Source organism: Paenibacillus sp. S25 (assembly GCF_019454085.1).
In the GTDB taxonomy this organism is placed as follows: domain Bacteria; phylum Bacillota; class Bacilli; order Paenibacillales; family Paenibacillaceae; genus Paenibacillus; species Paenibacillus polymyxa_B.
The window spans coordinates 3,259,460-3,490,145 of the sequence record NZ_CP073683.1 but is presented as its reverse complement, the minus strand read 5'-3'; the positions used below and the strand labels follow the sequence as shown (position 1 = coordinate 3,490,145).

Below are 230,686 nucleotides of genomic sequence, written 5' to 3'. Positions count from 1 at the left end.
TTTATATAATTGCACGAAGCATTTGCAAGAGAAAAGTGACTGTAACTCCAAAAGTTAGTAAAAGACCAAGGCTTCTACTTATCGTAGGAGTCGTGGTCTTTTTTGTTTTTTAATTATACCTTTGCAAAAAAGAGGTTTAGAGTATGAACAATCCGTCAAAGCTGTGGGTACAACAGGTAAGAATCAATTCCGGATGACAGTCCAGTGACGAGGCGATGGAACAATGAATCTGGCGGATATGCTGACATTTGCGGATATTGTGCATTTGAACAGAATCGCGGTGTATTACGATTGTGACTGTAAACCTAATTCCAAGCATGAGTTGATCCAGGGGATTTTGACGAAGCTCGGCAGCAGTAGTTTTTTTGAGACGCAGGTCAAGGAGCTGAGGTTGTCAGAGGTAAGGTTTTTGAACGCGATGCTGTTCGATGACCGACCATATTTCAGCATGGAGGAATTGATTGCAATAGCCAAACAGTCTGTTGAGGAGGACGAGAATCCTGGTGAGCGGCCAAGGGATATTGTGACCCGTCTGCGTTCTAGTGGCTGGTTGTTCAACGGTTCGACGCACAATACGAGGTATTTGTTCCAAATTCCGTTGGATATGAAGGAGCGCTTTCGACGTGTTATGGTACATGACTTCCAAAGCGGAATGACAAGGGTAAGCGAACCGTCGTCGTACCGGGATGAAGGGCATCTGCTGGCAGAGGATTTACGGCTTTTCCTTCAATACATGGGGCAGCATGAGGTTCCGCTAAATCCCGAGGGAGCTTGGTATCGTCGCAATCAGCAGCAGCTGATGGAGCATTTGCACATTGCGGAGCCGCTTTTGGGTAAGGGAGGATGGCGTTTCGGGTATGGCTCCTCTTTTAAGTTTTATCCAGACCGAATGGCACTACTGTATGATTATGCCCGTCACTCCAAGTACATTGAGGAGAAAGGGGACCAAGTTGTGCTGATGGCAAAGGGAGAAGCGCATCAGGAGCATACAATTGAGCAAGAAATGATACAGCTATTCAGGTTTTGGTTAAGATTGTATAAAGGAGCCGTTCCTAATTTGCTCTCTCTAGTCTACTGGATTGGAGAATGTGCCAGGCCTTGGACGTCCTCAGAGTCGCTTTTTGTACATATCGGCCCACTGATTCGACCGTTTTACTATGATACGCCCCGTTCGGTCTTTGATCAGAGGATTATACGAATGATGCTTCACTTGGGTATGCTTCGTCAGGGTGAACATTCGACGGGACCATCTGTACAGATGACGGCCTGGGGGCTGAAGTTGGCGGGAGAGTGCCGCATTGGGCGGAACGACTCGGGTATACGGCTCCATTGACAAGCAGCACACATGTTGATAGAATTTCACCCAAAATGAGAGGGTGAAATTGATGCTGATTCACTATAACGGAAACATGCCACAGCTCCATTCATCTGTCTATGTGGCAGAAGGAGCAAAAATTGTCGGAAAAGTAACGATCGGTCAAGATTCCTCTGTATGGTTTAATGCCGTACTACGCGGAGATATGGCGCCTATCATCATCGGTGAACGCTGCAATATTCAGGACGGAGTCGTGGGACATGTGAACACGGATCAGCCCCTGTTGCTGGCGGATGACATTTCGGTAGGTCATGCTGCAATAATCCACGGTTGTACGGTAGGCAAAGGCACTTTAATCGGTATGGGGGCCATTGTACTCAACGGAGCGGAGCTTGGTGAATATGCTTTAATAGGAGCAGGGTCGGTCGTTACGGAAAATACCAAAATACCACCCTATACTCTTTCTCTCGGTACACCTGCCAAAGTGGTGCGCGAATTGACAGATGCAGATTTGCAGCGGATGTCACGAACGGCACTCAGCTATGTGGCGAAAGGAAAAGAATATAGGATCTCTTAAACTCATGTTGGAGGTGCATCCTATGGATAAAATGAAGGTTACTTATGAAGTAATGTTGGGCCTGTCTGCTGAGATGGTTTTGGACGAGGCATTACGTAAACACCGGAGTGAAAAACTCTACAAGGATATTGATGAGGCGCTAGCCTCCGGAGATGAAGTAGCTTTTCGTCATCTTACGGATGAGCTGAAAGCAATGAGTTAAAACAATTTTAGGAACCCTAAGTTGGATTTCAGACAAATCGTTAGTTCGAGATTATAATCATCAAACCTGACTGTAGCGGCGGTCAGGTTTTTTTGATACGCTTGGATATGATATAGTCTTTGTAGGATGGTGCCTGTACAAGGCAACTGTCGTATGAACGGAGGATGAAGGACGTGTCGTTATCTTATTTGTGGAGCCGGTCGTTCTTGACGAGCCGGCCTTTTTTGTGGCTGCTGTTCTGGTGTAATTTGCTGGGAACAGTGTATGGGTACATATGGTATGGGGGGCAGTTGGAATATACACTAAATTATCATCCGTTGTGGCAGATTGTATTTGTGCCTGATAGTCCGACGGCGAGTCTGTTTTTTACGATCTCTATAGCATTTTTGCTCTATCCTCCGCGTCTTAAGAGCTTGAAGGTCATTCGGCAGATCATGGAGGCGTTGGCTGTTGTCACGAGTGTAAAATATGGCATCTGGGCTTCAGCTATTATTTTTTGGGGAGTCGCGCAGGGGGGACATATGATATGGCAGGATTGGATGCTGGTGGCATCTCACACGGCAATGGCGGTCGAAGCGTTACTGTTCGTGCGTTTTTTCACCTGCAAATGGACTGCTTTATGCCTAGCTGCACTCTGGACATTGTTAAATGATACGATGGATTATACATTTGGCATTTATCCGTATCTTCCGAAGACGCTAACGGATGATGTACCGCAAGTGCGTGCTTTTACCTATATGCTGACCCTTGTCAGTATCATAGCGGCATGGCTTGCCATGTTTGCGCGCAATCGAATGGGAGTAGAAGTGGAGAAATAGAGATGAACATTGTTTTAAACCAAAAAGAATATATATTTAAAAAAGTAATCCGTGATAATCATAAAATTAGAAAGAGCTTTAATCAATTAGCTAAACAAAGTTTTGGTTTTGATTTTGAAGCATGGTATCAATTGGGCTTTTGGAATGATAAATATATCCCTTACGTACTTTTAGATGGGGAGGTTGTTGTGGCTATGTATCTATAAGTCTGATGGATTTTTGTTTGTCGGGTGAAATGAGAAAGTATATCCAAATCGGAACTGTAATGACGGATACCAACTATAGAAATCAAGGGTTGAGCCGGTTTTTAATAGAACGTGTATTAGAAGATTGGCAGGGCAAATATGATGCTATATATTTGTTCGCTAATGATAGTGTGAAGAATTTTTACCCTAAATTCGGGTTTGTTTTGGCACAAGAATATCAATCAAACCGGAAAGTAATCGCAAACAATGTAGACATCAAAGTTGAGAAGTTGAACATGGAAGAGCAGTCGGATTTAAATTTACTGAAAAATAAAAGTGCTAGATTAAATCCGTATTCACTTTTTGCTGCGAAAAGTAGTGAATGGCTGGTCTTATTCTATGCCATCTCGTTTTTTAAAGATAAAATTTGGTATATACCTCAATACGATACGATTGTGGTTGCAGATTTTGAAGGGGATACGATGAATTGTTACGATATTTATGGAACGGGCGAAATTCCTATGGATATCGTACTGTCAGCGGTAACGAAACAAGAAACGAAGAAGGTTGTTTTTGGCTTTACACCAAGAGAACAGGAAGGCTGCAATATTTCTCTGTTGAAACAGGAAGATACGACGCTATTTTATAAAACTAAAGATCAAAACACATGTAAAGAAAACCAACGAATGTTTCCTATTTTGTCCCGGGCATAACCCGGCTTCAAACGATTCGGTCTAAAGCAAGTTCTAGTCCCGGTAACCTTGCCATACAGTAAGGTGAGGAGGGATGTCCCATGTTTAGGGGTCAGGCGTTTCAAATGATGATCCGTATTATTTCGAGTGTTGTTTTATCTATGGTCCTGCTGCTGTCTGTCTGCGTCCCTCCAGGTGTGGCAGAAGCGCGTGATCAGTCAAAACCCATAGGAAACACAAAAGAGATTGAGGAACTGGATCATGCAGCTGCGATACTGTACCGGGATGTGATGGACGGGAACATTGAAAAAGCACGCGCGGATGTAGCCGAGGTGAGTCGATGGTTTGGCACCGGACAGGTGCAGGCAGCGTTATCTGTAGAGGCCATTCATGCTTTGTCTGGCAGCATCCTTGAGGTGCAGCAAGCTACACAGTCCGTCCAAGCATCACCGGATGAGTGGGTGAAGGCTGCGGCCAATTTACGACTTGCGACAGATGCGCTTGCACATCCGCGTCAGCCCTTATGGCAGCAGTATTATAAGATTTTAAAAGAAGATGTTAGTGGCTTGAACAGCCAGTTTGCTAAAGGCAACATGAAGGGTTTCAAAGCTGGAGCCGCAGTGCTGGAGGACCACTATGAGACGATCCGTACAGCAGCATTGATTCATGGCAGAACAAGTGAGGTTGTCCGTGCTGATTCATGGATTTCCTATGTCAAAGGTTTGGGGGATCAGCAAAATGCAGATGCCTCAGCAATTAGAGGGGCGTTGGATCAGGGAAATCCGACGTTTAATGCCTTGTTTGGACGTGAAAAAGACGCCACTGCCCTGGCGCCATTTATCCCGCGTGAAAGTGAGCGCCGGGCAGAATTGGCAATCGGCATGATTGTTCTGCTGGCGCTGGTCTATGCAGGTTATCGTAAATATCGAGCTGGTTTCTCTGGATGACGATGCAAAATTCGAACATTCGCGTCGTTGGCTGAGCCATCCATATAGGTTAGCCCAGCGCCCGGATTTCCGGGCTATTCCTCTTTGAACCCCTCTCCATGTACATCATGCACATCCTGTATGATAATAAACGCCCGTGGATCAACCGATTTAACAATTTGGTGCAAACGTCGTATTTCCTGACGAGGCACGACACAATAGGCAACATGCTTAGCCTGCTTGGAAAATGCACCTACAGCCGGAATAATAGTAACTCCGCGATCCATGTCCCTAATAATAATATCCGCAATGTCCATCGTGTCGTCGCTGATAATCATAAAGGCTCTGGCGGAATAGGCCCCTTCTTGTATAAAATCAATAATCTTGGACGCGATGAACACGGCGACTAATGTATATAGAATTTTTTCTTTTGGTATGTAAAGTAGTGAAGCACCGATAATGACAATATCAATGACCAGCAGAATCCTTCCCATACTCCAGCCAAACTTCCGGTTTAGAATACGAGCGATAATATCCGAGCCGCCCGTAGTGCCGCCAAAGCGGAACACAATACCTAATCCGGCCCCAAGCGTAACTCCCGCATATAATGAAGAAAGTATAAAATCGTGTTCAGTCTGAAACGTTCCCATCCATCCGAAATGAATCATTTTTTCAAACAACCACAGAAAAAAAGTGAGCGACCCGATACCTACCCCTGTATATAGAATTTGCTTGCCCCCAAGCATTTTCCATCCAATTAAAAATAAAGGAATGTTCAGAAGTAATGTGGAGAGAGAGGGTGAAATTGAAAAAGCATAATTGAGCAACAGGGTGATCCCTGTAATACCTCCTTCCATCAGTTTACTGGGTATAATAAAATAAAGCAGACCGAATGCATAAATGGCGGTCCCTAGCACAATGGATAAAATCATTTTAAGCTGTTCCATGGACTTGGATATCTTCATATAATCCCTCGCAGTAGCAGTTTAAGGAAGAACGACTTCATGCTGATTTTGCTAAATCGCAGCTCCTTATATGTAGTATACCTTTTTACGGTAGCTTTAAAAGACTGATGACTGTAAGTTGGGATCATAAGTACACAATTAAAAAAAATTTGTTTTAAAATGTGCTTTACGATAACATATGAATAAACCTGCACATGGGGGGATTGCGTGTTTCATGGAAAAATCATTAGATGAAATTCAACGTGAGGTAGACCAGTATATATCTCAATTTAAGGAAGGGTATTTTAGCCCTTTGGCGATGTTAGCCCGGATGTCTGAGGAAGTCGGAGAACTGGCGAGGGAAGTCAATCACTCCTTTGGCGAGAAACCGAAAAAAACGGATGAGGCGGACAATTCCATTGAGCTGGAGCTGGGGGACATTTTGTTCATCACAGTTTGCTTTGCGAACTCACTAGGTATAAATTTGACCGAGGCTCATGATAAGGTCATGCAAAAATTTAACACGCGTGACGCGAATCGCTGGACCAAAAAGGACACCGATTAGGCGTTTTGTACATATGCTGTACCAAACCGGTTACCCGGAGGTGCAGTGTCATGAAGGCGGAGGAATACGTTCAGAAAGCTTATCAGTGCATTTTGCAGAACGATTTTGAGCAGGCCGTGGAATGGTTTGAAAAAGCAATTTCAGCCCAGCCTGATCATGCGGAGCATTATTTCCGGTGCTCGGTTACCTATGCTCGCAGTGGTCGTTTGGAGCAGGCTCTCGCATATGCAGAGCATGCGGTTCGTCTCGCTCCACAGCAGGATGAATATGTTCTCCATCTGCATGCGCAGGAAGCCAGGCAGCATACGGAGAAGGCCAGAAAAATGCTGGATGTTGACAGAGCTACGCCACAGGTGCGTCAGGATGCGATTTTACTACTGGAACGAGCAATAGCCCTCGATCCGTTATGTGGGGATGCTTTTTTGCTGCTCGCATTGATTTATGACGAATTGAATGAGTATAAGCTGGCTGTGCAGGCTGCTCGTGAGGCGGCTGCACTGTTTCCTCACAATGTGCAGCTTGCCAACCTCATGAAGAAGTTATGCCAGCAGATGAATGAACAGATCTAACACAAATGGATGCATAAGGAGTTGTAGGGATATGTCAGAACCAATAAAAGTGGCTGTTGTAGGAGCAGCAGGGCGTATGGGCCGTGAAGTTATCAAATTGGTTCTTCAGGATGAGGAACTACAGCTTGTGGCCGCAGTGAACAGAACACATGCCGGCAGTGATGCCGGCCTTCTCGTCGGACTACCGGAAGCGGGTATCGCTATTGTGGAGGATGTGGAGCAGGCATTACTGGATAGTCGAGTGGATGTCATGGTCGATTTTACGGGACCGCGTTTTGCGTACGCACATACAGCGCTTGCTATCAAGCATGGAGTTCGTCCGGTTATCGGAACGACAGGGTTTACCCCCGAACAGATTGATGAACTGGACAAGCAGTGTCGTGAGCAGCAGATTGGCGGTCTGATCGCGCCAAACTTTTCGATTGGAGTCATTTTGATGATGCGATTTGCGGCTCAGGCAGCGAAATACTTCCCGCATCTGGAAATCATTGAATATCATGGTGACCAAAAATTGGACGCGCCATCGGGTACAGCCATTAAGACCGCAGAGCTGATCGCCGAGCAGCGTCAGGAGTTACGACAGGGCAACCCGGAAGAGGAAGAAACGTTAGAAGGATCACGTGGCGGTTACTATCAAGGTTTTCGTATCCATAGTGTCCGTCTTCCTGGTGTGTTCGCGCAGCAGGAAGTAATCTTCGGAGGGTTTGGACAATCTCTGAAAATTCGCCAGGACTCTTATGAACGGGCTGGCTATATGCCGGGTGTTAAAATCGGTATTCAGAAGGTCATGGAGCAGCCAGGGCTTGTATATGGATTTGAGCATTACATCGATTAAGAATACGCGAATGATTTGACGAATGAAATTATAGAATGAGGCAGGAGGAACTTTGAATGTTAAAGATTGCATTTATAGCGCATGACCGAAAAAAGGATGAAATGGTGAATTTCATAACGGCTTATGAGCATGTTTTTATAGATCACCAGTTATTTTCAACAGGTACAACAGGTCTGCGCATTATGGAGCAAACCAAGCTTCAAATTCACCGTTTCATGTCCGGGCCGCTTGGAGGAGATCAGCAAATCGGGGCTATGGTTGCGCAAAATGACATGGACTTGATTATATTCTTGCGTGATCCGCTCATGGCACAACCGCATGAGCCGGACATTAGCGCCTTGTTACGTTTGTGTGACGTGCAGGGGATCCCTTTGGCAACTAACGTTGCAACTGCTGAAATACTGGTCAAAGCGCTAGACCGTGGCGATTTTGCTTGGCGTGAGCTGGTACATAAATATAAACCGGGCATTGACCAGCAGGGTGATGTAAAATGACGCTGGACATCCTGATTTTCGGAGCCCATGCCGACGATGCAGAAATAGGAATGGGAGGCACGATTGCCAAGCATACAGCCGCTGGTTTAAAGGTGGGCGTGTGCGATTTGACGCGGGCTGAAATGTCATCCAATGGTGATGTGGATACTCGTATGTCAGAAGCTGAACATGCTTCGAAAGTGCTCGGGCTTGCTGTGCGTACGAATTTGGGTCTGCCTGATCGTGGATTAAATGTGACTCCTGAACATGTAGCTGCAGTTACAGCAGAAATTCGACGCCATGCACCGAAAGTTGTATTCGCTCCTTATTGGGAGGATCGGCATCCAGACCATGTCATGTGCAGCAAGTTGGTGGAGGAAGCGGTATTTAACGCCAAGTTGCGACGTTTTATGCCAGAAAATCCTGGGGTACAGGTAGAGCAATTATATTTTTATTTTATTAATGATATTGGCAGAACGGATTTGATTGTGGATATCACCGAGCATTATGAAGTCAAGGAACAGTCGTTGCTGAGTTATGCTTCGCAATTTCAGGCAGCGCCTGGAAAGGATACAGTATCCACACCATTAAATCAGGGATATGTGGAACGCGTAAAAGCTCGTGACTCGTTGTTGGGTCAGCGCAAACTGATTTCGTATGCAGAAGGCTTTGCGTCCAAAACGCCATATCTGGTTAAGCTATTCACATAAGAATTCTATACTTGAGCATTTTGCAGAATGTTAAAATAAATCGGCAGAAAAAAGTTATCACTGATGGGCGGAAGGAGGAAGCTTAGCTTGAATGACAAACTGAAAATTGGAATTACCTGTTATCCGTCGCTGGGTGGTTCAGGCGTAGTGGCTACTGAACTGGGCAAGTTGCTGGCAGAAAAAGGGCATGAGGTTCATTTTATTGCCAATAGCATTCCGTTTAGATTAGGCGGGGCGTTTCAGAAAAATATTTTTTATCATGAGGTTGAAGTTAACGATTACTACGTGTTTAGATATCCGCCATATGATTTGTCACTGGCGACCAAAATGGCCCAAGTCGCACAAATGAAGAATTTGGACGTACTCCATGTTCATTATGCGGTACCACATGCAGTATGCGCTTACTTGGCGAAGGAAATGGTGGGTGATCATCTGAAGGTGGTAACCACCTTGCACGGTACGGACATTACAGTGTTGGCACAGGATGAGTCGTTGAAGGACCTGATTCGACTGGCTATTAACAAAAGTGACGCTGTGACAGCAGTTTCCAAGGATTTGATTCGGGAGACGATAGATGCGTTGGAAATTACACGGCCTATTGATTTAACCTACAATTTTGTAGATAAACGGGTATATTATCCACGAGATGCCGCTGCGCTTAGAAGTGATTTTGCCCAACCGCATGAAAAAATAATGATGCATATTTCCAATTTCCGTCCTGTCAAAAGGGTGGGAGATGTGTTGGATATATTTGAAAGAGTGCAACGTAAAGTACCTGCGAAGCTTCTGTTGGTGGGGGAAGGACCGGATCTTCCAAAAATCCGTTGCAAAATCGAGACTTTAGGTCTGCAAGATAAGGTCTTCTTTTTAGGTAAGCAGGATCAGATCGCAGAAGTGATTTCTATGGCGGATGTACTGCTGCTTCCCTCGGAAAAAGAAAGTTTTGGTCTGGTTGCGCTGGAAGCAATGGCCTGTGGAGTACCGACAATCGGTTCTCAGGCAGGGGGAGTCCCTGAACTCGTTGTGCATGGAAGTACGGGGTATCTTGCTGAAATCGGTAATACGGAGGCAATGGCTGATTATGCAGTAGAGCTATTGTCCGATGAAGCCATGGCGGAACGTTTCCGTGAAGCGTGTCTGACCCGCGCCCGTACCGTTTTTTGTGATAAGCTGATTACCCGTCAATATGAAGAAATATATTACCGTGTGTTGGGACGCGAGGTGCCGGATCTTAAACCGATCAGCGTTTAAGGGGGCGGACTCGCGTCCGTTTTTTATATTGAATACTTGCAAAGGGGGAAACCCTATGAATACAAACACTTGGCAATATGCTGACCAAGAGATGGCACTTCATGGCAGAGAGGTCATACATAAACTAACAGCAGCAGGCCACGAAGCTTACTGGGTCGGTGGCTGTGTGCGGGATGAACTATTAGGAAGAGCCATTCATGATATGGATTTGACTACTTCGGCTGAGCCTGAACAGGTCATAGCGCTGTTCCCTCACGTCATTCCGACAGGAATTCAGCATGGGACGGTTACGGTTATGCAGGGTGGCCATGCGTTCGAGGTGACCACTTTTCGTACGGAAAGCGGTTATGCAGATCACCGCCGTCCAACGGAGGTTGCCTTCGTGAAGGATATCCGTGAGGATCTGATGCGACGGGATTTTACTATGAATGCGATTGCGATGGCAGAACACGGAGAGCGGGTGGACCCGTTTGGGGGAGAAGCCGATTTACGAGCCGCTCTCGTTCGTTGTGTAGGTCGAGCCGAGGAACGTTTTGAGGAGGACGGGTTGCGGATGCTGCGTTGCATCCGTTTTGCCTCTGTATTTCGGTTCCGCGTTGCATTCAACACCTGGAAAGGTATGATTCGGCGCAGAGAGAAACTTCGTTACATAGCCATGGAACGTGTGCGGGTCGAACTGGAAAAGATGCTGGCGGGCCCTGACCCTTTACGTGGGTTGGAGATGCTGGGGCGTAGCGGATTGCTCGGCTGTACGAAGGTTCCGGTTCCCTGGGAGCAATGTGAAGCACGAGCGCTCAAGGGGATCGTTCAATTGCAAGAAGAACTGCGGTGGGGCCTGCTCTTAATGTCTTGTAGACTTACCTCAGAGGCAGCGGACGAGCTACTAAGAGCTTGGACCTTTTCCAACGCGGTACGACTTCGGTTGGTTCATTTGCTGGAATGGGAGACCGAATTAATCTACAGTACTGGTGTCATAGCTGGCGGCTCCGTTCCAGAGGAGTCTGACATTATCAACGTTGAGGCACTGCGTCGTAGCTGGATTCGACTGCTAATTAGACTAGGAAAGGATACAGCTTCAGACTGGCTTGATCTTTACAATACACTGCCTGCTTCATTCCGCGGATTACCGCCATGGGTAGAAAAGCATGTGGCGAAAACAGCCGAACTGGCAAGCTTGTGGACAAAGCAGGCTGTAGTCGTTCGTATCAAAGATTTAAATATTACAGGAAATGAACTGGTTCAGGCGATGAATCGACCAGGCGGACCTTGGCTGGGTCAGATGATGGAACAGCTTTTACAAGCTGTTGCCTGTGGAGATATTCCGAATGAAACAGAAACATTGCTTCAGGAAGCGAAACGGGTGATGAGTAGTGAATAATCATGAAAGATTGTTAGGCATACTGGAGGAGGTTACATCTGATTACGTATCAGGTGAGGAAATCAGCCGACGGCTCTCGGTTAGCCGAACAGCAGTATGGAAGCAGATCAACAAACTGCGTGAGTTGGGCTACAACATCGATGCCTCCTCGCGTCGGGGCTATCGGTTGATATCCCGACCGGATCGGCTAGAAGTCTCCAAATTGGCCGATATATTAAATACCCAATCGTTTGGCCAGCGTATCGTTGTACTGGATTCCACGGTATCCACTCAGCAGGATGCCATGCGTTTGGCGGAAGAGGGCGCGCCAGAGGGGGCAGTAGTGCTTGCAGAGGAACAAACGGCAGGTAGGGGACGTCTGGGGCGGAAGTGGTATTCACCTCGTGGCAAAGGAGTCTGGATGAGCATTGTGTTGCGCCCTACCCAGCCCTTGGCTTTTACCCCCCAGCTAACGCTACTTACAGGTGTAGCAGTGTGTAGAGCCATTCGTCGGCTGACGGGTGTGGAGGCTGGTATCAAATGGCCAAACGATTTGCTGATTCATGGTCGCAAAGTATCCGGTATTCTGTTGGAATCTGCAACAGAGGATCAACGGGTTCGCTATTGTATTGCAGGGATCGGTATTGACGTAAATTTGAATAAAGAAGATTACCCGGAAGAGTTATCACAGGTGGGAACGTCATTGAAAATAGAAGCAGGGCGTGAAATTGACCGTACTGTGCTGATTGCCTCAGTGCTGGAAGAGATGGAACAGCTAAGTAAGTTGTATGCCGAGCAGGGGTTCCAGCCTATAGCCATGCTGTGGGAGGCTTTGTCCGTGACTATGAACCGTAGTGTACGGGCACATACCGGACAAGGGATAACTGTAGAAGGTACAGCTGTTGGCTTGGACCCTTCCGGGGCACTCGTGATAGAAACGGATCAGGGAGAGCGAATTCAGGTCATTTCAGGGGATATACAATTATAGAAGCGACCTTAGCTAAGAAAACGACCGAAATCGTTCTATTCCCTGTGCAAAACTTCACGTGAAAAAGCTGATGTTTTTTGTTATACTGTGCAGGAGGCGGCATCGGACGGTCCGAGCTGCACTCCAGGGGCACATGCTCTACTTTAGCAAGTTTGTAAGACCATCATAACTTCATTTGAAGGTTACGTTGGATTCTGCTCTGAGCCGAACAGGACCGAGACAGAAGGGACGATCTCAAAATGAGTGTCTTTTTTGGCTGTTCGGACCTTTTGATGACGCAGATGTACAGGCGTTCATAAAAGGTTATTTTTTGTGCCAAAAAAAGATGGAAGGGAGCCATTCGCAATGGCAGGTAAACAAGCACTGAATATTGTAAAAATGAAAAAAATGAAGCAAGAGGGCATTCCGCTCAGTATGCTGACCGCCTATGATTATCCATCGGCTAAAATAGCCGAGGAGGCGGGGATTGACATGATTCTCGTAGGTGACTCGCTGGGTAACGTAGTTCTTGGTTACGATTCAACCATCCCTGTAACCTTGGATGATATCGTGTACCATTCCCGGGCAGTCGCAAGAGGCGCGGAACATACATTTATCGTAGCGGACATGCCTTTTATGACATATCACAGCAGCGTATCAGAAAGTCTTCAGGGCATCCGCCGTCTGATGCAGGAAGGACATGTGCATGCTGTTAAATTGGAGGGCGGAGCTGAAATTGCCGATGTCGTAAAAGCAACTGTTCAGGCAGGTGTGCCTGTACTGGGACATATCGGGCTTACTCCGCAATCGGTTAATCAAATTGGCGGCTATCGCATTCAAGGCAAGGACGAAGTGGACGCACGCCGGTTGATGGCGGACGCCAAGGCACTGGAGCAGGCGGGTGCTTTTGGCGTTGTACTGGAATTGGTAACTGAGGAAGTCGCAACAGCGATTTCTAAAGAGCTTTCCATTCCAACCATTGGAATTGGTGCTGGACGTGGATGTGACGGTCAGGTACTTGTTTATCACGATCTGATTCAGTACGCATCGCCTTATTTCAGCAAACGCTTTGTTAAAACCTATGCCGATGTAGGCGGCTTGATCCGCAGCAGCATTGAGCAGTATGTGAGTGATGTAAAAGGGCGGGCATTTCCGGCCGCAGAGCATGTGTTCAGCGCGGATGACCGCGTTGTAGAATCCCTATACGGTAAGGCAAAAGGACAGACACAGGAACAAGCTAAGGAAAAGGTGGAATCTCGGTCATGATCATCGTAAGAGAAGTGGCTCAGCTGCGCAAGATTATTGCTGAACGTCGGCAGCTTGGGACAAACGGAGCAAAAATAGTAAACGATTCTGCTTCTTTACAGCAACATAAAGTCGGCTTTGTACCAACAATGGGATACCTGCATGAAGGACATGCGAGCTTGATGCACAAGGCGCGTGAAATGGCAGATACGGTGGTGCTTAGCATTTTCGTAAATCCGATTCAATTTGGACCGAATGAAGATCTGGAAAGCTACCCCCGCGATGAAGCTCGTGATTTAGAGGTAGCACGGCGCGAGGGCGTGGATATTGTATTTTTGCCAACTGTAGCAGAAATGTATCCACAACCAACCCAAACCAAAATTCGTGTATCCGCTTTGACAGATCGTCTGTGCGGTGCCTCCCGTCCCGGCCATTTTGATGGTGTGACTACGGTGGTAGCCAAGCTTTTTAACATGATAGGTCCTGATTTGGCCTTTTTTGGAATGAAGGACGCACAGCAGGTTGCAGTGCTCCAGCAGATGGTGACTGATCTCAATATGAACGTGACTATCGTACCTTGTCCCATCGTCAGAGAGGTGGATGGTTTGGCCCTCAGCTCCCGTAATGTGTATTTAAGTGCAGAACAGCGCGAGCAGGCGTTGGTGCTGTCCCAGTCACTGCGTAAGGTGCAAGAAGTGAGCGAAGATATTGTAACAAACACAATTACGATTCGTCAGCTACATCAAATGGTGGAGTCCACCATTACTTCCTCTCCTTTAGCAGACATTGATTACATTGAAATATTAACTTTTCCCGGTCTGGAGCCCCTTCTGCCCGAGCAGCGTCTATGTGATGTTCAGGAAGACGTCATCGTAGCGCTGGCTGTGAAATTTGGCAATACCCGACTGATTGACAATATAAGAATACAGAAGGCGGAGGTGCTTTCCCATGTTTAGAACCATGATGAAATCCAAAATTCACCGCGCTACCGTTACGGAAGCTAACCTGAACTATGTGGGGAGTATCACTATAGATGAAGATCTCATGGATACATCGGATCTGTTGGAGAATGAAAAGGTTCAAATTGTAAACAATAACAATGGAGCTCGACTGGAAACCTATGTTATCCCCGGACCGCGTGGGAGCGGAGTGATCTGTCTCAACGGTGCGGCAGCTCGTTTGGTGCAGCCTGGTGATACAGTCATTATTATTTCCTATGCTTCCATGTCGAATGAAGAGGCCAAAACATACAAACCTACAGTGGTATTTGTTGATGAACATAATAAACCAGCCCAAACGATGAACAAAGAAGTACACGCAACGATCATGTAATGAATGGGAGTGCGGATGAAACCCGTCTTTTAAGCGAAAAATGTGAGTGTATTAATCCATCTTTCATAAGGGCGGGATGCACATGTTCCAGCATGTATTCGCAGAAATGAACAGCATGTTAGATGATATCGTGAAGCATTACCCATCAGCCCAGGGCTCCCGCAGGCAGGAGCTGCTACAGCACTGGAGTCTGCTGCGGAGAATGAGTGACGGAATTATGGATGAGTGGCTGGCCTTTGAGGAAAAAATGGTTTGCTTGCGTGCGGCCGGGTTTTCCGCAGAGACCGATATGTCTGACACTGAGCTGCCTGAAAAAGAGCTACCAGCTTTTAATCGGGGGCAAGGGTATTATCGATTACTTATGTACCCTGAGGCGATCCAACAATTTGAGCAGGTACTACAGCATTTTCCGAACAGCTGGCAGAGTCGTATGTACATGGGAATGTCCTATTTTCAACTAGATGATCCAGCAGAGGCTGTATACCATTTTCAGAAGGTGCTGGACCTGACTGAGCAGGCAGGACTAAAGGCGGTCATCTATAATGCGCTAGGCTGTCTATTGGCAAAGCAGGCTGACGTAGAGGAGGCGCAAAAATGTTTTGCTCTCGCACATCAGTTCGATCCTGCGTTACCCGAGCCGCTGCACAATATGGAAGCCTGTTTGTCAGGTACCGAAATGCTTCGATACGACAGCTCCATGATGACCTGGATGTAGTTGTCAGACACCGAGTAAGACGATGCATGCCCACCTCCTCAGGCGGCGTGTGCATCGTCTTTTTTGGCTGTCTTAATTTCCAAACAGGCGATCTTCTGCTATGCTAATATACAGAGTTATTATTTTTGTAAGTGTCATAAGAAAGGATTAAGCCCGAATGAAATTTGCGGTATTGGATTTTGAAACGACAGGCACCCAGTCCGCGGATGACATCATTCAAGTCGGACTTGCAATTATAGATCATGATAACAGCATTTCCCGTGTTTACGGCTCTTATGTGAACCCTGGCAGATCTATTCCACCTTTTATCACTGGATTGACCGGAATTACAGACGATGACGTCAAGGATGCTCCTGCACTTGAAGAAATGATGATGGAGCTCGTGCCTATGCTGGACGATGTTGTGCTGGTCGGTCATAATGTGGCGTTTGATTTTAATTTTTTGCAAAACGCTCTGGATCGGTGCGGATATTTACCGTTTAGCGGAAGAATCTTGGATACAATGGATTTTCTGAAAATTATGTTTCCATCGCTTTCTTCGTATCAGTTGGGTTTTGTGTCTTCTGAGTTCGGGCTGGCGCATGATCGCCCTCACCAAGCAGACAGCGACGCGTTGGCTACGGCTGAGGTGTTTTTAAAGTGTCTGGGTGAGCTTCAAGCATTACCTCTGATAACGATACAGCGGCTTAGCGATTTGTTCGCAGAGGAAGACAGTGACCTCGGATGGTTTCTTGATGGGGTGCGTGAAGAGAAAGAGCTTGATCCTATTCAGGATTTGGAGGGACATCAGTTTTTTCGTCAGCTTGCGCTAAAAGTGGAAGATTGGACGGAGCTAGCTGCACCGCGTAGAGAAGACGACCCGAATCCACTTTCAGGTGTTTCCTTTGAGGAGTACATGGATGATGTGCGGGACAATTTGCGTTCATCCTTGAGCCAATATGAGGAGCGCGAGGCGCAGATACAGATGATTGAGGGTGTAAATCAGGCACTGAGTGAAGACAAGCATCTGCTGATCGAAGCAGGTACAGGAACAGGAAAGTCCCTCGGTTATTTGCTCCCATCGCTGTATCACAGTGTAAAAAAAGGACAGCGCGTTATGGTAAGTACACATACGATCAACCTGCAGGAGCAATTACGCGAGCGCGACATTCCGATGCTGACCAAGGTGATTCCGTTTCCGTTCCGGGCTGCTATTTTCAAGGGTCGGGGACATTATTTGTGTCTGCGTAAGTTTGAACATAAAATAAACAGAAGAGACTTCGCGACACCGAAGGAAGATTTAATTACAGCGGCTCAAATGATCGTCTGGTTGACGCTAACAGAAACCGGTGATGATGAAGAATTGAATCTGAGCAACCGTGGAGGGGATTTCTGGGAAACGGTGGCGAGTGATTCAGAGTCCTGTCTTGGTCGTTCTTGTCCATGGTTCCGCAAATGCTATTATCATCGTGCACGCCATGAAGCAGGGATAGCGGATGTTGTTATTACGAATCACTCTAAGTTGTTCACAGACGTCAAAGCCAGTCACCAGTTGTTGCCGAGCTATGAACACCTGGTGATTGATGAAGCCCATCACCTGGAGGAAGTAGCTGGTAAGCACCTAGGTATGCATATGAAATATTTCACACTCGTGCATACACTGACGCGACTGTTCAAAGACAGCAAGAATGGACAACTGCCTTCACTTCGTCAACAGTTGGCAAAATCGGGGCACGAGAAGTCGGCGGATTGGGCCTCAACCATCGACCAGATATATCCGCTCGTGTTAGAGGTTAAAGAAACTTGGGACCTGCTAAGCGACAAGCTGTTTGGCATGTTGCCTGAGCGAAGCGATGCGACACCGGGTGAAACAGGACAGTTTTCTTCCCGTCTCAAACCTTCAGCCAAGCCTGCAAAGTGGGATCAGGCGGGGGCTTTGGAAAATCAGCTATATGTAACGATGAGTGAAATTTTGCGCAAGGGCGACAAGCTGATGCTGGACGTCAAGGAAGAACATGACGATTATGCGGCGGATAGCCTTATTACAGATATCACGGGTCTGCTCAAGGATTTGGCGGGGATTCGAGAAAATTTGCGATTTTTTATGCGACTCGATGATGAAACAACCGTATACTGGCTCGAAGCGAGTGGACAATTCCGTAGTAAATCATTGCAATTTTATGCGGTGCCCGTCGATGTGAGCCGCCAGTTGAAAGAAATGTTTTTTGACAAAAAAAGAAGCATTATTCTGACGTCTGCTACCTTATCGGTAGATAAGTCGTTTCAGTACATGATCGATCAGCTCGGCTTGCAGGAGGCCGCAGATCAAGAGCGGCTGATGACTTCGCAGCTCCCGTCACCCTTTAATTACAGGGATCAGGTGTTGCTGGTCATTCCACGGGATTTTCCAAGTGTGAAGGGCAGTGTAGGAGATGCACATTTTGTAGATATGCTCGTTAGCTCTCTAGGAGCGACTGCTCAGGCGACGCGGGGGAGAATGCTCGTTCTGTTTACTTCCTATCGGATGCTCCGGCAAGTGTATGAGCCGCTCAAAGAGGCCTTAGCAGCCAGCGAAATTACTGTGCTGGGACAAGGTGTGGACAGTGGGAGTCGCAGCAAGCTAACCCGCCGTTTTCAGGAAGCTAAAGCTTCTGTATTGCTGGGAACCAGCAGCTTCTGGGAAGGCGTCGATATTCCAGGAAAGGCTCTGACTTGTCTGGCCATTGTTCGCTTGCCGTTTCAACCGCCGAATCACCCGTTGCTGGAGGCAAAAAGCGAGCTGCTTCAGCAGCAGAAGAAGAATCCATTTATGAAGCTGTCTGTACCACAAGCGGTCATTCGCTTCAAACAGGGATTTGGTCGGTTGGTACGTACAGCGAGCGACCACGGGGTCGTTATCGTTTACGATACGCGTGTGATCGAATCCTATTACGGAAAGCACTTTTTGTACTCGTTACCGGGACCAAAAATGGAGCATATGCCATCGGAGCAAATGGTGCCCCGCATCGCCGAATGGCTCCAATCCGCCCCGGAGACAGAGGCATAACGGACGGACACTAAGTATGTTCGTTACAATTAGGGGGAGCAAGTATGAAATCAGATAAAATTTCAGAGGCTGTCGTACGGAGGTTACCCGTATATTTACGTTATCTGAATGCACTTCACAAACGGGAGGTGGCTACGGTCTCTTCTCAAGAGTTGGGACAGAGGCTAGATTTGAACCCGGCCCAAATCCGTAAAGATCTCGCCTATTTTGGAGATTTTGGTCGGAAGGGTATCGGTTATGATGTTTCTTATCTAATCGAGAAAATACGCCATATCCTGAAAATCGACCAGCAAATTAATGTCGTATTGGTCGGTGCCGGTAATCTGGGGCAAGCCCTTTCGAATTATAACGCTTATTTAAAAGACAATATGAAGATTGTCGCAGTATTTGATGCGTTTCCGGATAAGGTAGGGACCAAGATCAATACATTGGTCGTTCAACCGATGGATGAACTGGAAGCGACTGTGAGAGAAAAAAACATTCGAATCGGGATTATTACCGTACCTGATTTTGAAGCACAGCACGTGGCTGACAGGCTTATTGAGAGCGGAATTGGAGCGATCCTGAACTTTGCACCGACTACTCTCAAGGCACCGGCCAACATTCGGATTCATGCCACAGACTTTACAACTGATTTGCTTAGCCTCGCTTATTATTTGGAGGACGGAAAGGAAGAAACACAATATGACAGTGAATAAATGGATGATTAAAAATGGCTCTTTTGCCGTAAATGGACCAGAAGCTGGGGTAGTCCATGGTTTTATGATTGTGGAGGATAGCCGTATTACTTATATTGGCGAAACTTTGCCTGCGGGTGAGGAAGAAGCGGAAGCGATTGATGGTAAAGGGCTATTGTTTTTACCTGGTCTGATTAATACCCATGGTCATGCGGCGATGTCTCTGCTGCGTGGGCATGGAGATGACTTGGCACTTCAAGTATGGCTTCAGGAAAAAATGTGGCCTATGGAAGCCAAGTTTACATCTACGGACGTGTACTGGGGTACGTCCTTGTCTGTGCTGGAAATGCTGAAAGGTGGAACAACGACCTTCCTGGACATGTACGATCATATGGATGAGGTGGCTCGTGTAGCTGAAGAGTCAGGTATTCGTGCAAGTCTGATGCGTGGAGCAATTGGACTATGCTCGGAAGAAGAACAGCGAATCAAGCTGGCTGAGGCCGTGACTTTTGCGCGTAACTGGCATGGTAAAGCAGACGGGCGTATTACAACGATGATGTCTCCGCACGCGCCATACACATGTCCACCTGCGTTTATTGAAAAATTCGTACAAGCTGCGCATGATCTGGACTTGCCACTGCATACACACATGTCTGAGACGATCGCCGAAGTGGAGCAAAACGTACGCGACTACGGTTTGCGTCCAGTTGCACACTTGGATAAGCTTGGCTTTTTCTCCCGTCCTTCGCTTGTTGCCCATGGCGTTCATTTGAACGACGAAGAAATAGCTTTACTGGCTGAACGTGGTGTAGCGGTTTCGCATAATCCTGGTAGCAATTTGAAGCTGGCAAGTGGTGTGGCAAGAGTGCCTGAATTGCTGCGTGCAGGGGTTACTGTTTCTCTCGGAACGGATGGTCCTGCCAGCAATAATAACCTGGATATGTTCGAGGAAATGCGTCTGGCGGCACTTATTCACAAGGGTGTATCCGGTGACCCTACAGCAGTTCCTGCAAGTGAAGCGCTGCGTCTGGCAACAGAATACGGTGCAAAGTCGATTGGTTTAAAAGAAGTAGGAGCGTTGGCAGCAGGCAACAAGGCTGACTTTATCGCGTTGGATCTGAATCAGGCACATTTCTTGCCGCGTACAGATCTTATTTCCCATGCGGTATACTCTGCAAGCGCCAAGGACGTGGCTCATGTGTGGGTAGACGGTCGCCAGGTTGTGAAAAACGGCGAATGCCTGACTATGGACGAGGAACGTATCAAACATGAGGCACAAGCCGCCTTTGAAGGGCTGCTGTCGCGCTAATTTAGGTGTCACATCCCCTTAGAGAGGAAGCACAGGTTTGAAAAATAAGAAAAAATGGATAGCGGTCGCCATTTTGGCCGTGATACTGATCCTGGTCAGCATTTTCTGGTATTATTCCTATGTTACTCAAGACCAGGTGGCTGAGAAAAATGCCGCTATCATTAAGGCCAAGCAATCAGGTGGTCTGGTTAGCACGACTCAAACATGGAAGTCTGTGTGGGATCAGGTATATTGGGTAGTTCAAGGGAAAAATGCACAGAATGAAAATATAATGGTGTGGGTTCCTTTTCAAAAAGTGGAGGGACAACCTAACGTACCTGCCGCAGATAATAGCGGTGTTCATACCGAGCTGCTGAAGAACGGAGTCGATGAGCAAAAAATGATGGCGCTAATTCAGCAGCAGCTTCCAGGTGTAAAAATTGTAAGCCTCCGGCCGAGTGTGTTCAATGGCGAATATGTGTGGCAGCTGTTTTACGATGATGGAAGCCATCATTACTATACCTTTTACCGTTTTTCAGATGGGGGAGCGACGGGTGTAAAGTATACTTTGCCCAATAACTGAGCTGGTGTAAGGATTGGCAGATGTGGAATGAATGACTAGTAAATAATTGAAAGTTCAAGAAAAAGACGTAAATGCGAAAAAAATCGTATTTACGTCTTTTAGTTTTGCTATGCCGCAACTCCTCCACACATTGCCTTCGATATTAGATATACGTTATGATATACTATATTTTATAAGTGATAGACAAAAATGATAGAAAAAAGAATTGCTGATACTATAAGATCATGCAATTTGGTTGTTTGTTGACATTCGTCCCGTTTCTTCTGGGTGTTACATTTTGAGAGGAGGATGTTGTTTGAAATTGCGTGCAGTTCCTATCGTTGTGGCGGCAGTATTGGCAGCTTTGCTGCTATTTGGGGGATGGTTCATTTACCGTCAGGTTACAATGCAAAGTCCTCTGGAAAAACTGGTATCTCAATATCCAGGCGTGACAAGCGCTCAAATAGATATTAAACAGGATCAGGTTGTATTGAAACTAGATCTCAAACCGCAGGCAGATGTGGCCAAATTGGTCGATGTGGTTAAGCAAAAAGGACAATCCATCATTGGTAGCCGCACTATTAAGTTGGATATCACAGATCGTTCCAATTCAGCACTGAATCAATGGTGGTCTGAGGCTATGTTCCCTGTGGCTGAAGCGATGGAAAATAAAAAGTATACTCAAATTTCATCTACAGTTGAGCAGATGAAAAAGAAAAAGACGGGTATCAAAGCTGATACCGACATGGATTCGAACAATGTCTATATCCGACTCAGCGAAGGTAAAGCGACCAAGTTTATCGTTTTGCCACGTCAATCTCAGCAAATGGGGGTATGGCCTAATGCCTAGATGGATCAAGGAAATATTAATCGGCATTGTGCCGGTAACCATTATATTTCTCGTTTTTATTGGGGTAAATATTATCCCTCTTCTGGTTGCTGGCGTGATGCTTAGCGGCTTGTTAATGCTTATGCATGCGCGTGGCGGTTTGGCCGTAGGTGCTGGGCAAGAGCGTAAACGTAAAAAAAATGGTCCGGACAAGCTGACTTTTGAGGAAATCGGTGGGCAAGAAAGCGCCAAGCAGGAACTGCGCGAGGCCCTGGATTTTTTGAATCGACATGATGAAATTTCCAAATTTGGTATCCGTCCATTAAAAGGCGTTTTGCTCACAGGTCCTCCGGGAACCGGAAAAACGCTGATGGCGAAGGCAGCGGCACACTACACTAATTCTGTATTTGTTGCAGCCTCAGGTAGTGAATTTGTTGAAATGTACGTTGGTGTTGGAGCGGGTCGCGTCCGTGAGTTGTTTCGGGAGGCGCGTACTCGTGCAGCCAAGGAAAAGAAGGAAAATGCAATTATTTTTATTGACGAAATCGATGTAATTGGTGGTAAACGTGAGGGTGGACAGCAACGAGAATATGATCAGACTTTGAATCAGTTACTGACAGAAATGGATGGTATTTATTCGGCAGATACACCGCGGATTTTGATCATTGCGGCAACAAACCGTAAAGAAATGCTGGATAGCGCCTTAACGCGTCCAGGGCGTTTTGACCGTCATATTCAAGTGGATCTGCCTGACAAGAAGGGCCGTCTTCATATTCTAAAAATTCATGCCAAAAACAAACCGATTCAGGAAGATGCGAATCTGGACAAAATTGCTGAGGAATCTTACGGGTTTTCTGGTGCACAGCTGGAGAGCGTGATGAATGAAGCGGCAATCTATGCGATGAGACAGGATCAGAAAATGATTGCGCAGAAGCATCTGTCGATGGCAATTGACAAAGTGATGATGGGTGAAAAGACAGACCGAGAATCGACCTTGGAAGAGAAAAAACGTGTAGCGATTCATGAACTAGGACATGCTATTATGGCCGAAATTGTTCGTCCCGGTAGCGTAAGCCAGGTAGCACTTAGCCCTCGTGGGAAAGCGCTTGGCTATGTGCGCCACAATCCACAGCAAGAGCATTATTTATACACCAAGCAGTTCCTGGAGGAGCAAATTATGATCTCGCTCGCAGGGGCTACGGCGGAAGAAATGTACTATGGCGGTCGCAGTACCGGCTCAAGTAATGATTTTGAGCAGGCGCTGAACATTGTCCACACGATGATGACTTCTGGTTTGACTTCACTTGGCATTATTAACATGGAAATGGTAACCAAAGAAGAACTCATGCGGGAAAATGGTGAGATTATGGCTGACCTGCATACCCGAACTTTGGAGCTGCTGGAAAAGCATCGTCCTGTGTTCGACAACTCACTTGACATCCTGATGAAGGAAGAAACTCTGTCTGGAGACCAATTTAGATGTCAATTTAGTGAAAATGCTTTATTACCAGCATAATTTTTTATGCTGGTTATTTTTTTTTACTTTTAGTCCGTGCTAAGATATTATTATCTATTGGGACATAAACATGTATTTTTCGACAAAGAAGGATACAATATATGAGAGTGACCAGGAAAGGGTGGAGTAAAGAATCATGCAATTTAAAAAAATCGGCGTCATCGGCGGCGGCACCATGGGACAGGGGATTTCTGAAATGCTCGCGTCCAAAGGAATCGATGTGCTGCTGGTAGAGCAGACACCAGAGAAACTAGACTACGCCTACAATATGATTGAAACGAGTCTGGACAAACAACTGGAAAAGTGGGCAATTACTCAAGCTGAGAAAAAATTGATCTTATCCCGTATTCAAAAAGTAATCCATTTGGCGGAGCTCGGCAGCTGTGATATGGTCATTGAGACTATTACAGAGAATCTGGACGAGAAGAAAGCAGTGTTCCAAGAGCTAGACCATGTGTGTCCAAGCAATATTATTCTTGCAAGTAATACATCCACGCTGAGCCTGACCGAGCTTGCTAGCTCGACCAAGTATCCTGAGCGTGTTATTGGTATGCACTTTATTTATCCAGTATCCCGTATTGATCTCGTCGAAATTATTCGTGGTTTGAAAACTTCGGACGATACATTTGAACACACTAAATTGTTCGTGGAAGAAATAGTGGAGAAAAAAGGAGTCATGATTTATGAATCTCCTGGATTCGTAACAAGCCGGATTATCTGTCTGCTGATTAACGAAGCGGCCCATGTACTTCAAGAAGGCGTGGCTTCTGCTGAAGATATCGATGACGCTATGCGAATCGGCTATAATTTCCAAAGCGGTCCTTTGGAAATGGCTGACCGCTTTGGTCTGGATTCCGTTTTGGCTGCTCTGGAGCGTATGTTCCGTGAATTCGGCGAATTGAAATATCGTCCGTCCATCGTACTGAAAAAAATGGTGCGTGCAGGTAATCTGGGCGTGAAATCGGGCGAAGGCTTCTTTAAGTACGACAAGGATGGTGACCGGATATGAAAATTCTCGTAATCAATGCAGGGAGTTCTTCCCTGAAATACCAATTGTATGATATGACGGACGAGTCCGTTCTGGCAAAAGGTTTGGTGGAGCGCATCGGTATGGATTCCTCCATCCTGACGCATAAGCCAACCAATAAAGAAGAATACACTGAAGTTAGCGAAATTTTGGAGCATACTACAGCCATCCGTAAAGTGCTGAATTCACTCACAGATGCTGAACATGGTGTAATCTCCAGTACTAGCGAAATTCAGGCTGTGGGCCACCGTGTGGTTCATGGAGGCGAAATCTTCAAACAGTCAGCAGTTGTAACGCCTGAAGCGAAGAGTGAAATCCGTCGCTTGTTTGACCTGGCGCCACTGCATAACCCTGCTTCCATGATGGGGATTAAAGCGGCTGAATTGAATATGCCAGATGTACCGCAGGTTGTGGTATTTGATACTTCGTTCCATCAAACCATGCCTGAAAAAGCTTATATGTACGCCATTCCAAGAGTGTTGTACAATAAGTATAAGGTTCGTCGTTACGGTGCCCACGGCACTTCCCATGATTTTGTAAGTAAGGAAGCCGCCAAATTCCTTGGTCGTCCTTTGGAAGACCTGAAGATTATCACTTGTCATATCGGTAATGGTGGTAGTGTAACAGCAGTTCAAGGCGGTTTGTCTGTTGATACTTCCATGGGTATGACTCCACTGGAAGGTCTTATGATGGGTACTCGTAGTGGTGATTTGGACCCAGCAATCGTACCTTATGTCATGAACAAAGAAGAATTGACTGTCAATGAAGTCAATTCCATGTTGAACAAGCATAGTGGACTTTTAGCTATCTCCGGTATCAGCAGTGACATGCGTGAAATCACAGAAGGTATGGAAAAAGGCGAAGCTAATTCTACATTGGCATTCGAAATGTATGAATACCGTCTGCGCAAATACATTGGATCGTATGCTGCCGCAATGAACGGGGTAGACGTAATTGCATTTACAGCAGGTGTAGGCGAGAACTCCATCGTTCTGCGTAAGAGAGTGTTGGAGCAATTGACATTCCTCGGTATCGAGCTGGATGAATCGTTGAATGCTATTCGTTCTGGCGAGCCTCGCCGGATTACAACTGCAAATTCAAAGGTAGAAGTACTGATCATTCCAACGAACGAAGAACTGGTTATTGCCCGCGACACGTTCCGTCTGGTTCAATAGATCGGTTCGAAAGTGTAAACTTTATGCATGCGGACTATTGTTTGAGTTCCGCATGCACCAAACAGCGAGAGCAAACAGCCTGACCCAGGGGGAAGGGCTGTTTGATTTTCGGTTAAGAGGAGAGAGACGGTCATGACGAATAAAAGTACGATTGCCCAAGTGGGCCGCCATGTAGGGGAAACGGTTACAATCGGCGCTTGGGTAAACAATAAACGATCTAGTGGTAAAATTCAGTTCCTGCAACTGCGCGATGGTAGCGGGTATATTCAAGGGGTTATCGTGAAAAGCGAAGTGTCCGAGGATATTTGGAATGACGCCAAATCCTTGACTCAAGAGAGCTCCCTTTACGTTACTGGAGTGGTGCGTGAAGAACCGCGTAGCCAATCGGGGTTTGAATTAACGGTTACAGGCATTGAAATTATTCATTTAACCGAAAACTACCCGATTACACCCAAAGAGCATGGTGTAGATTTCCTGATGGATCATCGTCACTTGTGGCTGCGTTCCGCCAAGCAACGTGCTGTTCTGATCGTACGGGCGGAAATTATCCGTGCTGTACAGGAATTCTTTAACGGTAACGGCTTTACGAAGGTGGACCCACCTATTTTGACTCCTTCCTCTGCAGAAGGCACAACAGAATTGTTCCACATTAAATATTTTGATGAAGATGCGTATTTGACACAAAGCGGACAGTTATATATGGAAGCCGCGGCAATGGCGCTGGGCAAAGTGTATTCCTTTGGTCCAACTTTCCGTGCGGAAAAGTCCAAAACACGTCGTCACCTGATTGAGTTCTGGATGATCGAGCCTGAGATGGCTTTTGTGGATCATGAAGAATCCTTGCGCGTTCAGGAGCAGTTTGTAAGCCATATCGTGCAATCTGTTCTGAAAAACTGTGCGAAGGAGCTTGAAACAATCGGTCGCGATGTTTCGAAGCTGGAGCAAATTCAAGGCGAATTCCCACGTATTACGTATGATGAGGCGATTGCCTTCCTTCAAGGTGAAGGTTTCGATATCCCATGGGGCGAAGACTTTGGTGCTCCTCATGAAACGGCGATTGCCGGAAGATATAACAAGCCTGTGTTCATTACACATTGGCCAACTCACATTAAGGCATTCTATATGAAACCTGACCCGACCCGTCCAGAGGTTGTTCTGTGTGCCGATATGATCGCTCCTGAAGGCTATGGCGAAATTATCGGGGGTTCCCAACGGATTGATGATCCAGCATTGATGGAAGAACGTTTTAACGAGCATAACTTGGCTCGTGAAGCCTACCAATGGTATATGGATCTGCGTACCTATGGTACCGTTCCGCATTCCGGCTTTGGACTGGGCCTGGAGCGCACAGTAGCATGGATTTGTGGACTCGATCATGTACGTGAAACAATTCCGTTCCCACGTATGCTGTATCGTTTGTATCCGTAACCGATGACCGGATCATTCGACAAGACATCAGCGGCAGAATGGGCGGAGGGAGTAGCCTTTGCTATGGAAGCCGGAATGGTCCAGATTCCCTATGCCCTGCTCAAGCATTATCGGACACTTCGGCTGACAGATGGTGAAATGCTGCTACTGATGCAGTTGCTTGCCTTTAAACAAGCGGAACGTAATGAATTTCCGACATGGGAACAATTGCAGACCCGTATCGGATGTACTGCGAACGAAATCGCACTCTATTTCAGTAAGCTCATGAAAGAAGGATTTTTGAGAATCGATTCCGTAGAAGACCGCAGTTCATCCGTACAATTCGAACGTTACAATTTGGCGGGGCTGTATCGTAAGTTGGCAGAATGTATGATCGCCGAGCGTAACGAGCAGCAAGATGAAGATGATATTTTGTTTGCCGGAAAGCCGGATTTACTGAATGGAATATCAGAATCCCCGCTTACAGAAGAACGAAATTTGTTTACGATTTTTGAGAAAGAATTCGGGCGACCATTATCACCGATGGAATACGAGACGATCACCAGCTGGGTGGATCAGGATCGGTATCCCGAGGAGCTGATTTTGCTGGCTTTGAAGGAAGCAGTATTTGCAGGGAAGGTACATTTCCGGTATATAGACCGCATTTTGCTGGAGTGGAGCCGAAACCGTGTTCGTAATGCACAGGATGCCAAAGAATACGCCCAGCGATTCCGTGGTGGCGGACGCAATTGATATATCGGTCTAAGCCTTTTAGGCTAGGCAGTAGACTTATGTATCGAGGCTGTCACTGCAAATTGGCTAATGTGCAATGAGGACAATCTGGAATATCGCCTGTGCGCGTGAATTAAGCCGAAATGAAAGCGTGTAATAGGCTTTAATGATAGAGGACACACCATTCCGTCAGGAGGGTGTGTCCTTTTTAAATATTTTTTTCGAAATATGCAGGGGAAGGAAATTTCCTGGCGTCTATAGTATTGGGAAGGGGGAGAGCGTCATTGATATAGAGAGAATCATTGAACGAATACGGTCCGGTGACCGGCAGGCGTTCCGTGAGATCGTAGAGCTGTACAGCAAGCATGTATTTCATGTCGCCTATTCGGTACTGCATGACAGTAAGGAAGCAGAAGATGCCGCGCAGGAGGCATTCGTTCAGGTGTACAAGTCTCTCCCCCAGTACCGGAACGAAGGATTTAAAACGTGGCTGAGCCGAATTGCGCTCCACAAAGCGCTGGATATTAAGCGCAAACAGGACAGACGACCCGCAGAGCTTATAGACGTCGCACAATCCCTTGTACAGCTCCCTTCCCGGGATGAGGATGTGCTGGCTCGTCTCATTCGCGAGGAGCAAATTGAAGAACTATCGCAAAAAATCGCCCAGTTGCCCCAGCAACATCGGGATATTATTCAAGCCTATTATATGCAGGGCAAAACCTACGACCAAATTGCAGAAGAGACGCAGGTAGCTTTAAAAACAGTAGAGTCGAGACTCTATCGGGCGCGGCTATGGATTCGAAACCACTGGAAGGAGGAGGAATGGCAATGACTGACCAACAGGATAAACCGTGGATTGAAGGGAAATCGAATGACTGGCATGCTTACATTGCAGGAACTTGCACGATAGAGGAATCTGCCCGGCTGGAAAAGCTCCTGCTGGAAGATGAACAGGCGCTGATGTTATATCTTGTTGCACTGGAGCAAATGGAGTCAACTATGAAAGATTATTCTGCCTGGATGGATACGGAGCGCTTCACAGATCAGGTAATGGCCGTTCTTCCCGAGATAGAAGCTGAACCGAATCAAGTTGTGTTCAAAAAACGCCGCTGGTTTGAAAAACCTGTGTTTCACTACGTTGTCGCCGCAAGCCTAACGTTGATCTTGTTGTCCAGTGGAGCCTTTGACAAAATGATGCCGCAAACAGATGGAAAGCCGATTCCTCCAAAAGAACGCGTTTCTTACAGTGAAGAGGTCATGCGAGCTACAACAACTTGGCTCGATAAATTAAAGCCCTAAATCATCGGATAAAGGGTGAGACGAAAAAACTCAAAACAACAACCTTCAAATGGGGACTTTATCAAAATCCCATAATATAGAAAGGAAGTGTAGCAATGCCTTATGCGGAAAGAAGCAAGCTCTTGGCATTTCTATTGAACATCATTCCCGGTGTGGGTCACTACTACTGGACCAGAAAAGCCAATGCGTTTGTATACACCATTTTGTTTTTCGGATGTCTGGCGGGAGGATTATTTTTTTCAGTAGTATCAAGAGACGAATTACCTTTATTGGCCAGTATGTTTGTTGCCGCTCTTTTTTGGGGGCTGAGTATGCTGCATATCATTATTAGCTTGTTGCGTTATGATCCTCGTGCAGCTGCTGTTCCATATCCCCCACATGCAGGACCCAATCCATATGGTTATTACTCGCAAAGTGGGCCTTATGGACATGCAGGTTCAACGGGAGAGGTACCGGAGGGGGCAACAGACGCGGATACGGATGCACCGGGAGCAGGAATGGGATATGGCCCGGGCTATAACCATTATCAACAAGGACACTATGGTATGGCAGGAGCACCTGCTTTTCAAAAAGGATCGGAGAATGAACGCTTTTTTACGATTTTGCTGTCGTTCATTCCTGGATTGGGACACCTTCATTTGGGGCTGATGCAGCGTGGTTTGTCTTTTCTGCTATCTTTCTTTGGCTTTGGAGCGATCCTCGTTTTTATTACCAGCATTACAAACGAATCCGGATTTTTGGCGTTTGCCGGCGTGCTGCCAATCATTTGGCTGTATTGCATGTTTGATGCGGTGCAGCATGTACATCGCAAACAAGCGGGAGAAATGCTTCAGGACCGGACTTTGTTTGAGGAACTGGAGCATGGAAGAGTCGAGGGACGGCGGAGTAAAATGCTGGCTACCATTTTATCGGTATTTCCCGGTGCTGGACATATGTATATCGGTTTGCAAAAGCGTGGACTTCAGCTCATGCTCCTGTTTTTAGGAGGCATCTATGTACTGGACGTGCTACATCTTTCACTCTTTTTGTTCCTGATTCCGGTGGTTTGGTTTTACAGCTTTTTTGATGCGTTGCAGCAAGTAAGCCGCTATGGACGGGAGCCGCTGATCGACAAGCCTGTGATCGGTATGTTTGCACAATATCACCGCTGGGTAGGCTTGGGGCTGCTATTGCTGGGCGCCTATTACATCTTAATCAACGTACTAGTTCCTACTCTGGATCGTCTGTTTCCGAATGGAGAGATTTATAATCTGGTTGACATGTATCTACGGACGATTATCGTATCCTTATTGTTGATTGGCGGTGGTATTTGGATGATGATCGGGAATTCCAAATCTAAACGAGTAAAGGAGAAGTAATAGAATGGATACTGAGTTTTCAAAGAGTGAGGCTCCCTTTAAGGGAGCCCATCATCCTCATAGCGATGGAGGAGGCTCCACAGGTATATTTGGTACATCATCTAACAAAAATAGTTCCTCTAAAGCGTCAAACGCTCCGGCAGGGGTGTGGAAAGTCGGAAGGCTGTCAATGGGACTTTTCCTCGTCCTGCTGGGGGGCATAACGTTTGCCTCCAAGTTTTGGGGAGCGGGCATACTGGACCAGGCTTTGACCTGGTGGCCTGTCGTTTTTGTTTTGCTGGGATTGGAAATTTTAATGTATACAGCTTGGAAAGGGACGCGTGAGCGCATTCGTTATGATTTATTCAGTATGTTTATTACGGCGGTATTGGTTTTTTGCTGTATCGGATTTGCTTTGGTCAGTTCATTGGGGATCACTCCGCAAGTCAGAGAAATAATGAGTTCGGTTCAGGAAACAAGGGTTCTCCCAGACTGGCATGAAAAACTGCCTGCCGGAGTGACCAAGGTGATTGTACAGGGAGAAGATCCTTATGCGGTCAAAATTGATGCAACCACCTCACCGGAGGTGCATGTGTTCGGGAGTTATGTATACACAGGCAAAGAGGACGAAATAAAGGGGCAAGATTTATATCAGACCAAGCAAATCGGCGATACCTTGTATGTATTACTGGGTCAAATTCCGACACGTTTTATGCAGACTCAGCAGCAGCTTGATGTTACGATTGCTGTACCTGAGGGAATTACGGTTACTGTGCGCGATAGCCGAGGAAATATAATTGAAAAATAGGGAGATCTTCCGGCTCCAACTTTACATTTCGTATCATTCACGCGATACTGAAAGGGAAGCCTGAGATGTCATCCATGTCGCTAGCTAATGGTGTATTTGCTTATCAGGCGAAACTTGATGATGTGCAGTCGAATAGCGATTGTGATCGGAAATGAGGGAGAAAAATGATTTCGTTGAATCCTGACACGCTTACAGGGCGTGAAAATTATAAGCTGTTGACCGGAAGTATCATCCCAAGGCCGGTAGCCTTTGTAACGACTTTGAGCAGTGAAGGGGTGCTGAATGGTGCGCCATTCAGTTATTTTTCCATCGTAGCTTCTGAACCGCCACTGCTGTCTGTATCCGTACAACGTGTTGATGGAGTACCCAAAGATACAGCACGTAATGCGATGGAGCATAAGGCTTTTGTCGTACATATCACAGACGAGGACAATGTGGGAGCGGTGAATGTGACGGCTTCCCGTCTGTTGCCGCAGGAGAGTGAGGTTACACTGGCAGGCCTTACCCCGGTCAAAAGTACAAAAATCGAAGTTCCCGGTGTGGCAGAAGCGAAAATACGTATGGAATGTATTCTGGAACAGGTAATACCGTTGGGAGGCAAGGAGGACACACCTGCCTGTGATCTGTTAATCGGACGCGTAGTGCAGTATCATTTGTCCGAGGAAGCGTATCAAAATACGTATGTGATTGCTAAGGAGTTGCGTCCAGTAAGTCGCTTGGCTGGGAACAACTATGCGAAGCTAGGAGAGCAATTCACGCTGGAGCGTCCCCAATAGGGGGCGTTTTTTTTACAGCATATCCAAAATTATATCAGAAGGATTCTTATTCATCATATTTCCTTTTATGTCGCTAGTAGAATAGAAATACCCTTATTATAAAAAAAGAGAACGTTCCTGTGCTATCGCTTAGGCTCCGTTCTCGATATTCAATGACCACTTTTACAAATAAGGATACGCATCTTTGATATTTATGAGTTTATTTACTTCAAAGTTTTCAGCAGCAGGGAGCGATAGGTCGTTTCAAACAAAAATTCAAACGCCTCCAAATGCTTTTTGGCCTCAAATATATCACTGCCCCACGCATAAATGCCGTGGTTACGCAATAAAATTCCAGGCACCTGATCATTCAGCACACCGGGCACCAGCTTGGCAATCGAAGCAATATCTGCGTAATTAGGCAGCACAGGAATATCAATCGCAGCATTTTCTTCCCAAATGTTAAAAGCCTTGATCAGCTCAATACCTTGGATAGGTACAGCACCTTGCTCACCGTAATATTCGGAAATCAGATTGTTAAACACGGTATGCACATGAAAAACGGCTCCGCAGCCTGTCAGGCGGTAAATTTCGCAATGTATAAGCGTCTCTGCGCTTGGCTTGAGGTTTGTCGCTTCTGCCGCTTTTCCGTACTGGTCTACGAACAGAAAATCTTCCGGAGTACGCTTGGTTTTATCCTTGCCGCTGGCGGTGACTGCAAAATAAAATTGTTCGGGATGAAAGTCACCGATTCGGATCGACAAATTGCCGCTCGTGCCTGGGAACCAGTTGCGAGATGCGAATAGTTCTTTGACATCAGCGAGTTCTTCAAGTGCGTGGCGTTTTTCTTCCAATGAAATGTCTGCCAAGTTAAAACTCATTTACAGCACCCCTTGCTCCTGTTTTTGCTTTAAATCCTCGACAATGTCATCAAATGTTTCAAAGGGTACATGTGGTACGCCAAGCTCTTGACACTTTAAAGTCAGATGCGAACGGGAGTACACAAGATCGGCAATTTTAGCTCCTTCAAAATCGGTCAGGCTGTCGCCGATCAAAATCCGTTCGTATTGTTCGGAAGGGTATTGACGAATCACAGTCGTTTTACACATGCCACAATCATTTGTACACGGTTCCTCACAAGGATGCGGCCACGTAATCTGGATGCGATCCCCGGAAAAATCCGCTCCGTTGCAATAGATGTGGTCGTGTGGAATATCGAAGGGTTTTAACAATGGATCAATAAAAAAATCAATGCCGCCACTGGTGACGAAAAATTGGATCTTCTGCTCTCGTACATAGTCCAAAAAGCGTGCAAAGCCCTCGCGTATACCAGCTTGTCCAAGTACATATGAGATAATTTCGTCCTTTTGCTCCGAAGACATGAGGGCAAACATCGCACCTACGCCTTCACGAATAGATGTATGCCCATTTACGATCTGATGCATGATGGGCTCACAGCCTGCAGGCTGAAAATGCTTCATAATGGCGACAATATTGTCGCTGTTCGTAATTGTCCCGTCAAAATCGCAAAAAATGACGGGCTTCTTTGCTATGCTCATCGTTCGCCTCCCCATGTGTCGAGCGCAGATTGCAGCTCGGGGTGAGTGCGGGCGTATTCTGCCAGCGGGACATTTTGCTGTACCGCTTCAATCGCCTGCACAAAGGCGCGCCCACCAGCTTCTGTACCCAGCGGATGACCGTGAATTCCGCCCCCGGCGTTGACAACCACGTCAGTACCAAAGTCACGTACAATTAACGGCACGAGGCCCGGGTGAATCCCTGCGGAAGGGACCGGCATACTGGCCTTCAGCGGTAGATCAGGGGTGATCAGCTCATCGCGGATCGCCATGTTTTCCTCACGCGGCATTGTCACTGAGCCGTAGGGAGAAGGGAAGAGGACGAGGTCAGCGCCAGCCAGCCGCATAAGCTGACCGAGTAGGACGGACGCCGAAATACCATAATACGGCGATGGATAAGCAGCTCCCGCCAACGAAGGATGGGCTGCAATCGGCACCGAGACGGTAGGATCGCTGCTAAGTTCATGCAGCACATCGTAACCGTAGGCCAACACGTTAAACAGTAACGCGTTGGCACCCGCATCAATGGCCTTGAGAGCTTGCGCCTTAAGCTGCGAGGTTGGCCCCGTTAAATTAGCGGCATACAGCAGCTTTTTACCGGTTTCACGCTCAGCCGCTTCGGCGGCTTTGATGCAGGCTTCAACACGTTTTTCAATCGGCGTCAGCACATTTTCAAACAAGATCTCGTCGTCCTTGATCAAATCAACGCCACCGAGAGCCTGCCGTGTAAACTGTTCACGAAGTTCGTCCAAATTGAGTCCAATCACAGATTTGAAAATGCTCATGAGTAGAGGGCGATCATGCACGCCAAGCTGCTCGCGCAAGCCGCTGATACCGAATTTCGGTCCCGGGAAAGCAGAGCGGAATGCTTCCGAGAAACCGAGCTTCGTTAGCTTAATTCGACCGTCCATCGAAATTTTGCCGAAGACCGTGACCAGCAGTGCGGGAATATCCCGGCTGAAGTTGACATCCGGGTAAGCGATGGTCAGGTCGGCGTACCGTTCACCAGGACCTCCATCGTGAATATCCACAGAATGAACAGAGCCAAGATGCTTTTGCATCGCGTCCCGTTTGGCTTGCGGGAGCTCAGTCCAGCTGCCCACCGTCATGCCGATGGCAATAGATTGGGCCTTTTGGTTAAAATCGGCTTTGTCATCGTATACCCGGTAGGTCGCCAAGCAATAGCTCATTCAATTCCCTCCTTGAGTACAGCTCCCATCTCGCGGGATCGTTCAGCGCACCGCTGCACCGCCGCAATCACCGTTTCGTAGAAGTCACCTTTGTCCAGCATTTCCAATGCAGCTACCGTAGAGCCATTAGGAGACATGATTTTGTGGCGAAGGGCAGAAGGCTCCTCTCCGGTTTGCTGCACCATGCGTGCCGCTCCAAGCGCGGTTTGCACCGTTAGTTCGTGCGCTTGCTCAGGGGTCAAGCCACCACGGATTCCCCCGGCAATCATGGCTTCCATCAGGTAGTAGACATAGGCAGGGCCGCTTCCAGATATCCCGGTCAAAACATCCATTTTCTCTTCTTCTATAACCGTTACCGTACCTACAGATTCGAACATCGTAAGCACGTTTTTACGCTGGTTTTCGCTGATCTCCTTGGAAAAGCTAATGCCTGTGGCTCCCAGCCCAATTGAGCTGGATGTATTGGGCATCGTCCGTGCGATCGGCTGCTTGCGACCCAGCAACGTTTGCATCGTACGAATGGACAATCCGGCGATTACCGAAATGATCAGCTGCTCATCAGACAGCAGTGGGCCGAGCTGTCCAAGTGCTTGTGCAGCATCCTTGGGCTTCATGGCAAGCACAAGGACCGGAGAACGACGCAGAAGCTCGGTTTTGGCGGCATCCTCGGTTTGGAACAAGACTCCATATTGCTTTTGAAGTTCTTCAAGGCGAGCCTGATTACTGCGGTTGATGACGGTAATACCACTACGTTTGACGACAGAACGAGCCGTCATTCCGCGAATAATAGCCTCTGCCATTGATCCTGCCCCGAAAAATGTAATTTGCTCATTAATTAAAACCTTTGATTGTGATTCACACATAGATTCATAACCTCCAAGGATACAGATTGATTTATGTTATTATTCCCTGATTTGTCCAGTACCGTACACGCGATATTTGGTTGAAGTCAAGGCAGGCAATCCCATTGGGCCGCGGGCATGTAATTTTTGTGTGCTGATTCCGATCTCGGCACCAAACCCAAACTCGAAACCATCCGTGAAGCGAGTGGATGCATTGTGATACACGGCTGCCGCGTCCACTTCTTGCAGAAAACGCTCGACATGGGCTTTGTCCTCGGTGACAATGCACTCTGAATGCATCGTGCCGTAACGGGCAATATGCTCCAGTACTTCGTCCAAATTGTTTACGACCTTGACGTTCATAATGTAATCATTATACTCGGTGCCATAATCCTCTTCAGTGGCAGAAACAGCCCAAGGAGCCAATTCTCGTGTGCGTGCGCAGCCGCGCAGCTCAACCCCCGCATCCCGAAAGCGTTCTGCCAATCCTGTTAAGTGTACTTGTGCAAAATCCGAGTGTACGAGCAATGTTTCCATCGAGTTGCACACGGACGGTCTTTGCACCTTGGCATTGAGTGTAATCGCTTCGGCCATTGCTGCATCCGCTGTAGCGTCCAAAAAGGTATGGCATACACCAGCCCCGGTTTCGATGACAGGTACGGTAGCGTTCTGAACAACGTTTTGAATGAGTGAACGCCCGCCGCGTGGAATAATTACATCCAGCAAGCCGTTCAAGGTGAGCATTTCGTTGACCGAGGCACGGTCTGAATCTTCAATAAGTTGAAGTGCCTCGCGTGGCACGGCTGTTGCGTCTAGCGCCTGCTGGAGTACTTCGATAATCTTGCGGTTGGAGAAGAGGGCTGCCGAACCACCGCGCAGCACAACCGGATTGCCTGTTTTCAAGCACAGGCCCGCCGCATCTACGGTTACATTTGGACGCGCTTCATATATGATGCCGATGACACCCAGCGGTACACGTATCTTCTCAATTCGTAGACCGTTTGGGCGTTCAATTTGCTCAAGCGTGTCGCCGACCGGGTCAGGCAGTGCCACAATTTGGCGTAGTCCTTCGGCAATAGCCCCGATTCGATCCTCGGTCAGCTTGAGGCGGTCGAGCAGCGACTCGGATGTTCCCTGTTCCCGTCCACGTTTCAGGTCATTATGGTTTGCTGCAATCAGCTCTTCAGTATGATTTACTAGAGCTTCAGCCATAGCAAGCAATGCTTCGTTTTTCTGTGCTGTAGTTAGGCGGTTCATGACCCCGGCACTTTTTTTGGCAAGATTGGCTTTGGTTCGTACTTCGCTAAACTTATTCTCCTCGGTTGCAGCTGTGTTAGTCGTTAAATCACTCATATTACGGCCTCCCTACATACATAATGTAATCCATTCATCCCTGTGGATCACCTCAAGCCGGTGAATGGGACCAATTTTGCCCACAACCTCGCCGCTGGGTAATCCTTGTACAATTCGGAGCTGTTCATCGTCATAATTGACGATGCCGCGTCCTAACACTTTATTTTCCGGTCCGAGCACCTCAACGACATCTCCGGCATGAAAGCTGCCTTCGACACGTCGTACGCCAACCGGAAGTAGACTGTGTCCTCCGTGAACCAACGCTTCCTCGGCCCCTTCGTCTACATGCACCGCGCCCAGAGGGGTGGACATAAATCCAAGCCATTGTTTTTTCATCGGAAGTGAAGAGAGGTGAGTGTCAAAATAAGTTCCCGGTCCGTGTCCTTCGACGGCTGCTTCTAGATCGCCATTCGCGCTTACACGTCCCACATATACAGGCACACCGCCGCGTGTAGCGACTTTGGCAGCTTCGATCTTGGATCGCATGCCGCCAGTACCTACAGATGATCCAGAACCTCCAGCTAATGCATAAATCTCCTCTGTAATTTCTTCGATACGTTCAAAACGTACGGCATTCGGATGCTTGCGCGGATCTGCCGTGTATACGCCATCGGTGTCCGTAATGATAATTAGATGCTGCGCTTTGACCAGATTGGCAACCAGCGCGGACAGCATATCGTTATCGCCGAATTTCAATTCGTCAATCGATACAGTATCATTTTCGTTAAAGATCGGGATAACCTGCTGGCGCAGCAATTCTTCTACGGTCATTCCGGCATTATTCATCCGTTTGCGGCTCAAAAAGTCACTACGGGTCAGTAGAACCTGCGCGATCACTAGGCCAAAATCTTTAAAAGCCTGCTCATAGGCCTGCATGAGAAGAGCTTGACCCACAGCCGCTGCCGCCTGCTTTTCATGCAGTAGCTTAGGGCGAAACGGGTACCCAATCTCTCTGAATCCGGCGGCTACTGCGCCTGATGTAACCAGCAGCACTTCATGACCTTTTGCACGAAGCAAGCTGATTTCCCGGGCAAAATAAGCGATGGCTTCCCGATTCAAGCCACCTTCCACTCCAGTTAGAGAGCTGCTTCCGATTTTAATGACGATTCGTGTTGACAAGACGTCCACTTCCTTAATTTTACTCTTTTTAATGCAAAAAAACTTCCATCCTTTGTATGCAAAGGACGAAAGTTTGTGCTTCCGCGGTACCACCTTCATTGATGATTCATGATCATCCCACTTGAAACCTGTTAACGGCAGGGACCGCCTGATTGCGCAGGGCGCTCGGGGATAGGAGTTGGGAGAGAGTCCAGGTAAATTCTTGCAGCCTATCGGAATTTACTCTCTGAACAGGACCGAGTCTCTCTTAATAGTCCCTTCAACGCGCTAAATGATATTGGATACAGAATACCACGAAAAGACCAGGTTTGGCAAAGAAGTTGTAGCTGGAAAATACGGCTTAACCAAACAGGTTTAGCTTGCCAATTCGATCAGCCGCCTCGGTCAGTCGAGCTTCTGAGCTCAGCAGTCCCGCTCGCACATATCCTTCGCCGCCACTCCCGAAGCCGATCCCTGGAGCGACAGCCACCTTGGCTTCCCGCAACAACAGATCAGCAAAAGAAGTGGAAGTATAGCCCTGCGGCACAGGCAACCAACTGAAAAAGGAGCCGCTTGGGCGCGTCGCCTTCCAGCCTATTTGCCCAAGTGCATCATAAAAAGCGTTACGGCGTGATTCATAGCGGGCTACCAGCTCGCCTACGCAGTTCTGCGAGGCCGTCAAGGCTGTCGCCGCCGCTGCCTGAATGCCGCCAAACAAGCTTACATAAATATGATCCTGCAGCAGATTAATCATCGAGATGATTTCGGCATTACCGAGCGCGAAACCAACACGCCAGCCTGCCATATTGTACGTTTTGGACAAGGTATAGAACTCAATCCCCACGTCTTTAGCACCCTCAGCCTGTAGGAAGCTTACCGGACGTTCGCCATCAAATCCAATAGCGCCATAGGCGAAATCACTGGCAACTACAATACCGTTACGTTGCGCGAATTCAACCGTATCCTCGTAAAAGGAAAGTGGAGCCGTTGCCGAGGTTGGATTATTCGGATAGTTAAGGAACATTAACTTGGCGCGGCGGCGGTCTTCCTCGGAAATGGCTTCATAATCGGGCAGAAAACGGTTCTCTTCTTTTAATGGGAGAAAAGACATTTCCGCTTTAGCCAAGGCTACACCAGACCAGTAGTCCGGGTAGCCGGGATCAGGGACGAGACACATATCGCCGGGATTGAGTAAGACTTGCGGCAGCTGAACCAAACCCGTTTTTCCGCCAAACAGGATGGCGACCTCGGTTTCAGGGTTGAGCGTCACACCGTAATCCTCCTGATAGCGCTGGGCAACGGCTTCCTTGAGAAAGCTGTAACCGCGAAATGGCGAATATTTATGATACAGCGGATTATCCGCTGATTCCTGCAAAGCTTTTACAATATGAGAAGGAGTGGGAGTGTCGGGGTTCCCCTGTCCGAGATTAATGACATCATGCCCCGCCGCGATTTCACGGTTTACATTTTGTACAAGTGTGGCAAAAAATTGAGTGGGTAACTGTTTCATGACGTCAGCGGAGGGAATAGAAAAATGAGTCATCAATTCACACGACCTTTTGGAATAGTTTAAGAAATAATCTATCACGATTTTACCGAGTTGTATAGGGGGAATTAAGCTTGCGTGGTTGCGTAATCCAGACTGATCGGGCTATGATGGGAGAAAATACCGGACAATGGGCCACGGGAAGCTCTGGCTCACAAGGAGGATGAAGGATTTTGACGTATCAGGAAGCTCAGCCGTTCAGTGTTGCACTCATACAAGCTCACATAGAGATAGGAAATCCCTCGGAAAACCGCAGTCATATCCGAGCTTTAATGGAACAAGCGATGAAAGTCGAACTGAAGCCGGATCTGATTGTCCTGCCGGAAATGTGGAACACAGGCTATGCCTTAGATCGCATTCATGAGCTGGCGGACAAGGAAGGGACGGAGACTCGGGCATGGATAGCAGCATTCGCTGCCACCCATGAAGTGAACGTAGTAGCTGGGTCGATCGCAGAGAAAAAAAGCGACGGTCATGTGTATAATACGATGCTCGTTTTTGACCGAACAGGCAGAGAGGTTGCTTCGTATTCCAAGATTCATCTATTCCGACTTATGGATGAAGAAAAATATTTGCAGCCTGGCGAAGAAAAGATTTTATTCGCACTGGATGGCGGGATTCGGGCAGGTGCGTCGATCTGCTATGATATTCGTTTTCCTGAACTAGCCCGTAGTTTGGCCCTGTCGGGCGCAAATTTGCTGATCGTACCCGCAGAATGGCCTCATCCCCGACTTCATCACTGGCGCACCTTGCTAACCGCACGTGCAATAGAAAATCAAATGTATGTCATTGCTTGTAACCGGGTAGGTCGCAGCGGAGATACTGATTTCTTCGGGCATTCGCTTATTATTGATCCATGGGGAGAAATCATTGCGGAGGGCGGAGAGCAGGAGGAGATCATCACAGGAACGATTGAGTCTGCCTTAGTGCAGGACGTACGTGGTCGTATTCCGGTGTTTGAAGATCGGCGTCCCTCACTGTATGACCGATAATCAGTGTAGAAAGGAAGACTCCATGCTTAAGGAACGCATTGAATTTTTGTGTAAAAAGAAAAATCTGTCCCGTAAAGAGCTGGTAGACGGGCTAGTGACACCCGCACATTTTGCAAATATACTGGCTGACCGTTACCCGTTGGCAGAGGATTTGGCCGAGCAAATTGCTGGGCGTTTAGGTGTAAACCCATCCTACCTTTTGCGTGTAGCGGCAGAGGATGAGGAGACGCTGGCTACAGCGGATAAGATTTTCACAGAGTTGTCCAAGCTGGCAAATCCTGCCACGGAAAGCTATGTGGATCTACTGGAGGATCGCAACGATTCGCTTGTGGTGGAAATGACGACTTATTTGATGAAGGCCGTTTATTACCAGCAATTAAATGACCCGACGGCCTATGAATATTTACATCAAACCTATTTGAATTTTTATTTGGAGAAGTTTGGTCGTTCGGATGAGGTAGAGCTGCCCGCACCGCTAAAAAAAGCAATTTTATTTTATAAAATCCAGTATTTCCGCTCGAAAAATCATTATTATGATGTGCTGAATAACGTTACGCAGCTAAGCCGTCTGGTGGAAGAGGGGACGGAAAACTGGCTGAATGCGCAAAACATTATGATGGAGGCCTGTATTCAGGTTAAGCAATTTGATCAGGCGAAGCAGGTATTCGAGCAGACGATGCGCAGGGTATATGATGATCGGCTTTTTCACCGATTGACGGGCCTGTATGTGGCTTACAGCGGATATTGTTTTGCTATGGGTTCTGTACAGGAAGCACTGTTAACGTTGTCTATGGCTGAGGCCAATTTGGTGTATTTGGAAAATGCGGCAGATATGCTCACGACCATCTTGAACAACCGGATTATAATGCTGACATCGATTGGCGAGCTGGATAAGGCTTTGGAGGAAGTAGCGCGTTTTGAAGCGCTGGTGAGCCGGGAGCGGGAGGAAATGCAGCAGATGATGCTGCCCGTTACGCTAATTTATCGCTGTGAGATTGCCTTTTCGCGAAAAAATTGGGGGCTTCTCTCACAGCATTTGGATCAACTGCGTAAAACAAATCTGACAACAGATCAGCAAATGGGGCTTGATTTTTATGAGAGCCAACTGGCGCTTGCCCAAGGGAATCAGGACACCTTTTGGATGCATGCCTTGCAATGCTTGCCTTATTTTGAAGCTATCCAGCACCCAGCGCGGCTTGAACAGTTATATGAAACGCTGGCAGTTGTGTCCGAGGACAGTCGTCGTTATAAAGAATCATCGGCGTATTATCGCAAATTGGTCTATCTTTTGCGTAAAAAATAGCCTGAATTCACTGGTTTTTCACAAAACTATCGGATGATCGTGCGAATGAATACTTCGAAGTGCGCGAAATTTTGTGCAAACCGTGCCAAAGTTCAAAAATAAACCGACAAAATACAGGTTAAAGCTCCTGTTTTTCCGGTTTTTTTGTATGCGCCAAAACGTATTGTGATGTCAGATACCGTCTTCTATACTGAATTCATAAGGTACGACAATACAAAATACGAGGTGCAACCACATGATGAACTTTTTCGGTAAGAAGAAAAAACAGCAGGATGCGATAGAACATGCAGATCAACTGATGAATAAAGGTTTGTCCGGATTATTTATGAAAGGTTTAGTACCCAAAGAGCATCGGGAACAGATTAACCAAAGCCTAAACTCGGCAAGACAAGCTCAAACGGCGGCTAACTGTGGTTTGGCGATGGCAGCGACTGCGGTTGTTATTTCGGTAACAGATACCGGGAAGCTCGTGAATTTTGATCCGATCGTGGTGCTAGTGCTAGATGTGACGGAAGTAAACGGTAATAGATATCCAAAAACGTTGGAAACGCTCGTATCCAAGCTGCAAATTCCGCGGCCTGGAGATACGGTGGGTCTGGGGAGCAATCCGGTAAATTCATCGGAGCTGATTTATATGGGTCTGGTGACAGCATAAATGAGTAGGTCGTTTCACCTTTCTGGCTGACATATAATTTGAACAGATGATTGAAAAAGGGGTTTTGGAGGATGAAAGGATTTTTAAGTATGATCGGGGTACTTTTGGTGTTTGGTGTAGGCTTCTCACCATTTTTGGCAAACTATTTATGGGATGATCCATTTGTGATTATGGATGCCCCGTGGTATAGGCCGTTAATTTATATAGGCTTTGCGCTTATTTTTCTACCTGGCATTTTAGGTGTGTTTTTTGGAGGCGGTAAGGTCAAGAAGGGTGTTCCTGGGGTAGGGATTATTACAAGTGTTCAGCAAACAGGGACTTATGTAAACAATCAGCCGCAGGTAAAGCTCGGATTGACTGTAACCAAACATGGAGAAGACAAATATGATACTGCTTTGACGACGATTATTCCTTTGACTTCCATGGCTCAATTTCAGCCAGGCTCGATCATTCCGTTGGTCGTATCGGAGATAGATAAATTGAAAGTAGGACTTGACCTGAAAGGGCAGGTGTCGCAGACGGATTTGCAAGCGTTAATGAATGAGCAAATGGTCAAGCAGGGAGTATCGCCTGAGCTGATGGAAATTGCCAAAACCGGTGAGCAGGCATATGCGAAGGTGCTGGATGTCACACCCATGGGGGAAGCAGGACCTAATAAAATTAAGCTTCAATTTACGCTGAGTGTTACGAAAAACAACGGCGATACATTTAATGTAACCACGCAAAAGGATGTTTTTTCTTCCCAACTATCCAAGCTGCAGCAGGGAAGTATTATAGAGGTCATTTATTCACCTCAAGATCCTTCGAAATTGGTCTTTAAAACACAAGTGAGTGAAGCCGAGGTACAGCAAGCATTTGGTTCTTCTCGATAATAAAAAAATTTTTCGATACCTGTTTCAGTTACAGCCCATAGGTGTATTATAATAGTATCCCGACACCAGGAGGTTGATAACGATGGATAACCAAAGTAGATCCGAACTGGCGAATAGGGATGGCCTGTCACGGCCGAGAGGCTTAAATAGACAGGTTGTCGGAAACAATTATGAAATGGGCTATGATCAGGATAAAAGTCCACCAAATTTAGGGAGACCCTGATCACAAAAAGGCGAGGACAGGCACTTTGGGATCACACAGCACATTGGAACTGAGGTAGGACATTCTTGGGAGACCAAGGCTAGAGACCTTAAGGAAAGAAGTGATGCGGGATGGATAAAGTGGAGTTTCCGAGCAAGCGTAAAGTAATCAGGCGAGGCTGACATGAAATTCAAATGAACATGAAATTCAAATGAACATGAAATGTGGTTCGTTAAGGACAGATGGAAGCAACATCGCAACAGTGTAATCGAACCCGTAAAGTAAATGAAGTATTGAAAGTATAGGGGCGAAGCCCCGGGACCGTCTTCTTCTCTGGCTTTGGCTGGGGAGGAAGACGGTCCTTTTCACATTCGAAGCTACTTTTGAGAAAGTTGCTCGACCGTTTCTCGGAAGGTATCAATAAAGGCTTCGGCAGCTTTAGACAAATAACGTCCGTTTCGGTAGGCAATGGCCAGGGTACGGCTAGGGGTAGGTTCGGCGAGTGGCAATAATGCTGGAACAAACTCGCTGCTGGCGGCCCGGGCGATAAAACGGGGGACGAGTGTCACCCCCATACCTGTCGCTACGAGCGATTGGAGCGTCTCCATATTAGTGCTCTCAAACACCACATTGGGTTCAAAGCCAGCTTGATGACACAAGTCCATCGTCAGCTTGCGAAAGCCTTGCCCTTTTTTCAGAACGACAAAAGGCTCATCTTTCAGTTCTTTCATATGCACAGGCTGCGGATGGTCTCCGCTTTTACGCAGGGCTAGGGGGTGACCCGGAGGAACGGCAAGATCAATCCACTCTTCACCGATCGGCACATAGGAAAGTGTAGGTTCTACTAATGGAAGAGATAGCAGGCTGAGATCTGTATCCCCACTGGCAGTTTTTTTCTCCAAATTCATGGATGAATCCTCGACCAACACGATTTCAATGTCCGGATGAGCTTTCTTGAATACAGGCAGCACATGCGGCAGCAAATGGGAACCTGTGATGGGCATACTGCCAACCACAACCTTCCCTTTTCGCAGTTGAGAAATGTCGTCCATTTCCTGCCGGAGCTGCTCGACTGCATCGACTATTTTTTTTGCCTTTTCCACAAAATTTGCTCCTGCATGTGTTAATTCCACCGTGCTGGTGTTACGTTGAAATAAAAGTACCCCAAGTTCTTTTTCCAGTTTGGACAATTGTTGGCTCAAAGAGGGCTGAGCAATATGCAGTTTTTCTGCTGCGCGTGAGAAGTTTTTTTCCGCTGCAATTTGCAGGGTGTAATGAAGTTGTCTGAATTCCATCGAGTTTTAAACCCCTTTTATACGCTTTTATTATGGTTGTCGGCTTATAAGCTTTACCTATTACTTCATAGACTGATTATACAATAATATAATGAAATTCCCAATCCCATATGAACTCCATGTGTTCACAAGCTGGAAAATCCCTATGTTTACTTTTATCTTTGATTTTATAAATTATGGTATTTAATTCTGTTTGACATGGCAAATGGGTTCATCCATAATATTATTCATATTAAAACAATATGTTTTATTGGGGAAAAGGGGAAAATGGGATGTCCAAACTTATTGTATCTTTTAGGAAACCGTTTTTGGTTGGATCTTTAGCATTTCTTTTATTGGTTCTCGTGGCAGGATGCTCCGGCTCCAAAAATGATGCAGATAAAAATACAAACGCAACTAACCCAAGCACAACCGCTGATCAACCTGCGGAAGGGGGAACCTTTACATATGGCCGCCCGGCTTCCGTAACCTCGTTTGATTTGCATAATCAGATTACATCAAATAATGCTTTTGCTATCGACAAAGTATTTGAGCCACTAGTCGCCTTTAACAGTGATGGAAAAATTGTGGATTGGCTTGCAGCGTCGCACAATATTAGCGCGAATGGATTAACCTATACTTTTGTTTTACGCGATGGCTTGAAATTTTCAGACGGTAAAGGAGTTACTGCCGAGGACGCGGTTTTTTCAATTCAGCGTCATTTGAATGTAGGAGGTCCTCTTGCAATAGCGGCACAGGTGGCTTCGCTTTCGGCTCAAGATGAAAAAACACTTGTAATTAAGCTTAAGGCGCCGTATACGCCGTTTATTTCTGAACTCTCAAACTTTTCCAACGGCATCCTTCCAAAGGATTTCGGCGGTGTCTCGGAAAAAGAATTCTTTAAGAATCCGGTCGGTACCGGTCCCTTCGTCGTTAAGAAATGGGATTCTGCCGGTGATCTTACTTTCAGCAAAAATAAATACTATTGGCAGAAAGGCAAGCCATATATCGATGAACTTGTCTACAAGCTCATTGAAGATGACAGCCAAGCGATTAACCAGCTGAAGGCTGGCGCGATAGATGCTATTGAGTCTGTAGCTCTTGAAAATGTAAATGAATTAAAACAAGGAACTGATACCAAGGTGGCGACCAATGGAAGCTGGGTGACAGAGCAATTGTTCTTCAATACCCTGGACGAGCATTTTTCGGATGTGCACGTTCGCCGTGCGCTGGCGTTGGCACTTGACCGTAATGGATTGACCAATGCGGTTACCTTTGGTTTCGCAAAGCCAGCCAATTCGCTTTTGCCGCCAGCCATTCCCTACAATACGAACGATACGATTAAAGCGCTCAGCTTTGATACGAACGCTGCCAAAGCAGAGCTTGCAAAATCAAAGTTCCCTAATGGGTTTTCTACAAAATTGCTCATTGCCTCTGGTAACAACTCAAGAACTCAGGAGGCACAGATTATTCAGGCGGCTGCCAAAACGATCGGCATAGACATTCAAATCGAGTCTGTTGAGTTGGCCTCATTCCGCGAGCGTTTCTTTGCCTATGATTTTTCGGCAATGATCAACAGCGGACAGGCGGATTCTCCAGAAGCCAACTCGATCCTCGCTTTCCAGACAGACCCGGAAGGCTTTAGCAAGTCGTACTGGACTCATTACACGAACAATGAAGTTACCAAGCTCCTGCACGAGGGGCAAAAAACACCTGATGGGGAAGAACGTGCGGGAATTTACGCCAAGCTTCAACAAATCCTTGCAGATGAGGTACCTTACATCCCGCTTTATTATCCGGATATTCTGAAAGGTGTTCGTTCTTCCATTGATGGCCTGGTCGTGCTTCCCAATAACAGCGTTCGTTTTGAAGATGTACGTGTGAAAGGTAATTAGATCCTTGACGGCCCACAATTTTTTTAAAAAGTCTGCCGGATTGTCTGCAAATCTAACTTCCCCACACAAATGGCTTGTGCGCGCTATGATAAGAGCGGCATCAGTAGTCATCTGTGTGGTGGTGACAGTCTTCTTCATCATAAGGCTGGTGCCGGGAGACCCCGCCAAAATGATTCTGGGGGAATACGCCACAGCTGAGGCTATTGAGAGTATGCGTCATAGGTTGGGGCTGGATCGTTCTCTTTGGGAGCAGTTTATAGGCTTTGTGCACAATTTCTTTACACACGGTGATACCGGCGTTTCGATTGTTTTTGAGACTTCTTCAAGAGAGTTGATTGCTGAGCGGGCCCCTGTGACGCTGCTGCTCATTGCAATGACCTGTCTTTTTTCCATCATTGTTTCGCTGGTGCTGGCCACCCTTGCGGCAACACATAAAGACGGACTGCTTGACCACATTATACGCATCTTGCCTGCTGTAACGCTCGGTATGCCGATTTTTTGGGTTGGACTGCTACTGATTCTGGTATTTAGCGTTCGGCTTCGCTGGTTTCCCGTTGGGGGAGTCGGCGAGGGCTGGCTTGGAATCTTGTACAGTCTCGCCCTTCCAGCGATCACTGTCGGATTGTCGCAAATTCCCTCGCTCGTTCGTTCTTTAAGAGCGCAGATGCTGGAAGTGCTGGAATCTGATTTTGTTGTAACCTTGAAGGCGGCGGGAATCCCAGACCGGGTTATATTGGTAAAGCATGTCCTGCGCAATTCCGCTCTTCCCGCTCTTATGCTGCTTGGCGTAAACATTGCCTACCTGATGGGCGGCACGTTGGTAATTGAACAGGTTTTTGGTCTCAAGGGTATCGGAAGCCTGTTATTTTCAGCCATTTCAAACCGAGATTTTCCTGTTATACAGGGGATTGCTCTTTATTGTGCGATATCTGTGGTCATCATCGGCTTCGTGATTGAGGTTGCTTCTGGGTATCTTGATCCCAGGACGAAAGGAGAACAATGAAACGCACGCAATTAGATCTTCAGATTCAGAAGGCGGGGCATAGCAACCGCTCTTGGGGAAAAATACTAAATACTCCATCTCTTTTATGGGGCAGTATTATGTTTGCGTTACTCATAGGTATTGCAGTGTTCGCACCGGTTATTAGCCCCTACCAGCCTTCTGACCAAAATATTTCGGCAACTTTACAACCTCCGTCCTTCGAACACTGGCTGGGAACCGATCAACTGGGGCGTGATTTGTTTACACGGCTGATCTATGCCGCACGGACTGATTTGAAGATTATGGTGCTGGCGGAGATCATCCCTTTTTGTATGGGGGTGTTTCTGGGAATGCTTGCCGGGTATTATGGTAAATGGGTAGACACGGTTATCACGCTTTTGACCGATACGTTTATTGCGTTCCCTTTTTATTTGATTGTAATTATAGTGGCGTTTGCAAGCGGTACGGGTGAACAGGGAATATACATTACATTTATCCTGGTTGGCTGGATTGTATACGCGCGCGTGGTCAAGGGTCTTAGCGCATCATTTCGCAAGCAGGAATGGATAGCCGCTGCAAAAACTCTGGGAATCCCGGATATTAAAATCATACTGCGCCATCTTCTTCCGAATGTGTTACCGCAAGCGGTGGTAGTGCTTATGACGGACATGGCTGTTCTGCTTGTGGCCATTGTTACGCTAGGTTATCTAGGTATCGGCATTGCGCCGCCAACTCCGGATTGGGGAACTATGATTTCTGATGGACAGCCCTTTATATCTACTAAGTGGTGGCTTTCAGCAATCCCGGGTTTTGCGGTAGTATATACAGGGATAGCCTTATCCCTTGTGGGCGATGGGCTAGCAGATATATGGAGAAGAAAATGAATGCTATGAATCCAATTTTAGAAGTGGAAAATTTGTCGCTCGCGACGCAATCGAATCATAAATTGGTCACCGATGTGAGTCTCAAAGTTGAAGCGGGCGAAAGTATAGGACTTGTGGGGGAATCCGGATCTGGAAAATCGCTCACGCTTCGCTCCATCATAGGGTTGCTTCCCTCCGGTATTGAACAAGTTGGCGGGAATATTAGGAGCAATGGCAGATGCGCAATGATTTTTCAAGACCCGATAAGGGCACTTGACCCTCTTTGCCCGGTGGCCCGGCAGCTTGCCGAGGTTGTGTACTACAGGCAGAAGGTGAGCCGGAAGGTCGCGCGTACAATAGCTTTGGAACTGCTTGAAATGCTCGGTCTTCCCGATTCCTTAAAGCATACTGACCGTTACCCCCGCCAGCTTTCAGGCGGCCAGTGTCAACGTATTGTTATTGCGATGGCTTTGGCGTGCAAGCCGGGCATCCTTCTTTGTGATGAGCCAACAACTGCGCTTGACGTAACGGTTCAACGGCAAATACTTGACGTTATTTCACGTCTTCAAAAGGAGCTGGGTTTTGCCATGGTGTTTGTTACGCACAATCTTGCCGTAGCTGCTTCGATGTGCTCAAAGCTTTGCGTTATGAAAGAGGGAAGAATCATAGAGCGGGGAGACACTTTGCCCCTTTTACAGAACCCGCAAAATCCGTATACACAGTTGCTGATAAGCTCAGTGCTTCCTCTCCCGGATCTTGAAAGGAGCACGGATTTATGAAAACAGCCTTGCGGATAGAAAATATAACGGTTGCTTATGGTAAGTTCACCGCGCTTGATCAAGTAAGCCTGGAGCTACAGGAGCGTACCACGCTTGGTCTTGTGGGAGAATCGGGTTCAGGAAAGTCTACCCTCGCGCGGGTAATAGCCGGGCTGATCGCCCCGGATGAGGGCCGGATCATGCTGGGTTCTCAGGTACTGGGCAAGCGACGGAGCCGGGAGCAGCATAAAAGAATACAAATGGTTTTTCAAAACCCGGATTCCTCGCTAAATCCAAAGCATACGATCAGGCAAATTCTTGCCGAAGCCTTACTTTTTCACAAGATTGCTGACCGAGCTCAAGTGGACAAGAGATGTAGGGAACTGCTTACACGTGTTCACATCGATGAAAGTGCCCTTGGCAGATTTCCTCACGAATTTTCCGGTGGTCAGCGTCAGCGGATAGCAATTGCCCGCGCATTAAGCGTTGAGCCAAGCATACTTATCGCAGATGAACCAACGAGCGCACTGGATGTTTCGGTACAACGGAGTATGCTTGAACTGTTGAGCACACTCAAATCGGAGCTTAATCTTACGATGCTTTTTATCTCTCATGACTTGGGAGTTATAAATGCTATAAGCGATATTGTTGCTGTAATGCGGCAGGGGAAGCTGGTTGAGATCAACTCCAAGGAGAAATTCTTTTCTCGTCCTGAAACGCCTTATAGCCGTGAGCTTTTGTCCGCTGTTCCCAAAATGCCAATATCCCATTCTGCAGGAGGTATTTATGAGTCAAAATAATAAAGGATTTGTACCTCTTACAATATCGGAGTTTGATACGCTAACTAACTTGCTCTCCAAACTCCTGTCCACCCAAGAATCCCCGGTAATCATACCGGGCGAGGCGATCCTGGGAATTGAAGCCATAGCAGCAGGCATATCTGCGCCCGACCGTAAAATTCTAAACATTGTGACAGGTCCATATGGAACGATTTTTGGTAACTGGCTTGCGCGTGGCGGAGCAGAAGTCATCGAACTCAAAACATCTTTTGATGAAGTGGTAACTGTAGATGAAGTCGCCGCAGCGATTGAGCGATATAACCCATGTGCGCTTTCTTTTGTGCAGGCGGAAGTGGTCACAGGAGGCTCTAATCCAACAAGGGAAATAATGGAGCTTGCGCGTCAATCAAACATTTTAACCGTGATAGATTCAGTTTCTGCAATCGGGGGCGAACCGGTGCTTATGGACGAGTGGGGAATTGATTTTGTAGCTGTAGGGGCGCAAAAAGCACTATCCGGGCCTAACGGGATCAGCGCTGTGGGGATTTCTCCCCGTGGCTGGGAGTTTCTGGTCTCCAACGACAATGCGCCGCGCAATTCCATACTGTCTTTGCTTGACTTAAAGCGTTCCCCTAATCATGTGACGCCCGTGCGAGTTCCTGCCAACATCCCTGTTTTGGAAGCCCGTGCGCTTATAGAGGCATTAAAGCTTATTGAAGAAGAAGGTCTGGAAGCGGTCAACCGCCGCCATCGTTTAACTACATCTGCTGCAATTTCTGGCATTAAAGCCTTGGGCCTTGAACCGTGGCAGCGGAATAAAGATAGCTACTCAACGTTGACTACAACGGTTCGGATTCCTCAAGGCGGTAATTTCAATATCGAACAGCCCATAGGCATTGTCGCACCCGGAGATGGAGAATTACATAATAAACTCTTACGCATTAACCATTTTGGGGCAAAGGCAAATCAACAAAGTGTTGAAGAAGCTATCCAAACGCTTGCTGAGCTTGTACATCAAGACCCTTATCATGCGCTTGCCGCCCAAAGGTTAATTTGGGGGAATGAAGATGGAAAATAAAATTCAAAAAGAGTTAACCTACAAAAATATATTTGTGGCGGGGATTGATGGGAAACGATTCGATATAACAATCACCAATGGTCGTTTTTCGTCCATTGCAGAGTCCTTATCCTCGCATACTCAACAAAATGGTCCAGATGGCGATTTATGGATTAGCCCCGGCGTAATTGATCTTCATACGCATTTGGCATGGACGGATTTTAATCATACTGACCAAGAGAAGCGCGATGAACTGGAGATCGAAGTGATGCAGGCGCAAGCCTTTGAGGCTACTTTCCAGGCTGGAGTGACTTCAGTGCGTGATGCAGGTGGGCTTTTGCCAAGTACGGTGAAGCATATAGGTCAGCATTATAGCCAGCCTTTAAGAGTTTATACCAGTGGTGATATGCTTGGAGCCGGAGACGCACGAGGTCTTAAGCATTTGGAACGGCGGGTAACAGAAATTATTGATTCGGGGGCAAGTTGGATTAAAATTCTTGCAACGGGGGGACTAGGCTCGTCGCCAGATACAGTGCTGAACCCGATTTTTTCTGAGGAAGAATTCTCTTTTATTGTGCGTAGCGCCCATGCACGCAACATAAAAGTCATGGTTCACACCTGGGGCGGACCTACTGTGGATTGGTCTATTGACGCTGGAGTGGAATCTATAGAGCATGGAATGTATTTGACCGAGGATCAAGCCAACCGGCTTGCGCAATCCAGAACAGCCTTTGTGCCTACTGCTTCCATCTATCGTATTGCTGCAGACCCTGCTGGAGTTCTTTCACTCGACAGGGAAATTTGTGATCGCGCCGCCCGCGCCGCCGAAGCCCACCCCAAAGCCGTTAGCTATGCCAAAAGAGCAGGCGTACGAATTGCGTTCGGTACAGATTTTGCCACACCTTCGTTACATGGACGTAACCTTGAGGAATTAGACACACTCATAGACTGTGGATTAACTCGAAAAGAGGCCTGGCAGGCTGCCACGGAGTTCGCCGCTGAAATTTTGGGATATGGGGACAGATTGGGACGTATAAAAGAAAACTACACAGCAGATACAATCCTTTTTAATGCTGATCCGTATAAGTCACAAAACGCCAAAGCACTCCGTGAAAGTATCGTATCGGTAATTCAGGGACGATTTGAGTGAGACCAATACTCCAGAGAGCATCTTTAATATAGTTAGACAATCCCCTTAACATTCTCCTGACAAAGTATGATTAGACTTAGTTCTGATTGTACAATAAAGTGTCTGGGAGGAAATTGAATGCTAAAATGTTGGGGGATACATACGAAAAAATCGGTGGCTGCACTCGTAGCGACTATGATGCTAGCAGTAAGCGGTGGGACGGCGATGGCAGTCGAAAAGGACACGTCGATTAAAAACGTAATTATTTTGATTCCAGACGGTATGGCTAATGACGCCACTGCACTGGCTAGATGGTACAAAGGATCTTCCTTAACTTTAGACAGCATGGCAAGCGGCATGGTGCGTACGCATTCTGCGGATGCTCCGATTGCCGATTCTGCTCCAGCGGGTACTGCTTTTGCCACAGGACATAAATCTCATACTGGGTATGTAGGTGTCCTTCCTGATGAAGCGACAATGCCTGGACAACAACCCATTGCAGCGGGTGACGCCAAAAAGCCTGTAGCTTCGATTCTTGAGGCTTCCAAGCTGGCAGGGAAATCGACTGGAATTATTGCGACTTCGGAGATTATGCATGCGACACCAGCTGATTTTACCGCACATTATCCTGATCGTAAAAATTATGATGCACTCAGCATGCAGCAAGCCTACAACGGGGTTGATGTAGTGTTAGGTGGAGGCGGCAAGTTTTTGGAGGCAGCAGGGCGTAAAGATGGCCAAGATTTGGTAGCCCAAATTAAAGACCAGGGTTATGACTTTGTCACGACACCTGAAGGGTTGAAAAATTCGACCTCCAGCAAGCTCTGGGGCAGCTTTTCTCCCGAAGCCCTTGCGTATAACCTGGATCGCGATGCATCCAAGGAACCTAGTCTGGCAGAAATGACATCGAAAGCCATTGATGTGTTGTCCAAAAACGATAAAGGCTTCTTCTTAATGGTAGAAGGCAGTAAGGTGGATTGGGCCGCCCATGCAAATGATCCAACCGGAATTATTAGTGACGTGCTTTCGTTTGACGATGCAGTGAAAGTTGCTGTGGATTACGCCAAACAAAACCAAAATACAGTCGTCGTAGCAGTGACAGACCACGGAAACGGTGGATTGACGATTGGTAGCAGCGATACAACTAGCAATTATGACAAAACACCTTTAGCTTCTTTTATAGATCCACTGAAAAAAGCGAAGCTGACAGGTGAAGGCTTGGAAGCCAAGCTGAATGCAGATCGCAGCAATATAAAAGAAGTGCTTTCCACGTATTTTGGCATCACCGATTTGACAGACGAAGAAGTGAAAACCATTAAAGATGCCAAAGAAGGCAGCATGAACTATGCTGTCGGACCAATCATTAGCAAACGTGCGAATATTGGCTGGACTACAGGCGGACATACAGGAGGCGATGTCGTGTTGTACACGTATGCGCCGAACGGAGACCGTCCAACCGGTGTAATCGACAATACTGATGTCAATAAATATATGACACGTGTACTTGGACTGGATTTGGATACGGTCAGCAAGCAGCTTTTTGTTCCTGCAAAAGCCGCTTTTGAAGCTAAAGGAGCCAAGTTTACTGCGGACACGAAAGTTATTACGGTGACCAAAGGCAGTAACAAGCTGGAGCTTCCGGTATACAAAAATGTCGCTACGCTGAATGGTAAAAATACCACGCTCAACGGTGTAGTTGTATTTAACGGTGTTGATTATTTTGTACCCCAGCAGGCGATTGATTTGATTCAGTAATAAGAGAACCATCAACAAAAGCTGTTTCTTCCCTTATTAGGAGGAGACAGCTTTTTTGTGTGTTGATATAAATGTGTATTTTTTGGGGCAGAAGTTGGGGGAGGTTTTTATAAAATGGGATTTTTTGTGAAACTAATCACGTTACATCTTCTCCGATATTGCTAGAATAATACATGTACGGTACAAGCCGCTGATGATGTGAAGTCCGGATGGACGAGGGAAGAAGGGATGAGTCACGGACGATTTATTACTGCGTCTGGCTGACGGCAAGGAATGGACGCATACGGAAATGATGGAGCTGCTGACACGTCTGGATGATGAGCCAACGCTTCGGGCTCAACTGCGCCACCTGGCAGCTCGCACCAAATTGGAGCGCTATGGCAAAGGTGTTTTTTTACGGGGATTAATTGAATTCTCCAGTATATGTCGTCAGGACTGCATGTACTGTGGGCTGCGCGCTTCGAATAAACAGGCAGATCGTTACCGTTTGCAGCCAGAAGAAATTCTGGCCTGTTGTGCGGAGGGGTATGAACTCGGTTATCGGACCTTTGTGCTGCAAAGTGGGGAAGATTACTGGTTTACAGCAGCACGGCTGACGAAATTGATTCGCGAAATTAAAAGCCGTTTTGCGGATGTGGCGGTTACACTGTCCATCGGTGAACGGGATGATGAAACTTATGAGCAATTATACGAAGCGGGCGCGGACCGTTTTTTGCTGAGGCATGAGACAGCTTCCCCCCGTTTGTACGCCAAGCTGCATCCGACGATGACGATGGAAAGCAGGCGCAGCCGTCTGCTGGCTTTGCAACGAATCGGCTTTCAGATCGGGGCCGGATGTATGGTGGGGTTACCAGGACAAACGAATAGTGAATTAGCAGACGATTTGGTCTATTTACACAGCCTATCACCAGATATGATCGGGATTGGCCCTTTTTTACCGCATAGCAACACGCCGCTTCGGGATGCCAGTCAGGGGAGCATGGAAAAGGCACTCGATATTATTTCGTTATCCCGATTGGTCGTTCCAGATGCACTTATTCCGGCGTCCACGGCAATGGGAACGATTCATCCCCAAGGCAGGGAGAAGGCGCTTCAGGCAGGGGCAAATGTGGTGATGCCCAATTTGTCGCCACTGGCGGTGAGACCTAAGTATGCGATTTATGAGAACAAAATATGTTTGGGCGATGAGTCTGCCCAATGTCGACATTGCCTGGAGCTGCGGATTCGGGGAGCGGGATTTGAAGTCGATATGGGGCGCGGCGATAGTTTGAGGGTGCAACGACAACTTATGAGACAGGAAATTTTGTGAGGCTACAACGGAAACATTGCAGTAACCATAAATAAGGAGATGGGTATACGTGAGTGGAGTACGGGAGAAAGTGTCGGCGGATTTTATTAATGAAGCAGAGATTATGGCAGCAGTGGAGCAGGGGAAACAAGAGGCAACAGATCGACACCGTATTTTAGAAATTTTAGAAAAGGGGAGAGCCTGCCGGGGACTGAGTGCGAGTGAAGCGGCGGCTCTTTTGCATGTGGATGATCCTGAATTATTGGAAGAGATGTTCAAATCTTCGAGGGCAGTCAAAGAACAAATTTATGGCAACCGGATTGTGCTGTTCGCCCCTTTATATGTAAGCAACCACTGCGTGAATAACTGCGAATATTGTGGTTATAAACATACCAATGACAGCTTTACTCGTAGCCGTCTGACACCGGAGGAATTGGTGGAGGAGGTTAGAGTGCTTCAAGAACTGGGACACAAGCGGCTCGTACTGGAAGCTGGGGAAGACCCAGTCCATTGTCCCATTGACTATATCGTCGATTGTCTGCGCCAGATCTATGAGGTCAAGGTAGATAACGGCAGCATTCGGCGGATCAATGTGAATATTGCATCCACAACCGAGGAGGACTATCGGAAGCTGGCAGAGGTGGGCATTGGTACGTATATTTTATTTCAGGAAACGTATCATCGGGAAAGCTATCGTAAATTCCACCTGCAGGGTCCAAAGCGGGACTTTGATTGGCACACCACCGCAATGGACAGAGCCATGCGTGCGGGTATAGATGATGTGGGGATTGGTGTATTGTACGGTCTGTATGATTTCCGCTATGAAACCGTAGCGATGCTGAAACATGCCGAGCACTTGGAAGAAGCTTTTGGGTGTGGTCCTCATACGGTTTCAGTTCCACGATTGCGTCCGGCTGAAAATGTAGACCTGGAGCGATATCCGTACCTGGTCAACGATGAGGATTTTATGAAAATTGTATCCGTTCTTCGACTGGCTGTCCCTTATGCTGGTATGATCCTGTCCACACGCGAGGAGCCGGAATACAGGGATCGTGTCATTGGTCTAGGCGTGTCGCAGATTAGTGCAGGTTCAGCTACAGGCGTAGGGGCATATGCAAAACAGGAAACTGATGATAAGCCTCAATTTGAGGTAGGGGATCATCGCTCACCATCGGAAATTATTAAAAGTCTGTGCCGTGGTGGATATATGCCGAGCTACTGCACAGCTTGCTACCGTGAGGGGCGAACTGGAGATCGTTTCATGGAGCTTGCCAAATCAGGACAAATTCATAATGTGTGCCAGCCGAATTCGCTGCTGACCTTCCAAGAATATCTGCTGGATTATGGGGATGAGGAGGCGCGTGAACTGGGAGCTGCCGCTCTGCGAGAGAATTTGGAGCGTATACCACGTGAATCGACGCGCCGTTTGACGCTTGACAGACTGGAGCGACTGGAAGCAGGCGAGCGTGATTTGTATTTTTAGCAATTTATATTATTCGTAGTATCATTTCACGCTATGAAAATTCTCATGATTTATAATAGAACTTGAAAATAAAAAGCAGTCGCGTTGGAATCAGCGCGACTGCTTTTGTGTATCTGGAAAAAAATATTAATGACGAGATAAGGTCTTTTAGGAATAACTGCCGGCTTCTACAGCTTGCTCCCATGCCAGCATAGCAGATGGGAAGCATTCAATAGCACGGGGAAAGACCCCCTGTACATAAGCGATGAAAATACCATAGTTCACAATCGGCACTCCGGCAGCTTTCGTTTCCGACATTCGATGAAGCATCGTACGCCGATTGAGCATGCATGCACCGCAATGAATAACCAGTGCATATTCGCTCAGATCATCAGGGAAGCTGGAGCCGGATGCATGCTCGATGATTAGACGTTTGCCTATCGTTTGGCGGAGCCAGCGGGGGATTTTCACTCGACCAATATCGTCAGATTGGCATTGGTGAGTGCAGGCTTCGGCAATGAGTACACGGTCTCCATCCTTGAGGCGATCAATGGCTCTTGCACCTCGTACCAGTTCGTCCAGATCGCCTTTATGACGGGCAAACAGGATGGAAAAAGAGGTAAGAGGCACATCCTTGGGCGTGTCGGCAGCTACTTTCATAAAAACCTGTGAATCGGTAATGACCAAGCGAGGCTTACGTCCCAATCTCTCCAGCGTCAATCGTAGTTCATGTTCTTTGGTTACTACGGCGATGGCATCGCTCTCTAGTGTATCGCGGATTGTTTGCTGCTGTGGCAGGATCAATCGGCCTTTTGGTGCAGCTTTGTCGATTGGGACGACCAGCACAACAACATCGCCGGGTGACAACAGGTCACCGACGATACGGAAACGATCCTCGTTTTGGGGGAGAGTATTCGTGATAGCCTTTTTCAGTTCCGTGTCTCCCCGGAGCAAAGATGCACTGAAAGGAATTAGGGTGAGATCCAATTCAGTTGCCAGCTTTGTAGCCGTTTTATCTGATTCAGTAAGGGTATCTACCTTATTCAATACCCCAATAACAGGAATCTTTTTGGTGCGGAGCTTTTCGAGTAGCTCATGCTCGAATGGTCCGACTCCAACGGTGGCGTCGATAACGAGCAAGGCCAAGTCTGTACTATTAAGTATTTCTAGCGTTTTGTTGCGGCGCAGCTCCCCGACCTCACCCTCATCGTCCAGTCCGGCGGTATCCACCAGAACAATGGGACCCGCTGGGAGCAGCTCCATCGGTTTGAAAACTGGGTCCGTGGTCGTTCCTCCTACAGGAGATACCACAGCGACGGGCTGACCAGTCAGGGTGTTCAGAATGCTGGATTTGCCTGCATTACGGCGACCGAGCAGGACAATATGTGGTCGGTTGCTACGAGGGGTATCATTCATTCCCATGGTGAGTTCCTTCTTCCTGCCCCGGAATTCCGGGTTTGGTTACTGTATAGGGATGGCATAATTGGTCAATCCTCGAACGGGTCAGTAGGCCGCGATCTTCTGCAATATCCTCTGGTGTGCGACCTTGCACAATGGCTGCAGATGCAATGGAGGCAGCTTCATCATAGCCAAGCTCCGCGACCAGCGCAGAAGCCATCACGGCTGAGTTACGCAGATTTGTAGTACAGCGTTCCTCACGCACGATCAGGCCGCGCACACATCGTTCCTCGAATAGTCGAACCGCGCTGTTTAGAATATGTAGCGACTCCAGCAGCGATTCGGCAATGAGCGGCAGGAATGCGTTTAGTTCCAACTGACCGGAGGCAGCGGCCATAGTGATAGCCGCATCTTCGGCTATCACACGCATGGCTGTTAGTCCTGCCATTTCAGCTATTACCGGATTGACCTTGCCAGGCATAATAGAGGATCCGGCCTGAACTGGAGGCAGCGTGTATTCGCCAATACCACCGAAAGGACCAGAGGCCAGTAGGCGAAAATCGCCAGATATTTTGTACAGATTCACGGCGGCTGATTTGAGTAGACCGGATACCTCCACAAAGACATCCATATTTTGAATCGGGTCCATCGGGTGGTCGCTGCGACTCAGTCCAAAGCCAGTCTCATCCGCCAGCTTTTCGACCATCCGATAGCTGTAAGCACGGGGTGCGTTCATTCCTGTGCCAATCGCCGTGCCTCCAATAGGGATTTCCCGCAACCGCTCTTCGGCTTTATAGAGACGCCAGCGATCGCGCGCTATAGCCTTTGCGTAGGCACCAAAGCCCTGCCCGGCCATCATGGGCAGGGCATCCATTAGCTGAGTGCGACCTAGCTTGAGCAGGTCGGCATATTCTATTTCTTTATGCTGTAAAACATCCTGTAATGAAGACATCGTGTCACATAAAGGCCGAAGCAGCCGTATCGCTGCAATTCGTAGCGCTGTCGGATAGACATCATTCGTAGACTGGCAGCAGTTCACATCATCCAGAGGATGTATAATCTCATACTGCCCTGGTCTGCCTCCTAGCTGTACGATGGCCAAATTAGCAATGACCTCATTTACATTCATATGGGTACTGGTGCCTGCGCCGCCTTGCATGGCATCCACGGTAAACATATGTTGGTGCCTCCCGGCGAGTATTTCGTCGCAGGCATTTACAATGGCAGAGGCCCGTTGGGCAGGAAGCCGTTTCTGCTCACCATTCACTTGAGCGGCTACTTTTTTTACCAACACAAGAGCGTGGATCAAGTTTTGGTTCACGGGCCTGCCACTGACCACAAAATTGTTCATCGCGCGTGCGGTGTGAATACCGTAAAAGGCATCTGCGGGAATTTCCATCTCTCCTAGCGCATCCCGCTCGGTTCGCGTATTGGTAGGCAGAGGGAAATCTTCGGTCATAGACCCGTTGCCGGAATGCGTGTCATATGCAGTAGCTGACGTGCACTTGCAGCGCGTTTTTCTTCAACCCGGGCATGAACCAGATCTGGCTCGACCAGCTTGAGGGCTTGTGTTGGACATTTACCAATACAGGCCGGACCGCCGTCCACGCCTTCGCATAAATCACATTTGCTGGCAATCATGCGCTCTTTGGGTTGCAAGCGTCCTGACATATTGGTATACAATCCATCCTGCACGACAGGCTGCCCGTTTCGATACTCGGGTACCATGTTAATCGCGCCGTAAGGGCAGGCGATCATGCAGGTTTTACAGCCAATGCAGCTTTCGCTATTAATGAGAATGCAGCCATCTGCATTCGTAATAGAGCCGTTCGGGCAAGCGTTGGCGCATGGAGCATCCTCACAGTGACGACACTGAACGGGTGCAGTGACCCCAAATGATTTGATAACCTTCAGACGAGGGTGAAAATGAAACTCATCATCCGGCGAGATAAAAGGGTTCTCCGCTGAATGTGCGATGACACATGCGATTTCACAGGTACGACAGCCGATACATTGATCGGGATCAGCTAAAACAAAACGGTTCATACAATTCGACTCCTCTCTAACTTACGACAAAAATAATGTATACAGCATAAAAATAACTTAATGTATTAATGAATGGAGTAATCCGCATCCCCTTTGGTGGAAATAGTGTTGCTGCGGCTTTGCTTGCCGGGCCCCCGTTGTTGGAAGGTGGTGTGCAGCAGATGATGCGACACATGACCCAGCGGCTCACCTAGAAATTCATCATAAAGTTTGATGATGTGAGGGTTCTCATGCGATTTTCGTACCTGGTGTGCAGCATCATGTCCATAGATGGAGGATTTACGTGCCCGATAAGCTTCAATTCGTTGCTTTTCTAACATGAGCTTGGGTTGTCCCCCTCCGCTGATACATCCAGCAGGGCAGCCCATCACCTCAATAAAATGATAATCACATTCGCCCGCCTGGACACGATCCAGTAGCTGATAGGCATGTTGTAGCCCGGCGACGACCGCTACCTTGAGCTGCAGCTTGCCTACCTGAACCTCAGCTACTCGAATGCCTTCCTCACCACGTACAAAATCGAGCTGGAGTTTCGGCAGTTTTTCATTTGTCAGCAGCTCGTAACCTGTACGGATGGCAGCTTCCATGACTCCTCCGGTGACTCCAAAAATGGAGCCTGCACCTGAATATTTCCCTAACGGTGAATCGAATTCTTCATCAGGCAGGTTCGCAAAATCAATTCCGCGCTGCTTGATCCAATATGCAAGTTCACGTGTGGTCAGTACCTCATCCACATCACGGTAACCGTCAGATTCCATTTCGGGACGATCGCATTCAAATTGTTTACAGGTACAGGGCATGATGGCAACGCTGTATATATTCGCAGGTTCCACCTCGTCCAGTTGTGCGCCATAAGATTTGATTAGCGCTCCTAACATTTGCATCGGAGATTTGCAGCTGGATAGATGGTCTAGCAGATTGGGATATTCTATTTCTGCAAATCGGACCCATGCTGGACAGCAGGATGTGAACATGGGTAAGGGACCGCCTTCGGTCACGCGACGAATCAATTCAGTGCCTTCCTCCATGATGGTCACGTCAGCTCCAAAGTTGGTGTCGTATACTCGATCGAAGCCAAGGCGGCGCAAAGCAGCAGCCATTTTCCCAGGCGTCAAGGTGCCGAACGGCATTCCGAATTCCTCCGCGAGTGAAACACGAATGGCAGGAGCACACTGGACGATCCGAAACTGTCCAGGTTTGGTCATCATATCGGCTACCTTATTCAAGTTGTAGCTATAATAGGCAGCGAATAGCGGCTCTCTGATGTCGGCAGGCATATCGCGTTCTTGGATACGTTCCAGCCGTCTAGCGGCGCCTTCCTGTGGAGATGAACCTGCCCAGTCAGATGCGTATACGCTGCATATTTGTACACATTGACCGCAAATAACACATCGGTCTGCATTAACGGTTTGCGGTTCTCCGGGCAATCCCTCTATGGCATCAACTGGACAAACCCCAGCACAACGTCTGCATCCTGTGCAGAGCGTAGGGTCAATATGAATGACAGGGTCTGTGCAATCAGTCGTCTTCATACAAGGAGGCGAAGAGATCTTGTCTATTGTGGTTGACATGGTTTTCTACCTTTCTGCGGCTGATTTTGACCTTATAGGCGTGGGAAAAAGACTTCCCGCCGAGGCTCTGGAGGTGAGTCGGATATACCTTTGGCCAGCCGTAGGACATGATTCGGGCAGGCCTCTACACATGCAGGCTGTCCGTTCTCTGTTTCCGCGCACAGATCGCATTTGCTTGCTGCGGTGCGGGGAAGGGCGACTCGATTTGCACGGTGAGTCAGGCCGGACTGCGTTACAACGTGTCCTGCCCGGTAGACCGGAGACACCTCAATTGCCCCGAAGGGGCAGGCCAAAACACAGGAGGTACAGCCGATACATCGTTCCTCATCAATCATAACGACGCCGTCCTCCTGACGAATGGCTTGCACCGGACAGGCATGTGCGCAGGGGGCATTTTCGCAATGCCGGCATTGCACCGGCACATACATATTCCCTGTACGTACAACATACACCTTGGGTACAACAGGTACGCTGACGGTTCCGACCGAAGCTCCTATGCCGTTAGCCTGACTGTGAACGGCGAAGCACGCCAGTTCACAGGCTTTGCAGCCGATGCACTGTCCGGCGTCCGCGACTACAAAAGAAGAAGCAACAGCGCTTGTTCTACTGGCTGCTCCCATTCTACTCGTCGAAGCTAACCGGGTATCTGTCGGACGGTGCATCATATTCCCTGTGCCGCTCATCTCGTCACCTTATCAGCCAAAACAGCTTCCTGGACGTTCATCTGTCTGCGAATCCGTTGGTACGATTCATGTACATCACGTTCGGCCTGCGCTTGGTCGGCAATCCGCTCCAGACGGATGGCACAGTATTTTAATTCCGGGGTTTTGGATACCGGATCGAGAAAATCAGCAGTCAGCTCGTTGCATGCTCCAACCCACCAGTGATAGGTCATGTAGGTCGCACCTTGTTGCACACGGTCACTGATTTGTGCCCGTGCCATGATGCGTCCCCGACGGGAGGATATGGCAACAATTTCGCCATCCAGAATATTCAGATCTGCTCCGTCTTCTGGGCTAATCTGAATAAAGCCAGGCTCATCAGACAACTGACGCAGCGCGCGGCAATTACCAGTCATGGTTCGCACGGAATAGTGACCTACCTCACGGACTGTAGACAAGACAAGCGGGTATTTTGCATCCGGTTGTTCTTGTGGTGGACGCCATTCACAGGCGAATAATCTGCCTTTGCCACTAGGTGTCGAAAATTGATTTCCTTTATACAAATACGGTGTACCTGGATGATCCTCAGTAGGGCAGGGCCATTGCACGCCGCCTTGCTGCTCCATTTTTTGGTAGCTGGCACCGGAGAATAATGGGCTGAGGCTACGCATTTCATCCCAAATTTCTTCTGTGTTTGCATAGGACATAGGGTAGCCCATGGCGGTAGCAACCTCGCTAATAATGGCCCAGTCTGGCTTAACATCACCCTGTGGCTCAACGGCCTTACGGATGCGCTGAAAGCCCCGATCTGCCGAAGAATATACACCGTCATGCTCGCCCCAGGCAGTAGAAGGGAGGATGACATCGGCGTGCAGCGCTGTTTTGTTCATGAAAATATCCTGAACCACGACAAATTCCAATTGGTCTAGGGCTTCACGCAACTCGGCGGCGTTCGGATCACTTTGTACAGGGTCCTCGCCGAAAATGTAATAAGCTTTCAGCTTGTTCTCCTTCAGAATGAGGTGTGGTACCTCCGTAAGTGGATATCCTTTTTTACGCGGCAGCTCAACACCCCATGCTTTTTCAAACTTTTTGCGGACTGTGTTGTCTGTTACATCCTGATAACCAGGATACACATTCGGCAATGCGCCCATGTCGCAGGAACCCTGTACATTGTTTTGTCCCCGTACAGGTCCGATTCCCACATTCGGCTTGCCCAGATTTCCAGTCAACAGTGCAAGGGAGGCAAGCCCCTTTACCACATCAACGGCCTGTGAAAATTGACATACGCCCATTCCGTACAAAATTGTAGCGGTAGGGGCCTTTGCATATTCCCTCATAGCCGCCCGGATATCGGCAGCCTTGACCCCCGTAATGCCTTCCGCATATTCGGGAGTATATTTTTTAATGCTGTCTACGTATTCGGCAAAGCCTTCTGTGTTTGCTTCAACATATCGTTTGTCGTACAGTTCTTCATGCACAAGTACATGACCAAAAGCGTTCACCAAAGCCATGTTCGAACCGCCCTTTAAGGGTAGCCACATATTCGAAATACGAGCTGTTTCGGTCATGCGCGGATCGCATACAATAATTTTGGCGCCTCTTTGCTTGGCAGCTACAATGCGTCTTGCGACGATCGGATGTGTTTCGGGTGCATTATATCCAAACACGAAAATGAGATCAGAGTGTTCAATTTCAGGAATAGAGTTGGACATAGCTCCATCTCCGAGCGAGTAAGTCAAACCTGCCACAGAAGGGCCGTGGCATACACGAGCGCAATGGTCAATATTGTTCGTGCCAATGACCGCTCGCATGAACTTTTGCATGACATAATTGGCTTCATTACCCGGACCGCGTGCGGAGCCCGTTCCCATAATGGAGTCGGGTCCGTATTTTTCCTTAATTGCTGATAGCCGTTCGGCAGTATATTGAATGGCTTCCTTCCACTCCACTTCCTCCATAACTCCATTTTTGCGAATCATAGGCTTGCGCAAGCGTGCAGTCAGAATTTGCGGGTCATTCAAAAAATCCCATCCATAGTGTCCTTTCAGACACAGCGTTCCTTCATTCGTACGACCACCAGCCGGCTCTGCGCCAATTACCTGTCCTTTTTCCACCAGCAAATGAAGCTGACAACCGCTCCCGCAGTAGGGACATACGGTCAATACCTTGTCTGCCATAAGTGCAGCACCTCTTTTATATGAAATAGATGAAACTCGTAACATAAAAAAAGCCAATACAAAAATGCCGCTTTACGCTGCATCCTGTACTGGCTTATCCGCGAGCGAGGAGACAAGCTCCTTCCCGCTAATCCAACCGGTGTATGTGTTGTAGTTCTAGAGTAATGATAATGTGTCCGTCTCCATGGACGGAGGGGCAGACCTCCCAAGTATAAGTGAAGGGACTGCCGAGTGTTTTTTCGGCTTCGTTCATAAACTCCTTTTCTAGATAGGGACGAAGGACGTCCCAATATTCCCTGACCTTGTCCTCAGCCCCTTCATGAACGAGAATTTCGGACAAATTAGACAATGTACCTCGAATTTCTACCGTAATCCGGAGCGGCGAATCCAGTGAAACCTTGACGTTGTCCGGTCCTTTTCCCCGGTAGTGCTTGACAATACACACGGCCAACTTCCTGATGCGCTCACGGTATTCCAATTCAGTATTCAACATCTGGACACTCCGCTTCGAATCAAAGTTAAGGCGTACTTGCCGCGCATGCCAGACAGCCTGTGTAGCTGGTTTAGAACAAGACGTAACCGTCCCGACCAAGGTGGTCTGCCCAGCACGGCGTATCACCCTTCTATGGTAGAACAGGTTGACCCGGAAAGATGTGAAATTCATTACACTGAACCAAAATTTTACATGGATTAGACCGCTCTTCAAGCAACTATACCTCTATGGTTTGTATGATGCTTCTCGTTCCATCGCGTTGTTTGTCCTGATCCAATACAAAAGCAGTTGAATGACAAACTATGGGCTGAGATTAGTAAATGTCATTCTCAAAGCCCTTTATACTAAAACAGCACAGTACGAATCTCAGAGATTTTAGTAAATTATTCATTTATATGATTTGCAATATCAATTCTTTATTATTATATTGGGCGGAAATGCTAGTCGAACACCAGAAGGCATAGATATGTTATTTAAAATGGTGGTAAGGTGCGGACTCAAGATGTAGTATCTTTGCGAAATTCAATTGTAGAAGGGCAACTTCAAGGCCGCCAAATGAAGGCTTTGAAAGAATTACTGCCACGTGTGGCTGAACATGAAGCCGCAAGTCAAGCCACGTTAAAATAAAGAGAAGAGGTCCGTGCTAGAATGCATGGACCTCTTCAAACCATTATCAATTGATTTTTTATAAAGCTTTACTGTTTAACCAGAACGGATAAATCCCCTTCAAAAACTTTCTCCTCTTTGTTATTGAAAGTCGACAGCAATACAGTAACGAGTCCTGTTTCATTCCGCTTCTCCTTTATTCCAATCACTTCAACAATGGTATACAATTCGTCGCCTGGATACACTGGTTTGATAAATTTAATATTATTCATAGCCGTTCCAGCAATAACCTCATCACCGTAACTGCCTGTTTCAACCCAAAGCTTAAAAGAAACAGCTAATGTTTGAATTCCTGAAGCGATAATTCCATTAAATCTGCCTTGCAATGCTTTCTCTTCATCTAAGTGCATATATTGAGGGTCAAATTCCCTTGCAAATTTGGTAATGTCCTCTTTAGTTAACATTAAAGACTTGGTTTTAAATACTTGTCCGATATAAAATTCATGAAACCGCATTATTACACCTCTTGATTAATTATTTTTTTATTTATATTAGAGTAGCATAATATCACCAATCAAGTTAAACTGCCCGTTAGCTTAATGGCGTATTGTCAGTCTACAACTTAATATTTCCCTTTAAAATCCGTAGCGTATAGCAACAAAACTAATTTAAAGTATAAGCATGAAAAGCCTCTGTTAATTCAGCGGATTTTTATAGTCCATCTCAGCAAGTAACCCTCCGTACTTTTGTACAGTCAGATCAATGTAAGTGTTGCAAATCAATAAAAATTATTGACAACTGTTAAATTATGGACAACAATAGTATGCAATAATATATAAATATTGGTACTTCTGTATGGAGGGTGGTTTATCCATGGGAATTACACCCACGATTAGAGCGGAATTGGAACAATATCTAAAACAAGAAGGCTTGAGCATGATGGAGTTTGGACATATAGCAGGCATGAATAGGGGGATAGTAAGTAGCATAGTGTCAGGCAATAAATCTATGTCTGTTAACCAGATAGATCGCATTACCGAAGCTATGGGTTTACCAGAAGGCTACTTTTACGACCTATTTATAGAAAACTACATCATCGACACCCCCCCCGAATATGAGACGAATAGAGCCATTTTTGTATCGTTGTGCGGAATTGGACAAGCTGGATGCGATCCGTCGAGTGGTGGGAACCATTATGGACAACCTACTCTATTCGCCTAAACTATTTGATATGGCAGAAGTGCTAATAGCACAGGGACGACATGATGCTGCGTTGCTGTTCTATAAGGGTGTAGCTGAAACGGAGAAGTACCAACATTCTGAACGATTGGCGACCTGTCAGTATCGAATGTTCACGATTCAGGTTGGTGACGATCAAAGTCGTAATCTTAAGGCAGCTACGTTGTTCGAGCCTTACATTGAACGTCTGGATGAAATGGACCAACTTGACGCATTGAAGGATTTGGCGAACGTGTACAGGTCTTTGCGTAAGTGGGATAAGGTTGAGGAAATGGCAGGGCAGATGAGAGGGAAAGCGGAAGTACAATATTCCATAAAACATCAACAGAAGAATCGAAAGAACAGCGAGCATGAAAAGGAAACCAGAGGGCCGTTATTTGGATACATTGCTTACGCCGATTTGTTGTGTGCTAGTGTTTGTGAAGCCCAAGGCGATTATCAACAAGCTCTACAGTATACATACGCCTATGCAGATTTGGATTGGGTCAAAGAGACTGACGAAGATACTCAACACTGGGTAAACTTGTTCAGTCAGTGGGCAGAAGGTAACACGTACGTTAATAAGCTCCTGTCTGGAGATGTTAGCGTGCTGCCAGACTATGTTGAATATGTAGCAGCAACATCAACAGCTAACGAAAATGAGAAACTCTCAAAGCTGTTAAACGTTATGATAGCGGCTAACCGATATGAAATAGATGTGGATGATGTCCTTTCACGTTTTGAAACGAATATTAATTCATTTGCTCAACTCCCAACATCATCTGATATATATACCCAACAAGTAATACCAGACTATTTCGCATGGTTTGGTTATGAAATGGCTCATTATTATTTACATCGGGTGAAATACAGTGATGGCTTTAAATACTTGATGTATGCAATGGTAAAGTCACATATAATAAGTAATGAAACTTACTTTATAAATTGTATTGGTCTGTTTATGCGTTTCCAAGTCCATGCGACTCCTGAAATCAAAACAGAGTTCTCCAATCTAATTGAAAAGGTGTGGTTAAGTAATGTTGAAAAAAATGGCATTGTTAATCGTTGCGAGTAGCTTTTTGTTTTTTATAACCGTACCCGCTCACAATCATGATCAGCTTATTCAGACCCTTGTACAAATTGGGGGATTTTAAAGCAAAAGAAAGCTCTGCCGACCATAAGGTTAGCAGAGCTTTTTTCAGTGCAGGAATTACCGCAGAATTCACCAAATAACTATCTTGAGGAGATCAGCATAAACTATACATATAAAGTGTTCGGATCTTATTTCTTTCGTAAGCAGTTTGAATTTAGAGTAGATATGAAAGGAACTACCAGATTGTAGTCGGAAGTCTCTTTCAGGTAGACCAAATCAAAAAATAGGAGGGGAAATTATGAAGAAAAGAATATTTCTTTTCTCGATTTTATCTTTAGCTATAGCCAACTACGGTAGGGGTTGCTTCAGCTTCACCAAGTATAATTAGCAAAAACACCATAATTAATCAGAGATCGGGGGGAAGCGCAACTGTAAAAGAATCCTTTAGTGTCCCTAAAGGATGGGGTCATGTTAAACTTCGTATGAAGAATCACTCTGAACATCCTGTAAAGGTAAGTTTAACTCACAGCGGTTCAAACAAACTATATATTGAAGGTTTAGTAATCGCTCCTCACGACACAGTGACTTGGAAATCTACTGACCAAGGTTTCAGCGACGGTTTGCGTTCTGGAGACTACATACTTCAGTGGAGAGGCAGCGATTATAAAGTTAATGGGGAAACATGGGGAGTAGCTGATTCATAGCCTGGAAACCTCTAAATTACCCTGGCTTTACAACTTGTCCTTCTAGCCATTTGGTGAGGAAGGTTAATTATGGGGTTGTTCAAGCCAACAAGTGAATTAATCCCCTTAATTGGTCGGGAGAGCTTTTATTCATTGATCAGTTTGAATTTAGAGTAAATGTGAAAAAGGACTCCGCTGGTATGTAGCCAGTATGGAGTCCTTTGTTGATTTATTATTTAGTTGAATACTCACTTACTTCAAACGTGAGTATTTTATTGAATATTACATAGTCTTTACGATTACTAAATGGACCTTTGTTGTTATTGTGCTTATCAATGGCAAAGAATGAAGCGCCTCTACCAGCATCCTTTGCGTCATACCAAGCAATGAAGGCATTCAATTCTTTTTTACTCAGATCGAATTCTTTATCAAACCCATTGTCCATCGTTACAGTTAGAATAGCACGGTCTCCAGTTGGTTGTGAGGAACCATCTGTATCCGATGGATCAGGCTTTGTAGACGGATCAGGTGTTGTAGATGGATCGGGCTTTGTAGATGGGTCAGGTGTTGTGGACGGATCAGGTGTTGTAGATCCACCCGTAGCTTGATAAGGTAAAAATCCTTCAGGAACTGGATACTTAAACTCACTTGCTCCGAAATTAGCAGTATACGTAGCAGGTGGTGTTTTAGGGTTTCTTATATAAGGATATACAGTCTTTCCTAGTGAAGAAGGAGTATATTTCGAGACCCCTTGTGTAATACCGTTTTTATAAAAGGTTAGTGTGTCATTTTCTAAATCTAAAGCAATCGAGATAACATCATTTACTTTATAATCGTCCCCATAATCATAAACCCCAGCATTAGTAGAAGAATTTGGAGGACCATAGTTCGACCCTGAGTATCCTTCATACCTAATTGGTTGTTTGGTATCTGGACTGAATAAGCCCACTTCACCAAAACCACTTTCGAGCTTTATTTCCCAGTACCATTTTCCTGAGTTTTTACCTACATTAGCAATATCGGTTTGATTCCATTGAGGAATTGTTTTTGTTAGAGACCCATCTGACCAGGTCACATTGGCAGTTTCTGCTTTTGTAACTGTAGGAAATAATGAGAACACGGAAACTCCAATAAATAATGCTAACAAGATACTCCCAAACTTTTTGAACATTTTATTATGCATGACTTCCTCCTAAAATTATGTAATAACAAAATGAATTATAAATTTTGTTTTCAGGAATGTCTAAACATTTATGTCTATATATTCAAAATAAAGTTTAATAGTGGATTTAAATTTTTAGTGTAGTAATTACTCTCTCTTGTACTCCATAAATGCTAGGTCTTTTTTTGTTTTGCGACAACATGCGCGATACTTCAACACGTCTCACAATATAGTATTGAGAAGATTTGAAATACTATGGAAATCAGTCAACAAGCAGCAGCTAATATTCGATACATAAGCCCTAGTAATAACCGGGGAGCAGGATCATGGGTAAGTCATCAATTAGATAAGTATGTTGATGGAACACAGGTAAGATTCATATTGAAATAAAGACAAGGACTCGACCAGTATAGAAGCTGGTATGAACCCTTTTTTTATACCCAATAAAAGATAAATATGAAAATATATAGATTATATTTATAGGTCATCAAGTTTATGTTTAGACTCTTTAGATGGAATTAAGTAATCTTATGCCTACAAAAGCACATAGGGAAGAAATTGTTTTGAAAAGAAGCTTTATATTTTTTATTATTTGCATAGTTTTTTTCTCAACAGAAACACAAATATTTGCTGAACAAAATGTTTGGACAAGCGAGACCGATTTAACCAAAAAAATCGACAGGGTAAACCTTTTAGCTATTGATGGAAAGATATACTCAATAGGGGGACATGACCAGAACAAATTCTATGACACGATTGATGTTTATGATCCCGAAGCTAAAACGTGGACACAAAAGGGAAAACTTCCAGCAGTGAGAGGAACGGTTAACGCTGCTGTATATGATGGTAAAATATATATTGTAGGTGGCGAGCCTATAAATAACAAATTAGATATCTATGACCCGGTGAAAAATGAGTGAACACAAGGAAAATCATTTCCTAATGATATAGCTGGTTACGCTGCTCAATTTGTAAATGGAAAGCTTCTTGTAATTGGTGGATTCACCAATTATAACGATTCATCAGACAAAGTTTACGAGTATGACCCAAGTACCAACATATGGACAGAGAAGGCTCATTTATCCACTCCTCGTAGATATACAACTTCTGTATTAGTAAATGGAAAGGTGTATGTCATAGGTGGTATTAACGAATCAAAAGGGATGCTTTCTTCTATTGAAGAGTATGATCCTCAGAATAATACCTGGACAACAAAGTCATCGATGTCCACTCCACGTATGGGGTTGGCATCGGTTGTACTAAATAATGAAATATATGCTATTGGAGGTAATACAGCCACTGATACAGTAAGCGGACCAGGAACAGTTGAAGTTGAAAAATACAATCCTAAGACAGACACCTGGTCTAAAGTAACCAGCATGCCGACTGCAAGGGGATTCTTGTCGGCAGTTAGTTTGAATAATTCAATATATGTTGCAGGTGGATCTAATAAATCCGTATACTTTTCAGTCTTTGAGAAATATACGCCTGGCGATAATGGAACCTCTCCGAGTCAACCGGGAGATCCAGGCACCTCTCAACCCGATAACCCGGTGGGAGATCGTGCAATCATGGTAGTTACCATGACAACCGGCTTAGAGAAGGAATCTGACCTGAGCATGAAAGAGGTTAACGACTTTATCTCATGGTATGAGGGCAAGCAGGCTGGTTCTGGATCGGCTTCATACGCCATTAACAAGCACGATAACAATAAAGGACCATTCAGCAGCCGCAAGGACTACATGCTGTTTGATCGTATCCTTACGTTCGAAGTAAGTGAATACACTAAATAAATCAAAAAGCTCAACTGACCTTAATGGGTCGGCGGAGCTTTTTTTGTTAAGAAGCCCTTCCTTTAACCAAGACCTCGCATAGCCTATGGAGTATAGTACCCTAAAATAAAGGAGGCGTTACGTGTGGGGGAAATGAAAAGAGACTACGAGGGAATCACCGGAAGAGTTTGGACATCGATAGCTGCTGTATTGGCATTGTTCATTTTGCTGGTAATCATCTTGAAATTAATTCATTTATAAAGATTCTTAAGCTCCACCGGCATTTTTTCGAATTGCTGTTTAGCCCTGTGCTTTTTATCCTTTTGGTCATAATGACTAAAGCGTGCTGAATTTAATTTTTTAAGCATAGCCACATTAGTTCCTGAGGAATCTATAAGGTTCGCCGTTCGGCCCTAGGCTAATCCATGAGGGTCGCCTCTTTTTGGAATGGTTGCGTGGTGCTTTCCATTAGCTGAAAAGGCGACTCTTTTTATCCTATTTTTGGTTACTCAACAAGCCTGACTTTGCTTCAAGATCTTCTATAATTTCCATTGCAACAAAATATCCAAAAGACAATGTTAAAATATCCTCGTATCGTTTTCCGGATCCTCTTGCTCTACTTAATATGATGTTTTGACTTTCTTGTATTTTTTTTCTAAGGAATGATAGAGAAACCACGGGTGGATTGGAAGCGATCAAATCCATCATTAGAGTTGACAACTTTTTCTGAAACTCTTCAATCGGAAAGTCATTATTTTCTTTCGAATAAAGCTGCATCGTATCAGGTGGATCTTTAAATGAAGTTTGATAGTGAGTATTGAAAACACCTTCTTTAGCTATTTTGTCCGCAATTAATTTACCAAAAACGATCCCCGATGCGAATGCTTGCCCAGGGATTCTTCCTATACCAAGATCACCATTAAATTGAGCTTCTCCAGTAGCAAAAACACGATTCAAGTTTATAGCCTCAGCATTAGCATTGATTTCGATTCCTCCTGAAGAATAGTGCATCGTTGGTGTAATTTTAATTCTTTTATTTTTAACTACCTTAGGACTAAATCCATATTTTTTGAATTTTTCATTTAAAACATTTTCATCAGCATGGCTCATATCCAAGTACATGTCTTTTTTTTGTTTGATACATTCAAGTTGGAATTTTAAAATCTCATCAATCATTTCGTGGTAATCATCTCGAGCAATTGCATCACAAATATACTTATCTTTTAATAATTGAACTCCATCCTCATCTATTATTTTCCCTTGACTCAAAGATACAACCCCGCCCAATAAAATTTGCCTTCCGTTATATATAGACCAAGGATGACACATTACTGTAGACATTCCCTTTAATCTTGCACCTATTTTTTTAGCTAAGATAAGCGTTTCACCAGTTGAACCCGGCGAATTATCATTGAAACAGAATTGTCCTGCATATCCTCCCGTAGCTAATACCAAATAATTAGTAAATATTCTGATAAATTGATCTGATTGTGTGTCGTAAAATATTGCGATAATTCCTTGATCGTACTTTTCCAAATGAATCAAAATTTTATTACACATCGGTTGTTCAATATGTTGTAACAAACAATTGATTAATTTCTTTCCCCCATGTGATTTAATCAAACATTCAGGCATGATACCAAAGGATGTTTTCTCATAAGGAATCCCTAATTCTTCGAAGAAATTTATAATTATGTTGGAATTCCTATATAGCGCTTCAATTACTGATCGATCTGCTCCACATTTATCAATAGTAAGATTAATAATATTATTAATTTCATTCTCTGATGGAACCCGAGTATTTGCGGCTGAAAGAAAGGAGTTGCTTTGTTTGGGTGCATTCTTTTTTGTTACAATCGTGTACTTAATATTGTTTTTTGACAAATAATAAGCAGCAGTAAGCCCTGAGATCCCCGTACCGACAATCAAAATTGGAGTGTAGTGTTCAACGGATATTCCATTTTGTTTCATCGTTCCAACTCCCTTTTAGGATGTGAATGTTATCTTAGGCTGAATCTCGTAGTCGGTTTTCTATTTTGTTGCAACAAAACGCATCATGATAATGTTCATAAAATTCTTGCTCCGTTGTTAATTCCCTGTAATTTATATCAAATTATATAACTATATTTCGTTTCATACTTTATATAGTTATTAAGAGCTAACAAAATCAAATACGAACAGTTTTGCAAAAGTAGAGGAAAAAAAGAACCATTATAGCAATCGCTAAGATGATTCTTATTACGATTTCCAATATCCTTGTTACCAACGAAGAATGGAATCCAAAAAATATTTTCCTAATTGTACAAGTTTATTCCTTATATTGTCAACATTATCTGAGGATATATAATTGACTCAGCTTTCGCAGCATGAATATTCAAACAAATCCTTATGTAATAACTGGCAGTATCTTAGAAAAGGCGACAGAGTTCATTGTATTCATCCGTTTGTATAACCCTATTTTTAATCTTCGAATTTTAGTCGAGTGTTTTTACTAATTAAGAGCTGATAGAGAAATCAGTGCAAAGAACCGCCTATATCCACCTTATCCATCCTTATAGCCTTAACCTATCACTTCTATAGATATCATATCTTAGACCAATCAAACATCCCGTGGTATATTGTTGACATTCAAGAGAGAGCCGTTAGCTTCTCTCCACTAGGTTCGAAAAACACAGGGGTGAATAATGATGAGTAAAAAGACCATGTTCGAGAAAATTTGGGATAACCATGTCATCTATCAGGAAGCTGGAAAGCCGAGTATTTTGTACATTGATCTTCACCTCGTACATGAGGTAACATCGCCGCAGGCGTTTGAGGGATTACGTCTTAGCGGACGCCAAGTGCGTCGTCCAGAGCTTACGTTTGCAACGATGGATCATAACGTGCCGACTAAGGACCGTTACAATATTACGGACCCGATTTCCAAGCAGCAGATCGATACATTAACTCAAAATTGCCGTGATTTCGGTGTCAAACTGTATGATCTGGATACGGTGGATCAAGGTGTCGTTCACGTTATGGGGCCTGAACTTGGTCTGACTCATCCGGGCAAAACGATTGTTTGTGGTGATAGCCATACCTCCACACACGGGGCATTCGGAGCGCTCGCTTTTGGTATCGGAACCAGTGAGGTAGAGCACGTAATGGCAACACAATGTCTCCAGCAAGCCAAAGCCAAAACGATGGAAGTTCGCTTTGTAGGCCGCCGCAAACCTGGTGTGACAGCAAAGGACATGATTTTGGGTGTCATCGCCAAATACGGTACAGATTTCGCTACAGGTTATGTTATTGAGTACACAGGTGAATCTATCCGCGAATTGAGCATGGAAGAGCGCATGACTGTGTGTAACATGTCCATTGAAGGCGGAGCCAGAGCAGGAATGATTGCACCGGACGAAACCACCTTCAATTACTTGCGTGGACGTCAACATGTAGCACAAGGAGCTGCTTTCGAGCAAGCGGTTGCTGAGTGGAAAGAGCTTGTCACAGATGAAGGCGCTGAGTTTGATGTCGTGCTGGAGTTTGACGTAGATGCTTTAATTCCGCAAGTAACCTGGGGCACCAGCCCGGGGATGGGTACAGATATTTCCTCAACCGTACCGATTCCGGCAGAACTGCCAACCGAAAATGAACGTAAAGCAGCTGAAAAAGCGCTTGAATATATGGATTTGAAGCCAGGTACTCCGATCACGGATATTGCAATTGATTATGTGTTTATCGGCTCCTGCACCAATGGGCGGATTGAAGATTTGCGCGCAGCCGCTGAGGTTGCCAAAGGTTACAAGGTTTCTGACAAAGTAACGGCCATCGTCGTACCAGGTTCGGGGCGTGTGAAAATTCAGGCTGAAGAAGAAGGGCTGGACGTCATTTTTAAAGAAGCAGGATTTGAGTGGCGTGAAGCGGGATGCAGTATGTGTCTTGCGATGAATCCAGACGTACTGCAACCGGGACAGCGTTGTGCTTCGACTTCTAATCGTAACTTTGAAGGTCGTCAGGGACGCGGAGGACGGACTCATCTGGTATCTCCAGCAATGGCAGCCGCTGCGGCGATTCATGGACATTTTGTTGATGTACGGGATTGGAAATTCAAGCAGGAAGAAGTAGTCCGCTAGGATACAGAGGAGGAATTACGATGGAAGCTTTCACAACATTAAAAGGAATTGTAGCACCTGTGGATCGGGTGAATGTGGATACAGATGCTATTATTCCTAAGCAGTTTTTGAAACGAATTGAACGTACGGGCTTTGGACAGTTTCTGTTCTACGAGTGGCGGTTTGATGAAGCGGGCAATATCAATCCTGAATTTGAACCGAACAAGCCTCGTTATGCAGGGGCGTCTGTGCTGATCTCTCGCGCTAACTTTGGCTGTGGCTCCTCACGTGAGCATGCGCCGTGGGCGATTATGGACTATGGGTTTCGTTGCGTAATTGCTCCGTCTTATGCGGATATCTTCTATAATAACTGTTTTAAAAACGGTATATTGCCGATCAAGCTGTCTGAAGAGCAAGTAGAGGAATTGTTTCAGCGCACGGCGCAGCATGATAACTACCAATTAAACATCGACCTGAATGATAAAACGATCACTGACGATTATGGTCTGAAAATTGAATTCGATTTGGATGAACATCGCCGCCAGTTCCTGCTGCAAGGCTTGGACGATATTGGCCTGACACTCCAGCATGAATCTGAAATTCTGGCTTTTGAACAAAAACGTGCTGCGAAACAAGGCGCATAGGGTTAATTCCCAGTTCAGTTTCAATACGTAGTCATATAGCTAGCTCATTTGTTAGACAGAAAGCCCGTACTGGCATTACTTTTGCCTGCGGGCTTTTATCATGCTCAAAAAATAAATTGGAAAATAAGGGGTTGACGGTTCGACTCAGCATGGTATTGTAAATGTAAAATGGTTGAAGGACTGTGTCTGTGGGAAATACCAAAAAATACATATATAAGTTAGGGGAATGAGAATGAAGAAATATGGTTGGGTGATACTAGCGGCTATCTTGATTTGGTTGTGGCCGTCCTCCCCTCATGCGAATGCGGCTGGAGCAGATTTATTTTTAGATGGCAAAAGGGTGGAAGCGCCTGCAGATGCCAAGCCTGAAATGGTCAATGGAAAAATCATGGTACCGCTAAGGGTGGTTGGGGAGCAGCTTGGATATCAATTCAAGTGGGAACCACAATCCTATAAAATCTCAATTCAAAAAAATAGTACCGATATGTCCATGTATGTAGGCCGTACATCCGCTGATGTGAATGGAAAAACAGTTAGTCTGGATGCACCTCCTGTGCTTCGGGGCAGCTCGACCATGGTCCCATTGCGTTTTGTTGGGGAGCAAATGGGGCTAAAAGTAGATTGGAATAATAAAAGTAAATCCGTAAATCTCAGTCAAAAGGCTGTAACTCAACAAGCGAGTAAACAGTCTCAATCCCAACCATCGTCGCAAACGTCAACACAGAGTACAACAAGCACCAATAAAACGTCTTCAGCAACAGCGACGACAATAAATCCAGTTGAAGCAGACAAGCATACTGAAGCCGCATCCTCACCAGCCAAGCAGCAAAATACAGAACAGACCACAGCAAATGCGTTGCTTGTACAAAATATTAAATTTGAGGGTGAAACGTTAAAGATTTCTCTGAACAAAGATGTTACCCCTAAAGTATCCAAAATGACGGGGAATGATCGTATTGTTGTAGATTTACCCGGGGCTTCACTGGCGACTGATTTTCTTCAGCCGTTCCCGATTCGCACCGATGGCACGCGGGCGTTGACGAATAGTGACAGTGAGGATGTGCAGGAAATTAGATTTGCTCCCACAGATGGACAAAATGGGGGCGTACGCATTGTCATTGCTTTAAATCAAGCACGTGATTACGACCTTTCAACCAATGGCCTTGGCGATATCACCCTTCAATTGCGTGAGCGTAGTGTGAATCCGGTAGTGGTAACACCAACGAATGTCGAAGGACGGCGAATCGTCGTCATTGATCCCGGACATGGTGGTAAGGACCCTGGGGCAGGTAGTGTGACTGGGCGACATGAGAAGGAATTTACATTGGCGGTAGCGTTAAAGGTTGAGCAGCTTCTACAAAATGATCCTGACATTCAAGTCGTATTGACTCGCAACGGAGATACGTATCCCACGTTGGATGAACGACCACAACTGGCTAATAGTCAACAGGCAAGCGTGTTTGTATCCATTCACGGTAATAGTATGCTAGCTTCAGATAAAGGGAAAACCAATGGCTCTGAAACCTATTATGCACGCCAGGACAGTTTGGCACTGGCAAAGGCGATGCACAAATATCTTGTAGCGGCTACCGGATTTAAGGATAATGGCATCAGGGTGGCAAACCATGTGGTGACGAGAAAATCACAAATGCCCGCTGTATTGCTGGAATGTGGCTACCTTAGTAATCTATCAAATGAAGCAGCCATGTTCACAGAAGAAACACAGGAGAAGATCGCCGAAGGTATTGTCGATGGGTTGAAGGAGTATCTTGGAACAGGCACAGGAGCAACTGAATCACTTAACTAAGGATGTTTACAATAAAAGCTACTTTCCACCTTTTAATGAAAATTCATGGGGGTGAAAGTAGCTTTTTTAGTTTTTTTGGCTGTGACTTTTGACGGAAAGCGAATGATCTATATTTTTAGTCAAAATTCGACAAAAATAGTTCTTTGGCACGTATATTTCTGTTATGATGGAATATATTCGCAACTTTTGGTGTGAGATAACGTCTATAAGGTTGTCTGATATTACATAAGCGCGTATATCAGGTCGCCGCACCGGAGCATGTGGCAAAAAAATTATGAATGGAAGGGTGACGAATGAAGAAATTTGGTTTTTTGTTGTTATTATTTGTCTTCATGTGGGCGGTTCCGGGTTATGGACATGCGGCTTCGAGTGGAACACAAATCTATCTCGACGATCAACAGTTAAGTGTCCCTAGTGGTGCTAAGGCACAAGTAATTGGCGGAAGTACAATGGTCCCGCTACGCGTAATTTCTGAAAATTTGGGATATGACGTGACATGGAAGCAGCAGGCGCGAACCATAACGATTGAGAAAGACAGTACCTCGATCCGAATGATAATCGGAAGTAAGACGGCGACTGTCAATGGAAGCGACATTAGTCTGGATGCTTCGCCTCTGCTGCGTTCCAATTATGCCCTTGTACCGCTTCGTTTTATCGGCGAGCAAATGGGACTGGACGTAAAATGGGACAGCAGCTCCAAGTCCGTAAAATTATATACCCGCAGTAGCGGGTCTGGAAACGGGGAATTCACACCTCCCAAGTCCGGAAATAACAGTACAGGTACTGGTAGTGTTACTGCACCAACGAATAACGCGAACTCAGGTGTTACACAGGTGCAGGGAGTTAGTTTCAGCCAAAACCGTTTAACCATCACAACAGCCAGTGCCGTCAAGCCGAAAGCGTTTACGATGGCAGGCCCTGATCGGGTAGTGGTGGATTTGCCAGCGACTGCGTTTGCTGACAATTTCGGAGAGCAGCAAAAGCTGGATAGCAACTTAAATGGTTCGCTGGACATTGAGAATGAAGCGGATGTGTCCGGTATCCGTTATGCTTTATTTCAAAAGGAACCTTCAACGGTGCGCGTTGTTATTGATTTGAAACATGCCATGAATTATACCGCATATAATGATGGTTCGAATCGTGTTATCGTCGATCTGGCTTCCAAAGATTCAGTGAATACCACGCCAGACGCAACATTACCAGATGGCTCACAGCCGGATGACACGCAGACATCACCAACTAACAGCAATGGTAAAAAGGTCGTTGTTATTGATGCTGGTCATGGAGCAAAAGATTCTGGAGCAGTTGGTGTTTCAAGAAAAAATTATGAAAAGACCTTCAACTTAGCTATGGCTCTGAAAGTAGAAAGCATATTAAAACAGAACCCCAAGCTTGAGGTTGTGCTGACACGCAGTGATGATACATTCTTGGAGCTTAAACAGCGTGTAAAAGTAGCTGAAAACCTTAATGCTAACGTGTTCGTGTCCATTCATGCTAACAGCAGCGGTAGCTCAGCTTCCAACGGTACAGAGACGTATTACCAACGTAGTGCAAGCAAAGCGTTCGCTAACGTTATGCATAAGTACTTTGCTCCTGCGACGGGTCTGACAGACCGAGGCATTCGTTATGGCAATTTCCATGTAATTCGGGAAACGACTATGCCAGCCGTATTGCTTGAAGTAGGATATCTGAGTAATGCAAAAGAGGAAGCCACACTGTTTGATGAAGATTTTCAAAACCGGGTAGCTCAAGGGATTGCAGATGGAATCACAGAGTATCTCGACTTAAAATAAATCTTCAACAAATCGCTTGTCAACGTCAAGCAAGGAGGGGGACATATGAACAAGAAAATCGTAATTGCAGGTCTGCTGGCACTGTTTGCCATTGCAGGTGCAGGGTGTGCCTCTAAGCAAACAACGGCTCCTGCGACTCCATCTCAGGAAACACAAACTTCGAATGCACAAAATAGTACACCTGAACAGACGACCCCTGAACCATCGGCTCAATCTGCTGAAAATAATGGGGCGAGTCAAACACCTGCATCTCCGTCAACAGAGCCTACAAAAACCAAGACGGACACGGAAAATTCAGGAGATCGACAAACACAGCAGATTACGGTGTACTATACGGATACACAAGAGAACGGCTTGAAAGAACAGAAAAAGGAAATTACCTATCCAAGCGAGCTGGAAAAATTGCAAAAAGCGTTTGAAGCTCTGCAAAAGAGTGGGGATTCTGCTCTTATCCCGTTGTGGTCCGAGAAAATTTCCGTGCATAAGATCAAATTGGATAACGGTGCATTGACTTTTGATATTTCCCTGCCGGACGAGGCTCGATTGGGAGCTGGCGGCGAGGAATTGGCTATCGATGCCTTGAAGAAAACAATGTTCCAATTCAAGGAAGTTAAAACGCTGGATTTGCTCGTAGATGGTCAATCTTTAGAGTCCTTAATGGGACATGTAGATTTGGATCATCCCATGAGCCGCTAACCGATCAGACGGTATGAAAATTTCTTGGGGATTTACACACTTTTCACGTGCAATCTGTGACAGATAATGATAATATAGGAGTGTATTTCTCGCCTATGCAGGCGGTCATGCACAAATAGTATTCGTTTCTTTCCGGATGATTATTTAGAGTGACCGTCTTGATGCGGGCTATCCCGTATCAAGACGTTTTTTTTGGTAGGAGGTAGGATTTCCGTGAATGCAGCAACCGCACGTCATATATTGGACACCATCGGTACGATGTTTCCGGATGCCCATTGTGAGTTGAACCATGACAATGCTTTTGAATTAACGATCGCCGTGTTATTGTCTGCTCAATGCTCCGATCAGATGGTCAATAAAGTAACGGCAGACCTGTTTCAAAAATATAAGTCACCTGAGGATTATTTGGCTGTTCCTCTTGAGGAACTGGAGCAGGATATTCGCAGAATTGGCTTGTACCGAAACAAGGCCAAGCATATTCATAACCTCTGTCGTATTTTAATAGACCAGTACGGGGGAGAGATACCTTCGGAGCACGATCAACTGGTTAAGCTACCCGGTGTTGGCCGTAAGACGGCTAACGTGGTAGTATCTACTGCTTTCAATGTACCAGCTATTGCGGTAGATACGCATGTAGAGCGTATTTCCAAACGGCTCGGTTTTGCAGGGTGGGATGATTCAGTGCTTGAGGTGGAAAAAAAGCTGATGAAGAGGGTACCTAGGGATGAATGGTCTTTGACCCACCACAGGCTTATTTTTTTCGGACGCTACCATTGTAAAGCTCAAAATCCTCAATGTCAGGTATGTCCGTTACTTGATGTGTGCAGGGAAGGCAAGAAACGTATGAAAACGTCTCTTATCAGAAAAGATAAGGAACGTAGAGCTTAAAGACCCACAGAGTAACAGAGGGTTTAACCATTTATGTGTAGAAAAGGATGAAGAGTATGAAGTGCATTTCGGTATATACAGACAATTTTGAAGCGTTCTCTGATATTTTTGAGCAAATTGTAACAACAGAATTTGCTGAAAACGAAGAGCGCGAGCTTGAGGGAATCACAGTTAGTCATTCCGGTGATGTACCTGAACATTATCTGGAGCGTATGTCACAAAAGCCAGAAGTGGTCGTAATGAAGGACAAATCCCGTGGGATTACGATTTTACAGCATGGTCAAGTATTTGAAATTTTGCTGCCAGTGCTTGAGACTGCAGCCAATTAAGTTCAATTCGCGGACGACATGCGTTGCATGTTCCGGTGTAGGCGGCTCGGCTGGTTTAACCAGCCCGAAGGCGCATATATACACGAACCTTGCAGACCATCCTGATATGGATAGAGCCTCGTTCCAATGAAGTGTGCATACATTTTGACCCTGAATTATGGTGTCGCGTTCCCCATGTTCTAAAAGGTGAATGTATGTGATGAGCAGGCTCACCCGTTGTATACATATCTTGCTTCGTCGGTGCTCTTTGAGGGCTCTGATGAATTGCATTCGGTTGCCTAAATATTTATTTTTAATGATCCGTTTTGAACAGAATAAAATGAACTTATTATTATCATGTACGAAAACAGCGTTCCCTAAAGCCAGGTACTGGCGGGGAGCGCTGTTTAGTTTTTTTGATGTGATGATTCTCACAACGGCTTAGGAATGCTACAATATAGCTATTTGGTGCAGACAAGTGATAAGGAGTGGAACCGTAGCTTATGATGCAAACGATTACAGGAGATGCGGGAAAGTGGTTGGATACGATAGAACAGATACAGAATACATTGCGTAAAGCCGGGGATGAAGCGGGAGCGAAGGCGATAGGTGATCTGCTGGAAAAAGCATATGCACAGGAGCTGACCATTGCCTTTTGTGGACATTTTTCAGCGGGTAAATCGAGCTTGATTAACAGCCTGTGTGGTAAAACTGTACTGCCGTCTGGACCGGTGCCTACGAGCGCTAATGTAGTGTCCATCCGTTATGGACGTCCGAGAGCGCTCATTCATCCAGCCAAATCAGCGGAAAACCCAGAGCCGGAAAGCATGGAAGCCTCCCTGTCCGAGCTTGCTGAGTATTGTAAAAATGGTGGAGCCTATGAATCGGTTCAAGTGTGGGAGGATGTTCCGATATTATCTAGCGGAGGAGTGCTGCTGGATACACCAGGCGTAGATTCCACAGACCACGGACATGCGCTGGCGACACATTCTGCTTTACATTGGGCAGATATTGTTTTTTATGTGATGGATTACAATCATGTCCAATCTGAAAATAATTTGTCCTTTGCCAAAAGTTTGTCGGATTGGGGCAAGCCGTTATATTTGATCATCAATCAAATCGATAAACACCGGGAGCGAGAGCTTTCATTTACACGTTATCGTAATGAGGTAGAGACCAGCTTCCATGCCTGGCAGGTTCATTATACGGATATCCTTTTTACTTCCTTGAAGGAACAGAATCACCCATGGAACCAGTGGAAACAGTTGACGCACCTGATTCCGAAATTGCTGGAGCGAAAAACAGAGCTTTTGGCATACAGTTTAGTGTCCTCTATGCATCATTTGGTAGAGCAACATGTGGAGACTGTGCAGGCAGCTGAAGAAGAGGAACTGAACACACTGTTAAAAGATGCAGGTGGAGAAGAAGCCATTTTGCGCCTGGATTTAGAGCAGAAAACCTTGCAGCAAGAAGATGAACACTGGAAGATACTTCCGGAGCAGGAGCGTAAACGACTGCGTCAAGAGCTGGATCATTTACTGGAACACGCACATTTGACGCCAGCGGAGCTACGTGAAGCCGCAGGCGAATACTTAGAGAGCCGCAAGCCGGGCTTCAAAACAGGGCTATGGTTTTCAGGAGGAAAGACTGAACGAGAAAAGGAAAGCCGTTTGGAACGGCTGACAGGAATGCTGACTGATCAGGTGGAGGGACAATTGCTTCCTCATATACGTGAGCTACTGAGGTCTTGGGGTGACAGTCAGGGTTTGTGGTCCGCTGCGATGGAGCAGGAGCTGGATGATATCCGCCCTGTGACGGACCGGCAACTGGTGGAGCAGACGGTGAAGGAAAATGCGTTGTCTCCCGAGTATACGTTGAACTATTGCAAGGATCTACGCGCTGCTGTGACCGCCGATAGTCGCCGTAAGGCGCTAACGCTGGTAGACCAGCTGCTGGCCCAGCTTGCAGTGCGAGCCGAAGCTAGCCGCGCGGCTCTCGCGGATGCACGCACTGCGCTGCTGGCGCAGGCGGACGCGGCGAGCCGCTACAGCACCCGCGTGCAGGCCTCGGCTTCGCACGCCAGCCTGCTGCGCAGCTTGCTGCCGCAGGCTTCCGCGCCAGGCGGCTTGCCCCGTGCGGACGCGCCTGCACCGGCGTCCGATACCGCCGCTACTGCCCCGCCAGCTGCGGCACCAACGGGCGTTGCGCGTCCTGGCATCGCTGGCCCGCGCAACGCATCGGCGCAGCCGCTAGCAGGAACGGCGGCAGCACAGCCTGCCGCCGGAGGCCGCCGCACGCGGCTGGATGCAGCAGCGGCCCGATTGCAGGCCGCCGCTGCCCTGGTAAGCCCGTACCCTGCCATGCAAGCGGCGGTACGGGATTTACATGCCCGCGCCGCTGCGCTGGAGGGCGGGCAGTTTACATTGGCGCTGTTCGGAGCGTTCAGCGCTGGGAAATCCAGCTTCGCCAACGCTTTGCTGGGTGAAGCTGTGTTGCCCGTATCGCCGCATCCGACGACAGCGGCGATTAACCGCATAATGGCGCCTGCAAGTGCTGAGCGCCATGCCACGGCTGACGTCCATATGAAATCAGTGGACGCGCTGCGGGAAGATCTTAAATACTCATTTCGGTTATTAGGATTGGGGGAACCAGCGGCAGCGGGCTGGCAAGAAGCCGTTCATGCTTTATCTCCGGAAGGCATCCATCCTGCGGGTAGGCCTCATTATAGTTTTTTGAAGGCTGCCGCAGCCGGATGGGAAGAAGCTGGAAGCTTGCTGGGAGAACAGCTTCAGGTGGATTTAGAGCAGTATCGGGATTTTGTTGCGTCTGAGCACAAATCATGCTTTGTGGAGCATATCGACCTTTATTATGATTGCGCTCTGACCCGTCAGGGCATCGTGCTAGTGGATACGCCAGGAGCGGATTCTGTGAATGCACGACACACAGGCGTGACTTTCAACTATATGAAGCATGCGGACGCTCTTGTATTTGTCACCTATTATAACCATGCGTTTACGCAAGGTGATCGCCAGTTCCTGAACCAACTAGGTCGAGTTAAAGAGACCTTGGCGCTAGATCAGACGTTTTTTATAGTTAATGCATCAGATCTGGCTTCTTCTGAAGAAGAACTGCATTCTGTTACCCGGCATGTACAGGAACAACTACAGGCGAATGGAATCCGAAAACCACGTATTTATCCGCTTTCCAGTATGCTGGCGTTGGAAGCTGCCGAACAGGGAGAGGCGTCGCTGCGTTCAGCTTCACGTTTTGATGCATTTGAAGATGATTTTTCAGCATTTGCAGCCGAAGAGCTGGCAGGTTTGTCCATTGCTTCTGCTATGCAGGAACTGGGCCGGCTGCGGAACCGCATAGAGCAACATGCAACCGATGCCCGGTATAGTGTGGAAGAACGTGAGATCCGATTAGAGCGATTAACTCGCATCCGTGGGGAATTGGAGCATACGCTCCTAGGCCTGACTGACAGCAACGGTGCATCTGTGTTATCGGGCGAAACCGATGAATTGCTGTATCATGTACGTCAAAGGCTATCCTATCGGACTGGAGAATTTATGGCAGAGGCTTTTCATCCATCTGTTCTGCGTGAAGGAGTAGGTGATCTTCGTTCGGCTTTTGCATCTTGTGGTCGTGAGCTGATGCGTTTAATCGAACTGGAGCTGTCTCAGGAATTACTGGCAACTACACTCCGGTTGGAAAAAACGGGCCGAATTTTGGTGCACAAGGTTATACAACAGTGCGTAGAACACATGAATCACCAGTTGCAAGGACTAGATTGCACGATTCCTGAATCCAGAAACTGGGCTGTTCCCGAGCTGAATGAAATTTCTCTGCAGGAGTCTATTCATTGGAAGGATTATTGGAATAGCTTTAAAAATCCAAAGCTATTTTTTGAAGGAACTGGGCGTGCGAATCTACAAACCAAACTGGAGCCGATATTACGCGAGCGAATCGGGGAAGCTGTGGATCAGCAACGAGAACGAATGTCTTCTTTTTACGTTAGGCTGATGCAGGAGGAACAAATGTGGCAGAAAGCTCAGCTTCGAGAGCAAATGCTGGAGACGACTCGTGGCATGGAGCATGCCCTTATGGGCGGTGAGCAGCCACAGGTTTGGGAAGAGCTTGCTGGCAAGATTGCGGCTTTGGAGTAAAGATAAATAAGTACACCATTTATTAAAGTTCAGGACACCGGGTTGTGGGACAACCCGGTGTTTTATGCATGCTCCAAAAAGAAAGCAATACTGAGTAAATAGCCATATTCAATAATAAGAAAGCGATTTAATTTGTCTAATCACCCACCAATTGATAACCTGCCTGAATACGGCTTGTTATCCTCTTTGCCGCCTTGGAACGCGAATGGTAAACTTCACTAAGCCATATAACAACGTCGTGCAACTAATGGAGGGACATTGACATGGAAGTGCTCAGGCAACTGCAAGTTTTTTTTCGCGAGAGGAGACACTATCTGTTTCTTTCTATTTTATGCCTTGCGATAGCGACGGCCCTGGGACTGGTGTATCCGAACCTGCTCCAAAGGCTAATTGATAACGCTATCATCCCCGGTGACTTCGGGAAAGTCCCGGCGCTGGCTCTGACTGTGCTGGGAGTAGTCATCATCAAAGGGTTCATGCAATTTTTACATGGTTTTTTTGGTGGAAGGCTAGGTAACTACTTGGCGTACCGACTCCGCAATGCTTGTTACGAAAAGCTGCAATTTCTGTCTTTCAGATATTATGACACTGCCAAAACGGGGGATCTCATGTCCCGACTGACTGGTGATTTGGAGGCAATTCGTAACTTTATTGGGTTTGGTTTTGCCCAACTCCTCAATGTGCTACTGATGGTCGTATTCGGCTCTATGATGATGCTGTATATTAACTGGCAGCTCACCCTCATTACGATGATCAGCATGCCATTGCTGCTCTTCGTCACATTCAAGTTTGAATCCCGGATTCATCCCACCTTTCAGGAAATGCGGATTGCCCTTAGCGCCTTGACGACAGCGGTCCAAGAAAATATAACAGGTGTGCGAACCGTCAAATCTTTTGCCCGCGAATCATATGAAGTTGAGAAATTTTCAGTACGTAATGAGCAATACAAAAGTAATCAAATTCAGGCTGCTTCCTTATGGAGTCGGTTTTTCCCTGCTATGGAACTGATTGCTTCTGTCAGTGTGGTCCTTCTGTTGGGCATGGGCGGGTATCTGGTCATTCAGAAGTCAATGACCTTGGGGCAGCTCGTCGCTTTCTTTAGCTTAATTTGGTATATTATCGGCCCCATCTGGAGCATTGGCTTTCATATCAATAACTATACGCAGTCCAAAGCTTCTGGTGAAAGGGTTTTGGAACTGCTAAATCAGTCCATAGATGTAACCGATGAAGCTGGAGCACTTACACTCGATGTCGATCAGGTGGCAGGACATGTTACGTTTGAGCATGTTACCTTTGCTTACGGAAATAAGCTCCCTGCTGTTGTTGACATCAATTTAGACGCACCACCGGGATCAGTCATTGGAATTTTAGGAGGAACGGGGTCAGGGAAGTCTACCATTATTCAATTACTCATGCGCGCTTATAATGTGAATTCAGGAAGTATCAAGTTGGATGGCAAGGATATACGTCACTTGAAGATTCGCGATTTGCGTGCTCAAATTTCTTCCGTGTTTCAGGAGACGTTTTTGTTTTCGTCCTCTATACGCAACAATATTTCATATGGTTTAAGTCATGTCAGTATGGATGACATCATACGCGTTTCCAAACTGGCTCAGGCGCATGAATTCATAACTGAACTACCGCTGGGATATGACACTGTCGTCGGAGAACGTGGATTGGGACTGTCTGGAGGACAGAAACAACGAATCGCCATCGCGCGCGCACTACTCAAAAATCCGAAAATACTGGTACTGGATGATGCTACCAGTGCGGTTGATATGGAGACAGAGCATGAAATACAGACCGGTTTTCAAGAGGTTATGCGTGGTCGAACAACATTTATAATCGCTCATCGAATCTCTTCACTTCGTCATGCCAATGAAATTGTGGTGCTTGAGGAAGGAAGAATCGTCCAGCGTGGAACACATGAACAGCTCATTGCTACTCCAGGTCCATATCAGGATGTGTATCATATTCAATACGCCGATTACATAGCTCAGGCTCCAGACGGTGTATCCGAAGGGCAGGTGAGACCATGAATATACCCGCAGAAAAAGTTAAACCGTTAAAAAAGCCAACGAATGAACGCTTTGTCTATCAAGATGATGATGTCATTGACAAACCGTTTAACTGGTCAGAATTCAAACGTTTGCTGGCATACATGAAGCCTTATGCCCGTCAGATTCTGCCGATCCTTCTGGTTATGATGATTCTCGGCACCATTACCAAGCTGACCGTTCCTTATTTGATCAGTTTAGCCATTGATAGAGCAATTGCTCCCGCATGGCCTGCACTGCCCAGCGTAAAGTTGCTGCTGCTCATCACGGGTGCCGTGCTCTTGTTATATTTGATTCAATGGGCAGCCAGCACGTACCGTATTAAATTCACCAATATTATCGGTCAACGGGTTATTTACGATTTGCGTGAAGATTTGTTCAAGCATATTCAAAAGCTATCTTTTAACTTTTTTGATAAGAGACCGGCAGGTTCTGTATTAGTGCGCGTGACGAATGACATTAACTCGTTACAGGATCTATTTACGAACGGTGCAGTGAATGTCCTGATTGACTGCGTACAGCTTATCGGAATTATTGTCATTTTGCTGCTTATTAACTGGAAGCTCGGTTTAGCGGTAATTGTGACCGTTCCAATCATGTTTTTGATCTCGACCAAGCTGCGCGTTCGCATCCGTCGCGCTTGGCAAGAAGTGCGTATGAAGAACTCGCGTATCAACTCTCATTTGAATGAGTCTATTCAGGGAATTCGTGTTACACAAGCGTATACGCAGGAGCAGGAAAACATGGCTTATTTCGACGACATGAATAGCTCTAGCAAAAAATCGTGGGATAAGGCTTCTGCCATGAATCAGGTTTTTGGCCCACTTATTGATATTACCGGAGGATTTGGTACGCTTGTGCTGTTTTGGTTTGGAGCGCATTTAATTCAGACAGATCAGCTTACGGTGGGATTACTGGTCGCGTTTGCTAACTATGTAGGGAACTTTTGGGAGCCGATTAATCGGCTGGGCCAAATGTATAATCAGCTACTGGTTGCGATGGCTTCGTCAGAACGAATTTTTGAGTTTATGGATGAACAGCCGAACATTGCGAACAAACCGGGAGCAAAAGATTTACCGCCCATACGGGGCGATATCCAATTTGAAAAGGTCATTTTTGAATATGAAAAGGGACGTCAGGCGCTTAAAGGTATCAATCTTTCTGTTGAAGCGGGTCAATCTATAGCGCTTGTGGGTCATACCGGATCAGGAAAAAGTACAATCATTAATCTGCTTAGCCGTTTTTATGACATAACGTCAGGACGGCTTACGATTGACGGTCAAGATGTGCGTGATGTCACGGTAGAGAGCTTGCGTAGGCAGATTAGCATCGTACTTCAGGATACATTTATTTTTTCGGGGACGATTCGCGATAATATTCGATTTGGCCGTTTGGATGCAACGGATGAGGAAATTGAAGCGGCTGCGAAGGCGGTCAATGCTCATGAATTCATTGTTCACTTGCCAGCTGGCTATGAAACAGAGGTAGAGGAGCGGGGGGGAATGTTGTCCATGGGCCAGCGACAGCTCTTATCCTTTGCCCGTGCCTTGCTGGCAAATCCAAGAATTCTTATCCTAGATGAGGCCACAGCCAGTATTGATACGGAAACGGAGTTGAAAATTCAGGAGGCTCTTCAGGTTTTACTGGAAGGTAGAACTTCGTTTATGGTCGCTCACCGTTTGTCCACCATCCGGAATGCTGATCATATTGTTGTACTGGATCATGGGGAAATCCAAGAAAGTGGTAATCATGAACAATTGATGAAAAAACATGGAATATATCGGGGGCTGGTGGAAGCACAGTTCAGATTTTTGTAAAAAAAAGATCAAAAAATCGCGTTTTTTGTAAATTTAAATGCCGAGCACTATTGCATTCTTGGAGCTAAACCCTGAAAATAAAGATGAAAAGAGATCAGAGCAATATCGTCAGAGGGGGAAGAGTTCAAGATGTGGGGTGCTCCTTTTTCTGCCAAGGCTAAGAAAATGCTGCTGCTGGGTAGCGGTGAATTGGGAAAAGAAGTCATTATTGAAGCTCAGCGGCTTGGCGTGGAATGTATTGCTGTAGATCGCTATGAACTGGCTCCAGCAATGCAGGTGGCCCATCGCTCTCACTGTCTGGATATGCAGGATGCTGAGGCGTTGAAGGCACTAATTCGTAAGGAAAAGCCCGACATAATTGTACCTGAAATCGAAGCTATTGCTACGGGTGCTTTGGAAGAATTAGAGCAAGAAGGATTTCACGTAGTACCAACGGCCCGTGCCGCCCGTCTTACGATGGACCGGGAAGGAATCCGCAGGTTAGCTGCCGAGAAATTACAGCTTCCGACTGCTGCCTATCGGTTTGCAGATAACTTTGAGCAATTGCGGTCGGCGGTTCATGAGCTGGGCACGCCATGTGTGGTCAAGCCTTTGATGAGTTCGTCGGGTAAAGGGCAGTCTGTATGCCGGGCACTCGAAGATGCAGAATCCTGCTGGAATACGGCGCTGGAAGGCGCGCGTGCCAAAACAACACGTGTCATTGTTGAAGCTTTTGTCCCGTTTGAGAGCGAAATTACCTTATTGACCGTCAGATCGGTTTCGGGTACGACTTTTTGCCCACCGATTGGCCACATTCAGAAAGATGGAGATTATGTCGAATCCTGGCAGCCTCATGGCATGACGGACAAGCAGCTTTCGGAGGCGGAGAACATTGCCCGTACGATTACGGATGAACTGGGTGGTTACGGATTGTTTGGCGTAGAGCTGTTTTTAACAGCTGATGGCGTCATATTCAGTGAAGTATCCCCTCGTCCGCATGATACAGGAATGGTGACCATGATCACGCAGGATTTGTCGGAATTTGCGCTTCATGTGCGGGCCATTCTCGGATTCCCGGTGCCATCCGTCACGCTGCTTACACCAGGAGCTTCAGCTACTTTGAAGGCAGAAGTGGCTACGCGGGATTTTGTAATAAGCGGTCTGCATGATGCATTATTGCTACCCCGGACACAGGTGCGAGTGTTCGGGAAGCCTGAAACCAAGCCGGGACGCCGGATGGCTGTAGCGCTTAGCGCTGCAGAAGATGTGGAAACAGCACGGAAGACGGCCAAAGAAGCTGCTAATATGCTGAAAGTGGAGGTAAATCATGTCTAACAATGTGATGATTCCAGTACTGACAATTCGTTCCGTAGAGCTTGGCGATTGCGAAGCCGTAACTGGACTACTAAGAGAAGTCGGATACCCGATGACTTGTGGTGTAATGAAAGAAGTTATGGGAACAACGCGGGAGGACAGTCAAGCGAATATGATGGTTGCAGAAATGGATGGTCGTGTTGTCGGAGTAATCGGCATGCATACGGCTCAAAGCTTGGCTTATCCTGATCCTGCCGTACAAATCACCATGCTGGTCGTGAGCGGGGAGTATCGCGGCGAGGGCATTGGCAAGCGCCTGGTGGCTTGTGGTGAGGAGTGGGGACGTGCGCAAGGATGCTATCATTTATTCATTACCGGAGCGAATAACCGCATCAAACAAGTAGAGGCCCGAGCTTTCTACAACCGAATCGGCTTTGAAAAGCAAGGCTACCGTTTCAGCAAAAAGCTTAGATAATCAGCCTATAACAAGACAATCTAATACTTAAAGCCTCACTACTTTTAACTTAGTTCCGCATGGGTCAATTCCGAGCGGGGCTTTTTTTTTCCAACTTTTATACCATTGATCCTGCTATAAAACATGATATACTGCTAGAGTAAAGATTACAAAGTTGTAACCAGACGCGTTCACACCAAGGCATTTATACAACAAGGAGATGACGAAATGAAGAATATGTTGAAAAAAACACTGGTGATGGGAAGTCTAAGCGCCATTTTATCCGCAGGATTCATCGTTCCGGCATCAGCTTCACCAGCTGACGATTTGACTGCCCAACTGCAACAATGGTTTCAAAATAACGGATATACCGTCAATATGTCCAACGGGACGACTACGATAACAAAGACCGTAATTAAGGATGTTTCTGAAAAGGACAAGGCTAAAAACAAAACAGCAAATCCTTCATCCGGCAAACAAACAACAACCAAACAGGGTAGCCAAAAGGCTTCGCAGTCTAATAACAAGCAACAGACCCAAAAACAAAACACAAACTCAGGCGCGGGTCAGTCTGCAGGATCGGATGCACAACTTAGCAAGTCCCAATTTGCAGCCGAGGTTGTAAAGCTTGTAAATAACGAGCGCAGCCAAAAAGGTCTGAAGCCCCTCGCATCGAATGCGAAGCTTACAGAAGTTGCCTTAGTCAAGGCGAAGGATATGAGTACGAACAATTACTTTTCCCATACATCTCCGACCTATGGTTCACCATTTGATATGATGAAAAAATTCGGTGTAACTTATACGTATGCGGGTGAGAATATTGCTATGGGACAACAAACGCCACAAGAAGTGATGAAAGCTTGGATGAACAGCCAAGGACATCGTGAGAATATTTTGAAGGCAGAATTTACACAAATCGGTGTGGCTTACTACAATGGATATTGGGTACAAGAGTTCACACGTAACTAAGATGTATTAAATACGTTCCCAACATTATGTCGCTGCTAAGAAAAGATAGTGATGTGACGTTAATCTGGAGACCCGCTGACACGTTCAGCGGGTCTTTTGGTGTCTCTTATTCCTCCAGTGGGTAACCATTGCTTTATACCAGAAAAGACATAAGGGACGTATTTATAGTATGATAGCAGCAAGTTGAATGGATAGCAGACTACTTATGGAAAGCCAGGTGAACGAATGGGCTACGAAATCGTGCATGAAGGTGCCTTTGCTATGCTCAAGGTGCAGTTGAACCCCGGAGAAATGATTAAAGCGGAAATGGGAGCGATGGTTTCCATGTCTTCCAGTGTAGATATAAAGGGGACGGTAGACGGTGGACTGTTACGTGGTTTAGGCAGAATGCTGAGCGGAGAAAAATTCTTTTTTCAAGAACTGAAGGCAGCCCGGGGACCGGCTGAAGTGTTGTTAGCCCCTGCCAGTATAGGTGATGTACAAGCGGTGGAACTGGATGGCACGTATAGGCTGTTGGTCCAAAAGGACGGTTTTTTGGCTTGTACGGAAGGCATTGAGGTCAGCACCAAAATGCAAAACCTGATGAAAGGTTTATTCTCCGGTGAAGGTTTTTTTATCGTAGAAATCAGTGGTCGAGGTACGGTATTCCTGTCCTCTTATGGAGCCATTCATCCCATTTATATCGCGCCAGGAGAGGAGCGTATTATTGATAATGCTCATCTGGTGGCATGGCCGGATTATATGGATTATAAAATTGAAAAAGCATCAAAAGGCTGGCTGTCCAGCGTAACGAGTGGAGAAGCGCTTGTATGCCGCTTTCGCGGTGAAGGGACGGTACTGATTCAAAGTCGAAATCCGGGCAGTTTTGGACAATGGATCAAAAGTTTCATCCCAGATAGCAAATAGTTTGGTTCGTCTGATTAGAGTTGAGAGGATAAACTATTCGCACAAGAAAGTAAAATATAAGGGTGGCCATTTGCCATCCTTTTTTTGCATGTTCATGGGAAATTATATGTGACTCTAAGCATTTATTGCGCTTTTATTCAGAACGGTTTATTTGCAAAATGATATGAGAAGCTTTATGTTTATTTCACTAAGCTATCAGGAGGGAACACGAGTGAATTCATCAAAATGGATTTGGCGGTCTGTCGGTTCCGTTTCCATTGCCGCCACATTGCTATTATTGTACGGATTTATTACAGCAGTACAAAGTATCACGGCTCCAGAGCCAATGGTTAGCACTCAACCTGTACATTCCGGTTCATCGCAGGCACAAACTGCGCCATCAGCTACTACTCAGACGGGAGAGTTTCGGGTAGCTGCCATTGGAGATTCGCTAGCCAAAGGCACAGGGGATGACTCCGGAAGTGGCTTTGTGCGTCGGTCGGTGAGCTTGTTAAATAATCAGGAAGGCCATAAGGCACAGCTCATAAATAATATGGGGATTAATGGACTGACGACTCAAGGACTATTGACCAAGCTGGATGAGCCTGGTGTTTCTTATGTGTTGAAAAAGGCTAACGTCATTATTGTCTCGATTGGCGGAAATGATTTATTTCAGGGGGCTCAGGCTGCCCAAACGGGCAAAGAGCCACCTACACTCAGTGGTTTGCGTAAAGCTGTGCCTGATGCCGCCAAACGTCTGCAAAAAGTGCTGACAAAGGTAGGGAAAATCAATCCGAATGCTAAAATTATCTATGTCGGATTATATAATCCATTCAGTGATCTGCAGGAAATGAAAATTCCCGGTAATCTTGTGGTCACAGAATGGAATCTGGCTGCCATGGCAATTACCAACCAAAACAGCAATATGACTCTGGTTCCAACTTTCGATTTATTCCAGCAAAATTTGCCCGTCTATTTATCATCTGATCATTTTCATCCAAACGGACAGGGCTATCAGGCAATCGCTGAACGTATCGCGCAAGGGTTTGCAGTTGCAACCACGAAGGATGCCGATAATGTGGATAATGAACAACAGTCTACAAGTAGCCAACCCGCTGAAGTGAAAAAGGGAGGGAACAAGTAATGAGCATCCAATCTGCTGACAAGACCGGGGCTGGAATAACCCAAAATCCGACATCAAGGGATGCAGCAGTGTCCAGTTTCCATTCCGCCAATCTGGTTGGCAGCGCAGGCAGAGACAGAAGCAATAACGAAACAGTTCTCTCTGTTCAGCACGTTAAGAAACGTATCAAACGCAAAATGATCATTCATGATGTAACATTCGACGTTCGTGCAGGTGAAATTTTCGGATTTCTCGGTCCTAATGGGGCTGGAAAAACGACGACTATTCGTATGCTAGTGGATTTAATTAAGCCTACAGAAGGGACGATTACCGTCTGTGGACATAATGTAAATCGTGACCCTGAGCAAGCTTTACGGCATATTGGTTCTATTGTGGAAAATCCAGAGGTGTACAGCTATCTGACAGGGTGGGAGAATTTAGAGCATTTTGCCCGTATGCAGTCTGGTGTAGACGAGCAGCGTATCCGCGAAGTCGTTGAGCTGGTTCGGCTCGATCGCCGTATCCATGATAAAGTAAGTACGTATTCTCTCGGAATGCGCCAGCGTCTTGGTATTGCCCAAGCCTTGCTTGGTAGACCGAAATTACTCATTTTGGATGAACCGACGAACGGGTTAGACCCCAAGGGGATCAAGGAAATGAGAGCTTTTATCCGTTTGCTAGCGGCAGAAGGCATGGCTGTATTTGTTTCCAGCCATTTGCTCAGCGAAATCCAGCTGCTATGTGATCGGGTGGCAATTATAAGTCGGGGAAAGGTGCTAGCTGTAGGTGGTGTGCGAGAACTGGTTGAAACGCACTCACACATGGCCGTATGGCAACTGGAGCCTCGTGATCAGGGTCTTGCCTTATTGCAAAATTCTCCGCATGTGCAAATAATTACGAACGCCGATGAATTAATTGATGACAGCATTGTGGCAGGCAGCGGAGCCAATGCAATTTTTACAGAAATGGATGAAGAGCATATTGCGGAGCTGGTGACACAAATGACGGCTTCCGGTATTTCCGTTAAAGGTGTAACCAAAATCAACCCTACACTGGAGCAGCTATTCCTGAAAATGACGGAAGGTGAGATACTTGAATAACATTTTACCGCTCGTACAAAATGAAACACTCAAAATTATCAAGAAGAAACGATTTTATGTCATTTTGCTTGTTTTACTTGTGCTTGTGCCGATTTTTACGTACGCTCAGATGAAAGTGGCAGAAAACAATCGCGAAAAATTCGGCAATGATTGGCGGCTCGAACTGCGTCAGGCGATTACCGATAATCAAAACTCGCTGGGAAGTGACCGGGTTCCCGAAGAATGGAAGACCTACCGTCGGGTCTTTGTGCAGCAGATGCAATATTATTTGGAAAATGATGTGAATCCTAATGAGCCGAGTGGTGTCACCTTTACCAGAGAGTTTATGGATAATTCCATAAATCTGTTCGTTCCGCTGTTGATTATGGCCATTGCTTCCGATCTGGTTTCAGGAGAACGGACAACAGGCACGATAAAAATGTTGCTGACCCGCCCCGTCAGGCGGTGGAAAATACTGCTGAGCAAGCTGCTGACATTGTATATGTTCGTCTCGCTCATTATTTTGGCTGTATTTGTGATTAGTTATCTCATATCAGGCTTGTTTTTTGGTTTTCGCGGTTTTAATGTTCCGGTATTTACCGGATTTCAAATTGTTGGATCGACGGTGGATTTGTCTGCTGTACACGCGATTCCACAATGGCATTATCTGATGCTGCAAGCCGGATTGATCTGGTTTGTCAGTCTTGTGGTAGCTTCGTTAGCCTTTATGGTATCTGTCCTGGTAAGAAGTACGGCGGCAAGTATCGTGGTCATGATGGCTACACTTATTTCGGGCACTATTTTGACAAACATGGCTTCATCTTGGCAGAGTGCTAAATATTTATTTATGGTTAACCTCGAATTAACCGATTATTTATCTGGAAGCCCCGCCCCGATTGAGGGAATGACCTTACCCTTTTCTTTAGCTGTACTGGGCATTTGGGGGGCTGCGGCATTGATTGTTTCATTCGCCGTCTTTACGAAACGGGATATATTGAATTAAAATGGACAAGGTAAAAGAAAACATCTGTTTGCATTTTTGGTGAAAATCATCAAGAATAAGGCAAAACACGGTTACGATTAGACAAAGGGGGAGCATGAATGGTCGACAAAATCGACTTGTCTGCGGGAGTGTCCGGCACACAAAGCGGAGCTTCGGAATATGGCGCGGACGACATTCAAGTGCTCGAAGGGCTTGTGGCAGTTCGCAAACGGCCGGGCATGTACATCGGGAGCACCAGTTCTTCGGGGCTGCATCATTTGGTATGGGAAATTGTAGACAACGCGGTGGATGAACATCTCGCCAAGTTTTGCTCTCGCATTGATATTACAATGCATAAGGACGGTTCCGTTACAGTATCAGACAACGGGCGCGGTATTCCTACGGGAATGCACAAAACGGGAATTCCTACGCCTCAGGTTGTATTCACCATTTTGCACGCCGGAGGTAAGTTTGGCGGTTCGGGATATAAAAAGTCCGGGGGTCTGCACGGTGTAGGTGCGTCTGTAACGAACGCTCTTTCGGAATGGCTTGAAGTAGAAATTTACCGGGACGGCAAGATTCACCGTCAGCGGTTTGAATATTGGCAGGACAAGAAAGGCGTGGAGCATGTCGGGGAACCGACCACAGGCCTTGAAGTGCTGGGCAATACTAACAAGACGGGCTCGAAAATTACATTTAAACCGGATATTCGTGTTTTTCAGGCAGGCATTCATTTTAACTACGATACGTTGGCTGAGCGCCTTCAGGAAATTGCTTTTCTAAATTCGGGCCTTCGTATTCAACTTAAAGACGAACGCAGCGGAAAGTCCGATGAGTATTTTTATGAGGGCGGCGCAAGTCAGTTTGTTGCTTTTCTGAATGAGGGCAAGGATGTGCTGCATGATGTTATTCACTTTAATGCCGAGAAAGAAGACATTGAAGTAGAGATTGCCATCCAGTACAATGCGGGTTATACAGAGACGATTGCTTCGTTCGTTAACTCCATTCCGACACGTGGCGGAGGTACGCATGAAACGGGATTCAAAACCGCTTACACTCGTGTCATGAACGACTATGCCCGGAAAACAGTGATGTTGAAAGAAAAGGATAAAAACTTGGAGGGCAACGATCTACGTGAGGGCATGATGGCTGTAATCAGTGTCAAGATGGCTGAAGTTGAATTTGTCGGCCAGACAAAGGATCAGCTGGGTAGTGCTTCGGCACGGAGTACAGTAGATGCCATCGTATCTGAGCAGATGCAGCGTTTTTTGGAAGAAAATCCGCAGATAGCACAAACTTTAATCAAGAAGGCAGTTCAAGCATCCAGAGCGCGTGAAGCTGCACGTAAAGCTCGGGATGAAATGCGTTCCGGCAAAAAGCGCAGTGAAAGTTCCAATTTGAATGGTAAATTGTCGCCTGCGCAGTCCAAGGATTTTACACGTAATGAGTTGTTTATTGTGGAAGGCGATTCGGCTGGAGGATCAGCTAAGCAGGGACGGGATTCCAAAATTCAGGCCATATTGCCGCTAAAGGGCAAGCCGATGAATCCGGAAAAATCCAAACTGGCGGATATTATGAAGAATGATGAGTACCGTGCTATTACAGCAGCTATTGGTGCGGGAGTAGGAACAGAGTTTTCGTTGGAAGACAGCAATTATTCCAAAATCATCATTATGACCGATGCAGATACAGATGGTGCGCACATTCAAGTGCTGTTGTTGACGTTCTTTTATCGATACATGAAAGAGCTTATTGATGCAGGACGCATATTTATTGCTCAACCGCCATTGTATAAAATAACTCGAAAGTCGGGTAAGCTCGAAACGGTGCGTTATGCTTGGACTGACGAGCAGCTTGATAATTATTTAAAAGAATTTGGACGAAATTTTGAGCTTCAGCGCTATAAAGGACTTGGGGAAATGAACCCTGATCAGTTATGGGAAACAACGATGAATCCCGATTCACGCACCTTGCTACGCGTTCAGATAGAGGATGCAGCCAAGGCTGAACGCAGGGTGTCCACTTTGATGGGTGATAAGGTGGATCCGCGCAAGCGCTGGATCGTGGAAAACGTAGATTTTACGGAATACGTAGAGTAGTGCTATCAAAAGAGGTGTATACATGAGCTTATCGGAGCAGTTTTTGCCAGCTTTTCTGGAGGAAGTGGTCGGTGACCGCTTTGGCCGATATTCCAAATATATTATTCAGGATCGGGCGATACCCGATGTACGGGACGGATTAAAACCCGTACAACGTCGTATTCTTTATGCAATGTACGATTCGGGCAATACGCCGGATAAAGCATATCGTAAATCGGCCAAAACCGTTGGGGACGTTATGGGTAATTACCACCCCCACGGTGACTCGTCGATTTACGACGGCATGGTACGGATGGCGCAGCCTTGGAAAATGAGTCACGTGCTGGTGGACGGTCACGGTAACTGGGGCTCCCAGGATGATGATCCGGCGGCAGCTATGCGTTATACGGAGGCTCGCTTGTCTCCGATCGCAATGGAAATGCTGCGCGATATTGAAAAGCGTACGGTTTTGTTCAAGGACAATTTTGATAACTCGGCCAAAGAGCCCGTTGTGTTGCCGTCTCGTTATCCAAATTTGTTGGTGAACGGTTCCAGTGGGATCTCGGCGGGATTTGCGACAGAGATTCCTACACATAGTTTACGCGAAGTTATTGATGCCAGCATTGCGGTGATGGAAAAGCCCGAGATTGAACTGGAAGAGATTATGACCTTTATCAAAGGTCCTGATTTCCCGACGGGCGGACTCATTATGGGTGGCGAAGGCATCAAGGACGCTTACCGCACGGGAAAAGGACGCATTTATATTCGTTCCAAAACGGAAATTCAGTCCTTGCGCGGAGGTAAGCAGCAGCTAGTCATTACCGAAATCCCATACCAGATCGTCAAATCAAGGCTCGTAACCGCCATGGAAAATATCCGTCTGGAGAAAAAGGTGGAAGGGATTGCCGAGGTTCGTGACGAAAGCGGACGAAATGGTTTGCGCATTGTTGTGGAGCTGAAGAAGGAAGCCGATGCGGAAGGGATTTTAGCTTATTTGCTGAAAAAAACCGACCTACAGGTGGCATATAACTTCAACATGGTAGCTATTGTGAACAAAGCGCCACATCAGCTTGGGCTAAAGTCCATTTTGGAAGCGTATATCGCCCATCAACGCGAAGTTGTCACTCACCGTATCCAGTATGAACTGGAAAAGGCAGAGGATCGTGCCCATGTGCTGGAAGGTTTGGTCAAGGCGCTGAACATTCTGGATGAGGTCATCGCAGCCATTAAAGCTTCCAAAAATCGCCAGGACGCGCAAAATAATTTGCAATGGATGTTTGGTTTTAGCGAACGGCAGGCAGATTCTATTTTGACTTTGCAGTTGTACCGTCTCACCAATCTGGAAATCACCACGCTTGAAAAAGAACTGGGTGACATCCAGAAAAAAATCGCGCAATATCGTTCTATTCTGGAAAGCGATCGCAAGCTGATCAGCCTGATTCGCAAGGAACTTTTGGAAATTCGTGAAAAGTACGGCATTGACCGTCGTTCAGATATCCAGGGCGAGGTAGAAGAGATTAAGGTGAACCTAGAAGTTATGGTGGGAGCAGAGGATGTGCTGCTGACACTCTCAAAAGATGGCTATGTGAAACGTACAAGTATGTTGTCATTCACTCGTTCAGGCGGGGAACGTTCAAGTTCCGGTGTTAAGGAAGGGGATTACGTTACCCAATTGCTTGATGTGAATACGCTGGACATATTGCTCGTCTTCACCCAGCGCGGACAATACTTTTTATTACCTGTACATCAGGTGCCAGAGTATAAGTGGAAAGAGCCAGGCACACCAATTGTCAACGTTATTCCGTTATCGAAGGAAGATCGTATCGTAAGTGTTATTCCGCTCAAAAACATCGAGGAAATCGGCAAAAGTCTGGTATTTGTAACAAAGAAGGGCCAAGTAAAGCGTACAGAATTAAAAGAATATGCTACAAAACGTTCCAGTGCCGTAGCCGCCTGCAAAGTAGCAGGAGACGATGAGGTGTTATCGGTAACGTTAAGCGAGGGTACCCGGGATATTATGCTGATTACCCGCGCGGGTATGAGTATACGCTTCAAGGAGCAAGAGGTTAATGCGATGGGCCGCGTCTCGGCTGGTGTCAAAGGTATACAGCTGGCGGAAGGCGATGAAATTATCGCGGCGTTATGGGTAGAAGAGGATGAAGGAGAAGTGTTGGTGTTGACCGAGTCTGGCTATGGTAAGCGTACGCTTCTGTTGGACTATCCTATACAAGGAAGAGGCGGCAAAGGTATCACCACCTTTGAGTTCAAGGAAGGCAAACGAGTACGTTCGAATGGAACTCGAATCGTGGCTGCCTTCTATTGCCGTGAAGCCGTTCAATTATTTGCAATCACAGCAGAAGGACAAACGATGTCCTTCCTTTCGGAAAAGGCTCCATTAACCGACCGAAAAGATACAGGCAAGCTGCTGGCTCCAGCGGAGAAGAAGGACGAAATTGTGAATGTGTTGCTGCGTAGTGAGCCGCAAGCTTCTCAGTCCATAGAATAATAGGAAAGTCAAGCGCTTTTTAGCTCGAAAAAGAGAGGTCCTCTCGTGCCATTCCGGCACGAATGAGGACCTTTTTGCCGTCATGCTGTCGAACCCTGACCAGCCTTCAAAACTCAGGTGAGACTTCCTTCCCCTTTTCATTTTGTGCTCCAAAAACGGCAGGAAACCGAGGCTTAATGGCGAAAATTTAATGTGATGAAATACAATCCGGACGGTGGCCCATACGTTAACTTTGATGCTTTTACTGACCCTGTTATTTAAAGGAGTGAGGCAAAATGCAAACGACCGAATTTGCGAAAATCTGGTCCAGAATGGCTAAGGATTATAAGGTTCATATGGAGCAGCAGCTGGCTCCATCACTAACGGAAGCTCAACTTACGGTGCTGGAGGTTTTGAACGAATACGGCCGTATGAAACCGTCTCAACTAATCCCATATCTCGCCACCACACCAGCCGCGGTTACGATGCTGCTGGATCGGATGGAGCGGAATCGACTGGTCACCCGTTTCAGAGACGTAAAGGACCGTAGAATTGTATGGATTGTTATCTCGGATCAAGGGAGAGAAGAAGTAGAGCGTGGATTGCAAATCCGGGATGATTTTCTGGGTTCTGCACTAAACCGAATTTCTCAGCACAATCAAAATTTGCTGGTTTATTTGTTGGGGAAAATTACAACGAAGGCGAAAACTTCAGTAATGACAAGTGAGGGTGAGGGAGTAAAGGAACAAATAGAGCGAGCAGAATAATTAGAATGGTGGCTACATGAAAAGTGCTGTATGCAGCAGATTATCATTTTAAGGTAAGTAGGAGTGCGCGGATGTAAATACCTATCGTGGTATTCATACCGCGCTTTTTTGTGTTGAAGTATAGGTGATATTTGGGTGAATGTTGACATTTACATAAGAGATGATAAAATAATAGTTATAAATAAATAACATTTCGTATGCAAATAGTCTCTAGTTTGTGTATATGTATATGGATTGTCAATTGGATATTAGAAAGAAGGATGGTTCCAGTGAGTGACAGAGAGGAAGACAGACTTGAGGTGTACCGGATTATTCAATCGGTAAGGGAGGTTAACAAAACGATATTTTATGCCTTCTGGAATGAGGAGCAGCATTTGGATCTGACGGCCATTCAGCATATGGCTTTAGCAATTCTGAATAAACGCCCCAACATCGGGTTATCCGAGCTGGCAGACATAGCACATGTGGGAAGCAGCTCTATGAGTGGGGTGGTTGACCGCTTGACCAAGGCGGGATATATTGCTCGCGGACGGCATGAGCATGACCGTAGATCCTTAGTGCTGACGCTTACGCCGGAAGGAAAAGATATCATGCAAAAAGTAGACGCCATGTGGATGGAGCGCGTCTTGCCTATTCTGGACATCCCGAAGGAGCAGCTAGAGATGGTCCTGGATATCCATAAACAAATGATCATGAAATTAACACCGAAGGGAATGAATCAACTTGAGCAGTCCTCAAATGACACTACCAGGTAATGTACGCAGAGCACCCATTGTGGCCGCTCTGTTGATTGGTGCGATTGTAGCGATATTAAATCAGACGTTGATCAGTGTGGCTTTACCGAAAATGATGAGTGATCTGAATATAGATGCCAATATAGCTCAGTGGCTCAGTACGGGCTTTATGCTCGTGAATGGGGTATTGATCCCGGTGACCGCGTTCTTGATTGCCCGTTTTTCAACTCGTAAATTGTTTATTAGCGCGATGACTATTTTTTCAATAGGCACGCTGTTATGTGCTATAGCGCCAAGCTTCAGCATATTGCTGATCGGTCGGCTTATTCAGGCCGCGGGAGCAGGTATCATGATGCCCTTAATGATGGTCGTTATCTTGAACATCTACCCAATAGAGCGTCGTGGCCGGGCGATGGGAACCTTGGGGATTGCGATGGGTTTTGCTCCAGCCATTGGGCCAACCTTATCCGGTTATATAGTACAGCATTATGACTGGCGGGTTTTGTTCTGGATCATCCTGCCGATTTCAGTGATTTCGATTGTGATCGGATTTATTTTTCTGAAAAATGTAACGGAGCAGTCCAAGCCAAAGCTGGACATTCCCGGCATCATTTTGTCTACGCTCGGTTTCGGTGGACTATTATACGGCTTTAGTGATGCAGGAACATCGGGTTGGGGAAGTATTCCTGTCCTGTCTACGCTTATCGTTGGGACAATTGCGCTTATTTTGTTTATTGTCCGCCAACTGAAGGCAGATGAGCCTATGCTGGAGTTCCGTATCTTTAAATACGATGTGTACAGCTTGACGACAATCATTAACGTGATTGTGACGATGGCTTTGTACGCCGGTATGATATTGCTTCCGATTTATTTGCAAAATATTCGGGGTTTTACACCGCTCCAGTCCGGTATGCTAATGTTACCGGGAGCGATTCTGATGGGGCTCATGTCTCCTGTAACGGGGGCTATTTTTGACCGAATCGGAGCACGCTGGTTGTCTGTAATTGGCTTGCTGATCATGGCTATAACGACTTGGGAATTTACACGGTTGACCGAAACAACCACCTATATGACACTGTTAATTAATTATACGGTGCGGATGTTCGGGATGTCGTTGCTGATGATGCCGATCCAAACAGCCGGGTTGAATCAGCTTCCGCAACGATTGAATGCACATGGTACGGCGATGAGTAACACGCTGCGTATGATTTCCGGCTCGATTGGGACGGCAATTCTGGTGACAGTGATGTCAACACAAAGCAGCAACCGATTGACATCGATTGTTACATCTGAGGGACTAACCGTGACGGATAAAGCGGGGATGCTGGCTGCAGGCAATCAAGCTACAATTTATGGGATTAACTCGGCTTTTATCATTGCAACAGTGTTGAGTGTGGCCGCTCTGATCTTAGCGTTTTTCATCAAAAATACGAATGCACAAAACGCCCATCCCCGTCAACAGCTGGTAAACAGCAAGAAGGGGCAGTCCGTGGCTTCCTCGTCGTAAAAGGATGAGATGACGCATTAATTTAATTTCTGCAAAAAAGAACCTGCAATGCATGTTTGTTCACATGCGTTGCAGGTTCTTTGTGCAGATGGGGTTGAAGATGTCGATATCCAGATAGAGCAGGGCTTTCTGGTTCAAATTTCAGACGTAATCATGTTCTCATAAAGCGACCTGGGCCATTCATTCCATGGAAATTGCACAGGAGGTAACGAGTGAAAGCTCATATCTTCTTTGCTAACCGGATGCGGCGCTCCAGCCAGTAAAGACCAGAGCGCCAGCTGTTGACCGGGCCGGCTCAGATTACCGCCATATTTTTGGTCACCGTAGAGGGGACAGCCGATCGCCTGCATTTGCACACGAATTTGGTGTGAGCGTCCGGTGTGCAACTTAATCTGCACGAGACTGAGTCCATCTGCTTGTCCGATCACGCGGTACTCCAAAATGGCTTCCTTCGCACCAGCCGTGCCAGGCCGAACCGCTTGCACCGTGTTGGTACGGCTATCCTTTAGCAGATAATGGGTTAGACGGCCCTGTGGGGCCGTAGGATCGCCATTCAGAACTGCTGTATACAGTTTGTGAAAATGACGACTTCGAACCGACTCTGACAGGCGAGAAGCAGCTTTGGACGTCTTAGCAAAAATCATGGCTCCACCTACAGGCCGATCCAGTCTGTGAACTAAACCCAAAAAAACGTTACCAGGCTTATTGTGTCTAATTTTTAAATCTTCCTTGAGTAAAGACAACAGATCAGGATCACCACTGGCATCCTCTTGCGTTGGAACATTGACAGGCTTTACAACCGCCAAAACATGATTGTCCTCATACAGGACAGGAATGTTCGGCTGTGCATGCTCATGCCGGGTAAGTTCATTTTGAGTCATAAGAGGAATTTAAGCCTCCCAGCGTCCGAGAATACCACAAGGCAAATTCAATCCCGAGCGTGTGATCGGCAATCCGATTTCACCAGCGCTAATTTGGCCGCCGTACTTTTGTTGCATGGTCATGCTCAGCATGTTGCGCAATACAGTAGGCGAAATACCTGTAGTATAAGAGTTAATCAGCATGAACAGCGGTTGATCTGAAATGATGCTCATGCAGGATTCAAGAAACGGGTATAAGCTTTCTTCAAGCTTCCAAGTTTCTCCGTTTGGTCCGCGTCCGTAAGAAGGAGGGTCCATAATAATGGCATCATAACGGTTGCCCCGACGTTGTTCCCGTTGCACGAACTTGAATACGTCGTCCGTAATGAAGCGTACCGGACGGTCAGCCAGACCGGACAATTGAACGTTTTCCTTTGCCCACTGCACCATGCCTTTGGCGGCATCCACGTGAACTACACTGGCTCCGGCATACGCAGCAGCAGTCGTGGCTCCTCCCGTGTATGCAAACAGGTTCAGTACGGAAATCGGTCTGCCTGCGCCTTTGATTTTATCCATCATCCAGCTCCAGTTCGCTGCTTGCTCTGGGAAAAGACCAGTATGCTTAAAGCTGGTCGGCTTAATGTGGAATTTAAGCGGTCCATAACTAATTGTCCAGCGCTCGGGGATAGGTTTTTTCATATCCCAGTTGCCGCCTCCGGAAGAACTACGGTGGTAATGTCCATGAACATTACGCCATTCGGCTGTTTCCTGGGCCAAAGGCCATATGATTTGCGGATCGGGACGACGCAGGACAATATCGCCCCAACGTTCCAGTTTTTCACCACCGCCTGTATCCATTACTTCATAGTCTTTCCATTCTTGTGCTACATACATGTACAATCCATCCTTCAGCAGTCAATTCAGGATTCAGGCAGCAAGCTGCACAGAAATCCCCATATGGAGTCTATTGTACAACAAACCTCAGCAACAATCGAATGATTACATAAATAAGTAAGTAGTCAAATGGTCCAAAATATTTTTTCTAGGATGTACTTGTAATTATAGCGCTTCCATATTAAAATGAAATCAATCCCACTTGTACGTACAACCATCCGTTTTTTATCATAATAATGAAAAACGGATTGGATTGTACGTACATAATTTTTTTATCAACACAGCTGAAATTCTACTTAATTAAACACAAGCTGCCTAAACTGCTTGTAGCCAGCGTTTTGTGGTAGACGGAGCTTTCGTTCAAAGCTTCTGTCGAAGTGTGGATTCATGTTGGCGGAGCGTATTATATATGGTAATGTCCTATGTTGTAACTAATAATTTGTTTATCCATAGAGTTTATCTGCCAACAGCCGCATGTAATGTGGCTGTTTTGCGTATATTTCCCCAAGATTAAACCTAGTTTTTAAAATTAATATTTGACAATGAGAATCATTATCAAATATTATTTGAGTAACAGGGAGTGAAAGCATCCCATATTTCAAATAAAGGTGAGGGATGAACTTGGGTAAAATCATGATTGCTTATGCCAGTTTGACCGGTAATACAGAGGAAATCGCGGAATTGATCGCCGAGGGCGTCCGTCAGGCAGGGCATGAGGCGGAGTTGAAGGCTTCGTATGATTGCAGCGCGCAAGAACTGCTCGCATATGACGGGTTCCTACTGGGTGTATATACATGGGGAGATGGTGAGCTTCCTGATGAATTTTTGGATTTTTACGAGGAACTAGACGAGCTTGATTTGTCTGGTAAAAAGACCGCAGTATTTGGCAGTGGAGATACATCTTATACGCAATTCTGTGGCGCAGTGGACTTGGTAGAGGAAAAAGTCAAAGAACGCGGCGCATTGGTCATTCAGGAGAGTCTGAAGATTGAATTTAATCCATTGGATGATGATAAGGAGAATTGCCGAGCTTACGGAAGACAATTTGCACAGGCTGGTATTGGGGTGTCCTGAGAAGAGAGTGAGGGATAGGTATGCGCAATAGCGATGGCTTAAGCGCCTTTCCTCTTCTGCACGACTATCAGCTTGAGGAGATGTGGAGAACTCCACAGCCAATTCGTCAATCACAGAGGAAAAGAGGGCGTGAGGGTTGGAATTGGCGGCAACGGGTTCAATATGCAATAGGGCATGCGCTGAACGAATACTTTGGAATGGAAGTAGAGGTGCGGCGGGAAGTCCCTGTCCAGTATGTGCTGGAGAAATGGTGGCCCAAGCAGTCAGAATGCTTTGAATCTTTGTTCCATTATTGGGATGTCAAAAATAAAGTGTCAGGTGAGTTGTCAAAAATTTGTGGCTCAAATAATGATTTGCTGGTACCTGTAATGCTGTATGAACAATTTTGTACATCTGTGCCTGAGTTAGAGGTCAATATTTCGCTTATTGTTCAGGCTGCTTGGCAACTATCAGCAGAAGCAGATTCCCTGCTCATTCAAAAGTACATCGTTGACTATAACCCTAACGTTATTAGTACGTTCCAACATATGACAAATGTATTTTGTTATTATGCATTTGGAGCTCTTCCTCAGCTTATTGAGGTATATTGTCTGCTGGAAGGCAAGAAGGTCCGTTTCATTCCTGGACCTGCTTCTTTACAGCAATCTCTGGATTACGTGCGGCTATTACGGGATTCCAAAGAGGATGTACATGGAATGACAGAACGCTGCCGTTGCGGGGGTTGCATGGAAAAGCAAGCTTCTCAAGGGAATAGAATGAATAGGAACACGAAGGAAGGGTAGGAGGCGAAAAACTGCAAACAACGGTCAGCTGTACCTACGCCTTTCTCTTAACGTACTGTGTAACCCTTTAATTGTAAACTATCCCTTTTCGTGAAAGAGCCTTGGAAACAAGGTTCTTTTTTATGAAAAAAAATATGAAAAAACTGAAAATTTATGTTGCCTGAATAGATAAATATATCTATAATATTTCAATGTACAATAGTTATATGAAAATATTTAAATATAAAAGATGACTTGTGCACCATGGATCAGATTGTCCTATGTACATAAAGTTAGTCCTGTCTTTTGCATGGAATGTCGCCATGTGTTTATTTACGTTCTCTGTTTGGTTTAATGGCCTAATATTTCAATTTTAAAATATTAGCGTTGAATAATAAAATTTTTTGGACAACAGGGGTGGAAGAAGTGAGTAAGAAAACTGTATTGCCAATCCTCATTGTACTGCTCATTCTGAGCGGTGGAGCTATTGGCTACTATTATTGGTATCAAGCAACACACTTTGTTAAAAGTGACGATGCGCGCATTCAAGCCGATCAATATAAGGTAATGCCGCAAATCTCCGGAGAAATTAGCCACATTGATGTGGAAGAAGGAGATGTTGTTCAGCGTAATGAACCGATTGCCGAGCAGGATGTATCGGGGCTGGATGCGAGTATGATCAGCAAGTCCGTACTGCGCGCGCCGATCAACGGAACCGTCATTAAGATTTATTCGAAAGAGCATGAAATAGGATCGCCGGGTAGTGCTGTTGCAACTATGGTGGATATGAACAGCTTGTACGTATCCACGAATATTGAAGAAAACGATATTAACCGTATTAAACCAGGACAGCTTGTTGATATTACGCTTGATGCAGCAGGTGACCAGATAATTCAGGGTAAAGTTCGTAAAGTGGGCGAAGCCTCCAACGCCGTGTTCTCACTCGTTCCTGCAGTGAACACAAGTGGTAACTTTAACAAGGTGACTCAGCGTGTGCCTGTAGAGATTGCCGTGAACAAGCCGAAGGATCTGAAGCTTATTCCTGGAACGAACGTGGAAGTAAAAATTCATACACCTTAAAAAGGAGGGGTCCATGTGGCTGCCAATGATATTGCTGCTGCTCCTTCGACAGATTCTTCCAAAGAACGCTGGCTTGCCTTTTTCGCTATCGTTTTAGGCGCCTTTGTCGCCATTCTGAACAACAGTCTGATCAATGTCGCCATTCCTAGATTGACGACGGATTTAGGATCTACGACGACACGTATTCAGTGGGTTATTACAGGTTACACGCTTGCATCTGGTGTAATCGTACCGATTACCGGATATATGGAGCAGCGCCTCGGATACAAAAAGTTTTTGATTCTTGCGCTCAGCGTATTTTCGTTGGGAACGGGAATATGTATTTTTGCATGGAGTGATTCTTCCCTGATCGCAGCACGGGTGCTGGCTGGTCTGGGCGGTGGTGTTATTATGCCGCTGAGTATGACAATTATTTACAAAATTATGCCGCGTGAACAAATCGGTATGTCCCTTGGTATATGGGGGATCGCCGCAATGGCAGCGCCGGCTGTTGGGCCTACGCTCAGCGGATATTTGATTGAGTGGTTTAACTGGCGGTTCTTGTTTATTGTCAGTGTGCCAGTTGCTTTATTTGCAATTTTAATGGTTATCCTTCTAATCAAAGAACCGCCTAAAGTAGAGCCGAAGCCGTTTGATCTACCGGGCTTTTTGCTGGCCGCAACTTGTGCCGGAACACTTTTGTACGCACTGACAAACGGACAGCGTGATGGCTGGACTTCTTTTGGAATTGTATCCTTGCTGTTTGTTGCTTTCTGGGCACTTGTTTTTCTAATCTATGTAGAAAGCGGCAAGGATAATGCGGTAATTGAAATCTCATTATTCAAGAATTCAAAATATACGATTAGTGTTATTGCTTCCAGTCTGGTCATGATGGGGATGTACGGAGGAACGTTCCTAACACCGTTGTTTTTGCAAAATATCCAGCGTGTGTCACCGATTGATACTGGTATTATCCTCATTCCACAGGCCATTGCCATGGCGGCTATGATGCCTATTGCCGGGAAGCTATTCGATAAGTTCGGCATTGTGCCACTGGGACTTGTCGGTCTGACGTTGACCAGCTTTATGACCTATCATCTTCATCAGCTTACGCCGGATACGCCGCATATTTGGCTGGAAACCGTAATGGCATTTCGGGGACTGGGAATTGGTATTTGTATGATGCCACTGTCTACGGTCGGGATGAACGCTGTTCATCCGAGCAAGGTAGCCAATGCGTCTACAGCGTCCAATCTGGTACGTACTGTGGCTGCATCTATGGCGATTGCGGTGTTAACCGCCATTATGCAAAGCCGTTCGGCAGCTCATGCCCAGCAAATTTCGGAGTCCATTACACCAGACTCGGCTCATGCGCTTCAAGCGACGCTCGGCAGCTCATGGGTGTCATCCGTAAGTAGTTTAATCACACTAGATGCCACATCAAGAGGGATTGGGGATACGTTCCTCATTTCATCCATACCGCTGTTTTGCACGATTCCACTAATCTTTTTGTTTATTCAGAGGAAGAAAGCAAAGACACAGCCGGAAGCATAACCAAAGAACTATAAAATACGACTGGATGGCTTACATTATTTCCACGGACAGAAAGAAAGGGAATTATCATGAAAATATTGAGAGTAGAAAGTACATTAGCGGCTTTAGTGCTCGGCGGCGCAGTGCTGGCAGGCTGCTCCAGTAATAGCGGGGCGGCTCAGGATATGGTCGTTCCGGTTAAAATCAGCCAAGCACAGCAGGGAATTATCGGACAGGGAAATATTTATACAGGAACCGTAACACCATCGGAGACGGTGAACATCGTGCCTAAAGTGGGCGGCAAAGTGGTTGAACTGCCTGTGGATATTGGCTCCGAGGTTAAAAAGGGTCAAGTACTGTTCAAGCTTGATGATAAGGACATGCGGAATAATGTTGCGAAAGCCCGCGCCGCAGCAGCTGCGGCAGCAGCCGGAGTAAGCACCGCTCAAGCATCCCACGAATCTACGATGGTTCAAGCAAACTCGGGCTTAGTGCAGTCCAAGAGCGGCGTAATTCAATCCCAAAGCGCAATCAATCAGGCACAGGGGGCTATTAATCAAGCCACTACAGCCGTAGAACAAGCAACACATGGTGTCTCCTCAGCAGCCAATACGGTGAAACAAACGCAGCAAGCTTTGGCAGATGCACAGAAAAATGTAACACGTACACAAAGTCTATTTGATGCAGGTGCGAGTACCCAAGCACAATTAGAACAAGCCAAAACAGCAGTTGTGAATGCGGAAGCGGCTTACAACAATGCACAAAATGCTCAGGCTAATGCGCAAGATCAGTTGGTAGCTGCGCAGAAGGCCTTAACTACAGCTCGCAATAGCTATGATTCAGCAAAAAATAGCTACAGTAATGCCAATAGCGGTTACAGTAATGCGCAAAATCAGCTCAAAGTATCTCAAAATACTGCGGTTGTCGAGTCCAGCCAACAATCTCTTAAGCAGGCTCAGCTGAATGTGAACATTGCACAGGATGCATTGGATGACACCGTTGTTACATCACCGATCAATGGTATTGTGGGTACGAAAAATGCAGAAGTGGGCGAAATGGTATCCGCTCAGTCTCCTGCACTGGTCATCGCTAATCTGAGTACAGTCAATACTTTGATCTATGTTCCAGCGGAACAGATCAACAATGTAAAAGCAGGCGACAAGGTACAGGTTCGTGTTGCAGCTTCCAACATTGTAACAACAGGTACAGTTAAAAATGTAAGCCCGTTGGATGCAAGTGGAAAAGGCTATCCTGTAAAAATCTCAGTAGCGAATCCAGACACGAAACTGAAATCCGGCATGTTGGCTGATATCAGCTTTGTTGCTGCCAATGCGCAAGAAGGCATTGTGGTCCCTACTGCGGCAGTTCAAAAAGATCAAGGTAAAGAATATGTATATGTTGTAAACGGAGACCATGCGAAACGTAAGGAAGTGAAGACTGTTCAGACGGCAGGTTCACAAACACTCGTTACCAGTGGCTTGAGCAATGAGGAGAATGTGATCGTGAATAATCTGGCATTGCTGTCCGATAACTCACCGATTACAATTAGCCAATAATTTGGCTCTAAACTCACGTACTATATAATAGTAGAAGTTTATTGTGAATATGCAAGACAGTCTGCTTAGCGGGCTGTCTTGTTTTTATTTCATTGAGCATATTTTACATAGGATTGATGTCGATGAGGGACTATTTTTGACGAACATTGGTAGAATAGGATAGACTAAATTGGAAATAGATAGTTTACGAGATCTCAGACAAGCGATCGGAGGAATTGTAAGATGGAAGTGAAATTGGTAGTGGATTATGAAGCTTATGAGAATGGCCAAACGATGGCTAAATCTATTGAGGAACTGGCAGCCAAGCCGGAGAGCGCGCAAATTACAGATCTCATCATTGGAGATTGGGGCGGCGCCTATGAAAGTTCACCAGAGGATTTTATCCCAGTGTTAGTGAAGCTCAAAGACCAATTCCCTAAGATACGCAAACTGTTTATTGGTGATATGGAATATGATGAGTGTGAGGTTTCATGGATTAACCAGACGAATCTATCCCCGTTGTTAGAAGCGTTTCCAGCATTGGAGTCCTTTCATATCAAAGGAAGCCAGGACCTGAGCTTGGAGCCGCTTCGTCATAACCGTCTTCAGGAATTGGTTATTATCTGTGGTGGCCTGCCTGTGAGCGTTCTTGAGCAAATACGTAATGCCGAACTACCGGAACTGCGCAAGCTGGAACTGTATTTGGGTGTCGAGGACTATGGTTTTGACGGTAACTTGAAAGATGTTTTGCCGTTTTTAGACAGCAATCCTTTTCCCAAACTTACATACTTGGGACTCAAAGATAGTGAAATACAGGATGAAATTGCAATTGCAGCAGCTAATGCCCCTGTGATTGGACAACTGGAAGTGCTGGATCTCTCACAAGGTACGTTGTCTGATAAAGGTGCAGAAGCGTTGCTGGCTAGTGAAAGTATAAAAGGGCTGAAGCATCTGGATTTGAGCTATCATTATATGTCTACTGAAATGATGCAACGTTGGAAAAGCTCGGGTCTATCTGTGAACGTGGAAGATCAACAAGAAGCGGATGAGGAAGATGATTGGCGCTATCCATCACTGACTGAGTAATTTGTACAACTGGATTTCTAAAACGAACTGTTTTCAAAATTAAAATGATCTAAAGTGAGGCGGCTCTATGGTTAGGATGTCAGACTGTAATGTCAGCGAGCCGTTTATCTTGTTCGGTAATCCGGGGAATCGTCGAACTACCGGGCTGCAGGAGGCGCGAAGCAGATTAATGCTTCCGCCCGCTCTAGAAGTTTCCTATAAGAATGTGCTGGAAGCTATTCGGCAGAAGCAAGGTCTGGGCGAGCTGATGTTGCGAATAGCTGCACGAGCTACGCAAGATAGCGTGAATGGCAGTTCTTTTGTGCAAGAGAGCATTGATCAGTTACTGGCGGGGCAGATGGACAGTGGTCCGCTGCTTCGTCTGGATGCACCGGGCGAAAGCTTTGAGGTAGAGCGTGAGTTGATTGCACTAGGTGCCTCGGATGGTGAGGGAGACGATTCTCTGTTGCCATGGCCCGAATGGACACAAGGCACAGGTATATCGGCGGCAGAAGCGCGACGTCTGCAGGAGCAGCACGGTCGTATTTGGCACCCGGCACAATGGTTCCGGGGCTATTGCCGTCTGCTGGCCTGGCTGCGGGAGGAAGTGGCTCTGCTCTGGCCCTCGTCACACTGGATGAACGATCCGGCGGAAGTAGCCGTGATGTTCGATAAACGGCGTTGTAGCGCCGATTTAGGCAAGGCAGGTATAAGGGTCCCGCCCGTGCTTGCATCTTCAGGAGGTGCATTTCGTGATGTTGTCGATCTGCACACGGCAATGAAGGAGAGCGGGTTTCACCGCGTATTTGTAAAAATATTTTGCGGATCCGGTGCTTCTGGTGTCATGGCCTATCAGGTACATCCCCACACACACGCGGAACTGGCGGTGACCACGATTGGAACGGAAATCATACGCGGACAGCGCGTGTATTATAATGCCGGACGATTGCGTCGTTATACGAATAAGCAGGACATTCATGCTATCCTTAACTGGCTATGCCTGGAAGGGGTACATGTGGAGCGCTGGATTCCCAAAGCGACCCTGAATGGGCGTGTTTATGATGTGCGCCAACTCGTGTGCGGATCAGAAGCTTGCCATGCGGTTTTACGTTTGAGCCATAGCCCCATTACCAATTTGCATTTGCGTAATGAGCGGCTTTCGCTGAAGGAAGCCGGATTACCACAGAATACGGTGGAAACGGTCCAGCTTACTGCGAAAGCCGCTATGAGTGTTTTTCCAGCCTCTATGGTTGCTGGACTGGATGTGCTGGTTCCGGCTCATGGGGGGCGTCCCTATGTGTTGGATGTTAATCCGTTCGGTGATTTGCTTTACCGGGTTGAACATCAGGGTTGGAATCCGTATGAATGGGAAATGCAGCACCTCGCTAATAGGAGCGTGGTTAGGGAAAGGAAAGACAGATATGACTGATATGAACCAAATTGTCGGCTCTCATGATATTGTCATGATTACGCTGGATACCTTGCGTTATGATGTAGCAAAGCTGGAGGAAGAGAACTGTCCGAATTTGTGTGGCTCCGGGTCGTGGGAAAAGCGCCATACACCTGGTAGCTTTACCTATGCTGCACATCATGCTTTTTTTGGCGGATTTTTGCCAACTCCAGCGAATACGGATAAGACTTCACATATCCGTCTGTTTCACACAAAGGATACGGGACTGCGTACGCATCCACATACCTGGCTGTTCGATGCCCCGGATATTGTGTCCGGGCTAGAGGGTGAAGGTTATCGGACCATCTGTATCGGCGGCGTTATTTTTTTTACGAAGAAAAATAAGCTTGCCAAGGTGCTGCCTGGATATTTTCAAGAAAGCTACTGGCGTATGAACTTTGGCGTTACCAACCCCCGTTCGACGGAGAATCAGGTGAATCATGCTCTGAAACTGTTGGGGAATACAGACCCGTCGCAGCGCTTGTTTTTGTTTCTGAATGTATCTGCGATTCATGGGCCTAATCATTATTTTGTGAAGGGCTCTGCTAAAGATTCAGTGGAGTCTCAACGCGCAGCCTTGCGGTATGTGGATGGTGAACTTGGACGTTTGTTTGATGCCTTACGAAATCGGAGCAAAACGTTTTGTATGGTTTTTTCCGATCATGGTACAGCTTATGGGGAAGACGGCTATGAAGGACATCGTCTGGCGCATGAGGTAGTCTGGAATGTGCCTTACCGCGAATTTATATTATAGAGCAAATAGAAATATAGATTGCACTGGTAGAATATCAAGAAATCAATCCAGCGCGAGGAAGGAGCAGAAATGAAAGCCATGAATCTGAATCACTCGCATCCAACGGGTGCGGCAGCCCCGGAGATAGATACAAACGTAACACCGTCTAGGTTTCAGTGGCCCGAAACTCCTGTTGAATGGGCACGCACGATCCGTGAAGCTCCCTATCGCTCCTATCTGTACTCTTACCCACATAAAACGGCCTATCGTCCGTTTGATACACCGCTCTCGTTGCAGGAGTTGTGGGAGAAGGAGGAGTTAGAAAGCTATTTTTTGTATATGCATATTCCATTTTGCGCGGCTCGCTGTGGATTTTGTAACCTCTTCACTTTGCCGGACAAGCGTCTGGATGTACATAAGGAGTATGTGGATGCGCTAGAAAGACAAGCCAAGCAATGGGCACCAATTATGGGCCGTCGGCCTTTTTCGCGTTTTGCGATCGGCGGCGGTACACCGACCTTACTGGAGTCTCCTTTGGTGGAGCGTTTGTTTGACATTGCGGAAAATATGATGGGACTGGACCCTAAACGAGCTTCTATTTCGGTGGAAACCTCTCCCGATACTGTGACTGAGGATAGGTTGGAGGTGCTCAAGCGCCGCGGGACAGATCGTGTAAGTATGGGAATTCAGAGCTTTGTGGAATCAGAAAGTGCCGCCATATACCGACCTCAGAAGCCAAAACTTGTTAGAGAAGCACTTGAGCGGTTGGTGGAATACAACTTTCCTTTGCTGAACGTGGATCTGATCTATGGCCTGCCTGGGCAAACGGTGGAAACCTGGCTGTATTCTTTAGAGGAAGCACTGTCTTACTCGCCAGGAGAGATTTTTCTTTACCCGTTATATATTCGAGAAAATACGATTTTAAAGCCAGGCTATACCGGGCTGGATCATGATATTCGCCTTACTTTGTATGAAGTGGCGCGTGAACGGCTCAAACAGGCAGGATATGTACAATATTCCATGCGCCGTTTTGCTAAAAATGATGGTATATCCAGCAAAGAGCTTTTGCCCTACAGTTGTCAGGAGGAAGGTATGGCCGGTCTGGGGTGTGGTGCACGCTCCTATACACGCAATGTCCACTATGCCAGCCGTTATGGAGTTAGTGCAGCAGCTACGCGTAGTATTATCGCAGATTATGTTGCTGCGGAACGTCATGATCTGGCTGACTACGGTTTTATTTTAAATGTGGATGAGAGTAAGCGACGCTTTATCTTAAAGGCGCTTCTTCATCGGGAAGGTTTGGAGCTATCGGCCTATGCAGAGCGCTTCGGTGTATCCCTGTCGGACGATTTTACAGGAATGTCGTTGCTGCTGGAATCCGGTATGGCTGTCGTCGAGGAGGGTACGCTGCGACTTACAGAGGAAGGAATGGCCTATTCCGATGCGATTGGGGACTGGATGATCTCCACGTCTGTACGTGAGCGCATGGAAGGATATGTAGGCGCATGAGAGCGACCTTATATTATCGTGGTTCGTTGACCTCTTGCAACTATGCTTGTCCTTACTGCCCATTCAGTAAAAACGTTGATAGTCGGGAAACGTTGAACAAGGATCGTGCCCAATTGGAACGTTTTGCTGATTGGGTACGGGAACAGGGCGCTTTGGGGCATCGTCTCTCTATTTTTTTTAATCCGTATGGAGAAGCCTTGATTCATTCCTGGTATCGCAAGACCATGATTGACTTTTCCCACATGGCGCATGTGGAAAAAGTGGCGGTACAGACGAATCTATCGACTAAGCTGGATTGGACGCAAGAACTGAACCCGGAGACTGCTGCGCTGTGGGCTACATATCACCCTGGAGAGACGAAAGAGCAAGTCTTTATATCGCAGGCTATAAAGCTATATGAACTTGGTATTTCCTATAGTGTCGGTACTGTCGGGTTAAGACAGGCATTTCCGGCTATTCGTTCCTTGCGATCGCAACTTCCAAGGGATGTTTATTTGTGGATCAACGCCTACAAGGATCGTCCACATTATTATACAGATGCTGAGGTTACTGAGTTAACTGCGATAGACCCCTATTTTCAATGGAATTTAAAGGATTATAGCAGTCAGGGGCGGGCATGTCGCGCTGGTGAAGATGTATTTTATGTCCAGGGTGACGGAAGAGTAAAACACTGCTATCAGGATCGACGGGTGCTAGGACACTTATACAGGGATGGTCTTGAGGGTCTGAGTGGCAAACGTCCGTGCCGAATGAAAGAATGCGGCTGCTATATCGGCTATATTCATATGGAAGAGCAGCCGTTTCGGGAAATGTACGGTAGTGGCTTACTCGAAAGGGTGCCACGGGTACAGGTAGCTCCGGTTCCATCATTTAGCAGACAGGCTATTCATAGAGCAAATGAATCCATATAGCAAGGGACGTCCACGTCTATATGTAATACTATAGCACCTTGATCTATTAGAGAAACGAGCAACAAAAAAGAACCGACCCTTGCCCTCAAGCAAAGGTCGGTTCTTCTGTTTTATAATAAGTTTGTGCAACGATCTTATGCGAAATAATCAAGTTTGGACAATAGCAGTAATTTCTTCATCCAGATCCAATCTGATTTGTTCGCGATAGGCACGAATATTGTATTCGGAATATAGGTATCTCAGAATTGCTTCAATCATATTGGCTTCCACCAGATATTGACTGCGGCCCTGTACATGGACTTCTGCTGAATAACCTGTATCCTCTTCCCAGCTTAATTCTACTGTCACATCAGTGGGCTGGACACCTTTGCGTTCAGCCATATGCAAGCAAATAGCGTTGACAATCTCATCCATACTCAAAATCATAGCTTAGTAACGTCCTCCGCGGGATTCATCTGGTTTGCGACGATTTTTAATAGCACGATAGATACCTACTCCGGCCATGATCAGGACATAAATGGCGAGAACGTTAACGGCAAGGCCAAGCAAGCTGCCCAATGCGCCCATGTTGCCGAACAATCCACCGAAGAGCATACCTGCCAAACCGCCCAGCATCATACCTTTCAGGAATCCGCCGCCACCGCCAAGGAATCCACCAGTTCTGCTTGTATTACCAGCAGTTGCCCCTGACTTGGTTCCGCTATCTGACTTATTAATGCCATTGCTGTCATTCGCCTTGCTTGGTGTAGATTGGTATGATTTGGGTCCGGATTTAAACCCGCCGCCTCGCCTTGCATCAGCTGTAGATGGTGCGATCATAGCAATGAGTAGGGTAAAAGCCATCATCAGCATCATCATATTTTTCAAAGTGAATGTTTTTTTCATGTAAATATAATCCCCCTTAGTAAATTGTTTTATAGGTCAAACAACCGCTTACCAGTAATACGAATGGCATGGAAAAGGGTTTCAAAGAATTTTAATTTTTAAAAAATTAAATAATTAAATAATAACGTTCCTTAAATCCTATGCATGGATTAGCAAAAGCATTCAGCTTTGCGGCTTAAGTGAAAACGGATTAGTGTCCGCATTGACATCACCGGCAAGCAGCATACGCAGAACCATTTGGCACCATTCCAGACCTGCTTTAGCATTCAAAAGTCCTTTTTGTACTAAAATATAGTCACCAAAGTTTTTACTTCCAAAATGTAAATTCTCTGCGGGAATGTTGTTCAGAATATCCTCTAGATGCTGGATTTTCTGAATAAAATGACGTTTGCGTTCCTCCAGCATACGATTGGCACTACTTTTGTCTGTCAACCAAAGACAGAACAGTCGAAGACTTAATTCATCCCGTGTAACCGGAGCAGCTAACGCTTCCTGGGACCATTGCTGAAGCATATGGATTCCCTTGTCGGTAATGGTATACATTTTCTTATCAGGCTTGTCGGACTGCTGAATCCAGCGGGAGGCTAGCAGTTCCTTACCCTCCATACGGGCCAGTAGCGGATAGATCTGACTGTGCTTGGCCTGCCAAAAAGGCTGGATACGCAACATCAGATCATAGCCGGAGGATTCCTCTCTTGCGAGAAGTCCCAACAGACCATACGATAGTAAATTCATAGATCTTATCTCCTTCATCCATCATAGTAACGGTTGTAACAGCACTGCGGCAGGTATTCTGCAGCTTCATGAAAAGTGTACACTGAAACTGTATGGTTTGACAACTTTCAGGCAGGTCGTTCACAGGTTAGCCAAAATTGGCTCCTGTCATTCTCCACGTATATGCGCTTTTTTTCATAAAAAAGGGTAGTTTAAGCTCGTATGTGCGAGTTTAAACTACCTGGTAACTTTCTGCCGAAGCGTATCCTATTTACTGTTCATTCCCGTCAACGACAAGCGTTAACGCTCCTGTATCAGGATGAATAACCATGCCGTGAACGGGGGCATTAGGGGGGAGAAGCGGGTGATTTTTAATAAGCTTCACGGTAGTTTTTACCCCTTCTTCAATGTTGTCAAAACCTTTCAACCACTTATTTAGCTTAATTCCTGAATTTTCTAATGTATTCAGCACTTCCTGAGAAATTCCGCGATCGAGCATTTCATTGACCATGTGGTCTGCATTTAATGCAGCCATGCCGCATTCATAATGGCCCACGACCACTACTTCGTCTGCTCCCAGCTCATACAGGGCGACTAGTACACTGCGCATTACGCTTCCAAAGGGCTGTGAAATAATCGCACCCGCATTTTTGATGATTTTCACATCACCATTACGCAGGTTCATGGCTTTAGGGAGTAGCTCTGTTAGCCGTGTATCCATACAGGTGATAATGACCATTTTTTTATTGGGGAACTTGCCCGTTCTATAGGCCTCGTATTCTTTGTTTTCTACGAAAACACGATTGTACTCTAAAATGTCTTTGATGTGATCCACGATTGTTCCCTCCAGGTTCTTATAAAGTTTGATATGTACAGCCCAACGTTTATTTCAGGTCTTAGGAGCTGGTCGTACATGTTGTGTGTTGATTATACTTTTTAATATAAGTATCATCAAGTATAGGTATTGTAAAGTTTTAACCATTTTAAGTTAAAGAGGTGACCTCAAATATGGCGCAACAGACGTTGGATCAATTGACGGCTTTAAAGGAGCTTGCACACAAAATTAGTAGTTATGGCGAAGCAGTAGGTCTGCTGCACTGGGATTTACGGACTGGTGCTCCGCGAAAGGGCGTTGACATTCGGTCGGAGACGTTAGGTATGCTGTCCACTGAAATGTTCAAGCTGATGATCTCGGATGAAATGGGACAATTGCTGCAATTTTTTGCCGCAGAAGACAAGCTGAAGCAACTGGAGGACAATGATCGCAGATTGGTGGAGGAATGCCGTAAAAATTATGAACTGAATCGTTCGGTTCCGGCAGACCGATATCGGGAGTATAGCATTCTTGCAGCACAGGCAGAGAGCAAGTGGGAGGACGCAAAGGAACATAGCGATTTTGCCGGATTTGAACCGTACTTGTCTAAAATCGTAGACATGAAGCGTGAGTTTATCGGCTACTGGGGTGTTAAGGATACAGAGTATGACACGCTTTTGGATCAATATGAGCCGGGGATGACGGTTGAAAAGCTGGATGCTGTGTTTGATCGTCTCAAAAAGCGCCTTGTGCCCCTATTGTCTAAAATTCAGGCTTCATCGAACCAGCCGGATAAGAGCTTTTTAGATGGTGTGTTTGATGTGAAGCAGCAAGAGAAGTTCAGCCTGTTCATTTTAGGACAGATGGGGTATGACTTTGACGCAGGTCGTTTGGATGAGAGTGTACATCCTTTCGCAACAGGATTAAATCCAGGTGATGTGCGTATAACAACTCATTATCTGCAAGATGATGTAACCAGTGCTATTTTCAGTTCGTTGCATGAAGGAGGCCATGCACTGTACGAACAAAATATTGCTCCAGAGCTGGCAGGATCACTACTGTCTGGAGGAACCTCTATGGGGATTCATGAATCCCAGTCGCGCTTGTGGGAAAATAAAATCGGACGCAGTCGTGCTTTTTGGGATCGGTATTACGATGATTTGCAACAGCATTTTCCTGATCGTTTGGCGAAGGTTACGGCAGAGCAATTCTACCAGGCAGTCAACCGTGTAGAAAATTCACTGATTCGTATTGAAGCGGATGAGCTAACATATAATTTACATATCATTATCCGTTATGAAATTGAAAAAATGCTGTTTAATGAAAAGCTGGATGTGAAGCGTCTCCCCGAGGTATGGAATGCGAAATATAAGGAATACCTGGGGCTTCTACCACCGAATGACGGACTGGGCGTACTTCAAGACGTTCACTGGTCCGGTGGTGATTTTGGTTATTTTGCTTCCTACTCGCTTGGCAATATGTATGCAGCGCAAATTTTGGCGACATTACGCAAAGAGTTGCCCAATCTGGATGAATTAATTGCTGCTGGGGAACTTGAGCCGATCAAGCAATGGCTGACCGAACGTATTTACCGTTACGGCAAGAGTCGGACGCCATCCGAGTTGATTGTAGCCATTACAGGTGAAGAGCTGAACCCGGATTATCTCGCCGACTATCTGGAAGAGAAGTATACCTCTATATACAAGCTGTGATTTAGAAACTATAAAATAATCATATATGCATCTAACCCGCGTTCCTAGGCGAACGCGGGTTTTTTTTGTGCGATTAACCAATATATCGACAGTCGCATAACAATATATGAAGTCAACCGATGTAAAAAAGTGGGGAGGGAACAAGGATGAAAAACGGCGCTCGTTTCAAAGCAGTGGTGGCTGCGGCACTACTCGGATTACTGTTGCTCAGTGGATGCACTCCCAAAGGAGGGGAGCAGACGATTGAGATCAGACTAGGCGAGGTAGCCCGTACGGTCTTTTATGCGCCGCAGTATGTAGCCTTGAGTCAGGGAATGTTTGCTCAGGAGGGACTGGATGTCCAATTGGCAACGATTCCCGGGGGTGACAAGGCGATGACGGCGTTGTTGTCCAATCAGGCGGATATCGCGCTGATCGGCGCGGAAACATCTATTTATGTGTATCAGCAAGGAGCAGAGGACCCCATCATTAATTTTGCTCAACTGACACAGAAGGATGGTACCTTTTTGTTTGCCCGTCAAACGAAGGATAGCTTTGAGTGGGAAAAGCTGAAAGGACAAAATTTTTTGGGGCAACGCAAGGGCGGAATGCCGCAAATGTCACTTGAATTTACGCTTCGCAAACACGGCATTGATCCTCATAAGGATCTGGAGCTGATTCAAAATATTGATTTTGCTAATGTTGCCTCTGCTTTCGGCTCTGGTACAGGGGATTATGTGCAGCTGTTTGAGCCACAGGCATCTATTTTTGAAAAGGAAGGCCGTGGACGGGTAGTTGCCTCTATCGGTGTGGAGAGCGGCGAGTTGCCGTATACGGTATATATGGCTAAGCAAAGCTACCTGAACACAAATAGCGAGGCTGCACAGAAATTTACAAATGCTGTATATCGGGCACAACAGTGGATTGCTACGCATTCACCTGAACAGATTGCTGAAGCAATCACGCCCTATTTTAAAGATACAGATTTAGCTGTTTTGACAAGTAGTATCAAACGATATAAGGAACAGAGTACCTATGCTTTGAACCCGATGATTGAGGAAAAGGAATGGAAGAACTTACAGGATGTCATGACCTCGGCAGGGGAGCTTAAAAGTCCGGTTGTACTAGATAAGCTAGTGAACCCAAGCTTTGCACAACAAGCGATTTCGTCAAACTCTTCCAGGAATACTGAACCGCCTGTGAAAAAGAACACAACTGAATCTACGGATGCAGGTGTCGGTGCTGGAGGTTCGTCATGATGGAGGAACGGAGTGGCCTAACTTCAGACGCGACCATCCCGATGGTGAGACTGGAGCAAGTGACGCATGTCTATGTAACGGATCGTGAAGCTTCGCTGGCGGTTGAGAACATTGATTTTTCCGTAGAGACAGGGGAGTTTGTCAGTTTGGTTGGTCCAAGCGGCTGCGGCAAAACGACAATCCTGTCCATGATCGCGGGGCTGCTGCGTCCAGCGGCAGGCCAAGTCATGTTGCAAGGTCAGCCGGTAAGTGGTCCGAGTCCAGAGGTCGGTTACATGCTGCAGCAGGATTATCTGTTCCCATGGCGGACGATAATGGATAACGCATTGTTGGGTCTGGAACTAGGCAACAGAGTGGATGAAGCTGCGCGTGAGCGGACACGGCTGTTGCTGGAAGGCATGGGTCTGGGAGGGAAGGAGCATCTGCATCCGTCCCAGTTGTCTGGGGGAATGCGCCAGCGCGTGGCGCTGGTACGGACGCTGGCGACCAATCCGGGACTGCTGCTGCTGGATGAGCCGTTCTCCGCGCTAGATTATCAAACCAAGCTACAGCTGGAAGATCTGATTGCGGAAACCTTGCGCGAGCGGAGAAAGACGGCTATTTTAGTCACACATGATTTGGCCGAGGCCATTGCGGTCAGTGACCGGATTATAGTGATGGGTCGAAATCCTGGTCATGTCCGACGTACCTTCGAGATTCCGGATTGCATCCGAAAAGCTCAGCCTTTTTATGCACGCGAGCAGCCGGGTTTTAATGAGCTTTTTCATGAAATATGGGGTGAACTGGAGGCTTCGGGAGCAAAGGAGTGAGTTAACGTATGAAGGACGAAGCGGATCAGCTTGAGCAACGTTGGATTCAAGGACTACATCAGGCGTATTTACGTAGTAGGCGTTCGCAACGATGGTTAGTGACAGGTGTACAGACAGCTATTTTACTGCTTTTGTTTGTCTTATGGGAAATTGCAGGCCGTTTGAAGTGGATTGATGTGCTGTTGTTCAGCTATCCGAGCAAAATTTTCACCCAGATCGGTAAGGATGCGGTCAGTGGTGAATTATGGGGACATGTAGGTGTCACCGTGGGAGAGACGATGGCGGGGTTTTTACTCGGTACACTGTTAGGTACGTTGCTCGCTGTACTTATTTGGTGGTCACCGTTTTTGTCGAGGGTGCTTGATCCCTATATGGTCGTGTTCAACAGTATGCCTAAGGTGGCGCTAGGTCCAATTTTTATCGTCATGTTTGGGGCGGGATTTACTGCTATCCTAATGACAACCCTCTCCATTACGGTCATTATTACGACACTAGTCGTATACAACAGCTTTCAAGAAGTCGATTCGAATCTGATCAAAGTGGTTCGCACGTTTGGCGGATCACGCCGGGATACGTTTCAAAAGGTGATTTTACCTGCATCCTTTCCTGCAATCGTCTCTACGCTGAAAGTGAATGTCGGTATGGCATGGGTTGGCGTGATAGTTGGTGAATTTCTGGTGGCCAAAAACGGCTTAGGCTATTTGATTATCTATGGTTTTCAGGTGTTCAATTTCACGCTGGTTATGTCCAGCTTGTTGATCATTGCTGTCGTAGCTACACTGATGTATCAGGCGGTCGTGTATGTGGAGCATCGTCTGCTTTCCGGTCGTCCTCATCGGTAACAATAAAATTTCTGAACATTTGTGTAAAACATGAAAATAAAGTACCATGAAAATGAAATACTTAATATTTATGAAAATGTGAAAACAGATTTCATCTAGAGAGGACAGAACTTTTTCATGGGCTTTCGTACGATTAAAACGGCTATTGCCGCATTAATGGCCGTACTTATTGCGGAGGGTTTTGGCATTCATGGAGCCACCTCAGCAGGGCTTTTAGCGATTTTGGGGGTGGATGTCACACGCAAGAGAAGTCTCCGTACCATTTCGGCGAGATTTTTTGCATCCGTCGTGGGGCTTCTTTTTGCTTGTGTTTTGTTTGTGGTATTCGGATTTCATGATTGGGTACTAGCATTATATATTTTAACGGCGTTTCCAGTCATTGTACGGGTGGGTTTTAAAGAAGGGATCGTCACCGGCTCGGTCGTGGTTTTTCGCGTATTCAGCGGCGGCGTGATTGATATGGAGGTACTGCTGACCCAGCTAGCTCTGCTAGTGATTGGACTGGGTTCCGCGATGATTGTCAATTTAGCCTATATGCCGGGTTCTGATAATACAATGCAACAGATTCGGCAGGAAGTGGATCGGACATTTTCTGTTATATTCAGAAATATGGCCAATACGCTGCGTAGTCCAGCATACATATGGGATGGCAAGGAAGTTATTGAAGCGAACAGCGTGATAGCCAAGGGGGTCACTGAGGCGGGGCGTTCCTTGGAAAATCAGATGCTTCGTCCCCAAGAGGGCTGGAATGTGTATTTTTATATGCGAAAAGAACAGCTGGATTCGATCCAAAACATGATGCAGTTGATCGCACAAATGTATCAGCATATGCCGCAGGCCAAGCTTCTGGCCGAGCTGTTCGACCAGCTTAGCAATGACGTTTTGGCTGGACATTATACGGGACAGACTGAGAAGCTGCTGGAGCAGGTTCGTGAAGAATTTAAAGCAATGGAGCTTCCCGCAACCCGGGAGGAATTTGAGATTCGTTCGGCATTATTGCAGCTTACACATGAGCTTCATCAGTATTTGAAAATTGCGAAAAAGGACAAGGCCCCTACTCCAGTGAAAAATTAGAGTAAAGGCCTTGAGCGGCTACTATCCATGACGGACAGTAGCCTTTTCTTGTTCAGTGATGGTAGAAGCCGGATGACTGAAAGTCCGTTTGTGCCGAATTCGGTCTGTGATCCATAAGACAGCGGTGATCAGGCAAGGGTACAGCATAGCCCATCCGACAAAGGGGAAAACGATCGCCGTAGAGATGAACGATATCCAACTAATGGAAACCCCCCAGCGACTACCACGCAGAAGCTTAATTCCTGCTGCACAACCTCCGAGATAGGTCAGAATAAAGGTGGCGTTCGGGAACTGGATCAGGTTAGTGAGTGAAACAGTACCACTACCGTACAACACCATAATGATCACGAAGCAGACGCTAAGAAAAGCAATGCCACCGATAGGGGTATGGAATCGTTGGGATAACATGCCCATCCAGCGAAAGGCCTGTCCTTGCCGGGATAAAGCATAAGCGACACGTGAAGCGGCACCAACATAAGCAATAATAGTAGCGGTACAAATAAAGATACCCGTCAAGCCGGCAATTATTGCGCCCCATGGCCCGATAGCCCGACTGATCACCCATACGAGCGAAGCATCAGAATCCCCTGCAAGGTAACTTTGTGTGCCCACAGTAGCCAGCGCAGTTAAGAAATAAAGCAAACCAACAATGACGGCTGCAATGGTCACGCCTTTAACGGCTGCTCTCTGGGGATTAGTGAATTCCTCTGACATATGGGACACAGCCTCCCAACCGATAAAACACCAAAACAGAATCGCGGCCGCTTGACCGACGGAGAGCCAGCCATGTGGAACAAACGGGGTAAAGTGGACTGTTTCCATTTGAGGAAGTGCTGCGGCAATGGCGAATATAAGGACGGCAACGATAGCTATGACGACAGCGATCTGAATACGTCCCGCGACCTTCATGCCGATCCAGTTGATGATCAGGCCCACCGCCAGCATAGCAGCGGCTAACATCATACGGCTTTCCTCTCCCCAGCCCATGGCTGCGGTCATATAGCCGGCTCCGGTGAGTGCGGCAACAGGTGCCCCAATCGGAACCGACATGAGAAAAAACCACCCGATATAAGCACCAGCACGTGGTGAAAAGGCCAACGTGACAAAATGCGATACCCCTCCCGCATTCGGAAATTTGGCGGATAGAAGACCCATGGAAAGCGCCATTGGCAGGATGAGCAAGGTCATAAAGCCCCATGCCAGCAGCGATGCAGGTCCCGCCATTTGGGCGGCAAGTCCAGGCACAATCAATATCCCCGAACCCAGTACAGCTCCGATATAGAGTGCAATGGCCTGTGGAAGACCAATGGTGGATTGAAGTTTACTTTCATTTGTCATGCAGAAAAGCCTTCTTTCTCTTGTTATTTTCTCCAGCTTATCAGATAATCAATCTATCGGAAAAACGGAATATAACGATTGCTTGCATCGGAAAAACCGATTGAAGGAGCGGATTATGGAATCGCGGCATTTGTTTACCTTTTTAAATGTAGTTGAGGCAGGCAGTTTTACGCGAGCAGCGCGTATACTGGATTATGCACAGTCGAGTATCACTGCTCAAATTCAAACGCTGGAGGCAGAGTTGGGTACGCCGCTTTTTGATCGCATTGGCAAGAAAATCATGCTGACGGATGCCGGACGACGTCTGCTGCCCTATGCGCAGGAGATTTCCAAGATGCATGCTATGGCTAAGGATGCACTTCGTTCAGAAACGGAATTGGCGGGCACGCTGAAGATAGGAGCACCAGAGTCTCTGGCCGCATTTCGTCTACCGAGTCTGATCCGTGAGTACAGGGAACGGTATCCGAAGGTTAAAATTGTCCTTAAACCCGGCGAATGCTGGGAATTGCGCGATTTGATCCGCTCCGGTGAGCTGGATTTGGCTTTTTTGCTTCAGCCTGAGACGGAGGATAGAGAACTGAATGTCACCACGCTTATTCATGAGCCGATGGCCTTGGTTGCTCCACTTAAGCATTCGCTGGTTACCTATACCCGGGTAGATCCTGCTGACTTGAAGGACGAAACCATTTTGCATACGGAGGCAGGATGTACGTACCGTATCCTTTTTGAGCAGTATTTGAATAAACACGGTATTTTTTCAGACCCTAGCCTGGAATTTTGGAGTATTGAAGCCATCAAGCAGTGTGTCATGGCTGGATTGGGTATTGCGCTGCTTCCGCTGGTTACGGTACAAAATGAGCTGCGAGAAGGTAAAATGGCGCGTTTAGCCTGGGATGACAGTGAACAGCAGGTGGCTACTCAGGTCGCCTATCACACGAAAAAGTGGAAATCCCCGGCTCTTAGTGAATTTTTACAAATCGTTGATCAGCATGTAACACATTGGCGTGCATGAGTTCAAGCCATCGCGGCATATGCTTATACAAATAATATTTTTTCCTTTTCGCCTATTCACTCAACATTCGCCCACAACCTGCATACATATGTATGGAATGATTGATTGTATGGAGGAGGTTCAAGAATGGCATTAAGTCATAAAAATCGTAGAGAGATTATTACCAAAGCGATCTGTGGTAAAGGTCGCAGATTCTCTACCGTAACCCATACCGTAACTCCGCCGAATAATCCGACGAGCATTTTAGGGGCATGGATTATTAACCACCAGTATGAAGCTGTGGCGGCGGGGGACGGCATTGAGGTCGTCGGGACGTATGATATCAATATTTGGTACTCATACGATAAAAACTCGCAGACCGATGTGGCCAAGGAAACGGTGTCGTACGTGGAAAATGTGCCGCTCTCGTATCTTGATCCGAAGCACCGGGCGTCTACAGTGGAAGTATCCGCCGAAGCTACACAGGAGCCGAGTTGCGTCGAGGCCAGTGTGTCTTCTGGAGGTGGCAGCGTAATGATCCGGGTCGAGCGGGAATTTGCGGTGGAGCTGGTGGCGGAAACGAAGATTGTTGTAGAAGTATTCCCGAATGGTAGCAGCGATGATTTTGACAAAGACTTTGATTTTGGAGCGGAAGAGGGGGACTATGAGGAGCTCGACCCCGACCTCATTGACGACGAGCTCTGACAGAAGTAACCAAAAAGAGGGCCGCTTTACTCTTTGCGCCGGCTGATTCTGCGCAGGGGGCAAAGGCCCTCCTTTTTGTTGTTGTGAGTTGAAATCCGTACGTAGTCCGTAGGGGGGAATATGATGCAGCAGCCGGGACAGGCGCTCATACGCTTCAGACAGATGCCAAATGATGAAAAAAAGCGTAGACTGGAGCGTTCAGGCATAGCGGTGCAGTGGATGGATAGCAGTATAGCAGATTTTGCGATAGGCTACGCGGTGCAAATCCATCAACTGCGAGTGTTGGAAATTCGTAGACGTGCCATCGAAGGCCCTTCCAAAGTCCGCGCATACGATCTGTCTGAACTGGATCAACATTCACCGCTCTATGTCCGGATGGAGCGGCTGGCTGTACGAGCGTTGTACACACTGGGTTTGGACAGTGGTGAGGTAGTACTGACGCCGCTGGGGGAGCGCAGCTGTCAGGTGCGCGAAATCTCGGCACAGCCATGGCTGAACGATAGACGTTTGGCCACGTTATATGAAATTGCTGCGCGCGAAGGGGATGTTGAGGATGAGAATCTTTCAGCGCAACGAGGAAGAGATCGACTGCTTATCGGAATGGACCCTGAATTTGTGCTGGTTCGTATGCCCGAGGGACGGGTCGTTCCGGCCTCAAGATATTTGGGTCGTCTCGGCATAGCCGGCTGCGATGCTGTTACTCGTCGAGGACGAACACTGTATCCAGTCGCTGAGCTTCGTCCTGCGCCGAGTGGAGATCCGGCCCGTCTGCTGAAGCACCTACGTCAAGCTTTTGCAACAGCAGCTCGGCGCATTGCCGACCGCACACTCATCTGGCAGGCAGGGGGGATGCCGCAACCGGGTTTTCCGCTAGGCGGACATCTTCATTTCAGCGGGGTTTCGCTAAATGGTGCCTTGCTCCGGGCACTGGATAACTATTTGGCACTGCCTTTGGCGCTACTGGAAGACAAGCGTGCGGCTCGGCGCAGACCGCATTATGGCAATTTAGGTGATTTTCGCCGTCAGTCGTATGGAGGCTTTGAATATCGTACACTGCCCAGTTTTCTTATCTCACCACAGCTGGCGAAAGGTGTGATTGGCATGGCGTTTCTCATTGCCTCTCAATACCCGCGTTTGCAACGTAGGCCGCTAGGTGAGGAGGAGGCTCACAGAGCCTTTTATGAAGGAAATCAACTTGTCCTTAAGGAGTATATGGAACCTCTTATTTTGGACATGGTTTCACTGGAAATATACTCGCAATATGAAGCTTATGTAGCGCCATTGCTGGACAGCCTCCGCAAGGGGAAACAGTGGGATGAATCACGGGATTTGCGCCCGTATTGGAAGCTTATGTAAAACCAAGTGTCGACACCAGGAATGGTTTCATGTTATCGACTGTCATTTTTGATATAATGAGAGATAATTATAAGTTTAAACGGAACAAAGTGTGGGGGTTAGTAAACGGTATGTCCAAATATACACCGATGATAGAGCAATATTTATCCATAAAAGAGCAGGCCAAAGATGCATTTTTGTTTTTCCGCCTGGGAGATTTTTACGAGATGTTTTTCGATGATGCAATTCTTGCATCCAAGGAGCTGGAAATTACACTTACGGGTCGTGAGGGTGGTGCCACGGAGAAAATTCCGATGTGCGGCGTACCTTATCATTCAGCGGAAAATTACATACAGCGCCTCATTGAGAAGGGTTATAAAGTGGCCATATGTGAGCAAATGGAGGAAGCCTCAGCTACGAAGGGGATGGTGCGGCGGGATATTGTCCGCGTTGTGACCCCGGGTACGGTAATGGAAGGCAAGGTGCTGGGTGACAAATCCAACAACTACATGGTATGTGTCACAGAGACGGACGGGATGCTGGCGCTGGCGGCATGCGACTTGTCAACAGGTGAATTGTATGTGACCTCTGTGCCTGATTCGAAAGAATGGCTACTAGATGAAATTAACATTTATGAACCGTCCGAAATGTTGGGGGATGGTCATCTGCTCGATTTTGTGACATCCCGTATGTCCCCCGTTGGACGGCGCGTTGTGTATACGGCTTGGGACAAATTCAAGGATGATCTGGTTCGGGATCAATTTGGGGAACCCACGTGGGCAAGGCTTACGGAGGAACGCAGACGGTGCGTGTCACGTCTAATTTCCTATTTGAATGAAACGCAAAGAAGATCGTTAGGCCAATTGACCCAAATTTCGGTATATGAGCCAAACCATTTTATGATTCTGGATCCATTTACCCGCCGGAATCTGGAACTGGTGGAGACGGTACGTGAACGCGCCAAGAAAGGCTCGCTGCTGTGGCTGTTGGATCGCACAGAGACTTCCATGGGAGCGCGTCTGTTGCGTCGTTGGATTGACAAGCCGCTGTTGAGCAGCAATCTTATTGAGGAGCGCTTGGAGGCGGTGGACAAGCTATACCACCAGTTTATTTTCCGAGAGGATGTACGTGCTCAGCTTAAAGAGATTTATGATCTGGAGCGTCTGGTTGGACGGATCGCCTTTGGTAGTGCTAATGCACGTGATCTGATCGCCCTCAAGCTGTCGCTGGCCCGAATTCCGTCTTTACGCGAGCTGTGCGCTGAATCTCCTTCGAAGACGCTGAGACGAATTGCACAAACGTTGGATAGCTGTACAGACCTGTGCACGTTAATTGAGGAAGCGGTGGCGGATGAACCGCCGATTTCCGTAAGGGATGGAGGTCTTATTAAGGAAGGCTACCATCAGCGTCTGGACGAACTGCGCGAGGCGAGTGTGAACGGTAAGCGTTGGATCGCTGAGCTAGAGGCCAAGGAACGCGCAGCAACCGGCATTCGGTCACTTAAAATTGGATACAACAAAGTATTTGGTTATTATATCGAAGTGACCAAATCCAATTTGGCTTCATTACCGGAAGGTCGATATGAACGCAAACAGACGTTGGCGAATGCGGAACGGTATATTACACCGGAGTTGAAGGAAAAGGAATCTCTAATTCTGGAAGCCGAGGATAAAATGGTTGATCTGGAGTACACGCTTTTCTCCGAGCTTCGCAGTAAACTGAACGCTGAAATTCCACGTTTGCAAAAGCTGGCAGAGCAAGTGGCTGAAATTGACGTGTATCAGTCGCTGGCTTCGGTTAGCTCGGAACGGGGATTCGTGAAACCTGAGCTGACTACAGGATATGATTTCGTAGTGGAGCAGGGTCGCCATCCCGTGGTGGAAGCCGTAATGAAAGATGGCGGTTTTATCGCAAACAGCACGGTGTTGGAGGAAGCCGATGCACATATTCTACTTATCACTGGGCCGAACATGGCTGGGAAAAGTACGTATATGCGTCAGGTTGCACTTATTGCGATTATGGCTCAAATTGGCTGCTTTGTCCCTGCTGCACGTGCCAAGGTGCCAATGCTGGATCGCATTTTCACACGGATCGGCGCGGCGGATGATCTCATCGGCGGGCAGAGTACGTTTATGGTCGAAATGGCAGATATCCAAGTAATGACGGACAAGGCAACTCCGCGAAGCTTGATCATTATTGATGAACTGGGCCGAGGTACGTCCACCAGTGAAGGAATGGCAATTGCACAGGCAGTCATCGAATTTGTCCATGACACGATCGGCTGTAAGGCGCTGGTATCCACGCATTTTCATGAGCTGGCGCATTTGGAGCAAGGCCTGTCTTCACTGCGAAATTACTCTATGGCCGTGCAGGAAAGCGGCGACAAGGTGAATTTCTTGCGCAAGCTCATACCGGGAGCGGCTAGCAGTAGCTATGGTATTTATTGTGCTAGGCTTGCAGGCTTGCCCAATAACATTATTGAGCGAGCGAATGGACTGCTGAATGGTTTTGAACAGGCAGCGGCTCAAGTAACGGCAGGTACCGAGACAGTAGTAGGAGGGAAGGAAGGAACTGATCTTCGTACAGTTTCAGGGACAGAGGATATTTCTTCTTTGACCGAATTTAATTCAGGCCAAACATTGCGAGAAAGCGGAGAAAATGCATCATCAGCTCAGTCTTTATCACAGCAGGCCACCCTGGTAAAAGAAGATACTCTGCAGACGGTGGAAACTTCCAGCATGTTGGAGCAAGGAGTAACCGAAGTAGTACAGCTGTCCATTTTCGGAGAGCAGGAGCTTGCCGCCTCCAAGCCACATGCAGAGACAGTAGAGGCTAATCCGATTGTGCGCCAAATTTTGCGCAAGGTGAAAAATGCTGATGTCATGAATATGACTCCTTTACAGGCAATGCAGCTATTAAATGATCTTAAAAACAAGGCCAATGGCCTATAGTTAAAATAAGTGACATTATTCTTGTTTTTCATCACACTTTGAAGTCAGGAGGAGGTTAAAAGGATGTCTAAAATTCGGGTACTGGATGAACATATTGCGAACCAGATTGCTGCCGGTGAGGTCGTAGAACGTCCAGCCTCCGTCGTGAAGGAGCTGGTGGAAAATGCGATTGATGCAGGCGGTACGCGGGTGGACGTATGGGTAGAAGAGGGCGGCCTGCAAAGTATCCGGGTGACGGATAATGGAAGTGGCATTGAGCCCGAAGATGTGGAAACGGCGTTCTATCGGCACGCGACAAGCAAAATTGGACATGGTCGCGACCTGTTTCAGATCACAAGTCTCGGCTTCCGAGGAGAGGCGTTGCCAAGTATTGCGGCTGTATCGAAAGTAGAGTTGCTTACAGCAGCCGGAGATGATGGACGTGCCCGTAGATTGGTGATTGAGGGCGGTAAGTTGTTGCTTCACGAGGATGCTGCTAGTAGACAAGGGACGGATTTTACCGTACGGGAGCTGTTTTTTAATACACCTGCACGGCTGAAATATATGAAAACAATCCAGACCGAGCTGGGTCACATTTCGGATGTATTGTATCGAATGGCGCTTTCGCATCCAGAAGTAGCCTTCACATTGCGGCATAATGGCAATACATTGCTGCAAACGCTGGGTAATGGTGATTTGCTGCAGGTGATTGCCGCTATTTACGGAACTTCTGCGGCGAAATCCATGCTGCTGCTGGCAGGAGAGAGCCTCGATTACCGAATTAGCGGCTATGTCAGCCGTCCAGAGTGGACGAGATCAAATCGAAATGCGATCTCGACGGTAGTGAATGGACGTTTTGTGCGAAGCTACGGGCTTAATCAGGCGTTGCTCAAGGCGTATCATACCTTGTTGCCAATCAATCGTTTTCCGCTGGCTGTGATCCAACTGGAAATGCATCCTTCTTTGGTGGATGTTAACGTTCATCCTGCCAAGCTGGAGGTAAGGTTCAGCAAAGAAGCTGAACTGTTTCAGCTGGTTGAAGATTCGGTAAAAGCTGTCTTAGGGCAACAAGTGCTGATTCCGAAGGCAGTCAAGCGCGAGATCGGTGGCAAGAACAGTGGCTCGTTTGTGCAGGAACAGTTTCACTTCTCGAAGGGAAATGGTGCGGAAGGGGATGCTCCTTCCGGCAAAGACCGAGGGGGAGCACTACCACTTTCCGTGACTTCGCCGGAGAGCCAGGTACCGCGCCAATCCAATTACTTGAACAGAAACGAAGAGAATAATAGAGGTAGCCAGGAGCGTGAGCAACGTCCGAGCAGGGATAGCCTCTCAGCCATTGGACGGGCAAACAACCTTTCAGGTAAAAGTATTAGTGATGATGAACTGGATGCAGATTTTATAGAAGAAAACAACGGGAGTGAAGTTAGAGGGGACGTGCCGCTCCCTGATGGAGCGACTGTACAGTCGTCCGAAGGAGATAATGCCGCAATAGGCACATCTTCCTTATACAGCGGGGGGATACAGGAAACGGCTGCTTCTGCTGCTTACCCATCTTCTATGCCGCCGATTGCGGGACACGCTACGGATTCCCGTCATTTCGCAGATCAGAAGCCGCGCCAGCAACGTCTAGATGCCGAGCAATTGGCAGCGGTGTCGGGAGAAGTTCCAGAGTTGCCTACTTTTCCTGAACTGAATTTAATCGGTCAGCATCATGGGACATATCTGATTGCACAGAACGATCAGGGTTTGTATTTAATTGATCAACATGCCGCACATGAACGAGTCAATTATGAATTTTATTATGAAAAATTCGGCAATCCCGAGTCAGTATCGCAGGAACTGCTACTGCCAATTACACTGGATTTTACGCCTTCCGAGACGGAAAAGTTGAAAACAAGGCTGCACTGGTTTGAACAGGCGGGGGTGTATTTGGAGCATTTTGGCGGTCAAACCTTCCGTGTCAGCTCTTACCCGTACTGGCTTCCCCAAGGGGAAGAAGCGGATGTCATTGAGGAAATGGCCGGATGGGTGCTGGAGGAAAGAGCCATTGATCTTGCTAAGCTGCGGGAAGCGGCCTCGATCATGTGCTCCTGCCGGGCTTCGATTAAGGCAAACCAGAAGCTGACTGACCAACAGGCTATCGTGCTGCTAGAGCGTTTGGCAGCGTGCAAACAACCATATACTTGCCCTCATGGGCGACCTATTGTGGTTTCCTTTTCCACATATGATTTAGAGAAGCTGTTTAAAAGAGTAATGTAAGGGAGTATATATATGTTGCAGGATCGGGAAAACCGTGAAGAAGAGCAGTCGAGCCTATGGGAGAAGCAAATCGAATTACTGGTCACGACAGGGGATTCCCCCTCGGCTGAGGTTATGGAGCGAGCGAAGCTGCTTGCAGCCGAGTTAGGGGTGCTGTATGCCCCTCGTCGTGGCATATCGGTAGCTAAGCTAATCGCGGCTCACAAAGTCCGCCAGGCATTGGTACTGGTGCAGGGCGGAGTGAGACTGATTAGCCCAGAACAACCACCGATGGTTTTTCACCCGAGTATGGGCTTTATTCGTGCCAAACGGGTATTAAAGGGTGAGCCTGACCCGATGTTGACGGCTGCCCGACTCATCCAGGGTGATACTGTGCTGGATTGCACCGCAGGACTTGGTACGGATTCTCTTCTATTTTCAATTGGAACGGGAAGCTCTGGACAAGTCACGGCTGTGGAGAGTTCTTTCCCCGTCTACGCTTTAATCAAGGATGGAATGAGGCATTACCGTTCCGGCAACGCTGAAGTAGATCAGGCCTTTTCCAACATTGACGTTCGTTTTGGTCATCATTTGGACTATTTGCGTAGTTTGCCGGATCGCAGTATAGATATTATTTATTTTGACCCCATGTTCCGTGATCCGTTGCTCGATTCCAGCGCAATCGGTCCATTGAGAGGGTTGGCTAACCCAGACGCGTTGATTGAGGAAAGTATTATTCATGCGAGACGGATTGCACGAAAAACAATTGTATTAAAAGAAAAGCGGGGTAGCGGGGAATTTGCCCGCCTCGGCTTCCGTGTGGAGCAGCGGGGCACAACGAAAACAGTGTACGGAGTGATTGATATTGACAGTAGCACCTAAGCCTAAACTACTTGTTCTTGTTGGCCCGACTGCGGTTGGCAAGACGAAACTAAGCATCGAGATGGCTCGACAATTTGACGCAGAAATTATTTCCGGGGATTCCATGCAGGTATACCGTCATATGGACGTTGGAACCGCCAAAATTTCCAAACAGGAAATGGAAGGAATCAAGCACCATTTAATTGATATTCATGAGCCTGAATACCCATATTCAGTAGCCCAATTTCAGGAAGACTGTCGTCGTCTCATACCTGATATACAATCTAGAGGAAAGCTACCGTTTATCGTAGGCGGAACAGGTTTATATGTAGAATCAGTCTGCTATGAATACCAGTTTTCCGAGGTAGGGGCTGACGAAGCTTTTCGTCAGGAACAGCTTGACTATGCCGAACAGTTTGGAGCTGAGGCGCTTCATGCGCGACTACAGGCGGTTGATCCCGAAAGTGCACTTCGTCTGCATCCTAATGATCGTCGTCGTGTCGTTCGGGCACTGGAAATTTACCATGTTAGCGGAACGACACTTAGCTCTCAACTTGCCAGTCAAAAAAAGGAATCTCCCTACCAACTCTGCATTGTAGGTTTGACAATGGATAGGCAAATGCTATATAAACGTATTGAAGACCGAATTGACGGGATGCTCGATCAAGGGCTTGTTGCTGAGGTAACCTCCTTAATGGAACGGGGAGTGCGAAGCGATGCCATCTCCATGCAAGGTCTAGGCTATAAAGAGATATCCTCCTACCTGCGGGGAGAGGTGTCTTTGGAAGAGGCGGTGACTTGGCTAAAACGGGATACGCGTCATTTTGCGAAGCGACAGCTCTCGTGGTTTCGCCATATGAAGGATATCCAGTGGGTAGATGTCACTGATTTCGGAAATTTTTCTGCTCATGCAGCCCGAATACACGAAATTATAGCAGGAAAGTTCCGGACAGACCTTGAATATACTTCAAAACAATCCAAATGATTATTGGGGGTACGGCTAAAATGAACAAGTCCATTAATATCCAAGATACGTTTCTGAATCAATTGCGCAAGGATTCTATACCTGTAACGGTATACCTCATCAATGGATTTCAGGTGCGAGGGACGATTAAAGCATTTGACAATTTTACGATTGTTATCGACTCGGATGGAAAGCAACAGCTGATTTACAAGCATGCCATCTCCACCTTTACACCGCAACGCAATGTATCGCTTGTACAGCAACAGGATAACGCTAGCGATAACTGATTACGGCTTGACGGTCGCCCGGGTTCATGAAACTTTTCAGGCGTCCGTCTCGTCTAACTGTATAGGAATGTGACCGGGAGCAACCTGATCAGGGTTGTTCTTTTCATTCCGTTTACTTTCATGCTGCCGACAGCAAGCTTTAAGCTATGTTAGGTATCATATGATTATTCGCGAAAGGGAGTCAGGGGAATGCCAAACGATTCATTGTCCAGATCCGGCAATCGCAATAGAAACACATCTAAAGAGAAGCCGAAGGGCAAGAAAAAGAAAATAACAGGTAAGCGAGTGGGGTGGACGCTATTTATTACAGCGGCGTTAGCCATATTTTGCGCACTTGGTGGATATTTATTTGTTATGGTTAATGGCGAAAAAATTTACAAAGCCAACAAGGACAAAATTACAGTGAACGAGACATCGAAGGTTTATGACCGCAACGGTGTGCTCATGGGTGAGTTGTCTGTGCAAAAAAGCGATCCTGTCAAAAGTGAAGAAATTCCACCGTTGCTCAAAAAAGCATTTATTGCAACCGAGGATAAGCGTTTTATGGAGCATCAAGGGGTTGATATTTGGTCTATCGGCCGGGCAGCCGTTAAGGATATCGTGGCCCGTTCGGCGGTGGAGGGCGGCAGTACGCTGACTCAGCAGCTGGCCAAAAACTTGTTTTTGACACGTGACAAAACCTTTTTCCGTAAAGCGACAGAGGTATCCATCGCAATGGCGTTGGAGCGGAATTTGACTAAAGATGAAATTATTACACTCTACCTGAACCGGATTTGGTTTGGACGCTCGTATTCTGGAATTAAGGCAGCGTCGGAAGGCTATTTTGGGCAAACGGATTTGAATAAATTAAAATTGTGGCAGGTTGCTACACTGGCAGCTATTCCAAAAGGGCCATCCAAGTATAATCCGATTAGTAACCCGGAAAATTCAAAGGCCCGGCGTGCTGTGGTTCTCCAGCTGATGTTTGAGCAGGGAATGATTGGAAAGCAGGAGATGGAAGAAGCCAAGGCTGTAAATTACGATTACAAACAGCCGGAAAAAGTTCAAAAGTATCAAAATTTTATGGAATATGTCATGGATGAGGCAGAGGATGCGTTGCCAGGAGTTAGCGGCAATGATCTGATTATTGGCGGTTACAAAATTCATACCACAATGGATGCCCAGGCTCAAAATGCGCTGGATCAGGCGATGGCAGATGATGACATGTTCGAAAAAAGTCCTGACGATCAGCCTGTTCAAGCCTCGATGGTCATTATTAACAACCAGACAGGTGGAATTGCCGCAATGGCACCCGGACGGGATTACAAAAAGGGAACCTTCAATCGTGCGACACAGAGCCGCAGACAGCCAGGATCGGCCTTTAAGCCGATTGTAGCCTATGCGCCAGCTCTTGAATCCGGTAAGTTTACGATGGATACCCCTTTGAGTAACGAACGCCAGAGTTTTAACGGATACAGTCCGAAAAACTTGCATGGTTACTCGTCGACCATCAGCATGCTCGACGCCATTACGAAGTCTGAAAATATTCCGCCTGTATGGTTGCTGAACCAAATTGGTGTGGAAAAAGGGGTTCAATTTGCCGAGAGCGTAGGCATTCCGATGGACAAAAATGATCACTCACTTGCTATCGCATTGGGTGGATTAAGCAAAGGAACGAATACCCTTGAAATGGCGCAGGCGTACAGCGCTTTTGCTAATAAAGGACAATTCCAAAAAGCTTATTCTATTAAGCAAATTAACAATAGTGATGATCAAGTTGTTTATACTCATGAAGAGGAAACTAAATCTGTAATGAGTGAAAAAACGGCTTATGAAATGACACAAATGATGCAAAATGTAGTCAATAGCGGTACAGGTCGTAAAGCACGTATTGACTGGCCTGTAGCTGGTAAAACGGGTACGACCCAAAGTGGAATTAGCGGTAACAGTGGTAACCGGGACATCTGGTTTGTCGGTTATACACCGGAATATACCGGAGCGGTATGGATGGGGTATGACAAGCCGGACAGCAAGCATATGCTGAGAAACTACAGTGGGCAGTCGGCAGCCTTTTTCGGAAGGGTCATGGGTGAAGCTCTCAAGGGACACCCGGTTACGAAATTCAGCGAGCCGAAGGGATATGAACCACCAGTTGAGCAGAAGCCAGAAGAGCCGGTTCAGGCTACCGCTCCAAGCGGACTGAGCGGGTCTTATAGTCAGGACACCCAAATTGTATCGTTGTCATGGACTGCGGCTACGGGGGATAATGTACAATACCGTGTGTATCGCAAAGGGACTTCCGATACAGGCTTTGCGGCAATCATGGAGGCCATGAAGGGCACGAGTGGTGAAGACACGTCTCCTATAGCTGGAAACACGTATGAATATTATGTAGTAGCTTATGGGGCGGATGGTAAAGAATCCGAGGCTTCTAATACGATTCGTGTGGAAATTCCGGCAGAGACTACTCCGGTTGATCCACAGCCAGGGACTGCTCCAAACGAGAATGGAACCTTACCGGATAATGGCGGGGCTACAGACGGACAAAACGGTACAGATCAGGGAAATACATCTCCTGGCGGTACCAATAACAATAATGGCTCAGGTCAGGTTCCGGTATCTCCTGGAGATACTAATGGGAATGGTGCTGGAGGCACAGGTAACAATAGTGGCAATTCCGGCAATGGAAACGATACTAATCAGGGAAATGGTCAGACTACTACGCCGGATGCAGGTATTTCTAATGAAGATACTATGGTAAATCCAGAAAACACGGATGCATCTACGCCTGAAGGCACAACCGATGGAACTCAGGAAGGCAATTCTAACGGTCATTCGAACTCCAATCGTGGACGTCACAATCGGAATTAGCAAGTATTGCTTTATGCAAGTTGGATTTGCTTCAAATCAAAGGTATTCTCGGATCAGTTCACGGTCTGAGAATACCTTTTTTGCTGTTATAAAGGGGTTCTTTTTGAGTGTACAGTTTAAATATGGTAAGCTGGTTTTACCAATGTTGGAGAGGAACATCATTTATGAAGCGCAAATTCGGAGACCGGGCCAACTGGCGCAGAATCACCAATCGCAAGTTTGCTTGCCGGTATGTAGAAAGTGATGCGTTTACAGGATATGTGACCCTGTATACAATTTTGAGTCTCAAGGAGCCGTTATGGAAAAGTTACGGTGGTCATACGTTTTGCATAGCCGATAAAGGATATTCCTGGCTGCAATATTATCCAAAAGGTGAGCACTATGTGGTGACTGCTATGTTTGACAATCGGGAGCAAATCGTTGAATGGTATATTGATACCTGCCGAAATCAGGGTGTGACCGATCAAGGAGTCCCATGGTTTGACGATTTGTATTTGGATGTTGTGGTGCTTAAAAACGGTGAAATCTTCCTAGTGGATGAGGATGAATTGGAGGAGGCGTTACAGCGGGGGCATATCTCAACGCAAGAGGCAGAATTGGCTAACCGTACAGCGGCTGATGTGTTACATCAGATAGATGCCCACGTGTTCCCCTATTTTAAAATGTCGCTGAAACACCGGGCAGAATGGTTTCACAACGGTGATTTCAAGAGAGAACGGTGAAAGTTTTGCAGTGGATTAAAGACACTGGGCCCAAACGTCCTGAGTTGAAAAGAAGGCAGAGTCGCCTTAAGAAAATATCTATGGTTTCCAAGCGTCTTGTACTTTGTTTGATGATTTTCATTTTGGTCGGATTGGTATGGGCAGGTATCCGAGTGTGGAACATGAATACGGCCGCCTCTACCACTCCGCTCCAGCAAGTGCAAATTGGTATCGTACTAGGTGCTTCTATGTGGGGAGCTGAGCCCAGCCCTGGATTGAAGGAAAGGCTGGAAGAAGCCTTGCACTTATACCGCAACGGGACGGTACAGCGTCTAATTGTAAGTGGGGGACTAGATAAACCAGATTTTCCGTATACGGAGGCTGAGGGCATGCAACGCTATTTGGTAGATAAAGGGGTCCCTGTACAGCATATTGTGTTGGAAAACCATGCGACCAGTACTTACGAAAATCTGCTCTATAGCCAGCGCATCATGAAGGAATATGGATGGACCTCCACCGTGATCATTACACATAGCTATCATGGACCTCGGGCGATGGAGATTGCTCAATTCTTGAAATTTGATCATCCCCAGATGGCTCTGACGGAATCTAAAGTGCTGAATATGCCAATTCATCAATCAAGAGAAGTATTGGCATACGCTAAATGGACGCTGCAACGGTGGTGGATCAGCGCTCAAACTTGGGTTGCCTGAATTTAAGAAAAGGCTTTGTGCACGTTCCCGTTGCTTTTATGCTAATAAGGACATGCCAGACCGAATACATTAATAGGGTAAGCTGTGCCTGAAGAAATGTTGAGGTGATGGATGCATGAACGGACGGGGAATCGCCGCGGGCAAGCGGTCGGAGGAGAGACCTTCTAGACAAATTAATGTCGTGCTGCGTAGCCCGGAGCCGATAGCTTCGGTGACTGTGGACGAGACGGAAGCAGTGGCTTCAACCAAGTCACAGGCGCTACCGCAGTATCTCAGTCTTTATCAGGAAATTCAGAAAGAACTCGATCATCTCGTCGGCTTGGATAACATCAAAGACCTGGTATTTGAGGTATATGCCTTTTTGCAAATCGCCCATATGCGCACGGATGTGGGATTGTTGAGCAATGCACACGTATATCACATGATTTTCAAAGGAAATCCAGGTACGGGGAAAACGACAGTAGCCCGCATTATCGCTAAAATGCTGCAAAAAATGGGGGTACTGAGCAAAGGTCATCTGATTGAGGTGGAGAGGGCTGATCTGGTCGGTGAGTATATTGGGCACACTGCACAGAAAACGCGAGATCTGGTAAAGAAATCTCTTGGCGGCGTGTTGTTCATTGATGAGGCTTACAGTTTGGCACGCGGAGGGGAAAAGGATTTTGGAAAAGAAGCGATTGATACCTTGGTAAAGTCCATGGAAGATCAAAAAAATCAATTTATTTTGATTCTCGCTGGATACTCGGGGGAAATGGACTTTTTTTTACGAACGAATCCTGGTCTTCCTTCTCGCTTTCCAATCCAGTTGGATTTTCCTGATTATACTGTGGATCAGCTTATCCAAATTTCCGAGATGATGGCCAAGGAGCGGGACTATATTCTCATGCCTCAGTCCATAATTAAAATGAAGGAGCATTTGCTAAACGAGCGTAATGACAGTCTTCATGCATTTAGTAATGCACGCTATGTTCGTAACGTGATTGAAAAAGCGATTCGGCACCAAGCTGTCAGGTTGCTCAATCAGTACCGGAGCGGGCAACCCGGCAAGCAGGAATTGATGACGCTGCGTCCAGAGGATTTGAAAATGGACAAAAGATAGGCGATAATAGGAATCTGAATCACATCGAATGGTATGACATCGAACGGGGGCCGGCCTGAACATCAGGTCGGTCTCTGTTCGAGAGTTGACATGAAAATAAAGGAGCAAACAATATGGCGAACTCCACTCATGATACACAAACTGAAATGCAGGACAAGGCGGTACTGGTCAGTCTGATTACGGATGAAGTCAAACGATCTGGCATCAATACGGAATACTCGTTGGATGAGCTGGTGAAACTGGCTGAGACAGCGGGAGTTGAAGTACTGAGCGTCCTGACACAGAATAAGGAAGCCAAGGATTCAAAATGGTTTATTGGCAAAGGAAAAGTAGAGGAATTGCGTGCAGTTGCTGAAGAATTGGGAGCGAATACAGCTATTTTTGATCAGGAGCTCTCGGGAGCTCAGGTACGAAATCTGGAAGAAAGTCTGGATCTCAAAATTATTGACCGAACACAGTTGATTCTGGACATTTTTGCTCAACGTGCAAAAACACGGGAAGGTATTATTCAGGTTGAACTGGCGCAGTTGTCATATTTACTCCCCCGTTTGTCTGGACATGGCAAAAATCTCTCGCGTCTCGGTGGCGGAATCGGAACACGTGGTCCTGGTGAAAGCAAGCTGGAGACAGACCGTCGTCATATTCGTGACCGAATCAGTGATCTGAAACGTCAACTGGAGGAAGTGACCCGTCACCGGTATTTGCACAGGGAGCGCAGACAAAAGAGTGGTATTGTTCAGGTCGCACTTGTTGGCTATACCAATGCGGGCAAATCGACGCTGTTGAAGCAACTGACAGCAGCCGATGTATATATAGAGAACCAACTGTTTGCGACGCTGGATCCTACCTCCAGAACAATGGAGCTACCGAGTGGAAAAGAAGTTATTCTTACGGATACGGTCGGTTTTATCCAAAATCTTCCTCATGATTTGGTTGCTTCCTTCCGAGCTACTTTGGAGGAGGCGAATGAGGCTCATCTCATTTTGCATGTCGTGGACGCTTCCTCGGATATGCGAGACGAGCAGATGAAAGTTGTAGAGACGATCTTGCAGCAGCTAGGGGCTGCGGACAAGCCTCAGATCGTATTATTTAACAAAAAAGATGCCTGTACCCCTGAGCAACTGGAAATGCTTCCTTCTGGGGAGGGCTATTTGAAAATTAGTGCTTTTGATGAAGGGGATTTGCTGCGCATTCGTGAACTGATTCAAGAGCATCTGAGTGGGGATACGTTGAGATTTCGCATTCCCGCGGAACGTGGAGATTTAACCTCAGTGCTTTATCGAATCGGAGATGTACTGCTGACAGAGTATGATGGCAATGATGTCATTTATGAGGTTGAGATTCAAAGAGGCGAGTACGAAAAGTACGGTCATGCACTCAGCGAGTTCACAGAAGGTTAACATCTAATGATGTTTTTAGATCAATAAAATGATAATGCTCATCGTTCAAAGTGAACAATAATATAACATGAATAGCCTAAGGCTGCGTAAGAGAGAGGGTCAAGAAGGTAAATGGTAGTTTTCAGTCCGGAAATTAAGCAAATTCAGGAAACGGCAGAACATAAAATACAAGAACGTATACAGCACATAGATCATATTGTAGATTCAAATCAGTGGAAGGTAATTCAGGCATTTCAGCGGAAGCAAGTGAGCGATTTTCACTTTGCGGGTTCTACGGGATATGCTTACAATGACCGGGGACGTGAGGTGCTGGAAGAAGTCTATGCGGATGTGTTCGGTGCGGAGGCAGCGTTGGTGCGTCCGCATTTTGCCTCGGGTACTCATACAATTGCCACTGCTTTATTTGGTGTGCTGCGTCCAGGGGATGAACTGTTGTACATTACAGGGAGACCTTATGATACCCTTCATAAAGTGATTGGTAAGCCCAGCGATGGAACAGGATCATTGCAGGATTTTGGCGTTACTTATGGAGAAACCGCACTGACAGTGGAAGGTAAAGTGGACTGGGAAGCGGTGGAGGCTGCGATTCATGCCAATACCAAAGTGATCGGTATTCAGCGTTCACGCGGTTATGATTGGAGAGCTTCGTTTAGTGTAGCAGATATTGAAGAAATGACAGCACGTGTGAAGGAAATAAAACCTGACGTCATTGTCTTTGTTGACAATTGCTACGGTGAATTTACCGAGAAGCTGGAACCTACTCAGGTAGGTGTCGATTTGATGGCAGGTTCGTTGATTAAAAATCCCGGTGGTGGCATTGCAGAAACGGGTGGATATATCTGCGGCAAACAAAAGTATGTAGAGCTAGCATCCTACCGATTAACTGCACCTGGAATCGGTGGAGAAGTAGGTGCCATGCTAGGTACTACACGAGGCATATTTCAGGGACTATTCCTTGCTCCAACACTGGTTGGGCAAGCGGTTAAAGGGAGCGTATTCGCAGCTGCGGTCTTTGAGGAGATGGGATTTGAGACCAAACCTGCCTGGCATGAAGAGCGTACGGATTTGATTCAGGCTATTTCTTTTAGTGGACCAGAGCATCTAATAGCTTTTGTACAGGGTATTCAGCGTGCAGCTGCTGTGGATAGCCATGTGGTGCCGGAGCCGTGGGATATGCCGGGTTATGAGCATCCAGTTATCATGGCTGCAGGTACGTTCATACAAGGGGGAAGTTTGGAACTATCCGCAGATGCTCCGATTCGTGAGCCTTATATTGGTTACATGCAAGGGGGCTTAACCTACTCTCATGTTAAATTTGGAGTGCTTATGGCTCTGCAAACGATGAAAGAACGTAAATTATTGTGAGTTTTTCTAACATGTCATTGACACTTTGCATCAGCTAAATGTACAATAAGGTGAATAATAGATCACTGGAAGGTTGATGACAAATGGGCGACGAAATTCGCAGAAATATGGCCTTATTTCCAATAGGTATTGTCATGAAGCTAACGGACTTGTCAGCACGTCAGATTCGTTATTATGAACAGCATAACTTGATAGTTCCTGCCCGTACATCGGGAAACCAACGTCTTTTTTCTTTTAATGACGTAGAGCGTCTGCTTGAAATTAAGGCGTTGATCGAGAAGGGTGTTAACATTGCGGGAATTAAACAAGTCATGAATCCGGTTACCAAGGAATCGGAGGAAGCTACGGTTATTACTGCAGATACGGAAGTCAAACGCCGTGAAATGTCCGATACTCAGCTTCACCGCTTGCTGAAACAACAACTTGTTGCAGGCAAAAGACCAGGACAGGTATCCCTGATCCAAGGCGAATTATCACGGTTCTTCAATAAAAGATAATGCTTTGACTTACCTCCTGGTATAAGGTCGCCTTACTTTAAAATCAGGTCTCATCATTTAAGTAATTTATAGAACAACTGATTCGTATATAGTCGTTACAGAAAGGGAGAGGTTAGAGTGAGTTATAGCAGAGAAGATATCCTTCGGATTGCGAAAGAAGAAAATGTTCGTTTTATTCGTTTGCAATTTACAGATTTGCTGGGCACTATTAAGAACGTTGAAATTCCGGTTAGTCAACTGGAAAAAGCATTGGATAATAAAATGATGTTTGACGGATCTTCCATAGAAGGTTATGTGCGTATTGAAGAATCTGATATGTATTTATATCCGGATTTGGACACCTGGGTTGTATTCCCTTGGGTAACCTCGGATCGTGTAGCTCGTTTGATCTGCGATATTTATAAGCCGGACGGAGTTCCGTTTGCAGGCGACCCGCGGGGTATCTTGAAACGTGTACTTAAGGAAGCAGAAGAGTTGGGATACACTTCGATGAATGTCGGACCAGAGCCTGAATTCTTCTTGTTCAAAACGGATGAAAAAGGCGAGCCAACTACAGAACTGAATGACCAAGGCGGGTATTTTGACTTGGCTCCGATGGATCTAGGTGAAAACTGCCGTCGTGAAATTGTACTTAAGCTTGAAGAGATGGGCTTCGAAATTGAAGCATCTCATCATGAGGTTGCACCTGGTCAGCATGAAATTGACTTTAAATATGCAGATGCAATTAAAGCTGCCGACCAGATTCAAACGTTTAAGCTCGTTGTTAAGACGATTGCTCGTCAGCATGGTTTGCATGCTACCTTTATGCCAAAACCTTTGTTTGGTGTAAATGGCTCCGGTATGCACTGCAATCAATCCTTGTTTAAGGATAATGAAAACGTATTTTATGATGAAACGGACGAACTCGGATTAAGCCAGACGGCCCGCCACTATATGGCTGGTATTCTTAAACATGCACGTGCAATGGCAGCGATCACGAATCCAACGGTAAATTCCTACAAACGTCTCGTACCAGGTTATGAAGCGCCTTGTTATGTGGCTTGGTCTGCAAGCAATCGCAGTCCAATGATTCGGATTCCCGCGTCTCGTGGTCTGAGCACTCGTGTCGAAGTTCGTAACCCTGACCCGGCAGCGAATCCTTATTTAGCCTTGGCAGTGATGCTGAGAGCCGGTTTGGATGGTATCAAACGTCAGTTGGCTCTGCCAGCTCCGATTGATCGTAACATTTACGTGATGTCTGAGGAAGAGCGGATTGAAGAAGGCATTCCAAGTCTGCCTGCAGACTTGAAAGAAGCTTTGTCTGAACTTATTCGGAGCGAAGTCATCTCTGACGCACTGGGCGACCATGCTCTGGCCTACTTCTATGAGCTTAAGGAAATTGAATGGGATATGTATCGCACACAAGTTCACCAGTGGGAACGTGATCAATATCTGACGCTGTATTAATAGATAAAATCCTGTAAGTATGCGGTTTTTTGGGGAATTGTAATGGGGGACATTTCAGAGGAGGTTATCAATTCTTCTGGGGTGTCCCCCAAACGTCCCCCAACTTTAAATTGTTTGAGCCGAGAATTTTGCTTGTATATTCCTCATATCTATCTATGTTACGTTTCTCTAACTTTTTAGAAATGTGTGCGTATACATCAGATGTAACCTGCACACTACCATGACCAAGCTGTTCCTGGACAAACTTTATATCGGCTCCAGCTTCAAGCATGAGCACTGCGTAGGTGTGACGAAGAGAATGGATACGTAAAACCTCATCGAGACTAGCACGTTTCAAGATACGCTTAAATGCGTTAAATAGTGTTGACTTCGGCATAGGACGCCCGTCATTCCGGCATAGAACGAGATTTAAATCATGTCGGTACATTGTTTCTCCAAGATTAATTTTATTCTGATTCTGCCAACTAGCATGATATTTCAGATCGTTGATTAGAGATGTACTTACACTGATTGTTCGTTTTGATCTAAAGGTTTTTGTTTCCCCGAATAGCTCGTCCTCGTTATCAGGTTGAAAATCCAAAGTTTCATTAATGTGAATTTTTTTCTCCTTAAAATTAATATCAGACCACTTTAAAGCAGCGGCTTCACCCTTACGCATGCCAGTCTCCAACAGTAACTTGAAAAATATCCAGTAGATATAACCATATTCTCTTGCTGTATAAAGAAAACGAGGAATATCCTCAGAATCAATGAAATCAATAGTTTTTTGTTTCCTCTCTCCCTTAATAATTGATCCTATGCATGGATTACGTTCTAACTTTCCTTGAATTACTGCGAGTTCTAAAGCACTGTAAACTGTTGAGTTAATTATTTCGACTGTTCTTCGGCTTAAGTTTTTTTCTAAACAAGCATCTAAAAATTTTTGGAACATATCTGGTTTTAAATCTTTTATCATTAATTGTTTAAAATAAGGCTTGATGTGTGTTTTTAGATTATTCATATGTTGTTTAAGTGTGTTTTTTCTAACATCTCCTTTTTTATAGTTAATGATCCAACTTTCTATATAATCAACGAGAGGCATATCAATCTGTTCGTAGCCTTGTTTTATTTTCTTTAAAAATTCTGCTGCAGCTAACTCTGCTTCCGGTTTTGTACGGAACCCCCGTTCTGATTTCTCCTTTTGCTGCTGTGTAAACGGATCGGTGTACTTTAACCGATACCGCCATCCACTCTTTAATCTTTTAAAGTTTGCCATGTTTATTCCTCCAATGGAACATGTGTTCCGTTTTTTGTGTATGTGAAACCGCCTCGCAGCGGTGAAAGCGCAAAGTGAATATTTAAAGAAGCTATTTTATTCAAATACAACTAATCTTTTTTGTTCTTTTTAGCATCCCAGAACATAGCTTCCATGACCCGTTTAATTTTTTCTTTGTCATCTTCTGAGATTAGTACGCCGTCGAACATTACTGGCACATCTTCTTCAAGTATTGTTTTAAAATCTCGAATGTCCTTTGATGTGGCCCACTCTGGGTACTGGCGATCATCTTTTTCGGCTTCTGTACGGCCAAGGAGGTAATCTACAGTTACATCAAAGTACTCGGCTAATTTTGAAGCCACCTCAGTATTTAAGGTTCGGCTTCCTTTTTCGATGTTGTATAGAAATTGAGGGGTAATTCCTAAAAATTCCGCTACTTGTACTCCTGATTTCTTTTTTGATTTTCTAATCTCTCTTATCCGGTTAGGATAACTAGACATGTCCTGTGACCGCTCCTTTTAAACTAATTGATGAATTAATGATATCAACAAATAGATTAAAATACAAACAGCAAATAGATTAAAAAGAAGCAAATAGGCGAAAAAACGAGCATTTACATTAATCTATATGATTAATAGTCTAAAATGCTTCAATATGAATCTATTTGATTAAATTTTCGTTTGATTTAATTAATCAAATAGATTAATATTGATTCAACGGAGGTGATGAAATGAAGGTTTCTGAACAAATGAGGCCACTTATAAATGAAAAAGGATTAAATCCTTCTGATTTAGCTCATTTAGTTGGGTGTTCCCCGCAGTACATGCACAATTTGCTAAATGGAAGTCGTCGGTGGAACGAAACCACGCTTAGAAAAGCTTGCGATGCTTTGGGGCTGGAGATCAAGCTGGTTCCCAAAAAATTAACAGAAAGCAACAGTTAAGGAGGGATGAACATGTTGTCAGTCAGCATTGACGAAAAAGAAGCCTTTCAACTGGTCAAATCGAAGATAGCGGAGGTCTTAAAAGAAGCTGATGTAGAGTACGTATTTTGGGATGCGGCTGAATTAAAGCGTCGCACATGTATGAGTTGGAATTTCATACAAGAGCAATTTTTTTTTCATCCCGATTTTCCAAAGCGAAAAGTGAGCAGCAAATGGTACTTCCCTGCGAGAGAGACTCGGAAGTTTTTGGAGCAATGGCTGCTAGATCAGCCTAAATGACGACTACCGCTGCCGACTCTCGATTACTTAGTTGAATCAAAACACTCAAGAAAGGAGAAACAGTATGACTACACCCAATATAGAACAACAGAATAACCAACTGCCTGATTTAAAGAATGTAAGCACGGATGATTTGATCAATGAACTAGCAACTAGACCAGGTGTCAAAAAAATATCCGTAGGGCTGTATCAACCCTACGAACTTAAAAGGAAATATCATAAAAATCAATTATCTGATGATGATGTCTATGTGGACGCAAAAGAAGTTCTAGTTATACAAAATTGATTTACGTACTTACTTGGTAGAAATCCCAAACAAATTTGAATGTTTCCAATATATCAGGATCGTTTGTTTGTGATTGCAAATGCTCAAATATTTCATCAAATGAATCACTATCAGGAAATTTCTTATCTCTCAATATATCTACTGCTAAAGATCCTATGGGAAGTTCTGCTTTCTTGAAATTAGATAACCAAATTTTAAACGTCCAAGGAATTTCTACTCCATCAACAACTAGCGAACGAGAATATCTATTCAAAAATAACGCTTCCTTTCTTGATGATTTGATAAGCTTCGACATCTTACATTTTATCACAGAAGGGATGTTAGGAAAGGAGAATCAACTTGCAAATTGACATTAACAAAATCAAAGTCAGTGATCGTATCCGCAAAGACTTTGGCGGTATCGAAGAGTTGGCACAGGATATAGAACAAAACGGACTCATTAATCCTATTGTAGTAACACCAGATTATCAATTGATTGCAGGGGAGCGGCGCTTAAGAGCACATCAATATCTTAAACAAGAGCAAGTAACGGTTCGCATCATGGAAATTAGTGATGTTGAACACCAGCTTCGGTTGGAGATTTCCGAAAACGAGCATCGCAAAGAGTTCACCTTTTCCGAGCGGGTTGAGTGGGCGCGGAGGCTTGAAGAGGTTGAACGCATGAAGGCGAAGGAACGAATGGCTGGTAAGGAAAATTTACCTGACCAACCAAGCGGACAAGTGAGAGATATTGTCGCTGATCAGGCAGGATTTGGTTCTGGTAAGCAATATGACAAGGCCAAATTCATCATGGAGAATGCAACACCAGAAATCATTCAGCAACTCGACGAGGGTGTGATTAGTACACACAAGGCATTCGTTGAGACTAAAACGAGGCTTGAGGCTGCTGTTCGTGAAGCAGAGGAAAGAGCTGAGCAAGCAGAACGGGACAAGCTTGAGCTACAAAGACAGTACAAGGATGCCATTCCTGTGGATCAACTTGAGGATGCCGTATCTGCGGCTGTAGAGCGTCACGAGGAAGAAACAGGCATTTTCATTCGTCAAAAGGAAAAAGAGGCAGAAGCACAGCTCAAGCAACGCGATGAATATTGGAAAAACAAACTCAATGATGATTTGGAAAAAGAACGTTTAAAAGTTGAACAATTGAAGAGTGGTTACCAGAGAGCTAAAGAGGAACTGGAGACTATCAAACTTCAACAGCCTGACGATTTTAATGATCAGCAGGCCGCAGCACAAATGAAGAAGCTCCGATTTGAGGCAGATAGCAACACAATCCAGGTAAGTATCCATGTGAAGCAGTTTCTACAAAAAGTCGGAATTACTTCATTTATGTTGGGTGCAATAGGCAGTGCGAGTAGTTCTGAAAAGAAGCGGTTGTCCGAAAGCTTGGATATGCTGGAAGCCTTTGTTGAACAGATTCGACCAGCCGTAAATGGTAGAAGGGCGGTAGAGAAATGACTTTAATTAACCCTAATCAACAGCCTGATTTCTTGTCTGTTGTTGAAAAGAAAATGCAACTGACGGAGGCTCAAGGCATGGCAATTCGTGGCCTTGTGGACGGTATCAAGCAAATGCATTTGGATGTAACTGAAAAAGTGGAAGAAGTTCAGATGATGGTTCAGGAGGTTCGGGATAGCGTGACGCTTACAGATGCTGAATGCTATCAGTTACAGGATGCAGTGAGAATTAGATCCAATGCACTCACGAAAGACCGTTACCAGGAAACTGACGGCAAGTTTAACGAAACAGTTGGGAAATATCGGCGCATGATCTGGAGTAAATTGAAAGTTTTGTTTTCTGTGGCGAAGTACAGCCATATCCGGCGAATTGATTTTGATGATGCGATTTATTTTGTCCAAGATTTCCGTCCAGAAGATTATATTTAAGGAGGTTTCGGTTTGACTCTTCCAGAATTGGCCCGATTGTGGTTCAACAATCCTTTGCAACATGCCATTATTGTTCGAAATATCCTGCGTGAGGCGAATTTGAAATGAACAGCCAGACACAAACCATTTATTCAATTCCAATCGTGGATGATGAAGGCATCAAATTTACATTAGATCAACCAGCAGACTCACTTATCGCCGCTGTATTACTCATGCATCGCTGGTTGAATTGTCAACATTCAGTAGATGTTGAGATGCTAGAGCTAACAGAGCAGGATAAGGAAAAGCTTTCTCTTCAAAAGGAAAAAGAACTTACTGAACAAAAGCTTCAGGCCATTTATAAAACTCAATATGCTATTACAAATAGTCCGTGGCCTAATCACGTTTGTATTCAGAAGATGAAACATTTTAAGGAACAAGAAAGACGTTTGAAAGCTAAAATATCCGAACTTGAAGCGGAGATATGGAGCTGAGAGAGTTGGACGAGCATAAACAATCTAGAGTGCTTAGAGCACAATTACGTGAGCTATACGAGGACAGTATTGACGCTGTTAAATTCGGATTACCGACTGACGAAATTCATACTCAAATAGATTTGCTTACTGCCAAATTAAGTGAACTTGAGCAATTTAAAAACGAAGAATATGAAGGACTAGAATCTCCTAAGCCGTCAGGATACAAGATATCCGGTAAAGGAATAGGCTGCTGCAATCATTGTGGGAAAGAGATATTCGAAGGTCAGAAACACCCCATTCCAAACGAAGAAGGACTTTTCTGTAATTACTATTGCCGTAAGTTATACCGCAAAAGAAAAGACAGAGAAGCCCAGACAAACAATCGTGCTACCAACACGATCATTTAAGAAACATTTCAACGGCAGTATATCACGTAATTCAGAAATTGAAAATAGGAGCGTAATAATATGAATTTAAATAATTTGGTAAATGATGCGATGCAAACTATTCAAAAAGACGGGTTTGTTGAGCAGGTCATTAAAAAGCAACTTGAGACTACTATCAAAAAAGTGGTAGAAGAGTATTTTGGCACTTACGGAGATTTCCGTAAAGAGTTAGAAAATCACGTAAAAGAGCAGTTGCAAATTGATATGAAAAAATTGGGTATAGGCGGATACAATCTTATGGTTTTGAATGAAGTTAAATCTCAGTTGAATGCCGCTCTCCATATTCAAGGTGTTCAAAAAATTAAAGAAAACATGGAACAAATGCTTGTCGGTATTAAACCTGAATACAAGTTGTCTGAATTGATTGAAGCAATGAAGGAAGATGAGAATGATGACCATGAACGAGATGGTGAAAAAATATCTTTCATTTTGGAAGGGAATGGGGATGGGTATCGACATATCTATTTTGATCCAGAAAGCGAAAGCAGAGAATCATGGCGTTCTGAAAGATCAAAGTACAGTTACAAATATCAACTCCACTTAGATAAAGAAGGACACGTCTATGACTCTAAAATTGACGGTCAGAACCTCTCCAGTAACAAAGAGATTATGACATCGTTCTATCATTTTGAAAAATTGATGTTCCAAATTTTTGCGACTGGGGCCAAGGTTATCGTGGATGAAGACGAAGTTGATACTTATTACGGAGAAGAATATTAATAGAGGGTTAAGGAGTGGCTGCATTGTCTCTACAAAAACAATATACGCTCGGAGAGCTTTATAGTCTTGCGGATCAATGCAGCCATGATTACCCTGCTACCCTGGCTCGCAAGATTGAATTGTTGACAGAAGTCCAGGTTATCTTGGGGCGTAAGGCTGCTGATGCCGTAAGAGAGTATAAGCGGATCTATGCTGAGAGAAAGCGTGTTTATGCAGAAGCGTATATTGCGGCAGAGAATCTTAGGGAGCAGCGAGCGGAGTTGGCGGTTATTGATCTTCGCATCCAAGAGGCAGATGCAGAAGCCGATAAGGTCCGCTGGAGTAATGCTGTGGAAAGTAATGACCAGGTAATAAACTCTTTGAAATATAGCTTGAAGGTTCTTCTAGCTGAATTCGGTAGTTCAGCGAGCGGAACGAGATAGTATACAGAAGTTTCCGGGGTGAGTGAAATGAACAATAAAAGTATTTGCTTATGGTGTGAGCATACCTCTGAAGAAATAAGTCACATAAGATTCGTGGACTTTGTGGGTACAGGATATGGCATTTGCCAAATGTGCTACTGGAGGTTAGAAAACGATGGATTTATGGAACCTAACCCTCGCAGAAGGCCTGTGAACATAATAAAAAAGATACCTGTTTATTCTAAAGCGTTGATTCCTAAGGAAATGAGGAAATTGGTATTAGAAAGAGATTGTTACAAATGCCAATATTGTGGGAGGGAGAAGGGGTTGACTATTGACCACGTGATTCCTGAATCAAAAGGCGGGCTGACAGAGCCTCATAATTTGGTAATTGCTTGTAAGTCATGTAATTCAAAGAAGGGTGTTAAAGATGCAGAAGATATGAGCGCTATTATTCAGAGGAATGATTCGGATGGCTGAAATAAAATGGATCAAACTCAGTGTAAATATGTTTGGAAACAAGAAGATTGAACTCATTGAAAATATGCCTGAAGCGGATACGATCATTGTTATATGGGTCAAATTATTGGCTATGGCTGGAAAATCTAACATGGGCGGATACATCATGTTGACTGAGAATATTCCTTATACAGATGACATGCTGATATCTGCCATCAAACGGCCTCTACCAGTTATACGAATGGCATTATCTATATTTCAGAAATTCGGGATGTTGGACATTTCGGAGCAAGGTGCTTACTACCTTCCAAGCTGGGAGGAACACCAAAATGTAGATGGGATGGACAAGGTTCGAGCACAGACGAATAAGAGGGTTCAAAAGTATAGAGAGAAACAGAAACTGCTTGAACCGGGTAAGAAAAATTCTGTTCCTAAAAGTAACGTTACAAGAAACGCTACAGTAACGGAGAGTAACGAAACAGATATAGAACTAGATATAGAACTAGATATAGAACTAGATATAGAACAAGAAAAAGAAAGTTGTTGTTTAACGCCTGAGGCTGAAATCAATTCCAAAGATGAGGGGATACCGTCTTCCCGGCAAGGTACCGTTCCTGCCACTTCTGAAACAGATACTGACTCTGAACAGAATGAAATATCATCTTCGGATATTGATTATCGGCAGGCCGTAGCTGATAAATACCTTCGCCGTCGTGGGAAGGGCTTGGAAATAACGATTGCTGATGATCAAGCGATCGACGAGCTAATCAAAGAAGGCGTACCACTTCAAACCACTTTAGATGGCATTGACCAGGCCTTTGTCAATTTCAAGCCCAAACATAAGCGCGATGAGATTAGAAGTGTAAGCTACTGTGCTACGGTCATTTATTCGCTGCATGCATCTCGTCAAGCGGCTGACCAAACCGCTGTCACAGTGGAGAGTGAACAGGAAAGTGGTGCTGTGCTTCAACCGGACAAGCAATACAACACGGATGATTTACAAAAAATGCTGGCTGAGCTAAGAGCAAAGCAGGGAGGCTGATAAAGTGGGAAGCTTCCAAGAGGAATTAAAGGCTTTAGTACCTTCACGATTTTACGAACGCCAAGCTGCTGCGATTCAGCGCATAGAGAACCACCCTGAGATCCAACGACTAAAACAGAAATACCCTGATCGGACAGCTGACTTAACAAGTCCAAGGCACTACAGGGATGTATCACAGCATCTTTCATACTGCGATGCATGCGGCGTTTGCCCCGGCTTAAAAGCCTGTCAAAACGAACAGAAAGGGCATATGAGCGTTGAAGAACCGAATCCTACCCAATCGGACGAGTTGGTATTTCGGTTTCAGAAATGTGATTTGCTGAAGCGGTATGAGAAGCAGCAGGGCATTGGACAGAGGATCAAGAGCCACTATATACCATCGCACATTCTGAGTGCCACCTTTGACGACATAGAACCTGATTCGCAGCGGTTGGCTGCGATCACGTCGGCAGTGAAGTTCTGTAGCACGTTCGTTCCGGGGGAAACGACAGAAGGATTGTACCTTTATGGTCCTATGGGGGTAGGTAAGAGTCGGATTGCAGGAGCGATTGCTCAAGAACTTGCCAAATGCGACATAGATGTTCTCATGGTCTATGTGCCGGATTTTCTGTTGGAAGTCAAAGATGCTATTGGTTCCAAGACAGAAACTGTTGAGAACAAGCTTGACTCTCTCAGAACGGCTTCTGTGCTGATACTTGATGATATTGGAGCTGAGACCTTGACCGTTTGGACAAGGGATGAAGTAATAGGGCCTATACTCCAGCGACGCATGGAGCGGCTACCGATAATCTACACATCCAATTTGACCATCAATGAATTGAGGCATCACTTGGCTAATGTAAAGGATGCCAAGGAGATGGACAGAAAGCAGCATGAGAAGAAGGCGGAGCGGATTATTGAACGGATTGAGCCTTTTGTAAAAATAATGCCAGTAGGCGGACGGAATAGACGTAGGGGGTAAGCATATGTGCAGAACATGCGAGGGCAGTAAAGTAGCATACAGTTTCATTGGCTCCATGATGGCATTGGGTCCATGTCCAGAATGCAACCCAAATGCTAAGAAGGAAGCGGTGAAGGAGGAGGTCAGAGATTATGAATATAGTAGTGGACAGTTCTCTATTAGCTGAGGCTTTAGAAGATACCAGTAAAGCTATTTCAGCCAAAAGTATCATGCCGATACTTGGTTGCTTTTTGATCGAAGCGAATCAAGAGGGGTTAACTGTGACAGGAACTGATGATAGAGCAACAATACAATCATATATTTTCGAGGAGCATGTTCAAATCGAACGGAGTGGAAAGGTAGTTCTGCCTGAATTGTTTTTGAAAATGCTCAAGAAATTAAGTGGTGACGTTCGGATTGAGTCTAAAGATGGTATGAATGTGATTATCACGTCCCGGAATAAAGAAATTGAAATGGCAGGATTGGACCCTGAGGAATTCCCTTCACCACCTACTATAAATGACGATGAATATATTGAAATTACAGGGAAAGACCTAAGGGGACTATTCAAAAAGGCTATCTTTGCAGCGGACATTGATGGTAAAGGCATGCCTATACTAACTGGAGCAAATGTCTACCTCAAGGATGGAAAAATAGGAATGGAAGCAACCAATAGGCATCGCCTTTCAAAAGCAGAAAAGGATATTGAATCAGGCGATTTTGGTAGTGCCGTGATCGAGGCGAGAGGACTAGTTGAACTACAGAAGATCATTACAGATAAGGACGATGTCCAATTTGGCTTTTCAAAGGGGAAGGATGATCGGGTAGTCTATGCCTTTGCTCGCACAGAGAGATTCACTTTTTACTCTCGTGTTCTAGAGGGTGAGTATCCAGACATACACCAGATGGTTATTGTACCTGATAGTGGTACGAGGATTGAGATAAATAAACAAGAATTCTTGGAATCAGTTGAACTTATTTACACTCTGGCAAAAGAAGAAAAAAATAATATGGTCAAGCTTGATATAACTGAAAAAGAAATAAATATTCGTGGAAAAGGAAAGCAAACGGGCAAGGCAAGCGAAAGTATTGTGCCCACTAAGTTTACGGGACAGGAGTTATCTATATCTTTGAATTCTAAGTATGCTATAGATGCTTTAAAAGCTTTGGATGGGGAAAAAGTTACCTTGGTTTTTGCAGGCAAAACGAAGTCTATTTTCATTCTTAGCAATGAAGATAATCAAAGCATTCATATTGTACAACCTTATAGGACGGTAGATTAATGAGTAAATACAATGCTAAAAAAGTGATTGTTACAGCCGATGGAACACTATTCGAGGAATGGTTGGTAAAGAAATATAACCTTGATGTGACTGGTATTCGCTTCGACAGCAAAATGGAAGGTGAGTATTATCAGGAATTGCTCATGCAGAAGCAGCTGGGGGAAATAAAGGATTTTGTCTGTCAGCCCAAATACGTCCTACAGGAAAGCCCGAAGGTGACCTACATCGCAGATTTCCTTGTTACTGATTTTGACGGAAGCCAGCGAGTAATTGACATAAAGGGAGTTGAAACGGCTACCTTTAGAGTGAAGCTGAAGCTTTTCCTACTAAAATACCCGACTTTACCAATTGAAATACTTGTAAAGCGGCGTGGAGAATTTATCCCTACACAGCAGGCCAAGAAAGAACGGGCAGATCGAAAGCGAGCAATCAATAAATTAGTAAAACGAGCCGAAGGAGAGATTAAAAATGTCAGAACTGGCCGGAATAAAAGTCAGATTCACCGTAATCAAAAATGAGGATGCTGAGAATTACCTTGATGATCAGGATAAAAGTGAGTTATCCCGCATCCTTTGGAAAATCCAAGAGTTGCGACATCTGAATGGAAAGCCAGCTTTAAATACCTATCTGGTAGTTAACACCGACGAAACATATGCGGCTGATATAGTCCGCATCATGCAGGCTAATAACCATTGGGGACCAGTGATTGACCCTAATCAGGCGGAGTTGAAGTATGAAGGCGATACGCTTATTCTACCGGAGACGGAGGAGGCGATTAAATGAAGCACTCTCAGAATGAAATTGAACGTCCAGAAGTAACACAACGGATCATAGAATTGCTGGACAAGCAAAACGAGAAAGGTCTAAAGAAGTATGGAACCACCATAGACCAGGTATCAGATATGGCCTATGACTGGAAGCTCATGGCGCTGGAAGAAGCAGCTGATTTGATTCAGTACCTTCAGAAAGAAGTCATTCGACTCGAAAGATTGCTAAACCCGATCTAAGAGGAAAACAAAAGGAGCATAGAGGTCCTTAATCCTCTTGCTCCTCAGTAATAAACAAATCCTCAATCGTAACATCTAGCGCTTTAGCAATAGCAAATAAATGCCAGGCTTCATGGCGACTATTTTTATCAAATCTACTAATTGAACCCTGTGGAATTCCAGTCATTTCAGACAATTCCATTTGAATGATACCTTTCCTTTTTAACAAAGGCGTCAAATTCGGTTTCACTTTAAGCAATGCACTTCACCTCTCAGTCGAATTATACGATACCGAATATTTATTAGCAACATGCATTGACTCTATATTCGATATCGTATATTATTAAGTCAAGAACTATAATTCGATATACGATATGGAATAATAAATTCAAGTCTACGGCATTGCAGAGATTATCAGGTGAGATTGATACAAGCCAAATGATCAACTCAGGAAACTTTTCCTACGCTCTACACTGTATTCGAACGAGCAACATTGTACTGGAACTGAAAACATATAGGAGGGCGGATATGACGAAACAAGAGGCTGACGAATTTACCACGGCTTTGTCGGAGCGATACGCTCAGATTCAAAAATCTAACTCTCATAACAATGAATTGTTGAGTTTGTGGGAAGAAGTTATTGAAACCTTACCACCAGATATAAAGAGTGGATTTGAAGAAAAATATGATCACCTTGTAAGGGAGGGTAGTTCGTGAAAAAGCTCGACTTGAACAAGCTTGATGAAGAGCCGATCGAAGTGCAGCAGGCCGTGGCCTTCTATGCATCTCACACAATAAGCAAAGTGCGCGTAACAACGAAAAAAAGATATAAATATTATTCCGTTTTAGAGGAAGCAGGACTGCTTGAACCTCTAAAATCCGTAGTGGAGCCGTAGTGGTTTAGGCTCAAAATATAAGCATAAGCACAGGAAATACGAATCAATCTGTTGGAAAGGTGGCGAGGAAGAATGTCTCATCAAACATTCTGGAAACCGGAGAAAAAAGTCAAAGAGAAGAAATCGCATAGCAGCCTTGGACAGCGAAAGAAAAGCAAAAATCCGATTCCAGTTTGGAAGAAGGATATCTTTGCTCACCACCAATCACGTCCGTCACGGGCTGACCGAGCAGAATTTCCACTCGAAGTAATTTCTGAATTAATAGAAGAAACACAAGGATTCTGCCAATGTGGGTGTGGTCGTAAATCCGCTCAAACCCATCACGTTATGCCAAGAGGCAGAAGCGGACGCGGTGTAAAGACAAATGCAATGCGTGTCTGCGATATCTGTCATGGTCGTATCCAGACAAACGAGGAAGAGCTTCAAGGATGGATAACAACATATTCATTAACTTATGGACCTAGATTCTGGTTTGATGAACAAGATTGGGAAGAGTTCAACCGCAAGCAGGCGGCACAGGAGCGTTTAGAAGCCCAAAAGCAGGAACGATTGGAATCTATAAAGCCAGTCATGGAATTGCTTGCTACAGCGGCGGGACGCTCATTAAAAAGCAAAGAGATTCGGTTGCTAGAGTCTATGGATACTAAGCAAATGAGCGTATTTAGCGTCATGATATCCGATGCCTTGAACAATTTCAGCAAACCAGCTCCATCTTATGGCTACGGAGAGCGTTTTGAGGATTGAATATATAGCCCATAGGGCAGAGAGAGGCATAACACAAATGGGAAATGTACCAAAGGACGTACAGCGAGCTTGGAACGTAGTAGCCAATTATTTAAATAAGCAGGATGGAATTTTTTTCACATAGACCCCTGGAACAAACTGGACAACGGAAAGGAAGAACGGAAATACACACTGAACAATGTTGCGGGCACTGTGAAAATTGTGGCATCAAGCTCTTGGGACAAATCAAAAAAGTAGCCCATAGGGGACAAGAAGGAGGGTTAGCACATTGGAAGATCCAGTTAACATAATTTCTCTATCTGGAGGCAAAGACAGCACGGCTCTATGGCTTCTCGCCTATCAGAGACTTGAACCGCATATTGCAGTTTTTGCAGACACTGGTAACGAGCACCAACAAACCTATGAATATATTGATTACCTCGAAAGAGAGATTGGACCGATCCGCCGCATTAAAGCCGATTTCAGTGTCCAAATAATTCGTAAGCGGGAATGGGTACAAACGAAGTGGCGCGAGGAAGGGATATCCGAAACGATCATTGAACAGGCTTTGTCCGTTCTTCATCCGACAGGCAATCCATTCCTAGATATGTGCATCTGGAAAGGGCGTTTTCCCAGCACTAAAGCACGTTTTTGCACTGTGGAATTGAAGGTAAGACCTTTCTTCGACCAAGTATATTTGCCTCTGCTGGAGGAAGGTAAACGAATTGTGAGCTGGCAGGGGATAAGAGCGCAGGAAAGTCTTGCGAGATCCCAAATGCCAGAACGGGAGGAAACACCGGAAGGATACGAGATATACCGACCGCTTATTAATTGGACGGTCGAAGAGGTATTTGCAATGCACGCCAAACACAATATTGAGCCTAACCCACTGTACAAGCTGGGTATGGGCCGGGTCGGATGTATGCCATGCATAAACGCAGGCAAGATGGAGCTTTTCGAAATAGCCCGTCGCTTCCCGGAGGAAGTGGAGCGGATCGCCCAGTGGGAGGAAATCGTAAAGCTTGCATCCAAGCGGCACGGTGCATCATTCTTCGCTAGTTCGGACGGGGAGCAGATTTGGGATAAGGTCGAATGGTCCAAGACGGTTCACGGGGGCAAGCAATTAGATTTATTCAAAGCGCTAGCCTTCGAAGATGTGCCAGTCTGCTCCAGTCAATATGGGCTTTGTGAATAAGGAGGGGCAACCCTCCATAAGGGGGAGAGACACCATGCATCCCCTATACCAAAGGAGAGATAACGTGACCAATAAATCGGATTTTGAGTTTGTACTTTATTACAAAGGCAAACGCGTTAAAATAATGTTTTTTAAAAGCAGCTTGTTGAGAGCCTTAAAAGAGGCCCGAAGCCTGCTTGATCCTAAAAAATATGATTGCGTTGAAATATACAGGGACGACCTGTTCAACCGCACATGGATTAAAGAATACAGTCTGTAAGCCTACTACCTATACCAAAGGAGAGATATACATGTCACTGACAGTAGAACAATTGGACAATGAGATTGCTTTAAAGAGCATTATCGGTCATGCATTACATGTGTTCCCCAAATCCTTCATTAATCATAATAACGAAATCATCTTGGAACCGAGGAACAACGTGTATTTCAGCTTAAATGAAGTGAACACGGAGTTGGATTTTAAATGCAAAATGTTCGCATGGCTATCAAGACCAATTGCAAAAGAATTGAACAAGTATTGGGCACCAAGAGTTTTGGACAGCTTCAATCAGTTATTACGTACCAATTTCGCCAAAGACGATATGTATAAAATCTACGATCGTTTAGGAAATGATATCAACCGGAAATTAACAATACGGTTCATCAAATCTAACTATGATTTAACTTTACTGGACTGAGGGAGAGGCATAACAGCCTCTTACTCTACCAAATACAAAAATCAAAGGAGAAAATAACTCATGAAATTTGAATTACATGCAACATACCTTTTTGACGAAGATATGCCACTGCTATGCATCGGGATTGACAGAGAAGATGGATTTGCAGTCTTGGCTCCATTTTATGCCGATGATGAAGATTGCCTGCCTGAATTGCACTGTGAGGATGGAGTGATGGTGTTTAACATGCTGGATAATTACAAGACATTAAAGCCACTGAATATGAAAGCTAAAGTAACCAAGATCGTAGTTGAATAATGGGGCATATAGCCTCTTACCCCAAACCAATATCAAAGGAGTGATAAGCATGGATGCGTACGCAATTGCTATAGACATAGATTTGTACAACGGCAAGTATTTGACTAGCTTTTTGGAATCTGAGGACTCATATACAGAAGACTTGAATCAGGTGCTAGTTTTTTACGATCTAGAGAATGCCTCGTTGCAATGTGAAGGTGCAGAATATGTTGTTGGACTTAAAGAGGACGAATCAGGAAGCTTCATAGGATTCGAGAAAATCATAGTGGATGCAAACGCCTAAACAGGGGCCATCTGTCCTCTTACCCTACACCCCTATAAGGAGCGATAAGCATGAGAGATATTAAATTACGTGCATGGTATAAACCGCTTGGCATCATGGTTCCACCGGATAAAGTCACCTTTATTAACTTTGACACTAAGGTAATCGGTGTGTTCATGGATATGGATGGTAAAGGATATCATGTTTTGCGCCTGTCGGATTTTAGGTTGATGCAATACACCAATTATTACGGCTTGGAGTTTTTTGATGACGACCTTATTGCAGTTGCATGTGATTGTGATAGTGAGTATGGATGCAATCATGGGGAAGAGATTTACAAAGTTGTTTGGGATAAGTCTATGGCTGGATACAGGCTTAAAAAAGGTGATAGAACTGTAAATCTTGATGAGTTCGGAGAAGAGAATATGAGAGTTGTAGGCAACATACACGATAACCCGGAGCTGCTACAGCCCCAAGGAGAGAATAAGTTGGGATAATACATCTCAAACGCAGAATTGAACGGTTTTACGTTGGCGAGGACGGAGATACAGTATTTGCGCTGTACGAGGATATAGATGGATACGTGCATTACAGATACTGCAGCTATGATACGGATAAGCAGAGCATGTTGTCGGTTCTATTTGATAAAGAATTTAAGGAGGAACAGTCATGAGTGAACGGACATATAAGCTACAAAAGGGTGACCAAGTTGTAATGCATACATGTATGGAACATGACCACCCGGACAACTTCGGCAAGATTTGGACATGCCGATCGGATGAATTCCAGCATAAAGGGCACGATTACGGTTCTATATTCCTCGAGGATTTTAGCGGATCGTTTTCGACTGAGTTTCTGCAAAAGGTAGATGTATCCGCTTTGGTAGACTCACTCCAGCAGCAGCTAGCAGAGAAGGACGAAGCAATCCAACTAGGTGTGGATATGCTAGATGAGAGGGACCGGACAATAGCCCGGCAAAGCGCGGCACTGGAGACGGCAACAGACGCCCTGAACGGAATATTAAACGGGGAATGGTCTGAAACCATAGATGATCACTTTCTGGAAGTCTTCACAACACGCCGTGTAAATCCACCTCAAATAGCGAATGAAGCATTGTTTGCAATAGGTCGGGAGTTAGAGGCATTAGGGGAGTAACCACCAATACAATACGCTCCTGTTGAGCGTTGGAAGGATGATAGATATGTCAAACTCACAAGATAAGCAAGGAGAACTTATAGCGGAAATCCAGTCTATATTGATGGCTCATGGTTATGCCACTGAATGGACTTCCGTTGAAACTAGTGTTAACCATAATGATCTGATTTTGGGGCTTAGATTTATAAATTTACTTGAGGATTAAACCAATACAGGGTGTAGGACCTACACCCACTAAGGGAGGATATATAGATGTCCAAAATACAAAACGAAACAATATATGTAATATATCGAAATGGAGAGCCTTACCAAGGCAATGGCGAAAACCATGTGTACAAAACTAGAGGTGCGGCAGATATAGCTATGACACTTGGGATTGAAAACGAAGCGCGGTCAAACTATGAAAAGATTAGACATAGCTATGACTACAAATTAGCAGAATGGCGGGAGATTGGTCACAACAGGCAGTGCGGATTTATGGATGAAATACGTCCAAAATTTCAAGTGGTAGAGTATGGTCCTAAAAGTGGGGAGGAACAACAATGACAGATAAACCAGAAGAGCGTGGGAACTTAGCGATGACTCGAGAGGGTTTCGAAGGACTTATGAATCAAATTGCTAACTTCCATCATTTCTACGGACCGAAGCCAATATACGATTCACCTGAGGCGCGCAGTCGCTGCAAATATATCAAGTATGTCCGTCCTAATTGGGATATGAGAGATGGTAGATGTTTTTCAATTCGTTTTGATCCGTGCGGAAAAGAATTTAATAGCGGATACGGCGAAACAGTACCGCTTTACGATCAAATTATGGAATGGTTGAACAGTTCAAGGGAGAACACCCCATGATAAGAGCCTATACCTCTATATTATGCGCATTACTGTTATATGCGGGTGTAGTCAGTATAGATAGGTATATGTTGATTGAGCAGGTAGATCCAAACAAATTAAGCGAGGGAAGCATTAAATATGGAAGATAAAAACGAAAAAAAGTAAGCACCTATGAAAAAAGTGCTTACTTTAGAGTTAGCTCTTTATTATTAAGGGATTATTTGGTAAAGGAAGCCTTGATATAATGGGCATACTCTATGGCCGCCTTTTTCTTGCCATTTATATAAATAAACATCTCCTGCAAAGCGTCCTTCTATGTGATATTTTGAAGTTGGAACTGTCGATTTCATATCCTCTTTAACCGTAGCACCTCTTATACCAGTGACCCATTTGCTTTTACTTTGAGACGGAGTATATGATGTCTCGGAAGAAATGTTTACTGAAGTTTGGGCTTGTTCTGCAAAACCTAAAGACGGTACAGACAATGTCCCAAGAAGAACTGCACCAACAGCCAAAGTAATAATAGATTTTTTCAAAAGTAAAGCCTCCTTAGTTTGTTTATCTTCGTGTGCAAACTATGGTGTAAGGTTATTATAGTACTTTGATTTACATTTAACTACCAGAAATAACGATTTCACCAAATTATCACATTATATAAAGGAATGATAAATGATGAATGATAATCAAATGTGTATAGCAAATAGTCTTGAAGATGAGTCTACTGATACACAGAGAATAGTCCAAGTAAACTTCTTTGACGATGTAGATGCAGTAGATATAAGAAAAACAAAGTGGCTGCTAAACAAATATACTGACTTGATTGATGTAATCAAAAACTATGAATACTCACTTCAACAGTTGGAAAACGGCATGGCTGCATATGATTTGCTTTCGGCAGAGGGATCGGTTGCTAAACGATTTTCGGGACAAGAATTGACAGCAGATGTGACAGCAAATGCCGTGCTACTCAAAGACCAGCGCCATGTGAATTACAAATTCTATCAATTCCTTACGAATAACATTAAATTTGCAATAAATAATATACGCGATAAACATGAAGGGTTAATTGCAAAGTTGCTGTTTCTGGATGGAATGAAGTACCTCAAAGCACAACAATATTTAGAGAAGGGTTATCGTAAGGATATGCCAGGCATCTCAGCGACTACGTTTGCGGACAAAAGGCGTAAGGCTATAGAAAGCATAGCAAAAAGTCTTAAAGTCAACCGAACACTGGATTTTGTCACCATCGACTATGGGCGGGGGCGAAACAAAGAAGGTGAAATTGGACTTAGGATGCCAGAAGTAAATTAGACAGTAAGGGCTTAAGCCTTTGCGGTCTTTATTGTAGGTGTCTAAAGTTCCAGACTGAGAAATAAATTATCCTCATTAAGCTAACGTGCAGATTTGCTCAATCATCGGGCATTATCGGACTATATTTATGGGGAGCGATGGTGCGGCTAATCCGAGTCGTTATGCAAAAGAAGATAATAATTGGTTGAATCTATCGCGCTCCTCTAAAAAAGCGCAATGACCGCTGTATTGGAACGGAACTAGCTTCGAATTTTTGATCAGCTTATTTGTTTCCTCAGCTTGGGTAAACGGAACGACTTTATCATGAATTCCGTGAATAATTAATGTGGGTACATCGATCTGACCGAGATCGTTGTAAACATTTTCATCTCTAAGCGTGACCATAATGGCGGAAGTCGCCCAATTCGCCGCTTGTAATCCCATTAAAACGAACCAATCGGATTTCGGTTCGGAAATATACTGAAAGAAAAAAATTCCCGTTTGGTCTTGCAGCATTTGCGGTCGGTCATGATTTGTATCTTCGATGATTTTATTTGTAAATTCTTTTGGAACGCTAGATGGAGAGGCAGCGTCGATCAGGACGAGTTTAGATACCCCATACCCTTTGTAACGAGCCATATAACGAATCGATATCGCGCCTCCGGTAGAGTGTCCTGCCAGTGTTATGTTTCTTAACTGTAACGCCTCGATGACCATGCGGACATCATCCGCTAATCTATCGAAATTGTACCCGTCGAATGGTTTATCCGAATTGCCGTATCCTCTCCAGTCCATTCCGATACAACGATATCCGAGCTTAGGAAGGAAATTGAACTGATATTCGAACTGGTTATGGTTTAGCGGCCATCCATGAATAAAAAGTATCGTTTTATTTCCCTTCGGATTGATGTCCTCTATAAATACTTTTACGCCCGGTTCCACAGTAACGAAATATCCCAAGTGTATCGCCTCATTTTTTAAAATGTACTTCCCCATTAAGATATTCGCCCTAGGCAAGGTGAATGCCTAATTTCGGCGTCAAATTGGGTTTAGATAGTACGTAGAGATTTCTGAGGAATAGCTTGAGTGAAACAATTTCTTCAGATCATTGAGCTAACGGGAAACGTTAGTCGAATGGAACAGCGACAGTCTAGGACCTTTTTTCGTCCTTGGCTGTCGCTGTTTCAATTTCTAGGCTCAGTCCACTACTTATTTTCTCCTGACAGTAGGGACTATGTAAATCCGTAGTAGGTACGGAGTAGAAAGGATTTACACTTTATTCAGGAACAAACTAAATCCATTCTAGGAGGCAATAAACATGGTACATAGTTACGCTTACTTGGACAATACAGGAATTTTACACCTTCATCCATTGGAAAGTGAAGCAGCCAAGCATGGTAAGTATGTAGGTACAAATCTGGATTGCGACGAAAGCGGCTTTCCGGTTATCGGCGGCGAAGGTGTAGTCTACTATGTAGACAAAGACACAGCTTATGTAAACGGAAATGAACATGACGGCAAACAAATTGCTGTACCAAGTGGCCTTAAAACACTAGCTGATCAACTTCTGTAATCGTTAAGATTTAAACGTGGTGGCGGAATAGACGCAAGGCCGTGATACATGCCTCGCCCACATCGAAACTAACTACAACTAATTCGAGACAGCCGTAAAGAGGGTCATAATACCCCATCAATAAGGGCGGCAGATTGTTCCGCACGTAATGCGGACTATAGCGATTGACGGTAATCGCTGTGAAATAATTCCCGTTGGGAACCATACCGCATGTATAAGGGAGCGGCAGTGGCAAACGCATGACGGAGGGTTAGGGCGCATTCAAAACTAAAATATCTTAGTCATACAGGCTGTAATTTCGGCTGGCTGATGTGAGTAATAATGCCCTTGTTCCCTGAAAACACTCAAGGGAACGGGGGCATTCGTAATTATTTCATCACTCGATAAATAGGAATATCGATTTTCAATATTTCAGATTCACCAGTAGCTTTTATTTCTACTATTAACCGAGTGTTTCCATTTTTCATCATGCGTTCAATTGCAACGACTTCTTCAACTGTATGTCCCAAGCCATTAGGATCACCAGGTTCGGAGTCTTGATATTCATGTGTTACAATTTGATAAGCTAATTCTTCACATTGTCGATCAAATATATCTTGAACTTCAGAAAGTGGAAGAAATTCTTGCAAACCATAGGGGGAAAGCGGAGTTTTATTTGAAAGTAAAACAGATTGGAATCTTTGAATGAAGTTTTCTAATCCGCTTACCATCTTCAAATCCCCATCCTCGATTACAAGGTCGCCATCTTCAATGTCCAGAAAAAAGTCACTTTTGTATTCTGTAGTGTTTAATCTATCGCTATATACGCTTTGGAAAGGTTGGTTTGGTTTCCATCTCATATTATCACCTCCTTCTGACCTAATACTTTCGACGCACAAAAAGGAATATCCTTCCTTGATGTCGAACTGTTATGTCGAAGGAGGAGGTATATATGAAGTTTGATCCGAATGAAGATTTGGAAGTACAACGAAGAGCACTTGAAGAGTGGAAGATAGAGCTATCGACTTCGCTTCATGATCTTAAAAACAAGGCTATTGCTGCGAGGAATGAATTTTTAGGTATTAATTACAGAAAGAAAGTTCTGTTGGAACTTTGCGATCAAATGAAGGAAGACTCAGCAGAGAGACAAATGTTGTCTAAACAACTTGATGTTTTGATCAAGGATGCTGATGTAAAACTTAAACAATCATTTGTACTACAAAAGCAGTTGGAGGCTGAGACCTCCTCGTACGAATTACTCAAAAAAGCAATAGATTCCCACTTATCTGTTTTTGAAATTGTGGATGATAATGATGCTGACTATACGTCTGTTATGCGTTGAGTTGAAGCTTAGCAAGCACCCTGACCGGTGCTTTTTTTATATATTCAGGAAACTTTTCCTTAGCTCAATTTACATACCGTAGCATAGATAAAACCGCAGTAATAACGAATTAGAAAAATGATATATTCTATCCATAAAATAACGTAAATTCGAGGTCGCTGAAAAGCGGCCTTTTTTGCATTGGAGGAAAGTGATATGCCAATTAAATCTTCACGGAGACCCCCGCCTGTTCTGGCTAGGTCACCACGTCAACCCACTTTATGTAATGGATGTGTTTGGGGCGATTGGACTGGTACTAAACAATTATGTATGTTTCCATCCTCTGTTCAAACAAACATGAAAGGAGCGAAATGCAGTGAACTTCGTTCAGCCGATCCGCGATTCAAAAAAGCTGGAGGCCATTAAGCAATATTTGAAAGAGAAAAATGAACGGGACTACATTTTGTTTTTGGTTGGAATCAACACAGGATTGCGGATATCGGACATTTTGCCCTTGAAAGTCAGCTCAGTCAAAGGAAGTCATATTGCAATTACTGAAAAGAAAACGAAGAAAAGAAAGAACATCCCCATTCGAAAAAACCTTCGCAAAGAACTTGATGCATATATATCCGGGAAATTGGATAGCGATTATTTATTTCCGAGCAGGAACAAAAAGAGGAGATTGGAAGTCGTGCCGATCAGCAGCAGTATGGCCTACAAAATGTTGAATGGTGTAGCCCGAAAGTTCGGATTGAAGGAAATAGGAACCCACTCCATGAGAAAGACGTTCGGGTACTATTTTTACAACGAAACCAAGGACATAGCGTTACTAATGGATCTGTTCAATCATACTGAACAGAAGGTGACATTACGCTATGTAGGTATCCTTCAGGACACTTTAGACGATGTTTTGAAGGATTTTGAGTTGTAGCAATTCTCTACAATCGGGTAACCGTGAATTCAAAACGGGGAAAGGACAACAAAACAAATAGCATCAAGCAATCTTAGTGTTTTACGAGTTACCGAGAATATATATTATAGTGAATTAGTTTTACATTAACTGGATAGATAAGTGCTAGATTTCTAATCGTTAGAACAACATGAGAAATAAATGCAAGTGGAGCGCTAAATTTATTTTAGACGACCGCGTTAAAACCAACTCGAATACTTTGGTGGTGGTGAAAAATGAAGTGAGTAGAGAACGAAGCCCAAATAGGGAAAAGGCACTAAAAATGTGGATTGACAGCGGACGTGAAATGAAATTAAAGGATATTGCGATGAAGCTTGGTGTCAGTGACTCCAGTATCCGCAAATGGAAGGCACTGGACAAATGGGATGAGATACCGGAGAAAAGAAAGCGCGGCGGACAAACTGGCAATAAGAATGCAAAAGGAAATAGAGGAGGAGTTGGAGGCCCATACGGAAACGACAAAGCTGTTACACACGGATTTTTTCGTAAGTTCATGCCACAGAACCCAGAATTCGTTGAAATAATGGATGCTGTCCAAGAAATGGACCCAGTAGACATGATCTGGTACAACATTACCACTCAATTTCAGGCGATAATTTGGGCGCAGCGGATCATGTTTGTTGAAAATAAACAGGAAATGATTAAAGAACTTAAAAAAGTCGAGTATGAAATACACAATACAGGTACTGCCAAGAAGAAAAAGCTTGAGCAAGTGCCGATCAAGGAAGAATATGAATTTCAATTTTCTTGGGATCGTTACGCTACCTACTTGAAAGCTCAATCCACAGCCATGTCTGAATTGCGTGGTGCTATCAAGCAATTTCTGGCGATTGCGGATGAGGAAGATGAACGCCGTCTGAAACTTGACCAAATGCAAGCGCAAGTTGAAAAGACGCAGCTCCAGATTGAGGAAATGAAAAACGGGAAAGGCGATTCAGAAGAAGACCTTATAGATAATTGGGTAGAGGCGGTAATGAATGATGGCGAAGAAAGCGGAGAGCTTGACGAAACGGATGGCGGCATTCAAGAAGAGGATGCCAGTGTATCGAAAGAGTCCTAAAACATTTTTTAAAGAGATTCTGAACTTCAGCCCAGATAAGTGGCAAGAGAGCGTATCGGCTGATATTGCAAAGCATCGTTTTGTTTCCGTGAGATCCGGTCAGGGTGTGGGCAAGACGGCGCTTGAAGCGGCAATCTCACTATGGTTTTTATGCTGTTTCCCGTTTCCGCGCGTTGTTTGTACAGCTCCAACGAGACAACAACTCAATGATGTACTTTGGGCGGAAATCAGTAAATGGCAGTCCCAAAGCCCAATTCTAAAACGAATCCTCAAGTGGACTAAAACTAAGATATATATGAAAAATTATGAGGAACGCTGGTTTGCAACAGCACGTACAGCCACCAAACCCGAGAATATGCAAGGGTTTCATGAAGACTATATGTTATTCATTGTGGATGAGGCATCCGGTGTAGACGACAGAATCATGGCGGCGATATTTGGTACGCTATCAGGAGATTACAATAAGCTTTTTATGTGTGGGAATCCGACCAAAACGAGCGGGTTCTTTTTTGATTCTCATAATAGGGACAGAGAAATATACAGAACACACCGCGTATCATGCTTAAACAGCCCTAGAACCAGTAAAGAAAACATCGAAATGCTCAAGGCGAAATACGGTGAGGGTAGTGATGTTTGGCGCGTTCGGGTGTTGGGTGAATTTCCGCGGGGAGAATCAGATACATTTATCGCACTTGAAGCTGCTGAATTTGCCAAAGATGAAGTTAAAATTGAACCTTCTGGAACAAAGCTATTTGTCGGCGTTGACGTTGCACGTTTTGGCGACGATGAGACAACTATGTACGCACGTATGGGCGGTAAGGTGGTCAAGACTCATTTCCACCACAAGCAGGACACTATGACAACTACAGGATGGGTATTGCGCCTGGTTGATGATGTGAAAACCGAATATTCAGAAGTGGATGAAGTAGAAATAAGAATTGATGATAGTGGAATAGGTGGAGCTGTTACAGATAGAATGAATGAAATAAATGAGGAGAAAGGATTGGGTTACACCATCATTCCAGTTAACAATGGATCAGCAGCGGAAGATGGGCATTATGGGAACCTCGTGGCAGAGCAATGGGGCCACATAAAGGAAATGCTTGAGGCTAACATGAGTAATTATGTTCTTGGCAAACCGGGAGATTTACAGCTGCCAGATGATGAAAAACTGATAACGCAGCTCACATCAAGAAAATGGCGTATGGGCAGCAATGGGAAGATATTCTTAGAACGTAAAGAGGATATGAAAAAACGGGGTTTGCAGTCACCAGACCGTGCTGATGCTTTTGTTTTGGCTTTTGCGAAAGTTTGCTCTGGATCAGGATTTTCTTTTGGGAGCTTAGCTTATTAGCAAACAATAAAAGGTTTAATTTATTTCATGTCGAATTATATCATTTAAAGCTGATTTAGGAGAGATGAAATTGAAAGATATTTTTCCGATGTACTATGCTCCTGATAAGGAAGAGTTTAACGAAATGTGGAAAGAAAGTATTATTGTCTTCGATGCTAATGTTTTATTGAACTTATACAGATATTCCATAAAAACATCTGATTTAATTTTGAACATAATGGATCGTCTTTCAGATAGATTATGGATTCCTTACCAAGTGGCTCTCGAATATCAAGCAAATAGGCAAAAAGTTATATATGAACAAAAGGAAGCCTACGCACAAGTAAAGAATGTAGTTAGTAAAGAGTTTGATGAAATGTTAGATCGCTTAAGTATTGGTTTGAAAAAATATCATAAAAGACATCCTATTATAGAAATAGGAAATATAACAACAAAAATTGAAAACTTACAAAGTGAAGTAATTAATGAACTTGAAGAACAAGAATTGAACCATCCAAACTATAATGAAGACGACAAAATAAGAAATTTTATAGATAAACATTTTGCCGGAAAGATAGGAACGCCCTATAGTGAAACTGAGTTAAGTGGAATTTATAAAGAAGGAGAGCAAAGATATAAAATAAAACGACCACCAGGTTACAAAGATATGAGTGAGAAGAAAGATCAGCGAAGATTTCACAAAGGATTAATAATTGAAAGCCAGTATGGGGATCTAATTGTTTGGAAGCAAATATTAGACATGGCAGAACAAAAAAATAAATCAGTTATTTTGATTACTGATGACAATAAAGAGGACTGGTGGCAAAGAGAGTCCGGAAGGACAATTGGACCTAGAGTAGAATTAACTGACGAATTCACTCAGTGTACAAAACAAAAATTCTACATGTACGAATCATATAGATTTATTGAATTTGCTCAAAAGTTCTTGAATCAACAAATTGATGAAGAAGCTATAAAAGAAGCTCAAAACCTCAAACATTTCAATCAGTTTGAAATTAACAATAGTCTTGATGGTGAGGACACGGAAGAAGAAATTTTGCAAGAGGCTGAAGAGTATGCGTTCTACCCTAGAGTGAAGACGACTAAAGAATATGAGAACTACAGTGTTGATGATCAAGTGTATCATAAAAAATGGGGGATAGGCATTGTTAAAAGCGCTAAGGGATCAGGAAGGGATCAGGAAATCATAGTGGAATTTACAAATCCCTTTAGAATTAAAAGGTTATTATCTTGGTTTGCTCCTCTACAAAAAATATAATCCTGATAATCCGTAGTAACACCGAATAAAACCAATGATATTATTTAGACATAGAAATATGAACGAATACTGGAGGCAGGAAAAATTTCCTGACCTCCTTTTTTGTTGCGTCAGAAAGGAGGTAAAGACTTGGGTGTAAGACAGTGGCTAATTAACTGGCTGGCAGCAGGAAGACCAAAGAACGAACCTGATCGACAGACGGAAAGCTACCCGTTCCCGTTCGGTATCATGATGAATAAGGGGAGTAACCAGCCATCACCAAAGCGGACACCAGCTAATTTAAGAACGTTATCGGAATCGCCTATACCGCGCCGCGCGATTAATGTAATAAAGGATGGCATTACCAAACTTAATTGGTCTGTGGCGGCGGTAGATGAAAATGACACGGAACAATTCAAGGAGATGTGTAAGATGATCGAGCGGTCACTTTTGAAACCTAATACAGGTGACACATTTCGGTCATGGGCTGAGCAGGTTGTTGAAGACATGTTGGTATGTAGTGCTGGTTCATCCGAAGTTTTAAAGGCAGGAGATCCGAAACGGCCTTTTAGGATGTACCCAGTGGATTCCTTCTCCATTGATCTTTACCCTGATTGGGACGGTAAAGAAAACTCATATCGTTATGCTCAAAGGGTTCGCGGACAATATGTGCATCTCACCTCTTCCGACCTGATGTATATACGGATGAACCCAAGAACGAATACTCCTTTCGGACTTGCACCGCTTGAAACGGTTTGGGAATCGGTGAATAATTTCATAGATTCGCACCGTGCAGCAGGGAAACAGGCCCGTAATACTTTCCTGAAAAAACTGATAAACTTGGGTAAAAGTTCCGATGCCAAAGCCACAAAAGCTTTTATGCAATACTGGCAAGATGAAGTTATGGGACAAGGAAGGATGCCCGTTGTTGGCGGGTTTGAAGGGACTTCCGTATTAGATCTTGGTGCTACTGATGATAAGGCGCTGTTCATTGAATGGCAGCGGTTCCTTATTGAAATGGTCGCTATCGCCTTTGGTATTTCTCCTAAGAAATTAGGACAGACGAAGGATGTAAATCGTTCTACAGCGGATAGTGAAGATGATGATACGAATGAAACAATCAAATCAATAGCGGAGAATATCGTCGAACACATCAACAATCATATTATCGACGGGATTTTCAAGCATGGAGGATTAGTCGAATTCAAATTCCACTACGAAACTTCATTGAAAGATCAGAAGACCAAAGCTGACATTCACGCGATCTATATAGATCGCAGGACACTGACTCCAGACGAAGCCCGTGCGGATTTGGGGCGCAAGGCAATCCCCAACAAGCACGGTGAGGTGTTATTGCAGCCGAGCAAATTATCTGTAGTTGATCTAAATAAAACTCAGGAAGAGATACAGGCGGAGAGGGACAAATTGTTGAGTAATCTTCCTGAAGATGATCCGCCAATCAAAGACAAAACAGAAGACGATGAATCCGACACCGCTGAAGAGTAGGTGTTTTTATTTTGCCCTGAGGGGCGGTGAAGACGTGTTTACAAGGTTTGTTTGCAGTGTTGTGAGACTGACATATCCAAGGTCAGTGCCGACACCGAGAAACCGAGCGGAGCGCAGACAACAGAAGTATCACGGAGGGAGGTGAGAATCTAAATGCTTAAAACGTTGAAAATGAGCAACCAGCGGATGCGCGTTCAGGACTTCAAGTTATCCGAAGAAGGAGGACATCCGAACAAGGTTCCTTTCAAATGTGCTCTTTTCGCAGTTGATCAACCAAGTGATGGCTCACCTCATGGTGCTGGCGGGAAACGTATTCGTATTTCATCGACTGTTTGCGACCAATATCTTCAAACCTTCGTAGGTATGGCCTTAAATATTGACTACGCCAACGGTATGGCGGACCATGATCCGCGTTTTAAAGTTGCTGTGATTGATAAAGCTTACCGTTCGCTTGATGGTTATGCATGGATTGATGGATACATTTACGCAAAGGACTTTCCTGATGTTGTTGCCACTATTCGTTACTACAATGGGCTGGCGGCTGAGTATAACTGGAGCGAGTATCAGTTTGGAGCATCACTCGAAATGGAAGCCGCTGTACAGGATGCAACGGATATAGAAGATGTGTTGGATGTAATTGAGTTTTGCGGTACGGGAGCAGCCATCTTGTTCGCGGATGCCGCTGCCTATAAAACAACGAGCTTTGCTGCTCGTAATACGAAACAGAACAAGGAGGATGTTGAAATGACACCAGAACAGATTAAAGCGATGGAAGATTCTATGAAGGCGCTGCAAGAGGGAATGACAGCTATTACAGCCAGCGTACAAAGCGTGGTAACAGAGGTAGGGACTATTAAAACAGATATCACCACCATGAAAGCTGCAAGTGAAGAAGCCGAACAGAAGACCGCTGAAGAACAAGCCGCTGCTGACCTAAAGGCAGCTCAAGACAAAGCGGACGCTTTAGAAAAGGAATTGAAAGAGTTAAAAGCAGCGGGTGCGCCTCCAGCAGAGCCAGAACGCAAAACATTCAGCGCGTCCGCATTATTGTCCAAGTATGGCAGTAATGCCAATCTTGCGGCCGGAGCGGAAGTAAATGATTATAAAACCTTCTGTGCTTCTGTTGACGCTCTGAATCTTCCGTCCTCTGAATCTTTCAAACTTAAAATGCAGGCAAAAGCACAATTTGCCGAAAAGGAGAGTGTGTAATACATGAATAACCGTGTTGGAGTAGCCCAATTTGTTTCAGTTGCTGCGGCAGCTCAGTTTCAGGGGCCAGGGGCAATTATCACAGACGATTTTCAGAAGGAAATTACGGATGTATTACGTCGAACATCTATTTTGGATGGACGCTTGAATTATGTACCAGCAACAGGTGATATTTCTACGTACTACGAACAAAACACTGTAAATGGTGGTGAGTTCGTTGATCCGCGTAACCCTTCAGCGACATCATCTAGCAATCAACGTACACCACATGGTGTGAAGATTAAAGCACTGACGAACCAAGTCAACTTTGGACATTATGACGTAACGTTGGGCCAGCAACAAAACAACTTTCCTGAATTAAAAGCCAAGGATTTGAATGACATGCTGAATGCTATTGGACTTACGCATGGTAAAGCACTTTGGAGAGGCAGTGACACTGGCTTGGCTGTACCAACAACTTTACAATATGTAGGACTTGCAAGTCAGATTACGAACACTTTCACAGTTGGGGCAACTGCATCAATCGTGTCTGCTATTCGGGCGAAGGTAGCTGCGATGGTAGCGAGTGAATTGTACGAGCTTATGCCAACAGCTATTTACATTCATCCAATTGCTCATCATTATCTCGAAGAAGAAGAACGCAATGCTGCCAACAATGAAACGCAAATCAGCAACCTCAAGAAAACAACGGTTGCTGGCTTAGAAGTGTTAGCTATTATGACAGCCGCAGGTCTGCTGCCGATCATTCCCGAGCCGTTTATCCCTTCAGCAGTTAATGCAAAAACGGCAACAAACACTGACTACGGAATTGCCATTGTGACAGAGCCGATGATTGAGTATCACTATGTTGGAGAAAAGGGCATCTACCTCTTCCAGTTGGGTACAACGTCAAGTCTGCAAGAACAGTACGTTGGCATCAAGTATGGCGCCCCAGTAGCCAAAGGTCCAGGTTACGCACATGCATACGGCACGATTGAACGCCCAACTATTACGGCGGTATCATAATAGGTTTTAAAGTCGAAGAGGCGGTTGGCATGACCGTCTCTATTTCATTTTGAGAGGAGATGCTTCAGTTGGCGAAATCGAATCTGGACAAGTTGAAAGATGCGATTGCTGAAAGCGCAGCATTGTTAGCGCAGGCTGAGATTGGTGAAATTGGAGGACAATATCCTCAACAATCGGCAGATGCATTCAAGGAGGCCGTTACAGCGGCAGAGATATTGGTTGGCGCTGAAGGAACAGAACCAAGCCAGTTCGATGCTCAAACAACGGTGCTGAATGATGCGCGCAGTTCTTTTCTGGCTGCTAGGATTCTGGCAATCCGAAAAGTTACGCTTCGCGGTACACCAAGCCAGCGCAAGGGTCCTCACACGATTCATTTTAAAAATAGGGTCGTTAACTTCGTAGATGGCGAAGCACAGTTACCGGATGAACTGGCAGACGAGCTTTCTGATGCTGGCTATGTAGAATGAGTCAGTATCTTGAGTTAACGGATTCTGATTTCGTTCCGGCTGGTATCAAATTAACTGTTCCGCTTATTCTGAGGGCATCGGCTGTAATTGACGGAAGGTGCAGGCGTGAGATTGGAATTACAACCTACACGGAACGCATACCGCTTACCGATCAGCAGCGAGGGCATTTGTCCTATTATCCAGTTATAGAGGTGAAAGAGGTAAAAGGCAGGCCTAAGCAGGGATTGATGGGCAATTTCTTTGGCCCTCCAGGACTCGAAACAATTACTGATACCAGCACCATTGATATCGACAAGGACATTGGTACCGTCTGGTGTGGTTATTCTTCTTTCGGTTCAGCGTATGCAGAGCTAGAAGTGACGTATACCAGCGGTTGGGAGACGATACCTGATAAGGTCAAGGTGGCATGTGGCCTGATAATAGGACAATTGGCTGGAAATCCGAACACAAATGTCAAATCGAAGAAGGACTTCGACTATAGCATTGAATACTTTGGCAACAGCATGATTACACCAGAAATTGCCGACCTTCTGTCAGAGTTTGAACATAGGTCATTTAGGTAGGTGATGAAAGTTGTTCTATGAGTTCACACATCGCCATACGCCGTGTGTGGTGGACGGAAGCGAAGATGTAGTGATTCTATCAAGGGAAACCAAAGCGACGACTGTAATGGGCAAAGAATACGTCTATAACGGTGTATTCTCACCTATTTCACTCGTTAATCGTGGTTCCTTGGTGCAGGGAGAGGACACATTTCTCGTCCTAACCTTAAGGAAAACGGTAGATCAGGACAAATACTGTTCTTTGGTCAAAACGAACTCCGTGGTAGAGGTGCAAAGATACCAGCAAGCTTACGATGCAAATGATAATCCGGTGGGCGATGCGGAATTCACGTCGGTCGCTGCTGATGTTGTTTGTTCTGCACAGTATGTCACAGCACAATTGCGACAACAGGAGCCGGGCTTGCTGCCGAGTACCGTGTTTACCTTGCAGTTACAGACGACAGTCGATGTAAGAGACCCTCAAGACTCAAGTCTATCCGCGCCTGACCGGATTGTAATGGGCGGGAAGACATACCAGGTAGATGTGGTAGATAGGATCAAGTATCCTAATCTGTTGCACATCCAGCTTTCAGAGGACCGCCGATGATTACAGGGTACGATTCAGTGAAAGCGGCGAAGGATCTGGAGAATAAGCTCGCTGTTGAAATTACTGGGCTAACGAAACTGGTCATGCTGACAGCCAAAAGCGGCATACGGTATTATCCAGCAGTTCGGGACCATTTGGAGATGCACATGTTCGTGCTTGCTAATCAGATGATTTCAGGTGACATTACAGCAGATTACTGGCAAGCATGGCTTGAGCAATTCGGTAAAGGCTCCAAGATGGCAGACAGCAGCCAAAATCCCGGTTTAATAATCTACATGAATAGTGAAGCATGGAACCGACTGAGGTCCAAAGGTGATCGTATTATTGTAGGTCGTTCCCGTGGAAAGTACCAGGCGATTGACGGGACCATGAAGGAATCAGGCGGTGGCTATGCTGGGGTGGACTTGGAGGAGCTTGCGGAGCGCGGTGACATTGATCCTTCATTCAGGGCCACACCACCAACCTACTTTTTGCGTATTGCAATCCAGTCTAACCGGAAACGTATTTTGGATGGCATTAGCCGTGTAATAACTGAGTTTCCGTATCACAGATACTTCAAGGAGGTAAAGGAGTGAGCCTGCAACTTGTTGATGCTGTTCAGAGTGCTTTGAAGGCAGATACAGAGCTTATGTCCATGCTGAAACTTACTCCTTCATCACCGTCTGCCGAGGTCGTGAAGCGATTTACGAAAGGCATGGAGCCTGAGATAACGGTTTCTAAGGATACAGTTCCACATATCTGCCAATATGTCATGCCGGGACGATATGCCACTAATCCATTGGTGTTTGAGGGTAAGTTCTGCATTGATTTCTACGGCAAAACAGCTTATGAAGCGAAGCTACTGTTCGAACGTTCATTCAAGCTTTTACATGACAGACGATTGATTGCTCAGGGCTTTGCTTCATACTTGTGTGTTCTGACCTATGATGCAGACTTTGCTACTGGCATCCAAGGAGCCAAAGGTTATAAGGCGATTTATGATGTGGATTATCTTAGAATGAATTGAGGGAACTAAAATGGCAGAAGCAGCAGTATGGAAAGCAACGGGAAGATCCGGTGATCACAATGGCGTTAATCACGTTGAATATGAGTTGCTTGATTCAGCGCAAAAGCGAGTTTCCTTGGCTAAAACAAATGTGTCCAGCATTGAAAAAGATGGGGTTAAAATTGAACCCGATGATCAAGAGACTCTATGGTTTAGCGAAGTAAACACAACCAAGAAGTACAAATTTAATGTGCTTACTCTTGCTGGTACAACTTATGAGGCCGAATTGAATTGGACTCAACCTAATCCTCCTAAACCGGAACCTACCGAGTGGGATACGCTGATTGCTGAAAAAATCACGCTTGCTAAAGGATTGGGTATTATGGGTGTCTGGAATCCAAAACAGGGTTACAAGCTAACCAAAGAGTACAGTCGAATTTCAGAAATTGATAAGCGTTTATGGGAACTGGTCAAATAATTCTGATCAGTTCTTTTTTGTTCACTTTTGAGGAGGATGAAATATGCAACCTTTAGTATTTGATGGAGTAGGGATTGTTCAAGTGTACGAGACGGGAGGAAAACTCAAGTTTCTTGATGAAAGAATCTCCAAAGTAACATTGCAACTCCAATTTGATTGGGACAAGGTGATGGGCGGTGACAGCGGATACGCTTTCCACTACACAGCCAAAGATTTAGGAGACAAAGCTTCTATGGAGGTACCGCGCTACTCGGACATCCTAGCAGAGTTATCTCAAGGTGCTGAATCGGAGAAAGGGACAGTGTTTTTCGATGAAACGGAACAAGGTTTCCTGAATACAACTGATGGTTACAAAATCAAGGCTCCGACGAAATTTGGTGGAACCTTAGTAGCTGCAAGCGACAGGGTTTATTTAAAAGATAGTGCGAGTGAACTCACTGAGCTGACTCGCGTTGCTTCAACTCCTACAGCAGAACAATACGTTATCACTGCTGATGGCACAATCAAATCCGATGTCGCGAATGAGGGCAAATTGATTGTCGTTACATTTAAATGGTCGAAAGAAAATGCAACACGAAGCAGTTTGAGTGGAAAACGCCGTCCAAAACCATTTAAACTGGTTCACCGTTTCTCTCTGGTGGATGATCGGGATGGTAAGGAGGTACCGTGCCAGCTTACCATTTGGAAAGCACTTGGCGGTGGTACATTGGACGTGTCTCAAGAACGTAAAAAACCTACCAGTAACACGTTGTCGCTGGAAATCATGGAGCCGGACATCACGCCAGAAAATCCTAACGGGTACGCTGTAGAAATCATTTTCGGTATCTAACCAACAATTAAACCCAACCCTCTACCGAATCAGGTTGGGGGTTACATACATTGAGGAGGAAATTAAATGAGTGCAGATAAACAATTGGATAAAACGCTTAACATCGGAACTGAAATTCGATTGGCAGAGGGTATCAAAAAGCGTGTGAAGATAGGGACCATTGCATTGATCCGTCAGGTTCGTGAAGAGATGGACGGTGTAGCACACAAGTTTTCGTTTTCTATCGGTCGCAAGAAATGGGAAGCTACCGAGGAACGGGAGGCTGTTGACTGGCCTAAAGTGGAGGAAACATACAAAAAGGCGTTTAATCTTGTGCTGGTTGAGGAAATAACGGAAAAAGAGTACGAACAGATTGACCAGGACGGTATTGCAGAACTGGATGATTTGTTAGACCGATTTCTATTCTGAGTCGTTTCCTCCAGATGAAGAGTCAGATGAGGAAGATGAACAGGAGGAGTCTAATCCTGCCGAGAATGATCATGAGACAGACTGGTTAGAACTTTGGGCTTTATGCGTGAGTAATGGTATTTCTGATTCAGAATGGCCTAATATGACTATTCCGAAGATCAGAGCCTTAATGAAAGCTAAGAACAGAAACCGGGAATTTGAAATCATTCTTCACGGTGGCAATGTGGAAAACAAAAAGCCGAAGAAGGTCAAGACGTTATCTGATCTTGGTTTCTTCGCCAAGTAAATTAAGAGGCATCCGCAATCATGCAGGATGCCTCTTTTTCTGTATTTAGGTCAGGAAACTTTTCCTGAACCATTTGTGAGGTGAGTTAAGTGGCAGATTTAAATAAGGACGTAGTAGGCGCACGAATAAACCTGGATACCAGCAAGATATTACCTGCATTCAAGGTTATCGACAATGGAGCAAGAGCCAGTGCTGAATCGTTTAAACTTCTAAATGCTGAATTAGGAATCAGTGAGAAAAATTTCAAATCCTTAGCCAGTAGTGCGGATAAGTTTGCTTTGAGTGCAGAAGACAGACGGAAGAAGATTCTTGCTGAATCCGAAGCTCTTGTTAAGCAACGTACTGCACAGGCAGAATTAAATACTGCTCGGAAGAATCAATTGGAGCAGGCCAATAAGATAACCGACGAGAAGCTTAGAGCACAGCAGGCCATTGTAAAAAAGCGTGAGGATGCAATTGAACAACAGGAACGAGAGCATCTAAAGCGGATGGAAGCTCTTCAAAACAAGGCGACATCAACCGGACAGAAAGCCGCTAAAATTTCAGGGGCAGGAACGGATGATAAGACGCGTGAACGTGTCCTCATGCAAGAACAGGCTATCCGTATGAAGTTGCAGCAAATGGCTGACAAGGAAGCGCAGCAGGCAAGGAAGAACGCTCAAGATTATGAAAAATTTTGGCTGAACGCATTACGTGCCAGAGAGCAAAAAGAGGCGCAAGTACGAGAGAAGGTGCTTCAGGAAGAACAGAAGATCCGTCGTTCACTGAGCCAGACCGAAGCCCAGATGAAGCAAACCTTCAGTACAACTCCTAATTGGATGAGTCGAGTAGGAGATATGGCTACGCATGCGCTTGTATTCAACACAATGTATGCAGCCATGCACAAAGTGCAGGAAGCACTAAAAGAAGGATTGGTTGGGATAGAATCCAACATGGCGGGTTATATCCAAACAAATGAACATTACTTTTTAGAATATAACGAAGGCACTAAAGAAATGGTTATGAACACCGAAAAATTACATGACCAAACGACCAAATTCATTCGCACGGCCCATGACTTGGGAAGTGAGATTATGGATGTTACCGAATCTGCGCGTTTGTGGGGCCGGATGTATAAGGACGCAGGCGTAGTTCAGGAAATGGTGCGTAAGTCTACGATGCTCTCGACTGTCGATTTGGTTTCTCTTGAAGGCGCGACTAAATCAATGGAGTCCACATTTGCTCAATATGGCGTGCAGATTAAAGACAGCAACGACGCCATGGTGCTTGGCGGTCGCGTGCTGGATTCCTGGTCCAAGGTTGCCCATGACACGATGGCACCAGCGAGGGACTTGGGAGCTGCCTTCGAACGGACAGGTAAGATAGCGGCAGAGACAGGCGTTTCATTTGATTTTATGAACGGCTTGATTTCAGCAGGTGTTCGTAACACGGCTCTCAGCGGGGAAAACTTGGGGAACATGTGGAAGACGGTCCTGGGTACAATTCGGACAGACAAGGCTGTTGGAGAAATTGAGCGTTTAGGCGTTGCAACCAAGGAAGTCGTTAACGGACAGGAACAATGGAGACGAGCAGAAGATATCTTACTGGATTTGTCTACCAAAGTAATTGACAAAAACTATGACCTTACGAAATCCTACGCTGATATTTCACGCGGCGTATATCAATATGCAAAACTGGCCGCTTCACTGAATGCCGGAGACATTTTGTTGGGTACAGCGGCTTCTATTGGATCTACTGGCTCCACGATGGAGTACCTTAAAGTGCAGATGGATACTATTCAACGTAAAGCAGCTCAAACTAAGGCTTCATTACTGGAAATATTCAATAATGCCGGTGATGATGGATTGCGGCGCACTATCAAGGATGTATTGGATGCAATTGACCAACTACTTATTGGGCTTACAAAAGTTCCTTCCGGCGTGTTTGAGGGAACGGCAGCAATCGGTGGTCTACTGCTTGCCTATAAAGCTCTGAGCGGCCCGATCATGAATGTAATTGCTGCTGTAAAAGTATTGACGGCTGCAAAGGCTGCGGAAACTGCCGCTATTGGCGCTAATACGGTAGCTAACAACGTTAATATCGTTTCCTCGCAAGGAGCAACTCTTTCAACAGTTCAGAGAGTTGCCGCTACCGAAGGAGCTACAGTAGCACAAGGAGCTTTAACGGTAGCAACCGAGGGAGCTACAGTTGCTACAAAGTCATTGTCTGTTGCCCAAGCCACAGCAACCGTGACGACAGCAGCAGCAACGGCAGGATTGAGCTTACTTGTTGGTGCAATTGCTCTAGTTGCAATGAATAGCGGTAAAGAAGAAAAGGCTGCTCGTGATCGAATCCAGAACTTAAAAGATGAAGATTCGGCATCTCAACAAATGGTTAGCCAATATCAAAGACAGATTGAATTAGTACCTAAATTAGCTAATGCGCATCGTTCTCTTGAACAGTCACTTAAACTAAGCACTGGCTCGGCAGAAAAGGAAACCCAAGTAAAAAAACAACTCGAAGAGGTTTCAAAAGCGCTGGTCATCACTCTTGGAAAAGAAGGAGCTAAGGAACTTGAGGCTGCTGGTTATACTGATGAAGCTGTGCAGGTTCAAGTTGCTGCATTGAACAAACTCATCGAGAAGCAGAATGAAGCCCGAAAAAATGTATTGAAAGATCAGCAATCGCAATTACTCGACCAACAAAAACAGAAGATAAATGAGATTACAGAAGCTACTAAAGAACTGGAACGAGTAAAGAAGATCATCGCTAATCCAATTGGAGATTTTTTAGGGACAGGTGAATTCAAAGAAGATGCTGCCAAATTAGAAGAGAAAATCAAATCTTTAGAACAAGAAAATAATAAGCTTACTTTATCTGTAACAGAAGTAGGAGTAGCTTTAAGCCAAGCGACTATTGAAACTGACCAATTTGCTGGGAAAGCTGGAACAGCAACCGAAAGTGTTAAATCACAGGAGGAAGCTCTTGCCGATTTAAGAGAGCAGATTCAGGGGAATGGCAAGGCGATTTCTGAGATGAACACTGTTTTAAATGATCTTGTCAATAAACAGTCCATGAACGCAGAAGCTGCGGCTGAATTAATTCTCAAATACCCTCAATTAGCTTCGGAGATTTACAAAACATCTGAGGGATGGGCTTTCGAAAAGAATGCTCTCGAAGTTGTTCGCAAAGCTAAAATACAAAAGGCTATAGATGATCTAAAGTCAGAAAAGGCGTCCAGTTTAAGTACAAAACTTGAATCTGATGATCGTATCGCAGTTTACATTAAAGAGGCTGGAGCGATTAAAAGTCTTGCTGAATTGAAAGCTAGATTGAATGGAGTTATGGTTCAAAGTTCATTAGATGTTTTTAATAAACAAAAAGAACTAAACAACATGACTGGAGTGAAATCTTTCCTAAGCGCCCCTTTTCAAAACCAACTAAATCAAGATAAGAAAAACATGGAGAAGAGTAAAAAAGATATAGGCGAAATATATGGTGGATACGAGAAAGATATGAAGGAATATGACACTCGTATCAATGCTCTAACCAAACTATATAATGACCCTAAATTTGGCGTGAGTTCTTCTGGATCGAAAAAAGAGAAGGGAAGCGGGGGCAAAAAAGGCAAGAGCGATGCGGAGCGTGCAGCCGAAAAAGCAGCTAAGGACGCTTCTGCGGCACGAAAAGATAGTTATGACAACGATCTTGATAACTTTAAGTACATCGCTGAACGAAATGAATGGTCTATAGACCAACAGGTAGCAGGATACAAACGATTGGCTCAGCGACATAAGCAGTACCTATTGGAAGATAAGGATGCAATGAAACAATGGAGCCGAGATGTTCAGAAGCTTAACGATTCCAGATATCAGGAAGATGTTGAGAACCTAGAGCGAAGAAGCGAACGCATGCGACAGGCCAATAAACAGGAAATTGAAATAGTTAAAACCAGCCTGGACTTTTACAAAAAGGAGCAAAATAAAAATTATCTTCTTCCTGCTAACCGTAGAGAGATTGCCAAACAAATCTACGATTTCACCGTCAAATACAATGAGCTGCGCTATCAAAACAGCGAGAAGTGGATTGATAAAGAAACTTCCAAAATGGAAATGGCAGGCCAAAGCCAGATTGCTATCCTCAAAATGGAATATGACGCTTATATGCGTATGAGTAAGGCAAAGGATCGTACCGCCGAACAAAGTTTTGAGTTGCAGCAGAAGATTTACGAGAAACGTAAAGCTCTGGAAGATGAGTTTCTGTCCGACTTCCAAAAGCGAATCAATTACCAAAAGAGTATGGAAGCTGTATCTGTTTCCGATCAGCTCAATTTATGGACAAAAATGCAGGCTCTTTATAAAGAAGGATCAGAACAACGGATGGAAATTGATGTACAGGTCCATGATTTGAAGAAGCAACTTTTGGAGGATCAGAAGAAGGCAGCTACAGAAGCTGCCAAGAAGGAGAAGGAAGCACTTGAAAAGACTCGGGATGAGGAAGTAAAGCGTATTGAGGCGGAACGGGATGCTTTTATCGAGGCTCAGGACGCTAAAATTAAGGCCATAGACGACTTGCTAGCCAAGATGCAGACAGCTAATGAAGACGAGGACTATGATCGTGCTATGGCGGAGAAACAAGCACGTCTTGCCTTGCTCCAATCCGCCGTTGGTCCCGAGGGTATCGCTGAGCGCAAACAAACCGAGAAAGACATTGAGGATATGCAACGGGAACATAACCGGACGCTGGCAAAGCGCGGCTTGGAGGATCAAAAGAAAAAGCTTCAAGATGAGAAAACTGAGCGAGAAAAGGATTACAATGACCAGATTGAAGCAGCTAAGCAGCATTATGATCAGCTTGCTGAGAAATATGCTGAGTATTCAGACGGAGTTGAATCCAAAGCCGAAGACTTGAAAAACACGCAAATCAGCAAAGAATCTGAGAAGAACGCGGAGATTTTGCGTCAGTTAGATCAGTTTATTGTTGACTATCAGATGAAGATGGCGGAGATTAATGCAACCTCGTTGTCCGCTTCCCTGGATACAGGTTCCTCAATCTCTGAAAAAGACAGTGACTTGGCGCGATATAATTCCAATATTGATAAATGGTACTCGGCAGGCACCGCTGAGAAGGGCAAGCTGCACGAAGAAAATGCTGCTCTGCGGAATAAGTATGGCATTAAGAAGGATACAGGCAAGCTTCAAAAATTCCATTCTGGCGGGATCGTTCAGGGGGATCGAGGTGCAGAGGTTCCGGTAATTGCAAAGGCTGGTGAAATGTATCTGAACGATCGACAGCAAAGTAACCTGTTTAACCTCATTAGTTTCAAAATGCCAAGGTTTGATTTCTCTATGCCGAATTTCTCCATGGCTTCGGGGGAGGGGACAAATCCGCAGTATAACAACAATTACTACACAGTAACTTCAGGAGATACTTATATTGAAGATGAGTCCGCAGCAAAGGTCTTTTGGACCGAACGAGATAACCTGGTGCGGAGGTTGCAAGCGAGGGGAGGTAAATCCTAAATGATTGATGCTACTGTCGATGGTAAGTCCTTTAAATCCATTGGATTAGGACTAAAAAAACACAACATACCTGTGTTGCCGCCAACAAAGGACCATTCTCTTGAAATAGCCGAGAGGGATGGGGAATTAGACTTTGGCAGTACTTACGGAGCGAGGACAATCAATCTCGAATGCGTCCTAATGGCTGATGATACAACCCTTGATTACCATAGGAGAGTCGCCCAAGTGGCGGCTCTTTTTAATGTAAAAAAAGGGGATATCGTATTCACATTTTCCGATTTGCCAGGAAGAAGATACATCGGTCGGTATGCAGGCACATTAGATATCGAAAAGATACTTTGGGATGGAGAACTGACCATACCAATCAAAATGGGTGAACATCCGTTTCCCGAGAGTGACGAGAACATTGAAGAGGTCACCATCACACAATCGCCGCAGACTGTTTCAGTTACTTCAGTTGGAGACGAAAGGGCAAGCCCTGTTATCGTCCTGACCAACATTGGTGAAAACGACATACGCAATTTTCGAATTGCAAATGAATATCAAATTGAGTAGGGGGTCTTTTTATGGCAGATATATTACTTAGTAAATCTAACTGGTGGAAAACGGCTTGTATAAACGCTGCTTTACGGGGTACAAATTTTGCTGCCCCTCAGATTGTATATATAGCTCTGTACACAAGCAATCCAACGGATGCAGATACAGGACAGGAAGTGATGGGAGGCGGCTATGTACGGCGTGCTGTAACGTTTGGTGCACCAGTCATTGCGGATCGTAGGGCAGTTGCAGCCAGTTCGGCAGATGTATCTTTCCCGGTTGCAACGGCTGATTGGGGCTTGGTTACCCATATTGGTATTCGCACCGCAGCAACAGGGGGCAATCTAATGTATCACGGAGCCGTGAAAACGCCGCGTACAGTCCAAACAAATGACACGCTTCGTTTCATGTCTGGTCAGATTTCGATTGACGAGGGGTAGGGAATAATTATGGAAAAAATGTACGCTCCAGTAGCAAATTCACCAAGGACTGAACTGGCTGAAATCATTACCGCGACTCAGACCGAAATCAAGGTAACCAACGCTGCTGTATTGCTTCAAGGTGAGGGTATAGCGGTTGTAGGTAATGGGGATGTAGCGGAAACGATCACATATACAAGCATAGAAGATAACACGCTTAAAGGCTGTATACGCGGGTTTGAAGGTGTAGCGCGTGCTTGGGCATCCGGGGCTGTGGTGGCACGTAATTTTACCGCGTCCGACTTGCGAGCAGTACAAAAAAACATTGGAGCCATTGACGATAAATTACAAGGCATGGAGCTAACGGATGCCTTTATATATTACGTGGATGCTGTTAACGGTTCAGACTCTAATGATGGTCTGACTAAGGCCAAGGCATTCAAGACCATTGCCAGAGCAGTAAGCGTCATGAAACCTATAAGCCTGTCCCGGTTCTCCATTGTGCTGTTACCAGGAACGTATGATGAAGATGTTGAGATGAAGCACAAGCTGCGTGCTCAGACGCTGGAACTAAAAGGAGAAACAGAAGATGCTAGCTTATACAAGGTTAAATCTGTCACATTAGACAATTTTACAAACCGTGCAGGCATCTACAACATGACAATCACAACAACTGAAAAGGTTGGTATATCTCTGGTCTATTGTAACCGAACTTTGATCGAGAATGTTGTTATTGAAGGTGCTTCAACAAGCCAGCACGGTATTAGTAGCTATGACGCTAATGCACGAATCGTAAACTGTAAAATATCGAATCGCAATATCGGCATTGCAGCAGATGCCCGTTCTTGGTTCTATATCGAAAATTGCACAGGGTCCGGGAATGTTACAGGTATACAGTCGCAGTTGGGTTCTATTATCGTCGTGGCTGGAACTGTTCCAAAGGGTGTAACGGATGAAAAATCGCCATTATCAGGCCAAATATTCGGGAATACGCCTTTTGTGTACCTTCGTAGCGGGGGATACACCTTGCCAGCTAATTCCGCGCCTGCTGAAGTACCCGTTACTACAGTGATGGAAGACAGCTATAATATGCGCGTTGGAAACACGGTGGTTATTAGTAAAAGTGGCTGGTATCATATCAATTTTCTAGCTACGATAGAAAGCCTTCCAAATACTAAAATCGCTGATATAACAGTGTACAAAAATGGGAGCAACTTAACTACCCGCCAAGGAGCTGGGCTAGGTACGGGATTGGTCACATTTTTAACGATGGATGATCAGCAATATCTAGTAGCAGGAGACGTAATATCATTTAAAGTCTTTCAAAGTGATGCGGCAGACCACAATGTTTATAACACGCAGATGAGACTTACTTGTATTGGACAAAGAAGAACGTAATGTAGGAGGGAGGCCTAATGTTTAATACAGGTGGATTTAATGGCCTTGCTCTTGATTCGGGCAGCTCAGCGGACGGAAATGTTATTGATTTGTCCGCTCATTTATCCGGTCAGGCACAAATGTATTCCCGGCGTAAAGAGATTAGCGGGGCCGAAACTGACAATGCATTTAACCTAATGTCTTTCAATGTCACGGACACAGAAACGGTCACGGAATATATATTGGATTTTAATTTAGATATGACCGCAGACGTGGAACTTTCAGGCGAAGGCCGGGCGCAATCTGATTTTGTTCGGTCTTATGACTTAGAGGCTATGCCAATGTCGGGCGATGGACGCGTAACAGATGCACAGTATACTCGTGAAATTATTCTACAAGCTTTACCTATGTCGGGAGAGGGGCGATTGCAGCCAGCGGAGGCTAGCCGCTACCACACGGATTATATTGAGTTTACGGACGTTTTTCGTCCTGGTGAAATCATTACTTTAGATGCAGGAAAATTCAAAATTATGAGAAATGGTCAGAACGTCTCGCATCTTTACAATGGTGATTTCTTCGATTTGAATCTCGGCAATAATAACCTGACCTGGACGGACCCGGAGACAGGTCGGACGGTTTTGTTCCGTATTACACACCGAGATAAATTTTTATATTAAGTGAGGTGGATTATGCCTACTCCAACTATGCAAGTGTTTGATAAAAACATGCGGCGCGTTGGTACGCTGGTGGACTCTTACGATATTCAACGGCGGAGGAGAATTAACAGCGACTATGAATTAACCTTCATGGTTCCAATGACCAGCGAAGACTATAGGGAGAAGATAGCAATCAAAGGCCACGTTCGAGACGAGCGTGGTCAATTTTATGTGATCCAGTCTCGTAGCCGATCAAGGGAAGGACGGAAGCTGACGGCCAATATTTATTGTAATCACGTCATGTTTAAACTGAATGATTACAAGTTTCCGTATGCATCTTACATCGCAGAAGCCTATGGTATCCATGTCAACCAGCTTACAGACCTGATTACAGCTGCTACAGGTGGACGGTTTAAGTTTGTTATTCATGACACATTTGATTTGCACGATGTTAAGGACTTTGGGCGAGGCAATTGTCTTGAAGCACTTAATAAAATCATTCAGATGTATGAATGTGAAGTCGAGCCAGACAACTTCACAATTAACCTGAGAAAAAAGATCGGGACCGACAGTGGATTACAGTACCGCCTTAAAAAGAATATTGTATCCAGTTCCTTCAAAGATAAAGGGGAATCACTTGTAACCAGGATGTTTGCACAAATGAAGGATGGACGGACCTTTATTGGTATGGATGCGTCCAAGCTTACCGAAGAGGAGCGGAATTTGCTATCTGGTGTACCGGGAACAATTGTAAACGGGAAGTTGGCAGTAAACTACTTGATTTCGCCATACGCTCAATATTGGGCCAGTGATTCCGTACCGTTTTATGATGGCGAGATTATTGAGCAGGACATTGAAGAACCGGAGGATTTGTTGAAGGCTACGCGGAAGGCTCTTGCCGAACAGGAGAATGTAACGCTGGAGGTAACTGTATCAACAGCAGACTTGTTTAAAATTGATAACTCGGAACCGGAGCCACATTTGGGTGATGCTGTAATGTGTATTGATCCAGCAATGGATATGAACAAACTCAAAGCCAGGATTACAGAGCTTACAGAGTATCCATATAGCCGTGACAAACACAGCGAGCCTACGATATCCAATGTCAATTTACGAGACTATGCGGACATTATCAGTGACTTGGAGAGAAGTAAGAACATTGTTAACAACTCGTTTAGTAACGGGAAGATCCGAACAGAAGTTTTTGAAGCCTATGCCAAACAAGCTGTCATTGATATTAATAACAGTAAAACGGAATTGATTTATCCACCAGAAGGCGGAATATTGGCTCAAGAAAAGACAAATCCATTGGAACAAGTACGTCTGACCTCAAAAGGGATAGGCATATCAACAGATGGATGGAAAACGATCCGTGCTGCTATAACTGCTCGTGGAGTATTGGCAGAACAGATTATTGGACAACTTGGTAGCTTCGTTTCTTTGGTTATTGGTAGCGGTAATAATGTAACCAAAATCAACACGAATGGAATTAGTGCAGGGAATGACGATTATACCATTGCGCCATTCCGAGTAGACATGCAGGGGAATGTTGTAGCTCGTTCGATTAAGTTGACTGGGCAGATAGATAACTCAGAAATGAACGCTTCAGATATTAAGGCTAGTACCGTTACTGCAAGTACAATACGAGGCAGTAAGTTAATCGGCAATGAGATCGAAGGCGGTATCATTACAGGAGCTTTATTCCGTACAGCCAAGGAAGGCCGCAGGATTGAAATAAACTCTACTGGTCTTACAGCTTATAATTCATTTGGTGGAGAAGCTGTCTCATTAGGTCAGTCTAACGATGGTGGCGGATTGTTGTTTATGGATAACGGTAGTCCAAGAGGAAGTGTTTATGGGGACCAGAACGGCTTACACTTGGGAAATATGGCGGGGGTATATATCCACTCTACAGATGATATGGTGTATTTTAGTGGTGAAGTAGATTTCTCTCAGGCTACTGTAAGTGGGCTTAAGCTTGAAGTGGAAAATATTGAAGGGCTCAGGGATACAATCAGAGAATTAAGAAACGAAGTCGCCTCTTTGAGGGGGGACACCTACAATGACATAATTGTAAACGCCACATTCGATCCATCGTCAAGAAACTTAAAATTGTTTAGTCGTACAAGAACAGTTGCAACCGTGAATATTCCGAATGGCAGTAGTGCGACAGCATAGTGTTTACTGCACCTCCTACGGATGGTAATATTAGGACATATATACTATGTAGGAGGTCCGGTTCATGAAAAAATGGTCTTATTTACTTAGCGGCGTGTTGATCGGTGCGATTGTTGCTTCGGCAGGTAGCGCATTCGCAGATCAAATCAAATCTTTAGTCGGAGAAAAGGTCGCAGGGGAATACGCTGTAAAGGTTAACGGCAATTCGCTTGCTGAAAATGCGATAGTAGTTGATGGCAAAGCACACGTACCTTTGCGGGCTGTAACCGACTCTTTAGGAGCGGATTTAAAATTGGATGGTAAGACAATTCAAATTAGTACAGATTCACCAACTGTAGCTAGTACAACATCTGCATCTAGTCCTGAAAAAAACTCCAACCTTGATAAGGTGGAAAAAGGAGAGAAATATATAGGATGGAGTATAGAGAGATTAGAACAAAGAAAAAATGAACTAGAAAAATATATTTCTGAATCCGAAAATAGCAAGCAGAAGTTATCAAAAGAACTCGACATTGCAAATAAGTTGTTGGAATCCAATCCTTTTAATTCAGAAAAAGCTATGGCTATTGGAGAATCAAATGCGGAAAAAACAAAGAACGAATTAAACAACATAGAAAATGATATCACTAAATATAAGACTGAACTAGAAGAAATAGATAAAGCTATAGCTTCACTGAAATAAAATAGAAACGAATAAACCGTTAGTGGAGGCATTTAGATGAATAAAAAGATGTATCTGTTTATAGGTGCTTTACTCGGAGTACTGCTAGCTACTTCTGGTGGAGCTGCGGCAGATCAAGTGAAATCACTAGTTGGGAAGACTGTTGCAGGGGAATACAATGTGAGAGTAAATGGAACAACATTGTCTGAAAACGCTATTGCCGTCGATGGTACAGCGTATGTACCTTTGCGTTCGATCTCAGAATCTTTGGGGGCGAACTTAGCGGTGAAGGGGAAAACTATTGAAATTGCAACAGGAACTCCTTCTTCTAATGTGGTTGTTAAAGAGCAGTCACAAGCAATAGCTTTGAAAGATAACCCATATACCAATTGGTCCAAGGAACTAATTGTAAAGCACATTGGAACTGTGGAAGAATTGATCGAAATACTTAATAATAATATTAAAAAATATGAAAAGTCATTGACTGACATCGATAGAAAAATAGGTGCGGCGGGCGACGATCAACGACTTATTGAGCGCATTGAAAAAAGCGCCACTAAGACAAAAAAGGAATTACAAGAATCCAAAGACAGTTTATTAGAGCATAAAAAAGAGCTAGAACAACTTAAAGCAGCATTAGCTACTAAATAAATATGTAGTAACCTAGTAACTATAAGAGTAAAAGCCCTCTTAAACGGAGGGCTTTTACTCTTATATAAGGGAATTAGTAGTAGACTATCTTCAATAATAGAAACAACGGTAGACATGGACGAGAAAATAAATTCCTAGACTGCCAAAACTCTATTGTACTACAGTTTCCCAATAGTTAAACAAAGATATCTGAATCTGGTATGGTTATGGTCGATATCAATTTATCATTAGTTGAACCGTATGTGCTTGTACCGTTTTTGTTAAAGTATTTCACATCTGACTTGATACTCGAGGCTCTCCCCTACAAGTACAGTGGAAGTGGGGATGCAACTTCTGACTCTCTCAGGGATTGAGCTGGAATATGTAGGATCTGTGTGATGTGGATGAGTATACCCGAGGCTATGCATCATTTCATGTAATACTGTTCCAGTTAGGCGATATAGAGTAGCTGTTGTAAGGAAATTAGAATCGAACCTCATACCGTTTCCGTGGAGCTTTGCTTGAGCCTCAATACCTGGAATTACACCTTCATAATGGTAAAATATTTGTTCGAAATAAATATTTTTCAATTTTAGTTTATCCTCTTCTGTTAAAACATTACAAGAATCAATCGTTTTACAAATCACATTATGTGCTTTCCTAACAATTTCTTCTTGCCCAGAATTAGATAAAAAGTATTGGAAATTAGTTAAATGATTAAGTCTCCATTCAGGAATGGGTTTCCTCTCGAAGTATCCCTCTTTAAACAGAAAAAGTCTGTGATAATCCGGTTGTGAATAGCTATCCAAAAATCCTCCCACAAATCCTTTTTCTAAAGCAAATTTGTCAACCCCATTTAAAGCACCTAGTAAATCACCCCAACCATTAATGTTTACAGGAATACCGTATAATCCAGTTATACCTTTACTAACAGTTTGTATTTCTATTGCTTCAGTATGCAAGAGAGTTACACCTGCACTGGACCCTTTGAATTCATGAACTGGAAAACCAGTTACATATTTCACGTTGTCATATATGAAATCTGCTCTTTCAAAATGCTTATGTAGAGAAAACATGGCAAAATCATGTTGATGAAGAAGATCGGTAAGGCTAACTGTTTTTCCTGCTGACTCCTTTACAAAAATAATATCAAAAATATGATCTGGCTTATAATTTAGAACTGGAAAAGCGCCGATCATATCAGATTCGTTTCCATCAATAAATCTAAACGCACGTCTAAAAGTAGTGTCTAAATCACCTTCACGCCAAACTCTAGTCATACTGTTCTGTCCCCTTTTTTTGAAACAACCTTTTGTTTTAAATTTACCCTATTCCTGATATTTTATGCATCTATATTCAAGTTGGACGAAGGGAGGAATTCACGCTTTTTATTATAATCGTCCTAGAACCATTTCTCACAATCCTTATTGAACGAACCTACTCGTTAGATTAATAACGTATGGGTTTTTAAAATCCGCAGCGTTATAGTAACAAAACCAATTTAAGATATAAGTATGAAAGCCTCTGATAATTCAGGGGCTTATTTTGCGTACAAAGAAAGGTGAGATCGTAATGGATATACTTACAATTCACGGAGTACGAGGGTTTATTGATGGAAATGGAACGGCACAATTGAGTTTAGAGGATGTTTCTCGTGGGCTTGGGTTTGTTCGTTCAGCAGCCAGTGGCAATGAAGTTGTAAGGTGGGAGCGAGTGAGAGGGTACTTGCGAGATTTTGGCGTACCCACAAGTGGGCACGGTGATGAAGTCGGGAAAGTTGGCCTGCCTGAATTTATTCCTGAAAACATCTTTTATCGCTTAGCAATGAAAGCAAAAAATGAAGTAGCAGAAGCCTTTCAGATTAAGGTAGCTGATGAAATACTGCCGTCGATCAGAAAGCATGGAATATATGCTACGGACAATGTGATTGATAATATCCTTAATAATCCTGACTTTGGAATTGAACTGCTGACTAAGCTCAAGGAAGAACGTGCTGCCAGAGTACAGGCGGAAAGAACGAATGCAATTCTAATGCATGTTAACAAAACCTATACCGCGACAGAGATTGCGAAGGAACTTGGGTTCAAGTCAGCAATTGCGTTGAATAATGATTTAGGAAATCGAAAAATTCAATTCAGGCAGAATGACACATGGTTGTTGTATAGCAGATATGCAGATTGCGGCTATGTTGAAATTAAACAAGAAGTACTTGATAACGGTAAAGTGATCTATCACCGTAGATTTACTCAATTAGGGCGTGAATGGCTTGTGAAAATTTATAATAAAGAGCAATTAAAGGCATCTGCAAACTAAAGGTGTCTTTTTTTGTGTCTGAGGGAGGTGATGAAACCCATGGCAAAAATAAAATCTACATTGGATATACAACTAGATCTAACCAGGCCAATTGAAGAATTAACTGAGGTTATTTCTGCTGTCATTGCTTCGCAACTAGTGCGCCGGAAAGAAATACTTATAGGTTTGGATATAGCAGTAGGAAATGCATTAGCAGAGATACAAGCCCAGGAAGAAAAGGAACAGAAAGTAGACGATGATAGCTCAGGAAAAGTTTCCTGAACGGAGAGACGGGGGAAGCAAGGTGGATAAGTGGGAGGTTTTTAAGTTCAGTACTGCTTTAGGAAGCAGCGCTGTGACGTATTTCTATGGTGGGTGGTCGGGAGTATTGGGGGTGTTGCTTGCACTGGTCGTATTTGATTATGTGTCTGGATTAATCGCTGCTGGTGTGGAAGGAAAAAAGGGAACTGGACCAGGCTTGAAAAGTAAGATCGGTCTTATCGGTATCGCACGAAAAGTTTTTATTTTTGCAATGGTTGCTATATCCCATCTAATAGATGGAGTCTTGGGCGATTCACACCTTTTTAGGGATGCAGTCGCCTATTTTTATATGGCGAACGAGTTGCTATCCATCTTTGAAAACGGTGGCAGGATTGGCGTACCGATTCCGGCAGTAATCCGGCAGGCAGTGGAAGTTCTAAAAAGTAAAAGTGGTAATCAGGAAGGAGAGAAAGAGGATGCAACAACGAAACAGCCGTAATGCTCAAGGGATTGACGTATCCCGTTATCAAGGAAAGATTGATTGGAAGATGGTCAAGGCAGATGGTATTTCATTTGCCTTCATCAAGGCCAGCCAGGGGCAACGTTATGTTGACCCAACATTCATTACAAATGCAAAAGAAGCCAAGAAAGCAGGCGTGTTGTTGGGGGCCTATCATTTTTTAGATGCAACCAGCGTTGAAGCTGCAAAAGCGGAAGCAAGGCATTTCGCTGAAGTGCTGGAGCAGATTGGCGGCGCAAAAGCGCTGGACCTTCCAGCAGTGATGGATTATGAAAACAATCCCGGCAATCTATCCAAAACGCTCATTAGCGCGGTAGCGTTGGCCTTTCTCTTAGAGCTGGAACGCCTCACTGGACGAAAGCCTATTATCTATACAGGTAATGCCTTTGCTGCTAACTTTAACGCCTCATTGGGTGGGTACAAGCTTTGGATAGCCCGGTACAGTGATACTCGCGTCCCAAGCGACACAGTGACGTGGAAACGCTGGGATATTTGGCAATACAGCGATAGCGGCAAGGTGACAGGGATAAAGGGAAATGTGGATATGAATGAGTATGACGGTACAGCGGACGAGCTGCGTAAGCGATTCGGCGCTGTTGTCCCTGCACAAGAGACAGAATCTGCTTCCGGCATGTTTCGTGTCAATGGCAAAGAAGCGGGGAAAGCGCTTCTGTATGGGTCCAGAACCTATGTACCGCTGCGGTCGTTGGCAAATGCCTTGGGCTTGTCTTATCGTTGGGACAACGCCCGCAAGGAAGCCTATTTAAATGGGGTCAAACTGCAAACTGTCCAACTTGTAAAGGACACGGCTTATGTGCAGCTCAAGCCAATTGCAGAAGCTTACGGCGGAGTAGTGTCCTGGGATTCAAAAAGCAAAATCGCATCGTTAAAAACGAAAGGGAAAAAGTAATCATGCAAACAATTATCGAAACTGTACAACCTTACGTAAATACCATCGTCACAGCCGCTGCGGGTGTGCTTACAGCATTTGTTTTAGGAGGTCTGAACAAACTCAAGACTAAGGTTAACGTGTGGTTAGAGGCGCGTACAACGGCAGCACAACGTGAGGTAATCCATAAAGTAGCAGGAGAGGCGTTCGCACTTGCTCAAACAGCATTTAAAGAAGCGGGAGGAGAACGTAAGCTTCAGGAGGCTTTGCAGTATGCTTCACTTACTCTTTCCAGTCAAGGTATTGTAGTATCCCAAGTAGAGCTAAAATCCGCGATTGAGAAAGCATACCTGGAGTATAAGGCCAAAACAAAAGCAGTACTGGCTACTGAAGCACAGCCAAATGAGGAGGCAGCACAGGTAGCAGCTAAGGAAGCTGTATCGGGGCTTGCTGCAAAGCTTAATGATTTCTTGGCGCAGGCTACGGCAGAGGTAACGCCAAGTACTCTAGTTCGGACTGAACCAGTGCCTATTCCGGCACCAGCAGAATCGGTACAATCTCCTGTTACTACTGAATAAGACTAATACAGATATTGTATCGAAATAATCATCCTGTAGTTTTTGCCTGTTGAATATTATTTGATACATGTGCATAATATTATTATCCGTATCAGAAAAGGAGGTGTCTATTTTTGAGTATACAAAATAAGAGAATTCTCCACTATATATCAAAAGTAGGCACCTTTATGTTCCTGTACGGAGTTATATATATGTTGCTTAAACTAGTGATTTCTTGGATGCCATTTATAAAAAGTGATTCTTTAATTTATGTTCCTATATTATCCGTCCTTACGATTTTTATTATAAAGAAGTATATCAAGATTTATTCTCCTTATAATCGCCACTAAGCAGTGCCATCCCCCTCTTCGTTAGAAGGGGGATTTTCATTAGGAAATTGCAATTGCAGCTTTTTTGTTAAATAAGCATGCTGATGCTCCATTTCTAGTTTCTTCAGCTCATGCTGGTGCTCCATTTCTTTTATTTTTCTTTCGTGCTTTTGTTGACTTATTTTATCAAAATAGCCCTTTAGCCCTTCAGTTTTTATTTTTTGTCCAATAATCGAAAAATCCACCCCAAATATTACACCAATAACACCGCCAGCAATGAGCATCAGTAGCCAATGATTAGTTAATAATTCTACAGTCCCGGCAGATTGTACATTTATTTTGAGCTTAATATCTTCATGTGTATATTTTTCTTCAGTTATGTCTAACTCATTAACTATGTCAATTGTCTGGTAAATTCCATCAATTAGATCTCGAAATTCCTGTAAAGAGATGTTTTGATCTGTCTTGACGTCAATTATAAAGTGAGCCTTATCGCCCTTAAAGTAAAAATCATGAATCGTCTTATCAATGAAGGTGCCATACTGATTTGCGTTACTAATTGTATTATGTGGCCTAATCATCGGATATAGTCTAGGGTCCATTTGTGATCGGCTAATCTCTTTTACCCATTTAACAGTCCTGCGCTTTTGAAAATAGCATTCATCATTATCCTCAGACTGGTCTTTTAAATAGACATTGGATGTAATAATGCCGAAAGCTATGGTGTTAGAGGCTGTCCCCGGAATCATTACAACATCATTAATATTCATTTGATTGTAAAACCGTTCAATCTGATTGAGAATTTTACCTGGTTTGTTTATGTCAGGATAAAAATATCGTATTGATTCATATGCTTCTTTTCTTGCTAGAGAAAGCAACTCAAAGGGAGATTCGATCTCATTATAGCCAATGGCAATAAAGTTATTATGGAAGAAATCTTTATAAAAAAGACCTCCTTCTGTCCTTAAGAACCAATATTGACGATCTTCGGGTATTTCCAAGACAGGAATTTCAAATTCTTCGATAAATGAACGTATTTTTTCTTTCATACATTACTCTCCATCATTTCCCCATCGGCTGGAGGTTTTGGCTAAAGGCATGTGTGTAATATCTTACTACATAAGGCCAAGCTAGGTATACATGTGTTTACAGAATCACCCAAGTCAATTATACTGATAACAACACATACGGAAGCACTGTTGTGCAATCCGAAAGCATCGGTGATACCCTGCTGGCATACGCTGGTGGGGTGTTTTACTTTAAGCGAAGGAGGAAAACGGATGGGGAAAAATATTTATTTCTCAACATACGTTAATACGAATGGCGTTAAAGTATTCCCGAATAACATCAAAACAAATCATGATTACAGGTACTCACTAACTATTCCTTTTATTGGGCGAGATGGGGGTCCAACTGCAGTGGTGATTATGAAAAATCCAAGCAGAGCGGGTTTGTTTAAAGAAACAATCGAAAAAATGTTATCTGATGATACTGTCTATAACGTCTGTGATTACGTATATAAAAGAGACGAGAAATTTTCAAAACTTATTATATTGAATCTTTTTCCTGTTTATGGTCCTACTCCTAAAAATATAAAAATAGAAAGCTTAAAAAGTGCAGAACAGAAGAATGAAGAAGTCATAAGAGGAATCATTGATTCTTTAACTGAACAAGATAAAATTATACTCGGATGGGGAGGATATCCTGACGGTTACTGGAAGCGTGAAGTTTATCGTGAGCAGATAAAAAAGGTTTTAGAAATTATTCAAGACAAACCTACGTATAGAGTTGGGGAGGAACTAAACGAAGGTAAGTTTCCACAACATGGGAAAGTGTGGTATGACTTTGAAGAATTACTGGAGTTTAAACATATTAGGTGGTCGTAGGAATTCCTATATAACAAAACACCATTCACCAAACAGTTAATTGAGGTGATCAGCTTGAACCATACATATAAAGTGTTAAAGTCGGACATAGAGCTGTTTGCAGCAGCGTTGTTCCAGATGCGGGTATATGTCGTGTCCGTGGACGAGGAATTACGTGTGTCGAATGAGGATTATGGTGGGCCAGTGGAAAAGTTTTCGCCAGAGTCAATCAAGATTAACGGAAAGTATTTCTTCCGTAATCAGTTTGAATTTAGAGTAGATGTAAAAAAGGACTCCGCTGGTATGTAACCAGTATGGAGTCCTTTGTTGTTTATTTAGTTGAATACTCACTTACTTCAAACGTAAGGATTTTGTTGAAGATTACGTAGTCTTTGCGGTTGCTGAATGGACCTTTGTTGTTATTGTGTTTATCAATGGCATAAGATGCTGTACCTGAGCCTGCTTGTTTTGCTTCATACCAAGAAATGAAAGAGTTTATTTCTTTCATGCTCAGATCGAATTCCTTTTCTAAGCCAGTATCCATAGTGACAACTAAGATTGCCCGGTCACCGGTTGGCTGTTCTGGGTCCGGAGTAGGTGTTGGGTCGGGTGTAGGTGTAGGATCTGGAGTTGACCCTGGATCTTTACTATAAAAAAAGTCGAGTTCGCTAATATTAATGTCTTCGCCACTAAGCGTATACAAAGTGACGAATCTAACACGTTCTAACAATTTTTCATTTGGAAGCTTCGTCAGTTCTCCATTACCAACGTTGGTTTCTAATTGGCCTATATAGCCTGTGTCTCGGTCGTAGAAACTAATTCTTAAATTTTTAGAATCACTTTTAAGTTTATATGAGTCAATATTTCTATCTGTACCTAAATCAATCATAATCATCTTATCTTTAGGAAGTAAGTAACTTGTTTCTTCATTGTTATCTGTTATAAGCGTTGTACTTGCTTTGCTTACATGAGGTCTTCCTATAAAATAAATATCAGGTATCATGGCAACTACACTTTTTTCATTGGCATACCCTCCAGTATAGGCACTCACTGAGGAGAATGGGATAAATATAGTAATAAGTAAGGTGAAGCACAAAATTAAATTGAGTTTTCTTTTCATGATGAATCCCCTTTTTGTTTTATTTGCTTAGTAAGCATACAAAAACTAAAAAGGGATGTCTAAACATTTATGTCTATATATTCAAAATAAAGTTTAAATATGGTTTTTAATTTCTGGAGCAATGAGCTCTGTCAGAAAACTGGTATGAGTCTTTTTTATTATGTGACAACATATGCGATACTTCGACATGACTCTCCATTTACTATAAAGAAGATTTAAATTACTGGAGGTGTCATATGATAAAAGGAATCGTAAGAGGATTAATTGTATTTTTACTAGCTGCTATCTTTTCCGTACAAGGTGTTTATGCAGAACCTGTTTCGAGAAGTGTACAAGCAGCAACTGGGTATACGTTGGAATTTCCAAGTTCACGGTATCCTGAAACCGGAGCACATATTAGAGATGCAATAGCAGCCGGACATTCTTCGGTATGTACGATTGATCGTGATGGAGCTGAGGAAAACAGGAAGGAGTCACTCAAGGGCTATCCTACTAAAAAAGGATATGACCGGGATGAATGGCCGATGGCAATGTGTGCTGAAGGTGGCGCAGGCGCTGATATTCGATACATAACCCCTAGTGATAACCGGGGAGCAGGATCATGGGTAAGTCATCAGTTAGATAAGTATGCTGATGGAACAAAGGTAAGGTTCATAGTGAAATAAAGATGAGAGACTCTAACGGTTCGCGACCAATAGAGTCTTTTTTATACCCAATAAAAAATAAATATGCAAAAATATAGAACATATTTATAAATAAGCAAGTTTATGTTTAGACACATTTTTAGAATTAATTTACCTTAGTAATAGTTCAACAAACCCTAGTAGGAGGATTTATTGTGAAGTTAAATTTTATGAAGAAGATAAGTATTTTGTTAGGTGTTTTATTGTTTGCAACGAGCTTGATTTTAAATTCAAATACGTATGCAGCGTCGATCGGTGAGAGATTAACTTCTCCCGAAGAAGGTTGGGAAAGATATGACGATATGGACCCTGCCATTAAGTATGAAGGTAGTGGATGGGCATATGTTACAAATGAATCTAATAGTGTTTATGCAAAAACAGGTCACTATATGAAACTATCTGGAGCAACAACAAACGCCATAAAATTCAAATTCTATGGAACTAAATTGCGAATTATTGATCTGTATTGGACCAATAGAGTAAACAATGTGACCATAGAGATTGATGGCAAAGTTACGACATACAATCCAAATAATCCTGCAAATCTGTATCAAGTACTTGTGTATGAAGTCTTAGATCTACCATCCGCTGTTCATGAAGTAAAGTTAACTACGAATAGCACAAACAACACATTTTCGCTTGATGCAATAGATACAGATGGAAAATTGGTTGATATCTACACTCCCATGAATCTTGTAGCCTCCCCTGGAGACGGTCAAGTTACATTAAACTGGGGGCAGGTTCAAGAAGCTGATGGTTACACAGTCAAATATGGAGCAGAATCAGGGAAATATACTGAAACTGCCACAGCTACAAAAGACGTATATGGAAACTTCGTCATCCCAGGTCTGACCAACGGAACAAAATACTATTTTGTGGTCAGTGCTAAAGTTAAGGGAGTAGATTCTAAATATTCCAACGATGCATCTGCAACTCCACAAGGGGGAGGCGGTCAAACTGATCCTGAGCAACCTGCAGGAAACCGTGCAATTTTAGTAGTCACCATGACAACAGGATTGGAAAAAGAATTCGACCTAAGTATGAAAGAGGTGAATGATTTTATTGCTTGGTATGAGGGCAAGCAGGCTGGTTCTGGATCGGCTTCATATGTGATCAATAAACATAATAACAATAAAGGACCTTTTAGCAGTCGCAAGGATTACATGCTGTATGATCGCATTCTGACTTTTGAAGTAAGTGAATCTAAATAATATGCAACACCAGGCCTGAAAAATGGTAGGGAAAAGATCGTCTTTTCTATGGAAATTGTTGGTACCTACCCAACGAACCAGAACGAAGACGATCTCATGAACAACGGTCTGTCCATTTGCGGGTAACATACATTGTAGTCAATTACTGTTCAATAGATTACTTAGGGGGAATATTTGTGAAGATCGGTTTTACTAAGAAATTTGGTATTTTGTTTGGAGTTCTTCTGTTTGTAATGGTTACGTTTTTAAACTCAAGTTCCTATGCAGCTACATTAGGTCAGAATCTTTATACTTATGAAAAGGGCTGGCATCGTTACGATGATGCTCATAAGTTCATCAAATATCATGGATCATGGTATCTATTCAAAGATGGGATCAAACTATCCGATGGGGCCATACATCAAACAAGGGATACTGATGCGTACATTTCTTTTTCCTTTAAAGGTACACAATTGAGAATTTTATCAGATAATTGGGATTCTAAAACTAAAAGAGCCGTTATCTCGATAGATGGAAATGTTGAGTATTTTAGTGAATATTCTAAGACTGCTGGACAAACACTCGTTTATGAGAAGAAAGCTTTGACTAATGCGATTCATGAAGTAGTGATTAAGTTAGAAAGTGCCGATGGACTGTTAAATTTAGATGCGATTGATATCAATGAAGATGGAATGCTTGTGGATAATGAGGCTCCGATAAATCTTAATGCTACTGGAAATGATAATCAGGCTACTTTAAACTGGGACCAGGTTCAAGACGCTGAAAGCTACACGGTCAGATATGGAACTGAGTCTGGTAAGTATACTGAAACAGTAACAGCTACAAAAGATGCCTATGGAAACTTTGTTATTCCCGGCCTGACCAACGGAACAAAATACTACTTTGTTGTAAGTGCTAAGGTGAACGGCGCGGATTCTGAATACTCCAATGAAGCATCTGCCACTCCACAAGGAGGAGGCGGTCAAACTGACCCTGAGCAACCAACTGGCAACCGTGCAATTCTGGTAGTTACTATGACAACAGGATTGGAGAAGGAATTTGACCTAAGCATGAAAGAGGTCAATGACTTTATCTCATGGTACGAAAGTAAGCAGGCTGGTTCTGGATCGGCTTCATACGCCATCAATAAGCACTACAACAACAAAGGCCCATTCAGTAGCCGTAAGGATTACATGCTATATGATCGTATCCTAACGTTTGAAGTAAGTGAATACTCTAAATAAATAAAAAGCTCTGTAACCTTAATTGGTCGGCGGAGCTTTTATCGTTTTTAACAGGCCTGTGTTAGGCTGGATTATATTTCGTTTTAGCTTCTTCATATAATTTGCCGAGGTTACGAAACTCAATTGTCGTCCTTTACCACGTTGAAAATATGTTTACTATTTAATATTTTTCGTATATATTAATATCTGGAAATTAGTTTTCATAAATTTTTCCTACAAAACCAGATTAAATTAACAAAGGAGATTATTTTAATGAGTATTTCATTAAGAGTAGAACGCAAATCCGGTGGTGAGCCAATTGAGTTTGTAAAAGGTGAAATCACTGGCTTTACTTATAAGAATAATAGTTCCATAAACCTTTCAGCTAAGTCTACAAACTTGGCTCATTCGCTACATATTCGAAGCAAAATTCCGCTTCATTCGCTTCCTTCAGTTATAGACAATGCGGATAATTCCAACATGCTGTATACATGGGCAAATACAGAATATAAACCTGATAGTGAGGATTACTATCGCAAATGTAATATCCAAATCGTTAGAAATGAAAACACAATCCGAGATATTACGTTTACACACGCCTATGTAGTTAAGTATCAAGAACAGATTGATACCAGTAAAGAGATCCTTGAGTTTGAACTTGTTCTAAAACAAAAAGAAGATCAATTGGGAAAAATTCAATACAGTCCTCAGTTAGAACCTAAGGAAACAAGAGAAAAGGATCAGTTTGATGTCTCGCAAAAAGTACTGGAAGGTGCATATAGTAAGAATATGTTAGTGTATGCAGGAAGTAATACTTTTCCGTTTGAAAATCCTATGGTAGAACTAGAAAAGACTTGGGTACGAGGCGTAGAGAAGGTAAAAGATTCGACAGATACTGTAATACATTATCCTGATCGTAAAGCATTTGCATTAGTAGCTGTTCCTATAGCTCGAAAGAAGTACGGGGACATCACAGCCAATTTACTTCAACATTCACTTGACTATAAACCAGGAAATTTACACTTTAACGAGTGGTCATATGAGGCGCAGCAAGTTAAAAAATCTAAAGAGCACATCGCAATAGTTAATGATGAAGTCAAAAAAGCTAATGCTAAAAAAGTTAAAAGTTTTTCTTATAATGGATCTGAGCAATTAGAAAGTGATAGAGATTTATATAATGCTTTTCACAAAATGAAGTACAAAATAGATGGAACATATGTAAACGGGCAATGGAAAATTACTACAACGTATTCTGATGTCTATAATTTTGAGTATAATTTTAAACAAATGTTTACTGGGAACAACAAACTTGGTTGGGCTGCAGCAAACCTAACAAATTTAATGGAATCATGGGGAACACTAAATGAGTATACGTCTTATGTAACAGTATCCGATACAAGAAAAGCTTGGAAGTGAGGTGTGAATTGCGGATGAAGCGTAGATATATCTTTATTTTGATCTTGCTCTCTTTACTAGTTATAACTACTACTATAATTTTTTTAGTGAATTTGGGGGATAGTACGAAGTATAAATACCCATCAGGCAAAGATACCGTAGAATATTTTGGTGACGGGACTTTTCAAATTTTGAGAGGGGGGCCGCAAGACCCTTTAATACTTTATAATCATCTTGCTGATCCACTGGAAAAAGCTGTTGATAATATTGTGTCATATAAGATAAAAAAAAATATCGTATATATGGTTGGGGAAAATGGCTTCATCAAATTGGATTCAAGTACCAACACATACGTGAAAAAGAAACGGATTTCCGACTTTACTCCCAAAGATAGAGAGATATTTAATAAATTAATGGAAAAATAAAAGCAAGTTTCCGGACCTACCTAGGTTTTTTTGTGGTATAATCTGGATTGTGCGACAAAACGGCTATAAAGGGCGGTCGGCTAATCTCCCGGAAGGGAGGTGACGTCATGGGAGTTAAAGACACACTGATGTTGATGATTCAATTCGCAACGTTGGTGATTCTGATACTTTCTTTCCATAAACGGAAATAGACCGCCCTGACGAGGATACGGTCTATTTCTGGATCAAACCTCAATTGCTGACCGCTCTTATAGCGGTAAGTCGTGCAGGGGACGGTGGCTGCCGTTCCCTTTTTCTATTCTTATGTTATCATATTCATTTTATTCAGGCAATGGAATTACCTTTGTTGACAATAGTCATAATGGTTATAGAAATATTAAAACCCCGGATTGCTCCGGGGCTGCTATTGTCCATTTTTGTTATTTTAAATTAGCTATTGCGTATTTCGCTTCTTCCTTAGTGAATTTTTCCCCGTGTTCTGAAATCAATTGATCGTAAATAGCTGAATCTGACATATTCATAGTTTCTGCATATGATTGTGCCTTTTTCAATGCGTTTCCTTTCCAATCAGCTACAATGTTATCCATAGCATATTGAGCGGCTTTTTTATTGAAGTTCTCTCCGTTTTCAGAAGTCAACTGATCGTAAATGCCTGCCTTTGACATATTCATAACTTCAGCATAGTCTTCCGCTTTTTTTAACGCTGCTTTATATTCCCTAGGGACACTTTCCTCTTTTGCCTCGGCTTTAACTTTAGGTTCTTCTTTCTTATCCACGTTTACTGTAGTTGTCACTTCTTTAGTATCTGTTGTTTTAGAATCGGTTGTCGCAGTCTTCGCTGGGTCATTGTTCTTTGAACCAAGGGCACCTATGACTAATATAACGATAATAACCCAAAACCACCACTTCTTATAAAACGGCTTCTTCAAAACATTTTCCCCCTATTTGATAGATGTATAAAAAATAGTATATATTACCTAGTAATATTTTTCTAGTACAAAAGTTTCATAGAGCGAATAAAATACCTTGTTAGGAACAAACGTTCGTAATATAATCGTTACATAACACATCAGGAGGCTAATACATGGGAAAGAAACTTGAGGGTAATGGTTTATGGGAAAGTTCACGCATTATCATACCGGAACACAAGGAAGCATATTTAAAGCTCATGCAGGATCGCCAGCGCCGTGGGAAACCGGAATTGGACGATCAAGAAGTGCAACTCATCGAGCAAGCTCTAATAGAGTCCTACAACTCACGCCAGCCTGTTAGCGTGACTGTTTTTAGCCCGTTCGACGATATGGTTATGACTGGTGTAGTTACGTCAATTAACACCGCTAGACGCGAAGTGAAGCTATCACGTGGTGAGGATGATTATAGCTGGATTAAGCTGGAGGATATTATATCGGCAGGCTGAAAATAATTACCTCACATAATACATAAATACTTCCATTTAACATGGTAATTGGATTGCCTCTAACAAGTAACAAATATAGAATTAAAGCATATTTGTTACCAATTATGTGAAGGGGTTATGTGTTATGTGGGAGCCTATGAGGTTCTTGCTTTTCTCAATTGTAGAAACATTTGCAGCGTTCGTTTTAATGTTAACTATTTTCAGAGTTAGGGCTTTAGACTATGTATGGCCTGCATTGTTTATTGGATTGATAATGAATTTGCAAAGTTTCATTTTAAGGGAAGAAACTTCTTTAGCTTTCTTTGCTCCAATCATAAACATTATATTGTTCACGTTATTGATAACCACTGTTGTTAGGATGCCGATTATTTGGGCAGCCATCATATCCATTACAGGCACATTTTTGTATACATTATTCCAAGCAGCGATTATATTAATGCTTTTTGGTACCTTAACAACAGAAATGCAGACCTCTGCAGAAGGATCGTTAGCGCAAGCGGTTACCAGTGCGTGGGTGTTAGCTATTTCGTGGTTTCTGTATAAATTTAAAATAGGCTTTACAGCAGATTATGAGAATCTACGTTTTAAGTGGGAGTATGTACTCGTTGTTATTTTAATAATAGGAGTATTGGCAGCTTGTGCATTTATGTTTTACGTCAATAATTTCTTTTTAAGTATTCTATTTATTGCCTTAGCATCTGCCATGTTTTTGTATTATGCATTAAAAACGGAGCGTGATTACTATAAAAAGTCTTGACACTATCGCTCTTAATATTGCAACTCACATCAAAACAGTTGTCCCTGATCATCCTTCATCTATAGATGTTCTAAAACACGGGATATCCGTTGCGATCAATACAGTTTCAATTATTTTACTGACTATCGGTATCTCGTTTTTTACGGACAGGATGCAGGAAACTTTGTTAGCGATGATATCTTTTTCAGTGTTGCGTCAAATTGTAGGAGGGATACATTTAAAGAGCAATATAATGTGTATTGTTGTATCTACAGTTCTACTTACTGCTTTATCTTTCGCAAGTTTTAATTACAATTGGATCGTTATTACGTCGATAATAAGTATTGTACTTATCTTGGTTTACGCGCCATCGCGGATAGAGGGGAAGACACGTATATCAAAGCAGTACTATCCGTTGCTAAAGTTTACGGGAGTTGCAATTGTTGCTCTAAATCTGTGGTTGGGTTTTTCGGTAGTAGCTGCTAGTTTTTTTGTTCAGAGTTTAACACTAATAGAAGGAGGTGTGAAAAATGAAGAAAACCAAACCAAGTAAAGTGAAGGCAAGTATGTATTACAATGTTGCTGCAATGTTGACAACACTTGCGGTTGCATCGGTGAGTACGGCAAGTCTGTCATGGATTCACAGTCCCGAACCACCAAAAGAATTGTTAAAGTAAGCGGGGAATGTTAAATGCTAAGTTTAACCGTATCAGCAGATCCCGGAGGAATAGAAAAAGGCGAAAATGTTCAAGTGGACAAAGTTCTTTTCATTTCTAAGGGGAGAAAGCGAGATCAGATACTGGTTCACACATTTGATAAAACATACTATATGGTAGGTACCTTGAGACATTGGGAAAACTTTTTGAATTGTAACGGATTTCGCTTTTTGAATGTGGACAGAAGTAATACTCTTAATGTAGAAAAAGTGAAAATCGTTAATGGTATTTTCAAAGATGCTTACTTTGAAGATGAAATAACAAAAACATCAAAAAGGTGTCCAATCGCTTACCACCGATTTGACGAGGTTGTTGAAGAAATGGGCTTCATAAATTCAAAAATAATCTTCACAGGAGTTGCTACGAAATAGCGACTCTTTTTTTGTCGAAAATAAGTGTCTTATAATGTCGAATGTTAAGAGACATTCAGCGCCCGAATTTTTGTTGCCAAAACCCTAATATTGGGATTTAATAGTAGTATAGGCATGTCAAAAATAGATATATTCGATTATAGGCATAATTGCTAATGAAAAGAAAAAAGGAAGGGGAGTAGAGTTATTTATAAAAAGTATGGTTTATCCATACTTTTATCCAAGGGAGAGCCAACAGGCTCACTCAAAGATCAGTTCGTATAAGTCTTCTATTCTACAATCGAGAGCATAGGCTACGTTAATCATAACATCAGCCGACATTTTATCCTGATTGTTGGCCCAATTGGATATCAAATGTCTGCTGTAGCCTGTGCGCCTAGCAAGATCAATTTGTTTTATACGACGTTCTTCGAGTAACTCCTTAAGTCGGCATCTCCCACGGGAGATTTTCAATCAGAGATCCTCCAGTAGATGTCTATTCGTGCAAATTATATCACTGAGAGGCACTCCAGTAAATACGACAAAGGACGTGCATCAATGCAAATACACAGATTAAAGATTAAATGGGACATAAAAAAAGAGAATGCTGAAATTTATACCTTATCCATGCTTCGAGTATTTGGGATTACCCTGCCGGTCGTTGTAATAGTGGAAGCCCCTTCGTGGATTCATGAATTCACTTTCGTAAAGTAGTATGCAAAACGGGGCAGAATGGTTCACACCCATTTGCCCCTTACATTGCTCTTAAAGTCGTCCCCCTAAGCATCCCCCAAATGTCCCCCAACTCATGAAAAGTTATGATAGATTGTGAACAACGTTTCTGATGAAATATTCTATAAATCGTTATCCTAATATAGGAAAAGATGAAACGATAAATTCGTACATAAATCGCACACAAGTTCACCAGTGGGAACGTGATCAATATCTGACGCTTTACTAAAATGTGAAATCCCTTGGCGCTCTAAGCGTTGAGGGATTTTTTTGTGTGTGGGTAATCCATCCGTCATTTGAGACTAATTAGTTCTCCCCCATAATCTCCCCACAAAAAATATTATTGAAATAGACCCTCGGTAAAAGACTCATATTTCTCCATGCTATTCATCTCTATTTTTTGGAAATGTGTGCATAAACCTCGGCTATGAAAAAATTTCAAACTAACGTTGAATGCAAAATATGTGTTGGATGCCTTGAAAGTCTTAGAAAACGAAGTCATTACACTCGGGTATACTGGCTCTTCTAAGCTACTCACACTCCAAAGTGATGAGTCGAGTTTCTACATTGTTCTTCCTTAAAGGGGGCTGGTTAGATGAGTAAATACTATGCGAGAAAAATGATTTTTACTACTTACTACAGCGGCAGGCCGGTCTTTGAAGATTAAGGGAGTTCGATTGCTGGAAGCTATGGATGAGAGACAGATTTCTGTTTTTGAAAACGTGAGCAGTGACGTTTTGGGAGTCGCCGCCAAACAGCAAGTGCCTTATGGATGTGGGTAATTTGAGGATTGAAAACATATAGTAGAACTTACAGGAATATAACCAAAAGTCCACATGTTAAAAAGAAGAACCCAAAGAGAATCGATACAGAGCCTCTAAATTTCATGTCATCGATGTAAGCATCACTTGGTTCTGAGTCACCTTTGATCTTCCAGGCTTCGTTTGCACGCCATCCCCAGGTGGGATTTCGTTTACTTAAAATACCAAGCGAGAAAAAAATAATCGCAATAAGAATAAGCATGAATCCCATTGGATCAACTCCTTTAAGTAAACTATACCAAAAAAGAACGACAGATGGAAAGTATCGTCCCTCAAGGACAGATAGAAGAAAAATAAGAGGGCTTTGCCCTCCATGTGACGGTGTAATTTTAATCTGAGTAGGCAACCGCATTAAAACTTTCTATTCCTATTCGGGTGGCATCCGCTGTGCAAAATAGATATAAGGTATACACCAATTCATTTGATGGTGGTAGAGGGACATCGTAATCGGAAGCATTAATGGTGACGACCTGTACAGCGTTGGGATTTGCTTCGGAGACACTAACAGAGTAAAGAGCGTAAGCAACAGGAGAGTCGAGAGTGCCTCTAACAATAGAAATAGCAATAACGGAGTCAAATGGTGGAGTAGTGGGAAATGAAAGCTCAGCAATTCCTGATAATTGTACACGCATATTTCCCCCAGCGCCCGTCACGTCTAAGCCAAGCTCTGCGATGGCAACAGGAGTATTGGCTGGCAAGGGAATTGAGATTGTATTACCATAACTTGCATTTTGAGATGTTCGAGCATCTAACAATCTAGTCATTATCTCATCTCCTTTTTGATAGTTTATGCACAAGATATTCAGTGTTGAGGGCTTGATGGAGATGCCTCTAAGCTAATACGGTGTATTGCGTCATTAATGGACTCGAAGGGCAGAGAGGAAGGATACAAGATGGAACTTAGAAGCCGACAAAAACAATTTTTACTGTGACACGGTCAATCGGTTTGGAATGATCTTGTTGCTAAAGGGTTAGCTACAAAACGAGGTGGATGGGATGAGAAAAGTACATATTTCCGCCTGACATATGAAGATGCGAAGACCGTTTATACAAAGCCAATGCCACGAAAGTATTCTGAAGCATTGCATTAAAAGATTTTAAACTCATAGGGGACAAGAAGGAGGGGCAACCCTCCATAAGGGAGAGAGACACAATGCATCCCCTATACCAAAGGAGAGATAACCCGTGAGTAAATACAAAGTGTATGGAACAGTAACGGTGAGACAGTTGGTATATCTAGGAGAATACGAAGGGAATAGCATGCGTGAGATCGGAGTGCAGATTCGGTCTGAAGAGCCCAAATGATCCTAACCCCACAAGAAATAGAAGAATTAGGGGGATAAGAACTGATTGACATAGATATTAGACAAATCTAAGAGGATTGAGGCTTAACATCCTCTTAGCCTATACCCCTATATACCTATAATGAGCGATAAGCACAGTGGGATAATCCACCTCAAACGATGCATAGAGCGGTTTTATGTGGATGAGGAGGGAGTAACCACCAATCAAATACGCTCACCCAGGAGCGTTGGAAGGATGATAGATATGAATATGTGGCCGATATCAGCTATTAAACAAGATGGTAAGTCCAGATGTGCCAACTGCGGAAAGCCAATAAGCGAAGTCAGAGAAATACTTACAGGCAGGTTATACGATGGGGAGTTTGCTTGCTGTTGGGAATGTGATGATGAACATGAAGAATTAGGCAGCCCCATTGAACATGGGATAAGATATCGTGATTTGAAATATTAAGCCTATACAGGGTGTCGGTCACACGGCACCAAAGGGAGGATATATAGATGAAAATCGTAGTGAATAATGAGCAGGAAGCGGACTTAATGCGTTGCTTCTTCCAAGACGGACACGAATATTCGGTCATGGACTTGATCAAATCAGAAAAGGAAAAACAAGAAGACACAGAAGACTTGCAATGAGAGTATTTTCGCATTTTGGCAGAAGAACTTTTTTGGTCAGAACCGCATATAGAGATTGATCGAAAAGAAGAAGAACTGAAATTCGAAGACGACGAATGCAAGGTGTGCATGGGGGAGGAACAACAATGACAGATAAACTAGACTGGGAAAAGCGAATGGATTACTGGATACTGGAAGCCGAAAAAGAAAAAAGTAGGGCAGATGATATAGAAAAACGGTTGTATTTTTCGAACACCGAAAATGAAATTATTGAAAGGAAACATAAAGGTACTCGTCGATACTCAAAAGGAATCTGAATCCCTAATACAACAAAGGATGCAGAGATAGCCAGACTAAACGGGTCACTCATGAAAGCCTTCCAGCTGTGGACTGATTATTTTATGCACCGAACGCAGAGGGCAAAGCGTGTATTAATATCGAGTTATCTAAAGTGTTTGCGGATGCGGCGGTCAAGGAGGATGCCACATGATACGCGCATATACCACTATATTAGCTGCTGTACTGTTGTTTATAGGTGTAGTGCAAGTAGATAGGTACATATTGATTGAGACTGTGCCGGCAAGCGAGGTGAGGATTAAATATGGAAAATAATAACGATGAAAAAAGTAAGCACCTATGAAAAAAAGTGCTTACTTTAGAGTTGTTTTTATTATTAAGGGAGTATTTTGTAAACGAAGCCTTGATATAATGGGCATACTTTATTGTTTCCTTTTTGTTGCCATTTATACAAATAAAGATCTCCTGCAAAGCCTCCTTCTATGTAAAATTTTGAAGTTGGAACTGTCGATTTCATATCCTCTTTAACCGTTGCACCTCTGATACCAGTGACCCATTTGCTGTTCTTTTGAGACGGAGTATATGATGTCTCAGAAGAAATATTTGCTGAAGTTTGGGGTTGTTCTGCAAAACCTAAAGACGGTACAGACAATGCCCCAAGAAGAACTGTGCCAGCAGCCAAAGCGATAATAGATTTTTTCAAAAGTAAAGCCTCCTTAGTTTGTTTATCTCCGTGTGCAAACTATGGTGTAAGGTTATTATAGTGTTTCTATTTACATTTAACTACCAGATATAACGATTTCACCAAATTATCACATTATACAAAGGAATGATAAATGATGAATGACAATCAAATGTGTATAGTTAATAGTCTTGAAGAAGAGTCTTCTGATACGCAAAAGATAATCCAGGTAAACTTTTTTTCGGACATTGAGCAGGAAGATATTCTAAAAACAAAGTGGCTTCTCAGTAAATATGTCGATATGATTGACGTGATCAAAAACTATGAATTTGCTCTTCAACAGATTGAAAACGGAATGTCCGCGTATGAGTTGCTTTCCGCCGAGGGAGCAATTGCAAAACGAGAGTCAGGGCGGGAGTTAACGGCAGATGTAACAGCCAATGCTGTAATACTAAAGGACAAACGGCATACAAATTATAAATTCTATCAATTCATCACTAATAATATCCGTTTCGCCATAAATAATATGAGAGATCCGCATGAGGGACTTGCTGCCAAGCTGCTGTTCATAGATGGAAAAAAATATCTCATGGCCCAGCAGTATATGGAGAAAGGATACAGAAAAGATGTGCCTGGTATCTCAGCTACGACATTTGCAGATAAACGACGACGAGCGATTGTAAATATAGCAAACAGTCTTAAAATTAATCGGACTTTGGATTTTGTGGTTATTGACTATGGGCGGGGGCGAAACAAAGAAGGTGAAATTGGGCTGAGGATGCCAGAAGTAAATTAGACCGTAAGGGCTTAAGCCTTTGCGGTCTTAATTTTAGGTGTCTAAAGTTCTAGACTGAAAATAAAGTAATAGTCTTGAGGGTGCTTCATTAAGCTAACGGGCAGTTTAGTTCAACAAGTAATCTTAATTCCGAAAAAAACATATTAAACAGTATTTTACTAATCTCATGAATTTGATTTGTAACAAATTTACTTCTTTTATCGTTGAATAATTAGGATCGAATAAAGAAGGAGGGTTTATTTGAAGAATAGAATCTTGTTATTCATTATGACACTAACTCTTATATGTATAGTTGGTTGCACGGGTGTTCAGCAAAAAAACAAAGACCTTGAGGGAGAGAAACCACCAAAAGTTCAAATTCAGATTGATAAACGAATGTACAAAGCAAAACTCGGCACATATTGCTGGACAACGTCATGTGTGGATTCAGCTGGTCCAGTTGAACTTTTAAAAGGAAAAGAACCGATTCTAGTAAAGCCTGGTGTTGTTGTAAAATTCATTATGAATTATGATCCTCAACCGAATAAATTTTGTGTCGAGCAATTCTATGAAGGAAAAATTACAGAAGTTTTATTGAAAGAAAATAGTTTTCAAGCTCCTACAGAAAAAGGGACATATTTTTATTCATACGGGGTATGGTGGATGGATGAAGATGTAGAGAACCAATCTCGTGGTGATGCATTTTATAATTTTGCTTTAAAGGTCACCTAGAGATTAAGATAACTAACAGAACATGATGGTATCATAGTAATAGGCTGCCGTAATATCGCTGCGTTGAGCTAACGGGCAGGATAGTTCAATTAGAGTGTCTAATTTAGGTAATAGTATTATCGATACTGTACATGCTCGGAAACATTTAATAAAAGTGCAAGATTGTACGATATTAATTTGAATTATTCTAGGGCGTGTATGCAAACTATAAACCCATTGCGAATGAGCTATAAGGAGTATGATGAGAAGACACGAAATACGATAAGACTGATGGGATTGAATAAAAGATTTGTTGTACGCAGAACGAAAACCCCAAGAAGGAAGACCCCGAAAGGTCACTGTTTGAGGTTTGAGGTTTGAGGTTTGATGCGATGCGATGGGTGGTACGAACTGGTGGACCGCAGCGTGATTTACCGCTGATTGTGACAAGCACATGATTATCGTAATAGCTCCGCTAGTAGCAAACAGAAGCTTTCGAACACGGTATAACATGCCAATCGAAAGCTCGCTTGACCTTAGTATTGTGAATTAATTTTAATTTATCTTTTTATTCTCGGCAGAAGTATTGCCGGAATTAGTGCCAGTGCAGAGAAGCCAATCGACCAGATAAACGCATGATCGAACGCAAGAGCTACGGCTGCTGGGTCATGTGACACGATCGAATTCAACTCATTCTGCAAAATAATAGCGATAACCGATGCGCCAAAGGCACCGCCGATTTGCTGCATAATACGAGTGGTGCTGCTGGCATGCGGGATTTGCTTCGAAGACAGGCCAATATAGGCGGAAGCCATGACCGGCAGAAACACAGCCCCTAATCCTGTCCCCCGCACGATCAATGCTGCGCTCAAATAAAAATAGCTCGTATCCGCGCTAAGCTGTGTAAATGGCCATGTTCCAAGCAAGGTAAGCAGGGTTCCGACAAGAACGACGGGCTTCGAACCGATCTGATCCGTTAGTTTGCCGGCAAGCGATCTTGTCAGCAGCATCCCTACCCCTTGCGGCGCGAGCAGCAGACCGGATATAAGCACGGATTCGCCGCGGACTTGTTGGAAGTATAACGGTAGCAGAAGCATCGCCCCGTAAGTGGTCAGGCCGGATAAAAAGAGCAGTGTCGAGGACACGGCTAAAGAACGCACCCGGAACAGCTTAACATCAAGCAACGCTTCGTTTCCTTTGCGAAAAGCATAAACGACAAACACAGTCAAAAGCGCTAAACCCGCTATAACGGGAACGAGAACCGCGGCATGGCCGAAACCGTGGTGGGAGCTTACTTCTCCAAGACCGTAAATAATGAGAACGATGGCCGGGGAAAGCAGCATCAGTCCCAGCAGATCCAGCCGCAACGTTTGGGTTCCGCGCTCTTCATTGGGCAGTCCCTTCCACGCCATAATGATGGCAACGATGCAGATCGGAATATTCACTAGGAAAATCCATCTCCAGTTCAGATGATTAATGATGAGGCCTCCCAGCACTGGTCCCAAAATCGGTCCAAGAAGCGCCGGCAAACCGACCGTGGCCATCATTTTGCCCATATTTTCCCCTCTGGAGGCGCGTACTCCCAATGTCTGCATAGTCGGCATCAGCAATCCCCCGCCAATCCCCTGTATGGTACGGAAAAAAATCAGGCTCTCCACGTTCCACGCCAAGCTGCATAGAACAGAACCCAGCAAGAACATGCCAAGGGAAAATAGCCAAATAGACTTGCCCCCAAATCGCTCCACCGCCCAGCCGGTAATGGGGATGACCATGCCAAGCGCAAGCAGATAACTGGTCATAACCCATTGAATGGTTAACACCGAGGTATTAAATTCCCGAACCAGCGTATCAATAGCAACATTGGTTATCGTCGTGTCAAATAGCGGGGCCAGCATCCCGATCATTAGAATCCACATCATTTTCTTCGCGGCCGCCTGCCATTCAGCCGATTCAAGCGTTTCGGAACTTTGTTTTTGCAAGTTGAAAACCTCCCTTTGATCACACAAATAAGAAACTTATAGTTTCTTATTTGTGCCTATGATATACTATCGCTATATGAAACGCAACGAATTTTTTTAAGGAGTATGAGAACAATATGTCCAATTCACAAAACCAAGATAAATTGAAAAACAGACGCACAGGCAAAGAACTGGAAGCAGCTATACTACAGGCGGTACGGGAAGAATTGAAAGAACAAGGATATTCTAATCTTTCGATGAATGGAGTGGCGGAACGGTCGGGAACAAGCAAAGCCGTACTTTACCGGCGATGGGCCAACCGCGCTGAGATTGTATTGGCGGCGATTCGGGAGCGTGTTCCCTTGCCTCTGGAGGAGGTTCCTAATTACGGGAATTTGAGAGATGATGTTTGCGGTGTGCTTAGAGCGATGAATCAGAACGCTACCAAAGTGATGTTAAAGGCTTTCTATGGGCTTGTAACGGAAATCGGGGCCATGCCGCTTGCATCCTTGCTATTCCCCGAAGGACGTCATAACAGGACAATGACAATAGTGCTACAGCGAGCCGTTGACCGAGGAGAGGTGTCAGCCGAATCCGTTACGTCCCGGATGCTTACTTTGCCAGGAGATTTGGCCCGCAATGAGTTAATACTTTATAATAGACCAATGTCTGAGCAGACGATTGCTGAGATTGTGGACGAAGTATTCTTGCCACTTGTGTTAAAGCGGTGATTAGCAATTCCGCCCTTTGAGAAACATATTATACGAAATGCCTACCATTGTTTTTTAATGTTTTTTCAATTTTTGGGAGACAGAGAATATATGCAAAAATCTGCAAAACGTTTGATAGCCAAAATCGTTGGCATCTTTGTACTGCCACCATTGCTCATCATAGGGTTAATAATTTGGGCAGGAAACATTCTTGATCCTTCACCACCAACCATAAAACACAGTGAATTTCCGTTTGAATTAAAATATGAAATGAACGGAAAAAAATATGACGTAAGTGACACCGTTGTTTGCGATTTTTCTAATATTTCTACGAACGCCGGGGGATTCGGTAAGATTAGGCGGTGGAATGAACATTTAAAAAGCGGAACGCGTAGGATTACTATATTGAGTGACAATAATGTACTTTCAATCATCAAACCCTATAGAATTGATCCGGAAATTGAGATATATTACAATTACGGATCTGCAACATATTTTATGGGTGATCCAGACGGCTCGGTATCTGAAAAACCACAAATAGAATATATAGAAACTTATAGTGAACGCCCAAATGTGATCGTTACTGATGCAACACCACTCTCTGCCGAACAATTACAAACAAACTTTGGGATTAAAATAATAAACTACAGTGACAGTCCTTCGATCAAAAATACATTTAAATAATTTAAGGGATACTATAGCACCATTGCTGCGAAGAGATTTTATAACACGAATTGAAAATATTGTTGCGCTAACGAGGAATGTTAGTTCAATGGAACAGCGACAGTCTAGGACCTTTTTTCGTCCTTGGCTGTCGCTGTTTCAATTTCTAGGCTCAGTCCACTACTTATTTTCTCCTGACAGTAGGGACTATGTAAATCCGTAGTAGGTACGGAGTAGAAAGGATTTACACTTTATTCAGGAACAAACTAAATCCATTCTAGGAGGCAATAAACATGGTACATAGTTACGCTTACTTGGACAATACAGGAATTTTACACCTTCATCCATTGGAAAGTGAAGCAGCCAAGCATGGTAAGTATGTAGGTACAAATCTGGATTGCGACGAAAGCGGCTTTCCGGTTATCGGCGGCGAAGGTGTAGTCTACTATGTAGACAAAGACACAGCTTATGTAAACGGAAATAAACATGATGGCAAACAAATCGCTGTACCAAGTGGCCTTAAAGCACTAGCTGGTCAGCTTCTGTAATCGTTAAGATTTAAATGTGGTGGCGGAATAGACGCAAGGCCGTGATACACGCCTCGCCCACATCGAAACTAACTACAACTAATTCGAACAGCCGTAAAGAGGGCCATAATACCCCATCAATAAGGGCGGCAGATTGTTCCGCACGTAATGCGGACTATAGCGTTTGACGGTAATCGCTGTGAAATAATTCCCGTTGGGAACTATACCGCATGTATATGGGGGCGGCAGTGGCAAGCGCATGACGGAGGGTTAGGGCGCATTCAAAACTAAATCGGAGACAGGACTCAGAGGGTAATATAAACCCGGAGCAAGAAGGATGTACATACAAAGCCCATTCCAGGCATGGCGGATTAGCGGTAACCGCATGTTATAAATTACCGATCACTACAGTAGGGGCAGCGTAAAATCGCTGTTCTTTTTAATTTTGAATGAAGTATTGTTATATAAAATTCTGCATCCTTAATGTCGATACTATCGTATGGAACAATATAGGAGATGAATTTGAGTGAAGAAGAAGATAAGGGATGGACTAATTTTTTATGTAGTAGTGCCGTTATTTTTAACATGGTTTATATGGTTCCCCCTTGGTATGAATTATTTGTATTGGACAGATATGAAAAATGAATATCACATTCAAGAAGGTTACTGGGAATTCTTTGGACGAAATTGGTACAAAAAATCTTTTCAAATTAATGTGGACTATCTAAGAGAATACGAAGAAAGACAAGAGAAAGCTGCTGAATAGTAGCTTTTTTATTTGTTCAGGAAACTTTTCCTTAGCTTCAGATACATCATCAAAAGGGGTGAATAATAAAATATGGGACGAAAGAGAGACCCGAAACGGGACGAAGCATTTAATCTATACAAAGCCAGTTCCGGCAACATACGTCTCACAGATATAGCCTCTCAACTTAGTGTATCTGAAGGTACGGTAAGAGGATGGAAGGCAAAAGATAAGTGGGAGGACATACTTGCTGACGTTACGGAACATACAGAACGTTCTAATAAAAATAGAACGGATCAAAATAACAAAACTTCGAATGAAGATGAAGATCCAACAGCATATCCTGATGAGCTTTTTCTAAAAGCTGTTCAAATTGTAGCCGAGGCCAAACAAGCCTCGGTTTCTTTATTGCAACGCAGAATGAGGATAGGTTATAGCAGAGCGGCCCGACTGATTGATGAAATGGAGCGGCGCAAATTCATTGGTACATATCAAGGTGATAAGCCAAGAGAAGTATATGCCACCCCACTTACAGTTGATGCGTTCTCTAAAGAACTAAAAGTTACTACTCCAGAAATACGGAACGCTCCGAAAAAGGTATTGGAACGCTCCGAAAATATGGAACGTTCCAAAAAAGTACAGAACATTCCAGTGGTTGTTGAAGAACCTGAACCTGAAATTCCTGATGAGGATGGATTAACGCCTAAGCAAAGGAACTTCACTTATGAATACCTTCGAGACTTCAACGCTACCAGGTCAGCCATTGCGGCGGGATACAGCAAGAAAACTGCCTACCAGATTGGTTTCGCTCTGTTGAAGAAAGTTGAAATTCAAAACATAATTCGACAGCATAAGGAATCCATGATCGGCGAGGTGGGGTTGAATGCTCAACGCGTGCTGATGGAATATATGAAGATTGCTTTTGCAGACATTACTGATTACGTAGAGTTTGGTCAAAAGGAAGAAGATGTTCTTGGACTGGAAGGTGAGCTGGTCTTTGACCCAGACACTGGAGACGCGAAGAAGTATAGATATAATTTTGTTGCTTTTAAAAACAGTGATGAAATTGACGGAACGCTAGTTTCAGAAGTAAAGCAGGGCAAGGATGGCGTAATTGTTAAGCTTCACGATAAAACAAAGGCTTTGGACGTGCTGACTAAATACATGGATTTGCTGCCAGATAAACATAAACGGATGCTTGAAGACGAAAAACTCAAAATGCAGCGTGAGAAACTTGAGCTTGAAAGGGCAAAGGTCACAGGAGAAGGCAATACAGAAGACGATTTAATTGACGATTGGGTAGAGGCGGTGGTTGGCGATGAAGACGAAGGACTCACCGGAGACGAAACGGAGGCTGCAAGCATTCAAGAAACGGATTCCTGAGTATCGCAAGAATCCCACATTGTTCTGCCAAGAGATGCTAAAATTTTATCCTGACGATTGGCAAGCAAATACTCTTATGGATTTAGCCAATAATCCGCGCGTTTCTGTCCGCTCAGGTCAGGGCGTAGGAAAAACTGGACTGGAAGCTGCAACGGCCCTCTGGTTCCTATCCTGCTTCCCTTATCCTAAAGTGATTTGTACAGCTCCTACAAGGCAGCAACTACACGACGTGTTATGGGCTGAGATTAATAAATGGCAATCTAAAAGTCCTGTATTAAAAAGAATTCTGAAATGGACTAAGGCCAAAATCTACATGAAGAATTATGAGGAACGCTGGTTTGCTACAGCTCGGACAGCTACCAAGCCTGAGAATATGCAGGGCTTCCATGAGGACTACATGCTTTTCATTGTGGATGAAGCTTCAGGTGTTGCTGATCCAATCATGGAGGCCATCTTAGGTACATTGTCAGGTGAGTTCAACAAAATACTGATGTGCGGAAACCCGACAAAAACGTCGGGTGTTTTTTACGATTCACATAATAAGGACAGAGCAGACTACAAAACACGCAAGGTATTCTGCTTGGACAGTCCAAGAACCAGCAAGGATAATATCGCCATGCTCAAGCGTAAATATGGTGAAGGTAGTGATGTATGGAGAGTCCGGGTTGAAGGTGAATTTCCCCGCGGAGAATCAGATACATTTATTTCTTTGGAAGTGGCTGAATTTGCAGCTAAAGAAGTAAAGGTGGAACCCACCGGAAATATGTTAACTATAGGTGTGGACGTTGCACGATTTGGTGATGACGAAACCTCAATGTTTGCTGGCATAGGGCCAAGAGTTGTAGGAGAACACCATCATTTCAAGAAAGACACAATGGTAACTGCGGGGTGGGTGATTAACCTAGCTAAAGAGTTGCATGTTGCTCATCCATATTTGAACCGAATTAGAATAAGAGTCGATGATAGCGGCGTTGGCGGAGGAGTAACGGATCGACTAAATGAAATCGTAGTTGAAGAAGGGCTACCGTATGAAATCATACCAATTAACAATGGCTCTTCTTTTTTAGATGAGCACTATGGAAACCTTGTTACAGAAATGTGGGCATCTATTAAGGAACAATTAGAACAGAGTATGAGCAATTTCATAAATGGAGATCCGAGCGTTCTGCAATTGCCTGATGATGATGTTCTTATAACCCAACTTACATCAGGTAAATAGAACATGACCAGCAAGGGTAAAAAGCTGCTTGAAAGTAAGAAAGATATGAAAAAGCGCGGATTCAAGTCTCCAGACAGAGCTGACGCTTTTGTTTTGACATTCGGAGAATATTTGATGGAGCCAGATACACATATTATGCTTCCTTCAATAGGTAGTGTGGCAGTAAAAAGGTAAATTGGAAATTGGTTTTGTTAGGTGCGATTATCGGATTTATTCATATAGCGAGCCCAAGCTACAAACGCGATCAGCAAGCAAACGGAGAACGTCACTGTTTACAATTTGGACAAGGAAGGAGCAGAGCTGACTGCTAAGGATCGGTTGCTCGATATGGCAATGAGTAAAATTTCCGGCATTCAGCGCGAAGTTATTCAGCGGAGCTATCTTGATGATGAGTTTGATTACATCAGCTGTGGGGCCTTAGTGACAGGCCTTCCGAAGAATGAAAGGGGACTCTTAAGAGATTTTGGTTTCTGCGTTAAATCTTTAAGTACTCGATGAAGGAACCTCAGAAGCTACAGAAGTGATTTCATAAGAAAAGACCGAAAAAATCCGGTCCTTTATTTCGAATAGAACAACTCACATATCTTTATAATATATGAACAAAGGATGGAGTGTATTAGATACACTTAGAAGCCCATTGTACCCTTCAAGGCGATAAATATTACAGGTACCAGTAGCGCTGGAATTAAGTTTATTGTTCTGAAGTTTCGTATGCCAAGAATGCTTAAGCCAGCGCAGAATATTAGCACACCGCCAACAATCGATGTTTCGGTCAATAGTTCAGGCGTAATGAAATTAGATAAAACATTTGCTAGTAAGTACAGTAACCCTTGCCAACAAAAAAGTACTACTGCAGACCAAATTATTCCGATTCCGAACGTAGACGCCAGAACAATCGAAGTTATCCCATCCAGAATTGCATTTGTATATAAATACGTATGATTTTCGTGCAGTGCACTTTCTATTGGTCCCAGGATAGACATTGTTCCTAAGCAAAATAACAATATTGCAGTTGATAATCCTTCCGCCAGATTTCCCTTTGAAATTTTTGCAACCACAATTTTAAATCGTTGCTCCAAATCAAGCTTCTGACCGATAACACCGCCCAGTGCCAAGCTAACAATAAACAACACGGGATATTGGCTTTCTGGCATATATGTGGCTAACGCATTAATACCAAGTGCAGCTGCTACCAGCCCCATTGCCTGCATAAGAATATCTTGGTAAGACTCTTTCAGGCCTTTCCTAAAAACACTTCCGGCTACACTACCTACAATAATTGTAGCTACATTTACAATCGTTCCAATCATGTCTCTCTCTCCTACATTTTTGTTTTTTTAAAGAATAAACCCTCCAGCAACTGGAGGGTCAATAGTCATTTACAGGTACTTGAATCTCAGTAACGAATTTGGAGACATCCTGTGTAAGGCCATAATCAATATAAGTAATTTCGAGTGCGTCATCTGCTAAAGTATAGCCCTTTTCAAGTGCATGTTTTAACAATTTTTCATAATAAATCGATGCATCTGCATGAGTACCTATGAAACGTATGGTTAGATACTTTTGTTGAGGAAGAGACTTTTTAGCCGTTTTGTAATATTGGTGTTTATCCGGTTCTACGAATAGAAATATAGCATCGTACTCATCGAATTTCCTTTGTTGCAGATTCGTGATTGATATCGCTAATCCAACTTGTCCAAGGAAAATGGTTGATTTTATATTGTTGTTTTTTTCTAATAAACGGATCGACATTTCTAGGTTGTCGCTTTTACCAATCTTTTGTTTCAACATGACAATCATTCGTTCCGGAAGCTGCGTTTCCCGGATCTTGAAGAGTTCTTCCACTTTAGACACATCTTCAATCTGCTGAATTCTTTTATTAATTCTATGTTGAATCTGTTTAAACTCAAGAATCTTCTCTTCTGTTCTACGTTTTTGCTCCTTTAATAAAGCTAAAATATGATCTATATCACGATCGTCAAGGAACTGTTTAATTTCTTTAAGTGGGATATTTAGCGCTTTGAGGTAGAGAATTGTGTTCAAGCTTTCGAATTGATCGATTGAATAATAACGGTAACCAGTCGCTTTATCGACTAATGCAGGTTCGAACAGATGAATGCTATCATAGTAACGCAGCGTTCGGATATCGATTTGAAAGAGCTTTGAAATTTCTCCGATCAAAAACATTTTACTCATTGTTTTTTCAATTCCCCTTCCTTTTATGCCACTATAGTATAGCTTATCAATTTAGTAGATAATACTCAGACAATGCAAATATGTCGTTAAAGTGGAATTGTAAGATTACATTGCTCCCTATTTGCGAAGAAAAGGCTTTAAGAGGAAAATAGTGCTGACCGAAAAAAATCGTTTGTTGTCCCTTCGTTAGACTTTCTGCATGGTATTCTTGCGATTTTGCAAATTAAATAAGGAACGCATCGCAGCTTTTGAGTCTCGGTGAATCAGGTCGGTCAATGTGCCGGCCTTTATACGAACCATTACCTTTAGATGCGAAGTCGCTTGATGGCGATGGACGCGTCTTTTATTTTTTCAGCAACAAAGGCGGCATGTCTGCTTTTGTATCTAAAAAACAGCATCAAACAAAAGAACAGGCCGAGACACTGGCCAAGGAGATGACACTATGAATGAAGAACAAAAAGCTGCTTTGGCAGCAGCGCAAACCCAAGCAACTGCACTGGCAGCGGCTAATGGCATGCTTGGACAAGTACGGGCTGCATTGGGCGTTGAGAATGACGCAGAAATCCCAGCGAAGCTTACAGCCCTGAGTGTTCAAGCTACTGATGGAGCAATGTACAAGGTGAAGGTCACTGAACAAGCATGTGGAGCTGGTGTCCGGGCTCTTGGAGAAGCTTTTAGCGCAAAGGCACATACGCTGTACCATCGATGACAATAGCGTTTTCAGACAGTGTTGTTCCATTTTCTTAGTATTAGACTGCACTCAAACAAAATAAACGGCAGCTATGGACGAGAAAATAAAATCCTAGACTGCCGTTTTTTTATTGAACTATCATGTCCCTTTAGTTCAATCTCTTCCCTTTTCATAAAAGTTGTTGTGCAAAGCTTTCTGTCGTTGGAATCATGTCTTACTCCAAGTCACTTTGTAAAATTCTAATCCCCACCGAGTTCAACCGTTTTCGTGGCGACACGGTCATGAAATTCCCGATCATGCTCCACGAATATAATGGTCGGCTTGTACTCAAGCAGCAGCTCCTCAATTTGCATCCTGGAAATCACGTCGACAAAGTTGAGCGGTTCGTCCCAAATATGCAGATGAGCCTCCTCACATAGGCTTCTCGCGATCAGAACCTTCTTCTTCTGACCGCCGCTAAACGCCAATATATCCTTCTCAAACTGGAGGCGGGCGAAATCTAGCTTACGCAACACGGCCTTAAATAAGCTTTCGTCAATTCTGTGCTCTGCTGCATAATCGGAAAGCGTTCCTCGCAGATGAGAAGTATTCTGGGATACATAGGAAACGCGAAGCTGCGGCTCCCGCTGAAACGTTCCTGTATAGTGTAGCGCCTCATCGTTGAGCAGGCGAAGCAAGCTAGACTTACCTGAACCATTTGGACCTGAAATTGCAATCCGATCTCCTGGTTCAATCGTCAGACTAATGTTCTTGCAAACCGCTCTTTCCCCGTAGTAAATCGTGACGTGATCCAGCATCGCCAATTCCGATTTGGGATACACGAGCTGAGAGATTGCAAGGCTTTCTGACTGTTCGATATTTCGGAGCAGTTTCGATTTTTCCTCTAAAGCGGTGTGTTGCCGCTGTTCGATGGATTTCGAGCGTTTCATCATTTTCGCTGCCTTATGCCCGACGTAACCCTTGTCAAGCTTGGAGCCGGAATTTCGTGTGCCGTTTTTCGATTTTTCGGTCTCAAAAGACCAGCCGCTAGTACGTTTAGCAGAAGCTGATAAACGCTGTATGTCTTTGTACAGCTTTTCGTTTTGTGCCATTTCGAACGTGTCCTGGCGAGTTTTGTTCGTCCACCAGCTGGAGAAGTTGCCTTTTTGGATTTCGATATTCGTTTTGTTGATAGATAGAATATGATCCACGCAGCGGTCGAGAAAAGCCCGATCGTGTGAAACAAGAATAAAACCGCGCTTCGTATTCAGATAATCGGCGACAAGCTTGCGTGCGTGCAAGTCGAGATGATTGGTCGGCTCGTCGATGAGCAGAAATCGATTGTCTTGGATGAATAGCACGGCCAGCAATACCTTCGTCTGTTCTCCTTGGGACAGCGATTCGAATGGCCGGTACAACACGTCTTCTGAAACCTTAAGCAAGTTCAGTTCGCGCATCAACTTCCAGTTCTCATAGTTTGGCACGATCTCTTCGACGACGTCTAAGGTCAAATACTCAGGGTGTTCGACGGGAAACGGAAAATAATCAAAGGCGACTGGTGTGGAGATCGTACCGCTGTATTCGTACTTTCCCTGAAGCAGGTTTAAGAACGTCGTTTTCCCCCGACCGTTTCTCCCCGTAAAGCCCAACTTCCAGTCTGTATCAATTTGAAAATGAACATTTTCGAATATGGGGTCATAGCTGCCTGGATAGGCAAAAGTAAGATTGGTCACCTGAATGGCGGGCATGGCAATCATCCTTTCGATTGGAAATAAAAAAAGAGCCGCAAGAAAGGTGCTTTCTTGCGGCTCTAATCCATACGAGGAAATACGGCCCCATTACAGGGGGCCGTATGACTGTCCGGAGAGGGAGCGCAACGAAACGCAGAGCTTTCTTGCAGAGATGAAATAAAACGACCACAGCCGATCGCTGAGTCCGTTCTTTTCGTGATCTCGAAGCAAGAAAGTTCTACATGTATCCGTTCAACTCCCATCATCAAATTACATTCAGTTTATCACAATGGTAATTTAACTACAACCTGCGTAGTCCCGTTTAGGCTGAAGCTCACGTAGGTCGACATGCTCCTTAGATTGATTAATGTTATTCAACTATCCTGCTCGTTCGTATTAGGTTAATAACATATGCATTTTTTAAAATCCGTAGCATTATAGCAGCAGAACCAATTTAAGATATAAGTATGAAAGCCTCTGATAATTTAGAGGCTTATTTTACGTCTCAAAATAAATTATAGGAGTGATAAAGCATGAGTAATGGTTTAGCTGTTTTTGAAAATCAGCATGAAGTGACAATACTGACAAGGGAGGACGTAGAAATTGATTTCAAAGGTGATTTCTTAATAAGTGCAAAAGACGTTGCTACAATCCTGATTTCGGAATTGAACTCTTGGCTAAACTCAAAGAGGAGCGCACTGCCAGAGTCCAAGCAGAGCGAACGAACGTTATTCTGATGCATGTTAACAAAACCTATACTGCCACAGAGATTGCAAAGGAACTCGGATTTAAGTCAGCAATTGCTCTTAACCATGATTTAGGCAATCGAAAGATCAATTCAGGCAGAATGACTAGCAGATATGCGGATTGCGGCTATGTTGAAATCAAACAAGAAGTTCTTGATAACGGTAAAGTGATCTATCACCGTAGATTTACTCAATTAGGCCGTGAATGGCTTGTGAAAATTTATAACCGATAGTATATTTGTAAGAAGATTGTAATAATCTCATAGGAAACCAATATCCAAACTGGTTTCCTTTTTTTTATACTTCAAGGGGTCTAAGGAGATCATTTTTAAAAAAACTAGTTTATGGATTTTAGTATTTGTAATTATAACTCTGGTTGCCTGTAGCAGTAACAATAAAGAGATGGATACAGATAATAAAAGACTTAATCCTAGCAATAATGTAAACAACGGGACAAATAAGAGCAAAAGTGAAGAAAGAAATGAAGATCAAAACAATGAAAAGAGTGAGCCTTTTTTAACGGGGACTCATTTTGAAGACCCTAACGCCTTTCTTGTCTATGATTTTAAAATGTCTCACGATTCCTCTGATAACTCAGTCTCCTTTCGGGTAACTTATAAATTTGGAGACAAGTCTAGAAAATATATATTGGAGGGTAAACATCCATATTATTTTTATATAAGTGTTCCAGAAAGTTTAGCTAAATATTATACTTTGCCTGAAACTCTACCAGTGAAGGGTGAAGAATTAATTTCAGATGACGATAACCTGAAATACCAATGATATCAAAGCCTTGCTAAAAAAAAGGTTGCCAAAATATGTTATTAATTCTATGTTTAGTAAACTACAAATATATTCCATAACTGTATTTGAAAATCCGGATTACCCGGCTAAACGTATAGTAGGTGTTTATGAGTTTGTGAGCACACTCCCTCCTAATACCTAAATTTAATCTCAGATAGGACTTATATTAGTTTGTAATAATAACTGGTATGAGTCTTTTTAATTTGCGACAATACGCCCGATACTTTGACATATCTTTCAGTATAGTATTTAGAAGATTTAACATATTTCGGGGGTGTCATATGGTAAAAGGATTTGTAAGAGGTTTAATTGTATTTTTACTAGCTGCTATTTTTTTCGTACAAGGTGTATATGCTGAACCGGCAGCAAATAGTCAACAAGCAACAGGGTATACGTTGGAGTTTCCAAGCTCACGCTACCCTGAAACCGGAGCACATATTAGGGATGCCATTGCAACCGGACATTCTGCTGTATGTACAATTGATCGGGATGGAGCCGAGGAAAACAGGAAGGAGTCACTCAAGGGCTAACAGACTAAAAAAGGGTATGACCGTGATGAGTGGCCAATGGCAATGTGTGAAGAAGGTGGAGCAGGTGCTGATATTCGATACATAAGCCCTAGTGATAACAGGGGAGCAGGATCATGGGTAAGTCATCAGTTAGATAAATACGCTGATGGAACTAAAGTGAGGTTTATTGTTAAATAGTAAAAAGCTCTGCTAACGTTAATTGGTCGGCAGAGCTTTTTAGTTGAAGAATTGCTTATAGACGGACATTCTAGGTGGAACTGGTATGAGTTCACTTTTTAAATGTTCGTTGAAAATAAAGTTTTGTTAACTACAATAAAAGAATCAACGGTGGGCTAGGACGGGAAAATAAAGCCCTAGACAGTCGCTGTTTCTTTGAACTAACGTTTCCCGTTAGCGTAATATGCAATTAATTTTAACTGATAACAATGTAGGTTTCTTTTTCCAAAATCCAACTCGAAAGACTGGTTATTTACTCCAGTGAGAAACGGATTACGTCTCCTTTAAAAATACATTACCCCAAGAAGATGTAACAAACCCAATAAGCCCATTGGATATATAATTAATCTTGAGTATAAGTTCTTAAAATTATTATTTGGATGCTTCTCAAAGAAAAAATGAGCGATCGAGTGAAAAATTAAAAATAGATCTAATATTACGAAAGATAAAGGTTGTTGACTAATAAATGAAAACAATAAAAAAGTATATAGCGGTAGATGCAAAATTGTAAATACTT

General features: G+C 44.5%; 241 protein-coding genes and 5 pseudogenes (2 of these 246 cut by a window edge). 200 read left to right on the top strand and 46 right to left on the bottom strand.

Annotated elements, in window-relative coordinates; all coding sequences use genetic code 11:
* The 8 genes from KAI37_RS15275 to KAI37_RS15245 all read left to right on the top strand — a co-directional run.
* On the top strand, nucleotides 1–58 hold the 3' end of the coding sequence (locus KAI37_RS15275; protein WP_071641371.1) for a histidine phosphatase family protein. The gene continues 545 nt to the left of window position 1, outside the view; the window shows 58 of its 603 coding nt (coding positions 546–603); its start codon lies off the left edge, out of view; the stop codon is at nucleotides 56–58.
* 165 nt (nucleotides 59–223) lie between these two features.
* Complete coding sequence (locus KAI37_RS15270; protein ID WP_220029782.1) at nucleotides 224–1,333, top strand: hypothetical protein; 1,110 nt, start codon at nucleotides 224–226, stop codon at nucleotides 1,331–1,333.
* Nucleotides 1,334–1,385: 52 nt separating this feature from the next.
* The gene (locus KAI37_RS15265) at nucleotides 1,386–1,892 is read left to right on the top strand and encodes a gamma carbonic anhydrase family protein (RefSeq protein ID WP_025723088.1); all 507 of its coding nucleotides are present in this window, start codon (nucleotides 1,386–1,388) and stop codon (nucleotides 1,890–1,892) included.
* 22 nt (nucleotides 1,893–1,914) lie between these two features.
* Nucleotides 1,915–2,094: an IDEAL domain-containing protein gene (locus KAI37_RS15260; RefSeq protein ID WP_013371655.1), complete on the top strand. Its 180-nt coding sequence runs from the start codon at nucleotides 1,915–1,917 to the stop codon at nucleotides 2,092–2,094.
* A gap of 173 nt (nucleotides 2,095–2,267) precedes the next feature.
* On the top strand, nucleotides 2,268–2,912 hold the full coding sequence (locus KAI37_RS15255; RefSeq protein ID WP_071641368.1) for a DUF1405 domain-containing protein: 645 nt from the start codon (nucleotides 2,268–2,270) through the stop codon (nucleotides 2,910–2,912).
* A 2-nt stretch (nucleotides 2,913–2,914) separates the two neighbouring features.
* Nucleotides 2,915–3,118 (top strand): hypothetical protein, encoded by a 204-nt coding sequence (locus KAI37_RS26490; RefSeq protein ID WP_258382990.1) that lies wholly within the window; start codon nucleotides 2,915–2,917, stop codon nucleotides 3,116–3,118.
* Between the two features lie 17 nt (nucleotides 3,119–3,135).
* The gene (locus tag KAI37_RS15250) at nucleotides 3,136–3,810 is read left to right on the top strand and encodes a GNAT family N-acetyltransferase (protein WP_258382989.1); all 675 of its coding nucleotides are present in this window, start codon (nucleotides 3,136–3,138) and stop codon (nucleotides 3,808–3,810) included.
* 80 nt (nucleotides 3,811–3,890) lie between these two features.
* Nucleotides 3,891–4,736 carry a sporulation protein YpjB gene (locus KAI37_RS15245; protein WP_220029781.1) on the top strand — a complete coding sequence of 282 codons (846 nt, stop codon included), beginning with the start codon at nucleotides 3,891–3,893 and terminating at the stop codon, nucleotides 4,734–4,736.
* Between the two features lie 74 nt (nucleotides 4,737–4,810).
* On the opposite strand, the gene KAI37_RS15240 is transcribed toward KAI37_RS15245, so the two are convergent.
* On the bottom strand, nucleotides 4,811–5,680 hold the full coding sequence (locus tag KAI37_RS15240) for a YitT family protein (RefSeq protein WP_220029780.1): 870 nt from the start codon (nucleotides 5,678–5,680) through the stop codon (nucleotides 4,811–4,813).
* Between the two features lie 214 nt (nucleotides 5,681–5,894).
* On the opposite strand from KAI37_RS15240, the gene KAI37_RS15235 reads away from it, so the two are divergent.
* From KAI37_RS15235 to KAI37_RS15105, 27 genes are all read left to right on the top strand, one after another.
* The gene (locus KAI37_RS15235) at nucleotides 5,895–6,224 is read left to right on the top strand and encodes a nucleotide pyrophosphohydrolase (protein ID WP_023989148.1); all 330 of its coding nucleotides are present in this window, start codon (nucleotides 5,895–5,897) and stop codon (nucleotides 6,222–6,224) included.
* A gap of 50 nt (nucleotides 6,225–6,274) precedes the next feature.
* Nucleotides 6,275–6,793, top strand: a complete 519-nt coding sequence (locus KAI37_RS15230) for a tetratricopeptide repeat protein (RefSeq protein WP_013310696.1) — start codon at nucleotides 6,275–6,277, stop codon at nucleotides 6,791–6,793.
* A gap of 31 nt (nucleotides 6,794–6,824) precedes the next feature.
* Entirely contained in the window at nucleotides 6,825–7,628 is an 804-nt protein-coding gene (gene dapB / locus KAI37_RS15225; protein ID WP_071641364.1) for a 4-hydroxy-tetrahydrodipicolinate reductase, read from the top strand.
* 56 nt (nucleotides 7,629–7,684) lie between these two features.
* Complete coding sequence (gene mgsA / locus KAI37_RS15220; RefSeq protein WP_220029779.1) at nucleotides 7,685–8,122, top strand: methylglyoxal synthase; 438 nt, start codon at nucleotides 7,685–7,687, stop codon at nucleotides 8,120–8,122.
* On the top strand, nucleotides 8,119–8,811 hold the full coding sequence (bshB1, locus tag KAI37_RS15215) for a bacillithiol biosynthesis deacetylase BshB1 (protein ID WP_071641363.1): 693 nt from the start codon (nucleotides 8,119–8,121) through the stop codon (nucleotides 8,809–8,811). Before mgsA ends, bshB1 begins: the two co-directional genes overlap by 4 nt.
* An 87-nt stretch (nucleotides 8,812–8,898) precedes the next feature.
* Nucleotides 8,899–10,062, top strand: coding sequence for an N-acetyl-alpha-D-glucosaminyl L-malate synthase BshA (gene bshA / locus KAI37_RS15210; RefSeq protein WP_025723095.1), 1,164 nt, complete (start codon nucleotides 8,899–8,901; stop codon nucleotides 10,060–10,062).
* Between the two features lie 55 nt (nucleotides 10,063–10,117).
* Nucleotides 10,118–11,440: a CCA tRNA nucleotidyltransferase gene (locus tag KAI37_RS15205; protein ID WP_220029778.1), complete on the top strand. Its 1,323-nt coding sequence runs from the start codon at nucleotides 10,118–10,120 to the stop codon at nucleotides 11,438–11,440.
* Nucleotides 11,433–12,407, top strand: a complete 975-nt coding sequence (locus tag KAI37_RS15200) for a biotin--[acetyl-CoA-carboxylase] ligase (protein ID WP_220029777.1) — start codon at nucleotides 11,433–11,435, stop codon at nucleotides 12,405–12,407. Before KAI37_RS15205 ends, KAI37_RS15200 begins: the two co-directional genes overlap by 8 nt.
* A gap of 345 nt (nucleotides 12,408–12,752) precedes the next feature.
* Nucleotides 12,753–13,652 carry a 3-methyl-2-oxobutanoate hydroxymethyltransferase gene (gene panB / locus KAI37_RS15195; protein ID WP_025723098.1) on the top strand — a complete coding sequence of 300 codons (900 nt, stop codon included), beginning with the start codon at nucleotides 12,753–12,755 and terminating at the stop codon, nucleotides 13,650–13,652.
* Nucleotides 13,649–14,587: a pantoate--beta-alanine ligase gene (panC, locus tag KAI37_RS15190; protein WP_076293054.1), complete on the top strand. Its 939-nt coding sequence runs from the start codon at nucleotides 13,649–13,651 to the stop codon at nucleotides 14,585–14,587. Before panB ends, panC begins: the two co-directional genes overlap by 4 nt.
* A complete protein-coding gene (panD, locus tag KAI37_RS15185; RefSeq protein WP_076293055.1) occupies nucleotides 14,580–14,963 on the top strand; it encodes an aspartate 1-decarboxylase in 384 nt (127 codons plus the stop codon). Before panC ends, panD begins: the two co-directional genes overlap by 8 nt.
* A gap of 82 nt (nucleotides 14,964–15,045) precedes the next feature.
* A complete protein-coding gene (locus tag KAI37_RS15180; protein ID WP_220029776.1) occupies nucleotides 15,046–15,678 on the top strand; it encodes a tetratricopeptide repeat protein in 633 nt (210 codons plus the stop codon).
* A 157-nt stretch (nucleotides 15,679–15,835) separates the two neighbouring features.
* Nucleotides 15,836–18,703 carry an ATP-dependent DNA helicase DinG gene (dinG, locus tag KAI37_RS15175; RefSeq protein WP_220029775.1) on the top strand — a complete coding sequence of 956 codons (2,868 nt, stop codon included), beginning with the start codon at nucleotides 15,836–15,838 and terminating at the stop codon, nucleotides 18,701–18,703.
* Nucleotides 18,704–18,747: 44 nt separating this feature from the next.
* Entirely contained in the window at nucleotides 18,748–19,401 is a 654-nt protein-coding gene (locus tag KAI37_RS15170; RefSeq protein ID WP_023989135.1) for a redox-sensing transcriptional repressor Rex, read from the top strand.
* Entirely contained in the window at nucleotides 19,388–20,689 is a 1,302-nt protein-coding gene (locus tag KAI37_RS15165) for an amidohydrolase (protein WP_071641358.1), read from the top strand. The genes KAI37_RS15170 and KAI37_RS15165 overlap by 14 nt, the downstream gene beginning before the upstream one ends.
* 37 nt (nucleotides 20,690–20,726) lie before the next feature.
* On the top strand, nucleotides 20,727–21,251 hold the full coding sequence (locus KAI37_RS15160; protein WP_071641357.1) for a cell wall elongation regulator TseB-like domain-containing protein: 525 nt from the start codon (nucleotides 20,727–20,729) through the stop codon (nucleotides 21,249–21,251).
* A gap of 295 nt (nucleotides 21,252–21,546) precedes the next feature.
* A complete protein-coding gene (locus KAI37_RS15155; RefSeq protein ID WP_071641356.1) occupies nucleotides 21,547–22,080 on the top strand; it encodes a hypothetical protein in 534 nt (177 codons plus the stop codon).
* Nucleotides 22,073–23,575: an AAA family ATPase gene (locus tag KAI37_RS15150; RefSeq protein WP_025723104.1), complete on the top strand. Its 1,503-nt coding sequence runs from the start codon at nucleotides 22,073–22,075 to the stop codon at nucleotides 23,573–23,575. Before KAI37_RS15155 ends, KAI37_RS15150 begins: the two co-directional genes overlap by 8 nt.
* Nucleotides 23,576–23,711: 136 nt before the next feature.
* Nucleotides 23,712–24,584, top strand: a complete 873-nt coding sequence (locus KAI37_RS15145) for a 3-hydroxyacyl-CoA dehydrogenase family protein (RefSeq protein ID WP_071641355.1) — start codon at nucleotides 23,712–23,714, stop codon at nucleotides 24,582–24,584.
* On the top strand, nucleotides 24,581–25,777 hold the full coding sequence (locus KAI37_RS15140; protein ID WP_076293056.1) for an acetate/propionate family kinase: 1,197 nt from the start codon (nucleotides 24,581–24,583) through the stop codon (nucleotides 25,775–25,777). Before KAI37_RS15145 ends, KAI37_RS15140 begins: the two co-directional genes overlap by 4 nt.
* A gap of 132 nt (nucleotides 25,778–25,909) precedes the next feature.
* Entirely contained in the window at nucleotides 25,910–27,205 is a 1,296-nt protein-coding gene (asnS, locus tag KAI37_RS15135) for an asparagine--tRNA ligase (RefSeq protein ID WP_220029774.1), read from the top strand.
* Nucleotides 27,206–27,208: 3 nt separating this feature from the next.
* Nucleotides 27,209–27,937: a DnaD domain-containing protein gene (locus tag KAI37_RS15130; protein WP_025723107.1), complete on the top strand. Its 729-nt coding sequence runs from the start codon at nucleotides 27,209–27,211 to the stop codon at nucleotides 27,935–27,937.
* A 178-nt stretch (nucleotides 27,938–28,115) separates the two neighbouring features.
* The gene (locus tag KAI37_RS15125) at nucleotides 28,116–28,748 is read left to right on the top strand and encodes an RNA polymerase sigma factor (protein WP_258382988.1); all 633 of its coding nucleotides are present in this window, start codon (nucleotides 28,116–28,118) and stop codon (nucleotides 28,746–28,748) included.
* Nucleotides 28,745–29,215, top strand: coding sequence for a hypothetical protein (locus KAI37_RS15120; protein ID WP_025723109.1), 471 nt, complete (start codon nucleotides 28,745–28,747; stop codon nucleotides 29,213–29,215). The genes KAI37_RS15125 and KAI37_RS15120 overlap by 4 nt, the downstream gene beginning before the upstream one ends.
* 95 nt (nucleotides 29,216–29,310) lie before the next feature.
* Nucleotides 29,311–30,573 (top strand): multi-tm2 domain protein, encoded by a 1,263-nt coding sequence (locus KAI37_RS15115; protein WP_220029773.1) that lies wholly within the window; start codon nucleotides 29,311–29,313, stop codon nucleotides 30,571–30,573.
* Between the two features lie 4 nt (nucleotides 30,574–30,577).
* A complete protein-coding gene (locus tag KAI37_RS15110) occupies nucleotides 30,578–31,360 on the top strand; it encodes a hypothetical protein (RefSeq protein ID WP_220029772.1) in 783 nt (260 codons plus the stop codon).
* A 164-nt stretch (nucleotides 31,361–31,524) separates the two neighbouring features.
* Nucleotides 31,525–32,136 (top strand): flavin reductase family protein, encoded by a 612-nt coding sequence (locus KAI37_RS15105; protein WP_220029771.1) that lies wholly within the window; start codon nucleotides 31,525–31,527, stop codon nucleotides 32,134–32,136.
* Between the two features lie 203 nt (nucleotides 32,137–32,339).
* Here the strand turns inward: KAI37_RS15105 and KAI37_RS15100 are convergent, their stop codons facing one another.
* From KAI37_RS15100 to KAI37_RS15070, 7 genes are all read right to left on the bottom strand, one after another.
* Nucleotides 32,340–32,996: a methylthioribulose 1-phosphate dehydratase gene (locus KAI37_RS15100; RefSeq protein WP_220029770.1), complete on the bottom strand. Its 657-nt coding sequence runs from the start codon at nucleotides 32,994–32,996 to the stop codon at nucleotides 32,340–32,342.
* On the bottom strand, nucleotides 32,997–33,674 hold the full coding sequence (locus KAI37_RS15095) for a 2-hydroxy-3-keto-5-methylthiopentenyl-1-phosphate phosphatase (RefSeq protein ID WP_220029769.1): 678 nt from the start codon (nucleotides 33,672–33,674) through the stop codon (nucleotides 32,997–32,999).
* Nucleotides 33,671–34,882 carry a 2,3-diketo-5-methylthiopentyl-1-phosphate enolase gene (locus KAI37_RS15090; RefSeq protein WP_220029768.1) on the bottom strand — a complete coding sequence of 404 codons (1,212 nt, stop codon included), beginning with the start codon at nucleotides 34,880–34,882 and terminating at the stop codon, nucleotides 33,671–33,673. The genes KAI37_RS15095 and KAI37_RS15090 overlap by 4 nt, the downstream gene beginning before the upstream one ends.
* On the bottom strand, nucleotides 34,879–35,745 hold the full coding sequence (proC, locus tag KAI37_RS15085) for a pyrroline-5-carboxylate reductase (RefSeq protein ID WP_220029767.1): 867 nt from the start codon (nucleotides 35,743–35,745) through the stop codon (nucleotides 34,879–34,881). Before proC ends, KAI37_RS15090 begins: the two co-directional genes overlap by 4 nt.
* 39 nt (nucleotides 35,746–35,784) lie before the next feature.
* Nucleotides 35,785–37,077: a glutamate-5-semialdehyde dehydrogenase gene (locus tag KAI37_RS15080; protein ID WP_076293063.1), complete on the bottom strand. Its 1,293-nt coding sequence runs from the start codon at nucleotides 37,075–37,077 to the stop codon at nucleotides 35,785–35,787.
* Between the two features lie 12 nt (nucleotides 37,078–37,089).
* Nucleotides 37,090–38,295 (bottom strand): glutamate 5-kinase, encoded by a 1,206-nt coding sequence (proB, locus tag KAI37_RS15075; RefSeq protein ID WP_220029766.1) that lies wholly within the window; start codon nucleotides 38,293–38,295, stop codon nucleotides 37,090–37,092.
* Between the two features lie 241 nt (nucleotides 38,296–38,536).
* On the bottom strand, nucleotides 38,537–39,718 hold the full coding sequence (locus tag KAI37_RS15070) for a pyridoxal phosphate-dependent aminotransferase (protein WP_220029765.1): 1,182 nt from the start codon (nucleotides 39,716–39,718) through the stop codon (nucleotides 38,537–38,539).
* A 176-nt stretch (nucleotides 39,719–39,894) separates the two neighbouring features.
* On the opposite strand from KAI37_RS15070, the gene KAI37_RS15065 reads away from it, so the two are divergent.
* The 5 genes from KAI37_RS15065 (at nucleotide 39,895) to KAI37_RS15045 (ending at nucleotide 43,766) form a co-directional block, all read left to right on the top strand.
* Entirely contained in the window at nucleotides 39,895–40,713 is an 819-nt protein-coding gene (locus KAI37_RS15065) for a carbon-nitrogen family hydrolase (protein WP_220029764.1), read from the top strand.
* Between the two features lie 22 nt (nucleotides 40,714–40,735).
* Nucleotides 40,736–42,016 (top strand): helix-turn-helix domain-containing protein, encoded by a 1,281-nt coding sequence (locus KAI37_RS15060; RefSeq protein WP_220029763.1) that lies wholly within the window; start codon nucleotides 40,736–40,738, stop codon nucleotides 42,014–42,016.
* Nucleotides 42,017–42,251: 235 nt separating this feature from the next.
* Nucleotides 42,252–42,671 (top strand): hypothetical protein, encoded by a 420-nt coding sequence (locus tag KAI37_RS15055; RefSeq protein WP_220029762.1) that lies wholly within the window; start codon nucleotides 42,252–42,254, stop codon nucleotides 42,669–42,671.
* A gap of 71 nt (nucleotides 42,672–42,742) precedes the next feature.
* A complete protein-coding gene (locus tag KAI37_RS15050; protein ID WP_220029761.1) occupies nucleotides 42,743–43,543 on the top strand; it encodes a hypothetical protein in 801 nt (266 codons plus the stop codon).
* A gap of 82 nt (nucleotides 43,544–43,625) precedes the next feature.
* The gene (locus tag KAI37_RS15045) at nucleotides 43,626–43,766 is read left to right on the top strand and encodes a hypothetical protein (protein WP_179085902.1); all 141 of its coding nucleotides are present in this window, start codon (nucleotides 43,626–43,628) and stop codon (nucleotides 43,764–43,766) included.
* A gap of 356 nt (nucleotides 43,767–44,122) precedes the next feature.
* Here KAI37_RS15045 and KAI37_RS15040 read toward each other — a convergent pair whose 3' ends face one another.
* The gene (locus KAI37_RS15040) at nucleotides 44,123–45,040 is read right to left on the bottom strand and encodes a LysR family transcriptional regulator (RefSeq protein WP_220029760.1); all 918 of its coding nucleotides are present in this window, start codon (nucleotides 45,038–45,040) and stop codon (nucleotides 44,123–44,125) included.
* 272 nt (nucleotides 45,041–45,312) lie between these two features.
* On the opposite strand from KAI37_RS15040, the gene KAI37_RS15035 reads away from it, so the two are divergent.
* The 10 genes from KAI37_RS15035 to hydG all read left to right on the top strand — a co-directional run bounded on the left by KAI37_RS15035 (nucleotide 45,313) and on the right by hydG (nucleotide 57,008).
* Entirely contained in the window at nucleotides 45,313–46,914 is a 1,602-nt protein-coding gene (locus KAI37_RS15035) for an ABC transporter substrate-binding protein (protein ID WP_071641329.1), read from the top strand.
* A 40-nt stretch (nucleotides 46,915–46,954) separates the two neighbouring features.
* Entirely contained in the window at nucleotides 46,955–47,917 is a 963-nt protein-coding gene (locus KAI37_RS15030) for an ABC transporter permease (RefSeq protein ID WP_441952461.1), read from the top strand.
* Nucleotides 47,914–48,780, top strand: a complete 867-nt coding sequence (locus KAI37_RS15025; protein WP_104411472.1) for an ABC transporter permease — start codon at nucleotides 47,914–47,916, stop codon at nucleotides 48,778–48,780. The genes KAI37_RS15030 and KAI37_RS15025 overlap by 4 nt, the downstream gene beginning before the upstream one ends.
* Nucleotides 48,765–49,538: an ABC transporter ATP-binding protein gene (locus KAI37_RS15020; RefSeq protein ID WP_071641325.1), complete on the top strand. Its 774-nt coding sequence runs from the start codon at nucleotides 48,765–48,767 to the stop codon at nucleotides 49,536–49,538. Before KAI37_RS15025 ends, KAI37_RS15020 begins: the two co-directional genes overlap by 16 nt.
* A complete protein-coding gene (locus KAI37_RS15015; protein WP_071641323.1) occupies nucleotides 49,535–50,317 on the top strand; it encodes an ABC transporter ATP-binding protein in 783 nt (260 codons plus the stop codon). The genes KAI37_RS15020 and KAI37_RS15015 overlap by 4 nt, the downstream gene beginning before the upstream one ends.
* A complete protein-coding gene (locus tag KAI37_RS15010; RefSeq protein ID WP_220029759.1) occupies nucleotides 50,304–51,374 on the top strand; it encodes a pyridoxal-phosphate-dependent aminotransferase family protein in 1,071 nt (356 codons plus the stop codon). Before KAI37_RS15015 ends, KAI37_RS15010 begins: the two co-directional genes overlap by 14 nt.
* The gene (locus KAI37_RS15005; RefSeq protein WP_220029758.1) at nucleotides 51,364–52,503 is read left to right on the top strand and encodes an amidohydrolase family protein; all 1,140 of its coding nucleotides are present in this window, start codon (nucleotides 51,364–51,366) and stop codon (nucleotides 52,501–52,503) included. Before KAI37_RS15010 ends, KAI37_RS15005 begins: the two co-directional genes overlap by 11 nt.
* 117 nt (nucleotides 52,504–52,620) lie before the next feature.
* On the top strand, nucleotides 52,621–54,237 hold the full coding sequence (locus tag KAI37_RS15000) for an alkaline phosphatase (protein ID WP_220029757.1): 1,617 nt from the start codon (nucleotides 52,621–52,623) through the stop codon (nucleotides 54,235–54,237).
* A gap of 256 nt (nucleotides 54,238–54,493) precedes the next feature.
* Nucleotides 54,494–55,546: a [FeFe] hydrogenase H-cluster radical SAM maturase HydE gene (gene hydE, locus KAI37_RS14995; protein ID WP_256703270.1), complete on the top strand. Its 1,053-nt coding sequence runs from the start codon at nucleotides 54,494–54,496 to the stop codon at nucleotides 55,544–55,546.
* Between the two features lie 49 nt (nucleotides 55,547–55,595).
* Nucleotides 55,596–57,008, top strand: coding sequence for a [FeFe] hydrogenase H-cluster radical SAM maturase HydG (gene hydG, locus KAI37_RS14990; protein WP_013310651.1), 1,413 nt, complete (start codon nucleotides 55,596–55,598; stop codon nucleotides 57,006–57,008).
* Between the two features lie 147 nt (nucleotides 57,009–57,155).
* Here the strand turns inward: hydG and hydF are convergent, their stop codons facing one another.
* From hydF to KAI37_RS14950, 8 genes are all read right to left on the bottom strand, one after another.
* Nucleotides 57,156–58,409 (bottom strand): [FeFe] hydrogenase H-cluster maturation GTPase HydF, encoded by a 1,254-nt coding sequence (hydF, locus tag KAI37_RS14985; protein WP_071641314.1) that lies wholly within the window; start codon nucleotides 58,407–58,409, stop codon nucleotides 57,156–57,158.
* A complete protein-coding gene (locus KAI37_RS14980) occupies nucleotides 58,396–59,844 on the bottom strand; it encodes an aspartate ammonia-lyase (protein ID WP_220029756.1) in 1,449 nt (482 codons plus the stop codon). The genes hydF and KAI37_RS14980 overlap by 14 nt, the downstream gene beginning before the upstream one ends.
* The gene (locus KAI37_RS14975; protein ID WP_028540676.1) at nucleotides 59,841–60,431 is read right to left on the bottom strand and encodes a 4Fe-4S dicluster domain-containing protein; all 591 of its coding nucleotides are present in this window, start codon (nucleotides 60,429–60,431) and stop codon (nucleotides 59,841–59,843) included. The genes KAI37_RS14980 and KAI37_RS14975 overlap by 4 nt, the downstream gene beginning before the upstream one ends.
* A gap of 65 nt (nucleotides 60,432–60,496) precedes the next feature.
* A complete protein-coding gene (locus KAI37_RS14970; RefSeq protein ID WP_256703260.1) occupies nucleotides 60,497–62,002 on the bottom strand; it encodes a [FeFe] hydrogenase, group A in 1,506 nt (501 codons plus the stop codon).
* A gap of 32 nt (nucleotides 62,003–62,034) precedes the next feature.
* The gene (locus KAI37_RS26640; protein WP_076293074.1) at nucleotides 62,035–62,685 is read right to left on the bottom strand and encodes a 4Fe-4S dicluster domain-containing protein; all 651 of its coding nucleotides are present in this window, start codon (nucleotides 62,683–62,685) and stop codon (nucleotides 62,035–62,037) included.
* Nucleotides 62,682–64,844 carry a formate dehydrogenase subunit alpha gene (gene fdhF, locus KAI37_RS14960; protein WP_071641308.1) on the bottom strand — a complete coding sequence of 721 codons (2,163 nt, stop codon included), beginning with the start codon at nucleotides 64,842–64,844 and terminating at the stop codon, nucleotides 62,682–62,684. The genes KAI37_RS26640 and fdhF overlap by 4 nt, the downstream gene beginning before the upstream one ends.
* 127 nt (nucleotides 64,845–64,971) lie before the next feature.
* Nucleotides 64,972–65,463: a DUF2294 domain-containing protein gene (locus KAI37_RS14955; protein WP_258382987.1), complete on the bottom strand. Its 492-nt coding sequence runs from the start codon at nucleotides 65,461–65,463 to the stop codon at nucleotides 64,972–64,974.
* A gap of 569 nt (nucleotides 65,464–66,032) precedes the next feature.
* The gene (locus tag KAI37_RS14950; protein WP_076293075.1) at nucleotides 66,033–66,458 is read right to left on the bottom strand and encodes a MaoC family dehydratase; all 426 of its coding nucleotides are present in this window, start codon (nucleotides 66,456–66,458) and stop codon (nucleotides 66,033–66,035) included.
* A 358-nt stretch (nucleotides 66,459–66,816) separates the two neighbouring features.
* Here KAI37_RS14950 and KAI37_RS14945 point away from each other — a divergent pair.
* Nucleotides 66,817–68,236: pseudogene (locus KAI37_RS14945) on the top strand (transcriptional regulator).
* Nucleotides 68,237–69,169: 933 nt separating this feature from the next.
* Here KAI37_RS14945 and KAI37_RS14940 read toward each other — a convergent pair.
* Complete coding sequence (locus tag KAI37_RS14940) at nucleotides 69,170–70,120, bottom strand: SPRY domain-containing protein (RefSeq protein WP_220029755.1); 951 nt, start codon at nucleotides 70,118–70,120, stop codon at nucleotides 69,170–69,172.
* Between the two features lie 258 nt (nucleotides 70,121–70,378).
* Between KAI37_RS14940 and KAI37_RS26470 the strand changes: the two are divergent.
* The 4 genes and pseudogenes from KAI37_RS26470 to KAI37_RS14930 all read left to right on the top strand — a co-directional run.
* A pseudogene (locus KAI37_RS26470) lies at nucleotides 70,379–70,489 on the top strand (NucA/NucB deoxyribonuclease domain-containing protein); the annotation flags it as partial.
* Nucleotides 70,490–70,629: 140 nt separating this feature from the next.
* Entirely contained in the window at nucleotides 70,630–71,019 is a 390-nt protein-coding gene (locus tag KAI37_RS26800) for a Kelch repeat-containing protein (protein ID WP_258382986.1), read from the top strand.
* Nucleotides 71,020–71,046: 27 nt separating this feature from the next.
* The gene (locus KAI37_RS26705; protein WP_481856621.1) at nucleotides 71,047–71,892 is read left to right on the top strand and encodes a Kelch repeat-containing protein; all 846 of its coding nucleotides are present in this window, start codon (nucleotides 71,047–71,049) and stop codon (nucleotides 71,890–71,892) included.
* Nucleotides 71,893–72,024: 132 nt separating this feature from the next.
* Complete coding sequence (locus tag KAI37_RS14930) at nucleotides 72,025–72,132, top strand: sporulation protein YjcZ (protein WP_196233322.1); 108 nt, start codon at nucleotides 72,025–72,027, stop codon at nucleotides 72,130–72,132.
* 234 nt (nucleotides 72,133–72,366) lie between these two features.
* Here KAI37_RS14930 and KAI37_RS14925 read toward each other — a convergent pair whose 3' ends face one another.
* Nucleotides 72,367–73,842 (bottom strand): FAD-binding protein, encoded by a 1,476-nt coding sequence (locus KAI37_RS14925; RefSeq protein ID WP_220029754.1) that lies wholly within the window; start codon nucleotides 73,840–73,842, stop codon nucleotides 72,367–72,369.
* Between the two features lie 716 nt (nucleotides 73,843–74,558).
* On the opposite strand from KAI37_RS14925, the gene leuC reads away from it, so the two are divergent.
* The 22 genes from leuC (at nucleotide 74,559) to KAI37_RS14815 (ending at nucleotide 104,494) form a co-directional block, all read left to right on the top strand.
* A complete protein-coding gene (leuC, locus tag KAI37_RS14920; protein WP_071641285.1) occupies nucleotides 74,559–75,983 on the top strand; it encodes a 3-isopropylmalate dehydratase large subunit in 1,425 nt (474 codons plus the stop codon).
* Between the two features lie 20 nt (nucleotides 75,984–76,003).
* Nucleotides 76,004–76,606: a 3-isopropylmalate dehydratase small subunit gene (gene leuD, locus KAI37_RS14915; protein ID WP_220029753.1), complete on the top strand. Its 603-nt coding sequence runs from the start codon at nucleotides 76,004–76,006 to the stop codon at nucleotides 76,604–76,606.
* Between the two features lie 232 nt (nucleotides 76,607–76,838).
* Nucleotides 76,839–78,413 carry an N-acetylmuramoyl-L-alanine amidase family protein gene (locus KAI37_RS14910; protein WP_220029752.1) on the top strand — a complete coding sequence of 525 codons (1,575 nt, stop codon included), beginning with the start codon at nucleotides 76,839–76,841 and terminating at the stop codon, nucleotides 78,411–78,413.
* 293 nt (nucleotides 78,414–78,706) lie between these two features.
* Nucleotides 78,707–80,206: an N-acetylmuramoyl-L-alanine amidase family protein gene (locus KAI37_RS14905; RefSeq protein WP_220029751.1), complete on the top strand. Its 1,500-nt coding sequence runs from the start codon at nucleotides 78,707–78,709 to the stop codon at nucleotides 80,204–80,206.
* Between the two features lie 45 nt (nucleotides 80,207–80,251).
* A complete protein-coding gene (locus KAI37_RS14900) occupies nucleotides 80,252–80,902 on the top strand; it encodes a GerMN domain-containing protein (RefSeq protein WP_023989082.1) in 651 nt (216 codons plus the stop codon).
* 213 nt (nucleotides 80,903–81,115) lie between these two features.
* Nucleotides 81,116–81,790: an endonuclease III gene (gene nth, locus KAI37_RS14895; RefSeq protein WP_023989081.1), complete on the top strand. Its 675-nt coding sequence runs from the start codon at nucleotides 81,116–81,118 to the stop codon at nucleotides 81,788–81,790.
* 56 nt (nucleotides 81,791–81,846) lie between these two features.
* Nucleotides 81,847–82,119 carry a hypothetical protein gene (locus KAI37_RS14890; RefSeq protein WP_013310628.1) on the top strand — a complete coding sequence of 91 codons (273 nt, stop codon included), beginning with the start codon at nucleotides 81,847–81,849 and terminating at the stop codon, nucleotides 82,117–82,119.
* Nucleotides 82,120–82,601: 482 nt separating this feature from the next.
* On the top strand, nucleotides 82,602–86,264 hold the full coding sequence (locus tag KAI37_RS14885; protein WP_220029750.1) for a dynamin family protein: 3,663 nt from the start codon (nucleotides 82,602–82,604) through the stop codon (nucleotides 86,262–86,264).
* Nucleotides 86,265–86,527: 263 nt separating this feature from the next.
* Complete coding sequence (locus tag KAI37_RS14880) at nucleotides 86,528–88,303, top strand: ABC transporter ATP-binding protein (protein WP_076293079.1); 1,776 nt, start codon at nucleotides 86,528–86,530, stop codon at nucleotides 88,301–88,303.
* A complete protein-coding gene (locus KAI37_RS14875) occupies nucleotides 88,300–90,138 on the top strand; it encodes an ABC transporter ATP-binding protein (RefSeq protein WP_071641275.1) in 1,839 nt (612 codons plus the stop codon). The genes KAI37_RS14880 and KAI37_RS14875 overlap by 4 nt, the downstream gene beginning before the upstream one ends.
* 129 nt (nucleotides 90,139–90,267) lie before the next feature.
* Entirely contained in the window at nucleotides 90,268–91,452 is a 1,185-nt protein-coding gene (gene purT, locus KAI37_RS14870) for a formate-dependent phosphoribosylglycinamide formyltransferase (RefSeq protein ID WP_071641273.1), read from the top strand.
* Nucleotides 91,445–91,906 (top strand): GNAT family N-acetyltransferase, encoded by a 462-nt coding sequence (locus tag KAI37_RS14865; RefSeq protein WP_013310623.1) that lies wholly within the window; start codon nucleotides 91,445–91,447, stop codon nucleotides 91,904–91,906. Before purT ends, KAI37_RS14865 begins: the two co-directional genes overlap by 8 nt.
* A 207-nt stretch (nucleotides 91,907–92,113) precedes the next feature.
* Entirely contained in the window at nucleotides 92,114–92,854 is a 741-nt protein-coding gene (locus KAI37_RS14860) for a CAP domain-containing protein (protein ID WP_071641271.1), read from the top strand.
* Nucleotides 92,855–93,079: 225 nt separating this feature from the next.
* Complete coding sequence (locus tag KAI37_RS14855) at nucleotides 93,080–93,760, top strand: TIGR00266 family protein (RefSeq protein ID WP_076293080.1); 681 nt, start codon at nucleotides 93,080–93,082, stop codon at nucleotides 93,758–93,760.
* A gap of 175 nt (nucleotides 93,761–93,935) precedes the next feature.
* Nucleotides 93,936–94,883 (top strand): GDSL-type esterase/lipase family protein, encoded by a 948-nt coding sequence (locus KAI37_RS14850; protein ID WP_220029749.1) that lies wholly within the window; start codon nucleotides 93,936–93,938, stop codon nucleotides 94,881–94,883.
* A complete protein-coding gene (locus KAI37_RS14845; protein WP_220029748.1) occupies nucleotides 94,883–95,962 on the top strand; it encodes an ABC transporter ATP-binding protein in 1,080 nt (359 codons plus the stop codon). The genes KAI37_RS14850 and KAI37_RS14845 overlap by 1 nt, the downstream gene beginning before the upstream one ends.
* Complete coding sequence (locus KAI37_RS14840; RefSeq protein WP_076293083.1) at nucleotides 95,955–96,944, top strand: ABC transporter permease; 990 nt, start codon at nucleotides 95,955–95,957, stop codon at nucleotides 96,942–96,944. Before KAI37_RS14845 ends, KAI37_RS14840 begins: the two co-directional genes overlap by 8 nt.
* Nucleotides 96,945–97,042: 98 nt before the next feature.
* On the top strand, nucleotides 97,043–99,022 hold the full coding sequence (parE, locus tag KAI37_RS14835; RefSeq protein ID WP_028540692.1) for a DNA topoisomerase IV subunit B: 1,980 nt from the start codon (nucleotides 97,043–97,045) through the stop codon (nucleotides 99,020–99,022).
* A gap of 22 nt (nucleotides 99,023–99,044) precedes the next feature.
* Nucleotides 99,045–101,507 carry a DNA gyrase subunit A gene (gyrA, locus tag KAI37_RS14830; protein ID WP_071641261.1) on the top strand — a complete coding sequence of 821 codons (2,463 nt, stop codon included), beginning with the start codon at nucleotides 99,045–99,047 and terminating at the stop codon, nucleotides 101,505–101,507.
* A 275-nt stretch (nucleotides 101,508–101,782) separates the two neighbouring features.
* The gene (locus tag KAI37_RS14825; protein WP_071641259.1) at nucleotides 101,783–102,253 is read left to right on the top strand and encodes a MarR family winged helix-turn-helix transcriptional regulator; all 471 of its coding nucleotides are present in this window, start codon (nucleotides 101,783–101,785) and stop codon (nucleotides 102,251–102,253) included.
* 269 nt (nucleotides 102,254–102,522) lie between these two features.
* A complete protein-coding gene (locus KAI37_RS14820) occupies nucleotides 102,523–103,008 on the top strand; it encodes a MarR family winged helix-turn-helix transcriptional regulator (RefSeq protein ID WP_025722031.1) in 486 nt (161 codons plus the stop codon).
* The gene (locus KAI37_RS14815) at nucleotides 102,992–104,494 is read left to right on the top strand and encodes a DHA2 family efflux MFS transporter permease subunit (RefSeq protein WP_071641256.1); all 1,503 of its coding nucleotides are present in this window, start codon (nucleotides 102,992–102,994) and stop codon (nucleotides 104,492–104,494) included. Before KAI37_RS14820 ends, KAI37_RS14815 begins: the two co-directional genes overlap by 17 nt.
* 134 nt (nucleotides 104,495–104,628) lie before the next feature.
* Here KAI37_RS14815 and KAI37_RS14810 read toward each other — a convergent pair whose 3' ends face one another.
* The gene (locus KAI37_RS14810; protein WP_220029747.1) at nucleotides 104,629–105,375 is read right to left on the bottom strand and encodes an RluA family pseudouridine synthase; all 747 of its coding nucleotides are present in this window, start codon (nucleotides 105,373–105,375) and stop codon (nucleotides 104,629–104,631) included.
* A gap of 9 nt (nucleotides 105,376–105,384) precedes the next feature.
* Complete coding sequence (locus tag KAI37_RS14805; protein WP_028540694.1) at nucleotides 105,385–106,248, bottom strand: class I SAM-dependent methyltransferase; 864 nt, start codon at nucleotides 106,246–106,248, stop codon at nucleotides 105,385–105,387.
* A 615-nt stretch (nucleotides 106,249–106,863) separates the two neighbouring features.
* Between KAI37_RS14805 and KAI37_RS14800 the strand changes: the two genes are divergently transcribed.
* The 10 genes from KAI37_RS14800 to KAI37_RS14755 all read left to right on the top strand — a co-directional run bounded on the left by KAI37_RS14800 (nucleotide 106,864) and on the right by KAI37_RS14755 (nucleotide 117,878).
* On the top strand, nucleotides 106,864–107,322 hold the full coding sequence (locus tag KAI37_RS14800) for a flavodoxin (protein ID WP_071641253.1): 459 nt from the start codon (nucleotides 106,864–106,866) through the stop codon (nucleotides 107,320–107,322).
* A gap of 20 nt (nucleotides 107,323–107,342) precedes the next feature.
* Nucleotides 107,343–108,104, top strand: coding sequence for a hypothetical protein (locus tag KAI37_RS14795; protein WP_071641251.1), 762 nt, complete (start codon nucleotides 107,343–107,345; stop codon nucleotides 108,102–108,104).
* Nucleotides 108,105–108,509: 405 nt separating this feature from the next.
* Nucleotides 108,510–109,163 (top strand): HlyD family secretion protein, encoded by a 654-nt coding sequence (locus tag KAI37_RS14790; RefSeq protein ID WP_071641249.1) that lies wholly within the window; start codon nucleotides 108,510–108,512, stop codon nucleotides 109,161–109,163.
* Nucleotides 109,164–109,178: 15 nt separating this feature from the next.
* The gene (locus KAI37_RS14785; protein ID WP_071641248.1) at nucleotides 109,179–110,696 is read left to right on the top strand and encodes a DHA2 family efflux MFS transporter permease subunit; all 1,518 of its coding nucleotides are present in this window, start codon (nucleotides 109,179–109,181) and stop codon (nucleotides 110,694–110,696) included.
* 68 nt (nucleotides 110,697–110,764) lie between these two features.
* The gene (locus tag KAI37_RS14780; protein WP_071641247.1) at nucleotides 110,765–112,231 is read left to right on the top strand and encodes an efflux RND transporter periplasmic adaptor subunit; all 1,467 of its coding nucleotides are present in this window, start codon (nucleotides 110,765–110,767) and stop codon (nucleotides 112,229–112,231) included.
* A 222-nt stretch (nucleotides 112,232–112,453) separates the two neighbouring features.
* Nucleotides 112,454–113,296, top strand: a complete 843-nt coding sequence (locus KAI37_RS14775) for an STM4015 family protein (protein WP_071641246.1) — start codon at nucleotides 112,454–112,456, stop codon at nucleotides 113,294–113,296.
* A gap of 67 nt (nucleotides 113,297–113,363) precedes the next feature.
* Nucleotides 113,364–114,704 (top strand): STM4014 family protein, encoded by a 1,341-nt coding sequence (locus KAI37_RS14770; protein WP_071641245.1) that lies wholly within the window; start codon nucleotides 113,364–113,366, stop codon nucleotides 114,702–114,704.
* Nucleotides 114,697–115,479, top strand: a complete 783-nt coding sequence (locus tag KAI37_RS14765; RefSeq protein WP_071641243.1) for an STM4013/SEN3800 family hydrolase — start codon at nucleotides 114,697–114,699, stop codon at nucleotides 115,477–115,479. Before KAI37_RS14770 ends, KAI37_RS14765 begins: the two co-directional genes overlap by 8 nt.
* 69 nt (nucleotides 115,480–115,548) lie before the next feature.
* Nucleotides 115,549–116,967, top strand: coding sequence for an STM4012 family radical SAM protein (locus KAI37_RS14760; RefSeq protein ID WP_071641241.1), 1,419 nt, complete (start codon nucleotides 115,549–115,551; stop codon nucleotides 116,965–116,967).
* Nucleotides 116,964–117,878, top strand: coding sequence for an STM4011 family radical SAM protein (locus tag KAI37_RS14755; RefSeq protein WP_071641237.1), 915 nt, complete (start codon nucleotides 116,964–116,966; stop codon nucleotides 117,876–117,878). Before KAI37_RS14760 ends, KAI37_RS14755 begins: the two co-directional genes overlap by 4 nt.
* A gap of 147 nt (nucleotides 117,879–118,025) precedes the next feature.
* Here the strand turns inward: KAI37_RS14755 and KAI37_RS14750 are convergent, their stop codons facing one another.
* The 4 genes from KAI37_RS14750 to KAI37_RS14735 all read right to left on the bottom strand — a co-directional run bounded on the left by KAI37_RS14750 (nucleotide 118,026) and on the right by KAI37_RS14735 (nucleotide 120,312).
* Nucleotides 118,026–118,304 (bottom strand): YxcD family protein, encoded by a 279-nt coding sequence (locus KAI37_RS14750; protein WP_013310599.1) that lies wholly within the window; start codon nucleotides 118,302–118,304, stop codon nucleotides 118,026–118,028.
* 3 nt (nucleotides 118,305–118,307) lie between these two features.
* A complete protein-coding gene (locus tag KAI37_RS14745) occupies nucleotides 118,308–118,763 on the bottom strand; it encodes a hypothetical protein (RefSeq protein WP_220029746.1) in 456 nt (151 codons plus the stop codon).
* 162 nt (nucleotides 118,764–118,925) lie between these two features.
* Nucleotides 118,926–119,498, bottom strand: coding sequence for a PadR family transcriptional regulator (locus tag KAI37_RS14740; protein WP_025722044.1), 573 nt, complete (start codon nucleotides 119,496–119,498; stop codon nucleotides 118,926–118,928).
* Between the two features lie 250 nt (nucleotides 119,499–119,748).
* Nucleotides 119,749–120,312 carry a beta-class carbonic anhydrase gene (locus tag KAI37_RS14735; protein WP_023989055.1) on the bottom strand — a complete coding sequence of 188 codons (564 nt, stop codon included), beginning with the start codon at nucleotides 120,310–120,312 and terminating at the stop codon, nucleotides 119,749–119,751.
* A gap of 173 nt (nucleotides 120,313–120,485) precedes the next feature.
* On the opposite strand from KAI37_RS14735, the gene KAI37_RS14730 reads away from it, so the two are divergent.
* The 5 genes from KAI37_RS14730 (at nucleotide 120,486) to KAI37_RS14710 (ending at nucleotide 125,966) form a co-directional block, all read left to right on the top strand.
* Nucleotides 120,486–122,003, top strand: a complete 1,518-nt coding sequence (locus KAI37_RS14730; protein ID WP_220029745.1) for a carboxypeptidase M32 — start codon at nucleotides 120,486–120,488, stop codon at nucleotides 122,001–122,003.
* Nucleotides 122,004–122,149: 146 nt separating this feature from the next.
* Entirely contained in the window at nucleotides 122,150–123,241 is a 1,092-nt protein-coding gene (locus KAI37_RS14725; protein ID WP_220029744.1) for an ABC transporter substrate-binding protein, read from the top strand.
* Entirely contained in the window at nucleotides 123,238–124,050 is an 813-nt protein-coding gene (locus KAI37_RS14720; RefSeq protein ID WP_104496943.1) for an ABC transporter ATP-binding protein, read from the top strand. Before KAI37_RS14725 ends, KAI37_RS14720 begins: the two co-directional genes overlap by 4 nt.
* An 8-nt stretch (nucleotides 124,051–124,058) precedes the next feature.
* On the top strand, nucleotides 124,059–124,892 hold the full coding sequence (locus KAI37_RS14715) for an ABC transporter permease (RefSeq protein WP_013310592.1): 834 nt from the start codon (nucleotides 124,059–124,061) through the stop codon (nucleotides 124,890–124,892).
* 117 nt (nucleotides 124,893–125,009) lie between these two features.
* Nucleotides 125,010–125,966 (top strand): aromatic acid exporter family protein, encoded by a 957-nt coding sequence (locus KAI37_RS14710; RefSeq protein ID WP_023989050.1) that lies wholly within the window; start codon nucleotides 125,010–125,012, stop codon nucleotides 125,964–125,966.
* Nucleotides 125,967–125,987: 21 nt separating this feature from the next.
* On the opposite strand, the gene KAI37_RS14705 is transcribed toward KAI37_RS14710, so the two are convergent.
* Entirely contained in the window at nucleotides 125,988–127,304 is a 1,317-nt protein-coding gene (locus KAI37_RS14705) for an amino acid permease (RefSeq protein ID WP_076293085.1), read from the bottom strand.
* 115 nt (nucleotides 127,305–127,419) lie between these two features.
* On the opposite strand from KAI37_RS14705, the gene KAI37_RS14700 reads away from it, so the two are divergent.
* From KAI37_RS14700 to glnA, 16 genes are all read left to right on the top strand, one after another.
* Nucleotides 127,420–128,316: a LysR family transcriptional regulator gene (locus KAI37_RS14700; RefSeq protein WP_076293099.1), complete on the top strand. Its 897-nt coding sequence runs from the start codon at nucleotides 127,420–127,422 to the stop codon at nucleotides 128,314–128,316.
* A 126-nt stretch (nucleotides 128,317–128,442) separates the two neighbouring features.
* Complete coding sequence (locus KAI37_RS14695; RefSeq protein WP_013310588.1) at nucleotides 128,443–129,000, top strand: outer spore coat protein CotE; 558 nt, start codon at nucleotides 128,443–128,445, stop codon at nucleotides 128,998–129,000.
* 120 nt (nucleotides 129,001–129,120) lie between these two features.
* A complete protein-coding gene (locus KAI37_RS14690; RefSeq protein ID WP_071641231.1) occupies nucleotides 129,121–130,356 on the top strand; it encodes a putative amidoligase domain-containing protein in 1,236 nt (411 codons plus the stop codon).
* Nucleotides 130,357–130,466: 110 nt separating this feature from the next.
* A complete protein-coding gene (gene mutS, locus KAI37_RS14685; RefSeq protein ID WP_220029743.1) occupies nucleotides 130,467–133,286 on the top strand; it encodes a DNA mismatch repair protein MutS in 2,820 nt (939 codons plus the stop codon).
* 63 nt (nucleotides 133,287–133,349) lie between these two features.
* On the top strand, nucleotides 133,350–135,524 hold the full coding sequence (mutL, locus tag KAI37_RS14680; RefSeq protein WP_220029742.1) for a DNA mismatch repair endonuclease MutL: 2,175 nt from the start codon (nucleotides 133,350–133,352) through the stop codon (nucleotides 135,522–135,524).
* A 12-nt stretch (nucleotides 135,525–135,536) separates the two neighbouring features.
* On the top strand, nucleotides 135,537–136,385 hold the full coding sequence (locus tag KAI37_RS14675) for a class I SAM-dependent methyltransferase (protein WP_076293089.1): 849 nt from the start codon (nucleotides 135,537–135,539) through the stop codon (nucleotides 136,383–136,385).
* Nucleotides 136,369–137,349, top strand: a complete 981-nt coding sequence (gene miaA / locus KAI37_RS14670) for a tRNA (adenosine(37)-N6)-dimethylallyltransferase MiaA (protein ID WP_013310583.1) — start codon at nucleotides 136,369–136,371, stop codon at nucleotides 137,347–137,349. The genes KAI37_RS14675 and miaA overlap by 17 nt, the downstream gene beginning before the upstream one ends.
* A gap of 20 nt (nucleotides 137,350–137,369) precedes the next feature.
* Nucleotides 137,370–137,615, top strand: a complete 246-nt coding sequence (hfq, locus tag KAI37_RS14665; protein ID WP_023989043.1) for an RNA chaperone Hfq — start codon at nucleotides 137,370–137,372, stop codon at nucleotides 137,613–137,615.
* A 189-nt stretch (nucleotides 137,616–137,804) separates the two neighbouring features.
* Nucleotides 137,805–140,465, top strand: coding sequence for a PBP1A family penicillin-binding protein (locus KAI37_RS14660; protein ID WP_220029741.1), 2,661 nt, complete (start codon nucleotides 137,805–137,807; stop codon nucleotides 140,463–140,465).
* Between the two features lie 164 nt (nucleotides 140,466–140,629).
* Nucleotides 140,630–141,187 carry a ribonuclease FAU-1 family protein gene (locus tag KAI37_RS14655; protein ID WP_013310580.1) on the top strand — a complete coding sequence of 186 codons (558 nt, stop codon included), beginning with the start codon at nucleotides 140,630–140,632 and terminating at the stop codon, nucleotides 141,185–141,187.
* Nucleotides 141,184–141,879, top strand: coding sequence for a YdcF family protein (locus KAI37_RS14650; protein ID WP_220029740.1), 696 nt, complete (start codon nucleotides 141,184–141,186; stop codon nucleotides 141,877–141,879). Before KAI37_RS14655 ends, KAI37_RS14650 begins: the two co-directional genes overlap by 4 nt.
* Before the next feature lie 115 nt (nucleotides 141,880–141,994).
* A complete protein-coding gene (locus tag KAI37_RS14645) occupies nucleotides 141,995–142,978 on the top strand; it encodes an AAA family ATPase (RefSeq protein ID WP_071641223.1) in 984 nt (327 codons plus the stop codon).
* Between the two features lie 113 nt (nucleotides 142,979–143,091).
* On the top strand, nucleotides 143,092–144,378 hold the full coding sequence (gene hflX / locus KAI37_RS14640; RefSeq protein ID WP_013310577.1) for a GTPase HflX: 1,287 nt from the start codon (nucleotides 143,092–143,094) through the stop codon (nucleotides 144,376–144,378).
* Between the two features lie 111 nt (nucleotides 144,379–144,489).
* A complete protein-coding gene (locus KAI37_RS14635) occupies nucleotides 144,490–145,743 on the top strand; it encodes a methionine gamma-lyase family protein (protein WP_220029739.1) in 1,254 nt (417 codons plus the stop codon).
* 83 nt (nucleotides 145,744–145,826) lie between these two features.
* The gene (locus tag KAI37_RS14630; RefSeq protein ID WP_007430683.1) at nucleotides 145,827–146,240 is read left to right on the top strand and encodes a MerR family transcriptional regulator; all 414 of its coding nucleotides are present in this window, start codon (nucleotides 145,827–145,829) and stop codon (nucleotides 146,238–146,240) included.
* A 117-nt stretch (nucleotides 146,241–146,357) separates the two neighbouring features.
* Nucleotides 146,358–147,686: a type I glutamate--ammonia ligase gene (gene glnA / locus KAI37_RS14625; protein ID WP_013310575.1), complete on the top strand. Its 1,329-nt coding sequence runs from the start codon at nucleotides 146,358–146,360 to the stop codon at nucleotides 147,684–147,686.
* A gap of 67 nt (nucleotides 147,687–147,753) precedes the next feature.
* Here the strand turns inward: glnA and KAI37_RS14620 are convergent, their stop codons facing one another.
* Together KAI37_RS14620 and KAI37_RS14615 are read right to left on the bottom strand one after the other, a co-directional pair.
* Complete coding sequence (locus tag KAI37_RS14620; protein WP_220029738.1) at nucleotides 147,754–148,941, bottom strand: site-specific integrase; 1,188 nt, start codon at nucleotides 148,939–148,941, stop codon at nucleotides 147,754–147,756.
* A gap of 110 nt (nucleotides 148,942–149,051) precedes the next feature.
* Nucleotides 149,052–149,441: a helix-turn-helix domain-containing protein gene (locus KAI37_RS14615; RefSeq protein ID WP_075154359.1), complete on the bottom strand. Its 390-nt coding sequence runs from the start codon at nucleotides 149,439–149,441 to the stop codon at nucleotides 149,052–149,054.
* Between the two features lie 230 nt (nucleotides 149,442–149,671).
* Between KAI37_RS14615 and KAI37_RS14610 the strand changes: the two genes are divergently transcribed.
* The 3 genes from KAI37_RS14610 to KAI37_RS14600 all read left to right on the top strand — a co-directional run bounded on the left by KAI37_RS14610 (nucleotide 149,672) and on the right by KAI37_RS14600 (nucleotide 150,449).
* A complete protein-coding gene (locus tag KAI37_RS14610) occupies nucleotides 149,672–149,884 on the top strand; it encodes a helix-turn-helix domain-containing protein (protein WP_069289748.1) in 213 nt (70 codons plus the stop codon).
* 12 nt (nucleotides 149,885–149,896) lie between these two features.
* Nucleotides 149,897–150,163, top strand: coding sequence for a group-specific protein (locus tag KAI37_RS14605; RefSeq protein WP_069289747.1), 267 nt, complete (start codon nucleotides 149,897–149,899; stop codon nucleotides 150,161–150,163).
* 64 nt (nucleotides 150,164–150,227) lie between these two features.
* Nucleotides 150,228–150,449 carry a hypothetical protein gene (locus tag KAI37_RS14600; protein ID WP_220029737.1) on the top strand — a complete coding sequence of 74 codons (222 nt, stop codon included), beginning with the start codon at nucleotides 150,228–150,230 and terminating at the stop codon, nucleotides 150,447–150,449.
* Nucleotide 150,450: 1 nt separating this feature from the next.
* On the opposite strand, the gene KAI37_RS14595 is transcribed toward KAI37_RS14600, so the two are convergent.
* Nucleotides 150,451–150,702 carry a YozE family protein gene (locus tag KAI37_RS14595; RefSeq protein WP_220029736.1) on the bottom strand — a complete coding sequence of 84 codons (252 nt, stop codon included), beginning with the start codon at nucleotides 150,700–150,702 and terminating at the stop codon, nucleotides 150,451–150,453.
* Nucleotides 150,703–150,788: 86 nt separating this feature from the next.
* Between KAI37_RS14595 and KAI37_RS14590 the strand changes: the two genes are divergently transcribed.
* From KAI37_RS14590 to KAI37_RS14530, 13 genes are all read left to right on the top strand, one after another.
* Nucleotides 150,789–151,907 carry a ParB N-terminal domain-containing protein gene (locus tag KAI37_RS14590; RefSeq protein ID WP_220029735.1) on the top strand — a complete coding sequence of 373 codons (1,119 nt, stop codon included), beginning with the start codon at nucleotides 150,789–150,791 and terminating at the stop codon, nucleotides 151,905–151,907.
* Entirely contained in the window at nucleotides 151,904–152,335 is a 432-nt protein-coding gene (locus KAI37_RS14585) for an ORF6C domain-containing protein (protein WP_220029734.1), read from the top strand. The genes KAI37_RS14590 and KAI37_RS14585 overlap by 4 nt, the downstream gene beginning before the upstream one ends.
* Nucleotides 152,336–152,439: 104 nt before the next feature.
* Complete coding sequence (locus KAI37_RS14580) at nucleotides 152,440–152,808, top strand: hypothetical protein (RefSeq protein ID WP_220029733.1); 369 nt, start codon at nucleotides 152,440–152,442, stop codon at nucleotides 152,806–152,808.
* Between the two features lie 5 nt (nucleotides 152,809–152,813).
* Nucleotides 152,814–153,197, top strand: coding sequence for a hypothetical protein (locus tag KAI37_RS14575; RefSeq protein ID WP_258382984.1), 384 nt, complete (start codon nucleotides 152,814–152,816; stop codon nucleotides 153,195–153,197).
* Between the two features lie 60 nt (nucleotides 153,198–153,257).
* A complete protein-coding gene (locus KAI37_RS14570; protein ID WP_220029731.1) occupies nucleotides 153,258–153,956 on the top strand; it encodes a hypothetical protein in 699 nt (232 codons plus the stop codon).
* Between the two features lie 14 nt (nucleotides 153,957–153,970).
* A complete protein-coding gene (locus tag KAI37_RS14565) occupies nucleotides 153,971–154,378 on the top strand; it encodes a hypothetical protein (protein ID WP_481856544.1) in 408 nt (135 codons plus the stop codon).
* 27 nt (nucleotides 154,379–154,405) lie between these two features.
* Nucleotides 154,406–154,837 (top strand): HNH endonuclease, encoded by a 432-nt coding sequence (locus KAI37_RS14560; protein ID WP_258383095.1) that lies wholly within the window; start codon nucleotides 154,406–154,408, stop codon nucleotides 154,835–154,837.
* On the top strand, nucleotides 154,830–155,858 hold the full coding sequence (locus KAI37_RS14555; protein ID WP_220029728.1) for a phage replisome organizer N-terminal domain-containing protein: 1,029 nt from the start codon (nucleotides 154,830–154,832) through the stop codon (nucleotides 155,856–155,858). The genes KAI37_RS14560 and KAI37_RS14555 overlap by 8 nt, the downstream gene beginning before the upstream one ends.
* 4 nt (nucleotides 155,859–155,862) lie before the next feature.
* Nucleotides 155,863–156,819 (top strand): primosomal protein DnaI, encoded by a 957-nt coding sequence (dnaI, locus tag KAI37_RS14550; protein WP_220029727.1) that lies wholly within the window; start codon nucleotides 155,863–155,865, stop codon nucleotides 156,817–156,819.
* 131 nt (nucleotides 156,820–156,950) lie between these two features.
* Entirely contained in the window at nucleotides 156,951–158,081 is a 1,131-nt protein-coding gene (dnaN, locus tag KAI37_RS14545) for a DNA polymerase III subunit beta (RefSeq protein WP_220025546.1), read from the top strand.
* The gene (locus tag KAI37_RS14540; RefSeq protein ID WP_220029726.1) at nucleotides 158,081–158,599 is read left to right on the top strand and encodes a DUF1064 domain-containing protein; all 519 of its coding nucleotides are present in this window, start codon (nucleotides 158,081–158,083) and stop codon (nucleotides 158,597–158,599) included. The genes dnaN and KAI37_RS14540 overlap by 1 nt, the downstream gene beginning before the upstream one ends.
* Complete coding sequence (locus KAI37_RS14535) at nucleotides 158,550–158,864, top strand: hypothetical protein (RefSeq protein WP_220029725.1); 315 nt, start codon at nucleotides 158,550–158,552, stop codon at nucleotides 158,862–158,864. Before KAI37_RS14540 ends, KAI37_RS14535 begins: the two co-directional genes overlap by 50 nt.
* A complete protein-coding gene (locus KAI37_RS14530; RefSeq protein WP_025685301.1) occupies nucleotides 158,861–159,088 on the top strand; it encodes a hypothetical protein in 228 nt (75 codons plus the stop codon). The genes KAI37_RS14535 and KAI37_RS14530 overlap by 4 nt, the downstream gene beginning before the upstream one ends.
* Nucleotides 159,089–159,116: 28 nt before the next feature.
* Here the strand turns inward: KAI37_RS14530 and KAI37_RS14525 are convergent, their stop codons facing one another.
* The gene (locus KAI37_RS14525) at nucleotides 159,117–159,326 is read right to left on the bottom strand and encodes a helix-turn-helix domain-containing protein (RefSeq protein WP_068942284.1); all 210 of its coding nucleotides are present in this window, start codon (nucleotides 159,324–159,326) and stop codon (nucleotides 159,117–159,119) included.
* A 269-nt stretch (nucleotides 159,327–159,595) separates the two neighbouring features.
* On the opposite strand from KAI37_RS14525, the gene KAI37_RS14520 reads away from it, so the two are divergent.
* From KAI37_RS14520 to KAI37_RS14455, 13 genes are all read left to right on the top strand, one after another.
* On the top strand, nucleotides 159,596–159,784 hold the full coding sequence (locus KAI37_RS14520) for a hypothetical protein (RefSeq protein ID WP_220029724.1): 189 nt from the start codon (nucleotides 159,596–159,598) through the stop codon (nucleotides 159,782–159,784).
* Nucleotides 159,781–159,963, top strand: coding sequence for a hypothetical protein (locus KAI37_RS14515; protein WP_220029723.1), 183 nt, complete (start codon nucleotides 159,781–159,783; stop codon nucleotides 159,961–159,963). The genes KAI37_RS14520 and KAI37_RS14515 overlap by 4 nt, the downstream gene beginning before the upstream one ends.
* Before the next feature lie 72 nt (nucleotides 159,964–160,035).
* Nucleotides 160,036–160,707, top strand: a complete 672-nt coding sequence (locus KAI37_RS14510; RefSeq protein ID WP_220029722.1) for an HNH endonuclease — start codon at nucleotides 160,036–160,038, stop codon at nucleotides 160,705–160,707.
* Between the two features lie 268 nt (nucleotides 160,708–160,975).
* Complete coding sequence (locus KAI37_RS14505; RefSeq protein ID WP_220029721.1) at nucleotides 160,976–161,881, top strand: phosphoadenosine phosphosulfate reductase domain-containing protein; 906 nt, start codon at nucleotides 160,976–160,978, stop codon at nucleotides 161,879–161,881.
* 64 nt (nucleotides 161,882–161,945) lie between these two features.
* The gene (locus KAI37_RS14500) at nucleotides 161,946–162,140 is read left to right on the top strand and encodes a hypothetical protein (RefSeq protein WP_220029720.1); all 195 of its coding nucleotides are present in this window, start codon (nucleotides 161,946–161,948) and stop codon (nucleotides 162,138–162,140) included.
* Between the two features lie 31 nt (nucleotides 162,141–162,171).
* The gene (locus tag KAI37_RS14495; protein ID WP_258382983.1) at nucleotides 162,172–162,558 is read left to right on the top strand and encodes a hypothetical protein; all 387 of its coding nucleotides are present in this window, start codon (nucleotides 162,172–162,174) and stop codon (nucleotides 162,556–162,558) included.
* Nucleotides 162,559–162,618: 60 nt separating this feature from the next.
* Nucleotides 162,619–162,855 (top strand): hypothetical protein, encoded by a 237-nt coding sequence (locus tag KAI37_RS14490; protein ID WP_220029719.1) that lies wholly within the window; start codon nucleotides 162,619–162,621, stop codon nucleotides 162,853–162,855.
* Between the two features lie 49 nt (nucleotides 162,856–162,904).
* On the top strand, nucleotides 162,905–163,138 hold the full coding sequence (locus KAI37_RS14485) for a hypothetical protein (RefSeq protein WP_220029718.1): 234 nt from the start codon (nucleotides 162,905–162,907) through the stop codon (nucleotides 163,136–163,138).
* Nucleotides 163,139–163,188: 50 nt separating this feature from the next.
* Complete coding sequence (locus tag KAI37_RS14480) at nucleotides 163,189–163,614, top strand: YopX family protein (RefSeq protein ID WP_220029717.1); 426 nt, start codon at nucleotides 163,189–163,191, stop codon at nucleotides 163,612–163,614.
* Nucleotides 163,615–163,786: 172 nt separating this feature from the next.
* On the top strand, nucleotides 163,787–164,272 hold the full coding sequence (locus tag KAI37_RS26450) for a hypothetical protein (RefSeq protein ID WP_258382982.1): 486 nt from the start codon (nucleotides 163,787–163,789) through the stop codon (nucleotides 164,270–164,272).
* Nucleotides 164,273–164,318: 46 nt separating this feature from the next.
* Nucleotides 164,319–164,477, top strand: a complete 159-nt coding sequence (locus tag KAI37_RS14465; RefSeq protein WP_220029716.1) for a hypothetical protein — start codon at nucleotides 164,319–164,321, stop codon at nucleotides 164,475–164,477.
* 47 nt (nucleotides 164,478–164,524) lie between these two features.
* Nucleotides 164,525–164,818 carry a hypothetical protein gene (locus tag KAI37_RS14460; protein WP_220029715.1) on the top strand — a complete coding sequence of 98 codons (294 nt, stop codon included), beginning with the start codon at nucleotides 164,525–164,527 and terminating at the stop codon, nucleotides 164,816–164,818.
* Nucleotides 164,815–165,123, top strand: coding sequence for a hypothetical protein (locus tag KAI37_RS14455; protein ID WP_220029714.1), 309 nt, complete (start codon nucleotides 164,815–164,817; stop codon nucleotides 165,121–165,123). Before KAI37_RS14460 ends, KAI37_RS14455 begins: the two co-directional genes overlap by 4 nt.
* Nucleotides 165,124–165,314: 191 nt before the next feature.
* Here KAI37_RS14455 and KAI37_RS14450 read toward each other — a convergent pair whose 3' ends face one another.
* Nucleotides 165,315–165,641 carry a hypothetical protein gene (locus KAI37_RS14450; RefSeq protein ID WP_220029713.1) on the bottom strand — a complete coding sequence of 109 codons (327 nt, stop codon included), beginning with the start codon at nucleotides 165,639–165,641 and terminating at the stop codon, nucleotides 165,315–165,317.
* A gap of 136 nt (nucleotides 165,642–165,777) precedes the next feature.
* Here KAI37_RS14450 and KAI37_RS14445 point away from each other — a divergent pair, with 136 nt between their 5' ends.
* Nucleotides 165,778–166,416, top strand: a complete 639-nt coding sequence (locus tag KAI37_RS14445; RefSeq protein ID WP_104411483.1) for a hypothetical protein — start codon at nucleotides 165,778–165,780, stop codon at nucleotides 166,414–166,416.
* A gap of 159 nt (nucleotides 166,417–166,575) precedes the next feature.
* Here KAI37_RS14445 and KAI37_RS14440 read toward each other — a convergent pair whose 3' ends face one another.
* Nucleotides 166,576–167,355: an alpha/beta fold hydrolase gene (locus tag KAI37_RS14440; protein WP_018759933.1), complete on the bottom strand. Its 780-nt coding sequence runs from the start codon at nucleotides 167,353–167,355 to the stop codon at nucleotides 166,576–166,578.
* A 358-nt stretch (nucleotides 167,356–167,713) separates the two neighbouring features.
* Here KAI37_RS14440 and KAI37_RS14435 point away from each other — a divergent pair, with 358 nt between their 5' ends.
* Nucleotides 167,714–167,968, top strand: a complete 255-nt coding sequence (locus KAI37_RS14435; protein WP_220029712.1) for a hypothetical protein — start codon at nucleotides 167,714–167,716, stop codon at nucleotides 167,966–167,968.
* A 368-nt stretch (nucleotides 167,969–168,336) separates the two neighbouring features.
* Here KAI37_RS14435 and KAI37_RS14430 read toward each other — a convergent pair whose 3' ends face one another.
* A complete protein-coding gene (locus tag KAI37_RS14430; protein WP_220029711.1) occupies nucleotides 168,337–168,807 on the bottom strand; it encodes a hypothetical protein in 471 nt (156 codons plus the stop codon).
* 92 nt (nucleotides 168,808–168,899) lie between these two features.
* On the opposite strand from KAI37_RS14430, the gene KAI37_RS14425 reads away from it, so the two are divergent.
* From KAI37_RS14425 to KAI37_RS14305, 25 genes are all read left to right on the top strand, one after another.
* Nucleotides 168,900–169,289, top strand: coding sequence for a hypothetical protein (locus tag KAI37_RS14425; RefSeq protein WP_220029710.1), 390 nt, complete (start codon nucleotides 168,900–168,902; stop codon nucleotides 169,287–169,289).
* A 355-nt stretch (nucleotides 169,290–169,644) separates the two neighbouring features.
* On the top strand, nucleotides 169,645–170,199 hold the full coding sequence (locus KAI37_RS14420; protein ID WP_220029709.1) for a site-specific integrase: 555 nt from the start codon (nucleotides 169,645–169,647) through the stop codon (nucleotides 170,197–170,199).
* Nucleotides 170,200–170,458: 259 nt separating this feature from the next.
* The gene (gene terS / locus KAI37_RS14415) at nucleotides 170,459–171,298 is read left to right on the top strand and encodes a phage terminase small subunit (RefSeq protein WP_220031488.1); all 840 of its coding nucleotides are present in this window, start codon (nucleotides 170,459–170,461) and stop codon (nucleotides 171,296–171,298) included.
* Nucleotides 171,216–172,652, top strand: a complete 1,437-nt coding sequence (locus KAI37_RS14410) for a DEAD/DEAH box helicase family protein (RefSeq protein ID WP_481856542.1) — start codon at nucleotides 171,216–171,218, stop codon at nucleotides 172,650–172,652. Before terS ends, KAI37_RS14410 begins: the two co-directional genes overlap by 83 nt.
* A 70-nt stretch (nucleotides 172,653–172,722) precedes the next feature.
* A complete protein-coding gene (locus KAI37_RS14405; RefSeq protein ID WP_220029708.1) occupies nucleotides 172,723–173,910 on the top strand; it encodes a PIN-like domain-containing protein in 1,188 nt (395 codons plus the stop codon).
* A gap of 129 nt (nucleotides 173,911–174,039) precedes the next feature.
* Nucleotides 174,040–175,395, top strand: coding sequence for a phage portal protein (locus KAI37_RS14400; protein ID WP_220029707.1), 1,356 nt, complete (start codon nucleotides 174,040–174,042; stop codon nucleotides 175,393–175,395).
* 153 nt (nucleotides 175,396–175,548) lie between these two features.
* The gene (locus KAI37_RS14395; protein ID WP_220029706.1) at nucleotides 175,549–176,604 is read left to right on the top strand and encodes a 3-oxoacyl-ACP reductase; all 1,056 of its coding nucleotides are present in this window, start codon (nucleotides 175,549–175,551) and stop codon (nucleotides 176,602–176,604) included.
* 3 nt (nucleotides 176,605–176,607) lie between these two features.
* Nucleotides 176,608–177,609 (top strand): hypothetical protein, encoded by a 1,002-nt coding sequence (locus tag KAI37_RS14390; protein WP_220029705.1) that lies wholly within the window; start codon nucleotides 176,608–176,610, stop codon nucleotides 177,607–177,609.
* Nucleotides 177,610–177,677: 68 nt separating this feature from the next.
* On the top strand, nucleotides 177,678–178,076 hold the full coding sequence (locus KAI37_RS14385; protein ID WP_220029704.1) for a hypothetical protein: 399 nt from the start codon (nucleotides 177,678–177,680) through the stop codon (nucleotides 178,074–178,076).
* Complete coding sequence (locus tag KAI37_RS14380; protein ID WP_220029703.1) at nucleotides 178,073–178,639, top strand: hypothetical protein; 567 nt, start codon at nucleotides 178,073–178,075, stop codon at nucleotides 178,637–178,639. The genes KAI37_RS14385 and KAI37_RS14380 overlap by 4 nt, the downstream gene beginning before the upstream one ends.
* Nucleotides 178,640–178,649: 10 nt before the next feature.
* The gene (locus tag KAI37_RS14375; RefSeq protein ID WP_220029702.1) at nucleotides 178,650–179,225 is read left to right on the top strand and encodes a hypothetical protein; all 576 of its coding nucleotides are present in this window, start codon (nucleotides 178,650–178,652) and stop codon (nucleotides 179,223–179,225) included.
* Nucleotides 179,222–179,800 (top strand): hypothetical protein, encoded by a 579-nt coding sequence (locus KAI37_RS14370; RefSeq protein ID WP_220029701.1) that lies wholly within the window; start codon nucleotides 179,222–179,224, stop codon nucleotides 179,798–179,800. The genes KAI37_RS14375 and KAI37_RS14370 overlap by 4 nt, the downstream gene beginning before the upstream one ends.
* Nucleotides 179,797–180,231 (top strand): hypothetical protein, encoded by a 435-nt coding sequence (locus KAI37_RS14365; protein ID WP_220029700.1) that lies wholly within the window; start codon nucleotides 179,797–179,799, stop codon nucleotides 180,229–180,231. Before KAI37_RS14370 ends, KAI37_RS14365 begins: the two co-directional genes overlap by 4 nt.
* Nucleotides 180,232–180,241: 10 nt before the next feature.
* Nucleotides 180,242–180,688 (top strand): hypothetical protein, encoded by a 447-nt coding sequence (locus tag KAI37_RS14360; protein WP_103049082.1) that lies wholly within the window; start codon nucleotides 180,242–180,244, stop codon nucleotides 180,686–180,688.
* Between the two features lie 43 nt (nucleotides 180,689–180,731).
* Nucleotides 180,732–181,517: a hypothetical protein gene (locus KAI37_RS14355; RefSeq protein ID WP_071558614.1), complete on the top strand. Its 786-nt coding sequence runs from the start codon at nucleotides 180,732–180,734 to the stop codon at nucleotides 181,515–181,517.
* Between the two features lie 66 nt (nucleotides 181,518–181,583).
* Nucleotides 181,584–181,925, top strand: coding sequence for a hypothetical protein (locus tag KAI37_RS14350; RefSeq protein WP_220029699.1), 342 nt, complete (start codon nucleotides 181,584–181,586; stop codon nucleotides 181,923–181,925).
* Nucleotides 181,926–182,067: 142 nt separating this feature from the next.
* On the top strand, nucleotides 182,068–182,211 hold the full coding sequence (locus KAI37_RS14345) for a hypothetical protein (protein WP_167518779.1): 144 nt from the start codon (nucleotides 182,068–182,070) through the stop codon (nucleotides 182,209–182,211).
* A gap of 89 nt (nucleotides 182,212–182,300) precedes the next feature.
* Nucleotides 182,301–187,712, top strand: coding sequence for a phage tail tape measure protein (locus KAI37_RS14340; protein WP_220029698.1), 5,412 nt, complete (start codon nucleotides 182,301–182,303; stop codon nucleotides 187,710–187,712).
* Nucleotides 187,713–188,267, top strand: coding sequence for a phage tail domain-containing protein (locus KAI37_RS14335; protein WP_220029697.1), 555 nt, complete (start codon nucleotides 187,713–187,715; stop codon nucleotides 188,265–188,267).
* Nucleotides 188,268–188,278: 11 nt separating this feature from the next.
* On the top strand, nucleotides 188,279–188,689 hold the full coding sequence (locus KAI37_RS14330; protein ID WP_220029696.1) for a phage tail fiber protein: 411 nt from the start codon (nucleotides 188,279–188,281) through the stop codon (nucleotides 188,687–188,689).
* Between the two features lie 9 nt (nucleotides 188,690–188,698).
* Nucleotides 188,699–190,066 carry a right-handed parallel beta-helix repeat-containing protein gene (locus KAI37_RS14325; protein WP_220029695.1) on the top strand — a complete coding sequence of 456 codons (1,368 nt, stop codon included), beginning with the start codon at nucleotides 188,699–188,701 and terminating at the stop codon, nucleotides 190,064–190,066.
* A gap of 17 nt (nucleotides 190,067–190,083) precedes the next feature.
* Complete coding sequence (locus KAI37_RS14320; RefSeq protein ID WP_220029694.1) at nucleotides 190,084–190,722, top strand: phage distal tail protein; 639 nt, start codon at nucleotides 190,084–190,086, stop codon at nucleotides 190,720–190,722.
* 12 nt (nucleotides 190,723–190,734) lie between these two features.
* Nucleotides 190,735–192,879, top strand: coding sequence for a phage tail protein (locus KAI37_RS14315; protein ID WP_076294666.1), 2,145 nt, complete (start codon nucleotides 190,735–190,737; stop codon nucleotides 192,877–192,879).
* Between the two features lie 64 nt (nucleotides 192,880–192,943).
* Nucleotides 192,944–193,561: a stalk domain-containing protein gene (locus tag KAI37_RS14310; protein WP_220029693.1), complete on the top strand. Its 618-nt coding sequence runs from the start codon at nucleotides 192,944–192,946 to the stop codon at nucleotides 193,559–193,561.
* A gap of 36 nt (nucleotides 193,562–193,597) precedes the next feature.
* A complete protein-coding gene (locus tag KAI37_RS14305) occupies nucleotides 193,598–194,191 on the top strand; it encodes a stalk domain-containing protein (protein ID WP_076294668.1) in 594 nt (197 codons plus the stop codon).
* A 260-nt stretch (nucleotides 194,192–194,451) separates the two neighbouring features.
* Here the strand turns inward: KAI37_RS14305 and KAI37_RS14300 are convergent, their stop codons facing one another.
* Nucleotides 194,452–195,450 carry a hypothetical protein gene (locus KAI37_RS14300; protein WP_076294669.1) on the bottom strand — a complete coding sequence of 333 codons (999 nt, stop codon included), beginning with the start codon at nucleotides 195,448–195,450 and terminating at the stop codon, nucleotides 194,452–194,454.
* Between the two features lie 292 nt (nucleotides 195,451–195,742).
* On the opposite strand from KAI37_RS14300, the gene KAI37_RS26445 reads away from it, so the two are divergent.
* Genes KAI37_RS26445 through KAI37_RS14275 form a run of 5 tightly spaced genes read left to right on the top strand, consistent with a single transcriptional unit; the run spans nucleotide 195,743 to nucleotide 198,710 of the window.
* Entirely contained in the window at nucleotides 195,743–196,483 is a 741-nt protein-coding gene (locus tag KAI37_RS26445) for a phage antirepressor KilAC domain-containing protein (protein ID WP_258382981.1), read from the top strand.
* Nucleotides 196,484–196,522: 39 nt separating this feature from the next.
* Nucleotides 196,523–196,744, top strand: a complete 222-nt coding sequence (locus KAI37_RS14290) for a hypothetical protein (RefSeq protein ID WP_220029692.1) — start codon at nucleotides 196,523–196,525, stop codon at nucleotides 196,742–196,744.
* The gene (locus KAI37_RS14285; protein WP_220029691.1) at nucleotides 196,719–197,222 is read left to right on the top strand and encodes a phage holin family protein; all 504 of its coding nucleotides are present in this window, start codon (nucleotides 196,719–196,721) and stop codon (nucleotides 197,220–197,222) included. Before KAI37_RS14290 ends, KAI37_RS14285 begins: the two co-directional genes overlap by 26 nt.
* Complete coding sequence (locus KAI37_RS14280) at nucleotides 197,200–198,153, top strand: GH25 family lysozyme (protein ID WP_220029690.1); 954 nt, start codon at nucleotides 197,200–197,202, stop codon at nucleotides 198,151–198,153. Before KAI37_RS14285 ends, KAI37_RS14280 begins: the two co-directional genes overlap by 23 nt.
* A 2-nt stretch (nucleotides 198,154–198,155) precedes the next feature.
* Entirely contained in the window at nucleotides 198,156–198,710 is a 555-nt protein-coding gene (locus KAI37_RS14275; protein ID WP_220029689.1) for a phage holin, LLH family, read from the top strand.
* Nucleotides 198,711–199,035: 325 nt separating this feature from the next.
* Here KAI37_RS14275 and KAI37_RS14270 read toward each other — a convergent pair whose 3' ends face one another.
* Nucleotides 199,036–200,067: a hypothetical protein gene (locus KAI37_RS14270; protein WP_220029688.1), complete on the bottom strand. Its 1,032-nt coding sequence runs from the start codon at nucleotides 200,065–200,067 to the stop codon at nucleotides 199,036–199,038.
* A 231-nt stretch (nucleotides 200,068–200,298) separates the two neighbouring features.
* Here KAI37_RS14270 and KAI37_RS14265 point away from each other — a divergent pair, with 231 nt between their 5' ends.
* Together KAI37_RS14265 and KAI37_RS14260 are read left to right on the top strand one after the other, a co-directional pair.
* Entirely contained in the window at nucleotides 200,299–200,904 is a 606-nt protein-coding gene (locus KAI37_RS14265) for a DUF1643 domain-containing protein (RefSeq protein ID WP_220029687.1), read from the top strand.
* Between the two features lie 54 nt (nucleotides 200,905–200,958).
* Nucleotides 200,959–201,192 (top strand): hypothetical protein, encoded by a 234-nt coding sequence (locus KAI37_RS14260; RefSeq protein ID WP_220029686.1) that lies wholly within the window; start codon nucleotides 200,959–200,961, stop codon nucleotides 201,190–201,192.
* A gap of 22 nt (nucleotides 201,193–201,214) precedes the next feature.
* Here the strand turns inward: KAI37_RS14260 and KAI37_RS26440 are convergent, their stop codons facing one another.
* Nucleotides 201,215–202,003, bottom strand: a complete 789-nt coding sequence (locus KAI37_RS26440) for a hypothetical protein (RefSeq protein ID WP_258382980.1) — start codon at nucleotides 202,001–202,003, stop codon at nucleotides 201,215–201,217.
* A gap of 236 nt (nucleotides 202,004–202,239) precedes the next feature.
* Here KAI37_RS26440 and KAI37_RS14250 point away from each other — a divergent pair, with 236 nt between their 5' ends.
* The 6 genes from KAI37_RS14250 (at nucleotide 202,240) to KAI37_RS26795 (ending at nucleotide 207,110) form a co-directional block, all read left to right on the top strand.
* On the top strand, nucleotides 202,240–202,668 hold the full coding sequence (locus tag KAI37_RS14250; RefSeq protein ID WP_481856541.1) for a NucA/NucB deoxyribonuclease domain-containing protein: 429 nt from the start codon (nucleotides 202,240–202,242) through the stop codon (nucleotides 202,666–202,668).
* 173 nt (nucleotides 202,669–202,841) lie between these two features.
* Nucleotides 202,842–203,897: a fibronectin type III domain-containing protein gene (locus KAI37_RS14245; RefSeq protein ID WP_220029685.1), complete on the top strand. Its 1,056-nt coding sequence runs from the start codon at nucleotides 202,842–202,844 to the stop codon at nucleotides 203,895–203,897.
* A gap of 176 nt (nucleotides 203,898–204,073) precedes the next feature.
* Nucleotides 204,074–205,120 (top strand): fibronectin type III domain-containing protein, encoded by a 1,047-nt coding sequence (locus tag KAI37_RS14240; protein ID WP_220029684.1) that lies wholly within the window; start codon nucleotides 204,074–204,076, stop codon nucleotides 205,118–205,120.
* Nucleotides 205,121–205,372: 252 nt separating this feature from the next.
* Complete coding sequence (locus KAI37_RS14235; protein WP_220029683.1) at nucleotides 205,373–206,515, top strand: hypothetical protein; 1,143 nt, start codon at nucleotides 205,373–205,375, stop codon at nucleotides 206,513–206,515.
* Nucleotides 206,516–206,529: 14 nt separating this feature from the next.
* Nucleotides 206,530–206,919 (top strand): hypothetical protein, encoded by a 390-nt coding sequence (locus KAI37_RS14230; RefSeq protein ID WP_220029682.1) that lies wholly within the window; start codon nucleotides 206,530–206,532, stop codon nucleotides 206,917–206,919.
* 107 nt (nucleotides 206,920–207,026) lie between these two features.
* Entirely contained in the window at nucleotides 207,027–207,110 is an 84-nt protein-coding gene (locus KAI37_RS26795) for a putative holin-like toxin (protein ID WP_481856620.1), read from the top strand.
* A 228-nt stretch (nucleotides 207,111–207,338) separates the two neighbouring features.
* On the opposite strand, the gene KAI37_RS14220 is transcribed toward KAI37_RS26795, so the two are convergent.
* The gene (locus tag KAI37_RS14220; protein ID WP_220029680.1) at nucleotides 207,339–207,848 is read right to left on the bottom strand and encodes an Ltp family lipoprotein; all 510 of its coding nucleotides are present in this window, start codon (nucleotides 207,846–207,848) and stop codon (nucleotides 207,339–207,341) included.
* A gap of 155 nt (nucleotides 207,849–208,003) precedes the next feature.
* On the opposite strand from KAI37_RS14220, the gene KAI37_RS14215 reads away from it, so the two are divergent.
* The 5 genes from KAI37_RS14215 to KAI37_RS14195 all read left to right on the top strand — a co-directional run bounded on the left by KAI37_RS14215 (nucleotide 208,004) and on the right by KAI37_RS14195 (nucleotide 210,159).
* The gene (locus KAI37_RS14215) at nucleotides 208,004–208,336 is read left to right on the top strand and encodes a YolD-like family protein (RefSeq protein ID WP_220029679.1); all 333 of its coding nucleotides are present in this window, start codon (nucleotides 208,004–208,006) and stop codon (nucleotides 208,334–208,336) included.
* A gap of 124 nt (nucleotides 208,337–208,460) precedes the next feature.
* On the top strand, nucleotides 208,461–209,093 hold the full coding sequence (locus KAI37_RS14210; protein WP_220029678.1) for a hypothetical protein: 633 nt from the start codon (nucleotides 208,461–208,463) through the stop codon (nucleotides 209,091–209,093).
* On the top strand, nucleotides 209,071–209,625 hold the full coding sequence (locus KAI37_RS14205; protein ID WP_113050216.1) for an accessory gene regulator ArgB-like protein: 555 nt from the start codon (nucleotides 209,071–209,073) through the stop codon (nucleotides 209,623–209,625). The genes KAI37_RS14210 and KAI37_RS14205 overlap by 23 nt, the downstream gene beginning before the upstream one ends.
* A complete protein-coding gene (locus tag KAI37_RS14200) occupies nucleotides 209,603–209,749 on the top strand; it encodes a cyclic lactone autoinducer peptide (RefSeq protein ID WP_075154285.1) in 147 nt (48 codons plus the stop codon). Before KAI37_RS14205 ends, KAI37_RS14200 begins: the two co-directional genes overlap by 23 nt.
* Before the next feature lie 14 nt (nucleotides 209,750–209,763).
* On the top strand, nucleotides 209,764–210,159 hold the full coding sequence (locus KAI37_RS14195; protein WP_069289686.1) for a LytTR family transcriptional regulator DNA-binding domain-containing protein: 396 nt from the start codon (nucleotides 209,764–209,766) through the stop codon (nucleotides 210,157–210,159).
* 240 nt (nucleotides 210,160–210,399) lie between these two features.
* Here the strand turns inward: KAI37_RS14195 and KAI37_RS14190 are convergent, their stop codons facing one another.
* On the bottom strand, nucleotides 210,400–210,612 hold the full coding sequence (locus KAI37_RS14190) for a helix-turn-helix domain-containing protein (protein WP_069289685.1): 213 nt from the start codon (nucleotides 210,610–210,612) through the stop codon (nucleotides 210,400–210,402).
* Nucleotides 210,613–211,316: 704 nt separating this feature from the next.
* On the opposite strand from KAI37_RS14190, the pseudogene KAI37_RS14185 reads away from it, so the two are divergent.
* A pseudogene (locus tag KAI37_RS14185) lies at nucleotides 211,317–211,451 on the top strand (DNA polymerase III subunit beta); the annotation flags it as partial.
* 75 nt (nucleotides 211,452–211,526) lie between these two features.
* Nucleotides 211,527–211,652, top strand: coding sequence for a hypothetical protein (locus KAI37_RS14180; protein WP_258382979.1), 126 nt, complete (start codon nucleotides 211,527–211,529; stop codon nucleotides 211,650–211,652).
* Nucleotides 211,653–211,680: 28 nt separating this feature from the next.
* Here KAI37_RS14180 and KAI37_RS14175 read toward each other — a convergent pair whose 3' ends face one another.
* On the bottom strand, nucleotides 211,681–211,902 hold the full coding sequence (locus KAI37_RS14175; protein WP_053325617.1) for a DUF6199 family natural product biosynthesis protein: 222 nt from the start codon (nucleotides 211,900–211,902) through the stop codon (nucleotides 211,681–211,683).
* Nucleotides 211,903–212,020: 118 nt separating this feature from the next.
* Entirely contained in the window at nucleotides 212,021–212,455 is a 435-nt protein-coding gene (locus tag KAI37_RS14170; RefSeq protein ID WP_076293093.1) for a hypothetical protein, read from the bottom strand.
* Between the two features lie 1,038 nt (nucleotides 212,456–213,493).
* Between KAI37_RS14170 and KAI37_RS26435 the strand changes: the two genes are divergently transcribed.
* From KAI37_RS26435 to KAI37_RS26430, 3 genes are all read left to right on the top strand, one after another.
* Nucleotides 213,494–213,628, top strand: a complete 135-nt coding sequence (locus KAI37_RS26435) for a hypothetical protein (protein WP_258382978.1) — start codon at nucleotides 213,494–213,496, stop codon at nucleotides 213,626–213,628.
* 125 nt (nucleotides 213,629–213,753) lie between these two features.
* Nucleotides 213,754–213,924, top strand: a complete 171-nt coding sequence (locus tag KAI37_RS14165; RefSeq protein ID WP_220029677.1) for a hypothetical protein — start codon at nucleotides 213,754–213,756, stop codon at nucleotides 213,922–213,924.
* 169 nt (nucleotides 213,925–214,093) lie between these two features.
* Entirely contained in the window at nucleotides 214,094–214,219 is a 126-nt protein-coding gene (locus tag KAI37_RS26430; protein ID WP_258382977.1) for a hypothetical protein, read from the top strand.
* Between the two features lie 61 nt (nucleotides 214,220–214,280).
* Here the strand turns inward: KAI37_RS26430 and KAI37_RS14160 are convergent, their stop codons facing one another.
* Nucleotides 214,281–214,607, bottom strand: coding sequence for a hypothetical protein (locus KAI37_RS14160; RefSeq protein ID WP_220029676.1), 327 nt, complete (start codon nucleotides 214,605–214,607; stop codon nucleotides 214,281–214,283).
* A 133-nt stretch (nucleotides 214,608–214,740) separates the two neighbouring features.
* Here KAI37_RS14160 and KAI37_RS14155 point away from each other — a divergent pair, with 133 nt between their 5' ends.
* Together KAI37_RS14155 and KAI37_RS14150 are read left to right on the top strand one after the other, a co-directional pair.
* Nucleotides 214,741–215,382, top strand: a complete 642-nt coding sequence (locus KAI37_RS14155) for a hypothetical protein (protein WP_220029675.1) — start codon at nucleotides 214,741–214,743, stop codon at nucleotides 215,380–215,382.
* A gap of 240 nt (nucleotides 215,383–215,622) precedes the next feature.
* On the top strand, nucleotides 215,623–216,093 hold the full coding sequence (locus tag KAI37_RS14150) for a hypothetical protein (protein WP_220029674.1): 471 nt from the start codon (nucleotides 215,623–215,625) through the stop codon (nucleotides 216,091–216,093).
* A gap of 539 nt (nucleotides 216,094–216,632) precedes the next feature.
* Here the strand turns inward: KAI37_RS14150 and KAI37_RS14145 are convergent.
* Nucleotides 216,633–218,051, bottom strand: a complete 1,419-nt coding sequence (locus KAI37_RS14145) for an MDR family MFS transporter (protein ID WP_258382976.1) — start codon at nucleotides 218,049–218,051, stop codon at nucleotides 216,633–216,635.
* A gap of 116 nt (nucleotides 218,052–218,167) precedes the next feature.
* On the opposite strand from KAI37_RS14145, the gene KAI37_RS14140 reads away from it, so the two are divergent.
* From KAI37_RS14140 to KAI37_RS14115, 6 genes and pseudogenes are all read left to right on the top strand, one after another.
* A complete protein-coding gene (locus tag KAI37_RS14140; protein ID WP_220029673.1) occupies nucleotides 218,168–218,761 on the top strand; it encodes a TetR/AcrR family transcriptional regulator in 594 nt (197 codons plus the stop codon).
* A gap of 90 nt (nucleotides 218,762–218,851) precedes the next feature.
* Nucleotides 218,852–219,424: a hypothetical protein gene (locus KAI37_RS14135; protein ID WP_220029672.1), complete on the top strand. Its 573-nt coding sequence runs from the start codon at nucleotides 218,852–218,854 to the stop codon at nucleotides 219,422–219,424.
* Nucleotides 219,425–219,696: 272 nt separating this feature from the next.
* A complete protein-coding gene (locus KAI37_RS14130; RefSeq protein WP_076294827.1) occupies nucleotides 219,697–219,951 on the top strand; it encodes a hypothetical protein in 255 nt (84 codons plus the stop codon).
* 505 nt (nucleotides 219,952–220,456) lie between these two features.
* Entirely contained in the window at nucleotides 220,457–220,696 is a 240-nt protein-coding gene (locus KAI37_RS14125) for a hypothetical protein (protein ID WP_076294826.1), read from the top strand.
* 72 nt (nucleotides 220,697–220,768) lie between these two features.
* Nucleotides 220,769–222,058, top strand: a complete 1,290-nt coding sequence (locus KAI37_RS26635) for a terminase small subunit (protein ID WP_220029671.1) — start codon at nucleotides 220,769–220,771, stop codon at nucleotides 222,056–222,058.
* Nucleotides 221,994–223,451 (top strand): annotated as a pseudogene (locus tag KAI37_RS14115) (DEAD/DEAH box helicase family protein). The gene KAI37_RS26635 and the pseudogene KAI37_RS14115 overlap by 65 nt, the downstream one beginning before the upstream one ends.
* Nucleotides 223,452–223,903: 452 nt before the next feature.
* Here the strand turns inward: KAI37_RS14115 and KAI37_RS14110 are convergent.
* Entirely contained in the window at nucleotides 223,904–224,587 is a 684-nt protein-coding gene (locus KAI37_RS14110; RefSeq protein WP_076294815.1) for a DUF554 domain-containing protein, read from the bottom strand.
* A gap of 58 nt (nucleotides 224,588–224,645) precedes the next feature.
* Nucleotides 224,646–225,473 (bottom strand): MerR family transcriptional regulator, encoded by an 828-nt coding sequence (locus KAI37_RS14105; protein WP_076294816.1) that lies wholly within the window; start codon nucleotides 225,471–225,473, stop codon nucleotides 224,646–224,648.
* 275 nt (nucleotides 225,474–225,748) lie between these two features.
* On the opposite strand from KAI37_RS14105, the gene KAI37_RS26410 reads away from it, so the two are divergent.
* Both KAI37_RS26410 and KAI37_RS26405 read left to right on the top strand, forming a co-directional pair.
* Nucleotides 225,749–225,919: a hypothetical protein gene (locus tag KAI37_RS26410; RefSeq protein WP_256703426.1), complete on the top strand. Its 171-nt coding sequence runs from the start codon at nucleotides 225,749–225,751 to the stop codon at nucleotides 225,917–225,919.
* Entirely contained in the window at nucleotides 225,916–226,182 is a 267-nt protein-coding gene (locus KAI37_RS26405; protein ID WP_258382975.1) for a hypothetical protein, read from the top strand. The genes KAI37_RS26410 and KAI37_RS26405 overlap by 4 nt, the downstream gene beginning before the upstream one ends.
* A gap of 221 nt (nucleotides 226,183–226,403) precedes the next feature.
* On the opposite strand, the gene abc-f is transcribed toward KAI37_RS26405, so the two are convergent.
* The gene (abc-f, locus tag KAI37_RS14095; protein ID WP_220029670.1) at nucleotides 226,404–227,891 is read right to left on the bottom strand and encodes a ribosomal protection-like ABC-F family protein; all 1,488 of its coding nucleotides are present in this window, start codon (nucleotides 227,889–227,891) and stop codon (nucleotides 226,404–226,406) included.
* A gap of 655 nt (nucleotides 227,892–228,546) precedes the next feature.
* Between abc-f and KAI37_RS14090 the strand changes: the two genes are divergently transcribed.
* The 3 genes and pseudogenes from KAI37_RS14090 to KAI37_RS14080 all read left to right on the top strand — a co-directional run bounded on the left by KAI37_RS14090 (nucleotide 228,547) and on the right by KAI37_RS14080 (nucleotide 230,130).
* Nucleotides 228,547–228,852 (top strand): BRO-like protein, encoded by a 306-nt coding sequence (locus tag KAI37_RS14090; protein WP_071641184.1) that lies wholly within the window; start codon nucleotides 228,547–228,549, stop codon nucleotides 228,850–228,852.
* A 169-nt stretch (nucleotides 228,853–229,021) separates the two neighbouring features.
* Entirely contained in the window at nucleotides 229,022–229,402 is a 381-nt protein-coding gene (locus KAI37_RS14085) for a hypothetical protein (RefSeq protein WP_258382974.1), read from the top strand.
* A gap of 302 nt (nucleotides 229,403–229,704) precedes the next feature.
* Nucleotides 229,705–230,130, top strand: a pseudogene (locus KAI37_RS14080) (NucA/NucB deoxyribonuclease domain-containing protein).
* 323 nt (nucleotides 230,131–230,453) lie between these two features.
* Here KAI37_RS14080 and KAI37_RS26700 read toward each other — a convergent pair.
* Nucleotides 230,454–230,686 carry the 3' portion of a DUF6713 family protein gene (locus tag KAI37_RS26700; protein ID WP_071644319.1) on the bottom strand. Its footprint extends 115 nt past the window's final position, so 233 of the gene's 348 nt are visible here — the last part of the coding sequence; its start codon lies off the right edge, out of view; its stop codon occupies nucleotides 230,454–230,456.

Bases quoted from the DNA above. Each gene is read 5' to 3' on its own strand.
- KAI37_RS14860 (WP_071641271.1), top strand. From the start codon at position 92,114: ATGAAGAATATGTTGAAAAAAACACTGGTGATGGGAAGTCTAAGCGCC.
- KAI37_RS14800 (WP_071641253.1), top strand. From the start codon at position 106,864: ATGAACTTGGGTAAAATCATGATTGCTTATGCCAGTTTGACCGGTAAT.
- KAI37_RS14930 (WP_196233322.1), top strand. From the start codon at position 72,025: ATGAAAAGAGACTACGAGGGAATCACCGGAAGAGTTTGGACATCGATA.
- KAI37_RS14730 (WP_220029745.1), top strand. From the start codon at position 120,486: ATGGCGCAACAGACGTTGGATCAATTGACGGCTTTAAAGGAGCTTGCA.
- KAI37_RS14425 (WP_220029710.1), top strand. From the start codon at position 168,900: ATGAAGTTTGATCCGAATGAAGATTTGGAAGTACAACGAAGAGCACTT.
- KAI37_RS14300 (WP_076294669.1), bottom strand. From the start codon at position 195,450: ATGACTAGAGTTTGGCGTGAAGGTGATTTAGACACTACTTTTAGACGT.
- KAI37_RS14620 (WP_220029738.1), bottom strand. From the start codon at position 148,941: ATGGCAAACTTTAAAAGATTAAAGAGTGGATGGCGGTATCGGTTAAAG.
- KAI37_RS14360 (WP_103049082.1), top strand. From the start codon at position 180,242: ATGGCAGAAGCAGCAGTATGGAAAGCAACGGGAAGATCCGGTGATCAC.
- KAI37_RS14230 (WP_220029682.1), top strand. From the start codon at position 206,530: ATGAAGCGTAGATATATCTTTATTTTGATCTTGCTCTCTTTACTAGTT.
- KAI37_RS14330 (WP_220029696.1), top strand. From the start codon at position 188,279: ATGGCAGATATATTACTTAGTAAATCTAACTGGTGGAAAACGGCTTGT.
- KAI37_RS14155 (WP_220029675.1), top strand. From the start codon at position 214,741: ATGATGAATGACAATCAAATGTGTATAGTTAATAGTCTTGAAGAAGAG.
- KAI37_RS14850 (WP_220029749.1), top strand. From the start codon at position 93,936: ATGTTTATTTCACTAAGCTATCAGGAGGGAACACGAGTGAATTCATCA.
- panB (WP_025723098.1), top strand. From the start codon at position 12,753: ATGGCAGGTAAACAAGCACTGAATATTGTAAAAATGAAAAAAATGAAG.
- KAI37_RS15000 (WP_220029757.1), top strand. From the start codon at position 52,621: ATGCTAAAATGTTGGGGGATACATACGAAAAAATCGGTGGCTGCACTC.
- KAI37_RS15270 (WP_220029782.1), top strand. From the start codon at position 224: ATGAATCTGGCGGATATGCTGACATTTGCGGATATTGTGCATTTGAAC.
- KAI37_RS14865 (WP_013310623.1), top strand. From the start codon at position 91,445: ATGTCTAACAATGTGATGATTCCAGTACTGACAATTCGTTCCGTAGAG.
- KAI37_RS14535 (WP_220029725.1), top strand. From the start codon at position 158,550: ATGTCAGAACTGGCCGGAATAAAAGTCAGATTCACCGTAATCAAAAAT.
- parE (WP_028540692.1), top strand. From the start codon at position 97,043: ATGGTCGACAAAATCGACTTGTCTGCGGGAGTGTCCGGCACACAAAGC.
- KAI37_RS26640 (WP_076293074.1), bottom strand. From the start codon at position 62,685: ATGAGCGGCACAGGGAATATGATGCACCGTCCGACAGATACCCGGTTA.
- KAI37_RS15080 (WP_076293063.1), bottom strand. From the start codon at position 37,077: ATGAGTGATTTAACGACTAACACAGCTGCAACCGAGGAGAATAAGTTT.
- KAI37_RS14555 (WP_220029728.1), top strand. From the start codon at position 154,830: ATGGCTGAAATAAAATGGATCAAACTCAGTGTAAATATGTTTGGAAAC.
- KAI37_RS14885 (WP_220029750.1), top strand. From the start codon at position 82,602: ATGATGCAAACGATTACAGGAGATGCGGGAAAGTGGTTGGATACGATA.
- KAI37_RS14110 (WP_076294815.1), bottom strand. From the start codon at position 224,587: ATGATTGGAACGATTGTAAATGTAGCTACAATTATTGTAGGTAGTGTA.
- KAI37_RS15015 (WP_071641323.1), top strand. From the start codon at position 49,535: ATGAAAACAGCCTTGCGGATAGAAAATATAACGGTTGCTTATGGTAAG.
- KAI37_RS15095 (WP_220029769.1), bottom strand. From the start codon at position 33,674: ATGAGCATAGCAAAGAAGCCCGTCATTTTTTGCGATTTTGACGGGACA.
- KAI37_RS14520 (WP_220029724.1), top strand. From the start codon at position 159,596: ATGACGAAACAAGAGGCTGACGAATTTACCACGGCTTTGTCGGAGCGA.
- KAI37_RS15020 (WP_071641325.1), top strand. From the start codon at position 48,765: ATGGAGAAGAAAATGAATGCTATGAATCCAATTTTAGAAGTGGAAAAT.
- KAI37_RS14805 (WP_028540694.1), bottom strand. From the start codon at position 106,248: ATGTATGTAGCACAAGAATGGAAAGACTATGAAGTAATGGATACAGGC.
- KAI37_RS14130 (WP_076294827.1), top strand. From the start codon at position 219,697: ATGGTACATAGTTACGCTTACTTGGACAATACAGGAATTTTACACCTT.
- KAI37_RS14875 (WP_071641275.1), top strand. From the start codon at position 88,300: ATGAATATACCCGCAGAAAAAGTTAAACCGTTAAAAAAGCCAACGAAT.
- KAI37_RS26635 (WP_220029671.1), top strand. From the start codon at position 220,769: ATGGGACGAAAGAGAGACCCGAAACGGGACGAAGCATTTAATCTATAC.
- KAI37_RS14880 (WP_076293079.1), top strand. From the start codon at position 86,528: ATGGAAGTGCTCAGGCAACTGCAAGTTTTTTTTCGCGAGAGGAGACAC.
- KAI37_RS15140 (WP_076293056.1), top strand. From the start codon at position 24,581: ATGAAAATTCTCGTAATCAATGCAGGGAGTTCTTCCCTGAAATACCAA.
- KAI37_RS14890 (WP_013310628.1), top strand. From the start codon at position 81,847: ATGAAGTGCATTTCGGTATATACAGACAATTTTGAAGCGTTCTCTGAT.
- KAI37_RS26445 (WP_258382981.1), top strand. From the start codon at position 195,743: ATGGATATACTTACAATTCACGGAGTACGAGGGTTTATTGATGGAAAT.
- dapB (WP_071641364.1), top strand. From the start codon at position 6,825: ATGTCAGAACCAATAAAAGTGGCTGTTGTAGGAGCAGCAGGGCGTATG.
- KAI37_RS15060 (WP_220029763.1), top strand. From the start codon at position 40,736: ATGCTTAAGGAACGCATTGAATTTTTGTGTAAAAAGAAAAATCTGTCC.
- KAI37_RS26450 (WP_258382982.1), top strand. From the start codon at position 163,787: ATGAGTGAACGGACATATAAGCTACAAAAGGGTGACCAAGTTGTAATG.
- KAI37_RS15165 (WP_071641358.1), top strand. From the start codon at position 19,388: ATGACAGTGAATAAATGGATGATTAAAAATGGCTCTTTTGCCGTAAAT.
- KAI37_RS14745 (WP_220029746.1), bottom strand. From the start codon at position 118,763: ATGAAAAAAACATTCACTTTGAAAAATATGATGATGCTGATGATGGCT.
- KAI37_RS14630 (WP_007430683.1), top strand. From the start codon at position 145,827: ATGGGCGACGAAATTCGCAGAAATATGGCCTTATTTCCAATAGGTATT.
- KAI37_RS14215 (WP_220029679.1), top strand. From the start codon at position 208,004: ATGGGAAAGAAACTTGAGGGTAATGGTTTATGGGAAAGTTCACGCATT.
- KAI37_RS14270 (WP_220029688.1), bottom strand. From the start codon at position 200,067: ATGAAAGAAAAAATACGTTCATTTATCGAAGAATTTGAAATTCCTGTC.
- KAI37_RS14715 (WP_013310592.1), top strand. From the start codon at position 124,059: ATGAAGGACGAAGCGGATCAGCTTGAGCAACGTTGGATTCAAGGACTA.
- KAI37_RS15050 (WP_220029761.1), top strand. From the start codon at position 42,743: ATGAAAGGATTTTTAAGTATGATCGGGGTACTTTTGGTGTTTGGTGTA.
- KAI37_RS14725 (WP_220029744.1), top strand. From the start codon at position 122,150: ATGAAAAACGGCGCTCGTTTCAAAGCAGTGGTGGCTGCGGCACTACTC.
- KAI37_RS15245 (WP_220029781.1), top strand. From the start codon at position 3,891: ATGTTTAGGGGTCAGGCGTTTCAAATGATGATCCGTATTATTTCGAGT.
- KAI37_RS15260 (WP_013371655.1), top strand. From the start codon at position 1,915: ATGGATAAAATGAAGGTTACTTATGAAGTAATGTTGGGCCTGTCTGCT.
- KAI37_RS15110 (WP_220029772.1), top strand. From the start codon at position 30,578: ATGGATACTGAGTTTTCAAAGAGTGAGGCTCCCTTTAAGGGAGCCCAT.
- fdhF (WP_071641308.1), bottom strand. From the start codon at position 64,844: ATGGCAGACAAGGTATTGACCGTATGTCCCTACTGCGGGAGCGGTTGT.
- KAI37_RS14635 (WP_220029739.1), top strand. From the start codon at position 144,490: ATGGTAGTTTTCAGTCCGGAAATTAAGCAAATTCAGGAAACGGCAGAA.
- KAI37_RS14200 (WP_075154285.1), top strand. From the start codon at position 209,603: ATGAAGAAAACCAAACCAAGTAAAGTGAAGGCAAGTATGTATTACAAT.
- KAI37_RS14350 (WP_220029699.1), top strand. From the start codon at position 181,584: ATGAGTGCAGATAAACAATTGGATAAAACGCTTAACATCGGAACTGAA.
- KAI37_RS14615 (WP_075154359.1), bottom strand. From the start codon at position 149,441: ATGTCTAGTTATCCTAACCGGATAAGAGAGATTAGAAAATCAAAAAAG.
- mgsA (WP_220029779.1), top strand. From the start codon at position 7,685: ATGTTAAAGATTGCATTTATAGCGCATGACCGAAAAAAGGATGAAATG.
- KAI37_RS14705 (WP_076293085.1), bottom strand. From the start codon at position 127,304: ATGACAAATGAAAGTAAACTTCAATCCACCATTGGTCTTCCACAGGCC.
- KAI37_RS14975 (WP_028540676.1), bottom strand. From the start codon at position 60,431: ATGAACCGTTTTGTTTTAGCTGATCCCGATCAATGTATCGGCTGTCGT.
- KAI37_RS15145 (WP_071641355.1), top strand. From the start codon at position 23,712: ATGCAATTTAAAAAAATCGGCGTCATCGGCGGCGGCACCATGGGACAG.
- KAI37_RS14325 (WP_220029695.1), top strand. From the start codon at position 188,699: ATGGAAAAAATGTACGCTCCAGTAGCAAATTCACCAAGGACTGAACTG.
- mutS (WP_220029743.1), top strand. From the start codon at position 130,467: ATGTCCAAATATACACCGATGATAGAGCAATATTTATCCATAAAAGAG.
- KAI37_RS14905 (WP_220029751.1), top strand. From the start codon at position 78,707: ATGAAGAAATTTGGTTTTTTGTTGTTATTATTTGTCTTCATGTGGGCG.
- abc-f (WP_220029670.1), bottom strand. From the start codon at position 227,891: ATGCCCGCCATTCAGGTGACCAATCTTACTTTTGCCTATCCAGGCAGC.
- KAI37_RS14770 (WP_071641245.1), top strand. From the start codon at position 113,364: ATGGTTAGGATGTCAGACTGTAATGTCAGCGAGCCGTTTATCTTGTTC.
- proB (WP_220029766.1), bottom strand. From the start codon at position 38,295: ATGAAGGTGGTACCGCGGAAGCACAAACTTTCGTCCTTTGCATACAAA.
- KAI37_RS15240 (WP_220029780.1), bottom strand. From the start codon at position 5,680: ATGAAGATATCCAAGTCCATGGAACAGCTTAAAATGATTTTATCCATT.
- KAI37_RS14455 (WP_220029714.1), top strand. From the start codon at position 164,815: ATGACAGATAAACCAGAAGAGCGTGGGAACTTAGCGATGACTCGAGAG.
- KAI37_RS14750 (WP_013310599.1), bottom strand. From the start codon at position 118,304: ATGATTTTGAGTATGGATGAGATTGTCAACGCTATTTGCTTGCATATG.
- KAI37_RS14305 (WP_076294668.1), top strand. From the start codon at position 193,598: ATGAATAAAAAGATGTATCTGTTTATAGGTGCTTTACTCGGAGTACTG.
- KAI37_RS14755 (WP_071641237.1), top strand. From the start codon at position 116,964: ATGAGAGCGACCTTATATTATCGTGGTTCGTTGACCTCTTGCAACTAT.
- KAI37_RS14485 (WP_220029718.1), top strand. From the start codon at position 162,905: ATGGATGCGTACGCAATTGCTATAGACATAGATTTGTACAACGGCAAG.
- KAI37_RS14660 (WP_220029741.1), top strand. From the start codon at position 137,805: ATGCCAAACGATTCATTGTCCAGATCCGGCAATCGCAATAGAAACACA.
- KAI37_RS15055 (WP_220029762.1), top strand. From the start codon at position 42,252: ATGATGAACTTTTTCGGTAAGAAGAAAAAACAGCAGGATGCGATAGAA.
- KAI37_RS14710 (WP_023989050.1), top strand. From the start codon at position 125,010: ATGGGCTTTCGTACGATTAAAACGGCTATTGCCGCATTAATGGCCGTA.
- KAI37_RS26800 (WP_258382986.1), top strand. From the start codon at position 70,630: ATGCCTACAAAAGCACATAGGGAAGAAATTGTTTTGAAAAGAAGCTTT.
- KAI37_RS14690 (WP_071641231.1), top strand. From the start codon at position 129,121: ATGATGCAGCAGCCGGGACAGGCGCTCATACGCTTCAGACAGATGCCA.
- KAI37_RS14410 (WP_481856542.1), top strand. From the start codon at position 171,216: ATGATGGCGAAGAAAGCGGAGAGCTTGACGAAACGGATGGCGGCATTC.
- KAI37_RS14825 (WP_071641259.1), top strand. From the start codon at position 101,783: ATGCAAACGACCGAATTTGCGAAAATCTGGTCCAGAATGGCTAAGGAT.
- KAI37_RS15235 (WP_023989148.1), top strand. From the start codon at position 5,895: ATGGAAAAATCATTAGATGAAATTCAACGTGAGGTAGACCAGTATATA.
- KAI37_RS14165 (WP_220029677.1), top strand. From the start codon at position 213,754: ATGACAGATAAACTAGACTGGGAAAAGCGAATGGATTACTGGATACTG.
- KAI37_RS14695 (WP_013310588.1), top strand. From the start codon at position 128,443: ATGGCATTAAGTCATAAAAATCGTAGAGAGATTATTACCAAAGCGATC.
- KAI37_RS14810 (WP_220029747.1), bottom strand. From the start codon at position 105,375: ATGACTCAAAATGAACTTACCCGGCATGAGCATGCACAGCCGAACATT.
- KAI37_RS15100 (WP_220029770.1), bottom strand. From the start codon at position 32,996: ATGAGTTTTAACTTGGCAGACATTTCATTGGAAGAAAAACGCCACGCA.
- KAI37_RS26440 (WP_258382980.1), bottom strand. From the start codon at position 202,003: ATGAAAAGAAAACTCAATTTAATTTTGTGCTTCACCTTACTTATTACT.
- hfq (WP_023989043.1), top strand. From the start codon at position 137,370: ATGAACAAGTCCATTAATATCCAAGATACGTTTCTGAATCAATTGCGC.
- asnS (WP_220029774.1), top strand. From the start codon at position 25,910: ATGACGAATAAAAGTACGATTGCCCAAGTGGGCCGCCATGTAGGGGAA.
- KAI37_RS14430 (WP_220029711.1), bottom strand. From the start codon at position 168,807: ATGAGATGGAAACCAAACCAACCTTTCCAAAGCGTATATAGCGATAGA.
- KAI37_RS26490 (WP_258382990.1), top strand. From the start codon at position 2,915: ATGAACATTGTTTTAAACCAAAAAGAATATATATTTAAAAAAGTAATC.
- KAI37_RS14530 (WP_025685301.1), top strand. From the start codon at position 158,861: ATGAAGCACTCTCAGAATGAAATTGAACGTCCAGAAGTAACACAACGG.
- hydF (WP_071641314.1), bottom strand. From the start codon at position 58,409: ATGGGAATGAATGATACCCCTCGTAGCAACCGACCACATATTGTCCTG.
- leuD (WP_220029753.1), top strand. From the start codon at position 76,004: ATGGAAGCTTTCACAACATTAAAAGGAATTGTAGCACCTGTGGATCGG.
- purT (WP_071641273.1), top strand. From the start codon at position 90,268: ATGTGGGGTGCTCCTTTTTCTGCCAAGGCTAAGAAAATGCTGCTGCTG.
- KAI37_RS14135 (WP_220029672.1), top strand. From the start codon at position 218,852: ATGCAAAAATCTGCAAAACGTTTGATAGCCAAAATCGTTGGCATCTTT.
- KAI37_RS15130 (WP_025723107.1), top strand. From the start codon at position 27,209: ATGACCGGATCATTCGACAAGACATCAGCGGCAGAATGGGCGGAGGGA.
- KAI37_RS14480 (WP_220029717.1), top strand. From the start codon at position 163,189: ATGAGAGATATTAAATTACGTGCATGGTATAAACCGCTTGGCATCATG.
- KAI37_RS15180 (WP_220029776.1), top strand. From the start codon at position 15,046: ATGTTCCAGCATGTATTCGCAGAAATGAACAGCATGTTAGATGATATC.
- KAI37_RS14390 (WP_220029705.1), top strand. From the start codon at position 176,608: ATGAATAACCGTGTTGGAGTAGCCCAATTTGTTTCAGTTGCTGCGGCA.
- KAI37_RS14460 (WP_220029715.1), top strand. From the start codon at position 164,525: ATGTCCAAAATACAAAACGAAACAATATATGTAATATATCGAAATGGA.
- KAI37_RS15005 (WP_220029758.1), top strand. From the start codon at position 51,364: ATGGAAAATAAAATTCAAAAAGAGTTAACCTACAAAAATATATTTGTG.
- KAI37_RS14570 (WP_220029731.1), top strand. From the start codon at position 153,258: ATGAATTTAAATAATTTGGTAAATGATGCGATGCAAACTATTCAAAAA.
- KAI37_RS15010 (WP_220029759.1), top strand. From the start codon at position 50,304: ATGAGTCAAAATAATAAAGGATTTGTACCTCTTACAATATCGGAGTTT.
- KAI37_RS14490 (WP_220029719.1), top strand. From the start codon at position 162,619: ATGAAATTTGAATTACATGCAACATACCTTTTTGACGAAGATATGCCA.
- KAI37_RS14605 (WP_069289747.1), top strand. From the start codon at position 149,897: ATGTTGTCAGTCAGCATTGACGAAAAAGAAGCCTTTCAACTGGTCAAA.
- KAI37_RS14105 (WP_076294816.1), bottom strand. From the start codon at position 225,473: ATGAGTAAAATGTTTTTGATCGGAGAAATTTCAAAGCTCTTTCAAATC.
- mutL (WP_220029742.1), top strand. From the start codon at position 133,350: ATGTCTAAAATTCGGGTACTGGATGAACATATTGCGAACCAGATTGCT.
- panD (WP_076293055.1), top strand. From the start codon at position 14,580: ATGTTTAGAACCATGATGAAATCCAAAATTCACCGCGCTACCGTTACG.
- KAI37_RS15120 (WP_025723109.1), top strand. From the start codon at position 28,745: ATGACTGACCAACAGGATAAACCGTGGATTGAAGGGAAATCGAATGAC.
- KAI37_RS14250 (WP_481856541.1), top strand. From the start codon at position 202,240: ATGATAAAAGGAATCGTAAGAGGATTAATTGTATTTTTACTAGCTGCT.
- KAI37_RS14465 (WP_220029716.1), top strand. From the start codon at position 164,319: ATGTCAAACTCACAAGATAAGCAAGGAGAACTTATAGCGGAAATCCAG.
- KAI37_RS15230 (WP_013310696.1), top strand. From the start codon at position 6,275: ATGAAGGCGGAGGAATACGTTCAGAAAGCTTATCAGTGCATTTTGCAG.
- KAI37_RS14265 (WP_220029687.1), top strand. From the start codon at position 200,299: ATGGGGAAAAATATTTATTTCTCAACATACGTTAATACGAATGGCGTT.
- KAI37_RS14950 (WP_076293075.1), bottom strand. From the start codon at position 66,458: ATGCGGTTTCATGAATTTTATATCGGACAAGTATTTAAAACCAAGTCT.
- KAI37_RS14900 (WP_023989082.1), top strand. From the start codon at position 80,252: ATGAACAAGAAAATCGTAATTGCAGGTCTGCTGGCACTGTTTGCCATT.
- hflX (WP_013310577.1), top strand. From the start codon at position 143,092: ATGGCGAACTCCACTCATGATACACAAACTGAAATGCAGGACAAGGCG.
- KAI37_RS14765 (WP_071641243.1), top strand. From the start codon at position 114,697: ATGACTGATATGAACCAAATTGTCGGCTCTCATGATATTGTCATGATT.
- KAI37_RS14645 (WP_071641223.1), top strand. From the start codon at position 141,995: ATGAACGGACGGGGAATCGCCGCGGGCAAGCGGTCGGAGGAGAGACCT.
- dinG (WP_220029775.1), top strand. From the start codon at position 15,836: ATGAAATTTGCGGTATTGGATTTTGAAACGACAGGCACCCAGTCCGCG.
- KAI37_RS14970 (WP_256703260.1), bottom strand. From the start codon at position 62,002: ATGTCAACCACAATAGACAAGATCTCTTCGCCTCCTTGTATGAAGACG.
- KAI37_RS15105 (WP_220029771.1), top strand. From the start codon at position 31,525: ATGATTTCGTTGAATCCTGACACGCTTACAGGGCGTGAAAATTATAAG.
- panC (WP_076293054.1), top strand. From the start codon at position 13,649: ATGATCATCGTAAGAGAAGTGGCTCAGCTGCGCAAGATTATTGCTGAA.
- KAI37_RS14540 (WP_220029726.1), top strand. From the start codon at position 158,081: ATGAGTAAATACAATGCTAAAAAAGTGATTGTTACAGCCGATGGAACA.
- KAI37_RS14380 (WP_220029703.1), top strand. From the start codon at position 178,073: ATGAGTCAGTATCTTGAGTTAACGGATTCTGATTTCGTTCCGGCTGGT.
- KAI37_RS14845 (WP_220029748.1), top strand. From the start codon at position 94,883: ATGAGCATCCAATCTGCTGACAAGACCGGGGCTGGAATAACCCAAAAT.
- KAI37_RS14085 (WP_258382974.1), top strand. From the start codon at position 229,022: ATGGATACAGATAATAAAAGACTTAATCCTAGCAATAATGTAAACAAC.
- KAI37_RS14700 (WP_076293099.1), top strand. From the start codon at position 127,420: ATGGAATCGCGGCATTTGTTTACCTTTTTAAATGTAGTTGAGGCAGGC.
- KAI37_RS26410 (WP_256703426.1), top strand. From the start codon at position 225,749: ATGTGCCGGCCTTTATACGAACCATTACCTTTAGATGCGAAGTCGCTT.
- KAI37_RS14795 (WP_071641251.1), top strand. From the start codon at position 107,343: ATGCGCAATAGCGATGGCTTAAGCGCCTTTCCTCTTCTGCACGACTAT.
- KAI37_RS15115 (WP_220029773.1), top strand. From the start codon at position 29,311: ATGCCTTATGCGGAAAGAAGCAAGCTCTTGGCATTTCTATTGAACATC.
- KAI37_RS14910 (WP_220029752.1), top strand. From the start codon at position 76,839: ATGAAGAAATATGGTTGGGTGATACTAGCGGCTATCTTGATTTGGTTG.
- KAI37_RS14940 (WP_220029755.1), bottom strand. From the start codon at position 70,120: ATGCATAATAAAATGTTCAAAAAGTTTGGGAGTATCTTGTTAGCATTA.
- KAI37_RS14315 (WP_076294666.1), top strand. From the start codon at position 190,735: ATGCCTACTCCAACTATGCAAGTGTTTGATAAAAACATGCGGCGCGTT.
- KAI37_RS14335 (WP_220029697.1), top strand. From the start codon at position 187,713: ATGATTGATGCTACTGTCGATGGTAAGTCCTTTAAATCCATTGGATTA.
- KAI37_RS14560 (WP_258383095.1), top strand. From the start codon at position 154,406: ATGAACAATAAAAGTATTTGCTTATGGTGTGAGCATACCTCTGAAGAA.
- KAI37_RS14370 (WP_220029701.1), top strand. From the start codon at position 179,222: ATGATTACAGGGTACGATTCAGTGAAAGCGGCGAAGGATCTGGAGAAT.
- KAI37_RS26405 (WP_258382975.1), top strand. From the start codon at position 225,916: ATGAATGAAGAACAAAAAGCTGCTTTGGCAGCAGCGCAAACCCAAGCA.
- KAI37_RS26435 (WP_258382978.1), top strand. From the start codon at position 213,494: ATGAAAATCGTAGTGAATAATGAGCAGGAAGCGGACTTAATGCGTTGC.
- KAI37_RS14140 (WP_220029673.1), top strand. From the start codon at position 218,168: ATGTCCAATTCACAAAACCAAGATAAATTGAAAAACAGACGCACAGGC.
- KAI37_RS15170 (WP_023989135.1), top strand. From the start codon at position 18,748: ATGAAATCAGATAAAATTTCAGAGGCTGTCGTACGGAGGTTACCCGTA.
- KAI37_RS14175 (WP_053325617.1), bottom strand. From the start codon at position 211,902: ATGGGATTCATGCTTATTCTTATTGCGATTATTTTTTTCTCGCTTGGT.
- KAI37_RS14980 (WP_220029756.1), bottom strand. From the start codon at position 59,844: ATGACCGAAGATTTCCCTCTGCCTACCAATACGCGAACCGAGCGGGAT.
- KAI37_RS14720 (WP_104496943.1), top strand. From the start codon at position 123,238: ATGATGGAGGAACGGAGTGGCCTAACTTCAGACGCGACCATCCCGATG.
- KAI37_RS14855 (WP_076293080.1), top strand. From the start codon at position 93,080: ATGGGCTACGAAATCGTGCATGAAGGTGCCTTTGCTATGCTCAAGGTG.
- KAI37_RS14580 (WP_220029733.1), top strand. From the start codon at position 152,440: ATGAACAGCCAGACACAAACCATTTATTCAATTCCAATCGTGGATGAT.
- bshB1 (WP_071641363.1), top strand. From the start codon at position 8,119: ATGACGCTGGACATCCTGATTTTCGGAGCCCATGCCGACGATGCAGAA.
- KAI37_RS14195 (WP_069289686.1), top strand. From the start codon at position 209,764: ATGCTAAGTTTAACCGTATCAGCAGATCCCGGAGGAATAGAAAAAGGC.
- KAI37_RS14435 (WP_220029712.1), top strand. From the start codon at position 167,714: ATGGTACATAGTTACGCTTACTTGGACAATACAGGAATTTTACACCTT.
- KAI37_RS14815 (WP_071641256.1), top strand. From the start codon at position 102,992: ATGACACTACCAGGTAATGTACGCAGAGCACCCATTGTGGCCGCTCTG.
- KAI37_RS15045 (WP_179085902.1), top strand. From the start codon at position 43,626: ATGGATAACCAAAGTAGATCCGAACTGGCGAATAGGGATGGCCTGTCA.
- proC (WP_220029767.1), bottom strand. From the start codon at position 35,745: ATGTGTGAATCACAATCAAAGGTTTTAATTAATGAGCAAATTACATTT.
- KAI37_RS14600 (WP_220029737.1), top strand. From the start codon at position 150,228: ATGACTACACCCAATATAGAACAACAGAATAACCAACTGCCTGATTTA.
- KAI37_RS15090 (WP_220029768.1), bottom strand. From the start codon at position 34,882: ATGAGCTATTGCTTGGCGACCTACCGGGTATACGATGACAAAGCCGAT.
- KAI37_RS15070 (WP_220029765.1), bottom strand. From the start codon at position 39,718: ATGACTCATTTTTCTATTCCCTCCGCTGACGTCATGAAACAGTTACCC.
- KAI37_RS15025 (WP_104411472.1), top strand. From the start codon at position 47,914: ATGAAACGCACGCAATTAGATCTTCAGATTCAGAAGGCGGGGCATAGC.
- KAI37_RS14760 (WP_071641241.1), top strand. From the start codon at position 115,549: ATGAAAGCCATGAATCTGAATCACTCGCATCCAACGGGTGCGGCAGCC.
- KAI37_RS14275 (WP_220029689.1), top strand. From the start codon at position 198,156: ATGCAAACAATTATCGAAACTGTACAACCTTACGTAAATACCATCGTC.
- KAI37_RS14655 (WP_013310580.1), top strand. From the start codon at position 140,630: ATGAAGCGCAAATTCGGAGACCGGGCCAACTGGCGCAGAATCACCAAT.
- dnaN (WP_220025546.1), top strand. From the start codon at position 156,951: ATGAATATAGTAGTGGACAGTTCTCTATTAGCTGAGGCTTTAGAAGAT.
- KAI37_RS14310 (WP_220029693.1), top strand. From the start codon at position 192,944: ATGAAAAAATGGTCTTATTTACTTAGCGGCGTGTTGATCGGTGCGATT.
- KAI37_RS14780 (WP_071641247.1), top strand. From the start codon at position 110,765: ATGAAAATATTGAGAGTAGAAAGTACATTAGCGGCTTTAGTGCTCGGC.
- KAI37_RS14675 (WP_076293089.1), top strand. From the start codon at position 135,537: ATGTTGCAGGATCGGGAAAACCGTGAAGAAGAGCAGTCGAGCCTATGG.
- leuC (WP_071641285.1), top strand. From the start codon at position 74,559: ATGAGTAAAAAGACCATGTTCGAGAAAATTTGGGATAACCATGTCATC.
- KAI37_RS14235 (WP_220029683.1), top strand. From the start codon at position 205,373: ATGAGTATTTCATTAAGAGTAGAACGCAAATCCGGTGGTGAGCCAATT.
- KAI37_RS14170 (WP_076293093.1), bottom strand. From the start codon at position 212,455: ATGACTAGATTGTTAGATGCTCGAACATCTCAAAATGCAAGTTATGGT.
- KAI37_RS14290 (WP_220029692.1), top strand. From the start codon at position 196,523: ATGGCAAAAATAAAATCTACATTGGATATACAACTAGATCTAACCAGG.
- KAI37_RS26795 (WP_481856620.1), top strand. From the start codon at position 207,027: ATGGGAGTTAAAGACACACTGATGTTGATGATTCAATTCGCAACGTTG.
- KAI37_RS26430 (WP_258382977.1), top strand. From the start codon at position 214,094: ATGATACGCGCATATACCACTATATTAGCTGCTGTACTGTTGTTTATA.
- KAI37_RS14345 (WP_167518779.1), top strand. From the start codon at position 182,068: ATGACTATTCCGAAGATCAGAGCCTTAATGAAAGCTAAGAACAGAAAC.
- KAI37_RS14775 (WP_071641246.1), top strand. From the start codon at position 112,454: ATGGAAGTGAAATTGGTAGTGGATTATGAAGCTTATGAGAATGGCCAA.
- KAI37_RS14280 (WP_220029690.1), top strand. From the start codon at position 197,200: ATGCAACAACGAAACAGCCGTAATGCTCAAGGGATTGACGTATCCCGT.
- KAI37_RS15265 (WP_025723088.1), top strand. From the start codon at position 1,386: ATGCTGATTCACTATAACGGAAACATGCCACAGCTCCATTCATCTGTC.
- KAI37_RS14285 (WP_220029691.1), top strand. From the start codon at position 196,719: ATGATAGCTCAGGAAAAGTTTCCTGAACGGAGAGACGGGGGAAGCAAG.
- KAI37_RS14585 (WP_220029734.1), top strand. From the start codon at position 151,904: ATGACTTTAATTAACCCTAATCAACAGCCTGATTTCTTGTCTGTTGTT.
- KAI37_RS15205 (WP_220029778.1), top strand. From the start codon at position 10,118: ATGAATACAAACACTTGGCAATATGCTGACCAAGAGATGGCACTTCAT.
- KAI37_RS14210 (WP_220029678.1), top strand. From the start codon at position 208,461: ATGTGGGAGCCTATGAGGTTCTTGCTTTTCTCAATTGTAGAAACATTT.
- KAI37_RS14395 (WP_220029706.1), top strand. From the start codon at position 175,549: ATGCTTAAAACGTTGAAAATGAGCAACCAGCGGATGCGCGTTCAGGAC.
- KAI37_RS14510 (WP_220029722.1), top strand. From the start codon at position 160,036: ATGTCTCATCAAACATTCTGGAAACCGGAGAAAAAAGTCAAAGAGAAG.
- KAI37_RS15150 (WP_025723104.1), top strand. From the start codon at position 22,073: ATGCCTAGATGGATCAAGGAAATATTAATCGGCATTGTGCCGGTAACC.
- KAI37_RS14610 (WP_069289748.1), top strand. From the start codon at position 149,672: ATGAAGGTTTCTGAACAAATGAGGCCACTTATAAATGAAAAAGGATTA.
- KAI37_RS15040 (WP_220029760.1), bottom strand. From the start codon at position 45,040: ATGGAATTCAGACAACTTCATTACACCCTGCAAATTGCAGCGGAAAAA.
- KAI37_RS15035 (WP_071641329.1), top strand. From the start codon at position 45,313: ATGTCCAAACTTATTGTATCTTTTAGGAAACCGTTTTTGGTTGGATCT.
- KAI37_RS14495 (WP_258382983.1), top strand. From the start codon at position 162,172: ATGTCACTGACAGTAGAACAATTGGACAATGAGATTGCTTTAAAGAGC.
- KAI37_RS14740 (WP_025722044.1), bottom strand. From the start codon at position 119,498: ATGAATTTACTATCGTATGGTCTGTTGGGACTTCTCGCAAGAGAGGAA.
- KAI37_RS14320 (WP_220029694.1), top strand. From the start codon at position 190,084: ATGTTTAATACAGGTGGATTTAATGGCCTTGCTCTTGATTCGGGCAGC.
- KAI37_RS14355 (WP_071558614.1), top strand. From the start codon at position 180,732: ATGCAACCTTTAGTATTTGATGGAGTAGGGATTGTTCAAGTGTACGAG.
- KAI37_RS14445 (WP_104411483.1), top strand. From the start codon at position 165,778: ATGAATGATAATCAAATGTGTATAGCAAATAGTCTTGAAGATGAGTCT.
- gyrA (WP_071641261.1), top strand. From the start codon at position 99,045: ATGAGCTTATCGGAGCAGTTTTTGCCAGCTTTTCTGGAGGAAGTGGTC.
- KAI37_RS14925 (WP_220029754.1), bottom strand. From the start codon at position 73,842: ATGAAACAAAATGGAATATCCGTTGAACACTACACTCCAATTTTGATT.